This is a genomic window from Cupriavidus sp. C3SS-1 (genome assembly GCF_057073755.1).
In genome coordinates this window covers 730985-960279 of the sequence record NZ_CP172699.1, presented here as the reverse complement: position 1 = coordinate 960279, position 229295 = coordinate 730985, and the positions used below count along the sequence as shown (strand labels likewise).

General features: G+C 65.0%; 200 protein-coding genes, 1 tRNA gene, 1 other RNA gene and 1 pseudogene (1 of these 203 cut by a window edge). 94 read left to right on the top strand and 109 right to left on the bottom strand.

Translation table 11 applies throughout. The features are described from left to right. Positions 1–475 carry the 3' portion of a DUF6946 family protein gene (locus ACIGJC_RS04475; protein WP_483710822.1) on the top strand. It extends 200 nt beyond the left edge of the window, so only the last 475 of its 675 coding nucleotides appear in the window; its start codon lies off the left edge, out of view; the stop codon is at positions 473–475. A 481-nt stretch (positions 476–956) separates the two neighbouring features. On the opposite strand, the gene ACIGJC_RS04470 is transcribed toward ACIGJC_RS04475, so the two are convergent. The 5 genes from ACIGJC_RS04470 to zorA all read right to left on the bottom strand — a co-directional run bounded on the left by ACIGJC_RS04470 (position 957) and on the right by zorA (position 11242). Continuing rightward, complete coding sequence (locus ACIGJC_RS04470) at positions 957–2819, bottom strand: DUF262 domain-containing protein (RefSeq protein WP_483710821.1); 1863 nt, start codon at positions 2817–2819, stop codon at positions 957–959. Between the two features lie 123 nt (positions 2820–2942). Beyond that, on the bottom strand, positions 2943–6809 hold the full coding sequence (locus ACIGJC_RS04465; protein ID WP_483710820.1) for an SNF2-related protein: 3867 nt from the start codon (positions 6807–6809) through the stop codon (positions 2943–2945). Further along, the gene (locus ACIGJC_RS04460) at positions 6809–8539 is read right to left on the bottom strand and encodes an EH signature domain-containing protein (RefSeq protein ID WP_483710819.1); all 1731 of its coding nucleotides are present in this window, start codon (positions 8537–8539) and stop codon (positions 6809–6811) included. Before ACIGJC_RS04460 ends, ACIGJC_RS04465 begins: the two co-directional genes overlap by 1 nt. Beyond that, positions 8533–9237: a flagellar motor protein MotB gene (locus tag ACIGJC_RS04455; RefSeq protein ID WP_483710818.1), complete on the bottom strand. Its 705-nt coding sequence runs from the start codon at positions 9235–9237 to the stop codon at positions 8533–8535. Before ACIGJC_RS04455 ends, ACIGJC_RS04460 begins: the two co-directional genes overlap by 7 nt. Before the next feature lies 1 nt (position 9238). Next, a complete protein-coding gene (zorA, locus tag ACIGJC_RS04450; RefSeq protein ID WP_483710817.1) occupies positions 9239–11242 on the bottom strand; it encodes an anti-phage ZorAB system protein ZorA in 2004 nt (667 codons plus the stop codon). A 1611-nt stretch (positions 11243–12853) separates the two neighbouring features. Between zorA and ACIGJC_RS04445 the strand changes: the two genes are divergently transcribed. Beyond that, complete coding sequence (locus tag ACIGJC_RS04445) at positions 12854–13960, top strand: plasmid replication initiator TrfA (RefSeq protein ID WP_483710816.1); 1107 nt, start codon at positions 12854–12856, stop codon at positions 13958–13960. A 715-nt stretch (positions 13961–14675) separates the two neighbouring features. Here ACIGJC_RS04445 and ACIGJC_RS04440 read toward each other — a convergent pair. Continuing rightward, entirely contained in the window at positions 14676–16013 is a 1338-nt protein-coding gene (locus tag ACIGJC_RS04440; RefSeq protein WP_483710815.1) for an NAD(P)-binding domain-containing protein, read from the bottom strand. A 383-nt stretch (positions 16014–16396) separates the two neighbouring features. On the opposite strand from ACIGJC_RS04440, the gene ACIGJC_RS04435 reads away from it, so the two are divergent. Both ACIGJC_RS04435 and ACIGJC_RS04430 read left to right on the top strand, forming a co-directional pair. After that, positions 16397–17056 carry a sugar transferase gene (locus ACIGJC_RS04435; protein ID WP_483710814.1) on the top strand — a complete coding sequence of 220 codons (660 nt, stop codon included), beginning with the start codon at positions 16397–16399 and terminating at the stop codon, positions 17054–17056. A gap of 361 nt (positions 17057–17417) precedes the next feature. Continuing rightward, positions 17418–18395: an ATP-grasp domain-containing protein gene (locus ACIGJC_RS04430; RefSeq protein ID WP_483710813.1), complete on the top strand. Its 978-nt coding sequence runs from the start codon at positions 17418–17420 to the stop codon at positions 18393–18395. A gap of 18 nt (positions 18396–18413) precedes the next feature. Here the strand turns inward: ACIGJC_RS04430 and ACIGJC_RS04425 are convergent, their stop codons facing one another. Genes ACIGJC_RS04425 through ACIGJC_RS04405 form a run of 5 tightly spaced genes read right to left on the bottom strand, consistent with a single transcriptional unit; the run spans position 18414 to position 23106 of the window. Beyond that, positions 18414–18908: a DUF411 domain-containing protein gene (locus tag ACIGJC_RS04425; protein WP_483710812.1), complete on the bottom strand. Its 495-nt coding sequence runs from the start codon at positions 18906–18908 to the stop codon at positions 18414–18416. Between the two features lie 43 nt (positions 18909–18951). Continuing rightward, entirely contained in the window at positions 18952–19866 is a 915-nt protein-coding gene (copD, locus tag ACIGJC_RS04420) for a copper homeostasis membrane protein CopD (protein WP_483710811.1), read from the bottom strand. A 3-nt stretch (positions 19867–19869) separates the two neighbouring features. Further along, a complete protein-coding gene (gene copC, locus ACIGJC_RS04415) occupies positions 19870–20256 on the bottom strand; it encodes a copper homeostasis periplasmic binding protein CopC (protein ID WP_483710810.1) in 387 nt (128 codons plus the stop codon). Positions 20257–20305: 49 nt separating this feature from the next. Further along, positions 20306–21322: a copper resistance protein B gene (locus tag ACIGJC_RS04410; RefSeq protein WP_483710809.1), complete on the bottom strand. Its 1017-nt coding sequence runs from the start codon at positions 21320–21322 to the stop codon at positions 20306–20308. After that, positions 21322–23106, bottom strand: coding sequence for a copper resistance system multicopper oxidase (locus tag ACIGJC_RS04405; RefSeq protein ID WP_483710808.1), 1785 nt, complete (start codon positions 23104–23106; stop codon positions 21322–21324). Before ACIGJC_RS04405 ends, ACIGJC_RS04410 begins: the two co-directional genes overlap by 1 nt. A 196-nt stretch (positions 23107–23302) precedes the next feature. Here ACIGJC_RS04405 and ACIGJC_RS04400 point away from each other — a divergent pair, with 196 nt between their 5' ends. Then, complete coding sequence (locus ACIGJC_RS04400; protein WP_483710807.1) at positions 23303–23989, top strand: heavy metal response regulator transcription factor; 687 nt, start codon at positions 23303–23305, stop codon at positions 23987–23989. Then, positions 23989–25386, top strand: coding sequence for a heavy metal sensor histidine kinase (locus ACIGJC_RS04395; RefSeq protein ID WP_483710806.1), 1398 nt, complete (start codon positions 23989–23991; stop codon positions 25384–25386). Before ACIGJC_RS04400 ends, ACIGJC_RS04395 begins: the two co-directional genes overlap by 1 nt. Before the next feature lie 3 nt (positions 25387–25389). Here ACIGJC_RS04395 and ACIGJC_RS04390 read toward each other — a convergent pair whose 3' ends face one another. Genes ACIGJC_RS04390 through ACIGJC_RS04370 form a run of 5 tightly spaced genes read right to left on the bottom strand, consistent with a single transcriptional unit; the run spans position 25390 to position 29310 of the window. Further along, positions 25390–25749 carry a hypothetical protein gene (locus tag ACIGJC_RS04390; RefSeq protein WP_483710805.1) on the bottom strand — a complete coding sequence of 120 codons (360 nt, stop codon included), beginning with the start codon at positions 25747–25749 and terminating at the stop codon, positions 25390–25392. A gap of 31 nt (positions 25750–25780) precedes the next feature. After that, positions 25781–26947, bottom strand: coding sequence for an osmoprotectant ABC transporter ATP-binding protein OsmV (locus ACIGJC_RS04385; protein ID WP_483710804.1), 1167 nt, complete (start codon positions 26945–26947; stop codon positions 25781–25783). Further along, positions 26944–27594, bottom strand: a complete 651-nt coding sequence (locus tag ACIGJC_RS04380; RefSeq protein ID WP_483710803.1) for an ABC transporter permease — start codon at positions 27592–27594, stop codon at positions 26944–26946. Before ACIGJC_RS04380 ends, ACIGJC_RS04385 begins: the two co-directional genes overlap by 4 nt. Positions 27595–27604: 10 nt before the next feature. Next, complete coding sequence (locus tag ACIGJC_RS04375) at positions 27605–28564, bottom strand: glycine betaine ABC transporter substrate-binding protein (RefSeq protein WP_483710802.1); 960 nt, start codon at positions 28562–28564, stop codon at positions 27605–27607. Positions 28565–28593: 29 nt separating this feature from the next. Further along, positions 28594–29310, bottom strand: a complete 717-nt coding sequence (locus ACIGJC_RS04370; RefSeq protein WP_483710801.1) for an ABC transporter permease — start codon at positions 29308–29310, stop codon at positions 28594–28596. A 704-nt stretch (positions 29311–30014) separates the two neighbouring features. On the opposite strand from ACIGJC_RS04370, the gene ACIGJC_RS04365 reads away from it, so the two are divergent. The 6 genes from ACIGJC_RS04365 to ACIGJC_RS04340 all read left to right on the top strand — a co-directional run bounded on the left by ACIGJC_RS04365 (position 30015) and on the right by ACIGJC_RS04340 (position 36598). Next, complete coding sequence (locus ACIGJC_RS04365; RefSeq protein WP_483710800.1) at positions 30015–30944, top strand: pirin family protein; 930 nt, start codon at positions 30015–30017, stop codon at positions 30942–30944. A 357-nt stretch (positions 30945–31301) separates the two neighbouring features. Then, positions 31302–32879, top strand: a complete 1578-nt coding sequence (locus ACIGJC_RS04360; RefSeq protein WP_483710799.1) for an ABC transporter ATP-binding protein — start codon at positions 31302–31304, stop codon at positions 32877–32879. Then, positions 32872–33981 (top strand): ABC transporter permease, encoded by a 1110-nt coding sequence (locus ACIGJC_RS04355; RefSeq protein ID WP_483710798.1) that lies wholly within the window; start codon positions 32872–32874, stop codon positions 33979–33981. The genes ACIGJC_RS04360 and ACIGJC_RS04355 overlap by 8 nt, the downstream gene beginning before the upstream one ends. Before the next feature lie 17 nt (positions 33982–33998). Next, a complete protein-coding gene (locus ACIGJC_RS04350) occupies positions 33999–34919 on the top strand; it encodes an ABC transporter permease (protein ID WP_483710797.1) in 921 nt (306 codons plus the stop codon). Between the two features lie 67 nt (positions 34920–34986). Further along, positions 34987–36132, top strand: coding sequence for a BMP family ABC transporter substrate-binding protein (locus ACIGJC_RS04345; protein ID WP_483710796.1), 1146 nt, complete (start codon positions 34987–34989; stop codon positions 36130–36132). A 172-nt stretch (positions 36133–36304) separates the two neighbouring features. Further along, positions 36305–36598: a YkvA family protein gene (locus tag ACIGJC_RS04340; protein WP_483710795.1), complete on the top strand. Its 294-nt coding sequence runs from the start codon at positions 36305–36307 to the stop codon at positions 36596–36598. 72 nt (positions 36599–36670) lie between these two features. On the opposite strand, the gene ACIGJC_RS04335 is transcribed toward ACIGJC_RS04340, so the two are convergent. From ACIGJC_RS04335 to ACIGJC_RS04320, 4 genes are all read right to left on the bottom strand, one after another. Continuing rightward, positions 36671–37648, bottom strand: coding sequence for a quinone oxidoreductase family protein (locus ACIGJC_RS04335; protein ID WP_483710794.1), 978 nt, complete (start codon positions 37646–37648; stop codon positions 36671–36673). Positions 37649–37688: 40 nt separating this feature from the next. Next, positions 37689–38078: a methylglyoxal synthase gene (locus ACIGJC_RS04330; protein ID WP_483710793.1), complete on the bottom strand. Its 390-nt coding sequence runs from the start codon at positions 38076–38078 to the stop codon at positions 37689–37691. Positions 38079–38145: 67 nt separating this feature from the next. Next, positions 38146–38934, bottom strand: a complete 789-nt coding sequence (locus ACIGJC_RS04325) for an SDR family oxidoreductase (RefSeq protein ID WP_483710792.1) — start codon at positions 38932–38934, stop codon at positions 38146–38148. Between the two features lie 66 nt (positions 38935–39000). After that, on the bottom strand, positions 39001–39900 hold the full coding sequence (locus ACIGJC_RS04320) for a DMT family transporter (protein WP_483710791.1): 900 nt from the start codon (positions 39898–39900) through the stop codon (positions 39001–39003). A 239-nt stretch (positions 39901–40139) separates the two neighbouring features. Between ACIGJC_RS04320 and ACIGJC_RS04315 the strand changes: the two genes are divergently transcribed. After that, entirely contained in the window at positions 40140–41138 is a 999-nt protein-coding gene (locus tag ACIGJC_RS04315; RefSeq protein ID WP_483710790.1) for a Bug family tripartite tricarboxylate transporter substrate binding protein, read from the top strand. Between the two features lie 74 nt (positions 41139–41212). After that, positions 41213–41692: a MarR family winged helix-turn-helix transcriptional regulator gene (locus ACIGJC_RS04310; RefSeq protein ID WP_483710789.1), complete on the top strand. Its 480-nt coding sequence runs from the start codon at positions 41213–41215 to the stop codon at positions 41690–41692. 73 nt (positions 41693–41765) lie between these two features. Here the strand turns inward: ACIGJC_RS04310 and ACIGJC_RS04305 are convergent, their stop codons facing one another. Further along, positions 41766–44045: a xanthine dehydrogenase family protein molybdopterin-binding subunit gene (locus ACIGJC_RS04305; RefSeq protein WP_483710788.1), complete on the bottom strand. Its 2280-nt coding sequence runs from the start codon at positions 44043–44045 to the stop codon at positions 41766–41768. 94 nt (positions 44046–44139) lie between these two features. Between ACIGJC_RS04305 and ACIGJC_RS04300 the strand changes: the two genes are divergently transcribed. Continuing rightward, positions 44140–44883, top strand: a complete 744-nt coding sequence (locus tag ACIGJC_RS04300) for a TetR/AcrR family transcriptional regulator (protein WP_483710787.1) — start codon at positions 44140–44142, stop codon at positions 44881–44883. 27 nt (positions 44884–44910) lie between these two features. On the opposite strand, the gene ACIGJC_RS04295 is transcribed toward ACIGJC_RS04300, so the two are convergent. Genes ACIGJC_RS04295 through ACIGJC_RS04280 form a run of 4 tightly spaced genes read right to left on the bottom strand, consistent with a single transcriptional unit; the run spans position 44911 to position 48242 of the window. After that, positions 44911–45549, bottom strand: a complete 639-nt coding sequence (locus tag ACIGJC_RS04295; RefSeq protein ID WP_483710786.1) for an N-carbamoylsarcosine amidohydrolase — start codon at positions 45547–45549, stop codon at positions 44911–44913. Beyond that, complete coding sequence (locus ACIGJC_RS04290) at positions 45542–46621, bottom strand: 2,5-dihydroxypyridine 5,6-dioxygenase NicX family protein (RefSeq protein WP_483710785.1); 1080 nt, start codon at positions 46619–46621, stop codon at positions 45542–45544. Before ACIGJC_RS04290 ends, ACIGJC_RS04295 begins: the two co-directional genes overlap by 8 nt. 24 nt (positions 46622–46645) lie before the next feature. After that, positions 46646–47479, bottom strand: a complete 834-nt coding sequence (locus tag ACIGJC_RS04285) for an alpha/beta fold hydrolase (RefSeq protein WP_483710784.1) — start codon at positions 47477–47479, stop codon at positions 46646–46648. 10 nt (positions 47480–47489) lie between these two features. Further along, positions 47490–48242, bottom strand: coding sequence for a maleate cis-trans isomerase family protein (locus tag ACIGJC_RS04280; RefSeq protein WP_483710783.1), 753 nt, complete (start codon positions 48240–48242; stop codon positions 47490–47492). Positions 48243–48608: 366 nt separating this feature from the next. Between ACIGJC_RS04280 and ACIGJC_RS04275 the strand changes: the two genes are divergently transcribed. The 6 genes from ACIGJC_RS04275 to ACIGJC_RS04250 all read left to right on the top strand — a co-directional run bounded on the left by ACIGJC_RS04275 (position 48609) and on the right by ACIGJC_RS04250 (position 56301). Continuing rightward, on the top strand, positions 48609–49769 hold the full coding sequence (locus ACIGJC_RS04275; protein WP_483710782.1) for an FAD-dependent oxidoreductase: 1161 nt from the start codon (positions 48609–48611) through the stop codon (positions 49767–49769). A gap of 127 nt (positions 49770–49896) precedes the next feature. Beyond that, complete coding sequence (locus tag ACIGJC_RS04270; RefSeq protein WP_483710781.1) at positions 49897–50394, top strand: (2Fe-2S)-binding protein; 498 nt, start codon at positions 49897–49899, stop codon at positions 50392–50394. Continuing rightward, entirely contained in the window at positions 50391–53312 is a 2922-nt protein-coding gene (locus ACIGJC_RS04265; RefSeq protein ID WP_483710780.1) for a c-type cytochrome, read from the top strand. The genes ACIGJC_RS04270 and ACIGJC_RS04265 overlap by 4 nt, the downstream gene beginning before the upstream one ends. 445 nt (positions 53313–53757) lie before the next feature. Then, a complete protein-coding gene (locus ACIGJC_RS04260) occupies positions 53758–55158 on the top strand; it encodes an MFS transporter (RefSeq protein WP_483710779.1) in 1401 nt (466 codons plus the stop codon). A gap of 165 nt (positions 55159–55323) precedes the next feature. Further along, positions 55324–55974, top strand: coding sequence for a uracil phosphoribosyltransferase (gene upp, locus ACIGJC_RS04255; protein WP_483710778.1), 651 nt, complete (start codon positions 55324–55326; stop codon positions 55972–55974). Positions 55975–56118: 144 nt separating this feature from the next. Next, positions 56119–56301: a DUF3149 domain-containing protein gene (locus tag ACIGJC_RS04250; RefSeq protein WP_483710777.1), complete on the top strand. Its 183-nt coding sequence runs from the start codon at positions 56119–56121 to the stop codon at positions 56299–56301. A 7-nt stretch (positions 56302–56308) separates the two neighbouring features. On the opposite strand, the gene ACIGJC_RS04245 is transcribed toward ACIGJC_RS04250, so the two are convergent. Next, positions 56309–57835: a helicase HerA-like C-terminal domain-containing protein gene (locus ACIGJC_RS04245; protein WP_483710776.1), complete on the bottom strand. Its 1527-nt coding sequence runs from the start codon at positions 57833–57835 to the stop codon at positions 56309–56311. A gap of 197 nt (positions 57836–58032) precedes the next feature. Between ACIGJC_RS04245 and ACIGJC_RS04240 the strand changes: the two genes are divergently transcribed. From ACIGJC_RS04240 to rng, 8 genes are all read left to right on the top strand, one after another. Continuing rightward, the gene (locus ACIGJC_RS04240; RefSeq protein WP_483710775.1) at positions 58033–58758 is read left to right on the top strand and encodes a YebC/PmpR family DNA-binding transcriptional regulator; all 726 of its coding nucleotides are present in this window, start codon (positions 58033–58035) and stop codon (positions 58756–58758) included. Positions 58759–58837: 79 nt separating this feature from the next. Next, entirely contained in the window at positions 58838–60106 is a 1269-nt protein-coding gene (purD, locus tag ACIGJC_RS04235; protein WP_483710774.1) for a phosphoribosylamine--glycine ligase, read from the top strand. Between the two features lie 177 nt (positions 60107–60283). Further along, positions 60284–61195: an oxygen-dependent coproporphyrinogen oxidase gene (gene hemF / locus ACIGJC_RS04230; RefSeq protein WP_483710773.1), complete on the top strand. Its 912-nt coding sequence runs from the start codon at positions 60284–60286 to the stop codon at positions 61193–61195. A gap of 10 nt (positions 61196–61205) precedes the next feature. Next, positions 61206–61928, top strand: coding sequence for a nicotinate-nucleotide adenylyltransferase (locus ACIGJC_RS04225; protein WP_483710772.1), 723 nt, complete (start codon positions 61206–61208; stop codon positions 61926–61928). A gap of 43 nt (positions 61929–61971) precedes the next feature. Beyond that, positions 61972–62712 (top strand): ribosome silencing factor, encoded by a 741-nt coding sequence (gene rsfS / locus ACIGJC_RS04220; RefSeq protein ID WP_483710771.1) that lies wholly within the window; start codon positions 61972–61974, stop codon positions 62710–62712. A gap of 45 nt (positions 62713–62757) precedes the next feature. Continuing rightward, on the top strand, positions 62758–63237 hold the full coding sequence (gene rlmH, locus ACIGJC_RS04215) for a 23S rRNA (pseudouridine(1915)-N(3))-methyltransferase RlmH (protein WP_483710770.1): 480 nt from the start codon (positions 62758–62760) through the stop codon (positions 63235–63237). Between the two features lie 82 nt (positions 63238–63319). Next, positions 63320–63922 carry a Maf family protein gene (locus ACIGJC_RS04210; RefSeq protein WP_483710769.1) on the top strand — a complete coding sequence of 201 codons (603 nt, stop codon included), beginning with the start codon at positions 63320–63322 and terminating at the stop codon, positions 63920–63922. Between the two features lie 74 nt (positions 63923–63996). Then, positions 63997–65460: a ribonuclease G gene (gene rng, locus ACIGJC_RS04205; RefSeq protein WP_483710768.1), complete on the top strand. Its 1464-nt coding sequence runs from the start codon at positions 63997–63999 to the stop codon at positions 65458–65460. A gap of 113 nt (positions 65461–65573) precedes the next feature. On the opposite strand, the gene ACIGJC_RS04200 is transcribed toward rng, so the two are convergent. Together ACIGJC_RS04200 and alr are read right to left on the bottom strand one after the other, a co-directional pair. Then, positions 65574–65795, bottom strand: a complete 222-nt coding sequence (locus ACIGJC_RS04200; protein ID WP_483710767.1) for a hypothetical protein — start codon at positions 65793–65795, stop codon at positions 65574–65576. 155 nt (positions 65796–65950) lie between these two features. Then, positions 65951–67051, bottom strand: coding sequence for an alanine racemase (gene alr / locus ACIGJC_RS04195; RefSeq protein ID WP_483711461.1), 1101 nt, complete (start codon positions 67049–67051; stop codon positions 65951–65953). A 342-nt stretch (positions 67052–67393) separates the two neighbouring features. Between alr and ACIGJC_RS04190 the strand changes: the two genes are divergently transcribed. Beyond that, positions 67394–67906 carry a hypothetical protein gene (locus ACIGJC_RS04190; RefSeq protein ID WP_483710766.1) on the top strand — a complete coding sequence of 171 codons (513 nt, stop codon included), beginning with the start codon at positions 67394–67396 and terminating at the stop codon, positions 67904–67906. Between the two features lie 28 nt (positions 67907–67934). Here the strand turns inward: ACIGJC_RS04190 and ACIGJC_RS04185 are convergent, their stop codons facing one another. The 3 genes from ACIGJC_RS04185 to dnaE all read right to left on the bottom strand — a co-directional run bounded on the left by ACIGJC_RS04185 (position 67935) and on the right by dnaE (position 74115). After that, entirely contained in the window at positions 67935–68525 is a 591-nt protein-coding gene (locus tag ACIGJC_RS04185; RefSeq protein ID WP_483710765.1) for a peroxidase-related enzyme, read from the bottom strand. Between the two features lie 83 nt (positions 68526–68608). After that, entirely contained in the window at positions 68609–70318 is a 1710-nt protein-coding gene (gene msbA, locus ACIGJC_RS04180; protein WP_483711460.1) for a lipid A export permease/ATP-binding protein MsbA, read from the bottom strand. A gap of 278 nt (positions 70319–70596) precedes the next feature. Beyond that, positions 70597–74115 (bottom strand): DNA polymerase III subunit alpha, encoded by a 3519-nt coding sequence (dnaE, locus tag ACIGJC_RS04175; RefSeq protein ID WP_483710764.1) that lies wholly within the window; start codon positions 74113–74115, stop codon positions 70597–70599. A gap of 181 nt (positions 74116–74296) precedes the next feature. On the opposite strand from dnaE, the gene ACIGJC_RS04170 reads away from it, so the two are divergent. Next, positions 74297–75145, top strand: coding sequence for a sulfurtransferase (locus ACIGJC_RS04170; RefSeq protein ID WP_483710763.1), 849 nt, complete (start codon positions 74297–74299; stop codon positions 75143–75145). Positions 75146–75166: 21 nt separating this feature from the next. Here ACIGJC_RS04170 and ACIGJC_RS04165 read toward each other — a convergent pair whose 3' ends face one another. From ACIGJC_RS04165 to rpsP, 5 genes are all read right to left on the bottom strand, one after another. Continuing rightward, positions 75167–75847: a CoA pyrophosphatase gene (locus ACIGJC_RS04165; protein ID WP_483710762.1), complete on the bottom strand. Its 681-nt coding sequence runs from the start codon at positions 75845–75847 to the stop codon at positions 75167–75169. A 137-nt stretch (positions 75848–75984) separates the two neighbouring features. Next, on the bottom strand, positions 75985–76368 hold the full coding sequence (rplS, locus tag ACIGJC_RS04160) for a 50S ribosomal protein L19 (RefSeq protein ID WP_483710761.1): 384 nt from the start codon (positions 76366–76368) through the stop codon (positions 75985–75987). A gap of 75 nt (positions 76369–76443) precedes the next feature. Beyond that, on the bottom strand, positions 76444–77226 hold the full coding sequence (gene trmD, locus ACIGJC_RS04155; RefSeq protein ID WP_483710760.1) for a tRNA (guanosine(37)-N1)-methyltransferase TrmD: 783 nt from the start codon (positions 77224–77226) through the stop codon (positions 76444–76446). 40 nt (positions 77227–77266) lie between these two features. Then, on the bottom strand, positions 77267–77932 hold the full coding sequence (rimM, locus tag ACIGJC_RS04150) for a ribosome maturation factor RimM (protein ID WP_483710759.1): 666 nt from the start codon (positions 77930–77932) through the stop codon (positions 77267–77269). Positions 77933–77981: 49 nt separating this feature from the next. Continuing rightward, entirely contained in the window at positions 77982–78236 is a 255-nt protein-coding gene (rpsP, locus tag ACIGJC_RS04145) for a 30S ribosomal protein S16 (protein ID WP_483710758.1), read from the bottom strand. A 142-nt stretch (positions 78237–78378) separates the two neighbouring features. Here rpsP and ACIGJC_RS04140 point away from each other — a divergent pair, with 142 nt between their 5' ends. The 3 genes from ACIGJC_RS04140 to ACIGJC_RS04130 all read left to right on the top strand — a co-directional run bounded on the left by ACIGJC_RS04140 (position 78379) and on the right by ACIGJC_RS04130 (position 80835). Next, positions 78379–79506 (top strand): PQQ-dependent sugar dehydrogenase, encoded by a 1128-nt coding sequence (locus tag ACIGJC_RS04140; RefSeq protein WP_483710757.1) that lies wholly within the window; start codon positions 78379–78381, stop codon positions 79504–79506. A gap of 141 nt (positions 79507–79647) precedes the next feature. After that, entirely contained in the window at positions 79648–80040 is a 393-nt protein-coding gene (locus ACIGJC_RS04135; protein WP_483710756.1) for a hypothetical protein, read from the top strand. A gap of 300 nt (positions 80041–80340) precedes the next feature. Continuing rightward, positions 80341–80835: a TM2 domain-containing protein gene (locus tag ACIGJC_RS04130; protein WP_483710755.1), complete on the top strand. Its 495-nt coding sequence runs from the start codon at positions 80341–80343 to the stop codon at positions 80833–80835. Between the two features lie 362 nt (positions 80836–81197). Here ACIGJC_RS04130 and ACIGJC_RS04125 read toward each other — a convergent pair whose 3' ends face one another. Together ACIGJC_RS04125 and ACIGJC_RS04120 are read right to left on the bottom strand one after the other, a co-directional pair. Further along, the gene (locus ACIGJC_RS04125; RefSeq protein WP_483710754.1) at positions 81198–82460 is read right to left on the bottom strand and encodes a PA0069 family radical SAM protein; all 1263 of its coding nucleotides are present in this window, start codon (positions 82458–82460) and stop codon (positions 81198–81200) included. A gap of 2 nt (positions 82461–82462) precedes the next feature. Then, positions 82463–82966, bottom strand: coding sequence for an Lrp/AsnC ligand binding domain-containing protein (locus ACIGJC_RS04120; protein ID WP_276099779.1), 504 nt, complete (start codon positions 82964–82966; stop codon positions 82463–82465). 110 nt (positions 82967–83076) lie between these two features. Between ACIGJC_RS04120 and ACIGJC_RS04115 the strand changes: the two genes are divergently transcribed. After that, entirely contained in the window at positions 83077–84381 is a 1305-nt protein-coding gene (locus tag ACIGJC_RS04115; RefSeq protein ID WP_483710753.1) for a D-amino acid dehydrogenase, read from the top strand. A gap of 72 nt (positions 84382–84453) precedes the next feature. On the opposite strand, the gene ACIGJC_RS04110 is transcribed toward ACIGJC_RS04115, so the two are convergent. The 8 genes from ACIGJC_RS04110 to ACIGJC_RS04075 form a co-directional block, all read right to left on the bottom strand. Beyond that, positions 84454–86238, bottom strand: coding sequence for an acyl-CoA dehydrogenase (locus tag ACIGJC_RS04110; protein WP_483710752.1), 1785 nt, complete (start codon positions 86236–86238; stop codon positions 84454–84456). A 101-nt stretch (positions 86239–86339) separates the two neighbouring features. Then, positions 86340–87275, bottom strand: coding sequence for an electron transfer flavoprotein subunit alpha/FixB family protein (locus ACIGJC_RS04105; protein ID WP_483710751.1), 936 nt, complete (start codon positions 87273–87275; stop codon positions 86340–86342). A gap of 17 nt (positions 87276–87292) precedes the next feature. After that, positions 87293–88042: an electron transfer flavoprotein subunit beta/FixA family protein gene (locus ACIGJC_RS04100; RefSeq protein ID WP_483710750.1), complete on the bottom strand. Its 750-nt coding sequence runs from the start codon at positions 88040–88042 to the stop codon at positions 87293–87295. Positions 88043–88249: 207 nt separating this feature from the next. Continuing rightward, a complete protein-coding gene (locus tag ACIGJC_RS04095) occupies positions 88250–89047 on the bottom strand; it encodes a MetQ/NlpA family ABC transporter substrate-binding protein (protein ID WP_483710749.1) in 798 nt (265 codons plus the stop codon). Between the two features lie 84 nt (positions 89048–89131). Next, positions 89132–89785: a methionine ABC transporter permease gene (locus ACIGJC_RS04090; RefSeq protein WP_483710748.1), complete on the bottom strand. Its 654-nt coding sequence runs from the start codon at positions 89783–89785 to the stop codon at positions 89132–89134. After that, positions 89775–90809, bottom strand: coding sequence for a methionine ABC transporter ATP-binding protein (locus tag ACIGJC_RS04085; RefSeq protein WP_483710747.1), 1035 nt, complete (start codon positions 90807–90809; stop codon positions 89775–89777). Before ACIGJC_RS04085 ends, ACIGJC_RS04090 begins: the two co-directional genes overlap by 11 nt. A gap of 162 nt (positions 90810–90971) precedes the next feature. Then, complete coding sequence (locus ACIGJC_RS04080; RefSeq protein WP_483710746.1) at positions 90972–91772, bottom strand: enoyl-CoA hydratase; 801 nt, start codon at positions 91770–91772, stop codon at positions 90972–90974. A gap of 15 nt (positions 91773–91787) precedes the next feature. Next, positions 91788–92711, bottom strand: a complete 924-nt coding sequence (locus tag ACIGJC_RS04075) for a histone deacetylase family protein (RefSeq protein WP_483710745.1) — start codon at positions 92709–92711, stop codon at positions 91788–91790. Between the two features lie 144 nt (positions 92712–92855). Here ACIGJC_RS04075 and mltB point away from each other — a divergent pair, with 144 nt between their 5' ends. The 3 genes from mltB to ACIGJC_RS04060 all read left to right on the top strand — a co-directional run bounded on the left by mltB (position 92856) and on the right by ACIGJC_RS04060 (position 96228). Then, a complete protein-coding gene (gene mltB, locus ACIGJC_RS04070; protein ID WP_483710744.1) occupies positions 92856–93962 on the top strand; it encodes a lytic murein transglycosylase B in 1107 nt (368 codons plus the stop codon). A gap of 164 nt (positions 93963–94126) precedes the next feature. Next, complete coding sequence (locus ACIGJC_RS04065; protein WP_483710743.1) at positions 94127–95236, top strand: glycosyltransferase family 9 protein; 1110 nt, start codon at positions 94127–94129, stop codon at positions 95234–95236. Further along, a complete protein-coding gene (locus ACIGJC_RS04060) occupies positions 95233–96228 on the top strand; it encodes a glycosyltransferase family 8 protein (protein ID WP_483710742.1) in 996 nt (331 codons plus the stop codon). The genes ACIGJC_RS04065 and ACIGJC_RS04060 overlap by 4 nt, the downstream gene beginning before the upstream one ends. Before the next feature lie 29 nt (positions 96229–96257). On the opposite strand, the gene ACIGJC_RS04055 is transcribed toward ACIGJC_RS04060, so the two are convergent. Beyond that, the gene (locus tag ACIGJC_RS04055) at positions 96258–96662 is read right to left on the bottom strand and encodes a hypothetical protein (protein ID WP_483711587.1); all 405 of its coding nucleotides are present in this window, start codon (positions 96660–96662) and stop codon (positions 96258–96260) included. On the opposite strand from ACIGJC_RS04055, the gene ACIGJC_RS04050 reads away from it, so the two are divergent. Continuing rightward, positions 96546–97304: a glycosyltransferase family 9 protein gene (locus ACIGJC_RS04050; protein WP_483711459.1), complete on the top strand. Its 759-nt coding sequence runs from the start codon at positions 96546–96548 to the stop codon at positions 97302–97304. The genes ACIGJC_RS04055 and ACIGJC_RS04050 overlap by 117 nt on opposite strands. A gap of 114 nt (positions 97305–97418) precedes the next feature. Here the strand turns inward: ACIGJC_RS04050 and cysM are convergent, their stop codons facing one another. The 11 genes from cysM to cmk all read right to left on the bottom strand — a co-directional run bounded on the left by cysM (position 97419) and on the right by cmk (position 108641). Next, positions 97419–98321: a cysteine synthase CysM gene (gene cysM, locus ACIGJC_RS04045; protein WP_483710741.1), complete on the bottom strand. Its 903-nt coding sequence runs from the start codon at positions 98319–98321 to the stop codon at positions 97419–97421. 96 nt (positions 98322–98417) lie between these two features. Beyond that, positions 98418–99716, bottom strand: coding sequence for a solute carrier family 23 protein (locus tag ACIGJC_RS04040; RefSeq protein WP_483711458.1), 1299 nt, complete (start codon positions 99714–99716; stop codon positions 98418–98420). A gap of 273 nt (positions 99717–99989) precedes the next feature. Continuing rightward, complete coding sequence (locus ACIGJC_RS04035; RefSeq protein ID WP_483710740.1) at positions 99990–100325, bottom strand: ComEA family DNA-binding protein; 336 nt, start codon at positions 100323–100325, stop codon at positions 99990–99992. Between the two features lie 164 nt (positions 100326–100489). Next, entirely contained in the window at positions 100490–101485 is a 996-nt protein-coding gene (gene rfaD / locus ACIGJC_RS04030; protein ID WP_483710739.1) for an ADP-glyceromanno-heptose 6-epimerase, read from the bottom strand. A 46-nt stretch (positions 101486–101531) separates the two neighbouring features. Continuing rightward, positions 101532–102473: a D-glycero-beta-D-manno-heptose-7-phosphate kinase gene (gene rfaE1, locus ACIGJC_RS04025; protein ID WP_483710738.1), complete on the bottom strand. Its 942-nt coding sequence runs from the start codon at positions 102471–102473 to the stop codon at positions 101532–101534. A gap of 57 nt (positions 102474–102530) precedes the next feature. Next, complete coding sequence (locus ACIGJC_RS04020) at positions 102531–103904, bottom strand: UDP-glucose dehydrogenase family protein (RefSeq protein WP_483710737.1); 1374 nt, start codon at positions 103902–103904, stop codon at positions 102531–102533. A 36-nt stretch (positions 103905–103940) separates the two neighbouring features. Next, positions 103941–105167 (bottom strand): lipopolysaccharide assembly protein LapB, encoded by a 1227-nt coding sequence (lapB, locus tag ACIGJC_RS04015; protein WP_483710736.1) that lies wholly within the window; start codon positions 105165–105167, stop codon positions 103941–103943. A 3-nt stretch (positions 105168–105170) separates the two neighbouring features. After that, on the bottom strand, positions 105171–105491 hold the full coding sequence (locus ACIGJC_RS04010) for a lipopolysaccharide assembly protein LapA domain-containing protein (RefSeq protein WP_483710735.1): 321 nt from the start codon (positions 105489–105491) through the stop codon (positions 105171–105173). Between the two features lie 186 nt (positions 105492–105677). Continuing rightward, on the bottom strand, positions 105678–106091 hold the full coding sequence (locus tag ACIGJC_RS04005; RefSeq protein WP_483710734.1) for an integration host factor subunit beta: 414 nt from the start codon (positions 106089–106091) through the stop codon (positions 105678–105680). 30 nt (positions 106092–106121) lie between these two features. Beyond that, positions 106122–107816, bottom strand: coding sequence for a 30S ribosomal protein S1 (gene rpsA, locus ACIGJC_RS04000; RefSeq protein WP_483710733.1), 1695 nt, complete (start codon positions 107814–107816; stop codon positions 106122–106124). 159 nt (positions 107817–107975) lie between these two features. Continuing rightward, positions 107976–108641, bottom strand: coding sequence for a (d)CMP kinase (gene cmk / locus ACIGJC_RS03995; RefSeq protein ID WP_483710732.1), 666 nt, complete (start codon positions 108639–108641; stop codon positions 107976–107978). Positions 108642–108773: 132 nt separating this feature from the next. On the opposite strand from cmk, the gene ACIGJC_RS03990 reads away from it, so the two are divergent. Continuing rightward, positions 108774–108986: a DUF2061 domain-containing protein gene (locus ACIGJC_RS03990; RefSeq protein WP_483710731.1), complete on the top strand. Its 213-nt coding sequence runs from the start codon at positions 108774–108776 to the stop codon at positions 108984–108986. On the opposite strand, the gene aroA is transcribed toward ACIGJC_RS03990, so the two are convergent. The 7 genes from aroA to gyrA all read right to left on the bottom strand — a co-directional run bounded on the left by aroA (position 108976) and on the right by gyrA (position 118267). Further along, positions 108976–110280: a 3-phosphoshikimate 1-carboxyvinyltransferase gene (gene aroA, locus ACIGJC_RS03985; protein WP_483710730.1), complete on the bottom strand. Its 1305-nt coding sequence runs from the start codon at positions 110278–110280 to the stop codon at positions 108976–108978. The two genes, ACIGJC_RS03990 and aroA, sit on opposite strands and share 11 nt — an antisense overlap. Positions 110281–110318: 38 nt before the next feature. Next, entirely contained in the window at positions 110319–111215 is an 897-nt protein-coding gene (locus ACIGJC_RS03980; RefSeq protein ID WP_483710729.1) for a prephenate dehydrogenase, read from the bottom strand. Positions 111216–111290: 75 nt separating this feature from the next. Continuing rightward, positions 111291–112421: a histidinol-phosphate transaminase gene (gene hisC, locus ACIGJC_RS03975; RefSeq protein WP_483710728.1), complete on the bottom strand. Its 1131-nt coding sequence runs from the start codon at positions 112419–112421 to the stop codon at positions 111291–111293. Between the two features lie 18 nt (positions 112422–112439). Next, positions 112440–113588, bottom strand: coding sequence for a prephenate dehydratase (gene pheA / locus ACIGJC_RS03970; protein ID WP_483710727.1), 1149 nt, complete (start codon positions 113586–113588; stop codon positions 112440–112442). 95 nt (positions 113589–113683) lie between these two features. Further along, positions 113684–114835, bottom strand: coding sequence for a 3-phosphoserine/phosphohydroxythreonine transaminase (serC, locus tag ACIGJC_RS03965; RefSeq protein ID WP_483710726.1), 1152 nt, complete (start codon positions 114833–114835; stop codon positions 113684–113686). Positions 114836–114951: 116 nt separating this feature from the next. Next, positions 114952–115515: a DUF2059 domain-containing protein gene (locus tag ACIGJC_RS03960; RefSeq protein ID WP_276099751.1), complete on the bottom strand. Its 564-nt coding sequence runs from the start codon at positions 115513–115515 to the stop codon at positions 114952–114954. Positions 115516–115597: 82 nt separating this feature from the next. After that, the gene (gene gyrA, locus ACIGJC_RS03955) at positions 115598–118267 is read right to left on the bottom strand and encodes a DNA gyrase subunit A (RefSeq protein ID WP_483710725.1); all 2670 of its coding nucleotides are present in this window, start codon (positions 118265–118267) and stop codon (positions 115598–115600) included. A 437-nt stretch (positions 118268–118704) separates the two neighbouring features. Between gyrA and ompA the strand changes: the two genes are divergently transcribed. The 5 genes from ompA to ACIGJC_RS03930 all read left to right on the top strand — a co-directional run bounded on the left by ompA (position 118705) and on the right by ACIGJC_RS03930 (position 121860). Beyond that, positions 118705–119361: an outer membrane protein OmpA gene (gene ompA / locus ACIGJC_RS03950; RefSeq protein WP_211947270.1), complete on the top strand. Its 657-nt coding sequence runs from the start codon at positions 118705–118707 to the stop codon at positions 119359–119361. 120 nt (positions 119362–119481) lie between these two features. Beyond that, positions 119482–120231, top strand: a complete 750-nt coding sequence (gene ubiG / locus ACIGJC_RS03945; protein WP_483710724.1) for a bifunctional 2-polyprenyl-6-hydroxyphenol methylase/3-demethylubiquinol 3-O-methyltransferase UbiG — start codon at positions 119482–119484, stop codon at positions 120229–120231. After that, a complete protein-coding gene (gene gph, locus ACIGJC_RS03940) occupies positions 120228–120893 on the top strand; it encodes a phosphoglycolate phosphatase (protein ID WP_483710723.1) in 666 nt (221 codons plus the stop codon). The genes ubiG and gph overlap by 4 nt, the downstream gene beginning before the upstream one ends. Positions 120894–120971: 78 nt before the next feature. Further along, positions 120972–121331, top strand: a transfer-messenger RNA (tmRNA) gene (gene ssrA / locus ACIGJC_RS03935). A gap of 127 nt (positions 121332–121458) precedes the next feature. Then, positions 121459–121860: a hypothetical protein gene (locus ACIGJC_RS03930; RefSeq protein ID WP_483710722.1), complete on the top strand. Its 402-nt coding sequence runs from the start codon at positions 121459–121461 to the stop codon at positions 121858–121860. 32 nt (positions 121861–121892) lie between these two features. On the opposite strand, the gene ACIGJC_RS03925 is transcribed toward ACIGJC_RS03930, so the two are convergent. Further along, on the bottom strand, positions 121893–122408 hold the full coding sequence (locus tag ACIGJC_RS03925; protein WP_483710721.1) for a cyanophycin metabolism-associated DUF1854 family protein: 516 nt from the start codon (positions 122406–122408) through the stop codon (positions 121893–121895). Further along, a complete protein-coding gene (locus ACIGJC_RS03920) occupies positions 122401–124695 on the bottom strand; it encodes a cyanophycin metabolism-associated ABC transporter (RefSeq protein WP_483710720.1) in 2295 nt (764 codons plus the stop codon). Before ACIGJC_RS03920 ends, ACIGJC_RS03925 begins: the two co-directional genes overlap by 8 nt. Positions 124696–124936: 241 nt before the next feature. On the opposite strand from ACIGJC_RS03920, the gene cphA (ACIGJC_RS03915) reads away from it, so the two are divergent. Further along, positions 124937–127573, top strand: coding sequence for a cyanophycin synthetase (cphA, locus tag ACIGJC_RS03915; protein ID WP_483710719.1), 2637 nt, complete (start codon positions 124937–124939; stop codon positions 127571–127573). A gap of 30 nt (positions 127574–127603) precedes the next feature. Then, the gene (gene cphA / locus ACIGJC_RS03910; RefSeq protein WP_483710718.1) at positions 127604–130174 is read left to right on the top strand and encodes a cyanophycin synthetase; all 2571 of its coding nucleotides are present in this window, start codon (positions 127604–127606) and stop codon (positions 130172–130174) included. 66 nt (positions 130175–130240) lie between these two features. Here cphA (ACIGJC_RS03910) and ACIGJC_RS03905 read toward each other — a convergent pair whose 3' ends face one another. The 4 genes from ACIGJC_RS03905 to ACIGJC_RS03890 form a co-directional block, all read right to left on the bottom strand. After that, a complete protein-coding gene (locus ACIGJC_RS03905) occupies positions 130241–130900 on the bottom strand; it encodes an amino acid ABC transporter permease (RefSeq protein WP_483710717.1) in 660 nt (219 codons plus the stop codon). A gap of 106 nt (positions 130901–131006) precedes the next feature. Next, positions 131007–131819 (bottom strand): transporter substrate-binding domain-containing protein, encoded by an 813-nt coding sequence (locus ACIGJC_RS03900; RefSeq protein ID WP_483710716.1) that lies wholly within the window; start codon positions 131817–131819, stop codon positions 131007–131009. 172 nt (positions 131820–131991) lie between these two features. Continuing rightward, a complete protein-coding gene (locus ACIGJC_RS03895; protein WP_483710715.1) occupies positions 131992–132918 on the bottom strand; it encodes a glutamate/aspartate ABC transporter substrate-binding protein in 927 nt (308 codons plus the stop codon). Between the two features lie 88 nt (positions 132919–133006). Continuing rightward, on the bottom strand, positions 133007–134290 hold the full coding sequence (locus ACIGJC_RS03890; protein ID WP_483710714.1) for a D-amino acid dehydrogenase: 1284 nt from the start codon (positions 134288–134290) through the stop codon (positions 133007–133009). A gap of 158 nt (positions 134291–134448) precedes the next feature. Here ACIGJC_RS03890 and ACIGJC_RS03885 point away from each other — a divergent pair, with 158 nt between their 5' ends. Together ACIGJC_RS03885 and paeA are read left to right on the top strand one after the other, a co-directional pair. Further along, positions 134449–135423: a LysR family transcriptional regulator gene (locus tag ACIGJC_RS03885; protein ID WP_483710713.1), complete on the top strand. Its 975-nt coding sequence runs from the start codon at positions 134449–134451 to the stop codon at positions 135421–135423. Positions 135424–135484: 61 nt separating this feature from the next. Continuing rightward, the gene (gene paeA / locus ACIGJC_RS03880; protein WP_483710712.1) at positions 135485–136822 is read left to right on the top strand and encodes a polyamine export protein PaeA; all 1338 of its coding nucleotides are present in this window, start codon (positions 135485–135487) and stop codon (positions 136820–136822) included. A gap of 211 nt (positions 136823–137033) precedes the next feature. Here paeA and ACIGJC_RS03875 read toward each other — a convergent pair. The 6 genes and pseudogenes from ACIGJC_RS03875 to ACIGJC_RS03850 form a co-directional block, all read right to left on the bottom strand. Next, positions 137034–137399: pseudogene (locus ACIGJC_RS03875) on the bottom strand (phosphatase PAP2 family protein); the annotation flags it as partial. Positions 137400–137852: 453 nt separating this feature from the next. Beyond that, positions 137853–138725 (bottom strand): DUF1653 domain-containing protein, encoded by an 873-nt coding sequence (locus ACIGJC_RS03870; RefSeq protein WP_483710711.1) that lies wholly within the window; start codon positions 138723–138725, stop codon positions 137853–137855. 207 nt (positions 138726–138932) lie between these two features. Next, positions 138933–139022, bottom strand: a tRNA-Ser gene (locus tag ACIGJC_RS03865). An 81-nt stretch (positions 139023–139103) separates the two neighbouring features. After that, on the bottom strand, positions 139104–140408 hold the full coding sequence (serS, locus tag ACIGJC_RS03860) for a serine--tRNA ligase (protein WP_483710710.1): 1305 nt from the start codon (positions 140406–140408) through the stop codon (positions 139104–139106). 99 nt (positions 140409–140507) lie between these two features. Then, a complete protein-coding gene (locus ACIGJC_RS03855; protein ID WP_483710709.1) occupies positions 140508–141848 on the bottom strand; it encodes a replication-associated recombination protein A in 1341 nt (446 codons plus the stop codon). A gap of 105 nt (positions 141849–141953) precedes the next feature. Next, positions 141954–143054 carry an ABC transporter ATP-binding protein gene (locus ACIGJC_RS03850; RefSeq protein WP_483710708.1) on the bottom strand — a complete coding sequence of 367 codons (1101 nt, stop codon included), beginning with the start codon at positions 143052–143054 and terminating at the stop codon, positions 141954–141956. Positions 143055–143146: 92 nt separating this feature from the next. Here ACIGJC_RS03850 and ACIGJC_RS03845 point away from each other — a divergent pair, with 92 nt between their 5' ends. Both ACIGJC_RS03845 and ACIGJC_RS03840 read left to right on the top strand, forming a co-directional pair. Then, the gene (locus ACIGJC_RS03845) at positions 143147–144790 is read left to right on the top strand and encodes an ABC transporter permease (RefSeq protein WP_483710707.1); all 1644 of its coding nucleotides are present in this window, start codon (positions 143147–143149) and stop codon (positions 144788–144790) included. 188 nt (positions 144791–144978) lie between these two features. Then, positions 144979–145653 (top strand): hypothetical protein, encoded by a 675-nt coding sequence (locus ACIGJC_RS03840; RefSeq protein ID WP_483710706.1) that lies wholly within the window; start codon positions 144979–144981, stop codon positions 145651–145653. 16 nt (positions 145654–145669) lie between these two features. Here ACIGJC_RS03840 and ACIGJC_RS03835 read toward each other — a convergent pair whose 3' ends face one another. Together ACIGJC_RS03835 and ACIGJC_RS03830 are read right to left on the bottom strand one after the other, a co-directional pair. Continuing rightward, entirely contained in the window at positions 145670–146713 is a 1044-nt protein-coding gene (locus ACIGJC_RS03835; protein ID WP_483710705.1) for a Fe(3+) ABC transporter substrate-binding protein, read from the bottom strand. 142 nt (positions 146714–146855) lie between these two features. Then, a complete protein-coding gene (locus ACIGJC_RS03830; RefSeq protein WP_483710704.1) occupies positions 146856–147269 on the bottom strand; it encodes a hypothetical protein in 414 nt (137 codons plus the stop codon). Between the two features lie 223 nt (positions 147270–147492). Between ACIGJC_RS03830 and ACIGJC_RS03825 the strand changes: the two genes are divergently transcribed. Further along, the gene (locus tag ACIGJC_RS03825; protein WP_483710703.1) at positions 147493–147666 is read left to right on the top strand and encodes a hypothetical protein; all 174 of its coding nucleotides are present in this window, start codon (positions 147493–147495) and stop codon (positions 147664–147666) included. On the opposite strand, the gene ACIGJC_RS03820 is transcribed toward ACIGJC_RS03825, so the two are convergent. The 3 genes from ACIGJC_RS03820 to ACIGJC_RS03810 form a co-directional block, all read right to left on the bottom strand. Then, positions 147667–148056: a hypothetical protein gene (locus ACIGJC_RS03820; RefSeq protein WP_483710702.1), complete on the bottom strand. Its 390-nt coding sequence runs from the start codon at positions 148054–148056 to the stop codon at positions 147667–147669. An 8-nt stretch (positions 148057–148064) separates the two neighbouring features. Continuing rightward, positions 148065–148703: an outer membrane lipoprotein chaperone LolA gene (lolA, locus tag ACIGJC_RS03815; RefSeq protein WP_483710701.1), complete on the bottom strand. Its 639-nt coding sequence runs from the start codon at positions 148701–148703 to the stop codon at positions 148065–148067. Positions 148704–148848: 145 nt separating this feature from the next. After that, on the bottom strand, positions 148849–151173 hold the full coding sequence (locus ACIGJC_RS03810) for a DNA translocase FtsK (RefSeq protein ID WP_483710700.1): 2325 nt from the start codon (positions 151171–151173) through the stop codon (positions 148849–148851). Between the two features lie 166 nt (positions 151174–151339). Here ACIGJC_RS03810 and trxB point away from each other — a divergent pair, with 166 nt between their 5' ends. The 3 genes from trxB to ACIGJC_RS03795 all read left to right on the top strand — a co-directional run bounded on the left by trxB (position 151340) and on the right by ACIGJC_RS03795 (position 153695). Then, a complete protein-coding gene (gene trxB, locus ACIGJC_RS03805; protein WP_483710699.1) occupies positions 151340–152305 on the top strand; it encodes a thioredoxin-disulfide reductase in 966 nt (321 codons plus the stop codon). Between the two features lie 74 nt (positions 152306–152379). After that, positions 152380–153054, top strand: a complete 675-nt coding sequence (locus tag ACIGJC_RS03800) for a Smr/MutS family protein (RefSeq protein ID WP_483710698.1) — start codon at positions 152380–152382, stop codon at positions 153052–153054. Further along, a complete protein-coding gene (locus ACIGJC_RS03795; RefSeq protein ID WP_483710697.1) occupies positions 153054–153695 on the top strand; it encodes a trimeric intracellular cation channel family protein in 642 nt (213 codons plus the stop codon). The genes ACIGJC_RS03800 and ACIGJC_RS03795 overlap by 1 nt, the downstream gene beginning before the upstream one ends. 28 nt (positions 153696–153723) lie before the next feature. On the opposite strand, the gene glnK is transcribed toward ACIGJC_RS03795, so the two are convergent. The 3 genes from glnK to ACIGJC_RS03780 form a co-directional block, all read right to left on the bottom strand. Continuing rightward, positions 153724–154062 carry a P-II family nitrogen regulator gene (glnK, locus tag ACIGJC_RS03790; RefSeq protein ID WP_039011353.1) on the bottom strand — a complete coding sequence of 113 codons (339 nt, stop codon included), beginning with the start codon at positions 154060–154062 and terminating at the stop codon, positions 153724–153726. Between the two features lie 278 nt (positions 154063–154340). Next, the gene (locus ACIGJC_RS03785; RefSeq protein ID WP_483710696.1) at positions 154341–155300 is read right to left on the bottom strand and encodes a GlxA family transcriptional regulator; all 960 of its coding nucleotides are present in this window, start codon (positions 155298–155300) and stop codon (positions 154341–154343) included. A 5-nt stretch (positions 155301–155305) separates the two neighbouring features. Next, a complete protein-coding gene (locus ACIGJC_RS03780; protein ID WP_483710695.1) occupies positions 155306–155785 on the bottom strand; it encodes a hypothetical protein in 480 nt (159 codons plus the stop codon). Between the two features lie 246 nt (positions 155786–156031). Here ACIGJC_RS03780 and ACIGJC_RS03775 point away from each other — a divergent pair, with 246 nt between their 5' ends. Genes ACIGJC_RS03775 through ACIGJC_RS03765 form a run of 3 tightly spaced genes read left to right on the top strand, consistent with a single transcriptional unit; the run spans position 156032 to position 157660 of the window. Continuing rightward, positions 156032–157021 carry an SLAC1 anion channel family protein gene (locus ACIGJC_RS03775; RefSeq protein ID WP_483710694.1) on the top strand — a complete coding sequence of 330 codons (990 nt, stop codon included), beginning with the start codon at positions 156032–156034 and terminating at the stop codon, positions 157019–157021. Positions 157022–157056: 35 nt separating this feature from the next. Further along, positions 157057–157383 carry a DMT family transporter gene (locus ACIGJC_RS03770; RefSeq protein WP_483710693.1) on the top strand — a complete coding sequence of 109 codons (327 nt, stop codon included), beginning with the start codon at positions 157057–157059 and terminating at the stop codon, positions 157381–157383. A 19-nt stretch (positions 157384–157402) separates the two neighbouring features. Next, positions 157403–157660 carry a hypothetical protein gene (locus tag ACIGJC_RS03765; protein WP_483710692.1) on the top strand — a complete coding sequence of 86 codons (258 nt, stop codon included), beginning with the start codon at positions 157403–157405 and terminating at the stop codon, positions 157658–157660. Between the two features lie 12 nt (positions 157661–157672). On the opposite strand, the gene ACIGJC_RS03760 is transcribed toward ACIGJC_RS03765, so the two are convergent. After that, entirely contained in the window at positions 157673–159721 is a 2049-nt protein-coding gene (locus tag ACIGJC_RS03760) for an NAD(+) synthase (protein ID WP_483710691.1), read from the bottom strand. 205 nt (positions 159722–159926) lie between these two features. Here ACIGJC_RS03760 and ACIGJC_RS03755 point away from each other — a divergent pair, with 205 nt between their 5' ends. Then, the gene (locus ACIGJC_RS03755; protein WP_483710690.1) at positions 159927–161174 is read left to right on the top strand and encodes a GNAT family N-acetyltransferase; all 1248 of its coding nucleotides are present in this window, start codon (positions 159927–159929) and stop codon (positions 161172–161174) included. A 4-nt stretch (positions 161175–161178) separates the two neighbouring features. Here the strand turns inward: ACIGJC_RS03755 and ACIGJC_RS03750 are convergent, their stop codons facing one another. Then, the gene (locus ACIGJC_RS03750) at positions 161179–161754 is read right to left on the bottom strand and encodes a cytochrome b (protein WP_483710689.1); all 576 of its coding nucleotides are present in this window, start codon (positions 161752–161754) and stop codon (positions 161179–161181) included. Positions 161755–161927: 173 nt separating this feature from the next. Then, entirely contained in the window at positions 161928–162455 is a 528-nt protein-coding gene (gene ppa, locus ACIGJC_RS03745; protein WP_483710688.1) for an inorganic diphosphatase, read from the bottom strand. Between the two features lie 227 nt (positions 162456–162682). Between ppa and ACIGJC_RS03740 the strand changes: the two genes are divergently transcribed. From ACIGJC_RS03740 to ACIGJC_RS03720, 5 genes are all read left to right on the top strand, one after another. Continuing rightward, positions 162683–164119: an aldehyde dehydrogenase family protein gene (locus ACIGJC_RS03740; protein WP_483710687.1), complete on the top strand. Its 1437-nt coding sequence runs from the start codon at positions 162683–162685 to the stop codon at positions 164117–164119. After that, complete coding sequence (locus ACIGJC_RS03735; protein ID WP_276099722.1) at positions 164112–164354, top strand: hypothetical protein; 243 nt, start codon at positions 164112–164114, stop codon at positions 164352–164354. The genes ACIGJC_RS03740 and ACIGJC_RS03735 overlap by 8 nt, the downstream gene beginning before the upstream one ends. Positions 164355–164400: 46 nt before the next feature. Next, complete coding sequence (locus tag ACIGJC_RS03730; RefSeq protein ID WP_483710686.1) at positions 164401–165159, top strand: SDR family oxidoreductase; 759 nt, start codon at positions 164401–164403, stop codon at positions 165157–165159. Between the two features lie 90 nt (positions 165160–165249). Continuing rightward, the gene (locus ACIGJC_RS03725; protein ID WP_483710685.1) at positions 165250–166560 is read left to right on the top strand and encodes an MFS transporter; all 1311 of its coding nucleotides are present in this window, start codon (positions 165250–165252) and stop codon (positions 166558–166560) included. Positions 166561–166975: 415 nt separating this feature from the next. After that, on the top strand, positions 166976–167491 hold the full coding sequence (locus tag ACIGJC_RS03720) for a hypothetical protein (protein ID WP_483710684.1): 516 nt from the start codon (positions 166976–166978) through the stop codon (positions 167489–167491). Between the two features lie 139 nt (positions 167492–167630). On the opposite strand, the gene ACIGJC_RS03715 is transcribed toward ACIGJC_RS03720, so the two are convergent. The 6 genes from ACIGJC_RS03715 to ACIGJC_RS03690 all read right to left on the bottom strand — a co-directional run bounded on the left by ACIGJC_RS03715 (position 167631) and on the right by ACIGJC_RS03690 (position 177931). After that, positions 167631–173576 carry an Hpt domain-containing protein gene (locus ACIGJC_RS03715; protein WP_483710683.1) on the bottom strand — a complete coding sequence of 1982 codons (5946 nt, stop codon included), beginning with the start codon at positions 173574–173576 and terminating at the stop codon, positions 167631–167633. A 69-nt stretch (positions 173577–173645) separates the two neighbouring features. Beyond that, positions 173646–175838, bottom strand: a complete 2193-nt coding sequence (locus ACIGJC_RS03710; protein WP_483710682.1) for a methyl-accepting chemotaxis protein — start codon at positions 175836–175838, stop codon at positions 173646–173648. Between the two features lie 120 nt (positions 175839–175958). After that, positions 175959–176507, bottom strand: coding sequence for a chemotaxis protein CheW (locus tag ACIGJC_RS03705; protein ID WP_483710681.1), 549 nt, complete (start codon positions 176505–176507; stop codon positions 175959–175961). 36 nt (positions 176508–176543) lie between these two features. Further along, positions 176544–176915, bottom strand: coding sequence for a response regulator (locus tag ACIGJC_RS03700; protein ID WP_483710680.1), 372 nt, complete (start codon positions 176913–176915; stop codon positions 176544–176546). Between the two features lie 22 nt (positions 176916–176937). After that, entirely contained in the window at positions 176938–177420 is a 483-nt protein-coding gene (locus tag ACIGJC_RS03695; protein ID WP_483710679.1) for a response regulator, read from the bottom strand. A gap of 340 nt (positions 177421–177760) precedes the next feature. Continuing rightward, positions 177761–177931 (bottom strand): rubredoxin, encoded by a 171-nt coding sequence (locus ACIGJC_RS03690; RefSeq protein WP_008644874.1) that lies wholly within the window; start codon positions 177929–177931, stop codon positions 177761–177763. Positions 177932–178164: 233 nt separating this feature from the next. Between ACIGJC_RS03690 and hemL the strand changes: the two genes are divergently transcribed. The 5 genes from hemL (at position 178165) to ACIGJC_RS03665 (ending at position 182470) form a co-directional block, all read left to right on the top strand. Continuing rightward, on the top strand, positions 178165–179454 hold the full coding sequence (gene hemL / locus ACIGJC_RS03685; RefSeq protein WP_483710678.1) for a glutamate-1-semialdehyde 2,1-aminomutase: 1290 nt from the start codon (positions 178165–178167) through the stop codon (positions 179452–179454). An 82-nt stretch (positions 179455–179536) separates the two neighbouring features. After that, complete coding sequence (locus ACIGJC_RS03680) at positions 179537–180163, top strand: LemA family protein (protein WP_483710677.1); 627 nt, start codon at positions 179537–179539, stop codon at positions 180161–180163. A gap of 13 nt (positions 180164–180176) precedes the next feature. Then, on the top strand, positions 180177–181046 hold the full coding sequence (locus ACIGJC_RS03675; protein ID WP_483710676.1) for a TPM domain-containing protein: 870 nt from the start codon (positions 180177–180179) through the stop codon (positions 181044–181046). A 12-nt stretch (positions 181047–181058) separates the two neighbouring features. Continuing rightward, complete coding sequence (locus tag ACIGJC_RS03670; RefSeq protein ID WP_483710675.1) at positions 181059–181562, top strand: TPM domain-containing protein; 504 nt, start codon at positions 181059–181061, stop codon at positions 181560–181562. A 233-nt stretch (positions 181563–181795) separates the two neighbouring features. After that, the gene (locus ACIGJC_RS03665; RefSeq protein ID WP_483710674.1) at positions 181796–182470 is read left to right on the top strand and encodes a methyltransferase family protein; all 675 of its coding nucleotides are present in this window, start codon (positions 181796–181798) and stop codon (positions 182468–182470) included. A gap of 6 nt (positions 182471–182476) precedes the next feature. On the opposite strand, the gene ACIGJC_RS03660 is transcribed toward ACIGJC_RS03665, so the two are convergent. Beyond that, the gene (locus ACIGJC_RS03660) at positions 182477–183730 is read right to left on the bottom strand and encodes an MFS transporter (RefSeq protein WP_483710673.1); all 1254 of its coding nucleotides are present in this window, start codon (positions 183728–183730) and stop codon (positions 182477–182479) included. Positions 183731–185008: 1278 nt separating this feature from the next. On the opposite strand from ACIGJC_RS03660, the gene ACIGJC_RS03655 reads away from it, so the two are divergent. Beyond that, positions 185009–186385: a sigma-54 dependent transcriptional regulator gene (locus tag ACIGJC_RS03655; RefSeq protein ID WP_483710672.1), complete on the top strand. Its 1377-nt coding sequence runs from the start codon at positions 185009–185011 to the stop codon at positions 186383–186385. Between the two features lie 28 nt (positions 186386–186413). Further along, entirely contained in the window at positions 186414–186815 is a 402-nt protein-coding gene (locus tag ACIGJC_RS03650) for a GtrA family protein (RefSeq protein ID WP_483710671.1), read from the top strand. A gap of 176 nt (positions 186816–186991) precedes the next feature. On the opposite strand, the gene ACIGJC_RS03645 is transcribed toward ACIGJC_RS03650, so the two are convergent. Both ACIGJC_RS03645 and ACIGJC_RS03640 read right to left on the bottom strand, forming a co-directional pair. After that, complete coding sequence (locus ACIGJC_RS03645) at positions 186992–188005, bottom strand: glycosyltransferase family 2 protein (protein WP_483710670.1); 1014 nt, start codon at positions 188003–188005, stop codon at positions 186992–186994. Positions 188006–188212: 207 nt separating this feature from the next. After that, complete coding sequence (locus ACIGJC_RS03640) at positions 188213–189448, bottom strand: glycosyltransferase family 87 protein (RefSeq protein WP_483710669.1); 1236 nt, start codon at positions 189446–189448, stop codon at positions 188213–188215. Between the two features lie 1174 nt (positions 189449–190622). Here ACIGJC_RS03640 and ACIGJC_RS03635 point away from each other — a divergent pair. From ACIGJC_RS03635 to ACIGJC_RS03580, 12 genes are all read left to right on the top strand, one after another. Then, a complete protein-coding gene (locus tag ACIGJC_RS03635) occupies positions 190623–190808 on the top strand; it encodes a Flp family type IVb pilin (protein ID WP_483710668.1) in 186 nt (61 codons plus the stop codon). Positions 190809–190899: 91 nt separating this feature from the next. Continuing rightward, positions 190900–191073 (top strand): Flp family type IVb pilin, encoded by a 174-nt coding sequence (locus tag ACIGJC_RS03630; RefSeq protein WP_483710667.1) that lies wholly within the window; start codon positions 190900–190902, stop codon positions 191071–191073. A 52-nt stretch (positions 191074–191125) separates the two neighbouring features. Beyond that, a complete protein-coding gene (locus ACIGJC_RS03625) occupies positions 191126–191659 on the top strand; it encodes an A24 family peptidase (RefSeq protein WP_483710666.1) in 534 nt (177 codons plus the stop codon). 75 nt (positions 191660–191734) lie between these two features. Further along, on the top strand, positions 191735–193153 hold the full coding sequence (locus ACIGJC_RS03620) for an ATP-binding protein (protein WP_483710665.1): 1419 nt from the start codon (positions 191735–191737) through the stop codon (positions 193151–193153). Positions 193154–193192: 39 nt separating this feature from the next. Next, complete coding sequence (cpaB, locus tag ACIGJC_RS03615; RefSeq protein WP_483710664.1) at positions 193193–194035, top strand: Flp pilus assembly protein CpaB; 843 nt, start codon at positions 193193–193195, stop codon at positions 194033–194035. Positions 194036–194100: 65 nt separating this feature from the next. Continuing rightward, positions 194101–195996 (top strand): type II and III secretion system protein family protein, encoded by a 1896-nt coding sequence (locus ACIGJC_RS03610; protein WP_483710663.1) that lies wholly within the window; start codon positions 194101–194103, stop codon positions 195994–195996. A gap of 32 nt (positions 195997–196028) precedes the next feature. Continuing rightward, positions 196029–196376, top strand: a complete 348-nt coding sequence (locus tag ACIGJC_RS03605) for a hypothetical protein (protein ID WP_483710662.1) — start codon at positions 196029–196031, stop codon at positions 196374–196376. 63 nt (positions 196377–196439) lie between these two features. After that, the gene (locus ACIGJC_RS03600) at positions 196440–197633 is read left to right on the top strand and encodes a CpaE/TadZ family protein (protein ID WP_483710661.1); all 1194 of its coding nucleotides are present in this window, start codon (positions 196440–196442) and stop codon (positions 197631–197633) included. A 49-nt stretch (positions 197634–197682) separates the two neighbouring features. Continuing rightward, positions 197683–199062, top strand: a complete 1380-nt coding sequence (locus tag ACIGJC_RS03595) for a TadA family conjugal transfer-associated ATPase (RefSeq protein WP_483710660.1) — start codon at positions 197683–197685, stop codon at positions 199060–199062. Positions 199063–199107: 45 nt separating this feature from the next. Then, positions 199108–200085, top strand: coding sequence for a type II secretion system F family protein (locus ACIGJC_RS03590; protein WP_483710659.1), 978 nt, complete (start codon positions 199108–199110; stop codon positions 200083–200085). An 83-nt stretch (positions 200086–200168) separates the two neighbouring features. Then, the gene (locus ACIGJC_RS03585) at positions 200169–201140 is read left to right on the top strand and encodes a type II secretion system F family protein (protein ID WP_483710658.1); all 972 of its coding nucleotides are present in this window, start codon (positions 200169–200171) and stop codon (positions 201138–201140) included. A gap of 219 nt (positions 201141–201359) precedes the next feature. Further along, complete coding sequence (locus ACIGJC_RS03580) at positions 201360–202145, top strand: metallophosphoesterase family protein (RefSeq protein ID WP_483710657.1); 786 nt, start codon at positions 201360–201362, stop codon at positions 202143–202145. A 101-nt stretch (positions 202146–202246) separates the two neighbouring features. Here the strand turns inward: ACIGJC_RS03580 and ACIGJC_RS03575 are convergent, their stop codons facing one another. The 7 genes from ACIGJC_RS03575 to groES form a co-directional block, all read right to left on the bottom strand. After that, positions 202247–204547: a spermine/spermidine synthase domain-containing protein gene (locus tag ACIGJC_RS03575; RefSeq protein WP_483710656.1), complete on the bottom strand. Its 2301-nt coding sequence runs from the start codon at positions 204545–204547 to the stop codon at positions 202247–202249. A 102-nt stretch (positions 204548–204649) separates the two neighbouring features. After that, positions 204650–205609 (bottom strand): phosphatase PAP2 family protein, encoded by a 960-nt coding sequence (locus ACIGJC_RS03570; RefSeq protein ID WP_483710655.1) that lies wholly within the window; start codon positions 205607–205609, stop codon positions 204650–204652. Between the two features lie 129 nt (positions 205610–205738). Continuing rightward, on the bottom strand, positions 205739–206185 hold the full coding sequence (locus ACIGJC_RS03565) for a TadE/TadG family type IV pilus assembly protein (protein ID WP_483710654.1): 447 nt from the start codon (positions 206183–206185) through the stop codon (positions 205739–205741). After that, on the bottom strand, positions 206178–206669 hold the full coding sequence (locus tag ACIGJC_RS03560; RefSeq protein ID WP_483710653.1) for a TadE/TadG family type IV pilus assembly protein: 492 nt from the start codon (positions 206667–206669) through the stop codon (positions 206178–206180). Before ACIGJC_RS03560 ends, ACIGJC_RS03565 begins: the two co-directional genes overlap by 8 nt. Before the next feature lie 9 nt (positions 206670–206678). Further along, positions 206679–207914 (bottom strand): TadE/TadG family type IV pilus assembly protein, encoded by a 1236-nt coding sequence (locus ACIGJC_RS03555; RefSeq protein ID WP_483710652.1) that lies wholly within the window; start codon positions 207912–207914, stop codon positions 206679–206681. A 513-nt stretch (positions 207915–208427) separates the two neighbouring features. After that, positions 208428–210071 (bottom strand): chaperonin GroEL, encoded by a 1644-nt coding sequence (gene groL, locus ACIGJC_RS03550; RefSeq protein WP_483710651.1) that lies wholly within the window; start codon positions 210069–210071, stop codon positions 208428–208430. 46 nt (positions 210072–210117) lie between these two features. Then, the gene (gene groES / locus ACIGJC_RS03545) at positions 210118–210408 is read right to left on the bottom strand and encodes a co-chaperone GroES (protein WP_008644494.1); all 291 of its coding nucleotides are present in this window, start codon (positions 210406–210408) and stop codon (positions 210118–210120) included. A 405-nt stretch (positions 210409–210813) separates the two neighbouring features. Here groES and ACIGJC_RS03540 point away from each other — a divergent pair, with 405 nt between their 5' ends. From ACIGJC_RS03540 to ACIGJC_RS03515, 6 genes are all read left to right on the top strand, one after another. Then, a complete protein-coding gene (locus ACIGJC_RS03540) occupies positions 210814–211791 on the top strand; it encodes an NAD-dependent epimerase/dehydratase family protein (RefSeq protein ID WP_483710650.1) in 978 nt (325 codons plus the stop codon). A gap of 239 nt (positions 211792–212030) precedes the next feature. Further along, positions 212031–213008, top strand: a complete 978-nt coding sequence (locus tag ACIGJC_RS03535) for a Bug family tripartite tricarboxylate transporter substrate binding protein (RefSeq protein ID WP_483710649.1) — start codon at positions 212031–212033, stop codon at positions 213006–213008. A gap of 313 nt (positions 213009–213321) precedes the next feature. Then, complete coding sequence (locus tag ACIGJC_RS03530) at positions 213322–214572, top strand: serine hydrolase domain-containing protein (protein WP_483710648.1); 1251 nt, start codon at positions 213322–213324, stop codon at positions 214570–214572. A gap of 75 nt (positions 214573–214647) precedes the next feature. Beyond that, positions 214648–215667 (top strand): NADP-dependent oxidoreductase, encoded by a 1020-nt coding sequence (locus tag ACIGJC_RS03525; protein ID WP_483710647.1) that lies wholly within the window; start codon positions 214648–214650, stop codon positions 215665–215667. A gap of 36 nt (positions 215668–215703) precedes the next feature. Further along, complete coding sequence (locus ACIGJC_RS03520; RefSeq protein WP_483710646.1) at positions 215704–216564, top strand: SDR family NAD(P)-dependent oxidoreductase; 861 nt, start codon at positions 215704–215706, stop codon at positions 216562–216564. After that, a complete protein-coding gene (locus ACIGJC_RS03515) occupies positions 216561–217265 on the top strand; it encodes an EthD family reductase (RefSeq protein WP_483710645.1) in 705 nt (234 codons plus the stop codon). Before ACIGJC_RS03520 ends, ACIGJC_RS03515 begins: the two co-directional genes overlap by 4 nt. Positions 217266–217276: 11 nt before the next feature. On the opposite strand, the gene ACIGJC_RS03510 is transcribed toward ACIGJC_RS03515, so the two are convergent. The 3 genes from ACIGJC_RS03510 to ACIGJC_RS03500 form a co-directional block, all read right to left on the bottom strand. Further along, a complete protein-coding gene (locus tag ACIGJC_RS03510; RefSeq protein WP_483710644.1) occupies positions 217277–218335 on the bottom strand; it encodes an AraC family transcriptional regulator in 1059 nt (352 codons plus the stop codon). 92 nt (positions 218336–218427) lie between these two features. Beyond that, a complete protein-coding gene (locus tag ACIGJC_RS03505; RefSeq protein WP_483710643.1) occupies positions 218428–219156 on the bottom strand; it encodes an SDR family NAD(P)-dependent oxidoreductase in 729 nt (242 codons plus the stop codon). A 49-nt stretch (positions 219157–219205) separates the two neighbouring features. Further along, positions 219206–220054 carry a TauD/TfdA dioxygenase family protein gene (locus ACIGJC_RS03500; RefSeq protein ID WP_483710642.1) on the bottom strand — a complete coding sequence of 283 codons (849 nt, stop codon included), beginning with the start codon at positions 220052–220054 and terminating at the stop codon, positions 219206–219208. Between the two features lie 130 nt (positions 220055–220184). Between ACIGJC_RS03500 and ACIGJC_RS03495 the strand changes: the two genes are divergently transcribed. Next, on the top strand, positions 220185–221264 hold the full coding sequence (locus ACIGJC_RS03495) for an AraC family transcriptional regulator (protein WP_483710641.1): 1080 nt from the start codon (positions 220185–220187) through the stop codon (positions 221262–221264). Between the two features lie 6 nt (positions 221265–221270). On the opposite strand, the gene ACIGJC_RS03490 is transcribed toward ACIGJC_RS03495, so the two are convergent. Continuing rightward, positions 221271–223970, bottom strand: a complete 2700-nt coding sequence (locus ACIGJC_RS03490; RefSeq protein ID WP_483710640.1) for a helix-turn-helix transcriptional regulator — start codon at positions 223968–223970, stop codon at positions 221271–221273. A gap of 307 nt (positions 223971–224277) precedes the next feature. On the opposite strand from ACIGJC_RS03490, the gene ACIGJC_RS03485 reads away from it, so the two are divergent. The 4 genes from ACIGJC_RS03485 to ACIGJC_RS03470 all read left to right on the top strand — a co-directional run bounded on the left by ACIGJC_RS03485 (position 224278) and on the right by ACIGJC_RS03470 (position 228374). Beyond that, positions 224278–225324 (top strand): universal stress protein, encoded by a 1047-nt coding sequence (locus ACIGJC_RS03485; protein ID WP_483710639.1) that lies wholly within the window; start codon positions 224278–224280, stop codon positions 225322–225324. Between the two features lie 90 nt (positions 225325–225414). Continuing rightward, on the top strand, positions 225415–226470 hold the full coding sequence (locus tag ACIGJC_RS03480) for a beta-keto acid cleavage family enzyme (protein WP_483710638.1): 1056 nt from the start codon (positions 225415–225417) through the stop codon (positions 226468–226470). 46 nt (positions 226471–226516) lie between these two features. Further along, positions 226517–227488 carry a quinone oxidoreductase family protein gene (locus ACIGJC_RS03475; protein WP_483710637.1) on the top strand — a complete coding sequence of 324 codons (972 nt, stop codon included), beginning with the start codon at positions 226517–226519 and terminating at the stop codon, positions 227486–227488. A gap of 127 nt (positions 227489–227615) precedes the next feature. Then, positions 227616–228374, top strand: a complete 759-nt coding sequence (locus tag ACIGJC_RS03470) for an SDR family NAD(P)-dependent oxidoreductase (RefSeq protein ID WP_483710636.1) — start codon at positions 227616–227618, stop codon at positions 228372–228374. Between the two features lie 86 nt (positions 228375–228460). Here ACIGJC_RS03470 and ACIGJC_RS03465 read toward each other — a convergent pair whose 3' ends face one another. Further along, positions 228461–229273, bottom strand: coding sequence for an SDR family NAD(P)-dependent oxidoreductase (locus ACIGJC_RS03465; RefSeq protein WP_483710635.1), 813 nt, complete (start codon positions 229271–229273; stop codon positions 228461–228463). Between the last annotated feature and the right edge of the window lie 22 nt (positions 229274–229295).

Below are 229295 nucleotides of genomic sequence, written 5' to 3'. Positions count from 1 at the left end.
CCCAGAGCACCAAGTCGCCCTTCCTGGAGGCAGTACCAAATCGCAGAACGACGTCTGGGTATTAGGCAAGCGGGATGTCGAACTGGTTTCCATCGCAGTGGAAGGAAAAGTAGCCGAGCCGTTTGGCCGCACGGTGGCTGAGTGGCTGGAGCCGGAAACTCCGGGAAAACATATCCGGCTTCAATTTCTCAATAGGACACTTGGCTTGAGCGAAACGCCGTCGTCAATACGGTATCAGTTGCTGCACAGGACTGCTTCGGCCATTATCGAGGCAGAGCGGTTTAACGCCAGCCACGCACTGATGCTCGTACACTCATTTAGTCAGGCGCACGATTGGTTTGAAGACTACCGGGCGTTTGCTGCGTTGTTTGGCATCGATGCCGAGTTAAACCGCGTGCATAGCGCGAAGAGGGTCGGTAGGGTCACACTACACCTGGGCTGGGTCTGTGGCTCTGCCGAATACCTCTGCCGCTAGCTTTGGAGAACGGGTTCTCACCCTCGCCGAATTCACATCCTTGTGCTCAAATCACCTGCCAGAAGCATTTAGGGCACCTGCTGTCAGCCGGCTTGAGCGACGTCTTGCAGATTTTGCAGCGTAGCCCGCTTTCCTCCAAGTTTTTTGGGTCGCGGGCTGGCGTGCACGACGCGCAAGTCTTGCTGTTCCTGGACCAGCAGTTGCTCACGCAAACGAGCTTGCCACACTGGGAGCAGCGACGGCGTGGTGCGCGGGGCGTGCAACCACACGTCTCGCATTTCTCCTTCATTGTGGCTGCTCCACGGTGGATTCCTTCTGCTTGGCGGCCAAGAGTTCTATGCCGAGCCTACGTGTATGAGGCCGGCTCGCATTCCCTCGCCATCATTACAGCTTCTAAAGGCTGAGCCGTGAGCTTATCAATAGTCATCGAACTTGATTTCCCATGATGGCCCCGCGCCCTTCTCATCCAGTCTCACCAAGCTTAGCCTCTGCTCCAAAGCATCAACGCACGGTCCAGCAGTTCGCGTCCGCGTATTTCAATTGTCGACTCATCCCAGGTGAGGAAGCGATTAAGCACTCCGTTTATCGGTGACACAGAGTGCGTGAGAATCGCAGCGCGCTTGGTGGCCCAACCACTGTTCTTCAAGGCACTGTTGAGACTTCCAGTGATAAGCGTCAGGTTACCGAACGTCTGAATCAGCTCGTTTCGGCGCCGGCTCTCGCCCACTCCCGGCGCTGCTTCGTCGGCGAACCACGCATGCTCAACGCCCTGCGAGCCGTCTGCGAGCGGCCAGTAAGGTACCCAACCTTGCGGCATAATGTGCTCGACCGTAAGCGGAGAGTTGGTGCTTACGTTCTCCGATTTGGACGACCGATACGTTTCGCTGATGCGCCACAGAACGTGTGTCAACCTCAGATTGTTGAGAGTTTGGTATGCATTGCGGCTCATCCAAGCTGCGGATACAGCATCGTCGCTGGGCCATTCATCAGTCGCATTTCGGAGCGCCGTCAGGAATTCGCGGACAACCTCGGCAGTAGCCCCTTTGCTCCGTACTGTCCGCGTAAGAGCCATAAAGATTCTGTTGTACGCCTTCGTCTCACCACCGCAAACAGCCCGACGCACAAGGTAACTCTCGAGCATTTTGGCCGCTTCCGCCATGTCAGCGTCACTGGCGCCCAAGTCAAGCATTGCCAGTAACGGCGGGTAGGCCGTACTGACATCAAAGAGGTTCAGGAAATGAGCCAGGTCACCAAGTAAGGGAGACTCGTGAGAAACTGAAATCTTCCGGAAATTGTCGCGCTGCCGGGCAAGTTCCGAAAGCTCGTCCTGGACGCTTGAGAAAGGCTTCTCACGCTCGACCCAGTGCTTATATTCGACGAATAGGTGCTTGATTGGGATGTCCCTCGCCTGCTTGCTGGCGAGATAGTGCTGGATGAAAAGGTCGCTTCGGGGCCGACGCAGGCGACCTTGTGTCACCTCTTCGCGCCAGAAGGGTTCATCAAATGTTGACCAGTACTGCTCGTAGAGCTCCTCCTGCTTTTCGCCATATCGCGCGGCCCGCAAGAAGATGTAGTTTCGCAAAAGGTCCGCCGGCAGAAGCGGCTCGCCTCTCGCATTAAGCGTTTCGAAGATGACCTGCGCGTCGTCTCCGTCGCCCAGGTCAATCGCTACGACTTTCAGTGCGGTCTTGAGCGCTTCGAAGCATGCTTCGACGCGATGCTCCATCGCGATTTCTTCGCCAATCGGAGGCTCGTCTGGCGAGCCCTTGAAGTAGGCAAGTATCTGCTCATGGAAGAAAAGATACGCTTCAACCATGCGAGGCCGGGGATTGTACTTTCTCGCGTACGGACGACGAGTGAGGGGATGAAGCTTCTCGAGGGATGATTTCGAACCCGCCGTCAGCACGTCGATGAACTGCGAACGGTCGGAGAGAGTCGGCCAGACCTTGAACTTCTCGACTTCGGGTTCAGCCATCCGGCCAGAGTTGAGTGTGTACTTCTCGCACTCCTCTGCGAATTCGTCGAGGCCTTCCTCGCGACAGAAATCGCGAAATGCCGCGAGGAAAATCTGCAGCGTGGTCAAACGCTGTTGGCCATCGATTACGCTCCGACGCTCGACGCGACCAACATGCGTCTGCTTCTGGTCCAGCACCATTGCACCCAGAAAGTGGACTGGCGCGTCCCGGCGGTCCTCAATGAACTCAGTGAACTTGCGCGATATGTCTTCCCAGAGAGGCTCCCACTGATGCTCCTGCCCCCATACATACTGCCGCTGGAACATTGGGATTTCAAGTCGCATCTTCCTTTCGAAGATGTCCAGCAGCGCGATGGCATTTGCATCCATTGGTCGTCTCTTTAGTTTCGTCTGTTTCTTGTGACTCTTGGCCGAACGAGATGATACCTCTGCCAGAAGGCGGTGGCTTGAACAACTCGCTAACGGAATTAGCGCCGCTTAAACCGTGTGCGACTAGACCACGTCAGTCGAGAACTGATTGAGGTCCTGCAAGACTTCATCAAACTCATGATTAGAAACCGGGTGAGCACCTAAAAGCTCTTCGAGGCGCGACCTAGTCACAAGCGAGACTTGGTTCGCCTCAGCTTGAGTCACCGCGGCACGGGTAAAGGCTTGGTTTGTCACTGCGACCCTACGGAACTTGGTGCCCCTGAAGCGCGCTTGATAGCGAGCAGCGCCAGCAGTTACCTCCTTGATGGCGTCCCATCCAACCTCGGCCGATTTCGAGCTCTTGCACTGGAGCAGCTCTCCCTCTCGGCCCTTCAGAGCAACCACGTCGATTCCTCCATCCCCACCCCTCTTGGGCGTCACGGTGGCCTGGAATCCTTGCTTGTTCCACAACATGCAGCAGAAGACCTCAAATGCTTCACCATCCATGCGGTCGACATCATCCATTGTGAGATACCGCCTCGGGATGGCTTCGCCAGCGCCACCTTCCTCAACGAGCTCCTTGAAGCTTGCGTCTTTGCCGGCGCCATTCAGCATAGCCGTCAACCCTCCGTCATCGAGGGTTGCTCCCGCCAGACCCGCTTTGCGCTTGAGAAGCTCGTCCAATCTGACCTCAAATGTGTTGAAGTCGTCGGCAACTACGGTCGGGCAATACACGAAGACATCCCGCTCCTGCCCAATGCGAAACGCCCGGTCGGTCGCTTGCGCCTCCTTGGAAGGGTTCCAGGCGCGGGTGAAGTGGAAAACGTGATTTGCCGCGGTAACGTTCAATCCAGCGCCGGCGGCAAGGGTAGACAGAATGATGACGTCGAACCCCGGCTTTGACGAAAACTTGTCTATGTATCCCTGACGGCCCTGAGAATCGCCGTTGATGATGTACGGGCGGATACCGAAGGTCTCTTTGAGGAAGTAGTACAACGCTGCCTGAGCCTCGCGAAGCTCCGTGAACACAATGGCCTTTTCACCTGCCGCCTTGACCTCAACGAGATGTTCAAGAAGCCAATCCAATTTTGGCGAGTTGGCAAGATGCGCTTCTCGTCCAGACCTGTCAACGAGGAACTTCGTGCCCGGCAGACAGTAAGGCTCGGCGCAAACCGCCTTCATGAGATGTAACGCACCAAACGACAACTGCGCGCGCCTTCGCCCATTTGACTCCTTGGCGGCGTCCTGAAGTTTCTTCAAGCCACCTTTGTAGAGGATGCGCTGGTGCTCTGTGAGAGCAATTTCCAGACGTTCTTCAGTGTCAAGTGCAGGCTTAAACTCCAGCTTGGTCTGCGCGGCCTTCTTCATCGCGAAGTACTTCAACGGCAGGTCAGCCGCAATGTCAGCCTTCGTGCGACGCAATGTCTGGGGTGCGATGGCAGTCTGGAGACGCTTGAGTGTGTCCTTCTGTTCCTCGGTCTCACATTCAATCGGGCGCCGATAGGTCTTGCCAAAGTCCTCCAGAGCACCCAACAAGCCCGGCTGGACTAAGTCAAATAGACACCAAAGGTCGGCCAGCGAATTCTCCACCGGTGTACCCGTACACGCGATGCGGAAATCGGCCTTCAGCTTTTTTGCGGCGAGCGTGACCAACGTCCCTGGGGTTTTGATGCGCTGCGCCTCATCGCAAATGAGAAATGCAAAAGGCTGCTTGGCCAGCGAGAACTCGTATGAAGTCAGTACCTCGTACGTGGTGACGATGACCTTCGCCGTTCCGACCCAGCTTGGCTTCAGCAGGTCCTCAATGCCCTTGTCCCGGAGCTGGCTGTCGATGAGGCTAGGCGGTTGCTTGCGTTCCTTCAGTTCATCGCCGTAAAGAACCAAGACTTCCGGAAAGGAGTCATTGAAAAACTTCTTGGATTCGTTGGCCCAGTTTTCGAGAAGGCTCTTGGGTGCGAAGATGACCGAGGGAGCGGCATTGGGATTGCCCTCGTAGTACCAAGCGAGTACCGACAGCAGTTGCAGTGTCTTCCCCAACCCCATGTCGTCCGCCAACAAGGCTCCACGGCACTCGGCGGGAGCCTTCGAAACCAGATGCTGAAACCAAGCCACACCGTAGTGCTGGTGCCGCTTGAGCTCAATGCCAGGTCGCAGACACTTGGGCAACTGGGCTTGCCAGTCGTCCGGCAGCGCCAGCGATGTCCTGCGTTCCTCGAAATAGTCAACGTCATGGAAATTGGTCTTGACCAAGAGCGTTTGACGGGCCTTCTTCTCCTTTTTCGCCTGAGAGGCATGCTCTTCTTCAACTCTCTCCTGGGCTTCGACCATACTCTTGAAACTATCAGCGAGCGTCCGCGCTTGTGCGGTGGCAATCGGAGTCGGCAGACTGGAATTTTTGACGTCTGGAAGCCCCTTTTCCTCCGCCTCCTGCACCTGCTTGTCGAAGTCCCGCACCCACTCCTTCGTGAGAGGCACCAGCACCTGGCCTTCGTGCCCTTGCAGGGTCACCTTGACCATCGGCGTCAGGTCCGATGGCAGCCAGCCGCTATCCCCTTCGTCCTTCTTCTCCTTCTGGAAAACGGTAACGTAGATGGGCTTAGCTGCGCCAATCCCCTCGACACGTCCACTATAGCCGTCTAGCTCATAGACGTCGTCGAAGCTGATTCGCTCGGCTGGCTGTGTACGCCAGAGGTGGGCCAACTGAAGTCCCTGCTCAAGCTGCACGGTCGATTCTGCATCGAGGGTCAGGTCGTACTCGTCCCAGGGAAACCGTTCCCGGTCTTGCTCCAGCGCTTCCTTGAGCGTCAGGAGGAACGCATCCAGTTCGTCAACCGTCTTGCACGCTTTGCAATCAGTTCGAGCCGAACCGTCCCCGAAATGCTCCGTGACCACCAGTTCGACCGCATTTAGCCGGCCATGCTCGGTCCTAGCGACAATGTTGAATACCGCCGCCACCGCGCCGGCCTCCGCTCGGTCTGCCTCGAACTCATCCGTCTTTAGTACTTCGTGTGCTGCGTCACCAAGGAATGCGAACGGATTGTGGACAAATTTCTCAGCCTTCGCTCCGGCTACGCGGCGACCAGGCATCTCCCGCTTGATGACGTTGAGCACCTTCCGAACTGGCTCGCTGATAACGACTCGTATGCGCCCGGAGCCCCGCGTGAGGTCGTAATGGGGTTGAACCGAGTTGAACCCATCGAAGGCAGTCAACCAACCGTCGGGAGCTCCCTCAAATGTTGGAGAGACGGTCAGTACCCGCCCGAACGGTGTGTCGTGCTTTGAAAGGGGAAGACGCAGCGTGTCGGGTGTCAGAACAAGGGTCGTCTCGAGGTACGGGCTCGCATAGAGGGCTCCGGCCCGGTCAGCAATGCGCCGAATTCGGCCCCAGGCTAGCTCTTGGGCGTGTTGTGTCCTTTCGCTATCATCGCGGCGGCGGAAAGCGGACACCTCTGCTGCCGTGGCCCATGCCGCGGCCGACAGCATCTGCGACTCTCCACCCACTGACGCCACCGCACCATCCAAGCGCTCTAGGTGAACTTGCTTGGCACCGTCGGTCCACCCTGTCACCATGAGCTCGAAGTCTTGACCGGATAACGTCCCCGAGCTGTCAAGTACGGGACGCAATGGGCCCTGCGGAGGAAGGCCTAGTAGCTTAAGTGCACCGACGTATTCCGCTGAACCCTGCAAGTCATAGAGGTCACCCCATGGAATGAGTGCGCCCTTACGGTCTAATCGACAGCGGTCTTCTGCTGCAAGCTGGGCCAGATATGCCCCCAAGATGGAGTCATCCGGGCCGGCTTCATGTATGGCATCGAGTAAGCCGTCGGCCGTAGACTCGGCCAATTCCCGTGCGAATTCAATACGCACCCCCTCCTGTGTCCAGGAGGTCATCAGAGTCGGTTTATCGGCCTTGACTGCGGCCGCCCGCTTAAAGACGTCGAACAGCCCCATCAGCTCTCCGGGAAATACCAAGCCTGCCTGCTGTTGGCCCACTTGAAGCCCAGCGCCTTTAGCTCCGAGCCGAGTGTCGCCCTCTGCTGTGGGTCCTCGACCCAAAGCCTGCCGCCGCTTGCGTTGCTCCGCCTGTCATCTATCGATGCACCACGGAACCGAGTTACCAGTGCCCGCAGCGCTGCCATATCTGGGCCTGCGAATTTGGCCGTCGCCCGTCCCGCTGCTGCTCCGGAACTCGTAGTACGATTTCCGGCCGTTGAAGTGGTAGCAGCCCCAGCGGTCGCGACTCTTTGCGCCTCAGAGCGGTCAGGCCGAATTCCCAACTGACGAAGTTCGACCTCAGCTCGTTCACCCCAGCCTTCTCGATGCACGATTCGAAGAGCGCAACCAACTTCTTGGCGGTAGCCGGCGGCCAGGTCACCCGTACCTCCCTCGTAGTGGCGGTCATATGGCTCGAACGGAAGCTGGTCGGCCTCGTAGACGTAGCAGGCATTCGGCTTCTTGCTGAATTCGATAATGAGATGGGAGCCAATCTGCATCATAAAGGCATCCACCTCAGGTTTGCTCGTTAGCTGCGCGTATGCGCCCTCCTCTCGAGCAATCAGGTCCCGAATTCCGGCGTTGCTTCGCTTGAGCGCCATCGTATCGGCGCCAAACACCAACCTCGTCCAGCTTATTTGCTTGAGATACTTGGACCAGAAAGCAAGTCGACCTTCGTCAGCGTTGTTTCGGGCAGCCAATATGTCGAAGAAATCCTTCAGATTTCTCTCGTTTACCCAGCTGAGCACCATGTGCCATACCGGGTCGGGCACCCTGTTCCAGGCGGTGGCTATCCCTGCAGCCTTCAGCTTCGGATTCTTCCACACCGTTGGCTGACACACGTAGTCCCGCAGTCGTTCATCTTGCGGAGCGCCCTTGCAGGCATGGTATCGAATGAGGATGGCTTCCAACGCCTCGTCGCGGAAGCCGGGCTTCCCTTGGATTAGCTTGAGTAGTTGGGGAATAAGTCTTCTGAAATCCGCATCGCTCTCTGCCGTTGCGCGTCGCACCACTCCCAGAACTAGAGCGTGCCAAAACCAGCTCGACGGCGGGATACCCAAGTCTTCAGCGAGCCGGTCCGTTGGTCCCATATCTCCTCGGAGATATGCATGGGAATACTTGTCGACCGGCCTAGCTGAAAGTACCTCTGATTCTTTACGAAGGACGTTGACCCAATCCGGGACCTTGGTTTTTCCAGCCTGTTTGTCCATCAGCGGCCAAGTCCTCTCTAGGAATGACCGAAGGGCCTCCCAGCCGGACCGAGTCGCATCATCTTTCGCAAGATTCGGGTCGAAATTGAAGTACGAGTACAGTAGTCCGTGCCACGTAAGTCGCCAAAGGTCTCCTCGCTTAGCTTCGGATTCGTACAAGCCCAGAAGCGCCGGGAACCCCTTGGCCCCGAGCACCAGCGCGCCATCCTGCTCGCGGATAGGTTCGCCAATGGCAGAGGCCACCAGGTCTCGTTGCCATGAGTCCAACTCCTTCCCTCTAAGAAAGCTCAGCGCAGCAGCATACGCATCTTCCTTCCTGGGCTTCGCCGCTGTAAAGCCTTGGAAGATGCGTTCCGCTTCTCGGGTTGGCTTCTCAACGAGTTCTGGTTTGCCAAACTCACCGGAATGCAGCCCCATCGACGCCATGGCGGCAACGAGGTCCCGACTGAGTTGTTGCAGCGCGACCGCGGCTAGCACTTTCCGAACTCCTTGCCTTTGAGCACGTCACTAGCCTCTGGCTGCCTTTCGTCCAACCCCCAAAAATCCACCTTGAATTCAACGCGTCGGCTCTCTGCCTTGTCTTTCTTAATGGAGTTAAACGAATAGCCTCCAACCAGGAACAGCTCCTGCACCTTTCTAAGTTGCTGCGAACTCAATGCGTCACCAGAGGAAGTACTCTGGAACAGAGCACAGACCACGCTACGACTTCGGTCCAGGCTTAACTGTAGGTTATAGAGGTATGTCCCATCCTCGTCCGTAAAGCCTTCAACCACGACGCTTCGCATCCAGCGCTGGCCCTCGGGCGTGTCTTTTGCCTTCAGTAGGACAGGGATGTAGCTTCGCAAGAACTGACCGGCGGGAATGCTGATGGTGTAACTGCCGCTATCAAAGCGAACCTCCTTGCCTAGGTCGATACGGTAGTTCTGCTGGTCAACGCCCACGCCACGGCTCTTTGGGTCGTTGGCAATCATTGCCATGACTTTATTGATAGCCGCGGCTCGCTCGATGGTCGCACGTGTCGCTGCATCAATGCTCTGCGTTACTGCAACCAGCGTTACAGCCATCACCACGAGGAAAAGCACCATCAGCGCGGACATCAGGTCCGAGAAGGAAATCCAGAATGGACTCTCCCCGTCATGTTTGCTTCCTCGCTTGAGGAGGATACGAGCGAACATGTTAGGCCCTCTTCATGCGCTGCACGGCATTCGCGAGTTCCTGCACGACCCCATTAAGATGCCCAGTGCCCTGTGCGAGATGGCGGTCGGTCTCAGCTATCGTGGACTTCACTTGGCTGACCAGGGAATTGCCAAAGTCGGAGAATGCCTGTACCAACGCGGCGTTGACTTGGTCCAAGTGCAGGCGAGCCTCTTGCTCCGACTTCCGCATCGCTTCGGCACTCGCCTTGATGCTGGAAACCAGTTCCTGGGACACGCCAGCCTCCCTCTTGACCGTCTCGATGAGCCCCATAAGCGCAGCCACTTGAGTGTCAACGGTCTTCCTGGTCGCATCGTACTGCTCGAACCCACGCTGCACCGCCGTCGATGCCGCCTGCAACGAAGCAGCGGCGGAAGACAGCGTGTCCGCGACCTTCGTCGAACGCTCGAATACGGCCGACACCGCGCCACCTGCGGTCTCGAAGCGTTGAGCCGCGGAGCCCATGGTCAACGCCCCTTGATTCATGCCATCGATTGCCCGTAGCGATACGACTCCAAGTGCGTCGACGTTTTGTTGAGTCTTCGCGACCTGCTCCGAAACCGCGCCCAGCAGAGTCTCCACCTGTGTCGTCAGGCCGCCGACCAGCTGATTCGTCTGGTTAGCGAGCCGGTCATTCCTTCCGGCCTCCTCTGCGGCTGCGGCCTTGCGCGTGCCCTCTAGGCTCTCCATGGCAACAGCCACTTCGCCGAGAACTTTCATCACAGCCTCGTCCATGGCCTGTTTGGACTTATTCTGTTCCTCAGTCACTAGCCGTCGGAAATCCTGGACGAACTCGCGCATCTGGTCCGTCAGGAGCTGCTGATTGTCCGCAGCCTTTTTCATGGCGTCCTCAAGCGTGCCACTCATCTGATTCGCGGCCTGCTCATTCGTCTGCTTGATGTCGGCAAGGAGTCCCTGGAGCGACGACTGAACAGCCGACATCGATTCCATCGACCGCTGCATCTGTTCGTTGATGCCGCGCATTTGCCCCCCGAAGGTATCCTCCAGCTTGGCCATGAACCCTGTGAGCAGGGTCTCAAGCATCGAGTTGACCTGCTCGCCGTTGCCGCGGGCCGTGACCTCCATAGCCTCACCGACGCGCCTCATCGGCTCCGCGATGGCGGAGGAGATGGATTCTCCAATGTGCTTACCGAGCGCCAGGGTCGAAGCTTCCTGGGCAGCAATCTGGCGGTCGACGAGGTTCGTCATCATCTTGTGGAGGTCCTCCACAAGAGCGTCCTTTAGTTGCGCGGTGCTGGTAGCGCTCTGCTCGGACGACCTAACCAGTCGGGCCAGGTACTCCTCGCCCGCACCAGTCGAGTAAAGGCTGTCGATTGCCTGATTGAGGTGTTCAACCAACCGATAAAGGTATGCCAGCACGAGACGACTGATGAAGACCACCAGCATCGCGCAAGCAATAGCGGTCCCAGAAGCGACGAAGGCATGCTGAACACCGAGTAGCAATGGGCCCAGGCCGTTTACTGCATCCTCGATGGGGGTCGGCTTGAACTGTTGCAGGCCATCCAGTAGTCCCGCAAACGTCCCAATGATGCCCAGGCCGGTCAGCACACCGGGAAGATGCCGAGTGAAGTCGTCAAACAGACGCCCATCGACCAGCACCTCGCGAGTAAACATCGACTCGGCGGGCACGGTCGCGCGGACTTCCGTGAGGGCGGCGTCACCTGAGCCCGCCACGCGCAACTCATGCAGCGTGTCGGAATACTCAGCCCAGAGGTGTTTGAGTGGCTCCCATCGAAACGCAAGGCCAACTTCGGCGGGGTTAGGAGAGCCGTGGTCCCTGCGGAGCGCGCGAATCGCCCGCAGCGTTGACCAAATCTGCCAGCAGACTTGACTACCCTTGTATGCGTAGCCAATCAGAAATGCTACCGTCAGCAGCGCGACGACGAGGAACACATACAGCGGGACACCGTGCAGGCTGGCAAGTGATGGATGGATTGCCGCCAGTAACTTTGTTATTGCGTTCATGCCCTCTTTTTCCCCGTGGAAACAGCCTTTCTCCGGCTACCAACCTCATCGTCGCTAATGCCGTGCGTCCGGCAAAAGTCGTCCACCAAGACTTCAAACATATTTGTCAGGCTCCTGCGCTCCTGCGCAGCGGCGGCCTCGAGCTTGCGCTTCATCGTGGGAGTAACCCGAAAGCTCAGGGCCACAGTCTTTTCCGCTTCCATGGACGATATTAGCGTTTGTATAGCGGACCACCATACATTCCGCCCTTCAAAAAGTCCAACCCCCAAACGGGGGAGGTTGAAAGAGATGACGTAAGTATCCACTTACGAGTGACGGCAGTATCTGAATACGTGCTGCCCTCCTGCTCGCAAGTTCGACCCCGTTCAGCCGGGTTACCGCATGGAGACTCGTTGAAAGACAGTGCAGATGGCCAGCAACCGCAGAAACCTGGTTGCTGCGGCGCCGACGGCGGCGCACCGTCCAACCTTTGGAACCGCAGCGGAATTTCGAAGTGGACAAACTGGAGGGCGGCAGAAGGTAGCTGATTCAGCGCAACTGCTAAGTGAGGTGAGGGATATGCAAGGGCAGCTTTGGTAGTAGCCGCAGGCCCGCCAGCCTCCGTAGAACTACCGCGCCGCTTTTAGCTCCGGGAGAAGAATCATGGGTGCCCTGTCGAATCTCTGATAGCTTCGCCATTCTCAGAGTGGCTACTCAGGCTGCGGCGCGCGAGACCGCGAAGTCCGTCAGAACAAGGACCGAAACATGTGCGCTCGAAATTTCTCCTCGGCTTCCTTGGCTGCCCTCTGCCAGACCGGCGATTGAGTCCACGCTGAGGTCGAAGAAGGCCTCAGCGTTCACAACGAACCGCTTAATGCGAGTGCCTCACTAGCGCAACCAAGTGACACATCGTCCCATTCGCGTAAATCTCAGTTCGTCAATTTCGAACTGGCAACGTGAAAGGCGGAGACCCGCTGGGCAACCAGGACGGCCATGGCCGTGGCCCATCGTGGCTTTGACTCTGGTATCAGGTCTATTGTCCCGCGCCATTGAATCTGGAGAGCCGGAGAGCGCTTGCCCAGAGCCATGGAAAATAGTGATGCAGCGGCGCCAAGCCAGAATCCGAACCCGGTAACAGAGCTATCTATGCTACAGAGCCTACAAATACTAAGAGCCAGTATTTGCACCGGAAAACGGCCTTGCTTTAGTAGTCCCTTTGCGAATTTTGTTGGCTCGTTGTGATGTAGACGTCAAGTGAAAGCGATGCGGACGTCAAACATTACCGATGTAGATGTCAAGCAGATGCGATGTGGACGTCAAGTCCTGAGGGCAATTCGAAAAAAAACCTACCTGTATTCATCGTCAGATTTTGCGAGCGGACCTGAGTTATCCGTTCATCAGCGAAATCATGCAGGTCGATTTTGCGTATACACACAGACCTCAATCGACGAGTATGCACTATGGAACAAGGAATGACTGCCACATACGCGGCACGCTGCGGTAGTTGGCTGCCCCTGCTTCTCACAAGCAGTTTAGAAGAGCGGAAGACCGGAGGCTCCGAAATGACTCCAACGACTCGAATCTTCCATGAGTCTGGGCAGGGCTCCCCCTCAAAGCGTAGTGAGGCCCGGAATGACTGACGTGCGGGCAGCAAAAACAACGCATGGCAAGGTCGCCGAGTTGCGCGAGCTTGCAAACATGACTGCAGATGCTGCATTGACCGCGGCGCCAGGCCAACAGGCGACTGTCCTTAGCGCTGCGGAGCGGCTGAGCAGCATTGCTGACAGCATTGAACGCAAGGCGAAACAGGACGCCTCCACGCCGGCAATCGCCGTGCTTGCTTCGGACGCCACTGTTGAGGAAGTTCGAGCTGCGCGCAGACGCCAGGCCACTAGGCGCGGAGGGGATGTCTACCTTCCCAGTTGGTCCGCAATAGCCATGGCGCTCCCAAATGCCTTTCTGAGGTCGGCGCTTTTTTCCACGGGTCGGAGTGTGCAGGCGGATAGCGACAAAGTGCTTGCCGGTGACCGGAGCCTACTGGTCGCAGGTAAGGAAATTGTATCTTTCCAGAACATGACCCTCACCTTCAGCGGCTACGAACTCTGCCAATTCGACCGGCACGTGTATGCGACCTGCCTGGACTACTATCGTGAAAAGCCACTTTCTCCGGAGGGGTCTCCTCGATACGTACGGACTTCGTTTTATCAGTTCGTCAATAAAATGGGGTTGACCTATGGACTAAATCCTCACAAGGCCGTTCGAGCAAGTCTGCTTCGACTGAGCTTCGCACAGATGCGATTGCGATACAACGGGTGGAACTTGGAAGTACCCAAGCTGCTTAGTACGAGCTTCGAAGATGGCACGACCCATGGCGACCTCAAGGGCAGTGACGCGTTGCTCCTACAGGTGACAGCGTCCGTCGCAGAACTTTTCGGGCCAGGCGCTTGGACCGCCGTCGATAACGAGGCAGTGGGCAACGTCGGACTGCTGGGCTGGTTATCGAGCTTCTACGCCAGTCACTCCGCTCCACAATGGCTTCCGGTCGAACGGCTCTATCATCTGTCTGGTTACGAGTCGCACATGCGCAACTTCAAAGCCAGTCTCGTTCGCGCGCTGGAGAAGCTGAAAGAAGAGCAGACACCCGAGTGCAGCAGAGTCAGCGCCTACCACTTTTCCAAAGATGGCACAAAGCTCCTGGTGGTACGTTCCGCCTGGGGCGCCCCACGGCCTTCCCCGTAAGCGCAACTGCTTCCGCGCCTGCCTTGCACACGCAAGGCGCTGTTCCGCAGCGTGGCAAGTCTATGAACTCGTCCGTGCGCCGAATATCTTAGCTTCCTTTGAAATGTGTCCTGCCTATCTTCCAGGCAGTACTTGGCGTGGTAACTGCTTGGCGCGGGACGCTCGGCTGACAGCGTAATCGTGACGAAAGACCCGGACATCGCTGAGTTCCGGGCCAGCATCCCCGCAATAGCCGTCGATAGATGGGCCTCTGACATCTCCTTTGAGGGTTGTTACCCAGTAAGCGAAGCAATAACCCGGCGGCAAGCTTGATGTTTCTGAAGCGACGCCCCTACTCGGCCTTTCGATAGTCACGGGACACAAGACGCTGTCGCTGGCGCCAGAAACTGTCACGACCGTGCTTGTGAGCAAGACACTTGCGATGCCGGTCAAGTCCCCACTCTGGTGTTGACGCGCCCGCGTCGTGGCGCCACAATTCCGCCAGCTTCAGCGCACCAACTGGTACAAATCAGTGGTACAATAAGCTCAGACGGAAAGCCGTAAGCCACTGATTTAAAACGATATATTTTTGCGGCGTCGAATCTCACCGCTTCCGCCAGTTCCCCCTGCACGCGCGGCCGGCCGTGCGCCTGCGCAATGTCCTCGCCCCCAGACAGCGCCGTGGCCCACGGATCAGCGGGACGGATCGCCGCTCCGCGCCCAGATACCGCGACCGTTACTCCGCATTGCGCTCCGCAACCTGAAGCACGCTCCTGGCATGCGCACCACTGCCGTGCCCATTGGCCAGTTCCGGCGTGACGCCATGCGATGGCGCAGCGAAGCTTCCCGCCTCGCGCTTGAAGCGACCGCCGATATGGCCCGCCACACGCGGCGCAGCGTAGCGCGCCCCATAGATGAAGCGCAGTGCGGGGCCAAAGCTCATGGCCGCGGCGGGGCCGAGCACATACAGGTCGCGCACGCTGGTTTCGAAGTTCGATGTCAGGTCCGGCGAGCCGTCAACCATCGAAAGGGCGCTCAGGATCTCCGACGAAAGAAAAGCGTGGCGCGCCATATCCACCTTGAAGCCCGTCGCGAGTACAACATGGTCAGCACTGATAGCCGATGTTTCGCTTCCTGAATCGACCTCCAGCACGATCCGGCCATTCCTGATTTCCGCGCGGCTCACCTCCGTCCGCGTCGATATCTCGATCTTGCCCTCGACATGATTGCGCAGCCACCACGCCCCGGATGGCCCCCATGATGTGTCCAGGATCTTCTGGCGCTGCGGAAGGCTCAACGTGTGGAACGAGGCGGGATACTCGGACAACAGGTAGGACATCGCCAGCAACCACGGCTTGTTGGAATCCCATCCGCGCCCCAGGCCCACACGTGCCCGCAGCAGCCGGGATACGAGCCCGCTCGACGTCCGCGGTTCGCGGCTCCAGTTCACGGCATCGCCACGCACCAGCAGGCGCACCCGCGCCCCCGCCGCGCTCATCGATGCCGCCAGCCCGATTGCCGACTGCCCGCCGCCAACGATCACGACATCCTTGTCCTTCGCCCACGCCGAATGACCGAAATCTCCGGAATGCAGCACGTAGGGCCGCGGCACCCCCCGCAGCGCCGAAGGGGCCTGCCCGAACGACTTCAGACCCAGCGACAGGACGACGCGCCTGGCCACCAGCGAACTTCCATCACTCAGGCCAAGCCGGAAATACCCATCCTTGCGGCACATGTCCTGCACTTCCACCGGCCGGATATGCCCGACCAGCTCCGACTGGAACCACTGTCCATAGTCGACGAACATTTCCACCGGCAGATGAAGGCCCACCGACTTGTATTCCATGTGGTGGCGTCGGCAATACGCCTCGACCGTATAGCCGCCGCATGGCGAATAGAGGCTCGAGGCGAATGCCTCGGAGCGCAAAAGCATTCCCGGTGGCGTGAAATTCTTCCAGGCGTGCATCGGGATCCCGAGAACCTGATGGGGCACGCCAGCCTCTGACAGATAGGCGGAGGTCGACAAGCCATAGGGGCCGGCCCCGACAATGACGGTATCCGTGGACGAGATCATTATTGCTCTTCCCGATAGGTTTTCCCGACTCTCGCACCACCGCGCCGGGCGGCCCACTGCCTGGACAGTGGATAAGTCCAGGACCAATGCCGGCATGGCCTCGCGCAAGCCCCGCTGCGCCCCTCGGTCACGTCGCTCAACCTGGATTGCCGCAGTCTGGGACCGGCCCCCCCGCGCCGTCCGTTCGGGCCCGCACACTCACCCTTCGTCGCGCGCCTTGCTGGCTGGTGGCTCCGATGCGTGAGCACCACCAAACGTGGGGCCGGCCACACTAGGCGCTTCCCATGAGGGCCGCGCCCTGATTAGATGGATGCCGGCAAGACGCGCCGACAGGTGGCGCACACCCGCAGATTCCGCACTCTCACGCTCCTGACGGCTCGATCATGAAGCGCTTGTTCGACGTGGCTTTCTCCGCGGTCGCCCTGCTGATGCTGGCGATCCCGTTGCTGATCCTGGCTGCCGCCGTGCGCTGGAAGCTCGGAGCGCCCGTGCTGTTCCGGCCCACGCGCGTGGGCCTCGGCAACCGGCTGTTCACGGCGGTGAAATTCCGCACCATGACCGACGCGCGCGGCCCGGACGGCCAGTTGCTGCCCGACCAAGAGCGGCTCACGCCGTTCGGCAGGTTCCTGCGCCGCTCCAGCCTCGATGAACTGCCGCAGTTCTGGTGCGTCCTGGTCGGAACCATGAGCGTGATCGGTCCGCGGCCATTGCCGCCGAAGTACCTGCCGTTCTATTCGCCGGCGCAAGCGCGCCGGCACCTGGTGCGGCCGGGCATCTCCGGCTGGGCCCAGGTCAACGGGCGGAACTCCCTGTCCTGGGAGGAAAAATTCCGCCTGGACACCTGGTACGTCGATCACCGCACGTTCTGGCTGGACCTGAAAATTGTCTGGCTGACGATCGGCATCGTCATACGGCGGCAGGGCATCAACGCCACGGGCGACGTGGAGGTTCCGGACTTCACCGGCAACCCGGTCGCGCAGTCCGGAGGCAGCCAGGGCGCACGCGCGCCCAGCGAAGACATTCCAGCCCAACCGGCATTGTGAGCAGTGACAGGCGCATGCACCAATGTCAGGACGTCAGTACAAGCTGCGGCACTCGGTGGACCACCCCACATAGCGCGCTACTTTATGTCCGGCCGTTCTGGTTAGATGAGGCCTGTGATGCAGCGGACGTGTAAAAGATGCAATGGCATCGGGATGGGCGTCCCGGCTCCGGTCGAGCGCTCCGTAGATGGAGAAGCATGCCCCTCGCGTCCGGACTCCGGGTGGCCGCTGTCTCGACGCCGGGCACCGGAATCCACACAAGACGAACCGGCCTCAACGAAGGCCGGACCATTGGGCTGGGCATGGCGTTGGGGTGATCATGAATGTGCTTCTGACGTGTGTAGGTAGAAGACGCTACCTCGTGGAGTACCTGAAGTCCGAACTCAACGGAACTGGCATGGTGCTCGGCGTGGACAACCAGCGCAGTGCACCCGCTGCCAGTATTTGCGACATGTTCCTGCTCGCGCCGGACGTCTATGCGGAAAGCTACATCGACTACCTGGTGGACGTGTGCCGTACGCGCCAGGTTGCGGCCCTGCTTTCGCTGAACGATCTTGAGCTTCCCCTGATCGCGGAACACGCGCATCGCTTTCGCGATGTCGGGACCGTACCGGTGGTTTCGTCGGGGGAGGTCGTCCGTCTTTGCGCGGACAAGCTCATGACAGTCCGCTTCGCCGAGTCGATCGGCGTGCCGGTCCCGCGCAGCTATGCAACCCTGCAAAGCGCCGAGGACGCGCTGTCGGCGGCCGAAATCACCTTTCCGCTGGTGGTCAAGCCGCGCTGGGGCAGTGCAAGCTTCGGCATTTTCTATGTCGAGAGCCTGCAGGAGCTGCGTTTCGCCCATGCGTACTGCGCGCGTATCTGGCTGCAATCGAAGTTTGCCCGCGTCGGGGAACCTGATGCGCTGGTCCTCATCCAGGAAATGGTCTGCGGGCAGGAATATGGCCTCGATGTCTTCAACGACCTGGAGGCCGCGCCGGTCGGCGTGGCCGTGCGCAAGAAACTGTCGATGCGTGCCGGCGAGACCGACCGCGCGATTACCGTCGAAAGCGAACCGTTCAGCGACCTGGCTACGCGCATCAGCCGCGGCCTGCGGCATATCGGCAACCTGGACTGCGATGTCATCGTCCGCGACGGGCGCCAGTACCTGCTGGAAATGAACCCGCGGTTCGGCGGCGGCTATCCCTTTACTCACCTCGCCGGCGCGAACCTGATCCGGGTGCTGCTGAACTGCCTGCGAGGCACGCACCAGGGCGAGGAAATCCGCTACCAGGCGGGGCTGGAGCTCGCCAAGTGCGACTTCCTGGCCTGCGTCGAAGCGCCGGCAGGACAAGACTGAAAGCCGCCGCAGCGGCTTTCATCGGCGCGTTGAGGAATACGCCTGGAACACCTTGGCCTTGCCGTCCCGCAACACCAGCAGCACATCATAAGGCGTCTTGCGCCCGCCATACTCGGGCCCGTCCATGCCCGGCGACCCCAGCGGCATGCCCGGCACGGCAAGTCCCACGGCGACCGGGCGCTCGCGCAACAGCCGGCGGATCTCGCGCGCCGGCACATGTCCTTCGAGCGCGTAGCCTTCCACCACCGCGGTATGGCAGGAACCATAGCGCTCTGGCATGCCCGCCTTGCTGCGCGCGGCAGGGAGATCCTCCACCTCGTATGTCGTGACCTGGAAACCGTTGGCCTGCAGATGCGAGACCCAGTCCTTGCAGCAGCCGCACGTGGGAGATTTCCAGACCTTGACGGCCGTCGCGGTCTGCGAAGCTCCAGCCCAGGCTGCCGCGGGCAACAGCGCCAGCGCGGCGAGAACGCTCCGGCGGAGGGGATTGGTGATAACAGGTTCGGCTTTCATCGATCGGAATGGGTTACACAGGTTCAGGGAACGGGCAGCGAAATCAATGCCCGGGAGACAGCGTGCCAAACCATGCCACGAGACCCAGCACGGCCATGGCACACGCCGTCTCGCATCGCAAACTGCGGCGCAGCGCAAGCACGGCGGCGCGGTCGTCGCGCTGATGCACGTCGTACGCCAGCCGCGGCGCCAGGCGGTAGCGATTGGCGGCCGCCAGCCCGAGCATGGCACAGAACAACGCGAGCTTGGCCAGCAAGAGCCCGCCGTAGCGGGTGGATAGCAAGCCGGACAGGCCAGGCCCGGCGATCAGGATGTAGTTGGCGACGCCGGTCACCACCAGCAAGGCGACGATGCCGGCTCCGACGTGGGCAAATCCACTTGCCGCGCGGCTCAGTTCTGCCACGCTGCCTGCCGTGGCGGTGCGCTTCGGCGACGACATCGACACAAACACCGCCAGTGCGCCCACCCAGGCGCCGGCGGCCAGCAGATGCACGATATCGGCGGCCAGATGGATGCCGCCCCGCAGGCCTTCGCTCATCACCCCATGCCCGCCCCAGGCGAGCGTGGCCAGGGCGATCGCCGCGGCCACTGGCAGGAGGATGCGTGTTGCCCGCCAATGACACGGCGCCATGCTTGCCAGCACGCAGACGAGCAGCGCCAGCATCCGCACCTGCCACGCCATGCCCAGGCCGGTCTCGGTCACGATCATGCGCAGCGTCCCGGCATCGATGGCAAGGTAGGACGCCGCGCCCATCATGATCCTGGCTGTCACCAGCAGGGCCGCGGCGGAAAACACGATGCCGGCCGCCGCCAAGAATGTCGTGAAGCGGCACCGGCAAGTGGCAGGTTGCGCATCACCACGCAGCAGCCACATCGACGCAAGCGGCACGCCGAACAACAGCGCCAGATCGGCATACTGGACAAAACGCAGGACGATGTTGGCCCGGTCAGCATCCATCGGCTATTTCACGGTGAACGTGAGCTTGCCGCTGACCGGATGCGTGTCGGCCGCCACGGCGCGCCAGTCCAGGCGATAGGTGCCGGGCACAAGCGGGCTCGCGGGCGTGATCACCATCGTCTTCGGATCCTCGCCGGCCGATACGCGCGTGGCCACGCTCATCGGCGCATGGTCCGCCATGCCGGGCATGCCGGTCATGAGCAGCTTGGCGCCGGACACGCGCGCGACCAGGCTCTCGGAGAACCGCAGTTCGATCCGCGCGGGCGCCGCGATCTCGGCATTGTCGGCCGGCGTGGTCGCGAGCAGTTGCGGATGCGCGAAAGCGTGGCCGCCGGCGAGCAGCGCCGATACGGCCAGCAAGGACTTTGCAAGGCTACGGATGTCGAACATGGGGGCACCTTCGTGTGATGGTTTGATGGCTGGCTTGCACAAGCATGCCTCAGAACCAGGCCCGCACGCCAGCCACGAAGCGGGTCTCGCCGCTGCGGCCGCCGGTGGTCCGGACCATGTCCGACGTATTGCCGAAGGCCTGGTACCGCTCGACGCCGATATAGGGCGCAAACTGGCGGTTGATCTCATAGCGCAGGCGCAGCCCCACTGTACCGTTCGACAGGCCGCTGCCGGTGCCGGTTTCCGGATCGTTCCTGCCGTACAGGCTGGCTTCGATGCGCGGCTGCAGGATCAGGCGTTGCGTGATCAGCAGTTCGTACTCGGCCGCCAGGCGCAGCGCGGTGCGCCCGCTGTCGCCGACGTAGGCCGTGGCATCGACTTCGAACCAGTACGGTGCCAGGCCCTGCACGCCGAACGCCATCCAGTTGCGCCCCGGACGTCCGCTGCCCACGTCATTGCGCCAGCCAAGCTGCGTGTCCCAGTAGGGCGCGATGGCGTGGCCCCACAGCAGTTCGGTGCGCGCATCGTGCACCTTGCCACCCGCGGCTTCGCCTTCTGTCTTGATGACAAGCCGGTTATACGTGCCGCCGAACCACGCCTGCGCTTCCCAGTTTGCGGCGTTGGCACCATTGGCATGCGCCCATTCCAGCCTGTCGACGAGTACCGAGCCAAAGCTGTGCTCGTCGGCCATGTGAAGGTGGCGTGTGTTGCCCAGCGCGTACTGGCCCGCGCCAAGCTGATAGCCGCCCGAGTATGCATGCGGGTCGCGCGCGTCGGGCGGCGCGCTTCCGCCCTGCATGTTCAAGTCGCCATGGTCCATCGCAGGCGCGTCCTGAGGCATCGGCGCCGCGGACGCGGGGCCTTCATCCATGCCCTGCATGCCTTCCATGCCGTCGTCTTCCACGGCGGGCGCGCCCCCCCCCGAATCGCTGGACGAATGATGTTGCGCATGTCCGGCATGCGGGTCCTGTGCCCACGCCGACGCGATTCCCGCGGCCGCGACGATCGCGGCAAGCATGTTCCTGGCGTGCGCGCACCTGGCAGCCTTGCGTGCGAAGCGTTCCATCACGACACCACCACTTCGCGGAACATGCCCGCATCCATATGCAGCATCAGGTGGCAATGCCATGCCCAGCGGCCAGGCGCGTCCGCCGTGACCAGGAAGCTGATGCGCTGCGCCGGCTGCACCGGGATCGTGTGACGGCGCGCCTGGAACGTGCCGTCCGGCGCCTCCAGGTCACTCCACATGCCGTGCATGTGCATCGGGTGGGTCATCATGGTGTCGTTGTGGAGGATGACGCGCAGGCGCTCGCCATGGCGGAAATGCACCGGTGTCGATTTGCCGAACTCGACGCCGTCGAACGACCACGTGTAGCGCTCCATGTTGCCGGTCAGGTGCAGTTCGATCTCGCGCCCAGGCCCGCGCGGGTCCGGCGGGCCGCCCAGCGTGTGCATATCGGCCAGCGTCAGCACCCGCCGTCCGTTATTGCGCAGGCCGATGCCGGGGTCGTCGAGATTCGTGCGCGGCGTGTCGACGCGCATGTCGGTGCCTGCGCCGTACTCGGTGCGCGCGTGGTGCACGGTCTTGCCGGGGACCTTGAGCGGATTGCCTGCAACGGCGCCGTGCATCGCGTGCTGGCCGTGGTCCATGCCATGTTGCATGCCGGCATGCTCCGCGCCGCCATGCATGCCGCCCATGTCACCCATCATGTCGCCCATGGCCAGCCACTCGGCCTTGTCCGGCGCAGGCACAGGTGCCTGCAGGCCGTCGCGCACGCTCAGCGTGCCCCTGGCATAGCCGGTGCGGTCCATCGACTGGGCGAAGATGGTGTAGGCATCGTCGCGCGGCTCGACCACGACGTCGCACGTTTCGCCGGGCCCGAAGCGGAATTCGTCGACCGTCACAGGTTCGATGTTGATGCCGTCGACCTGCACTACCTTCAGCTTCAGCCCGGGGATGCGCACGTCGAAGAAAGTATTGCCCGCGCCGTTGATCAACCGCAGCCTCACCTTCTCCCCGGGCCGGAACTGCGCCGTCCAGTTACCGGCTGGCGTCAGGCCATTGGTCAGGTAGGTCAGCGTGGCGCCTGACAGATCCGCGAGGTCGGTCGGGCTCATGCGCATCTGGTTCCACATGCGGCGCTTGTCGAGTGCGGCCTTGAGGCCATCGTTCGACACGTCGCGGAAAAAATCGACCACCGTTGGCTGGTTGTAGTTGTAGTAGTCGCTCTGGACCTTCAGCTTCGACAGCACGCGCATCGGATCCTCGTCGGTCCAGTCCGACAGCAGCACCGTGTAATCGCGGTCGGCGCGCACCGGGTCTTCGCCGGCCGGGTCGACGATGATGCCGCCATACAGCCCGATCATTTCCTGGAAGCCCGAATGCGAGTGGTACCAGTAGCTGCCGCTTTGCGCCACCTTGAAGCGGTAGGTGAAGGTTTCGCCCGGGGCGATGCCGTCGAAGCTGATGCCGGGTACGCCATCCATCTGGTACGGCAGGATGATGCCGTGCCAGTGGATCGAAGTCGCTTCGCGCAGGCGGTTGGTCACGCGGATGGTGACCGTGTCGCCCTCGCGCCAGCGCAGCGTCGGGCCGGGCAGCATGCCGTTGATGGTGGTGGCCACGGCGGGCTTGCCGGTAAAGTTGACCACCGATTCGCCGACGACGAGATCGAACTCGGTGCCGCGCAACACCGGCGCCGTGCCGAATGCCGTCGCGGCCGGCTGCGCCGATGCCGTCCCCTGCCAGACGGGCAGGCCCGCCACCACGCCGCCGGCCGCGAGCCCCTGCACAAAGCGTCGGCGAGACAGGTTGGGCAGCAGCAGGCCAGTGGAAGGATCGCGTCGCATGGAAAATCAGTCCTTGGAGAGTCGATAGCCGCACTTGTCAGCGGCAGGCAAAGCATACGCAAGGCCAGGGAACGTGCACATGACCCCGAAATTACAATCCGGTAATCTTGGCGTCATCTTGATGTTCATTGCCCTCGGCTACAGTCGCCGTTCGCCAGCGGCGTGCGGTGCGCGGCGGGCAACAAGGAAAGCGCTGATGAAACTGCTGGTAGTGGAAGACGAGGCCAAGACCGGTGAATACCTCCGGCAAGGCCTGACCGAGGCGGGCTTCGTGGTGGATCTGGCCGCCAACGGGCTGGACGGCCACCACCTGGCCATGAGCGAAGCCTACGACCTCATCATCCTCGACGTGATGCTGCCCGACGTGGATGGCTGGCGCATCCTGCAGACACTTCGCGCGGCCGACAACCACGTGCCGGTGCTGTTCCTGACCGCCCGCGACAGCGTGGCCGACCGCGTCAAGGGGCTAGAGCTTGGTGCGGACGACTACCTGGTCAAGCCGTTTGCCTTTGCCGAACTGCTGGCACGCGTGCGCACGCTGCTGCGGCGTGGCAGCGCGCAGGTCAGCGTGGACCGCGTGCAGGTCGGCGACCTGGTGCTGGACCTGGCGCGCCGGCGCGCATCGCGCGGCGGGCGCCGCATCGTGCTGACCAGCAAGGAGTTCTCGCTGCTCGAACTGCTGGTGCGCCGGCGCGGCGAGGTGCTGCCGCGCTCGCTGATCGCGTCGCAGGTGTGGGACATGAACTTCGACAGCGACAGCAATGTCATCGACGTGGCCATCCGCCGCCTGCGCGCCAAGATCGACGACGATTTCGGCACCAAGCTGATCCAGACCGTGCGCGGCATGGGCTACGTGCTCGAAGACCCGGAGGACATGGCGTGATGCGGCGCTTCTCGCTGACGACGCGCCTGACCGCGCTGTTCTGCCTGTCGTCGGCCAGCGTGCTGCTGGGCCTGGGCATCCTGATCGCGACGGCCATGGACCGGCATTTCGCGGAAGAGGATTTTGCGAGCCTCGGCGACAACGTCCGGCTGATCGAGCGGATCGCCGCCGAGAATGCCTCCGCATCGGTGCCCGAACGGCTGGCCGTGGCGCTGGAACACCATCCCGGGTTCATCGCCCACGTCACTGCGGCCGATGGCCAGACCTTGTACACGAGCCATGGCTTAGATTTCCAGGCCGCCCTTGGGACCGCCTCGGTCCTGCCGGCCGGGCGCGACAGCTTTGCCTGGGAACAGGATGGCAAGCACTACCGCGGCCTGCGCACCACCGTGCCGGCTGCGGGCGGATGGCCGGCGCCGCTGACCATCGTGGTCGGCATGGACACCGAAATCCATGCGCACTTCATGCGCGCGTTCCGTCGTTCGCTGGTCTTCTACATCGCGCTGGCCGCGCTGGCCAGCGGCCTGCTCGGCTGGTGGGCCGCCCGGCGCGGGCTGGCGCCGCTGCGCACCATGGCCACGCGCGCACGCGCCGTGACCGCGCACAAGCTCGACGCGCGCATGCCGGTGGAAGCCGTCCCAGTGGAAATGGCTGATCTTGCGGCGACGCTGAACGCCATGCTGGAGCGCTTGCAGCGCGACTTCGGGCGACTCTCCGAATTCTCGTCCGACCTTGCGCATGAACTGCGCACGCCGCTGACCAACCTGATGACGCAGACGCACGTCGTGCTCTCGCAACCGCGCACGGTGGAGAAGTACCGCGATGTGCTGGCATCGAATGCCGAAGAATTCCAGCGCCTGACGCGCATGGTGTCGGACATGCTGTACCTGGCCCAGATGGAACACGGCCTCACCCTGCCCTGCGCCGAGCCGATCGACGCGGCGGTCGAAGTCCATGCCTTGTTCGAGTTCTATGACGCACTGGCCGAAGACAAGCGCGTGCGCCTGTCGACGCGCGGCGACGGGCACTTCGTCGGCGACCGGCTGATGCTGCGCCGCGCGCTCAGCAACCTGCTGTCCAATGCCCTGCGCTATACGCCGCCGGGTGGCGGCATCGCGGTGGAAATCGATAACGATGCCGGCGGGGTGACGATTGCGGTTGAGAACGACGGCCAGGAGATCCGCGCGGACTTGCTGCCCGTAATCTTCGACCGCTTCTCGCGCGGCGACAAATCAAGGGTCCGTCCGGACTCGGACAGCGTGGGGCTGGGGTTGTCGATCACGCGCGCGATCATGGCCGCGCATGGAGGCACCATCGCCGTGCAGTCCGCGGGTGGCAAGACGCGCTTTACGCTCAGCTTCCGGCGGCAGGCTGCAGCCGCTACGGTGGCAGCCTGAGCTTCATTCGCTCGCCGTCAGCAGCCAGTACGCGTCGTCTTCCGTGATCTTGAGCCGATACTTGGTGGCCAGCACGCGCGCCAGCGCACGTGCTGCGCCCGGCGGGCTGTGCCGCAACTGCTCGCGATAGGCCTCGACCTCGTAGCGCAGCCGCCAGCTCCGGCTCAGCAGATAGAGCACGCCCATCAAACCCCAGCTGCGCCAGAACTGGCGCACATGCACCTTCTCATGCTCGATCAGCGCGTGGCTGGCGCCGGGCCGCAGCAGGATCAGCGGCCCCGGCGTAAAGCCGTCAAACCCGCGCGGCACCAGCCAGCGGGTTTCGATCATCAGGCAGAGCGGGGAGCGGCAGTAACGGACCATGGCGCCAGCATAGCGCTAACCGCGGCTGTCCTCACGCCGCGGCGCGCAGCGGTTCCGTCGGCAACTGGATGACCGGCGCGCTCCCGCGCGAACGTCCCGAGCTGAGGTAGCCCGCGATCGAATCCTGCGTCACTTCGCCAAGGTAGGCGCCGTCGGCATCCACCACCGGCAGCCAGCTCGTGTTGTGCTGGTACATGCGCGACAGCAGGATGCGAAGGTGCTCGTCGGACGTCGCCGTGGCGGGGAACGCACGCATCGCGTCGCTGCAGCGGCCGTTGCCCGCGCGGGCATCGCGGCGCGTGACGTAGCCCAGCGCACGCTGCGCGTCGTCGACCACCGGCAAGTGGCGCACGTCGGCGTCGTCCATCACGCCAAACGCTTCGGATAGCGCCATGTCCGGCCGGCAGGTCGGCGGCATCGTCGCCGCATCGCCGGCGCTCACGAGCAGCAGGCGCTTGAGCGTGTTGTCATGGCCGACAAAGGCCTGCACGAACTCATCCGCCGGGTGCGCCAGCAGCGCATCCGGATGGTCGAACTGCACCAGCTTGCCGCGCCGGAACACCGCCACCTTGCTTGCCAGCTTGATGGCCTCGTCGATATCGTGCGAGACCATGATCACGGTCTTGCCGAGCTGGCGCTGCATCTGCAGGAATTCGTTCTGGATGCTTTCGCGGTTGATCGGGTCGACCGCGCCGAAGGGCTCGTCCATCAGCAGCACCGGCGCGTCGGCCGCGAGCGCGCGGATCACGCCGATGCGCTGCTGCTGCCCGCCCGACAGTTCGCGCGGATAGCGCGACAGCATGCGGTTTGGATCGAGCTGCACCATCGACATCAGCTCGCGCGCGCGCTCGCGGCAGCGGCGCTTGTTCCAGCCCAGCATGCGCGGCACCACCATGATGTTCTCTTCAATCGTCATGTTCGGGAACAGGCCGATCTGCTGGATCACGTAGCCGATCTTGCGGCGCAGCGCCACGCCGTCGATGCCGACGGTGTCCTCGCCATCGATGCGCACGGTGCCGGAGGTCGGCTCGATCAGCCGGTTGATCATCTTCAGCGTGGTGGTCTTGCCGCAGCCGGACGGCCCCAGGAACACGCAGATTTCCCCGCGCGGCACCGTCAGCGAGACAGCATCCACTGCCCGCACTTCGGTGCCGTCTTTTTGCGGGAAGGCCTTGGTCAGTCGGTCGAGTTCGATCATAGTCGGATTCCTTTTGGCGTCAGCACCTTCTGCAGCCATTGCAGGAAGGCATCCGCCACGATGGCGAGCACGCTGACCAGGACCGCGCCCACGGCCAGCTTGCTCATATTGCTCTGGCTGATCGCCTGCAGGATCAGCACCCCAAGGCCACCCGCGCCGATGATGGCCGCAATGGTCGCTACGCCAATATTCATCACCACGGCCGTGCGCACGCCGCCCAGGATCACCGGCACGGCCAGCGGCAGGTCGACGTGGCGCATGCGCTGCCACGTCGTCATGCCGATGCCGCGCCCGGCTTCCTGGATGCCCGGGTCGATATTGGCCAGCGCGGTATAGGTGTTGCGCATGATCGGCAGCAGCGAGTACAGGAACACCGCGGTCACGGCGGGCACGTAGCCGAGCGCGTGCCCGAAGCGCGCGAAGATCGGGATCATCAGGCCGAACAGCGCGATCGACGGCAGCGTCAGCACGATCGTCGCCAGCGTCAGCAGCGGCGTGGCCAGCCAGCGGAAACGCGTGATGGCGATGCCCAGCGGCACGCCGATCAGGATCGCCATGCCCACGGCCGTGCCGACCAGCGCCAGGTGTTCGGCGGTGAGCTTCAGCAGCGTCGGCCAGCTATGGTGAAGGTAGGGCAGCAAGTCCATGCGCGCCTCCTCAGATCAGGCCATGGCTGCGCAGGAATTCTGCCGCCACCTTGTCCACCGGCTGCTGGCCGATGTCCACCCGGTAGTTCATGTCGGTCATCGACGCGTTGTCGAGCTTTGCCGCCAGTGCGTCGAGCAGCGTGGCGAGTTCGGGGTGCTTGTCCAGCGCGGCCTGCCGCACCACGGGCACCGCGCTGTAGTCCGGGAAGAAATGCAGATCGTCTTCGAGCAGCACGAGTTCGAAGCCCTTCACGCGGCCATCGGTCGTGTACACCAGGCCGAGGTCGACCTGGTTGTTCTTGAGCGCCGTGTAGACCAGGCCCGGGTCGAGCTGGATCACGTCACGGCGCGTGAACGGCAGCTTGTACTTGGCTTTCAGCGGTTCCAGGCCGTCCGGGCGCGCTGCGAATTCCATGTCGACCGCAAAAGGATGCTGTGCATCCTGGCCGCCCTTGCGCATCATCTCCGCATAGGCCGACAGCGTGGTGCCGCCAGCCGCCTGCGCACGGGCCTTCGGCATGGCCAGCGCATAGGTGTTGTTGATGCCCGACGGCTCCAGCCACACCAGGCCGCGCGCTGCATCCAGCTTCTTCACGCGGGCATAGCTCTCTTTGGCGTCGAGCTTTTCCTCGACCTTGTTGAAGACGATCAGGGCGGTGCCGGTGTAGTCCCACACCACGTCGAGCTGGCCGCTCTCCAGCGCCTGGCGCATCAGCGTGCTGCCCAGGCCCGCGGTCAGTTCGGTGCCGATGCCCTTGGCGCGCAGGTACTGCGACGTCATCGACGACAGGATCAGTTGCTCGGTGAAATTCTTGCCGCCCACGCGCACCGGCGCGGCATCGGTTGCCGGCGCGGCGGCGGGCGCTTGCGCGCGGGCCGGCGCGGAGCCCAGCAGCACGGCGGCTAGCACGGTGCCCACCACCATGAAGGCCCAGAAAGCGCGGCGTTCGCGGTCTCGTTTCGGTTCCATCGGTTCTTGTTTCTCCTTTCGGCCGCCGTTCATCGCGCCAGGCCGCGCCGGCGCAGATACAGATTGCCGGCGCCGGCAAAGAGCGCGTCGAGCGCCAGCGCCAGCAGCGCGGTGGCGGCGGCGCCCAGCAGCAGCAGCGACTGGTTGTTCAGGTAGATGCCCGGGAAGATCAGATCGCCCAGGCTGTTGGCGCCGATCAGGAACGACAGCGGCACGGTGCCCACGTTGATCACCAGGCTGATGCGGATGCCCGCCAGCATCACCGGCAGCGCGTTCGGCAGTTCCACGCGCATCAGCCGCTGGCCCGGCGTCATGCCGATGCCACGCGCGGCTTCGAGTAGCGTGGGCGAAACTGTGCGCAGGCCTTCGTAGGTGTTGCGCACGACGGGCAGCAGCGACGCGAGCCATAGCGCGAGGATGGCGGGCCGCTCGCCGATGCCCAGCACGGCGAGCGCGAGCGCAAGCACCGCAAGCGACGGCACCGTGTTGCCGACGTTGAAGACCTGCATCAGCCGGTCCGCCCATCGGCGCATGCACGGGCGGCTCAGCGCGATGCCGGCAGGAATGCCGGTGGCCAGCGCGAGCGCCATCGAAAATGCGACCAGCCGCAGGTGGTCGGCCAAGTCGTAAAGCAGGCGATCCTGATGCTGGCGGATGACCTCCGGGCCGATCCAGGCAACGACTCCGCCCAGCGCCAGCACGGTCAGGCATCCCCACGCGAACACCCGCACGGATTGCTTTGGCATAGTTCCCCTACCCGCGAATCGAAAGGGGATAAAGCACCACTTTCCGCACGCGGAAAACAAAATGGGCAAGGCGGTCGTGACAGTGGGGCGCCGCCGTCCCGGTTCAGATTGCATTGCCGCCATGACCGGCACGATTGCCAGCGGACGGGCTTTTGGGCTTCCACACCATGGGCGCGAAGTCCGATTGACGGGATGCCGCGGGCCTTGGGCCAGCGGGTCCCTGAAGCGGCGCACCCGGGGTGGTTATGGACCAGAAGCAGGACCAGAAGCCGGGTGGCCAAGGCGGCGCAAAAAGTGAGGTAGTCGACGCGCCGCCGAATGCATTGGCCGTTGCCAGACAAGGCCTGGCGGGGGCGCCAGACGAGTCAATCCACAGCAACGGAAGACAAAGAGAGCGCTATTATACCCATCTTCATCGATCTTGTCATTTCGGCCTGTCTTGCAGCCTTTCGCAGCGGCTTTTCAAGCATTTCGCAAGGCTGCCCGAGGACCTCGGGTATTTGGCGAAAACGCGGATGCGATCGTTAATACCAGCGGCTCGAATCTATGCGGATTGGGCATCCGGATAGAACAATCTGTTGCCTATGCGCCCTCTACTCTTTCGCGACCAAACCTCTACATTGGTGGGGTAGCTGAACACGATGCGGCCCGGATGACGGCAACAGCAACGCCCCGCCCGCCGCCCGCCAACTGGAGAAAGAATCATGGAAACCCGCACCCCTATCCCCACCGTTCCGGCCACCGCACAGGAATCCGTGCAGCGTTCGCGCGCCGTCGATCGTGTCGTGCGCGGCATTGCCACCTCGGACGGCGCCGGCGTCAAGCTGACGCGCGTGCTGACGCAGAACCTGCAGCGCCGGCTGGACCCGTTCCTGATGCTCGACGCCTTCGGCACCGATAGCAAGGATGACTACATCGGCGGCTTCCCCGACCACCCGCACCGCGGCTTCGAGACCATCACCTATATGCTGGCCGGCCGCATGCGTCACCGCGACAGCGCCGGGAACGAGGGCCTGCTGCAGAACGGCGGCGCCCAGTGGATGGTGGCCGGTGCCGGCGTGGTGCACTCGGAAATGCCCGAGCAGGAAGACGGCCGCATGGAAGGCTTCCAGCTCTGGCTGAACCTGCCGGCTGCCGACAAGATGACCGCGCCGTGGTATCGCGACATGCCCGCTGACGCCATTCCGACGGTGGCGCTGGACAACGGCGGCACGGTGCGCGTACTGGCAGGCGCCTCGCACGGCGTGGCCGGCGCGGTGACGCGGCCGGTGACGCAGCCGCTCTACCTTGACGTGCACCTGCCCGCCGGCCAGCAGTTCCGGCAGGCGCTGCCGGCCGGGCACAACGCTTTCGTCTATGTGTACCGCGGAGAGGTGTCGATCGGTGAAGGCAGCGAAAAGGCGGAACTCGAGTCGCAGCGCATGGGCGTGCTGGACAACGCTGCCAACGCCGACGGCGTCATCGTCAACGCGCAGTCCGATGCGCACTTCCTGCTGATCGCCGGCCAGCCGCTGGGCGAGCCGATCGCCCAGTACGGCCCGTTCGTAATGAACACGCAGGAGCAGATCTACCAGACGCTGGCGGATTTCCGCGACGGGCGTTTTGCGACGACCGCCGCGGCTTCGGGGGGGTGATGCTGGCCTGACCGACGCAACGGTTGTCTCCCCTCTCTCACGTGCGGGAGAGGGGGAGCAAGCCGCCAGCATTTCCGCCTTGCAGGCAAACCCGAACCGCCGCCCTCCACCCGGAGCGCGGCGGTTTTTCTTTCCCGTCCCGGCACGCACCTTGCAACCCACCGCAAACCGTTGCGGCGCTTGGACAAACGCCGGAAGCCGGTCGCCACGGTGCCGCGAACTTATATAATTCGTACCCAATATCATGCATCACGAAATCATGATGAATGTTGCATTGCGTCGCGGCGATCCTGCGCCACGCACTGCCGCTGACTGACTGCCTTCCACGTTGCTGCCACAACAACCCGAGCCGCCTCAGTGACACCACAAAACCCACCCAGGCTGGCGCTAGCCCATATCAGCAAGCGCTATCCCGGCGTCATCGCGAACGATGACATCAGCCTCAGCGTCGCCCCCGGCGAAATCCACGCCGTCCTTGGCGAGAACGGCGCCGGCAAATCCACCCTGATGAAGATCATCTTCGGCGCGGTCCGCCCGGACGCCGGCGAGATCCGCTTCAACGGGGCCCCGGTCACGATCAACAGTCCGCACGATGCCCGCCACCTGGGCATTGCCATGGTGTTCCAGCACTTCTCGCTGTTCGACACCCTGACTGTCACCGAGAACATCGCGCTGGGCCTGCCCGGCGGCCAGCACGGCGCGGGCAGCAGCATGAAGCAGCTGGCCGAGCGCATCCGCGCCACCGCCGAGCGCTACGGGCTGCCGCTGGAACCGAACCGCCATGTCCATACGCTGTCGGTCGGCGAACGGCAGCGCGTCGAGATCGTGCGCGCGCTGCTGGCCAACCCGCAGTTGCTGATCCTGGACGAGCCAACTTCGGTGCTGACGCCGCAGGCCGTGGAAACGCTGTTCGTCACGCTGCGCCAGCTCGCGGCCGAGGGCACGAGCATCCTCTACATCAGCCACAAGCTCGACGAGATCCGCGCGCTCTGCCATCACGCCACCGTGATGCGCATGGGCAAGGTCACGGGCGTGTGCGATCCGCGCCAGGAAAGCGCGGCGTCGCTGTCGCGCCTGATGATCGGCGGCGAGCCGCCGCGCGAAGCTCGGGTGGCCGCGCAGCGCGGCGATGTGCGCCTGAGCGTGCAGCAACTGTCGCTGCCGCGCGCACATGCGTTCGCCACCGAACTGCAGCGGATCTCGCTCGATGTGCATGCCGGCGAGATCGTCGGCATTGCCGGCGTATCGGGCAACGGACAGCAGGAACTGCTGGCCGCGCTGTCCGGTGAAGACACGCGCGCGGATGCCGCGTCGGTGCAGCTGGCAGGCAAGCCGGCCGGCCGGCTCGATGCGCGCCAGCGCCGGCGCGCGGGGCTCGCCTTCGTGCCGGAGGAGCGCCTCGGGCGCGGCGCGGTGCCCGGCATGAGCCTGGCCGCGAATACGCTGCTGTCGCACCAGACGCCTCCTTACGTGCGCAGCGGCATGATCTCGCCAAAGGCCGCGACCGGCCTGGCCGCTTCCATCATCAGCCGCTTCCGTGTGAAGGCAAGCGGGCCCGACGCGCTGGCCCGCAGCCTGTCCGGCGGCAACCTGCAGAAGTTCATCGTCGGCCGCGAGATCGAAAGCGGCCCCAAGGTGCTGATCGTCGCGCAACCGACCTGGGGCGTGGATGTTGGCGCCGCCGCGCAGATCCACAACGAGATCCTGGCGCTCAAGGCCACAGGCTGCGCCATCCTCGTGGTGTCGGAAGAACTTGATGAGTTGTTCGCCATCTGCGATCGGCTGCATGTCATCGCCAAGGGCCAACTGTCGCCATCCATCCCGACCGAGACCGCGACGCGCGAACAGGTCGGCCTGTGGATGAGCGGCCTGTGGGAAGGCGGCCCCGCGCAAGCGCGCGACACCCAGGCAGCGGAGGTGACCAGCCATGGCTGAAATGCGCTCGCTGCTGCCCCGCTCCCCCTTCACGCTGGCGCCGCGCGGACTGCCGTCGCGGAACATGGCCTATGCCTCGCCGGTGATCGCCCTCGCGCTCACGCTGCTGTTCGGCGCGCTGCTGTTCGTGGCGCTCGGCAAGGACCCGATGGCCGCGCTCAAGGTGTTCCTGGCCGACCCGCTGCGCGACAAGCGCGCGATTGGCGAAGTCCTGCTCAAGACCGTGCCGCTGGTGCTGTGCGCGCTGGGCCTTTCGGTCTGCTATCGCGCCAACGTGTGGAATATCGGCGCGGACGGGCAGCTCATTGCCGGCGGCATCTTCGCTGGCGCCACGGTGCTGTTCTTCGACGTACCGGGCCAGACGCTCAACGGTACCGTGGTGCTGATCCTGGCGTCGCTAGCCGGCGTGATCGGCGGCATGGCGTGGGCGTCGATCACGGCGCTGCTCAAGGACCGCTTCAACGCCAACGAGATCCTGGTCTCGCTGATGCTCACATACATCGCGCAACAGTTGATGCTGTGGGTAGTCAACGGGCCGTTGAAGGACCCCAACGGCATGAACTTCCCGCAGTCGAAGGTATTCTCGTCCGAATACCTGCTGCCTAACCTGATGTCCGGCTCGCGCCTGCATGCGGGCTTCGTCGTGATGCTGGTGCTGGTCGCGGTGATGACGGTGTTCGTGTTCCGCAGCTTCGCCGGCTACCGCCTTCAAGTGGGCGGCACCGCGCCGGCTGCGGCGCGCTATGCCGGCTTCTCGTCGCGCAGCGCGCTGTGGAACGCGCTGCTGATCTCGGGCGCTACCGCGGGCCTGGCCGGGGCGTTCGAAGTGACGGGCCCGATCGGCCAGCTGCTGCCGTCAATCTCGCCGGGCTACGGCTTCACGGCCATCATCGTCGCGTTCGTTGGCCGCCTGCATCCGGTCGGCACCGTGTTCGGCGGCATCATGATGTCGCTGTTCTACATCGGCGGCGAGATGGCGCAGTCGCGTCTGGGCCTGCCGTCGGCGATCGGCTGGGTGTTCCAGGGCATGCTGCTGTTCTTCCTGCTGGCCTGCGACACCCTTATCGAAAACCGCCTGCGCTGGCGCGCCACGGCAGCCTGAGCGGAGCAGACAAGAACATGGAACAACTCGCTCCCCTCATCGCCACCGCGATCAACGCCGGCACGCCGCTGCTGCTGGCCGCGCTGGGCCTGCTCATCAACGAACGCTCCGGCGTGCTGAACCTCGGCGCCGAAGGCATGATGCTGGTCGCAGCCGTGGCCGGCTTCATGGTCGGCTACCAGACGCAGCAGCCGCTGCTCGGCTTTCTCGCCGGCGCTGTCGCCGGCATGCTGATGGCCGCGCTGTTCTCGTGGCTGGCGCTGGTGCTGGCCACCAATCAGGTCGCCACGGGTCTGGCGCTGTCGATCTTCGGCACCGGCCTGTCGGCCTTCATGGGCCAGCGCTTCGTGGGCCACGCCATGCCCGCGCAGGCCAGGTCGATCCCCGGGCTGGCCGATATTCCATTCATCGGTCCCGCGTTCTTCCAGCAACACTGGATGGTGTATTTCAGTCTGCTGCTGTGCTTCGCGATCATGTGGTTCCTGTTCCGCACGCGCGCGGGGCTCACGCTGCGCGCGATCGGCGAATCGCCGGAATCGGCGCACGCGCTCGGTTATCCGGTACGCACCATCCGCTTCGGCGCGCTGCTGTTCGGCGGCGCCTGCTGCGGCCTGGCCGGGGCTTACCTGTCGCTGGTGTACACGCCGATGTGGGTCGAGAACCTGGTGGCCGGCCGCGGCTGGATCGCGCTGGCGCTGACCACGTTTGCCACCTGGCGCCCGGGCCGCGTGCTGGTCGGCGCGTGGCTGTTTGGCGGCGTAACCATCCTGCAGTTCTACCTGCAGGGCATCGGCGTCTCGGTGCCGTCGCAGTTCCTGTCGATGCTGCCGTACGCGGCCACCATCGTCGTGCTGGCGCTGATCTCGCGCAACCCGGCCTGGATCCGCCTGAACATGCCCGCCTCGCTCGGCAAGCCATTCCGTCCGGGCAGTGCCTGATGCCGCAACGCAAGTCCTGATTCAACGAGCCTTCGAAAGCCAACACAATTCATCACAAGGAGAAATCATGATGGTCACGCGCAGGAAAACCCTGGCGGCACTGGCTGCCACCGCCCTGCTGGCGCTAGCCGGCTGCGGCAAGAAAGAAGCCGAAAAGCCGGCCGAGACCGCCGCGCCGGCCTCCGCGCCTGCTGCGGAACAGAAGGCCGAGCCGCTCAAGGTCGCCTTTGTCTACATCGGCCCGGTGGGCGACGCTGGCTGGACGTACGCGCACGACGCCGGCCGCAAGGCCGTGGAGGAGAAGTTCGGCGACAAGGTCAAGACCACCTTCGTCGAGAACGTGCCCGAATCCGCCGCCGACGCCGAACGCGTGTTCCGCGACCTGGCCAGCCAGGGGAACAAGCTGATCTTCGGCACGACCTTCGGCTACATGGAGTCGATGCTCAAGGTCGCCAAGGAATTCCCGGACGTGAAGTTCGAGCACGCCACCGGCTTCAAGACCGCCGAAAACCTGGGCCAGTATGACGTGCGCACCTATGAGGGCGCCTACCTGGCAGGCGTGGTGGCCGGCAAGATGAGCAAGTCGGGCAAGATGGGCGTGGTCGGTTCGGTTCCCATCCCCGAGGTGATCCGCAATATCGACTCGTTCACGCTGGGCGCGCGCAGCGTCAACCCGAACGCGACCGTCAAGGTGGTCTGGGTGAACAAGTGGTTCGATCCGGGCAAGGAGCGTGAAGCCGCCACCACGCTGATCGGCCAGGGCGTGGACATGCTGATGCAGAACACCGACTCCGCCGCCGTGGTGCAGACCGCGCAGGAGAAAGGCGTGTATGCGTTTGGCTGGGACAGCAACATGAGCAAGTTCGGCGAGAAGGCTCACCTGGCCGCGTCGGAAATCCAGTGGGGCGTCTACTACAACAAGGTGGTGGACGACGTGCTGAACAACCGCTGGAAGAGCGACACCACGTGGTGGGGCCTGAAGGAAGGCATGATCGACTTGAAGGACTTCAACACGATCGTGCCCGAGGACGTGAAGGCGCTCGTTGCCGAGCGCAAGAAGGGCATCGTCGACGGTTCCGCGCCGATCTGGAAGGGTCCGATCAAGGACAACACCGGCAAGGAACAGGTCGCCAAGGACCAGACCGCCGACGACAACTTCCTGCACAACGTGAAGTTCTACGTCGAAGGCGTCGAAGGCAAGATCCCGGGCTGATCGCCAGCCCGCATGCCATGACGGCATGCGGGCCCGCCCCGGCGCTGCCGGGGCGCTCCCCTCCTCACTTTCCTCAGCCCGGTCTACTTCGGAACTTGAAGCCGCTTTGATCGGCCCAAGCTATCTGTGCACGCGTCATTCGCTGGCGTGCGCAATGTGAAGGAGGCCTCTCATGTGGAAGCGTTTTTCGGCCCTGTGGACGCTGGTGCGCCGCGACGGCCGGCTGTTCTGGTATGCGCTGCGGCATCCGGATGCGCCGCCCTGGCTCAAGCCGGCGGCCTTTGGGCTGTTTCTCTATGCGATCTCGCCGATCGATCTGATTCCTGATTTCATCGCCGGACTGGGGATCGTCGATGACGTTGTGCTGATTCCGCTGGCGGTGCACTTGATGCTCAAGCGGCTGCCGCCGCACATCCTGCGGCAGGCCGAAGCGCGGGCGACCGCCACCACGGTACGGACGCACTGAGCGCGGCGAGAGAATAAGCCCCGGACGGCAGCCCGCCGCCCGCGGCTATCTTCATCGGGAACCGCGGCGGCCTCAGTACGGCAGCAGGATGGTCGATCCCGTCGTCTTGCGCGACTCCAGGTCGCGGTGCGCCTGCGCAACATCAGCCAGTGCATAGCGCTGGCGGATATCGATCTTCACCTTGCCGCTGGTGACCGCATCGAACAGGTCCGCCACCATCGGCTCCAGCAGTTCGCGATGCACCACGTAGGTCATCAAGGTGGGCCGCGTCAGCCGCAGCGATCCCTTGTTGCCAAGCACCGAGATATCGAACGGCGGCACCGGCCCCGAAGCATTGCCGAAGCTCACCATGGTGCCGCGCGGCGCCAGGCAGTCGAGCGAATCACGGAAGGTGTCCGCGCCGATGGAGTCATACACCGCCGGCACGCCCTTGCCGCCGGTGACTTCCTTCACCTTGTCGACGAACGATTCGCGCGTATAGACCACGGTATGCGTGCAGCCATGCGCGCGCGCCAGTTCCGCCTTCTCGTCGCTGCCCACCGTGCCGATCACCGTGACGCCGAGCGCCTTGAGCCACTGGCACGCGATCAGCCCGACGCCGCCGGCGGCGGCATGCAGCAGCACGGTGTCGCCGGCCTGCACGCGATAGCTGTCGCGGATCAGGTACTGCACCGTCAGGCCCTGCAGCATCATCGCCGCGCCCTGCTCGAAGGAAATCGACTCGGGCAGGCGCACCACGATATCGGCCGGCATCACGCGCACCTGCGCATAGGCGCCGGTCGGACGGCCCGCGTAGGCCACGCGATCCCCCGCGCTCAGGTGGGTCACGCCCGCGCCCACCGCCTCCACCACGCCGGCGCCTTCCATGCCCAGGCCGGCGGGCAGCGGCTGCTTGTAGAGGCCGGTGCGGAAGTAGACGTCGATATAGTTGAGCCCTACCGCTTCATGGCGGACACGGACTTCACCGGGCCCTGGCTCGCCGACCTCCACGTCGACCCACTGCATCACTTCCGGTCCGCCGGTCTGTTCGATCCGGATGGCTTTGGTCATCTGCAATTCTCCTGTCAGTCAGGCTGGATGGGGTTGGGGATCAGGCCTTTGCCTCGACGCGGCACAGCTCGGCGATCACCAGGTCCGCCGTGGCGACGTTGGTCGCGCATGGCACGTTATGCACATCGCAGGCGCGTACCAGGGCGTTGATATCGGGTTCGTGCGGCTGCGGCGTCATCGGGTCGCGCAGGAAGATCACGGCGCGCACGCGCCCTTCCGCCAGCTGCGCGCCGATCTGCAGGTCACCGCCCCACGGCCCGGACAGCATCCGCGTCACGTCCAGCCCGACTTCATCGATCAGGCGGCCACCGGTGGTGCCGGTCGCAAGCAGTTCGCACTGCGAAAGGAATTCGCGGTGCCGCGTGGCAAACGCAACGATGTCGTCTTTCTTGTGGTCGTGTGCAATCAGGGCGATACGTGGGCGGGTCATCAAGGGTCCTTGTTGCGGTAAGCGACTGCGGGTAAGTAGTGCGGCCATCGCCGGGGCCGCGCCGGGTTCAGAACGTGCCGGGGTAGGCGCCGCCGTCGAGCAGGATGTTCTGTGCCGTGATGTACGCGGCCTGGCGGCTGCACAGGAACGCGCAGGTGGCGCCGAACTCGGCGGGGTCGCCGAAGCGGCGCGACGGGTTCTGCGCGGCGCGGCGTTGCGCGATTTCCTCAATGCTCAGGTTGGCCTTCTGCGCCGCGCCTTCCATGGTCTTGGCCAGGCGATCGGTATTGAACGGTCCCGGCAGCAGATTATTGACGGTCACGCCATGCTGCGCGACTTCGCGCGCCAGGCCGGCGATAAAGCCGGTCAGGCCCGAGCGCGCGCCGTTGGACAAGCCCAGTATGTCGATCGGCGCCTTCACCGCGCCGCTCGTGATGTTGATGATGCGGCCCCACTTGCGCGCGATCATGCCGTCGACCGTGGACTTGATCAGCTCGATCGGCGTGAGCATATTGGCGTCGAGCGCGGCCAGCCACGCGTCGCGGTCCCAGTCGCGGAAATTGCCCGGGGGCGGGCCGCCCGCGTTGTTGACGAGGATGTCGAGATCGCCAAGCTTGGCCACGGCATCGAGCGCGGCCTTGCGGCCTTCCGGCTTCGTGATGTCGGTGGCCACCGCGACCACGCGGCGCCCATGGCGCGCGCGCAGGTCGGCCGCGGCCTTCTCCAGCGCCTCCGCGCCGCGCGCCACGATTACCACATCGACGCCTTCGGCCGCCAGCGCGTCCGCGCAGGCAAAGCCCAGGCCCTTGCTCGCGCCGCACACCAGTGCATGCTTGCCACGCAGTCCAAGATCCATCGCTCGTTCTCCTTGTCGCTTATTGCTTGTGTCGTTTGTCGTTCAGGTTCGGCGTCGCCGCGCTGGTCATGCCTTGCGCGCCGACAACAGGTACATTCCGCCCAGCACCAGTGCACTGCCCCCCAGCTGCACGCCGCTGACGGGTTCGTCGAGCAGCCAGAAGGCCAGGAACAGCGTCGATACCGGTCCGATCATGCCGGCCTGCGAGGCCATCGGCGCGCCGATGCGGGCCACGGCCACCATCGTCATCGAAACGGGCAACACCGTGCAGAACACCGCGTTGACGAGTGACAGCCACATCACCGGCGCCGGCTGCGCGAGTTCGGCCACGGGCCGGCCCAGCGTCAGGTACTGCAGCACGCAGCAGGCCGTGGACACGCACATCGCGTAGGCCACCAGCCGCAGCGAGCCGATGCGCTGCACCAGCTCGCCGCTGAGAATCAGGTAGATACCATACGTCAAGGCACTGCCCAGCACCAGCGCCCCGCCCAGCCATACCGTGGGGCCGCTGACATCCAGGTCATGGGCGAACACCAGCACGATGCCGAGATAGGCCAGCAGCAGCGACACCCATTGCCGCGCGGCGATCTGGCGGCGGAATATCAGCGCCGTGGCCAGCAGCACGAACGACGGCGTCAGGAACAGGATCAGCCGTTCCAGTCCTGCCGTGATGTATTGCAGCCCCAGGAAATCCATGAAGCTCGACAGGTAGTAGCCGATGAAGCCGAGGAACACCACGCGGCCACGGTCGGCCCACGACAGCGCCGGCAGGCGCCGCGACTGCCACCAGCCGATCGCCATGAACAACGGCACGGCGAACAGCATGCGCAGCGTGATGACCATGACGGCATCCACGCTGTAGCGGTACATCAGTTTGGCCACGATGGCCTTGGCGGAAAACAGCACGGCGCCGACGGCCGCGATGGCCAGCCCCGATCGCTGCGGCGACGGCAGCGCAGCGGGCATGGCAAGAGATTTTGGTGAAACTGGCACGGGGGAATTCACGTGGAGAGGCGGCCGCCGCAACCTGGCCGGCTGGGTCGGCAAAGACAACCGGACGATTGTATTCGAAAAGAAGCATGGGCATCGGCCTACCGCCCGGTATGCCTCTGCTAGTCCGCATTTGCCTACAATGGGCGCTTCCGCACGGACCTCCCGTGCCGGTGCCATAGAACAACACAACCCGTAGAGGAGATTCCCGCACCATGCCGCAACGCCTTGCACTTCGCCCCCGCGCCACGCTGATCGCCCTGACGTTCGGGGCCGCCACGCTGGGCACCCTGCCGCTGGCCGCCGCCGCGGCCGATACCTTCCCGGCCAAGCCGATCCGCTTTGTCGTCCCGTACGCTGCCGGCGGCACGACGGATCTCGTCGCGCGCACGGTCGGCCAGCGCGTCGCGGAGAAGCTGGGACAGCCCGTGGTCATCGAGAACCGTCCCGGCGCGGGCGGCAACATCGGCATGGACGCCGTGGCCAAGGCCGCGCCCGATGGCTACACCATCGGCTTCGGCGCGATCTCGACCAATGCGCTGAATCCGCATATCTACAAGCAGGTGCCGTTCGACCCGCGCAAGGACTTCACCGCCATCAGCCTGCTCGGCACTTCGACCATCGTGCTGGAAGTCGGCCCGTCGCTGCCCGTCAAGACCGTGCCGGAACTGATCGCCTATGCCAAGGCGCACCCCGGCCTGACATACGCGACCGCGGGCACCGGCACGTCGATGCACCTGGCCGGCGCGATGTTCTCGCAGACCACGCATACGGGACTGACTCACGTGCCCTATAAAGGCAGCAGCCCGGCCATCAACGACATGCTCGGCGGCCATATCGGCGTGATGTTCGACAACCTGCCGGCCTCGCTGCCGCACATCCAGTCGGGCAAGCTGCGCGCCCTGGCCGTGGCTGGCAAGAGCCGTTCGCCGTCGCTGCCTGACGTGCCCACGCTGGCCGAGGCCGGCCTGACGGGCTATGCCGTGGAACCATGGTTCGGCGTCTATGGCCCGGCCAACCTGCCCGCGCCCGTGGTGCAGGCACTCAATGCGGCCTTCGTCGAAGCGCTGGGGCGCGCGGACGTGCGCGAGAAGCTGACGCAGGCCGGCTTCAACCCGAAGGGTTCCAGCGCGCCGGACTTGCAGACGCTGACGCTGCAGGAATACGAGCGTTTCGGCAAGGTGGCGAAGAGCGCGGCCATTACCGTCGATTAAGGTCCGGCACCGGCGCACCTGCGCTGCCATCGTCGGTATACTCGGGGCACACCTTCCATCGCACCACGATCGACGTGCCCTCCTCTTCCGACCAGCCCGCCGGCAACATCGACCCCGGCTACGACTTCACCGAACAGGTGGGCCACTTGCTGCGCCGCGCATACCAGCGCCACGTGGCCATCTTCCAGCAGACCATTCCCGATTCGCAGCTCACGGCCGCGCAGTTTGTCGTGCTTTGCGCGGTCCGTGACCGGCAACCGTGCTCGCTCAATGAAGTGGTGCGGGCCACGGCGATCGACCAGGCCACGGTGCGCGGCATCATCGAACGATTGAAGTCGCGCCAGTTGGTCGCGGTATCCCACGACCCCAATGACCGGCGCAAGGTGGTGGTGACGGTGACGGCTGGCGGGCTGGCATTGATCGACGAGACGGTGCCGTTTGCGAAGCAGATTTCCGAACAGACGTTTGGCAACCTGAACCCGGCCGAGCGCGTGGCGGTGACTTACCTGCTGCGCAAGATGAGCGAGATCGACGAGGGGAACGGGGCGGGTTGAGGGGAGGCCTTTGTACTGCCGCCGGTATGCTTCCCTCTCCCGCTTGCGGGAGAGGGAGCAGACAATCGGTCTGCTAACCCTGCCGGTTGCCCGACGCCGCCAGCACCGTCTCCGGCACAAACGGCGGCCGCCGCAACCGAACGCCCATCGCATCGAACAACGCATTGGCCATCGCAGGAGCCCCCGGCAGCGACGCGGACTCACCCGCGCCCAACGGCGGCTCCGACTGCCTCGGCATCAGCACCACTTCGATCGGCGGAATCTCCGGGAACGTCAGCAGCGGATAACCGCCCCACTCGCGGCTGGCTACACCCGCGCCATCAAAGCGCACTTGCTCCTTCAGCACGCGGCTCAGCGTCTGCACCACGTTGCCGTGGATCTGGTGGCGCACGCCGTCCGGGTTGACCATCATGCCGGTGTCCTGGCCCACGACGATCTTCTCGACGACGATCTGCCCAGTTGCCACGTCAACCGAAACATCAAGTATCCACGCGGACCACGCCGCGCCGAAGCCCGGAAAGCGGCTGTGGATATAGCGCGCATAGGCCACGCCACGGCCGCGCAGCTTGCCGTCCGCATCGGGTACGCCACGTGAGCCCCGTGCGCCGCGCTGCCAGCCAGCCGCATGCGCCACGGCGCGCAGCAGATCGGCCGCGCGATCATCCGGAAGATGCCGCAGCCGGAAGTCGATCGGATCAGCGTCAGCCTCCACCGCCAGTTCATCGATCATGCACTCATGCGCGAACGTATTCGGCAATGCCGAAACCCCGCGCAGCCACGACGCGCGCACGATGGCAGGCGTGTCGTCGCAGCCGATGCGGCGGCCCGCATACGCGTAGGGCGGCACGGCGGTGCGGTCGCCCATCTCAAGCATGCGCGGCCCATTGGATACCTGCCCAGTCAGCAGCAGTGCCAGCGTCGGCGCATCGTTGGACGGATAGCGGCTGACAAAGTCATAGCCGAGCAACTCGCCGCCGGCGCCCAGCGTCGCGCTGACGTCCATCAGTTGCGCTGCGCCCTTGGGCTCCCACAGGTGCTCCTGTTCGCGCGAAAGTTGCACGCGCACCGGACGCCCCACCGCGCGCGACAGCAGCACGGCGTCGGCGCAGACATCATCGGCACAATTGCGGCCGTAGCAACCGGCGGCCTCCATGCGCACGATCTCGATGCCGTCCTCGCCAAGCCCTGACAACCGCGCCAGGTCGATGCGCAAGACATGCGGGTTCTGCGTACCAGACCATATGGTCAGCCCATCTTCGCGCCAGTCCGCGACGGCGCATGACGGACCGATGGAGCCGTGCATTTGATAGGGCCAGACAAAATGGCGCTCGAGCGTGGTACCGGTTCCCGGTGCCGGCATCTCGCCATCGACCAGCAGATCACGGCGCCTGGCCGGATTCGCGCGCAACGCAGGCTCCGGATCATCAAGCGCCGGCAGCGGCGGCACCGGCTTCCAGCGCACGCGCAGGCGGCGCGCGGCCAACATCGCGTACTCCTCGCGTTCGGCCACCACGCCGACGAAATCGCCCTGCACGATGATATCGACCAGCCCCGGCACATCACGCAAGGAATCGCGATCGACTTCCAGCAAGCTGGTTCCGACAAAATCGCCTGCATCCCGGCCGGAGTACGGCGGTCGTACAACGCGTCCATGAAGCATGCCGGGCACGCGCACGTCATGCACGAACGTCAGCACGCCGCGCGCCTTGTCGGGGATATCCACGCGGCCCGCGCCACGCCCGACGATGCGGTAAGCCTCGACCGGCTTGGTCTGCACGTCGTCGGCCAGCGGCAACTCGACATGTCCGCCGGCCACCAGCGCCCCGTAGCCGATGCCGTCGGGCGCGCCTTTCACGCGCAACACACCATCGTCGGCCTCCAGCATTTCCGGCGCCACGCCCAAATGCTGCGCAGCGCGCGCCTGCAGCCACGCACGGGCCTGTGCCGCCGCGCGCCGCAGCGGCATGGCGGAGATCTGGATCGACGCGCTCGCAATGGTCGGCCCCTGGTTGGGCGTGGCCTCCGTATGGCCGAGCACCATGCGCACGCGCGCGAGCGGCACATCGAGTTCTTCCGCCACGATCTGCGCCAGCGCCGTGCGGATGCCGGTGCCCAGGTCGACGTGGCCGTTGAAGGCCAGCACCTCACCGGTATCGCGCACGGCGACGAAGATGTCCGGCAGCGCCGGCACATAGTCCGAGGCGGCCCCCGGCTGGCCCGGCGCGGGACGCGCCGCCGCCTGCGGGGCGCGCGTCACCAGCAGCACGCCGCTGGCCTGCAGCAGCGCCAGGCGCTGCGCGCGCGGGGTGGAGGCCTCAGCCTCGGGAACGGTATCGAGGATTGTCGCTGTCATAGCTCTTGAATTTTGCCGCCTTGCATCAGGCGACACCGTCGATGCCACCGTTATACTGCCTGCCAGACACAGACCTCATGCCGAGCCATCCAACATGACCATCAAGACCGCAACCCAGCGCGCGGCAGTCGGGACGCGCGCCCGGCAGGCCCAGGACAGCCGCGACCGGATCCTGAAAGCGGCCATCAAGGTCTTCGCGCAGCGCGGCTACGACGGCGGACGCATCGAACGGATTTCGACGCTCGCGAAGACCTACGACCGGATGATCTACTACTACTTCGGCAGCAAGGAAAAGCTGTTCGTCGAAGTGCTGGAGACCATCTACCTGCAGCTCAATGAAGCCGAGCAGAAACTCGAAGGCGAACTCGACGCTGCCGATCCGGTGCGCGCGCTCTCGCAACTGACTGACTTCGTCTGGCACTACTACCTGGAGCACCCGGAGTTCGTCGCGATCCTGACCAGCGAGAACATGAGCCAGGGCAAGCACGCGCGCAAGTCGGTGCGGCTGCGCGATATTTCCAGCTACGCGCTGTCCGTGCTCGACGGCATCCTGTCGCGCGGCAAGGCGGTGGGCCTGTTCCGGCCAGACGCCGGCGCGCGCGACGTGTACATGGTCATCGCCTCGCTCGGCTACTTCTACAACTCGAACCATCATACGCTCAGCGCCTTCCTTGGCGAACCCATGATGAGCCCGGCCGCGGTATCGCACTGGCGCGATGTGATGCAGCAGACCGTGCTGCGCGCCGTGGCAATGCCGGGCGTCATCCCCGATGCTCCGCCCGCGCCGGCGCAGCCTTCCGGCAAGCCGGCCCGCAAGCGCCGCGTGGCGGCCGTCTGAGCGCCGCATCGGTCGCACCGGCGCGGCTCAGGCCGCTGCTCGCACGCCCGGCGCAATTTGCGCGAGCGCTTCGTCGCGGGTCAGCACGGTGGCGTACTTCTGCTCCATGTCGAACAGGTTGGCCGCGTGCGGGCCGAGCGCGCGGTCACCGACGCAGTCCGACAGCACCAGCGGACGGAAGCCGAGCGACATCGCATCGACCACGCTAGCGCGCACGCAGCCGCTGGTGACGCAGCCCGCCACCAGCAGCGTCTGCACGCCGCGCTGCGTCAGCCATGCCGCCAGCGACGTGCCGAAGAACGCCGACGGCACCGTCTTGCGCACCACATACTCGCCCGCGGCGGGCGCAAGCTCCGGCACGATGGCGCTGTTGTGGCTGTCTTCCTTAAGCGTGAGCATGCCGGGCACCTTCAGCGTGAAGATGTTGTGGTCGGCGTCGTCATCGGCAAACACGATGCGGCTGTGCGCCACCGGCCAGCCCTGCTCGCGCGCCGCGCGCAGCAGCGGCTGCGTATTGCGGATGGCCTCCGGGATATTGCCGCCGCCAAAGACCGCCGGATCGGCGAAGCCGTTGACGAAATCGATGATCAGCAGCCCGTATGGCGGCCGGATCTCCATGGCGGTGCCGAAGCCTTGCCGCTGGTAGGTCTGGACTTCTTCATGCATGGCGGGCTTCCTTGAACAGTGTGTTGACGGGCGCGTGGTGGCCGTCCGTCACCTTGCCACGCACCACTACGGGTTCGCCATCGAGGTTGACCGTGCAGTGGCGCACCGGGATATCGATATGGCAGGCGGTGGTCCGGCTGCCGCCCGCTTCGTTGTTGGGGCCGAACGAGCACAGGAAGTTGCCTTCGTACGCGCGCGCATCCATGCCGATGGTCGCTTCGCGGTCGTACATGGCCAGCGCCGACCAGCTCGCGCGCGGCTGCAGGCCCCAGCCGATATGCGACATCGCATACGCTTCGGGATCGTTGAACGATGCCATGTAGTCGGCCAGCAATTCCGCATCGAGGCCGCCTTCGATCGCCTTCACATAGCCGGACTCCACCGTGATCCGGATCGGCTCCTGGATATACGACTTCATCGGCAGCAGGATGTCGCCGCGGTCCAGCACGATGGTGCCTTGGGTGCCGCCTTCATCCGGCCAGGTCAGCACGAAGCCGCTCGGCCAGTGGTCCCAGCGGCCGGGCTCGTCGACGAAGCCGTATTCGCTGATCGCGGGGAACTCGCCGAGTTTGCAGCGCAGGTCCATGCCGGCATCGGAGACGATGTGCATTTCCCGCGCGCGCGACAGCCGGGCCGTGGCGGCCTTCACGCGCTTGCGGTCTGCTTCGGTGGGGACCATGCGCGCGAGCACTTCGGGTGGCTCCACAGCGAGCAGGATCTTCGTGCCACCGCTCAGGATGTCATGCTGCTCGGGCGAGAACAGCAGCGTCATCAGGTCGAGCACGAGATCGCTCGCCTTCAGCGCGGCGATGGCGGCCGGATTGCCGGTCAGCGGCGTAGTGCCGAGATACGCCAGCGCATCGCGGCTCAACGCCTTCTCGCCATTGACTGGCGGCAGGTCGAGCCGGTTGACGATGGCGCCCATCGACGCCGCTGCCACCATGGCCGTACGCAGCGTCTGCGGATGCGTGGCGGCGCCGGTCAGCACGGTGACGGTCTGGCCGGCTTCCAGTTTCGACAGCGTGAGCACCTGCTTCCACGCCTGGGTCAGGTCGTAATCGCTTACGGGCATGTTCGCTCCTCCGATTCGCGGATATCAGGCCAGCGCGGGCAGCGCGGCACCAAGGAAATCGCCGAAGGCACGATAGAAGCCGGCCTCGTCGTCCCACGGGATCATGTGGCCGGCATCGGCGACGTGGCTCACCAGCACGCCCGCCAGCAGCGTGCGGATTTCCTGCTCGTCTTCGTCGCGCACCACGTCGCCACGGCCGGCGCGCATCAGCAGCGTCGGCACGGACACGTGCGGCAGGTCGGCGTGGATGTCGTCTTCATGGAAGCCGTTGAAGCTCGCCAGGACTGCGCGCTCGTCGCAGGTGTGCAGCCACTCGGCGCGCAAGCGCAGTTGCTCGTCGGTCCATGTCGGGCAGAAGCGGCGCATGCCTTCCGCGTCGACACCAGCGCGCGCGAGGCGGATTGAATCGATGTACCACGGCAGCTGCGCGGGATAAGCGCGGCGGCCGGGGCCGGAGACCGGCGGATCCACCATCACCAGCCGCGTCATGCCTGCGGGGCGCTGGCGCGCGGCACGAACGCCAATGCGCCCGCCCATCGAATGGCCGACGATGGCATAGCGCTGCAGGCCGAGCGCCTGCGCGAACGCGATCACGTCGGCAGCTTGCGCATCGAGGCTGTAGTCCAGCGTGTCGCTCGCTTCCGACAAGCCACGGCCGCGCACATCCAGCACATAGGTATCGAAGCGCTGGCCGAACTGCTCGCCGACGAAGCCCCACGTGATGGCCGGGCTCGTGATGCCCGGCACGATGATCACGGCGTCGCGCGACGCGCGTTCGCCATCGTTGCCGCCGTAGCGCAGGTAGTGCTGGCGGATACCGTTGGCCTGGACGTTGCCGCCGTAGAGGAAGGTGCTCATGGCGCGGCCCTCAGTAGGCGCCGGACAGCAGCGCGCCCGCGCCCGGCACGACCGGCTCCAGGTCCAGCGCGCGCAGCATCGCATAGGTGGTGGCGATAGCCGCCGTGATCACCGGCTTGCCGGTCATCGCCTCGACCTTCGCTACCGCCGGCAGCGACGGCATCTGCACGCAGGCGGACAGCACGATGGCATCGACGTCGGCAATGTTCATCTGCGCGACGATGGCAGGAAGCTTCGCCGGATCGTGGCGGCCCACTTCGAGGTTGTCGGGAATCTCCAGCGCGCGGTAGTCGACGACTTCGTAGCCTTCGTTGCGGATGTAATCCACCACCAATTCCGTCAGCGGCTTCATGTACGGGGCGACCACGGCGATGCGCTTCGCGCCGATCACCTTGAGTGCATCGACCAGCGCGCCGGCGCTCGTGATTACCGGCGCATCGCCGCCGTTCTCAACGGTGTGGGCTTTCAGGCGCTGTTCCGACTTGCGGTGATAACCATGGCCCATCGCCATGATCGCGACCAGGCAGGCGTAGCCGAGCACATCCACGCGCGCGTCGGATAGCTCGACGGCGCAGCGGTCAGACTCGGCATCCATCGCGGCCAGTTCTTCCTTGACCACCTTCTTCATGCGCATGCGGCTCGAATGGAAGGTGAACCGTTCGGGGCGGATCTGCTGCCGTGCGCTCAGCATGGCGGGGATCTCGGTTTCCATCGTGGTGTTGGAGCTCGGCACGATCTGGCCGATTCGGAAAACTTTCTGCACTGTCGACTCCGTCATCTGGTTGTCTTGGGTATGCCTTGTCTACCCGGCCGCTCCAGGCAGTCTTGCCAGGCGTCCGCGGTTGCGATTGATTGTAGTGTACACACTCTATATGCGCAAACACATTCTAAGCGGACAAAAAGGCACTCATTCAGTGCACACTGAACCGAAGTCGCCCAGATATAGCGCATAAATTCGCCGTTATTGGGCAATATGTGAAAGCCATCACATCGTCATCAGGGTTTTCCATAAGTTGATGCAAATCTATCTTTACCTTGAATTTTGTAGTGTGTACACTCGTTTTAAACAACTGGCCGCCGAGCCGGCCCCCACACCATCGACCCATGTGTCACTGCCAGGAGAAACAACGTGCAAGCCAAACCGCGAATCGCAATCATCGGCGCAGGACTCGGAGGGACGGCCGCTGCCGCCCTGATGCAGCGTGCTGGCCTCCAGGTCAGGCTGTATGAACAGGCGCCGGCGTTCTCGCGGCTGGGTGCCGGCATCCACGTGGGGCCGAACGTGATGAAGATCATGCGGCGCATCGGCATCGAGGACGCGCTCAATGACATGGGTTGCCATCCGGACTACTGGTACAGCCGCGACTGGGACACGGGCGAGGTTTGCGCGCAGATTCCGCTGGGCGACTACGCGCTGAAGCACTACGGCGCCAGCTACCTGACCGTGCACCGTGGCGACTTCCACAAGCTGCTCACCGATGCCGTCGCGCCTGGCACGCTGTTCTTCAACAAGAAGCTGGAAAGCGTGACCGACCAGGCCGACGTGGTGCAACTGCGCTTCACTGACGGCACCGTCGACGAGGCCGACATCGTCATCGGCGCGGACGGCGTGAACTCGCGCATCCGTGAAACCCTGCTCGGCGCGGAGCCGCCCAAGTACACGGGCTACGTGGCGCACCGCGCGGTGTTCCCGATCTCGCGCGTCAAGGGCTTTACGCATGACCGCTGCACCAAGTGGTGGTCGGACGATCGCCACATGATGGTGTACTTCGACACCAGCAAGCTCGACGAGATCTATTACGTCACCGGCGTGCCCGAGCCCGAGTGGGACATGAGCAAGAGCTGGGTACCGAGCAGCATCGAAGAGATGCGCGCCGCATTCGATGGCTGGCACCAGGGCGTGCAGTCGCTGATCGAAGGCACCGTGGAAGTGACCAAGTGGCCGCTGCTCGAGCGCGATCCGCTGCCGGTATGGAGCCGCGGCCGCCTGGTGCTGCTCGGCGACGCCTGCCACCCGATGAAGCCGCACATGGCCCAGGGTGCCGCCATGGCGATCGAGGATGCCGCCATGCTCACGCGCTGCTTCATCGAAGCGGGCACGGACGACTACGCCGCCACCTTCGCACTGTACGAAGCCAACCGTGCCGAGCGCGCCAGCAAGGTCCAGCTGGTCTCGCACAACAACACGTGGCTGCGCACCAACGAGAACCCCGACTGGTGTTTCGGCTACGATGTGTACAACGTGCCGCTGGTCTCGGCCGGACGCCCGCCGCTGTCGGCGGCAGCATGATGTCCGCCTGAACCGACCCGCCCGTACCGCCGGCCTGGCCGCTGTACGGGCCCGACGCGCCACAGCCCCTCGCCATGAAGGGGCGCGGCGCAGCGCTGCGTGATGTTCAAACCGCCACCTGCCCCCGATGAACGCGCCCCGCCCCCTGACGCTTCATGTCAACCACGCCGACCATACGGTCTGCGTGGCGCCTGATACGCCGCTGCTCTATATCCTGCGCAACGACCTGGCCTGCAATGGCCCGAAGTACGGTTGCGGACTGGGCCAGTGCGGCGCCTGCACCGTGCTGGTGGACGGCACCGCCGCGCGCTCGTGCGTGCTGCCGGTGAAGGCGGTAATCGGCCATGACGTGACCACGCTGGAAGGACTGGGCAGGCCCGCGCATCCCGACCCGGTACAGCAGGCCTTCATCGACGAGCAGGCCGCGCAGTGCGGCTATTGCCTGAACGGCATGATCATGACCGCGAAGGCGCTGCTGGCGGAAAACCCCGACCCAACCGAGGCGGAGATCCGCGAGGCGCTGCGCTTCAACCTGTGCCGCTGCGGCACGCATGTCGAGATCGTGCGCGCCGTGCAACGGGCGGCCATCCTGCAGCGCGCAGACGCGCACGGAGCGCAGTCGTGAACGACACGCTGGCGCCCCGCGCGGATGCCGTCGCCAAGGCGGCAAGCCCTCTCCCGCCTCCCCAGTGCCTGGCCGTAAATGTCTTGCGTCCGCCCGGGCTTCAATGGGTTGATGGCCAGCCTTTCGTTGCACGTCTGCTCGGCGCGGACCGGGACGCCGCAGCCGCAATGCCGGGCGTGCGCGCCGTGGTCGTGCGCAACAACTTCGCCGGCGTGGCGGCCGACTCCGATGAACAGGCCGCCCATGCGGCGGCTGCACTGCGCGCGCGCTGGTCCGCACCGCCCACACCGGAAACGGTGCCTGTGCAGCGGCGCGCGCTGGCACAGCGTGGCGACGCAGCCGGCGCACTCGAACAATCGCGTGCACGCCAGGCACAGCATTACCAGTGGCCGCTGGCCGGCATGCAGGCGACGACAGCCACCTGCACGGCCATCGCGGACTGGCGCGATGGCGCCCTGCGCGTCTGGCTGCCCAGTGCGCGCCCTGGCGCATTGCGCGAAGAACTTGCTGCGCTGCTCGGCATTGCCGAGCCTCAGATTACGCTGGTGTGCTGGCAAAGCGCCGACGACAGCGCGGACCCCCCGGGCCTGCTCGCACACCACGCCGCTGCCGATGCCGCACTGATGGCGCGTGCCGCGGGCGGCTGCGTGCGACGCACGATTACCGCCGATGACGTGGGGCTGGCCAATGCAACGCTGGACTGGCAAATCGACAGCGCGCACGCGGGTGCCGTGATCGACGCGTATGCCGCCACGCTCGGCGGCACCGCCGCGCCCACTGTACCGCTGGCCTTGTGGCTGACGCACACGGCGGCGCCGGTGTCCGATGTCGCCGCCAGCGCGCAAGCCGGCGCATTGCCGCCATACCGCATTCCCAACATCGATATCAACACGGCTGGCGCCGCGGCCGGCTCGACGGACACGCCACTGGCCCGCGCGCAGGTCTTTGCACAGGAATCGCACGTTGATGAGATTGCCGCCAGCGCTGGCAGCGATCCGGTAGCGCTGCGGCTCGATCACCTTGACGATGCGCGTGGCGCAGCGCTGGTGCGCGACGTGGCCGAGCGAGCAGGATGGACGCCGTCGGCGCAGCGCTCAGGCATCGCGCGCAGCGGCAACGTGCGCCGTGGCCGCGGGTTCGCCTACGCGCATGTGGTGGAGGACGACGCCGCGCAGAGTTGGTCCGCGTGGGTCGCCGAAGTGGAGGTCGACGGCACCACCGGCGAACTCGCTGTCACGCGCGTGACCGTCGGGCACGACAGCGAATCGGCGCTGCCACAGCGCGCAACGCAGGCATCCCCCGCACTGGAACAGATGGTCGCGCGGGCCGCGAGGCAACTCACCGCGCAATCGACGGGATTCGATACATGGCCCGCCGAGCAGCCCGGGACCTCCGACAGTACCCTGCCCGCCGTCACCGGCACCACGGTGCCTGAAATCCGCATGGCCGGATCGCTCGCCACGCGCAGTACGCTGGCCGCCGGCCCGGCCGCGACGCTGCCGGCCGCAGCCGCCGTCGCCAATGCGATCTTCGATGCGACCGGCGTACGGCTACGAGAACCGCCGTTCAGCGCTGATCGCATCAGGCTGGCACTGGACTCGCAACAAACAGAGAAGCGGCGCAGCAAGCGCGGCTGGCTTGCCGCGGCAGCGGCGGCAGCGGCCGGCCTGTGTGCCACCGTGCTGCCATGGCGCGCGCCCATCGCACCCGTCGCGCCGACCGAGGCTGGCTTCTATTCGGCCGCGACACTGGAACGCGGAAGGCTGGTAGCCGCTGCCGGCGACTGCGCGGTCTGCCATACCGCGCCGGGCGGCGTGAAGAATGCTGGCGGCCTTGCACTGGAAACGCCGTTCGGCACGGTCTACAGCACCAACATCACGCCCGATGCCGAGACGGGCATCGGCAACTGGTCGTTCGCCGCCTTCGAGCGCGCCATGCGTGAAGGCATCCATCGCGATGGACGCCGCCTGTACCCCGCGTTTCCCTATACAGCGTTCGCGAAGATCAGTGATGCCGACATGCAGTCGCTGTACGCCTACCTGATGTCAGCCGAGCCCGTGAAGACCAGCGTGCCGCGCACCGAACTGGCCTTCCCGTTCAATATGCGCCCGCTGCTGGCCGGATGGAATCTGCTGTTCCACCGCAACGAGCAGTTCAGGCCGGATGCCTCGCGCTCCGCGCAATGGAATCGTGGCGCTTACCTGGCCGAAGGCCTGGGCCACTGCAGCGCCTGCCATTCGCCGCGCAATGCACTGGGCGGCGAGAAAGGCGGCCGCCACTACCTGACCGGCGGCACCGCCGAAGGCTGGGATGCGCCCGCGCTGACCGCGCTGTCGCGCGCACCGGTACCGTGGACAGAAGACGCCCTGTTCACGTATCTGCGCGGCGGCTATGCAGTGCACCACGGCGCCGCCGCCGGACCGATGGCGCCTGTGGTGGAAGAGCTGGCGCTGCTGCCCGAATCCGACGTGCGCGCTATCGCGCATTACGTCGCGTCGTTCAGCGCGCCCCCACCCGCGCCTGCGCAGGTCACCGCGCTGGCCGCGCAATACGAGCAACGCAGCGCAGAGGCGGCCAGGGCGCTGGGCGGTCCCGCCGCACGCCTGTACCAAAACGCGTGCGCCGTGTGCCACCAGTCCGAGCAGGGCATCCGCCAGTTCGGTGTGAAGCCGTCGCTGGCACTGAACACGAACCTGCACAGCGACCGGCCCGACAACGTGATCCAGGTACTGCTGCAAGGCATGCCGGCACCGCCAAACAGCACACTGGGCGCCATGCCTTCCTACGCGGACAGTCTCGACGACACGCAAATCACCGCCCTTGCGCAATACCTGCGTGCGCGCTTCGCCCCCGACAAACCCGCGTGGCAGGACGTGGAAGCCACCGTTGCGCGGCTGCGCGCGACGCCTGCGCACTGACGACAGACGAGACCTGCGCGGCGCGCGGGAAAACCCCAAGGAGAAAACCGCAGATCGGCCTTGCCGGCCCTTTTCATGTAGCTTACGCTGAACGATCATGTAGCACGCACTACATGAGTGCCAACAGAGCATGCAGCGGTGCACTGCGGCACCCGGACCGCGCACCACGATGACGTGCCACGATAAATACAAGACCAGAAATCCACCAAGGGTAGACAATAAGGAGTCACGATGACGTATCCGCATCACCCCCGCATGGCAAGAGTGCGCCCGGCATAGTTCTCGCTTCGCCAGATTGCAGTCCCCAACGCTACGTTGCAATCGGCGGCGCGACAGCATCACCCGTCTGTCTGGACCCGCGCGGGTCCGCCCCCCTGCTTCGACAGACGTGTGCTTCCGGGTTCAGGAACCAGCCCTCTAATAGACAGTTAGACAGGTAGACAACATGTCGTCATCCATTTCATCCATGCCTTCCACGCCCCTGGCCGAAGCGTCGATCAGCGCGGCCCCGCATTCGAACGCGAGGGCTGCGAGGTCCCAGACCATCACAATCGAGGAAGGCATCCGCACCGCAGGCGTCGGCCGATTCCAGTACCGGCTGTTCGTCATCTTCGGCCTGGTCTGGCTCGCCGACGCGATGCAGGTGCTGTCGATCGGCTTTACCGCGCCTTCGATTGCCAAGACCTTCGGCATTCCGGTGCCGACGGCGCTGCAAAGCGGCACGATGTTCTTTGTCGGGATGCTGATCGGCGCATTCGTGTTCGGCCGCCTGGCCGACCGGATCGGGCGCCGCCCCGTGCTGATGATGGCGGTGGTCATCGACGCCATCTGCGGCGTCGCTTCCTCGTTCGCGCCTGAATTCCAGTGGCTGCTGGTGCTGCGTTTCCTGACCGGCATCGGCGTCGGCGGCACGCTGCCGGTCGACTACACCATGATGGCCGAGTTCCTGCCCTCCGACCGCCGCGGCCGCTGGCTGGTTCTGCTGGAGTCGTTCTGGGCCGTCGGCACGATCCTGCTCGCCGTGCTGGCACTGATTGCCGTTTCGCACGGCGATGCAGCCTGGCGCCTGATCTTCCTGGTCACCGGCATCCCGGCGCTGGTCGGCCTGATCTGCCGCTTCTACGTGCCTGAGTCTCCTCTCTACCTGAACAAGTCGGGCCGCTCGGCCGAAGCACGCGCGGTGCTGCAGCGTGTTGCCAAGGCCAATCGCGTTTCGGTTGAAATCGGCACGCTGGAGCCGCAGAAGATGGAGCGTAAGTCGGTGCTGGCGCTATTCGAGACCGGCTTCCGCCGTCGCAGCATCAGCCTGCTGGTGGCGTGGGCGCTGATCTCGATCGCCTACTACGGCGTCTTCGTCTACCTGCCGGTGAAGCTTGCCGGCCAGGGCTTCGGCTTCATGCGCGGCCAGGTCTTCCTGATCGTGCTCGCGCTGGTCCAACTGCCTGGCTTCGCGCTGGCTGCGCATGGCGTCGAACGCTGGGGCCGCAAGCCGACGCTGATCGGCTTCCTGCTGCTCAGCGCCGCGGGCTGCATGCTGTACAGCCTGGGCCAGTCGCCGACGCTGGTGGTTGGCTCCACGCTGCTGATGAGCTTTTCCCTGCTCGGGACCTGGGGCGCGCTCTACGCCTTCACGCCCGAGGTGTATCCGACCGACCTGCGCGCCAGCGGCATGGGCACGGCGGGTGCCATGGCCCGCTTTGGCGGCCTGTTCGCGCCGGCGATCGTTGCCCCGGTCATGGCCACGCATTTCACGCTGGCCCTGGTGCTGCTCTCGTCGTTCCTGGCCGTGGCGGCGCTCGCGATCTATATGGTCGACATCGAGTCGAAGAACCGCGCGCTCGACTGACAGCCGGTTAGCACGGCAGGCTCGGAAACGTAGCGACAGGCATGGGCCGCCGCAGCCGCGCGGCCGCCCGCTTCCATTACAATCGCGCTACCACGGCGCCGCGCCCCGGTCCACAAGACCGGGGCCGCCCGCTTCACCCTCTCCCGCCGAGCCTTTGCCGCCGCCATGAAACAAGACCCGCGTTTCCCCAGCCTGTACATCCTCGACCACCCGCTGATCCAGCATAAGCTCTCGCATATGCGCGACCGGGACACGTCCACGCGCACGTTCCGCGAGCTGCTGCGCGAGATCACGCTGCTGATGGGCTACGAGATCACGCGCCACCTGCCGCTGACCACGCGCCATATCGAAACGCCGCTGGTACCGCTGGAAGCGCCGGTGATCGCCGGCAAGAAGCTCACCATCGTACCGGTGCTGCGCGCCGGCGTCGGCATGAGCGATGGCCTGGTGGAACTGATCCCCTCGGCGCGGATCGGGCATATCGGCGTGTATCGCGACGATCAGCATCGCCCGGTGGAGTACCTGGTGCGCCTGCCTGACGTGGAAGACCGCAGCTTTATTCTGTGCGATCCGATGGTGGCCACCGGCTATTCGGCGGCGCATGCCGTCGATGTCCTGAAGCGCCGCGGCGTGAAGGACGACGCCATCACTTTCGTCGCCTTGGTGGCGGCCCCGGAGGGAGTGGAGGTGTTCCAGAAGGCGCATCCGAACGTGAAGCTGTTCGTCGCCTCGCTCGACAGCCACCTGGACGAACACGCGTACATCGTTCCGGGCCTCGGCGACGCGGGCGATCGTTTGTTCGGCACCAAGAACTGAATTGCAGCGGGGAGCCGCCCGCTCGCCATCCTTCCCGCTGTCGCGAGCTTGATCCTACTCAATGGCTCGCGCGGCGCCGCTCCCTACACTCGACGTCGCACCGCAAATGCGTGCAACCCGTCGAACTCTCACAGGGAGAACCGCATGGAAGCCTTCAAGATCCTCTTTACGACCAGCACCGGGCTGATGAGCCTCGGCGTCATCGTCTTTATCATCGGCATGGCGTGGTTCTTCGCGCGCCTGTTCAGCCGCAAGATGCGCGAAGACGCGGCCGCCGCGAAGGCCGCGGCGGAAAACCGGCCGGCATCGCAGACCGGCACACGCTGAGCGGCGCTTACTTCTTCTTGCCGCCGCCCAGCAGGCTGCCCAGCACGCCGCGGATCAGTTCGCGGCCGACTTGGGAGCCCACGGTACGCGCGGCCGACTTGGCCATCGATTCCAGGATGGAATCGCCCCGGCCGGTCTTGCCGGTACCCTTGGTCAGCGAGCCGAAGATCTCGCCGGCGGTACCCAGCCAGCCGCCTTCTTCGGCCGGCGCACCGGCTGTTGGCTTCTGCGCCGTGGCGCCGCCACCATTGCCCGCCGGCGCCACGCTGCCGCGCAGCTTCTCGTAGGCCGACTCGCGGTCGATCGTCTTTTCGTAAGTCCCCGCCACCAGCGACGTCGCGATCAGCTGCTTGCGTTCGTCGTCGGTAACCGGACCGATGCGGCTGCCCGGCGCCAGCACCCAGGCGCGCTCGGTCACGCCCGGCGTGCCCTTGGCATCGAGCAGCGACACCAGTGCCTCGCCCACGCCTAGTTCGCCGATAACCTTCTCCACGTCGAGCTTCGGGTTGGCGCGCATGGTGGTGGCCGCCACCTTCACCGCCTTCTGGTCGCGCGGCGTGAACGCGCGCAAGGCATGCTGCACGCGATTGCCGAGCTGGCCCAGCACCGTGTCGGGGATATCGGCCGGATTCTGCGTGACGAAGTACACGCCAACGCCCTTGGAGCGGATCAGCCGCACCACCTGTTCGATCTTGTCGAGCAGCGCCTTGGGCGCGTCGGTGAACAACAGGTGCGCCTCGTCGAAGAAAAATACGAGCTTGGGCTTGTCGAGGTCGCCGGCCTCGGGCAGCTTCTCGAACAGCTCGGACAGCATCCACAGCAGGAACGTCGCATAGAGCTTGGGCGAGTTCATCAGCTTGTCGGCCGCCAGGATGTTGACCACGCCCTGGCCCTTGTCCGTCTGGATGAAATCCTCCAGGTTCAGCATCGGCTCGCCAAAGAACACGTCCGCGCCCTGCGACTCCAGCGCAACCAGGCCACGCTGGATCGCGCCGATCGACGCCGCGGAGATATTGCCGTACTCGGTGGTGAACTGCGCCGCGTTGTCGCCAACGTGCTGCAGCATGGCGCGCAGATCCTTGGCGTCGAGCAGCAGCAGGCCATTGGCGTCGGCAATACGGAACACCAGGTTGAGCACGCCCTGCTGCGTGTCGTTCAGTTCCAGCATGCGCGACAGCAGCAGCGGCCCCATGTGCGAAATGGTGGCCCGCACCGGATGCCCCTTCTGGCCGAACACGTCCCACAACGTGGTCGGGCAACCGCCCCAGGCCGGTTCCGGCAGGTTCAGTTCCTCCAGCCGCGCCTTGAGCTTGTCCGAGGGCTGGCCCGGCATGGAAATGCCGGTCAAATCACCTTTGACATCGGCCATGAACACCGGCACGCCAAGCCGCGAAAACCCCTGCGCCAGCGTCTGCAGGGTCACGGTCTTGCCGGTACCGGTGGCGCCGGTGATCAGTCCGTGCCGGTTGCCCATCTGCGGCAGCAGGGCCAGTTCGTGCTCGGCGTTCTTGGCGATCAGGATAGGTTCGGCCATGGTGTCTTGGATCGAGAAGCGTGGCGGACGGCCACAGGCGCGGCACGGACAGGGCCGCGTGATAAAATCACGGGCTGATTATAGCCAGCAGCCGGGTGTAGCCGTCACCTGGCCGCGCGCGCTTGCACCTCGCTGTACGGCGCCCGCAAGCTGCAGCCTTCCCGCACAACCTCACGTTTTCCGCTTCGGAGAGAATCATGGCCGGTCACTCGAAATGGGCCAATATCAAGCATAAGAAGGCCGCCGCAGACGCCAAGCGCGGCAAGATCTGGACCCGCCTGATCAAGGAAATCACCGTTGCCGCCAAGCTCGGCGGCGGCGATGTCGACTCCAACCCGCGCCTGCGCCTGTCCATGGACAAGGCGATGGACGCCAACATGCCCAAGGACAACATCCAGCGCGCGATCCAGCGCGGCGTGGGTGGCCTGGAAGGCGCGAACTACGAGGAAATCCGTTACGAGGGCTACGGCCTGAGCGGCGCCGCGATCATTGTCGACTGCCTGACCGACAACCGCGTGCGCACCGTGGCCGAAGTCCGTCACGCGTTTTCCAAGCACGGCGGCAATATGGGGACCGAAGGCTCGGTGGCCTTCATGTTCACCCATTGCGGCCAGTTCCTGTTTGCCCCGGGCACGCCGGAAGACAAACTGATGGACGCCGCGCTGGAAGCGGGCGCCGACGACGTGGTCACCAATGACGACGGCTCGATCGAAGTCACCTGCCCGCCGAACGATTTTTCCGCGGTCAAGGCGGCCCTGGAAGCCGCAGGCTTCAAGGCCGAAGTGGCCGACGTGGTGATGAAGCCCCAGAATGAAGTCGAGTTCACCGGCGACGACGCGGCCAAGATGCAGAAGCTGCTGGACGCCCTGGAAAACCTCGATGACGTGCAGGAAGTCTTCACCAACGCGGTCATCGAAGAGTAAGTAGACTTAGTTAGCCCTCGGGCGGCAGCACGATCAAGCTGCCGCCTTTTTGCATGCGTATCTTTTCTGGCAGTGGATCATGAAAGTATTGGTTGTCGGCTCGGGTGGACGTGAACACGCGCTGGCCTGGAAATTAGCCCAGTCCCCCAAGATTCAGGTGGTGTACGTGGCACCAGGCAATGGCGGGACCGCGCTCGACAAGCGCCTGCAGAATGTTCCGCTGACGGATCCGCAAGTACTGGCCGCCTTTGCCGAGCGCGAAGGCGTGGCCTTCACCGTGGTCGGCCCCGAAGCGCCTCTCGCCGCCGGCATCGTGGACGTGTTCCGCGGCAAGGGCCTGCGCATCTTCGGCCCGACCCAGGCTGCGGCGCAGCTGGAGTCGTCGAAGGACTTCGCCAAGGCCTTCATGCACCGCCACGGCATTCCGACGGCGGCCTACCAGACCTTCGCCGACGCCGCCCTGGCCCACGCCTACATCGACGCGCAAGGCGCGCCGATCGTGATCAAGGCTGACGGCCTGGCGGCCGGCAAGGGCGTGGTGGTCGCCATGAGCCTGGAAGAAGCGCACGCCGCCGTCGACATGATGCTGGCCGACAACAAGCTTGGCGATGCCGGTGCGCGCGTGGTGGTCGAGGAGTTCCTGGAAGGCGAGGAAGCCAGCTTTATCGTGCTGGTCGACGGCAAGAATGTGCTCGCGCTGGCGACCAGCCAGGACCACAAGCGCCTGCTGGACGCCGACGCCGGCCCCAACACCGGCGGCATGGGTGCCTACTCGCCCGCGCCGGTGGTCACGCCGGCACTGCATGCGCGGGCGCTGCGCGAGATCATCGTGCCGACCGTGCGCGGCATGGAAAAGGACGGCATTCCGTACACGGGCTTCCTGTACGCCGGCCTGATGATCGACAAGGACGGCAACCTGAAGACGCTCGAATTCAACTGCCGCATGGGCGACCCGGAAACCCAGCCGATCATGGCGCGCCTGAAGACCGACCTGGTCGACGTGATGGACGCCGCCGTGTCGGGCAAGCTCGACGAAATCGAACTGGACTGGGACCGCCGCACCGCGCTGGGAGTCGTGATGGCAGCCCATGGCTACCCTGACTCGCCGCGCAAGGGCGACGCCATCACCGGCATCCCGGCGGAAACCGACGACAGCGTGACGTTCCATGCAGGCACGACGCTGAAGGACGGCACGCTGCTGACCACGGGCGGCCGCGTGCTGTGCGTGGTGGGCCTGGCCGATACGGTCAAGGCCGCGCAACGCGCCGCCTACGCCGCCGTGGAGCAGATCCAGTTCGATGGCATGCAATACCGTACCGACATCGGCTACCGCGCCATCAAGCGCTGACCGCCGATGTGGCGCCGCCACGAGGCCGTACCGGCCGCCGGCGGCCCGTCACGAGCGGACGGCTGGCGCCGGCGAGTGCCTCGCCAGCCGTTACAATCGTGACACACCCATGACGGCCGTGCCGGCCAGACGCCGGCACGGCCGCCCTTGCATCCGGGGCCCGCGCCCCTACCAGCCATGATCGATTCCCAGGCAGTCCGTGCCTACCTGCTCGGTCTGCAAGACCGCATCACCGACGCCGTCGCCGCCATTGACGGGCAGCCATTCCTGACCGACGCCTGGGAAAAGCCGCCCACCGAGCGCCTGCGCGGCAGTGGCCGCACCCGCATCCTGGAAGGCGGCGCCGTGATGGAGCGTGCCGGCGTGGGCTTTTCGCACGTGACCGGCGATACCCTGCCCCCATCGGCCAGCGCCAACCGGCCTGAACTGGCCGGGCGCGGCTTCGAAGCGATGGGGGTATCGCTGGTCTTCCATCCGCGCAATCCGTACGTGCCCACCGTACACATGAATGTGCGCTGCTTCATCGCCACCAAGCCCGGTGCCGATCCGGTGTGGTGGTTCGGCGGCGGCATGGACCTGACGCCGTACTACGGCAATACCGACGACTGCACCCATTTCCACCGCACCTGCAAGGCATCGCTGGCACCGTTCGGCGATGAGTTGTATCCGCGCTTCAAGCAGTGGTGCGACGAGTATTTCTTCCTGAAGCACCGCGGCGAGGCGCGCGGCATTGGCGGAGTCTTTTTCGACGACTTCCACGCCCTCGGTTTCGAACGCAGCTTCGAAATGATGCGCAGCGTCGGGGATGCCTTCCTGGATGCCTACCAGCCGATCCTGGAGCGCCGCAAGGACATGCCGTACGGCGATCGCGAGCGCGACTTCCAGGCCTACCGCCGCGGCCGCTATGTGGAATTCAACCTGGTATTCGATCGCGGCACGCTGTTCGGACTGCAGTCCGGCGGCCGCGCCGAATCGATCCTGATGTCGATGCCGCCGCAGGTGACATGGCGCTACGACTGGCAGCCGGAACCGGGCAGCGCGGAAAGCTCGCTGTACACCGACTTCCTGCCAGCGCGCGACTGGGCCTGACGGCAACTTTATGGCACATCCCAACCAAGACGCCGTGCCGGCCGCAGCAGCCGGCAAAGACGCCCGCCCCTATCGCCTGGGTATCCTGGGCGGCACTTTCGACCCGCCCCATCTCGGCCACCTGGCGCTCGCCAGCCTGTGCATCGACCATCTGGCGCTGGATGAACTGGTGTGGATCCCCACCGGCCAATCGTGGCAAAAGAGCGCTGACGTGACGCCCGCCGCGGACCGGTTCGCCATGACGGAACTTGCCGCCGCCGCGCTGACCGGCACTTCGGCAAAGATTCGCGTGAGCCGCATGGAAGTGGATCGCGAAGGACCAAGCTACACCATCGACACCGTGCGCCACCTGCGCCAGGAGTATGGCCCGCAAGCCTCGCTCTGCTGGCTGATGGGCGCCGACCAGCTCCTGCGACTGCACACCTGGCACGGCTGGCAGGAATTGTTCGCCCACGTGCACTTGTGCACCGCCACGCGCCCCGGCTTTGCTCTCTCGGAACTCGAAGGGCCGGTGCGCGAAGCGCTGGCCGCACGCCAGGCCGACACGCACCTGATACAATGCACGCCCTCCGGCCGGATGTGGATTGACCAGACCCTCGCTGTCGACTTGTCTTCCACCGGCCTGCGCCAGCGCCTGGCATCCGGCTTGCCAGCGGATGACCAACTGCCGGCTGGCGTGGCACACTACATCGCGAGCCAGGGGCTCTACCGCCCCGCATCAGGCCAGTCCTGAACTGGCCGCCCCCCCAATGAATTCAGCTGAACAAGAACGCACCATGGATATTCGCAAACTGCAACGCGCCATCGTCGACGGCCTCGAGGATGTCAAAGCGCAGGACATCAAGGTGTATGACACCAGCCACCTGACCGAACTGTTCGACCGGGTGGTGATTGCCAGCGGGACATCCAACCGCCAGACCAAGGCGCTTGCAGCGTCGGTGCGCGAGACAGTGAAGGATGCCGGCGGCCACATCATTGCGGTGGAAGGCCTGGAAACCGGCGAATGGGTGCTGGTCGACTGCGGCGATGCGGTGGTGCACATCCTGCAGCCGCAGCTGCGCATGTACTACAACCTGGAAGAGATCTGGGGCGACAAGCCGGTTCGCGTGAAGCTGGCCGCAGCCAAGGGCCTGGCCAAGGCCAGCGAGCCGATGGATGACGACGACGAAGACGCGCCGGCACCGCGCGCACGCCGCGCCACCGGCCTGCGACCGGCCCTGGCCCGCCTGCCCGAAGGCATGAAGGAACCCTCGCCGCCGATGGGTCACGAGGACACCGATCCGGACGCCATCGCGACCATCCGCAAGCCGCGCAAGACGACTGCGGGCACGAAGACCGCTGCCACCAAGACTCCGGCGACGCGCGCCGCCGCGCCGCGCAAGACGGCAGCCGGTACCCCGGCACGCAAGACCGCCACGCGTACTGCCGCGGCGAAGACCACCGCGACCAAGACCGCTGCTGCCAAGACCGGCGCCGCCAAGCCGGCCGCTCGCAAGCGCACCACGCGCTCGGCCTGAGCCTGAACATGCGCGCGCGGCTCCGTCCGCGCGGCAATGCACCCCATGCAACTGGTCATCGTCGCGGTCGGCCACAAGATGCCTGGCTGGATCGAAACCGGCTTCAGCGAGTATGCCAAGCGCATGCCGCCAGAGCTGCGCATCGAACTGCGCGAGGTCAAGCCCGAAGCCCGCTCGTCGTCGAACAACGCCGCTACCGTGATGCAGCGCGAAGCCGCTCGCATTGAGACAGTGTTGTCGTCGTTGTCGCGGCAGTGCCGCATCGTGGCACTGGACGAGCGCGGGCGCGACTTCACGACAGTGCAGCTGGCCGGCCAACTCACCGACTGGCAGCGCGAAGGCGGCGACGTTGCGTTCCTGATCGGCGGCGCCGACGGCCTCGATCCCGCATTGAAGGCGCGCGCGCAGACGCTGCTGCGGCTGTCCAGCCTGACGCTGCCGCACGGCATGGTGCGCGTGCTGCTGGCCGAACAGCTGTACCGCGCCTGGTCGGTCACGCAGAACCACCCCTATCACCGGGCCTGAGCCGGCGCCGGCAGTACAATGCGGGCCTCGGGCGGCCACTTCGGGCTTGCCTGCTCCAGAATCTCCGCTCCCTCCCGCCCCGATGCACGACTATCTTTATCTCGCCTCCCAGAGCCCGCGCCGCCGCGAACTACTGACGCAGCTTGGCGTGCGCTATGAACTGCTGCTCGCCGATGATGACGAGGACGCAGAGGCGCTGGAAGTCGTACAGCCCGGCGAAACGCCCGACGACTATGTCCAGCGCGTCTGCGCGCTCAAGGCCGAAGCCGCGCTGCGGCGCCGCGAACGGCGGGCGCTGCCCGACGCCCCCGTGCTCACGTCAGACACCACCGTGTGCCTGGGCGGTGACATCCTTGGCAAGCCCGCCGATGGCGCCGATGCCGCGGCGATGCTGTCGGCGTTGTCCGGCGCGACGCACCGCGTGCTGACCGCCGTCACCGTGGTCTCAATGCTGGGCATGCATCATGCGCTGTCGATCTCCCGCGTGACCTTCCGCGCGATGACCGCGTCCGAGATCGAGGGCTACGTGGCCAGCGGCGAGCCCCTTGGCAAGGCCGGCGCCTACGGCATCCAGGGCCGCGCGGCCGAGTTCGTCGAGCGGATCGAAGGCAGCTATTCAGGTATCATGGGCCTACCCCTGTTTGAGACGGCAGCGTTACTCAGGCAGGCCCGCCTGCGGTTCTGAACGGCATCCTCCAAGGCCCGCAAACCCGGGCAGACAATACATCGCCGGTACACCGGCAACGCGTTTCATCCGCCATGACTGAAGACATCCTCGTCAACATCACGCCACAAGAGACGCGCGTTGCCATCGTGCAGCAGGCCGCCGTCCAGGAACTGCATGTCGAGCGCACCCTGACGCGCGGACTGGTCGGCAACATCTACCTGGGCAAGGTCGTGCGCGTGCTGCCGGGCATGCAGTCGGCCTTCATCGACATCGGCCTGGAACGCGCGGCATTCCTGCACGTTGCCGATATCTGGCATCCGCGCGATCCCGACAACAAGAACGGCGCCCAGCTCGCCATCGAGAAAACCCTGTTCGAAGGCCAGGCGCTGATGGTGCAGGTCATCAAGGACCCGATCGGCACCAAGGGCGCGCGCCTGTCCACGCAAGTCAGCATTGCCGGGCGCACGCTCGTGTACCTGCCGCAGGATCCGCATATCGGCATTTCGCAGCGCATCGAGGGCGAGGTCGATCGCGAGGCCCTGCGCAGCCGCGTGCAGGGCCTGGTACCGACCGACGAGCGTGGCGGCTTCATCGTGCGCACCATCGCCGAGGAAGCCAGCGACGAAGAGCTTGGCAACGACATCGCCTACCTGCGCAAGATCTGGGCAACGATCCGCCAGAACGCCACCACCCAGCCGGCGCCGAGCCTGCTTTATCAGGACCTGGACCTGGCGCAGCGCGTGCTGCGCGACTTCATCAACGATGCCACCGGCGTGATCCAGATCGACTCGCGCGAGAACTACCAGCGGCTGGTGGAGTTCGCGCAGGAATACACGCCTGCGGTGCTGCCGCGCCTGTCGCACTACACCGGCGAGCGGCCGATCTTCGACCTGTTCAATATCGATGCGGAGATCGAAAAGGCGCTGTCGCGGCGCGTGGACCTGAAGTCCGGCGGCTACCTGATGATCGACCAGACCGAGGCGATGACGACGATCGACGTCAACACCGGCGGCTACGTCGGGGCGCGCAATTTCGACGACACGATCTTCAAGACCAACCTCGAAGCCGCGCACACCATCGCGCGCCAGCTGCGGCTGCGCAACCTGGGCGGCATCATCATCATCGACTTCATCGACATGGAGAATGTCGAGCACCGCGAAGCGGTGCTGTCGGAACTCAAGCGCGCCCTGTCGCGCGACCGCACGCGCATCACCGTCAACAATTTCTCGCAGCTCGGACTGGTCGAGATGACGCGCAAGCGCACGCGCGAATCGCTCGCGCACGTGCTGTGCGAGCAGTGCCCGGTGTGCCAGGGCAAGGGCCAGGTCAAGACGCCGCGCACGGCGTGCTACGACATCCTGCGCGAAATCATGCGCGAATCGCGCCAGTTCAATCCGCGCGAGTTCCGCATCCTGGCGTCGCAGGAAGTCATCGACCTGTTCCTGGAAGAGGAAAGCCAGCACCTGGCGATGCTGGGGGACTTCATCGGCAAGCCGATCTCGCTGCAGGTGGAATCGACGTTCCACCAGGAGCAGTACGACATCATCCTGATGTAGTCCGTCTGCCGCAGCCCTGAGGAAGGGCTGAAACAAAAAGGGTTGCAGGCAAAAGCCTGCAACCCTTTTTTGTATTGTCAGGCCCGGTAGACCGGGCCCCGGAGGCTGGTGCCTCAGTGCGGCATTTCATCGGTCGAGAAAACGTACCGGGAGCCATCCGTGTAAGTGTCGAACTTGCCACCGGCTTTTGCACCATCGGCATAGACGCTGTACTTGTCGGTACGCGCGCCGTCGGTATTCGGATCGAACTGGCCACTCCTGGCCAGAACCGGCGCGGCCGAGATGGCAGCAGCGATGGCGGTAATGACGATCAGGAGATAGCGGCTGGCGTTCATGATTTTCCTCTATGGTCACGACGCCTTTGTTTTTGGGGGTCCTGCTGCATTGCGGCATCGCGTAGACGAATACTAAGGGTTTTCCCTTGAAGTGACCAATCCCCAACGCGACAATAGCTTGTTGCAATTTTTGGAACATTGGGACGATCTGGCTGCTACAAGCCAACGACGACCGGCACCCGTGGTGCTACCGCGCACATCAGCTCATAGCCGATCGTGCCCGCCGCCGCGGCGACATCGTCGATCGGAACATGCTGCCCCCAGAGTTCGACCGGCGTGCCGACTCCGGCTTCCGGGCATTCGCTGAGATCGACCGCCAGCATGTCCATGGATATACGCCCGACGGTGCGCGTGTTCCGGTTACCGACACGAACCGGTGCGAAATGCCCTGCATGCGAAGAGCTCGTGCGCGGATAGCCATCGGCGTAGCCGCACGCGACGATGCCAATACGCTGGCGGCGCGTCGCGACATAGTGCGAACCATAGCCGACTGACTGGCCGGGCTGCAGGTCCTGCACGCCCAGTATCCGGCTGGTCAAGGTCTGCGCTGCCTGGAGGCCGGTGCCAGTCAGATCCTTCGCGCAGCCCGACGGCGCGGCGCCGTACAGCATGATGCCCGCCCGCACCCAGTCCGCATGGCAATCCGCGTGGCGCATGGTCGCCGCCGAGTTCGCGACGGAGATCTTTCCGGGCAGGTCCTGCGTGACGGCCCGGAATGTGGCGAACTGGTCCGCCACGCCGTTCTCGGTATCCGCATCCGAGAAATGACTCATGTGGGTCACCGTTTTCACCGCGGCAATATCGCTCAGGCGACGCCAGGCCGCGCTGTACTCCCCGGGATTGAAGCCCAGGCGATTCATGCCGGCATTCAGTTTCAGGCAGACATCGATCGAGCGCGGTGGCAAGCGACCATCGCGAGACGCCACCTCCAGCATCCGCAACTGCTCTTCTCCGTGGACCGCTGTGGTCAGGCGCAGCGAGGCAAGCAGCGCGATATCACTGTCATCGAAGAATCCCTCAAGCAACAGGATCGGGCCGGTCCAGCCCAGGTCACGCAGCCGGGCCGCCTCATCCAGGTCGAGCAATGCAAAACCATCGGCCGAGGTCAGTGCCGGGTAGACCCTGGCGATGCCGTGGCCGTAGGCATTGGCCTTTACCACGGCCCAGACTTTCGATGCAGGTGCCAGACGCCGTGCAATGGCGAGGTTGCTGGCGAGCGCGGACCGGTGGATGGTCAAGGAGATGGGGCGTGGCATAGGGTCGTTATCTGGATTGCCGTGGTAATGACTAGTACTGGCGATTCGCTCATATCCCGGAGCACTGACTATCGTATCGGCGTTGAAGCAGGCTTTGTTACTGAAATTCCACGAGTTTTCAGTAACAGCTTCCAAGTCCGGCAAGGGCGACAAAGCGGTCGGCGCGGCGTCAGGAACGGCTCGCCTCGCTGATGCCAGGGGTGGTGTTTCTACCTACGCGCAAGTGATCCGCATGACCCTGCGCGTTCGTTGCGATCCGCTATAACTCAGTTAACGCCGGCCCATCCAAAAGCACGGGCGGGAGCCCGCAGGTCGCTGGCGTTCTGTAGTGAGGTACCCCGGATGAAAGCCCCGCAACTGGGCCTATGTTTTTTGGCCATGTTTCTGTGCACTGCCTGCGAGCAGTTGCCGATCGCCCGGCGGTCACCTCCGCCACCGCCGTCACCCGCCGTCGCCGCAGCCCCGGCATCCGAAAGACCACTTCCCACGCCAATCGCCGCCCACGACATCAGCCTGGCCGGCACCTGCCGCCGCACCGAGGACGACGGCTTCCGCGAAGACGCGGTGATGCGCGTGGTCTCGAACGATGTGAAGTCGCTGAAATGGAAGCTGTGGGTATCCAAGCGCGGCACCTGCCAGTTCGATCTGGCAGATTTCAAGCAAGTTCAGAAGACGCCGCATATCGTGCTGCAAGCGACCGACGGCACCCAATGCGAACTGCTGATCTGGCAGGACCCACGGCGCATCACGCTCGCGCACGCCAATTGCCAGAAGCGCTGCACGCCCGGCATCTATGAGCAGGCGTGGCCGGTGCTGTTCAACCCGAATAACGGGAATTGCGCCGAGATCCGGTGAACAAGCGGCCCGGCGCGGAAGGACGCGCTTACTTGCTCTTGGGCACGCGGCCCATCAGGAAGAACTCGTCATTCGGACGCATGCTGATAGTGTTGGCCATGCGGTTCGACAAGCCGAAGAATGCCGTGATGGCGGCGATGTCCCACGCATCTTCATCGCTGAACCCGTGCTCGCGCAGCGCCGCAAAGTCGGCGTCGGCGATTTCGTGCGAGGCCTTGCAGACCTTCATCGCGAAATCGAGCATGGCGCGCTGGCGCGGCGGGATATCGGCCTTCAGGTGATTGACTGCGACCTGGTCGGCCACCAGCGGCTTTTTCTCGTAGATGCGCAGGATGGCGCCGTGCGCCACCACGCAATACAGGCACTGGTTTGCCGCCGACGTGGCCACCACGATCATCTCGCGCTCGCCCTTGGTCAGGCCGCCGTCCTTGAGCATCAGGGCGTCGTGATAGGCAAAGAAAGCGCGGAACTCGTCGGGCCGGTGTGCCAGCGTCAGGAAAACGTTCGGCACGAAACCCGCCTTGTCCTGGACTTCCAGGATGCGCTGCCGGATGTCGTCAGGCAGCGCCTTCAGTTCGGGTACGGGGTAACGGCTGATGGGATGGGCCGGGCGGGTCATCGCTGTCTCTCTCACGGTCGTTGTTGTCGCCCCATTGTAGCCAAGGCGCAACCCGCAAGCCGGCAGCCCCGGCCGGCCAGCAATCAGTGCGTGGCGAACTGGATCCGGTGCAGCCCGGCGTACAGGCCATTGGTGGCCAGCAGTTCGTCGTGGGTACCCTGCTCCGCCACACGGCCGTGATCGAGCACGACGATGCGGTCGGCGTTCTCGATGGTGGAGAGGCGGTGCGCGATCACCAGCGTCGTACGGCCGACCATCAGCGCTTCCAGCGCCGCCTGCACCTGACGTTCGGATTCCGAATCGAGCGCCGACGTGGCTTCGTCCAGGATCAGGATCGGCGCGTCCTTGTAGATCGCGCGGGCGATAGCCAGTCGCTGGCGCTGGCCGCCCGAGAGCTTCATGCCGTTGTCGCCAATGTTCGTATCGAGGCCTTCGGGCAGGTTCTTCACCACGTCGGTCAGGTAGGCGGCCTGCAAGGCGCGCTCGACCCGCGCCATGTCGATCTTGTCGTCCGGCCCGACCCCGTACGCCACGTTGGCGGCAACGGTGTCGTTGAAGAGCACCACGTCCTGGCTCACGAAGGCGATCTGGTTGCGCAGTTCGCGCAGCGCGATATCGCCGATCGCGTGACCGTCCAGCAAGATGCGGCCATTGGTCGGATCGAAGAAGCGCGGCACCAGATTGACCAGCGTGGTCTTGCCACTGCCCGAAGGACCGACCAGCGCCACCACCTCGCCAGCCGGCACGCGGATATCGATACCCTCCAGCGCCGGCCTGCTGCCTTCGCCGTAGTGGAACCCGACGCGCTCGAATACCAGGTCTCCCTTGGCACGCTCGATGCGCACGCCGCCGTCCTGCGGCTCGGGCGGTTCGTCGATCAGCCGGAAGATCAGCTCGGCCGCGGTCAGGCCGCGCGTGAGCGGCTGGTTGATGTCGGTCAGGTGCTTGAGCGGCGAGATCAGCAGCAGCATGGCCATCACGAAACCGGTGAAGCCGCCGATCGTGGTCTGATTGCCCTGCGCCTGCACCATGGCGATGGTGATGATGACCGACAGCGCGAGCGCGGCGAGGAACGCCGTCACGGGTTGGTTCAGGCCGCCGGCCACGGCCATGCGCATCGAATAGTTCTTCAGCCGTTCCGCCATGTTGCGGAACCGGTGCATCTCGTAGGCCTCGCCGCCATGCAGCTTCACGACCTTGAAGCCGCCCGCGGCCTCCTCGACCACGTACGCCGCGCTGTTGGTCAGCGTCTGGTGGTCGCGGTTAAGGCGGCGCAGGCGCCGGTTGATCTTCGACATCAGGTAGCCGATCACGGGCAGGATCACGGCCACGATCAGCGTCAGGCGCCAGTTCGTGTAGAAGAGGTAGATCAGCAGCGCCACCACGGTGAGCGAATCCCGCACCAGCGTGATGAACACGTTGGTCAGGATCGACAGTACCTGGTTGACTTCGAAGATCACCGCGTTGATCAGCGAAGCTGCCGTATTGCGGTGGAAGAACTGGGCAGGCGCGTGCAGCAAGCGGTCGAACATCTGCATGCGCATCTTCAGCAATACACGGTTCGAAATCAGGCTCAGCAGGTAACCCGACGCAAACTGGGCCACACCGCGAATGAGCGCGACACCTGTCAGGATGGCCGGCACGTGCCACAGCTTGCCGGCGTAGTCGCCGCCAAAGCCCTTGTCGAGCAGGTCGTTGACGACCTTCGGGATCACGCCCTCGCTGGCCGCGACCACGGCCATGGCCAGGATGGCGGCAATGAAAATGCGCAGCTCCGGGCGCAGATAGCCCATCAGGCGCTTGCCTACCTTTACGTCTTGTCCGGCCGACTGTTCGGACTTCGCTGGATTGCTCACTACCACCCTTAATTTGAATGATGCGACGCGCACCCGTCTGAGGGGTGGCACGAGAAACGCCGAAGGACCACCGGAACTGGCTGCCCGGCATGGCGAAAACGCCACAGAGAGGCGCAAAAAACGCAGCCATTGTAACCGCATTCCCGGGCATGGCAGGCGTGCCGGAAGGCGCGCGGGGCTGGCGCGGCGCCAGCCCCGCGCGCCCCGCCGTGGCCTCAATACACCAGCTCGACCGCCTCGTTGCCGAGCCACTGCCGCAGTTCGCCGAGCAGGGCTTCGTCAGGCTCGACGCGCCAGTTCGGTCCGAGGTGGATATCGCATGCGGCACTCGGATTGCGGTAGCGCACCAGCAGGCCAAGGCCCGCCAGGCCAGTGTCGCGCGGCTTGGCACGGTACTGGGTGAGCATGGTGCGCAAGCGTTCCATGGTCGAGTCTTCCGGTGCGAGCGCAATGCTGAGCGCGCTGGCATAGGCGCTGCGGGCCGTGGCGAGGTCCATCACCGACTCGGCCGTAAAGCGCACGCCGCCGGTAAAGGTGTCGTGGCGCGCGTTGCCGGTGGCGATCAGCAATTCGTCCTCGCGGAACATGTGCCGGTTGGCATCGAACAGCTCGTTGAAGACGGTCATCTCCACCAGCCCGGTGCCGTCGTCGAGTTGCACGATGATCATCTTGCCGCGCTGCGTCATCTGCGTGCGCACCCCGGCGATCACACCGGCGATGGTCTTGCCGCGCACATCGCGGCCAAACCCGCCGCCATTGCCCTGCACTTCCTTTTCGAGCCCCGCCAGCGTGCTCTTCACGAAGCGGCGCACCTCGTCGCGGCACGCGTCGAACAGGTGTCCCGAGAAGTAATAGCCAAGCGCCTGCTTTTCTTCCTGCAGCGTGCGCTTGGGCGTCCAGCGCGGCTCGTCGAGCAGTTCCGGGCCGTGCGCGTCGCCGGCATCGCCCATCAGGTCGAACAGCGAGACCTGGTTGGCCGACTGGGCCTTCTGGTCGGCCGCTTCCATGGCGATCGAGACCGAAGCGAGCAACTGCGCGCGGTTGTCGTTGAGGCTGTCGAACGCACCGGCTCGGATCAACGCCTCGATGGTGCGGCGGTTTACCTGGCGGCGATCGACGCGCTCGCAGAAGTCGAACAGGTCCGTGAACGGCCGTTCCGCGCGCGCGCGCAGGATGTCTTCGATGGCGCCCTGGCCGGAACCCTTGATGCCGCCGAGTCCATAGCGGATGGTTTTGGCATCGGTCGGCGCGAAGCGGTATTCGCTGGCGTTGACGTCGGGCGGCAGCACGGCAAGCTTGTTGAGCTTGCAGTCCTCGTAGAGGATCTTGACCTTGTCGGTATCGTCCATGGCCAGCGACATGTTGGCTGCCATGAATTCGGCCGGGTGATGCGCCTTGAGCCAGGCGGTGTAGTACGCCAGCAGCGCGTACGCGGCCGCGTGCGACTTGTTGAAGCCGTAGCCCGCGAACTTCTCCATCAGGTCGAAGATATCGTCGGCCTGCTCGGCGGAAAGTCCGTTCTTGGCGGCGCCTTCGCGGAACATCACGCGGTGCTGCGCCATCTCCTCGGGCTTCTTCTTGCCCATGGCGCGGCGCAGCAGGTCGGCGCCGCCCAGCGAGTAGCCGCCGATGATCTGCGCCATCTGCATCACCTGCTCCTGGTAGACCATGATGCCGTAGGTCTCCTTGAGCACGGGCTCGACGCGCGCATCCGGATACTCGACCTTCTCGCGGCCGTGCTTGCGCGCGCAGAAGCTGGGGATCAGGTCCATCGGGCCCGGCCGGTACAGTGCCACCAGCGCGATGATGTCCTCGAAGCGGTCAGGCTTGGCGTCCTTCAGCATGCCCTGCATGCCGCGGCTTTCCAGCTGGAACACGGCAACCGTGTTGGCCGTCTTCAGGATGTCAAAGGCCGGGCCGTCATCCAGCGGAATCTGGCTGCAATTCCAGTCCGCCTTGCTCGGGTCGAGCCGGCGGATATAGCGTTCGGCCCAGTCGAGGATGGTCAGCGTGGTCAGGCCCAAAAAGTCGAACTTGACCAGGCCGGCCGCTTCCACGTCGTCCTTGTCGTACTGGCTGACGACACCGCTCATGCCGTCGTTCTGCGCGCCCTGCGTGTAGAGCGGGCAGAAATCGGTCAGGCGCCCTGGCGCGATCAGCACGCCGCCGGCGTGCATGCCGACGTTGCGGGTCATGCCCTCGACACGCTGCGCCAGTTCCAGCAGCTGGCGCACTTCTTCCTCGTTGTTCTCGCGCTCGGTGAGCAGCGGCTCTTCCTTCTTGGCTTCCTCGATCGTGACGAGCTTGCCTGGCTTGAACGGAATCAGCTTGGCGATGCCGTCGACGAAGCCGTAGCCAAGGTCGAGCACGCGTCCTACGTCGCGCACCGCGGCCTTGGCCGCCATGGTGCCGAAGGTGGCGATCTGCGATACCGCGTCCTTGCCGTACTTTTCCTTCACGTACGTGATCACGCGGTCACGGCCGTGCTGGCAGAAGTCGATATCGAAGTCGGGCATGGACACCCGTTCCGGATTCAGGAAACGCTCGAACAGCAGCGCGTACTTGAGCGGGTCCAGGTCGGTGATGCCGAGCGCATAGGCCACCAGCGAACCCGCGCCGGAGCCGCGGCCCGGGCCCACGGGCACGCCGTTGTTCTTGGCCCAGTTGATAAAGTCCGCCACGATCAGGAAGTAGCCGGGAAAGCCCATCTTGATGATGGTGCCGGTCTCGAACTCCAGCCGCGCGTAGTATTCGGGCCGCTTGGCCTCGCGCTGCGCCTCGTCCGGGAACAGGACGGCCATACGCTTCTCCAGGCCGTCCTTGGCCATGAAGACCAGGTAGTCGTCGAGCGACATGCCGTCGGGCGTGGGGAACAGCGGCAGGCGCGGCTTGCCGAGCTCCAGCGTCAGGTTGCAGCGCTTCGCGATCTCGACGGCGTTCTCGAGCGCGGACGGGATGTCTGCGAACAGCGCGCACATCTCGTCCTGCGTCTTGAAATACTGGTCCGTGGTGAAACGGCGCGTGCGGCGCGGATTGGCCAGCAATTCGCCTTCGGCGATACAGACGCGCGCCTCGTGCGCAGTGAACTCGTCCGGCGTCATGAACTGCACCGGATGCGTGGCCACCACGGGCAACTGCATCTCGGCGGCCAGGTGCACGGCCTGCTGCACATAGGCGTCCGTGCCCGGATGGCCGGCGCGCTGCACCTCGATGTAGAAACGCTGCGGGAAGACGGTGGCCCAATGCTCGGCGGCGCGACGGGCGCCTTCGACGTTGCCATTGGCCAGCGCCATGCCGACATCGCCACCCATCGCGCCCGACAGCCCGATCAGTCCTGTCGCCAGCGGCTGGCCCGCTTCACCGGGTTCGCTGAACCAGCCGGGCTCGATTTCGGCACGGCCACGGTGCTGGTTCGACAGCCATGCGCGGGACAGCAGCATGCACAGGTTCAGGTAGCCGATGCGGTCCTGCACCAGCAACAGCAGCCGCGCGGGCTTGTCGCGGTCGTCCGCATTGGACAGCCAGACATCGGCGCCGACCACGGGCTTGACGCCGCCGCCGCGCGCTTCCTTGTAGAAGCGGATCAGGCCGAAGGCGTTGGCAAGGTCGGTGAGAGCGAGCGCGCCCATGCCATCCTTGGCCGCGGCCTTCACGGCATCCTCCAGGCGGACGATGCCGTCGACGACGGAATACTCGGAATGGACGCGAAGGTGTACGAAACGGGGGGCAGACATGGGCGACATTGTACCGGCTCGGGCATGGCAACGGCCGCCCCGCAGACATCGTCGACACGCCACGATAGCTGAGGACGACGCTAGGAAATGGCGGCCGGCAGCGGGCCGGCGCGCTATAATTTCACGTTTCCAATCAGGCAGTTATCGCGTGCTTTGCGCGCGTGATGCAGCGCAGCCCATCATGCAGATCGTCAACATCTCCGCTTACAAGTTCGTCTCGCTCAACGACATCGAGACCTTGCGTCCGGAAATGCGCTCGCGCTGCGAGGCGCTCGCCCTGAAGGGCACCATCCTGCTCGCGCCGGAGGGTATCAACATGTTCCTGGCCGGCCCGCGCGATGCCATCGACGGCTTTATGGCGTGGCTGCACGCCGACGCGCGCTTCGCGGACATTACGCCCAAGGAAAGCCTGTCGGACAACCAGCCCTTCAAGCGCATGCTGGTGCGGGCCAAGAAGGAAATCATCACCATGAAGCGCCCGCTGATCCGCCCCGAGGAAGGGCGTGCGCCGTCGGTACGGCCGGTCGACCTCAAACGCTGGCTCGACCAGGGCCATGACGACGAAGGCCGCCCGGTGGTGATGCTCGATACGCGCAACGATTTCGAAGTGGCGGTGGGGACGTTCGATACGGTGGTGGAATACAACCTCACCAAGTTCAGCGAATTCCCCGAAGCCGTGGAAGCCCACAAGGCGGATTTCCAGGGCAAGACCGTGGTGTCGTTCTGCACCGGCGGCATCCGCTGCGAGAAAGCCGCGATCCATATGCAGGAAGTCGGCATCGATCACGTCTACCAGCTTGAAGGCGGCATCCTCAAATATTTCGAGGAAGTCGGCGGCAGCCACTATCGCGGCGACTGCTTCGTCTTCGACTACCGCACGGCGCTCAACCCGAACCTTGAACCGGCTGGTCCCAGGCAGTGCTTTGCCTGCCGCGCCGTGGTCACGCCGGAAGAGCAGCAAAGGCCGCAGTACGTCGTCGGCAAAAGCTGCCCGCACTGCATCGGGCAACAAGGTCAGGCCGCAGCCTGATTCTGCGCGCCGCAGCGAAACTCAGGCGGCAAGCAAGTGGTAGAGATTGCGCAGCATGCCGGCCGTCGCGCCCCAGATGAAGCGATGGCCACCGCCTTCGCGCGGGAAGGGCATGGCATAGAACATCCGTTCGCCATCGACCCAGCGGAACAGGCGTCGCTCATGGTGCGAAGGGTCCATCAGGAAAGCCAGCGGCACCTCGAACACATCGGCCACTTCGGAGGCGTCGGGCCGCAAGGTGAAGCCGTCGCGTACCAGGCCCACCACCGGGCTGACATGGAAACCGGTGCCGGTGATGTAGTCCGGCAGTGCGCCTAGCACCTCCACATAGTCGCGTGCCAGGCCCACTTCTTCCTCGGTCTCCCGCAAGGCCGTATCAACGCGGCTGGCGTCATAGTCTTCCTGGCTGCCACCGGGAAAACTGATCTGCCCCGCGTGCGCGCTCAGGTTGGCATTGCGTTCGGTGAGCAAGATCGTCAGGCCATCCCGGCGCTCGACAATCGGCACCAGCACGGAGGCCTGGCGCAGGCTTCGGCTACGGTCGTACACACGGGATTCATCGGTCAGCTCGGGCGCCCAGGCCGGCGGCACCTGCAGCCGGCGGCGGATGAAATCCGCCCTCAGGCGCGGCGCGCTCAGCGCCGGTCGGCGCGTGTCGGTATCGATGATGGGGAGGGATTCGGGATCAAAGGCGGGGCGCATAACAGGTTGAAGTATGACAGATGCTCGTCTTCCGGCAGCGCAGCAATCCGGCACAGTTGCCAAAACGCAAAAAGGGCACCTTGCGGTGCCCTTCCCGAGGAAACGTCCAGCCGGCAAAACCGGCCAGCATGTCCGGCTTACTGAGCAGCCTTGACTGCCTTCGAAACCAGCTTTTCCTTGATACGTGCCGACTTGCCCGAGCGCTCGCGCAGGTAGTACAGCTTCGCACGACGCACGTCGCCGCGACGCTTCACTTCGATGCCGGCGATCAGCGGCGAGTACAGCTGGAACGTACGTTCCACGCCTTCACCCGACGAGATCTTGCGCACGATGAAGGACGAATTCAGGCCACGGTTACGCTTGGCGATCACCACGCCTTCGTAAGCCTGCACGCGCTTGCGATTGCCTTCCACCACGTTCACGCTGACGATCACGGTGTCGCCGGGTGCGAATGCGGGGATGGTCTTGTTCGCGGTCAGACGCGCGATCTCGTCTTTCTCGATCTGCTCGATGATGTTCATCGTTCTTTCTCCGTAACCATCGTGCCGGCGTTGGATGCCCCGGGCATTGCCCGGGCCCCGGCAGAGGATGGGGTTTTACCTGGCGGGAGAAATCTCCCGCCCTTCTTTCGCCTGCCATTCCGACAGGAATTTCTCGTCGGAACGGGTCAGCAAACCTTGCCCGCGAGCGGTCTCGATCAGGTCGGGACGCTTTCTCGCGGTATTGGCCAGCGCCTGCTGGCGCCGCCATTTTTCAATCTCGGCATGATGGCCGCCGAGCAGGATCTCGGGTACCCGCACACCGTCGTACTCTTCCGGCCGCGTGTAATGCGGACAATCGAGCAAGCCGTTGACGAAGCTGTCCTGCACCGCCGACTGCGCGTCGCCCAGTACACCGGGCAAGTGCCGCACCACGGCATCGATCAATGCCATCGCGGGCAACTCGCCGCCGGACAGCACGAAATCGCCAAGGCTGATTTCCTCATGCACGCGACGATCGATCAGGCGCTGGTCGATGGCCTCATAGCGGCCGCACAACAGTACCAGTCCGGGCCGCTGCGCGAGCGACATGACCTTCTGGTGTGTCAGCGGCGCACCCTGAGGCGACATCAGCACCACATGCGGCGTCTCGACGCCTGCCTGAGCCTGCGCGGCCGAGGCCGCATCGATCGCTTCTTCCAGCGGCCTGGCCAGCATGACCATGCCGGGCCCGCCGCCGTACGGCCGATCATCGATCGTACGGTAGTTGTCCGTGGTGAAATCCCGCGGATTCCAGGTACGCAGGGCGTACCGTTGCTGCTTGGCTGCCCGGCTGGTAATGCCCCAGTCGGTCAGCGCGCGAAACATGTCGGGAAACAGCGTGATTACATCGAACTGCATCCGCCTTCCCCCTCCAAACCGCACCGGCTCCGGTACAAGTTCAGTAGTCGAGCCCCCAGTCCACCACGATGCGCTTGCCCGCGGTGTCGACCGTGCGCAGGAACGCATCGACAAACGGCACGAGCCGCTCAGCGGCCTGACCGTCGGGCAATGCGTAAGCCACCTGCAGGATCTGGTGAGCCCCGTTATCGATCAGACCGGACACCTCGCCCAGCAACTCGCCTTGCTCGTTGCTCACGGTGCAGCCGATCAGATCTACCCAGTAAAACTCATTCTCGTCCGGCGCCGGAAAGTCCTCGCGCCGGATCCACACGCGTCGCCCCCTGAGCGCTTCGGCCAGATTGCGGTCCGAAACGCCGGTTGCCTGTGCCACCACGGTTCCGCTGTGCTCGCGCGATTGCGCGATCTTGACGCACACCGCCTGGGCACGCGAAGCCTCCGCCGTGGCCACCAGGCCAGCCTGCGGGGGCATCAGCAGCCACCAGCGGCGCGCATGCAGCAGCGCGGACGCATCATTGGCATGGGGCTGGATCTTGATCCAGCCGCGGATGCCATAGGCATCACCGACATAGCCGACCTCGACCAGATCATCCGGGAGGGGATCGGCATACAGCAGCGTCGCCGGCAGCTTGACCGCCTTGGACGACTCGCCTTGAGGCCGGTTCAGCGGCCTTGGCGCAGCGGCGCCCTGCTTTCGTTCAGTCACGTGTGCAATGAAAAACGCGCCCCGATAGGGAGCGCGCTGCAACCTGCTATCAGGCAGCAGCCTTGGCGGCGTTCTGCTTGACCAGGCGTGCAACGGTCGGCGACAGCTGGGCGCCAACGCCTTGCCAGTAGGCCAGACGGTCCTGCACAACGCGCAGGCCTTCTTCGCCTGCCGAAGCCAGCGGATTGTAGAAGCCAACGCGCTCAATGAAGCGGCCATCGCGACGGTTGCGCGAATCGGTAGCGACGATGTTGAAGAAGGGGCGCTTCTTGCTGCCGCCACGAGCCAGACGGATAACGACCATGAGATGGTTCCTCAGAAAACTTGGTGTTCGAACACGAAACGCAAGAGTATAGCCCAATATCCGTGGTCAAACAAACACTTAGACGGTTGACGCGATGCGTGCGCAAGGGCATCGTGGCGAAATCCGCGACTGGAGGCACGCCATGGGAATCGTCAGGCACTTCGTTGATCGCACCGCGCATCTGGCCGCACTGGCTTGCATCACGCTGCTGGGCGCGCCGTCCACCACGTTCGCGGCCCTGCCTCTCGCGGAGATCCAGTTGCCGCCAGGGTTCCGCATCGAAGTCCTCAGCGATACCGTGCCGGGCGCCCGCGAAATGGCACTGAGCCCCTCCGGCACCCTGTTCGTCGGCTCGAATTCCCAAGGCAAGGCCTACGCCCTGCCTGCGGCGCTGACCGGCAAGCCGGTGACACGCGTAGTGGCCCGCGGCCTTGCCATGCCAGTCGGCGTGGCCTTTCGCGATGGCAGCCTCTATGTGTCGTCCACCTCGCGCATTGTGCGGCTCGACGACATCGATGCTCGCCTCGACAACCCGCCGGCACCTGTCGTCGTGAGCGACCGGTTTCCCAAGGAAATGAGCCACGGCTGGAAATTCATCGCTTTTGGCCCGGACGGCTATCTCTACGTCCCGGTCGGCGCCCCCTGCAATATCTGCGCCCCGGACGAGAACCGCTACGCCAACATCATGAAGATACGACCCGATGGGTCGGACCTGCAGGTGGTGGCGCGCGGCGTGCGCAATTCGGTCGGATTCGACTGGCATCCCACGACGCACGAACTGTGGTTCACCGACAACGGCCGCGACAACCTCGGCGACGACCAGCCCGACGACGAACTCAATCGCGTTACGCAGGCCGGGCAGCATTTCGGCTATCCGTTCTGCCACGCTGGCAATGTCCCCGATCCCGAATTCGGCAGGCAGCGCCCCTGCTCCGAGTTCGTGCCGCCGGTGGCCAGGCTCGGCGCGCATGTCGCTGCGCTGGGCATGCGCTTTTACACCGGCACGCAGTTTCCGGCCGCGTACCGGAACAACATCTTCATTGCCGAGCACGGCAGCTGGAACCGCAGCGAGCCCATCGGCTACCGGGTCGTGCGCGTGACACTGGACGCGCAGGGCAAGGCGACAAGCCAGGAAATCTTTGCGCAGGGCTGGCTCCAGCACGGCAAAGCCTGGGGCCGCCCGGCGGACGTGCTGGTCGCGCCGGACGGCTCGCTGCTGGTCAGCGACGACCACGCAGGCGCGATTTATCGCATCCGCTACGCCCCCTGAAATCCCCCAAGGAGCGCCTGATTGCAACGAAACAATCCGTTACACCGGTAACGCGATTCGCATAGGCGGGCCGATGCCCCATGCGTACCATGAACCCAACTTTGAAACACAACGCTGCGCGTCTGGATCCTGGGATTCCGCATGTTCACCCGCTCATTCCTGCGCGACCTGGTGGCTGGCATCCTCGCCGTTGCGGGCTTGATCGGCGCCGTCGCCGCAAGTCATGCACAAGTCACGTTCTGGCCTCGCTCGCATGCCGATGCCCATGCCCCGCGTCTGCAGGCCGGCGGCTGGCAAATGGCCAGCGTCCGCGCCGAGAGCCGCGACCACGTCCAGGCACAGATCGACCGCATGGAAGCGCGCGCCCGCGCCGATGATCGGCTGAGCGGCAGGCCGAATGCCCCGAATGGCCGCGACGACAACCGTTCGCGCCCGCAGGAACGCACCAGCCAGAATGACGGCAACCGCAATGACAACCGCCCGGCCAGCGTAGGTCCGGGCTGGCAGGCCCGCGGCCGCGAAGGCGGCCGCTAAGCGCCCTGGAACTCGTCCGGGGGACTGCGGTCACTATCTGAGTGCGCCCCCAACGCGCGCACAGGCTGTCGCCCTCAAGCTGCCCCGCAACGTGCAGCGTACCGTCCGCGCGGACGGCATACCAAACTGACCTGCCTCTGCCCGGCACCTCCTGCAAGGCGGGGAGATCAGCCGGGCGACAGCCTCCACGGCAATGCCCCTGTCGTACAATGTGTCCCGGCTGGCACCCGCTGCCGCCGCGCCCCATTGACCGCTGCCGGTGGCATGCCCGCCGGCACCCTTCGCCACGTTGCCCTCCCCATGCCCGCAGCCAGCCAAGCGCCACAAGCCTCCCGGCCCACCGCCGCGCCGTCCACGCGCTCGAGATCGAAGCTGCTGACGGTGGCGCTCGCCTTCCTGTTCGGCAGCCTTGGCGCGCACCGCTTCTACCTTGGCGGACTGCGCGACCAGTATGGCTGGCTGCACCTGCTGGCCATGCTTGCGGGTATGGTTGGCGTTGCGTCGATGGCGGCTGACGCCGGATCGCCCGCGTTGAACTGGACCTTCGCGGTGGCCGGCGGCACCTCCGTGATCGGCGCCTTCCTGGCCGCGATCATCTATGGCCTGCGCCCGGATGACAAATGGGACGCCCGCTTCAACCCGAATGGCACGCCCACGCGCTCAGGGTGGCCAGTGGTGATCCTGGTGATCCTGTCGCTGCTGATCGGCACCGGCTTGCTGATGGCCGGGCTTGCCATCAGCTTCCAGACCTTCTTCGAGTCGCAAGTGGAAGCGGCGCGCGCACTGTCACAGTAAGCCGCTTGCCGACGCCGGCCAGCCGTGCAGCCGTCCTTGCCCGGCGACGCCAGTGGCACGCAGGCTGCTGCCCGATCTTTGCTGAACTTGTCCGCACGCAAAGCGTGGCCAATGACGGGTTTCCCTTCCGGGCAAATCGCCCATACTGGAAAAACCGCCGGCCTCCGGCGGCAATCCGTCCGGCCGGCCCCGACACCGACCGTGCAAAGGAGCAAGACCGACATGCCTACGTATGAAGAGGGACGCCTGGCGGCCATCGCAGTCAGGCTCGCGTTGTCTTCAGGGCTGGCACCGGCCCGCGCCAGGGCCGCGCTGGAGTTGGCAAGCAGCATGATCCGCGATCAGGAAGCGACCGCCGCCACTCAGAACAAGGTGCCCTGCGCGTCGTCCGCATCGGCCGTCCAACTGGGCGGCACGCGAAATCGCGACGTATCGAGTTCGAATCGGTTGTAACGGAATCCCAGCCGGTCTGCCGCCTTGTAGAAGCGCTGGCGCATCAGATCGGCCCACACCCCTGTTCCGCGCATGCGTGTGGCAAAGCTGGCGTCATAGGCTTTGCCCTCCCGCATGTCACGCACGCGGTTCATCACCCGCTCGGCCCGGTCCGGAAAATGGGCCTGCAGCCATTCCTCAAACAGCGGGCGCACTTCCCACGGCAACCTGAGCACGATGTAGTTGGCATAGACGGCACCCGCCTGGCGCGCCGCCTCCAGCACTCGTTCCAGGTCCGGCTCCGTGATGAACGGAATAACCGGCGCGATACTGACGCCAACCGGGATGCCTGCCTCCGACAAGGTGCGGATCGTACGCAGGCGCCGCGATGGCGTTGCCGCGCGCGGCTCCAGGGTGCGCGCGATGGTAGCGTCCAGCGTGGTCAGCGTCACGGCCGCCACGGCGAGCCCCTTGGCCGCCATGGGCGCCAGCAGATCGATATCGCGCTCGATCAGCGAGGATTTCGTGATCAGCGCCACCGGATGGTCGCAGGCGCTGAGCACTTCGAGGATGCCGCGCGTCACACGATGCTCGCGCTCGATCGGCTGGTAGGCATCGGTATTGACGCCGAGCGCAATCGTCTCGCAACGGTAAGCCGGCCGGATCAGCGCCGCGCGCAGCCGTTCGGCAGCGTTGGTCTTGGCATACAGGCGGGTCTCGAAATCCAGCCCCGGCGACAGGTCCAGGTAGGCGTGCGTGGGCCTGGCAAAGCAATAGATGCAGCCGTGTTCGCAGCCGCGGTATGGATTCAGCGAGACATCGAACGGGATATCCGGAGACGCATTGTGCGTGAGGACCAAGCGCGCGCGCTCGATCGTGACTTCGGTGCGCAGCGGCGCAAGCGGCGCGGTGTCAACCGGGACGATTGGAATGACGGGCCTGCGCGTCGCCGCTTCTTTCCCCGTGCCGGCGGACTCGCCGGCGCTTTCGTCGTTGCCGGACGCTCCCCAGCCGTCATCGAACGGCTCGCGCTGGTCCCGTTCGAACCGGCCCTGGATATTGCTGACCGCGCCCCGCCCCTTGCGCGCCACTGGCGGACGAACGCCGGCCGTGGCGCTCGCATCCTCGGCGTCGCGTTCGCGGCGCAATGCACCGTGCGGATCGGGGGCGGAATCCGGCGGGAAACGTCTCATCGTCAGGCTGGCTGCGCCTTCTCCTCCACGGAAATGGCCAGTGTCTCCTTGATCTCTTCCATCACTACGTAGCTCTTTGACTGCGCGGCGCCCGGCAACTGCAGCAGGATATCGCCGAGCAGGCGCCGATATTCGCCGATCTCGCGGATGCGCGCCTTGATCAGATAATCGAAGTCGCCCGAGACCAGATGGCACTCCAGCACCTCCGGAATCCGCAGGACTTCGCGGCGGAACTGCTCGAACATATTGCCCGACTTGTTCCCGAGCGAGATCTCGACGAACACCAGCAGCGCGCTGCCGAGCAAGCCCGGATTCAGCCGCGCGTAGTAGCCCATGATGACACCATCGCGCTCCAGGCGCTTGACCCGCTCGATGCACGGCGTGATGGTCAGCCCGACCGCCTCGGCGAGGTCTTTCATCGACATCCGGCCATCCGCCTGCAGCAGCATCAGGATCTTGCGGTCGAGGCGGTCGAGGGCACGCACCGGCTGGCGACTGGTTCTCATGAGTTATTCCTGTTTTTCTAAGAAATTCGAAAACTATGACTGGGTTATATTCAATAGTATAGAGACAAATCCTTCAATACCCTGACATCCTGGTTAGGAGCCCCCGAAACATGCGCGTTCTCGTACTTGGCAGTGGCGTCATCGGCGTCACCAGTGCGTGGTATCTGGCCAAAGCCGGTCATGAAGTAACGGTTGTGGACCGCGAAGCTGGCCCAGCGCTCGGCACCAGCTTTGCCAATGCCGGGCAGATCTCGCCGGGATACGCATCGCCGTGGGCCGCTCCGGGCGTGCCGCTCAAAGCCATCAAGTGGATGTTCCAGGAACACGCGCCGCTGAGCATTCGCCCTGACGGGACCCTGTTCCAGTTGCAATGGATGTGGCAGATGCTGCAGAACTGCAGCGCCGAGCGCTACGCCGTCAACAAGGAACGCATGGTGCGGCTGGCCGAATACAGCCGCGATTGCATCCGCGACCTGCGCGCCCAGACCGGCATTGCCTATGAAGGACGCCAGCAAGGCACGCTGCAAGTGTTCCGTACGCAGGGCCAACTCGATGGCGCGGCGAAGGACATCGCCGTACTCGAGGAAGCCGGCGTGCCCTACCAGTTGCTTTCGCGCGAGGAACTCGCCGCGAGCGAACCGGCGCTGGCCGCCGTCAGCCACAAGCTGAGCGGCGGCCTGCGCCTCCCCAACGACGAAACCGGCGACTGCCAGATGTTTACCGGACGCCTGGCAGCCATGGCCGAGTCGCTGGGCGTGAAATTCCTCTACAACCGCTCGATCAACAACCTGATGACCCAAGGCGACGCCGTGACCGGCGCCGTGGTCGATGGCGAGCCCATGCCGGCCGACCTCGTCGTCGTGGCGCTGGGCAGCTGGTCGACGCAGCTCGTCAAGCCGTTCCTGCATGGCATGTCCAACTTGCCGGTCTATCCGCTCAAGGGCTTCTCGATCACGGTGCCGATGACAGATGCCTCGCGCAGCCCGGTATCGACCGTGCTGGACGAAACCTACAAGGTCGCGATCACGCGCTTCGAGGATCGCATCCGCGTCGGCGGCATGGCGCAGATCGTCGGCTATGACCGTTCGCTCGATCCGGCTAAGCGCCGCACGCTGGAACACGTGGTCACCGACCTGTTCCCGGGCGCCGGCGATGTCAGCGAGGCCACCTTCTGGACCGGCCTGCGTCCGATGACGCCGGACGGCACGCCCATCGTCGGCCCGACCCAGGTACGCGGCCTCTGGCTCAATACGGGCCACGGCACGCTTGGCTGGACCATGGCCTGCGGCTCGGGCAAGCTGCTGTCGGATCTGGTCTCGGGCAAGTCCCCCGCGATCCGCGCGGACGACCTGTCGGTGGCACGGTACCTGAAGCCGGCTCGCACGCACGGCATGCCGCGTCCCGCGACGGCCTGACCGGGCCGGACATATCAGCAAAAAAGGGCGGCCCGACAGGCCGCCCTTTTTTGTATGCCGGAAAACGCCGAATCAGAACTGCTCAGGCGAAACGGCATTCACCGGCGCAGAGCCCGCGACGATGGCATCGCGCAACCCCGACGCTTGCGACAAGACATGCTCGGCGAAGAAATGCGCTGTGGCAATCTTGGCATCATGGAAGCCCGGATCTGCCGCACGCTTCGCGTCCGCCGCCAGCATCGCGCGGCCAAGCTGCCAGCCCGAGAACACAATGCCGCACAGCTTCAGGTAAGGCACGCTGCCCGCGAACACCGCGTTCGGGTCCGACTTGGTATTGGCGACGACGAACGCCACCACGGCTTCGAGCGCTGCACGGCCCTTGGCCAGTTGCGCCTGCACTGCCATGAAGGCCGCGCCGCCGTGCTTGCCCAGTGCGGCTTCGGTTTCGGCGATGCCGGCGCAGAGACTACGCGCCACCGCGCCACCGTCACGCACCGTCTTGCGGCCGACCAGGTCATTCGCCTGGATGGCGGTGGTGCCTTCGTAGATCGCCAGGATGCGCGAATCCCGGTAATGCTGTGCCGCACCGGTTTCCTCGATGAAGCCCATGCCACCGTGCACCTGCACGCCAAGGCTCGTCACATCGATCGACATCTCGGTGCTCCAGCCCTTCACGATCGGCACCAGGAACTCGTAGACGGCCTGGTTCTGCTTGCGCACCGCCTCGTCCGGATGGTTATGCGCCGCATCGCTGATGGCGGCAGCCACGTAGGCCACGGAACGCGCGCTTTCGATCAGGCTGCGCATGGTCATCAGCATGCGCTTGACATCCGGATGGTGGATGATCGTCACCGCCTCGCGCGCCGAACCATCGACCGGGCGGCTCTGCACGCGTTCGCGAGCATAGCCCACGGCCTGCTGGTAGGCCCGCTCGGAAATGGCAATGCCCTGCATGCCGACCGCGAAACGCGCCGAGTTCATCATGATGAACATGTACTCGAGGCCGCGATTCTCTTCGCCCACCAGCGTGCCGATGGCACCGCCGTGGTCGCCGAACTGCAGCACCGCGGTCGGGCTGGCCTTGATGCCCAGCTTGTGTTCGATCGACACGCAATGCACGTCGTTGCGCGCGCCCGTAGAGCCGTCCGCGTTGACCAGGAACTTCGGCACGATGAAGAGCGAGATGCCCTTCACGCCTTCCGGCGCATTCGGCGTGCGAGCCAGCACCAGGTGGACGATGTTGTCCGCCATGTCGTGCTCGCCGTAGGTAATGAAGATCTTGGTGCCGAAAATCTTGAAGGTACCGTCGCCCTGCGGCTCTGCACGCGTGCGCACCGCAGCCAGGTCCGAACCGGCCTGCGGCTCGGTCAGGTTCATGGTGCCAGTCCACGCGCCGGAGATCAGCTTGGGCAGGTAGGTGGCCTTCTGCGCATCGGAGCCGGCCGTCAGCAGCGCCTCGATGGCGCCGTCCGTCAGCAGCGGACACAGCGAGAACGACAGGTTCGCGCTGTTGAGCATTTCGTTGCAGGGCGTGCCAATCAGTTTGGGCAGGCCCTGGCCTTCGAATTCCTGCGGATGCTGCACGCCTTGCCAGCCAGCCTCGGCAAACTGACGGAACGCTTCCTTGAAGCCCGGGGTGGTAGTGACCACGCCGTCTTTCCAACTGCTCGGGTCCAGGTCGCCGGCGCGGTTCAGCGGCGCTACCACCTGCTCGTTGAACTTGGCGGCCTCTTCCAGTACAGCCTGGGCGGTTTCCGGCGTGGCTTCCTCGAAGCCCGGCAACTGGCTGACGGCTTCCAGCCCCGCCAGCTCGTTCATCACGAACAGCATGTCCTTGAGCGGTGCGCGGTAGGTCATCGATGTCTCCAAACGTGTATGAAAAAGCCGTTCGCGGGACAGGCCCGGAACGGCTTATGCAGCATCTTTACAGGGCCGGCCGCAAGGCAGCCGGCGATGCATCAGCCCAGTGCGGCAACCAGCTCCGGCACCACGGTGTTCAGGTCACCAACCAGGCCGTAGTCCGCCACCGAGAAGATCGGGGCTTCGGCGTCCTTGTTGATCGCAACGATCACCTTGGAGTCCTTCATGCCGGCCAGGTGCTGGATCGCGCCCGAGATACCGACGGCGATGTACAGCTGCGGCGCGACGATCTTGCCGGTCTGGCCGACCTGGTAGTCGTTCGGCACGAAGCCGGCGTCCACGGCCGCGCGCGAAGCGCCCAGCGCGGCGCCCAGCTTGTCGGCCAGCGGCGTCAGCACCTTGGTGTAGTTCTCGCCCGAGCCCACGCCACGGCCACCCGAGACGATCACCTTGGCGGCGGTCAGTTCCGGACGGTCGTTCTTGGCCACCTCGCGCGAAACAAACTGCGACACGCCTGCGTCGGCCACGGCCGGCAGGTTTTCCACGGCGGCCGAACCGCCTTCGGCGGCAGCGGCGTCAAAGGCCGTACCGCGCACGGTGATGACCTTGATCTTGTCCGACGACTTCACGGTGGCGATGGCGTTGCCAGCGTAGATCGGACGCTCGAACGTGTCCGGGGCGTCGACCTTGGAGATTTCCGAGATCTGCGCCACGTCCAGCTTGGCGGCCACGCGCGGCAGGATGTTCTTGCCGTACGGGGTGGCGGGAGCCAGGATGTGGCTGTAGTCGTTGGCGATGGCCAGCGCCTGCTCGGCCACGTTCTCGGCCAGGCCGTCGCCGAAGTAGGCGGCGTCGGCCAGCAGCACCTTCGACACGCCGGCGATCTTCGCGGCGGCGGCGGCAGCGGCGGCGGCGTTGGCGCCAGCCACCAGCACGTGGACATCGCCGCCGCATTGGGCAGCTGCCGTCACGGTGTTCAGCGTGGCGGCCTTGATCGATTGATTGTCGTGTTCAGCAATGACGAGTGCAGTCATGTTCTATCTCCCCGCGCTCAGATAACTTTGGCTTCGTTCTTCAGCTTCTGCACCAGCGTCGCAACGTCCGGCACCATCACACCCGCGCTGCGCTTGGCAGGCTCGACCACCTTCAGGGTCGACAGGCGCGGCTTGACGTCCACGCCGAGGTCTTCCGGCTTGACGGTATCGAGCGGCTTCTTCTTGGCCTTCATGATGTTCGGCAGCGTGACGTAGCGCGGCTCGTTCAGGCGCAGGTCGGTCGTCACCACGGCCGGCAGCTTCAGCGACAGGGTTTCGAGACCGCCGTCGACTTCACGGGTCACCGATGCCTTGCCGTCAGCCACGACCACCTTCGAGGCGAAGGTCGCCTGCGGCAGGCCTGCCAGCGCGGCCACCATCTGACCGGTCTGGTTCGAGTCGTCGTCGATGGCCTGCTTGCCCAGGATCACCAGTTGCGGCTGCTCCTTGTCGATCAGGGCCTTGAGCAGCTTGGCCACGGCCAGCGGCTGCAGGTCTTCGTTCGATTCCACCAGGATGCCGCGGTCGGCACCGATCGCCATGGCGGTGCGCAGGGTTTCCTGGCACTGCGCCACGCCGCACGACACGGCGATGACTTCGGTGGCAACGCCCGCTTCCTTAAGGCGCACGGCCTCTTCGACGGCGATTTCGTCGAACGGGTTCATGCTCATCTTGACATTGGCCAGATCCACGCCGGTGCCGTCGGCCTTCACCCGCACCTTCACGTTGTAATCCACCACCCGCTTGACTGCGACGAGTACTTTCATGCGCTCACTCCACTGATAGCTGATAGTCAGAAATTTGTCCGCTCGTCATTATAACCACCGGGTTGGCGGCTCTCATATTTTTCGAACGATCGTACTATTTTATCGGCAAAATTTTGCCGGGCATAGCCCGGCAGGCCTTTTGCACGCTGGTGATTGTGCCGCCACCCGGGCGGCACGCACATCGTCGATTTGGATGAAGTCCCCGACTTACCAGGCCGTAATCACCGAATCCTTGAAGGTGGAAGTGATGTATTGCTTGATTTCCGGCGACTGGTAGGCCTTCACCAGCTTGGCGACCCAGGGCTTGTTCTTGTCGGCCTCGCGGATCGCGATCAGGTTCGCATAGGGACCCTTCGGGCCTTCCATGGCGATTGCATCACGTGTGGGCGACAAACCCGCCGATTCCGCATAGTTGCCATTGATCGCGGCGGCGTCCAGGTCATCGAGCGAGCGCGGCAGTTGCGCGGCGTCCAGCTCGACAATGCGGAGCTTCTTCGGGTTCTCGACGATATCCAGCGGCGTTGCCTTCAGGCCGGCATTCGGCTTGAGCTTGATCAGGCCCTTGCTCTGCAGCAGCAGCAGGCCGCGGCCGCCGTTGGTCGGATCGTTCGGCACGCCGACGCGCGCGCCGGCCTTGAGCTGGTCCAGCGACTTGATCTTCTTGGAATACACGCCCATCGGGAACGTGACCGTGAAGGCGATATGCGTGAACTTGTAGCCGCGGTCCTTCATCTGGGCTTCGAGATACGGCAGGTGCTGGTAGCTGTTGGCATCCAGGTCGCCAGCGGCCAGCGCGGCATTGGGCTGCACGTAGTCGCTGAATTCAATCACCTGGATGTTGAGGCCATCCTTGGCCGCGACCTTCTTGACCTGCTCCATGATCTGCGCGTGCGGGCCGCCGGTGACGCCGATCTTGATCGGCTTGTCCTGGGCCATGGCGCCCGTGGCCAGTGTGGCGCCGAGGGCGGCGCCGAGAATCCATTGCAGCAGGTTGCGACGTTGCATGTCTTGCCTTCTTTCTCAAGTAGCCGGCTGACCGCGGATGCGACACAGCCTGTTTGGTTGCCGGTGAATCGACTCTGGTGCCGATCAGCGATGGCTGATGCGCCGGACCAGCCAGTCGCCAAAGCTCTGCACGGCCTGCACGAAGATGATCAGGATCACGACCACCGCGACCATCACCTCGGTGATGTAGCGCTGGTAGCCATAGCGGATGCCCAGGTCGCCCAGGCCGCCACCGCCGATCGCGCCCGCCATGGCCGAATAACCGACCAGGCTCACGAAGGTGATGGTCAGGCCGGCGACGATGCCGGGCATTGCCTCGGGCAGCAGCACCTTCCAGACGATCTGTCCGGTGGTGGCGCCCATCGACTGCGCCGCCTCGACCAGGCCCTTGTCGACCTCGCGCAGCGCGCTTTCCACCAGGCGCGCAATGAACGGGATCGCCGCGATGGTCAGCGGCACGATGGCGGCCGTGGTGCCGATCGACGAACCCACGATCACGCGCGTGAACGGGATCACTACCACCAGCAGGATGATGAACGGGATCGAACGCACCGCGTTGACGACCACGCCGATGGTGCGGTTGAACAGCGGATGCGACAGCACGCCACCACGATTGGTCAGGTGCAGCAGCACGCCCAAGGGCACGCCCAGCAGCGAGCCGACCACGCCGGAGATCGCCACCATCAGCAGCGTTTCGTTGAACGACGTGAGGAACAGGTCAAACATCTCAGACAACATGTTCGATCTCCTCGACCACCACGCCCTGTTGCTGCAGGTATTCCATTGCCGCCTTCACGTCGGCCAGTTCGCCAGTCGCCATGATCGCCAGGGAGCCGAAGGCCTGTCCCTGGATTTCATCGATATGGCCGTGCAGGATGTTGAAATCGAGCCCATAGCGGCGAATGGCCTGCGCCAGCACCGGCTGGTCCACGCCCTCGCCGGTAAAGGCCAGTCGGTAGACATGATCGCGCCCGTTGCCCAGCCGGCTTTCCACGCGCTTGAGCACGCTCTCGGGCAGCTCCTGCGCAATCACGTCGCCGATCATCGCGCGCGTGACTTCATGCCGGGGACGCAGGAACACGTCGATCACGCGCCCTTCTTCCACCACGCGGCCGGCTTCCAGCACCGCCACGCGATCGCAGACCTGCTTGATCACCTCCATCTGGTGCGTGATCATCACGATGGTCAGGCCCAGTTCACGGTTGATCTGCTTGAGCAGGTCAAGGATCGAGCGGGTGGTTTCGGGGTCGAGCGCGGAGGTCGCCTCGTCCGACAGCAGCACCTTGGGCTTGCTCGCCAGCGCGCGCGCAATGCCCACGCGCTGCTTCTGACCACCGGAGATCTGCGCCGGATAGCGGTCCTTCAATGCTGAAAGCCCGACCAGTTCGAGCAGCGGCAGCACGGTGCCCTCGATTTCCGACTTCGACTTGCCCGCCAACTCCAGCGGCAGTGCCACGTTCTGGAACACGGTGCGCGACGACAGCAGGTTGAAGTGCTGGAAGATCATGCCGATCTCGCGTCGCGCCAGGCGCAGCGCGCCGTTGTCCAGCGCGGTCAGGTCCTGGCCGGCGACGATCACGCGTCCGCTGGTGGGGCGGTTGAGCAGGTTGATGGCGCGTACCAGCGTGCTCTTGCCCGCGCCGCTGCGGCCGATAATGCCGAAGACCTCGCCCGCCCCGATGGACAGGCTGACGTCCCGCAATGCATGCACTTCACCCGATCCGCCGGGGAAGCGCTGCGAGAGTCCTTGCAGTTCGATCATGGGATTGACCAAAAGAAAACGGCAACAGGCGAGAAAATCTCCAGCGCTGTTGCCGCACGTTATTTTTATGAAGCGAGCATTTTAAGCGATTCGCTTCATACCCTAAACGAATTTTTGCCGATTCCCTTATGCGCCCACGGTATATAGGGCGTTAAATATGCCTTACGGGGCACGCCAATCCGGTGGACGCTTATCCAGGAAAGCCTGAACGCCCTCCAGCGCCGAATCGTCCATCATGTTGCACGCCATGGTTTGTCCGGCCAGCTGGTACGCCGCCTCGATGCCCATTTCGAGTTGCCGGTAGAACAGCCCTTTGCCCGCCGCCACGGCCGCCGCCGGCTTGGCGCAGACGCTCGCGGCCAGGCGCGCCACCTCTTCATCCAACTGTGCCAGGGGCACGGCACGGTTAATCAGGCCGCGGGCGCACGCGGTGGCCGCATCGATCATGTCGCCCGTTAGCAGCATTTCCATGGCCTGCTTGCGCGACAGGTTGCGCGACAAGGCCACGCCCGGCGTGGAACAGAACAAGCCGAGATTGACGCCGGACACGGCAAAGCGCGCATCGTCGGCGGCCACCGCCAGGTCGCACATGGCCACCAGTTGGCAACCCGCCGCGGTCGCGATGCCGTGGACTCGCGCGATGACCGGCTGCGGCATCTTGTGGATCGCCATCATCATGCGCGTGCAGCGGTCGAACAGGCGCCGGTAGTAATCGTGCGAAGGTTCGGCGCGCATTTCGCGCAGGTCGTGTCCTGCGCAGAAGGCCTTCCCCGCCCCGGCCAGCACCACGACGCGCACGGTGCCATCGGCGGACAATCGGGCAAAGGCACCCGTCAGTTCGTCCAGCAAGCCCTCGGACAGCGCGTTGAACGCCTCCGGGCGGTTCATGGTCAGCCGGGCAACGCCCTGCGCGTCGCGGGACTCGGTCAGCAGCGCGCTCACGCGCGGATCGGTATCGGCCATGCCAGGCTATCCTCCTTATCGTTCCAGCAGCACTTTCAGGTGCGCCAGGACGCTGCGCCCCAGCGCACTCAGGTTGTAGCCACCCTCCAGGCAACTGACGATGCGCCCGTTTGCGTGGGCGCGCGCCACATCGATGAGCTGGCCGGTAATCCAGGCGTAGTCCTGCTCGACCAGGCCCATCTGGCCGAGGTCATCCTCGCGGTGTGCGTCGAAGCCGGCGGAGATAAACACCATCTGCGGACGGAATTCATTCAGGCGCGGCAGCCATATGGTCTCGACCACTTCGCGCACGGCCAGCCCGTTGGTATAGGCCGGCAACGGGATGTTCGCCATATTGGTGGCGATATGCTCGGTGCCGCTATAGGGATAGAACGGGTGCTGGAAAAAGCTGCACATCAGCACGCGCGGGTCGCCGCGGAATGCGGCCTCGGTGCCATTGCCGTGATGGACGTCGAAGTCGACGATCGCCACGCGTTCGAGCCCGTGCGCCGCCAGCGCATGGCGCGCGGCGACCGCCACGTTGTTGAAGAAGCAGAAACCCATGGCGCGGTCGGGCTCGGCGTGGTGTCCGGGCGGGCGCACGCAGCAGAATGCGTTTTCCACCTCGCCCGCCATCACGGCGTCGGTCGCCGCGACCGCCGCGCCCGCCGCCAGCTTTGCCGCAGCCAGCGTATGCGAGTTCATCGAGGTGTCGGGGTCGATCGGGTAGTAGCCGCTGGCCGGGCTGGCGCGCTCCAGCGAATCGACATAGTCGGCCCCGTGCACGCGTTCGATCTGCTCGCGGGTGGCCGGCATCGCCTCGCGGCGTTCCAGCAGACCGTCCATGCCGTGGGAAATCAGGTGATCCTCGATCGCCTGCAGGCGTTCCGGGCACTCGGGATGGAAATGACCCATCTCGTGCCGCAGGAACTCCGGATGCGTGTAATAGCCCGTCGGCATGTCTTATCTTCGTGTTTTGTCTCCAAACGTTACGTTAGCACAGGACAAGGCCGCCAGCGCCGCGCCAGACCTGTCGCGGTGCCGCATTCGCGGGGAATAGCGGAGTGCCATCCGCTATACTCGCTGCGACTTGCTAAGGACACCATGACCGACACCCAGCGTTCATTGCGCCGCCCGTTGCTGGGCGCCGCGCTCTCCGCTGCCGCACTGGGACTCTGCGGCCTCTCGCCCAACCTCCTCGCCGCCGGCAAGCGCCGCGTGAGCGTCCGGGAAGAAGAAATCGAACCCGGACGCTATCGCGACAATGCACAAACGCGGGCCTTCATCGACGACATGGTGACCCGCCACGGCTTTGACCGCGGCGCGCTGGAAAACTGGTTCGGACAAGCCGTCTATTCCGCTACCGTGGCACGGCTGATCCTGCCGCCGGCCACGCCAGGGCGCAAAAGCTGGCGCGCCTATCGCTCGCGCTTTATCGAGCCGATCCGCATCAACGCGGGCGTGCGCTTCTGGCAGGAGAACCGCGACACGCTGCGCCGCGCCGAAGCGGAGTTCGGCGTGCCGGCCTCCGTCATCGTCGGCATCATCGGCGTCGAGACCATCTACGGACGCGACATGGGCACGTTCCGCGTGATCGACTCGCTCTCGACGCTGGCCTTCGATTACCCATCCACGCCCAACCGCGACGCCAGGACGACACTGTTCCGCAACCAGCTTGCGGACTACCTGCTGTGGTGCCGCGACACCCGCACCGACGTCTTTTCGGTGCTCGGCTCCTACGCGGGCGCCATCGGCATCCCGCAGTTCATGCCGACCAGCCTGCGCGAGTACGCGACCGACTATGACGGCAACGGTCGTATCGACCTGCGCAACAGCCCCGCGGACGCGATCGGCAGCGTCGGCCGCTTTCTCCAGCTGCATGGCTGGGAAGCAGGCCGGCCCGTGGTCTGGCGACTGGCGCCCGATGAGGGCAGCCGCGGCATCGCAGCCGCGGCCGCGGACGGCGAACCCTGGCCGACGCGCACGCTGAACCAGTTGACCAAGGCCGGCCTGAGGCTCGATGAGCCCATCGACGCGGTCCGTGAAGGCGAGACCGGCGTCCTGGTGGTCGATCTGCCTACGCCCGACCAGCCCACCGAGTACATGATCGGCCTGCGCAATTTTTATGTGCTGACCCGCTACAACCGCAGTTTTTTCTACGCGCTGGCGGTGTATCAGCTGGGCGAAGCCGTCAAGGCCGCGATGGGCTGAGGCCCCAGGCAACCGACGTACATTGCGGCCCGCCAGCCTGTTGCTGGCGGGCCAATTCATTGCGCCCACGAATTGTGAACCAAAAGCCACCGCAATTTCCGGGCCAACCGTTGCGCTCCCTTACAATAGCGGCCTGACGCCACGTGACTTCCCGCGAGCCATTCGTGACACCATCCCAGACCCTGATTCCCGCAGATTTACTGAAGCAGTCGAAAAAGATACTGTTTATCGCCCACCTTGCCCTGGGCGACTTCACCTATCTGCAAAACTTCTTCAAAGCCTTCGCGCAGGCAAACCCGCACCTGGAAATCCATCTCTGGGTCGATGAAGTCCGTCGCACCAGCGATACCAAGGCCTGGGAATATCTCCGCAAGTACTCGCTCTACGACTGGGTTGCCGCGTGCCCGTTCTTCAGCAAGATCTATGCGCGCACGTACAGCCCGGAACTCTACGAAGAATCGATTCGCGAGGCCCGCCAGGAGCACTACCCGATCGTGGTGTCGCTGGCGACGCTGCGCCCGCACCAGTACGCAGACCTGGCGCGCACGATCAGCCCGGACGGCTTCGTGGTCGGCATGACGCGGCCGGTCCGTTTCTATCAGCCGCACCACTTGCTTGCCTACCGCAAGCTCGATGCATCGATTCCGCCGTACAAGGTCGACCGGTCCGCGCCGCGGCACATCAGCGACGTGTACGCCCACTGGTTCCGACAGATCAGCGGACTGGAAGTCAGCGCAGCGGAGCGCTTTCCGTTTGTCGACATTCCCGCGCGATGGCAACAGTATGCGCAGGAAACGCTGGCCGCCTGGGGCTTTGCCCCGCGCCAGGGGAAGCTGGTCTTCATCAACCCCTATGCCAAGACGAAGAAGCGCTGCTGGTCGCTGGAACAGGTCGCAGCCCTGATCCAGGGCATGCAGCAGCAGCCGCACTGGCGCGACAGCTGCTTTATTGTCAATGCCGTGCCGCAGGAGCTGGCCCATGCGCGCGAAGTCATCGGCGGATACGCCCTCGCGCGCACCGAGCTGTTCAGCGCCGAAGACAACTTCTTCCAGCTGCCAGCCATCCTGGCGCAATGCGACCTGATCATCTCGGTGGAAACGGCGGTGATGCACCTGGCCAATGCCGTGCATGTGCCGGTCATCGCACTGATGCGCCAGAAAAACCCGGAATGGGTGCCGATCGACCGCGACCACAGCACGGTCATCACCGCCCCCAACCGACGGGACTGGGTCAAGGCCGTCACCGTCGAACAAGTCATGAAGGCCATGCAATGAACCTGACCTCGTCCACCAGCACCGCGCCCGCGCCGATGACGGGCACCAACGGCAAGCCTTCGTTCCATATCGCCTTCTGCGTCGATGACAACTACTTCCGGCCGATGGGCGCGACGATCGCCTCGATCATCGACAACAACCCGGGGCAGCATTTCACATTCCATGTGCTGACGTTCTCGGCGCTGGAAGATAACCAGCGCCGCCTGAAGCAGCTGGAAGAAATGTATCCGGTCAGCACGCAGCTGCATCTGCTCGACCTGGCGTCGTTCACGCAGTTCTCGCATTTCCTTGGCCATTCGCACTATTCGCTGTCGATTTTCACGCGCCTGGTGATCCCCGAGGTACTGCGCGGCCAGACCGGGCGCGTGCTGTACCTGGATGCCGATATCCTGTGTGTCGGCCGCCTCGATGAGTTGGTCGACATGGACATCAGCAGCGATATCGCGGTCGTGGTGCCGGATGCCCCGGTCACGCTGCGCCGCCGCGTTGCCGCGCTTGGCCTGGCCCGCGAGGAGTACTTCAACGGCGGCGTGCTGTTCATGAATATCGAGAAGTGGCTGGCGGAAAACATTACGCCGCAGACGCTGGAAGCCTTGCTCGATACCAGCACCGACATGCGTTTCAACGACCAGGACGCGCTCAATAAAGTGCTCAATGGCCGCGCGCGGTATATATCGCCGCGCTGGAACTACCTGTACGACCTGATCCACGACCTGAACGTCAACAGCTTCGCGATGCGTCCGGTCGGCAAGGCCGTCTTTATCCATTTCGCTGGCTCGGTCAAACCGTGGGCGGATTGGAGTGGCCACGAAGCGCGAACCCTGTTCCGCAAGTATCTGGCCTTGTCACCGTGGCACGACAAGCCGCTCGATCCGGAGCCGAGAAACACCAAGGAAATGCGCATGCATTCGCGCTTCATGTTCCGCCAGGGGAAACCCGTGGAAAGCCTGAAGTGGTATGTGCGGTATTTGCGCAAGCGGGCGCGGCGGTAATGCCCCGATGGCATGACATCCCCCTGCTCTCACATCGAAGATAAATGGCAATTCGAAGCAAACACATACTGGTCAGCCGCACCGACAATATCGGCGACATAGTACTGACTTTGCCCATGGTCGCCCGACTGAGGCAATTGAACCCGAATGCAAAGATCAGCTTTCTTTGCCGTGCCTATGCCGCGCCGCTGGTCCGTTTCTGCACCGATATCGATGAAGTCATCGAACTGGAAAGCATGGCCGATGCGCCGGTCGAATTTCTGAAAAAGTCGGGGATCGATACCATCATCCTGGCGCAGCCCGATCGCAAGCTCGCCATGGCCGCCTTTCGCGCCGGCATCCGGCACCGGATCGGCAATGCCCGCCAGAAGCTCTACCTGCTGTTCTATTGCAACCGGCGCGTGCGCTTCAGCAAGCGGATCATGGAAGAGCATGAAGCGCAGATCAACTTTCAGTTCCTGAGCCCGTTCGGAAGCCGCAGCACGCCGTCCCTGGAGGAAATTCCCGGGCTGTACCACTTTGACATTCCGGCGGACACCGCCATTGCCGAAATGCAGGGCCGCTATGCGTTCAACCTGGTTCTGCATACCAAGTCGAACGGCCATGGCCGCGAATGGCCGATCGAGTACTACGCCAGGCTCGCCACGATGCTGTCGGCCAGAAAGGACGTCCATCTCTGGTTGTCGGGCAGCGCGAAGGAAGGAGAGTGGCTGAAGGCCAACGGCAGCGCGCTGCTGTCACAGCCAAACGTGACCAGCCTGTGCGGTACGCAAACGCTTGGCCAACTCACGACCTTCATTCATCAGGCTGACGGCCTGATTGCGAGCGGCACCGGGCCGCTGCACCTGTCGGCGGCGATTGGACAGCGCACGCTGGGGCTGTTCCCGCCCACGCGTCCGATGCATCCTGGCCGGTGGGCGGCGCTGGGAAATCGAGCCCAGAACTTGGTCGAGGATAAGAGCTGTACCGATTGCGCGAAGCTGGAGACGGTGACCTGCGATTGCATGTACCGGATCACTCCGGAGTCCGTCCTGGGGGTGGTCGAGGGCTGGATCCGGGACAAGGCCGCTGCATAGACCAACGAGACCAACGAGACCAACGAGGCTCGCGGATCAACATTCGGCCACTGGCAAGGCCGGTCGCCGAATGCTTCGACGCGCGGAAGCGCACGTCGCCTTGGGGCAAGCCTCTCAGGCGGGAAATACGCCGGTGGACAGATACCGGTCCCCGCGGTCGCAGACGACGAAAACGATTGTCGCGTTTTCCACTTCCTCGGCAACGCGCATGGCCACGCACAGTGCGCCCGCAGCCGAGATACCGGAAAAAATGCCCTCCTCACTCGCCATGCGGCGCGCCATATGTTCCGCATCGGCCTGGCTGACAGGCTCGGTGCGATCCACATACTTGGGGTCATAGATCTTCGGCAGGTAGGCCTCCGGCCATTTGCGAATACCGGGAATGCGCGAGCCTTCCTCCGGCTGCGCGCCGATGATCTCAATGGCGGGATTCTGCTCTTTCAGGTAACGCGAGACACCCGTGATGGTGCCCGTCGTACCCATCGCCGAAACGAAATGCGTGATCCGGCCTTCGGTATCGCGCCAGATCTCCGGCCCGGTCGTTTCGTAGTGGGCCAGCGGATTGTCCGGATTGGAGAACTGGTCCAGGATGACGCCCTTGCCGTCGCGCTCCATGGAATCCGCCAGGTCACGCGCGTACTCCATGCCGCCCTTCACCGGCGTCAGGATGATCTCCGCACCATAGGCCGCCATGCTCTGGCGGCGCTCCAGGCTCAGGTCTTCCGGCATGATCAGCACCATCTTGTAGCCGCGGATTGCCGCAGCCATGGCGAGCGCGATGCCAGTGTTGCCGGACGTGGATTCGATCAGCGTATCGCCGGGCTTGATGCGGCCACGTGCCTCCGCGCGGGCAATCATCGAGACTGCCGGCCGATCCTTGACCGATCCGGCCGGGTTGTTGCCCTCTAGCTTGCCCAGGATGACATTGCCGCGCGCGTCGTTGGCGGCACCGGGAATGCGCTGCAGTCTGACCAGCGGCGTATTGCCGATGGTGTCTTCGATTGTCTTGTAGGCCATGGTGCGGGGTGGAATTGGTCCCGCACATTGTAAACCAGGGCCCCGACACGCGCCGGAGGGGCCGGTTGGGCCCACTCCCGGCAGGGCCGCACAGGCTTACGCTTCCTTGTTGCCTTCGCCCAGCAGGTGATAGAGCAGGATGCAGCCAAAGGTTGCGGTGCCGATGCCCCCGAGCGTCATGCCACCAAGCTTCAGGGTCAGGTCGCCCGCAGCCACGGTCAGCGTGGCACCAACCGTGATGAGGTTACGCGAACTCGAGAAGTCCACGTGGTTCTGGACCCAGATACGGCCAGCCGTAGCGGCAATCAGGCCGAACACCACGATGGTCAGTCCGCCAATGACCGGGCCCGGGATGGTCAGGATCAGTGCGCCGAACTTTGGCGAGAAACCAAGCACGATGGCGACCACGGCCGCCACGACAAAGATCAGCGTCGAATAGATCTTGGTAACGGCCATCACGCCCATGTTCTCGGCATACGTGGTGACGCCCGTGCCGCCGCCGCTGGCCGACAGCATGGTCGCGATGCCGTCGCCGATGAAGGCGCGGCCGATGTACGGATCCAGGTTGCGCCCGGTCATCACGCCGATGGCCTTGATGTGGCCCAGGTTCTCCGCCACCAGCACGATGGCCACCGGGGCGATCAGCAGCATGGCGCTGGCCTGGAACACCGGCGAGGCGAACGACGGCAGCCCGAACCAGCTCGCGGCTGCCACGCCCGAGAAATCGATCGGCTTGCCAAGACCCATCTGGTTCGCGCCGGCATAGTAAATCAGGTAGCCAAACAGGCCCCCGATCAGCACCGGCAGGCGTCCGATCATGCCCGGCGCCCGAACCGCCACCAGCCCGACAGCCAGCACGGTCAGAAGGCCAACCCAGGTGTCGAACGAGGAGCCGCTCACCGCCTTGACAGCGACTGGGGCCAGGTTCAGCCCGATGGCCGCAACGATCGCGCCGGTCACTACAGGCGGCATCAACCGCTCGACCCAGCCATAGCCAACCGCCTGCACAACGAGCCCGATGACCGTGTACAGCGCGCCAGCGGCAATGATGCCGCCCAGGGCCACCGGGATATTGGCATTGGGCCCGCTTCCTGCGTAACCCGTGGCCGCGATCACGACGGCGATGAACGCAAAGCTGGAGCCGAGATAGCTCGGCACCCGACCGCGCACGCACAGGAAGAAGATGAGCGTGCCGATGCCCGAGAACAGGATGGCGATATTTGGATTGAAGCCCATCAGGATCGGCGCGATCGCCGTGGAGCCGAACATCGCCACCACATGCTGGATGCCGGCAAGCACGGTCTGCCCCGCAGGCAGGCGCTCATCCGGACCGATAACCCCTTCCGTCTTCAACCGCCACTTCGGCAGAAACCCTGCGTCCTCGCCATTCGTCATTGTCATGCTCCCTGTTGTTCTGCCCGGCTCTCCCCGGCCCCTCGGTAAAGGGCAGGCCCGGCCTGATTTTTTCGGATCTTGCGCGGCCGACTGAATACCGTGGCCTTCGCTGGCTGCCGCATGATACTCCGCCGCTGTCTGCAAGCGAAGCAGCGTGCGCCTGTCAGGTAGTGCATACCGACGGCACAACATGGAACCGGATGGATCGGACTCGAAGCAACAGGACCATGGCGCCGCGGTGCCCTTCCCTTGCACCGGCGGCGCCTTGCCATATCAGCGCTTGGCGGGCCGAGAGACAGCCGCCGCGCCGGCGGGAGCCGCTGCCGGCGCGGCCTTCGCACCGATCGTCAGGCCGGCCTCCTGCATGCGGGCTACCGACTTGGTGCCGACGCCGCTGACGCGCTCGGCAAGATCGTCCGCGCTCTTGTAGGGGCCATGCTTGGTGCGCTCGTCAATGATGTTCTTGGCCGTTGCGGGCCCGATGCCTTTCACCGAGGTCAGGGCTGAAGCGTCCGCCGAATTGACGTCCACCGCGGCCATCGCGGCTCCGGTGAACGACATCCAGAGCGCTGCGGCCAGGCAGCCGCGCCTGAGCAATGTCTTGAACATGGGTGAGTTCCTTATCCGTTTGCATTTGCGTTGCCTCGCCAGGATTGGCAAGGTGCGCTCAGGATAGGACCGGCCGCGTACGCCGGCGCGCGCCGCAACCAAAGTTCACGCGGATTGCACGGAGATGTTTCGGAACGCTTCTGCGATAGCCCCGCCGGGCACAATCAATGGCAGCGATCGAGCAACCACTGGCAGTAGCGCGCCACACCTTCTTCCATCGGAACAAAGGGCGTGGCATAGCCCGTGTCGCGCAGGCGTGACAGATCCGACTGCGTGAAGCTCTGGTACCGGCCACGCAGCGCATCGGGGAAGCGGATGTATTCCAGCAGGCCTTCCTGCACCAGTTCGTCGGGCGCCAGCGGTGGCTTGCCCTCTGCCGCGCGCAGCGTGTTGACCACGACCGCGGCGACATCGTTGAACGAACGGGCCTGTCCGGACCCGACATTGAAGATGCCCGAGCGGCGCGGATGGTCGAGGAAGAACAGGTTGACCCTCACCACATCCTCGACCGCAACAAAATCGTGGCTCTGGCAGCCCGGACCATGGCCAGCATGTTCGCCGAACAGCTTGACCGTGCCTTCGGCACGGAACTGCTCGAATTGCTGCCAGACGATCGAGGCCATGCGATTCTTGTGCGCCTCGCCGGCACCATACACGTTGAAATAGCGCAGGCCGACCACCTGCGACAGCGCGCCTTCCAGCCGCTTGCGCACGACCTGGTCGAACAGGAACTTGGAGTACCCGTAGATGCTCACGGGCCGCTCGCTGTCACGCACTTCGCGAAAGGTCGGGGACTCGCCGTAGACCGCCGCCGACGAGGCATAGAGGAACTGCGCATCCTGCGCCAGGCAGGATTCCATCAGCCGCTTGCTGTAGCGGTAGTTGTTCTCCATCAGGTAGCGGCCGTCCTGCTCCAACGTGTCGGTGCAGGCGCCCAGATGGAGCACCGCGCGCACCCTGCCGAACTCGCCGCGCTCGAAGCGGGGCAGGAAGTCGTCCTTGTCGAGGTAGTCGCGAATCTCGCAATCCACCAGGTTGTGGAACTTGTCAGGGCGATGGAGATTGTCGACGGCGACAATCTGGTCCTCGCCACGCGCGTTCAGTCCCTTGACAAGGTTGCTGCCGATGAATCCCGCAGCGCCGGTGACGATGATGGCCATGATCGGTCCGACAGAGAGTTCAACAGGGGCGCCGGAAACCTGGCGTTCAGTTCGCCGAGCCGAACAGCTCCGGATAGCTGACGACGGCCGTACCGAGCTTGCCGACGACAATGCCACCCGCGCGGTTGGCGAACTGCACCGCCTGCTTCAGCGGCACGCCGGCGGCGAGCATGGTCGCCAGCGTGGCGATCACGGTGTCACCGGCACCAGATACATCATAGACTTCGCGCGCCTGTGCCGAGACATGCAGCACCTCCGCCTCGGTGTAAAGAGTCATGCCCTCTTCCGAACGAGTCAGCAGCAACGCTTCGAGCTGCAGGTCGCGACGCAGGTTCTGCGCTCGCGCGGTGAGGTCCTGTTCGCTTTTCCAGGCCCCAACAACCCGGCGGATCTCCGCACGGTTGGGCGTGATCAGCGTGGCACCGCGATAGCGCGAGTAATCATCGCCCTTGGGATCGACCAGGACCATCCGGCCTGCCGCGCGACCGGCCTCGACCATGCGGCCGACGTGCGTCAGGCCACCCTTGCCATAGTCCGACAGGAGCAGCACCTCGTACTGCTTCACGAGCTCCTGGAAACCGTCCAGCACGGACAGCAGGACTTCATGTGCCGGCGGGTTCTCGAAATCCACGCGCAGCAGCTGCTGCTGGTGGGCCAGCACGCGCAGCTTGATCGTCGTGTTGACGCTCGCGTCGCGGTGCAGGTACGGCTGCACCTTGCAGGCGGCCAGCAACGATTCGATGGTCCGGCCGGGCTCGTCGTCGCCAACGACGCCGAGCATGCCGACCTGCGCACCCAGCGCGGCCGAGTTGCGGGCCACGTTGGCGGCGCCGCCCAGGCGCTCGTCGCTGCGCTTGATCTGGACGACCGGGACGGGCGCCTCCGGTGAAATACGCTCGACGTCGCCGAACCAGTAGCGGTCCAGCATCATGTCGCCGACCACCAGGATGCGCGCCTGGCGGATCTGATCCTGCGAAATTTGATTCATACCCTTGGTTCCTCTGGCATACCGATCCTACTCGGACACGGTCGCCTGCCGATACGTTCAGCGCTTCGCGGCCGAACGCCCGATCGCGTGGTACTCGATGCCGGCCTGCGCCATGGCCTCCGGCTCGTACAGGTTGCGGCCATCGAAGATCACCGGCGTCTTCAGGCGCCGCTTGATCTGCTCGAAATCCGGGCTGCGGAACACCTTCCACTCCGTCACGATCACCAGTGCGTCGGCACCATCGAGCGTCTCCATCTGGCCGGTATGGAAGCTGATCTTGTCGATACCGCCCGGGATATCCGCGAGGTCCGCCTCCAGCGCGCGCCGGGCTTCTTCCATCGACACCGGGTCATGCGTGCGCAGCGTGGCGCCGCGCGACACTAGTTCCCGTGCCAGCACGCGCGATGGCGCTTCGCGCATGTCGTCGGTATTGGGCTTGAAGGCCAGCCCCCAGAGCGCGAAGGTGCGCCCGCCGAGGTCCTCGCCGAAGTGGCGCACCACCTTGTCGCCCAGCACCTGCTTCTGCGCGCCGTTGACGGCCTCGACTGCCTCCAGCACGCGCATCGGCTTGCCGTGGTCCGCCGCCGTGCGCATCAGTGCCTGCACGTCCTTTGGAAAACAGGAGCCTCCATAGCCCGCCCCCGCATACAGGAAACTGTAGCCGATGCGCGGGTCGGAGCCGATGCCCATGCGCACGAGTTCGATATCGGCCCCAACCTCATCGGCCAGATTGGCCAGTTCGTTCATGAACGAGATCCGCGTGGCCAGCATCGAATTGGCCGCGTACTTGGTGAACTCGGCCGAGCGCACATCCATGTAGAAGGTGCGTTCGTGGTTGCGGTTGAACGGCGCATAGAGCTGGCGCATGGTGGCCTGGGCGTGGCGGCCGGCGGCGTCGGCGCCACAGCCCAGCACGATGCGGTCCGGCCGCATGAAGTCTTCCACCGCAGCGCCTTCCTTGAGGAACTCGGGGTTCGACACCACGGAATACTGGAGATCCTCCAGGCCGCGCGCGGCGAGTTCCTCCCGAATGACTGCCGCAACGCGGTCGCCCGTGCCCACCGGCACGGTTGACTTGTCCACCACGACCTTGAACCCGGTCATATGGCGGCCGATATTGCGTGCCGCGGCCAGCACATACTTGAGATCGGCGGAGCCGTCTTCATCAGGCGGCGTTCCTACGGCGATGAACTGCACATCCGCGTGATCGACGCTGGCGGCCACGTCGGTCGAGAACGTCAGCCGTCCCGCCGCGCGGTTGCGCTGGATGATTTCCTGCAGGCCCGGCTCGTAGATCGGCACGCCGCCGGCGTTGAGCATGGCGATTTTCTTTTCATCGACGTCGAGGCAGAACACATCGTTGCCGAGTTCGGCCAGGCACGCGCCGGTGACAAGGCCAACATAGCCAGTGCCAATAATGGTGACTTTCATAGCATGTACATGAAATGGTTTCGCACGGCGGCCGGGTCAGCCGAGTGCTTCCGATCGGCGGGGCGCATACGTCTCCCAACGGTTGCAGCCGGGACACTGCCAATAGAACAGCCGCGCGCGAAAGCCGCATTCGCGGCAGGTGTAGCGGGCGAGGTTGCGCGTACGCAGTTGCAGAAGATCACGGATCGCCACCGTCTCCCTGGCCTTGTCGTTGCCAGTGGAATCATCGGCACCGGCCAACGCATCGCCTGCCTCGGCAACAGCGGTGGCTGGCGCCATGTCGGCAGCCTGCGCTTCGAAATACCTGGTCAGCGCCAGCAGTGTCGGCTGGCGGCGCAGTTGCTCACGCATGAGGCGCGTCGCCGCTTCAGGCCCGTTTTGTTCCAGCTCGGTCTTGAATGCAACATCGAGCAACTCCGGCGCAAGGCTGCCCTTGAGCAGACCGCGCAGCCAGTCGAGCGCGGCGCCTTGTTCTCCGAGCCCGGCATAGGCTTTCACCACACGCTCGGCCACCAGCGGGAGGAACGAGGCATCCTGCCGCTCGATGCCGAGCCAGTGGCCCAGTGCGGCGCGGGCGTCGCCGGCTGCAGCGGCCACGTCGCCCAGCAGGATCGGCGCACGCACATTGGCGGGATTTTCCTGGATGGCCTGGTGCAGCCACTTGATCGCGTCTTCAGGGCGCTTGCGTTGCAGCGCATCCTGCGCGATTTCGCAGCAGAACTGGGCAATCTGCAAGCGATAGTCGGTCTTCTCGAGCGACTGCAGCTCGCGCGCGGCGTCGATGGCCTTCTGCCACTCCTTCTCCACTTCGTAGAGCTCGAGCAGCACGCGCTTGGCCGAGGCCGCATACGGGCCGGACATCAGCCGGCGCAATGATTCTTCGGCACGGTCGAGCAGCCCGGCGCGCAGGAAATCCTGTCCCAGTTCATACAGGGCATGCTCGCGCTCGGGTTCGGGCAGGTCCGGGCGCGTGGCCAGATTCTGGTGTACCCGAATGGCACGCTCGGTTTCGCCGCGACGCCGGAACAGCGCACCCAGCGCGAAGTGGAGTTCGGTGGTCTCGGGATCGAGCCTGGCCACTTCGATGAAGGCATCGATGGCCTGGTCCGGCTGTTCGTTGAGCAGGAAATTCAGGCCCTTGAAATACGAGCGGGGCAAGGCACCCTGCTCGCTGATGAGCTGGCGCACATCGAGGCGTGCCGCCATCCATCCAAGGCCAAAGACAAGTGGCAGCGCCAGCAGCCACCAGGTTTCAAACATCATGGATCAGACTTTCGGGCCTACTACGTTGTAAGGAGCGCTCTTGCCGTCACGTTCCGCGCCAGCCGGCATCGGCTCGCGGCCGGCATCGCCGAGCGCCCGGCGCAGCCGCGCCACTTCCATGCGCTGGCGCATCAGGCCTGGCGCAATCGCGGCCAGGGCCGCGACGGCGCCCAGGACAAAGGCCACGAACAGGATCAGGATCAGCGGGGCGCGCCAGACGGCGTCAAAGAAAAGCTGCAGCGAAGCGTCCGCGGTATTGCGTAGCGCCAGCACGAACAGCAGCGCAAACAGGACGATGCGGATAATCCAGGCGACGAGTTTCATGCGGTAGTGGCAGGCGTGGCGTTGCGGGAGCGCACAGGCGCATCCCTGCGTGCGCAGACCTCGGCATTGTAGCGGAATCACTTCCAGCAATCGAAAACGGCACGCCCACGGGATACCTTGAACAAAAAAAGCGCCCCGGGTGGAGCGCTTCTTTCACGACAACACAGTGCCGGCCTTAGGAGGCGGTCAGGAGCGAGCCAGATTCAGCCCGCTTCCCTCATGCAGCACCGTCGAACCAGCCGGCGTGGTGCCCTGGGGCCCCTTGCCGGACGGCGAACCGGTCAGGTGTCCGTTACTTGCGCCACCCGAAGGCGGCGTCAGGCTGCGGTCCACCCGTTCGCGCAACTCCTTGCCCGCCTTGAAGTGCGGCACCCGCTTTTCGGGCACCAGCACGCGCTCGCCGGACTTGGGATTGCGCCCAACGCGCGGCGGACGCCGGTTCAGACCAAAACTGCCGAATCCGCGGATCTCGATGCGATGGCCATCGGCCAGCGCATCCGACATCGCGTCGAGTATCGTTTTTACCGAGATGTCCGCATCCCGCAGCAGCAACTGCGGGAAACGGGCAGCCAGTTTTTCGACGAGCTCCGACTTGGTCATTGGCGTTCGCGCGGGCGTCAGGGCCTGCGATTACTGGTTGTCCTGGCCGAGCTTGGCCTTCAGCAGTGCGCCCAGGTTGGTCGTACCAGCGGTGCTGGTGTCGGCCTGGAACTTCTGCATGGCTTCCTGCTGCTCGACGTTGTCCTTGGCCTTGATCGACAGGTTGATGTTGCGCGACTTGCGGTCGACGTTCACAACCAGGGCAGTGATCTGCTCGCCTTCCTTCAGCACGTTGCGGGCGTCTTCCACGCGGTCAGCGGAGATTTCCGATGCGCGCAGGTAGCCTTCCACGTCGTCAGCCAGCTGAACCACGGCGCCCTTCGGATCGACAGCCTTGATGGTGCCGGTCACCAGCGAGCCCTTGTCGTTGGCCGAGATGAAGTTGTTGAACGGATCGCCCGACAGCTGCTTGATGCCCAGCGAGATGCGTTCCTTGTCGACGTCGATGCCCAGAACCACGGCTTCCACTTCGTCGCCCTTCTTGTACTTGCGCACGGCTTCTTCGCCGGTTTCTTGCCAGGACAGGTCGGACAGGTGCACCAGGCCGTCGATGCCGCCAGGCAGGCCGATGAACACGCCGAAGTCGGTGATCGACTTGATCTGGCCCGACAGCTTGTCGCCCTTCTTCTGGTTGCGCGCGAAATCGTCCCAAGGATTGGCCTTGCACTGCTTCATGCCCAGGCTGATACGACGCTTGTCTTCGTCGATATCCAGGACCATGACTTCCACTTCGTCGCCCAGCTGGACAACCTTCGACGGAGCCACGTTCTTGTTGGTCCAGTCCATTTCGGAGACGTGCACCAGACCTTCGATGCCGGCTTCGATCTCGACGAACGCGCCGTAGTCGGTCAGGTTGGTCACCTTGCCGAACAGGCGGGTGCCTTGCGGGTAGCGGCGCGAGATGCCCACCCACGGATCTTCGCCCAGCTGCTTAACGCCCAGCGAAACGCGGTTCTTCTCTTGGTCGAACTTGAGGATCTTGGCGGTGATTTCCTGGCCAACCGACAGCACTTCGCTCGGGTGGCGGACACGGCGCCAGGCCAGGTCGGTGATGTGCAGCAGGCCGTCGATGCCGCCCAGGTCAACGAACGCACCGTAGTCTGTGATGTTCTTGACGATACCGTTGACGATGGCGCCTTCCTTCAGGGTTTCCATCAGCTTCTGGCGCTCTTCGCCCAGCGTGGCTTCAACCACGGCACGGCGCGACAGCACAACGTTGTTGCGCTTGCGGTCCAGCTTGATGACCTTGAATTCCAGGGTCTTGCCTTCGTACGGGGTGGTGTCCTTGATCGGACGCACGTCAACCAGCGAACCCGGCAGGAATGCGCGGATGCCGTTGACCATGACCGTCAGGCCGCCCTTGACCTTGCCGGTCACGGTACCCGAGATGATTTCGCCGTCTTCCAGCGCCTTCTCGAGGTTCAGCCACGATGCCAGGCGCTTGGCCTTGTCGCGGGACAGGATGGTGTCGCCATAGCCGTTCTCGAGTGCGTCGATGGCCACGGAGACGTAGTCGCCGGCCTGCACTTCGAGTTCGCCCTGGTCGTTCAGGAACTCCTCCACCGGCACAAATGCCTCGGACTTGAGGCCGGCGTTGACGACCACGAAGTTGTGGTCGATGCGCACGACTTCAGCGGAAATCACTTCGCCAGCCTTCATATTGGAGCGGGCGATCGATTCCTCGAACAGTGCGGCAAAGGATTCGTTAGTTTGCAGGTCGGACATAAACGTAAGTAGCAATCCGCGGTACACCGGCCGGCACGACGATCGTGCTCAGTCTGCCATGTGCAGCGGGGTCAAGTTGAACACTGCCAGCCACTCCCACAAGGGGGGCCGGCACCATGGTGCAGGTAGCGTCCATCGCTTGGGTACGCCTGACGAAAGTCAGTGTTTGCGCACAGCGGCGAACCACTCCAGCACCTGCGCCACTGCCTGATCCACCGTCATGTCGGAGGTATCGAGCAGGTTCGCATCCTCGGCGGGACGCAGCGGCGCGGCGGCACGGTTTCGATCCCGCGCGTCGCGCGACTCCAGGTCACGCAAAAGGTCTTCGATATTAGCAGAAATTCCCTTATCAATCAATTGTTTATAGCGCCTGCGAGCGCGCGCCTCAACACTTGCCGTCAGGAATACCTTGAGCTGGGCATCGGGGAAGATCACCGTGCCCATGTCGCGCCCGTCGGCGACCAGCCCCGGCAGCTTGCGGAAATCGCGCTGCAGCTTGGTCAGCGCGTCGCGTACCGGCTGATGCACAGCCAGGGCCGAGGCCCGGTTGCCGATCGCCTCGGCACGGATCGCCAGGCTGACCTCCTCGCCGGACAGCCAGACGCGGTCCGGTCCGAACTTCACATCGAGGCGGGAGGCGGTTCTTGCAAGAGCATCGACATCACCGATGTCCACGCCCTCGCGGTCGCTGGCAAGCGCCACCAGGCGGTACAACGCGCCGCTGTCGAGCAGGTGGTAGCCGACCGCATCGGCCACCTTGTGCGCCACAGTGCCTTTGCCGGAGGCGGTCGGACCGTCAATGGTGATGACGTGAACGATAGTCATTGCTGATGATGCCGACAGAAAACTTCGATTTGAAAATCAATTGAGAATCATTATCATTTGATTCATCCTACCAGGACGCAGCGCCCCGCTCGTTCCGGTTATTCCCTCTCTTCATGCGCGAGGCAATCTACCATGGCCAAGACCCTGACGTTCGGCATCATGCACCTCGGTATCGCCTTCAGCGTGACCTACACGCTGACGGGGAGCCTGGCCGTCAGCGGCGCGGTCACCTTTATCGAGCCCGCCATCAATACTGTGGCGCACTACTTCTTCGACCGCTACTGGGCACGGCGGGAGCGCCGGCACGAACCGGCGCAAACGGGCACCACGGCGCTTAGCGCGTGATGGCGCCGAATACCGTGAAATAGTCCGGAAACGTCTTGGCCACGCAGCCGGGCTCGTTGATGCGGACCGGCAGCGGGCCGAATGCGGCCAGCGAGAAACACATGGCCATGCGATGGTCATCATAGGTGCCAATGCCATCGGCCGGGGTCTGCCACTGTGCGGGCGGTACCACCTTCAGGTAATCCGCGCCCTCCTCGACCTGGGCTCCGAGCTTGCGCAACTCGGTCGCCATGGCCGTGATGCGATCGGTTTCCTTCACCCGCCAGCTGGCGATATTGGTGAGCGTTGTCGTGCCTTCGGCGAACAGCGCGGCCACCGCCAGGGTCATGGCGGCGTCGGGAATATGATTGCAGTCCAGCTCGATACCGTTCAGGCGCCCGTCGTCGCGTTCGGTGCCGCGAACTTCGATCCAGTTATCGCCCGCCATGACGTTGGCGCCCATCCGGTTCAGCGCCTCGGCAAAGCGCACATCGCCCTGGATGCTCGCCATGCCCACGCCTTCCACCCGCACGGGACCGCCGCCGATCGCGCCGGCCGCAAGAAAATAGGACGCGGACGACGCATCGCCCTCGACAAAGATCTCTCCCGGCGAACGGTAGACCGCACCAGCGGGAACAATGAACCGCTCCCAGCCTTGCCGCTCGACATCGATGCCAAAACGCGAGAGCAGGTTCAGCGTGATCTCGATATACGGCTTGGAGATCAGTTCGCCGATCACTTCGATCTCGATCCTGCCAGTGGCCGCCTGTGCCATGGGCAAGGTCATCAGCAAGGCCGTCAGGAACTGGCTCGACACGTCGCCGCGCACGCGGATCGGCGCATCGATGCGGATCTGCGCGGCGCGGATATGCAAGGGCGGAAAGCCGTCAGTGCCGAGGTAGCCGATGTCCGCGCCAACCTGGCGCAGGCCGTCGACAAGATCACCGATAGGCCGTTCGTGCATGCGCGGCACGCCCGACAGCTTGTAGTCGCCGCCCTGCAGCGCGAGCGCAGCGGTCAGCGGACGAATCGCGGTGCCGGCATTGCCCATGAACAGCTCCGCCGCCTTGACGGGAAAACTGCCGCCCGAGCCGGTGACGATATAGTCGCTGCCTTCCTGGCGCCACGCGACGCCGAGCGTCTTCAGCGCCTGCAGCATGACGCGCGTGTCGTCGGAGTCGAGCAGGTCGCGCACGCGCGTCTCGCCGCCGGCCAGCGCTGCCAGCAGCAGCACGCGGTTTGAAATGCTCTTCGAGCCCGGCAAACGGACGGTGCCCGCGGCGCGGGTAAGAGGGCCAATCGTCAGGTGTTCCATGGTCTTCACACTAGGGCGCGCATCACGGCTGCGCCGATTCAGGGTTCAATGTTGGCCGCGGCCTCGCGGTCCGCGCCCCATTGCTGGCGAGTCTTGCTCGCGCGCGCAAAAATGCGCTCCAGCGCCGCGCCGTCGCCCTTCTCGATCTGCGTCCTGAGATGCGTCAGCACCGACTGGTAGGTATTCAGCTCGCGCAGCAGTGCCTCGCGATTGGCCACGCAGATATCGCGCCACATTTCCGGCGACGACGCGGCAATGCGCGTGAAGTCGCGGAAGCCGCCACCGGCGAACGCGAGCTTGAGCGCAGCGTCCTCGGCATTGCCGACCTGCGCGACCAGCGCGTACGACAGCACGTGTGGCAAATGGCTGACGGCGGCAAAGACCGCGTCGTGCTGCACCGCCGACAGGATGTGGCACTCGGCACCGGCGCTTTCCCACATCGCGCGCACCGCGGCGACATCGGCTCGCGCGTTTTCCTGCAGCGGGCATACCACGGTTTTCTTGCCGACATAGAGGTCGGCGAGCGCGGCTTCCACGCCATTCAGCTCGCGACCCGCAATCGGATGCGCCGGGACAAACTGGGCCGCCTTGTCGCCAAGCGCCGTCTTGGCCGCCATGATCACATCGGACTTGGTGCTGCCCGCATCGGTCACGATGGTGCCCGGCTGCAGGTGCGGCTCCAGCGCGTGCAGCAGCGCGAAATTCTGCGCCACCGGCGCGCACAGCACGATCACGCTGGCGTCGCGTGCTGCGTCTTCCAGCGAAGCGGCTTCGTCGATGACACCGAGGTCCAGCGCCTTCTGCAGCGAGGCCGGCGAGCGGCCCACGCCTATTACCTTGCCGACCACACCGGCGCGCCTGAGCGCAAGCGCGAGCGAACCGCCGATCAGGCCGACACCAACAATCACAACACGGGGAAAATGCAGAGCGCTCACAATCTCAGCCCTCGGGGGCGGGCAATACAGCGAATTTGAAAATAGCGAAAACTGGGATGCATGTCGTCGCGCAGCTTACTTCAGCGCGCGCTCCAGCGCCGCGATAAATGCAGCGTTCTCATCAGGCAAGCCGATCGTGACACGCAGCCAGCGCGGCAAGCCGTAGTTGCCTACAGGACGGACAATCACGCCCTGCCTGAGCAATGCCAGGTTGACACGCGCGCCGGCGTCATCGTCTTCGCCCACGCGCACCAGCACGAAATTGCCGGACGAAGCGACGGACTCAAGTCCAAGGCGCGAAAACGCGTCGACAAGTTGCGCCTTGCCGGCACGGTTCAGCTCGGCGCTGCGCTGCAGGAATGCCGTGTCGCCCAGCGCCGCAACCGCCGCGGCCTGGGCCACGCTATTGACGTTGAACGGCTGGCGGATACGGTTCAGCAGATCCGTCAGCTCGGGCTGCGCTACCGCATAACCGATGCGCAGGCCGGCGAGTCCATATGCCTTCGAGAATGTGCGTGACACCAGCAGGTTTGGATAGCGGCGCACCCACGCCACCGAGTCATATTGCTGGTCATCGTCGAGGTATTCGTAGTACGCCTCGTCCAGCACCACGGCCACATGGGCGGGCACCTTGGCCAGGAATGTTTCCAGCGCCGCTGCAGGCGCGAACGTTCCGGTCGGATTGTTCGGGTTGGCGACGAACACCAGGCGGGTATCGGCAGTGATTGCCGCTGCCATGGCATCGAGATCATGGCCGTAATCGCGCGCCTTCACCACGATCGCGCGCGCGCCTATTTCCTGGGTCGCCAGCGCATAGACCGCGAACGAGTACTCGGCATACACCACCGACTGTCCCGGCGTGACCAGCGCGTGCGCGGCCAGCTCAAGGATGTCGTTGCTGCCATTGCCCAGCGTGATCCAGTCCTGCGGCACGCCGAGCTTCGCGGAAAGCGCTGCCTTGAGCTCGAAGCCGTTCGAGTCGGGATAGCGCCCAAGCTCGGCCACCGCCGCGGCCACCGCGTGCCTTGCGGATTCCGGCATGCCCAGCGGATTCTCGTTCGAGGCCAGCTTGACGATGCTGGACTCGTTCAGCCCGAACTCGCGCGCCACCTCGGAAATCGGCTTGCCCGCCACATAGGGCGAGATTGCCCTGACGTAATCCGGGCCAAACGGCAATTTGCCGCCCTGGTTGCCTTGCTCTGCCATCTTGTCTCCTTGCCGCGCTTACTTGCTGGACGGGTACGACCCCAGCACCTTCAGGTAGGCGGCATTGCGCCGCAGCGTCTCGATCGCGCGTGCGACCGCCGGTTCATGCTGGTGACCTTCGACATCGACGTAGAAGTAGTACTCCCAGGCACCACTGCGCGCAGGACGCGACTCGAAACGGCACATCGACACGCCGTTCTCCGCCAGCGGCGCAAGCAGCTGATAGACCGCGCCGGCCTTGTTGGGCACCGACAGGATCATCGAGGTCTGGTCGCTGCCCGACGGCTCGGTCTCGTACCGTCCGATCACGGCAAAGCGCGTGCGGTTATGCGGATCGTCCTGGATATGCGGTCGGATGACATGGAGGTGATAGCGGTTGGCCGCCGTTTCGCCGGCAATCGCCGCGACGGTCGGATCTTCGCTCGCCATGCGCGCGGCCTCGGCATTGCTCGATACCGCCTGGCGCTCCAGATGCGGATAGTTCGCGGTCAGCCAATTCTGGCACTGCGCCAGCGCCTGCGCATGCGCGCGCACGACCTTGACGCCCTTCATGTCGGGCGAAGACGCCATCAGGTTGTGGTGCACCTTCAGCGCGATCTCGCCGCTGATCTTCAGCGAAGTCTGCAGGAACAGGTCCAGCGTGCGCGACACCGCGCCTTCGGTGGAGTTCTCGACCGGCACCACGCCGTACTCGACGGTCCCCGCCTCCACCGCGCGGAACACCTCGTCGATGCTCGGGCATGGCACGCCGGATACTTCATGGCCGAAGTGGGCATAGAGGGCCTGTTCGGAGAACGTACCGGCCGGGCCCAGAAAGGCAATTTCCAACGGCTTTTCCAGCCCGCGGCAAGCCGACATCACCTCGCGCCAGATCGACGCGACACTTTCGCCCAGCAGCGGCCCGGGATTGGCGGCCTGCACCTTGCGCACGACCTGCAGTTCGCGTTCCGGGCGGAACACCGGCGCGCCGTACTTCTTCTTCACCTCGCCGACATCCAGCGCGAGCTGCGCGCGCCGGTTCAGCATGGCCAGCAGTTCGCGGTCCACGGTGTCGATCTGCTCGCGCAGGGGGGCCAGTTCAGCGCCGAGCGCGCGCTCCGCCTCGCTCGGGGAAGCACCGCTCTGCGGCGTCTCCTCGCGCGCGGTGTTTTTGTCTTCGCTTGTCATTTGCAGGAACCCGTTGGGCCGCTCCGCGCGGGAGGGCCTGAGAATAAAACAACGCCGCGCGCACCGATGGCACGCGGCCGGCCGACGCGGCGCCTTCAGGCAGCGGCGCGTTCGAACTCGCGCATGAAATCGATCAGGGCATAAACGCCTTCGATCGGCATGGCGTTGTAGATGCTGGCGCGCATGCCGCCCACGGACTTGTGGCCCTTGAGTTGCAGCAGGCCGTTGGCGCGGGCCTGCTGCAGGAACGCCTCGTTGCGGGTTTCGTCAGCGAGGAGGAACGGCACGTTCATGCGCGAACGGCAGTGAGGATCGATGTCGTTGCGATAAAAATCGCTCTGGTCGAGGAAGTCATACAGCGCCTTGGCCTTCGCGATATTGCGCTGCTCGATCGCCGGCACGCCGCCCTGGCGCTTCAGCCACTTGAACACCAGGCCCGCAATGTAGATCGCATAAGTCGGCGGCGTGTTGTACATGGAGTCATGCTCCGCCACCACGCGCCAGTTGAACGCCGACGGGCACAGCGGGTGAGCGTGGCCCAGCAGGTCCTCGCGCACGATCACGATGGTCACCCCCGCGGGACCAATGTTCTTCTGCGCGCCGCCATACATGACCTGCACGCGCGACCAGTCCACCGGACGCGAGAGGATATGGCTCGAGGCGTCCGCGACCACGACGCGGCCCTTGTCCTGCCCGATATCCGGGATTTCGTGGAACTCCACGCCACCGATGGTTTCATTGGTGCAGAGGTGCACGTAGGCCGCGTCGTCCGACAGCTTCCAGTCGGCTACTGCGGGGATATTGGTGAACTTGCGGTCCGCGCTCGACGCGGCGATATTGACTTCGCCATAGCGCCGGGTCTCTTGCTCGGTCTTGACCGACCACGCGCCGGTCAGCACGAAATCCGCCTTGGGTTGCTCCGCATTGCGCAGGCGCATCAGGTTCAGCGGCACGATTGCGTTCTCGCCGATGGCGCCGCCTTGCAGGAACAGGATGCGGAAGTTCTTGGGAATGTGAAGAAGTTCGCGCAGATCCGCCAGGGTCTCGGCCAGAATGCCCTCGAACTCCTTGCTGCGATGGCTCATTTCCATGACCGACACGCCCGTCCCATGCCACGACAGCATTTCCTCGGCGGCCTGTTGCAGCACTTCGGCAGGCAGGGCTGCCGGGCCCGGCGAGAAGTTGAAGACACGTTCGGCCAATGCGCGCTGCAAGCCAGCGAGAGCGGGAGTCTGTGGATCGTTCATGGACTGGAAAAGAAAAATGGCTGCCGGTGTAACCCAAGCAGCCATTATCCCTCAAACCCGCATCCCGTAGGGCGATGCGGGGCGGGCGCCGGACCAGCGCCCTGCCAGGCCGGCGATTACTTCGCGGCAGCCGAGATTTCCTTTTCGGCGGCGTCGCGCATCGACTTGCCGACTTGCGGACCGTACTTCTGCATCATCGAACCCCAGATCTCCTGGGTCGCCTTGCCCTGGTTCGCCATGAACTTCTGGCCGGTAGGCGACTTCAGGAACGTGGTCAGGTCCTTGATTTCCTGGGTGCTGTAGTACTTGCCGAAGGCGTCATAGTGCGCCTGGATAGCATCCTTGCGGAAGCCGTCGGTGTTGAACGCCGTGCCGGCGCCGTCGACCATGCGCTGTACGGCACCGTTCTTCTTCAGCTTCTCGACAGCGGCTTGCTTCTGCTTGTCGCTCAGCGTCTTGTTCTCGACCAGCACCTGCTCCAGCACCAGCGGAGCTTCCTGCTTGGCGCCTTGCTGCCAGTTGTCAGCCTGGCCCTTCACAGCCTGGTCAGCCTGCATGACGGAAAGCAGTTCCTTGATGGCTGCGGTCTTGTCCGCGTCCTGGGCGTGGGCATGTTGCGCCACCATGAACGTAGGAACAAAAGCAGCCAGAACAGCGATACGTCGGTAGGTTTTGAGCATTGTGACTCCCTGGAAAATATGTCCGTTTTAGTCCGGCCCGCCATCTGGCGAGTTCCGGCCGGTGTCCTATTGTTGCAACAACTTACGAATTGGCGTCGGCGTCCGTGGGACCGTCGGCTTCTTCCGCCTCTTCCGAGCCGGCGCCGGTATCGGCATCGCTTTCCACAATGCGCTGAAGTCCCGACAATTTGGTACCTTCGTCGACGTTGATCAGCGTAACGCCTTGCGTGGCACGGCCCATCTCGCGGATTTCCGCCACGCGTGTACGGATCAACACCCCACCGGTGGTGATCAGCATGATCTCGTCTTCGGGCGAAACCAGTGCAGCAGCCACCACACGGCCATTGCGCTCGCTCGTCTGGATCGCAATCATGCCCTTGGTGCCGCGCCCGTGTCGAGTGTACTCAGTGATCGGCGTACGCTTGCCGTAGCCGTTCTCCGTGGCGGTGAGCACGCTGCCCGGCGCGTTGGCCTCGGTTTGCTCCGCCGTGTCGACGCCCTCGGCCGTCTCCGCCGGAGCTACCAGCATGGCGATGACCGTCTGGCTTTCGTCGAGGTTCATGCCTCGCACGCCACGGGCCTGGCGACCCATCGGACGCACGTCGTTCTCGTCAAAGCGCACGGCCTTGCCGGCATCCGAGAACAGCATCACGTCGTGCTGGCCATCCGTGACCGCGGCACCGATGAGGTAGTCACCATCATCGAGGTCGACGGCAATGATGCCGGCCTTGCGCGGGTTGGAGAACTCCGTCAGCGCCGTCTTCTTGACCGTGCCGCGGGCAGTCGCCATGAAGATGAAGTGCTCGGCGTCGAACTGGCGCACCGGCAGAATGACGTTGATCTTCTCGCCATCCGACAGCGGGAACATATTGACGATCGGCCGGCCGCGCGAGTTACGCGAACCTTGCGGCACTTCGTAGACTTTCAGCCAGTACAGGCGGCCGCGGTTCGAGAAGCACAGGATGTAGTCGTGGGTATTGGCCACGAACAACGTGTCGATCCAGTCGTCTTCCTTGGTGGCCGTCGCCAGCTTGCCGCGACCACCGCGCTTTTGCGCGCGGTACTCGGAAATCGGCTGACTCTTCATATAGCCGCTGTGGGACAGCGTGACCACCATGTCTTGCGGAGTGATCAGGTCCTCGGTATCCAGCTCGGTCGCGTTCAACTCGATTTGCGAACGGCGATCGTCTCCGAATTCCGCGCGGATAGCGGTCAGTTCGTCGGAGATGATGGTGGTGATGCGCTCCGGACGGGCCAGGATATCGAGCAGATCGGCGATAATCGCCATCACTTCGCGATATTCCTGGACGATCTTGTCCTGTTCCAGGCCCGTGAGGCGTTGCAGGCGCATCTGCAGAATTTCCTGCGCCTGCGAGTCCGAAAGCCGGTACAGGCCATCGGACTGCATGCCAAACACGGCTGGCAGGCCATCCGGACGGTAGGAGGCCCGACCCCCCGGGGTGTCGGATTCGGCACGTGAAAGCATCTCGCGAACCAGGCCGGAATCCCAGGACTTCGTCATCAGTTCCTGCTTCGCGATCGGCGGCGTCGGCGCCGCCTTGATGATGGCGATGAACTCGTCGATATTGGCCAGCGCGACGGCCAGGCCTTCCAGCACATGGCCGCGCTCGCGCGCCTTGCGCAGCTCGAACACCGTGCGGCGGGTCACCACCTCCCTGCGATGCTGCAGGAAGTACTCCAGCATCTGCTTCAGGTTGAGCAGGCGCGGCTGGCGGTCGACCAGGGCCACCATGTTCATGCCGAAGGTGTCCTGGAGCTGGGTGTTCTTATATAGGTTGTTGAGGACGACCTCAGGCACTTCATTGCGCTTGAGTTCGATCACCACGCGCATGCCGGACTTGTCCGACTCGTCACGGATGTCCGAGATGCCCTCGACCTTCTTGTCGGTGACCAGTTCGGCGATACGCTCCAGCAGCGTGCGCTTGTTCACCTGGTACGGCAGCTCGTCGACGATGATAGCCTGGCGCTGGCCGCGGTCAATGTCTTCGAAGTGCGTGCGGGCACGCATGACGACACGGCCACGTCCGGTGCGATAACCCTCGCGCACGCCCTGGATGCCGTAGATAATGCCGGCGGTCGGGAAATCGGGCGCGGGAATCAATTCAATCAGCTCGTCGATTGTCGCCTGCGGATTACGCAGCAGGTGAAGACAGCCGTCGACAATTTCATTCAGGTTATGTGGCGGGATATTGGTGGCCATGCCGACCGCAATACCCGACGAACCATTGATAAGCAGATTCGGAATTCGCGCCGGGAGAATAGCCGGCTCTTTTTCCGAACCGTCATAGTTCGGATCGAAATCGACTGTTTCCTTGTCGATATCGTGAAGCATCTCGTGGGCGATTTTCGAGAGGCGGATTTCGGTATAACGCATGGCGGCCGCGTTATCCCCGTCCACCGAGCCGAAATTCCCCTGGCCATCGACCAGCATGTAGCGCAGCGAGAAATTCTGCGCCATGCGGACGATTGTGTCGTATACAGCAGTGTCGCCGTGTGGGTGGTACTTACCAATCACATCGCCGACGATACGGGCCGATTTCTTGTACGCCCGGTTCCAGTCGTTGTTGAGCTCATGCATCGCATAGAGCACGCGCCTGTGAACCGGCTTCAAGCCATCTCGTACATCGGGAAGCGCCCGGCCCACGATCACGCTCATTGCGTAATCCAGATACGAGCGGCGCATTTCCTCTTCGAGGGAGACCGGAAGGGTTTCTTTTGCGAATGGATCCATTGCGGCGTGGTTTATGCGGCGGGTTTAAGCGAAAGGAGGCCGGTGTTTTCCGCCCCTATGCGCGAGGCATCCGGCGGCTGGCCAACGTGCCATTCTAACATGCGCGCGAACCCGCCTCCGCCCCCCTCCGCCGCCCCTGTCCAGGCCTCCGGCGCGCTTGACTTGAAACCCGTAAAGCCTGATGCCACAAGGCTTTCCGGGTAGTTCAAGAGCCATGTTGCACAAACACCACAGGGGCCAAAACCCGTTGATTGAATCGAATATATTTACTTCTTAGGAAACGAGCCTTGTGGCACAATTCCCCAGCGAAGAGCCAGACGTTGTTCGAAGTGGAGCATACACCACATCGAGAATGTTATACTCCGAAGAATGTATGACTTGTTTTCGTCCATTTGCTCGCAGTAACCCTGCGGTGATCTCATCCTGAGAGGAGAAATATGAAAAAATTTGCCAAGCTCGCGCTCGTTGCAGCTACCGCAGTAATGGCTGCATCCGCTCAAGCCCAGTCCGTCCCCTATGAAAAGAAGGCCGTGAATGACAACTGGGGCAACGGTACGAGCGAGTACGTGTGGAAGAATGGCACGAACGAGCTCTGCTGGCGCGACAGCTCCTGGACCCCGGCTACCGCCAATGCCCTGTGCGACGGCGCCCTGGCCCCGGCCGCAGCACCGGCACCGGCACCGGCACCGGTTGCTCCTCCGGTTGTTTCCAGCGAGAAGGTCACTTTCGCTGCTGACACCCTGTTCGACTTCGACAAGGCTGTCCTGAAGCCGGAAGGCAAGGCCAAGCTGGACGACCTGGTCTCGAAGCTGCAAGGCATTACCCTGGAAGTCATCATCGCCGTTGGCCACACCGACTCGTTCGGCTCGGACAAGTACAACGATCGCCTGTCGATCCGTCGTGCTGAATCGGTCAAGGCTTACCTGGTGAGCAAGGGCGTTGAAGCCAACCGCGTGTACACCGAAGGCAAGGGCAAGCGTCAGCTGAAGGTCGACGCAAAGTCGTGCAAGGGCACTCGCAAGGCCCAGATCGCCTGCCAGCAACCGAACCGTCGCGTGGAAGTCGAAGTGGTCGGCACCCGCAGCGCACGTTAATCGGAACTTTTCCGATGCAGAAAAGCCCAGCGCAAGCTGGGCTTTTTTTTTGGTACAGTTGGCCAGACTTCCTTCTATCTGCCGGCTCGCGCACATGGCGCCGAGCCAGCACCGCACACCATGACGTCGCCTACGCAAACCCTGCCGCCCTCGGCTGGCAATACCGCCGGCCGAAACGCCGACCCCAAGGAAATCGACAAATTCAGCGAACTGGCCCATCGCTGGTGGGATCCCAACAGCGAATTCAAGCCGCTGCACGACCTGAACCCGTTGCGCCTGGGCTGGATCGACGGGATCGCCGGACTGGCCGGCAAGAAGGTGGTCGATATTGGCTGCGGTGGGGGCATCCTGTCTGAAAGCATGGCACGGCTGGGGGCCCAGGTGCGCGGTATTGACCTGTCAAGCAAAGCTCTGCGCGTCGCTGACCTGCATAGCCTGGAGTCCGGCGTTGCCATTACCTACGAGGAAATCGCCGCCGAAGCGCTCGCGGCCCGTGAGCCGGGAAGCGTGGATGTCGTGACTTGCATGGAGATGCTGGAACATGTGCCGGACCCCGCCTCCATCATCCAGGCTTGCACAACGCTGGTTCGTCCCGGCGGTTATGTTTTCGTGTCCACGATCAATCGCAATCTGAAGGCCTACCTGATGGCCATCGTGGGTGCCGAGTACATCCTGCAGATGCTGCCGCGCGGCACGCACGATTATGAAAAGTTTATTACGCCCTCCGAACTCGCTCGATTTGCGCGCAATACCGGGCTGGAGCTGCTCGAGGTACGCGGCATGACTTACAACCCGCTCTCGCAGATCTATTCGCTGGGCCGGGATACGGACGTGAATTACATGATGGCTTTCCGCCGGGTGGGCGAATGAGTACCAGGATTGACGCCGTATTTTTCGATCTGGACGGCACGCTGGCCGATACCGCACCCGACCTGGCCGCTGCCGCCAATCGCCTGGTAGTGGAGCAGGGACGCCCCCCCGTCGCGTACGAGAAGTTGCGGCCGGTCGCCTCGCATGGCGCCCGCGGACTGCTCGGTGCAGCGTTCGGCAAGCAGCCCGAAGACCCTGACTTCCCTGCCCTGCGCGACCTGTTCCTCGATTATTACGAAGCCGACATTGCCGTTCATACCCGCCTGTTCGACGGCATGCCCCAGGTGTTGGCCGCGCTCGAGGCCGCCGGCATCCGCTGGGGCATCGTCACCAACAAGATCGCGAGATTCACAGTTCCACTCGTGGCCGCCATCGGGCTCGCGCCGAGGGCCTCTGCCGTGGTCAGCGGCGACACGACGCCATACGCGAAACCTCATCCCGCGCCACTGTTGCACGCCGCCGAAGTGAGCGGCGTGGCACCGCAACGATGCGTCTATGTGGGCGACGACTTGCGCGATATCCAGGCCGGCAAGGCAGCCGGCATGGTCACCATCACCGCCGCGTATGGATACTGTGGCGAAGGCGAACCGCCGGAAAGCTGGGGCGCCGACTACCTGGTGCGGCATCCTGCGGAGTTGATTCCGCTGCTCATGCCGGCCTAAGCTGGCGTTCGCAAGCAAAAACGGAACCCGGCGCGGCAACATCCGTCCAAACCGGGTACAATCCGTTTTCTCATCACTGGGGCCGACCTGGTTTCGACGTGGGTTGCGAAGCAGTGGAGGGCATACCGAGGACCCGTCACCTCGTTAATCAATGGGAATGTAATAACTGCTAACGACGAACGTTACGCACTGGCAGCCTAAGGGCCGCCGTCCTCGCACTGGCTCGCTGACGGGCTAGGGTTCGCAAGAACCAGCGAGGTCATTTACGTCAGATAAGCCCCGTCGGTGTCACGACTGCAGGGACGAAAACCAAGTGACTCGCCGTAACAGAGCGTGTTCGTCCGCGATGGTACGGTTAAATCAAACGACAGAACTAAGTATGTAGAACTCTCTGTGGAGGGCTTGCGGACGCGGGTTCGATTCCCGCCGGCTCCACCAGTATTTCCGAAACCCAGCCTTTGCCAGGCTGGGTTTTTTCTTGGCCGGATGGCCGCAAGACAAGCTGTCCGCCCACGCCGCATTGGCGTCTACAATACCGTCCTGCAGTCTGCCCTGTAGCGTTGCCATGTCCGACTATCCCCGCTTCACCATCAACCGCGCGCTGGTCGCGATCGTTCCGGAGCAGCCGTTCCTGGACTGGATCCGGGCTGTCGACCCGGAGCCCGTGCCCAACCTGACGCTCGAACACGTGCGGGAAGACCAGAGCGTTTTCCTCCTGCCGGAGGAACTCGCGGACACCGCCGACAGTGCCCGGCATTGGGTGGAAAAACGCTGGCGCAGTTTCTTCGAATTCATGCTCGCCGAGTGGTTCGACGAGTCACTGTGGCCAGAAAAGTTGTCGCTGGCCATGTTCCGCGACTGGTTCAGCCTTCACTACCACTCGACGGTATTCGACATGGTCGCGGACACCCCGCTGATGCACGACGACCTGTACGACGACGAAGACGGCGAGGAACTGCTGCACTGACGCGGCACCCCGCGCCGCCATCAGCGCAAAGTTCAGAGGAAGCGGTCGAGTATCTTGCGGCTGTGGCGATCCAGCGCCATCAGGTCGCGGATCAGGTAATGGATGCCGTGGCTGTCCGAAATCAGCAGCGTGCTGCCGGCCAGGCGGCGGATGTCTTCCTCGCCGCGCAACACCAGCGTGGTCCGTCCCCGGTCGGTCTGCACGGTCCACTCGCTCGGCGTAGCGAACGTAGCGACGCTGACGATGTGCTGGATCTCGGGCATGAATTCGCGCGCGGCCAGTTCTTCTTCCACCAGCGCACGCTGCTGTCCCGAAAGCCCGTCGAGCCGCGGCACCCAGGCCAGCTCGCGGCCATCCGTGCTCATCATGCCGATGCCATCATCGGGCGCGCCGATCGGGAAGGCGCGCACCGGCACCACGCCCTCGTGCGCCGTGCCGTCGCCAAGCGTCAGCACCAGCTTGCCGAGTGCGTTGCGGCTCAGCGTGAATTCGGTATCGGGAATTTCGTCGGCGTCGAGATTGGCGTCGAGATTGGCGTCATTAAGCATTGGCGGTCTCCGTGCCCAGCAGGGATTCCTCATCGGCCGGCTGGTCCTCGGTATCGACGTTGCGGGCTTGCGCCTGGTAGAGCTTGTAGTAGGCACCTTCGCTTGCGAGCAACTCATCGTGACCGCCCACTTCGACGATCTGGCCGCGGTCCATCACCACCAGGCGGTCGGCCTTGCGCAGCGTGGACAGACGATGCGCGATGGCGATCGTGGTCCGCCCCTGCACCAGGTTATCCAGTGCCTTCTGGATTTCCTTCTCGGTCTGCGTATCGACCGACGAAGTTGCCTCGTCCATGATCAGGATGCGCGGGTTGATCAGCAGCGCGCGCGCAATCGAAATGCGCTGGCGCTCGCCACCCGACAGCGCCTGGCCGCGTTCGCCGACCAGCGAATCGTAGCCGTGCGGCAGCCGCAGGATGAATTCATGCGCATGCGCGGCGCGTGCGGCCGCAACGATCTCCTCGCGCGTGGCGTCAGGCTTGCCGTAGGCGATGTTCTCCGCGATCGTGCCGAAGAACAGGAACGGCTCCTGCAGGACCAGGCCGATATGGCGGCGGTACTCCGAAACCGGCAGCGAACGGATGTCGATGCCGTCGACGCGGATCGCACCTTCGGACACGTCATAGAAGCGGCAGATCAGGTTGACCAGCGTGCTCTTGCCCGAGCCGCTGTGCCCGACCAGTCCGATCATCTCTCCTGGCGCTATCGACAGGTCCAGGCCGCGGATCACCGCGCGGTTGCCGTAGCGGAAGCCGAGGTCGCGCATTTCGATGGCGCCCTCCACCTTCTCCAGCTTTGCCGGACGCACGGGCTCCGGCACGCTCGACACGTGGTCGAGAATGTCGAAGATGCGCTTGGCGCCGGCCGCCGCCTTCTGCGTGACCGAGACGATGCGGCTCATCGAATCGAGCCGCGTATAGAAGCGGCTGATATAGGTCAGGAAAGCCACCAGCACACCCACCGTGATGGCGCTGTGCGAAACCTGCCAGATACCGAACACCCACACCACCAGCAGCCCGATTTCAGTGAGCAGCGTCACGGTCGGCGTGAACAGCGACCACACCGCATTCACGCGGTCGTTGATGGCCAGGTTGTGCTTGTTGGCCTCGCGGAAGCGGGCCACTTCACGCTTCTCCTGCGCGAAGGCCTTGACCACGCGAATGCCCGGAATGGTGTCGGCCAGCACGTTGGTGATCTCCGACCAGATCCGGTCGATCTTCTCGAAGCCATGGCGCAGCCGGTCGCGCACCAGGTGGATCATCCACGCGATGAACGGCAGCGGCACCAGCGTCACCAGCGCGAGCCACGGATTGATCGAGATGAGGATGGCCGCTGTCATCACGATCATCAGCACGTCGGTCGCGAAGTCGAGCAGGTGCAGCGACAGGAAGACGCAGATGCGATCGCTTTCCGAGCCGATGCGCGCCATCAGGTCGCCCGTGCGCTTGCCGCCGAAGTATTCGAGCGACAGCTTCAGCAGGTGCTCGTAGGTGGTGGTGCGCAGGTCCGCGCCGATACGCTCGGACACGCGCGCCAGCAGGTAAGTGCGCGCCCAGCCCAGGCTCCAGGCCACCAGTGCCGCGCCCAGCAGGCCTGCCAGGTACAGGCGCACCAGGTCATAGTTGATCGGCACGCCGTTCTGGAACGGAATCAGCACCTTGTCCATCAGCGGCATGGTCAGGTACGGCGGCACCAGCGTGGCCGCCGTGGACAGCAGCGTGAGGAAGAAACCCGTCAGCAGCTCCCAGCGGTACGGGCGCGCAAAGCGCCACAGGCGCAGCAGCGCCCAGGTCGATGGCGGTGTTTCCTGTTCACGGCTGCACTGCGGGCATTGCTCCTCGCCGGGCGGCAGCGGGGCTTTGCAGGTGGGGCACAGCACTTCGCCGGCATCCTGCGGCACCGCGGCTACAGCGGCGTCGCGGCGCGCCTCGAACTGGTCGACCAGCCGCAGCGCGGCGGGATTGTAACCAAGCGTGTAGCGCCAGCAGGCGAAGCGAGCCGTGCCATTGCCCAGTTCGAGGGTGCCAACGCCCGCGTGGTCGGTATGCGAGAGGTGCAGGCCGGGCTCGATGGCCCATTCCCGCACACTTTTTTCACCTGGAGCACGCGCTATAAGGCGCCGGTCCGTCACAACCAGCCACCCTTGGGTAAAATGCAGCCTCGCGTCGAGGTCGAGTTCCAGCCCGGCCAGGACGGTCTCGCCGGGGCGAAGCGCGGCGCCGGCTTCGGGCCGCCAGGGCTCGTCCGGGGCGTTGCTTTGTGAGACAGGCAGGGAGGATTGGGTCATTGTCGGCGCGCCTTGCAGCGTCCAGCTGAAACGGACATAACTTGAAACAATTTAGAATGGCCGCACACTGGCGGCCCGCGAATTTGCCCGCAAGTATACATAACGCAAACCAGCGGGGCTCCTGATGCATTGCACAATCGGATGTCAGCTAAAGAAGTCAACCTGACGTATGCTGTAACGTTACTGAAAGGTTAGGCTTCCATTTCTCGGGTGTTTCCGCCCATTGCCTCAAGCTAAATCAATGAAAAAGAAGGACATTGAGATTTTCGATGTCATGTCGCTGCGCGGCCCGAATATGTGGACATATCGGCCCGTGCTGGAGGCGTGGGTCGATATCGGGGAGCTGGAGGATTTTCCCTCCAACACGATTCCGGGGTTCTACGAACGGCTGTCGACGTGGTTGCCGACGCTGGTCGAGCATCGCTGCAGCATTGGCGAGCGCGGCGGCTTCCTGCAGCGCCTCAAGGAAGGCACATGGCCGGGCCACATCCTGGAACACGTGACGCTTGAGCTGCAGAACCTGGCCGGCATGCCCGGCGGGTTCGGCAAGGCCCGCGAGACCCCGGTCCGCGGCGTCTACAAGGTGATCGTGCGCGCCTGGCACGAGGAAGTCACGCGCGCCGCGTTGTTCGCGGCACGCGACCTGGTGATGGCCGCGATCGAGGACCGCCCGTTCGACGTCCCCGCCGTCGTCGACAACCTGCGCCGCCTGGTCGATGAGCACTGCCTCGGCCCGAGCACGGCCTGCATCGCCGATGCCGCCGATGACCGCGACATCCCGTCCATCCGCCTGTCCGACGGCAACCTGGTGCAGCTCGGCTACGGCGCGCGCCAGCGCCGCATCTGGACGGCCGAGACCGACCGCACCAGCGCCATCGCCGAGAGCATTTCGCGCGACAAGGACCTCACCAAGAGCCTGCTGGAATCGTGCGGCGTGCCGGTGCCCGAAGGCCGCATGGTCGAGTCGCCCGAAGACGCCTGGGAAGCCGCCGAGGACATCGGCGTGCCCGTGGTGGTCAAGCCGTACGACGGCAACCATGGCCGCGGCGTCTTTACCAACCTGGTGACGCGCGAAGAAGTCGCGACTGCCTACGCGGTGGCAATCGAGGAAGGCAACGGCGTGATCGTCGAGCGCTTCATCCCCGGCAACGAGCACCGCCTGCTGGTCGTGGGCGGGCGCATGGTCGCCGCCGCGATGGGCGAGACCGCCAGCGTGGTGGGCGACGGCAAGTCGACCATCGAAGAACTGATAGAACTGCAGATCAATTCGGACCCGCGCCGCGGCAGCACCGAAGATCATCCGCTGAACCGCGTCCGGCTGGACTCGGCGGCGCGCCTGGAGCTCAAGCGCCAGGGCATGGATGGCACCTCGGTCCCGCCCGAAGGCAGGACGGTGCTGATCCAGCGCACCGGCAACGTGGCCTTCGACGTCACCGACCGCGTGCACCCGAGCGTGGCCGCGCATGCGGCGCTGGCCGCGCGCGTGGTCGGCCTGGATATCGCGGGCGTGGACCTGGTGGCCGAGGACATCTCGCGCCCGCTGGCCGAGCAACGCGGTGCCATCGTGGAAGTCAACGCCGGCCCGGGCCTGCTCATGCACCTCAAGCCGGCGGAAGGCACGCCGCGCCCGGTGGGCCGCGCCATCGTCGACCACCTCTTCCCCGAGGGCGACGACACCAACCCCGGCCGCATCCCGGTGGTCGGCATTACCGGCACCAACGGCAAGACCGTGGTGGCCAAGCTGGTCGCCCGCCTGCTGCAGCTGTCGGGCAAGCACACCGGCCTGGCGTGCAGCGACGGCCTGTTCCTGGACCGCCGCCTGGTGCAGGGCGGCGACCGCGCCAACTGGGACGCCGGCCACCGCATCCTGATGAACCGCGCGGTGGAAGCCGCCGTGTTTGAGAACGACAGCGGTGCCATCCTTTCCGAAGGCCTGGTCTATGACCGCTGCCAGGTCGGCGTGGTCACCAACTTCGATGCGCCCGACCACATGGGCGACTACTACGTCGAAGATGAAGACCGCATGTTCAACGTACTGCGCACGCAGGTTGACGTGGTGCTCAAGAACGGTGCCGCCGTGCTCAACGCGCGCGACGAACGCGTGGTGGAAATGGCCGAGCTGTCGGACGGCGACGTGATCTTCTTCGGCCTGTCCGCCGAACTGCCGGCCATCGTCGCGCATCGTGCGAACGGCAAGCGTGCCGTGTTCGTGCGCGACGGCAAGGTCGTGCTGGCCACCGGCCACAGCGAAACGCCGCTGACCGATGTCGCCGCCATTCCGGTGACCTACGCCGGCCGCGTCTCGTTCCAGGTGGAGAACGTGCTGGCGGCCGTCGCCACCGGCTGGGCGCTGGGTATCTCCAACGACCTGATCCGCGCGGGCATCGTGACCTTCGACGTGGGCCAGGTCGACGTGCCGGGCCGCTTCACGCTGTTCGAGCGCAACGGCGCCATCGTCGTGGTGGATGACGCGCACAACGCCCCTGCGCTGGAGGCCCTGGCCGCCGCGCTGGACCGTTTCCCGGCCGAACGCCGCATGATCGTCTACGGTGCCGGCGTGCAGCGCCGCGACGAAGACATGGTCCGCCAGGGCAAGGTCCTGGGCGCCAGCTTCGACCGCGTGTTCCTGTGCGAAGACCAGAGCGTCAAGCGCGCGCTGCCTGACACCGAGGCTCGCGCCCTGCTCAAGCAAGGTCTCTACGAGGGGCGCCGCGTCACCAAGATCATCGACGAAGGCACGCGCCGCGACGCCATCGAGACCGCGCTTGGCCAGTTGGTGGCCGGCGACCTGCTGGTCCTGCAGTGCGACGAAGGCGCCCCCGGCGCCACCGTCGACCGCGTGCACCAGTGGATGGGCCAGCCCCCGCGCCGCGCCTGACGGCCCGAAGAAGAACGGAACCCAGAATCTATGGAAGTCTCTCGCATCCGGGCCCTGCGCGGCCCGAACCTGTGGTGCCGCCACACCGCCATCGAGGCGATCGTGGCCTGTCCGGAACCCTCGGACATGGTTGCCGCCCTGCCCGGCTTTGAAGACCGCTTGCGCGCGCGCTTTCCCGACATCGGGCCGCTGCATCCGGATGAAGACGCCGGCGAGCTGTCGCTCGCGCACGTGCTGGAAGGCGCCACGCTGCGCCTGCAGGCCGCGGCCGGCTGTCCCGTGACGTTCAGCCGCACGGCGCAAACCGTCGAGCCCGGCACCTACCAGGTGATCGTGCAGTACAGCGAGGAAGAAGTCGGCCGCCTGGCGTTCGACCTGGCCCAGGCGCTGTGCCTGGCCGCGCGCGACGACGCGCCGTTCGACCTGGACGACGCGCTGCACCGCCTGCGCGAACTCGACGAGGACGTGCGCCTCGGGCCCAGCACGGGCTCCATCGTCTACGCCGCCGTGGCGCGCGGCATTCCGTATCGCCGCCTGACGCAGGGTTCGATGGTGCAGTTTGGCTGGGGCAGCAAGCAGCGCCGCATCCAGGCCGCCGAAACCAGCGCGACCAGCGCCGTGGCCGAATCCATCGCGCAGGACAAGGAGTTGACCAAGAGCCTGCTCCACGCGGCCGGCGTGCCGGTGCCGTTGGGCCGCTCGGTGCGCAGCGCGGAGCAAGCCTGGGAAGCCGCGCAGGAAATCGACGCGCCCGTGGTGGTGAAGCCGCGCGACGGCAACCAGGGCAAGGGCGTGGCCGTGCGCATCCGCACGCGCGAAGAAGTGATGACGGCCTATGAGGTAGCTTCGGACATCAGTTCCGACGTGATCGTCGAGCGCTACATCCCGGGCCATGATTTCCGCCTGCTGGTGGTCGGCAAGCACCTCGTCGCCGCCGCGCGCCGCGATCCGCCGCAGGTGATCGGCGATGGCTCGCATACCGTGCGCCAGCTGGTCGAGGAAGTGAACCGCGACCCGCGCCGCGGCGAGGGCCATGCGACTTCGCTCACCAAGATCCGCTTTGACGATATCGCCCTGGCGACGCTGGCCAAGCAGGGCCTGACTGCGGAATCCGTGCCGCCGAAGGGCACGCGCGTGGTGCTGCGCAACAACGCCAACCTGTCGACCGGCGGCAGCGCCACCGACGTGACCGACGACGTCCACCCGGACATCGCCGCGCGCGCCGTGGCAGCCGCGCAGATGGTCGGCCTCGACATCGCCGGCGTGGACGCCGTGTGCGAGACCATGCTCAAGCCGTTCGAGGAACAGGCCGGCGGCGTGGTCGAAGTCAACGCCGCGCCGGGCCTGCGCATGCACCTGCAGCCTTCATACGGCAAGGGCCGCGCGGTGGGCGAAGCCATCGTGTCGACCATGTTCGCCGACGGCGACGATGGCCGCATCCCGGTGGTGGCGGTATCGGGCACCAACGGCAAGACCACCACGGTCCGCCTGATCACTCATCTGATGGCCACCAGCGGCCTGCGCATGGGCATGACCGGCACCGACGGCGTCTATATCCGCGGCGAGCGCATCGACACCGGCGACTGCAGCGGCCCGCGCAGCGCGCGCAACGTGCTGCTGCATCCGGACGTCGATGCCGCCGTGTTCGAGACCGCGCGCGGCGGCCTGCTGCGCGAAGGCCTGGCCTTCGATCGCTGCGACGTGGCCGTGGTGACCAACGTCGGCGAAGGCGATCACCTGGGCCTGTCGTTCATCAGCACGGTGGAAGACCTGGCCGTGCTCAAGAGCGTGATCGTGCAGAACGTGGCGCCGCACGGCATGGCCGTGCTCAACGCCGCGGACCCGATGGTGGTGCGCATGGCCGATGCGTGCCCGGGATCGGTGACGTTCTTCGCGCATGACCCGGGCCAGCCGGCCATGGCCACGCACCGCGCGCAGGGCAAGCGCGTGGTGTTTGTCGACGGCGACCATATTGTGGCCTCCGAAGGCGACAACGAAGTGCGCTTTGCGCTGGCCGAGATCCCGCTCACGCGCAACGGCACGATCGGCTTCCAGGTGGAAAACGCCATGTCGTCGATCGCCGCGGCCTGGGCGCTCGGCATCGACTGGACCATCATCCGCCGCGGCCTGGCGACCTTCGTCAACGACGCGCAGACGGCCCCGGGCCGCTTCAACGTGTTCGACTACCGCGGCGCCACGCTGATTGCCGACTACGGCCACAACCCGGACGCCATCCAGGCGCTGTGCAATGCCGTGCAGACCATGCCCGCCAAGCGCCGCATGGTGGTGATCAGCGGTGCCGGCGACCGCCGCGACGAAGACATCCGCAAGCAGACCCAGATCCTGGGCGGCGTATTCGACGAGGTCATCCTGTACCAGGACCAGTGCCAGCGCGGCCGCGAGGACGGCGAAGTGCTCGCCCTGCTGCGCGAGGGCCTGCAGGGCGCCACGCGCGCCAGCACGATCGACGAGATCCGTGGCGAGTTTGTGGCCATCGACACGTCGCTGTCACGGGTGCAGGCCGGTGACCTGTGCCTGATCCTGGTGGACCAGGTCGATGAGGCGCTGGCGCACATCGCCAGCCGCGTCGCGCAGGGATAAGCCAGCAGCCTGGATGGACAAAGGGCCAGCCCCGACGGGCTGGCCCTCTTTATTTGACTGGCGTTTTTAGTGCCTGCCCGGCAATGAAAGGCGGCGCTCCAGCACATGCTGCAGCCCCGAAAGCCCGGTGCTCAGCACCCAGTAGATGACCGCCACCGCAAGATAAAGCGGCAACGGCTGGTAGGTCGCCGCAATGACTTCCTGCGCCGTGCGCAGCAACTCCGTCACCGTGATCACCGATACCAGCGAGGTGTCCTTGATCAGGCTGATCAAGCTGTTGGAAAGGCTCGGCACCGCCAGGCGCAAAGCCTGCGGTCCGACCACATAGCGCAGCGTCTGCCCGGGCGTCAGGCCCAGGCTGTACGCGGCCAGCCACTGGCCGCGCGCGATGCCGAGGATCGCGCCCCGCATGCTCTCGGACAGGTAAGCACCCACATTGAGGCTCAGCGTCAGCACACCGGCCGGTGTCGGTTCCAGTGCGATGCCGATGCCCGGCAAGCCGTAGTAGACGACAAAGATCTGCACCAGCAAGGGCGTGCCGCGCATGATGCTGACGTACCCGCGCGCGATGCCCTTCAGGATGGCGTTGTGGCTGATGCCCATCAGCGCCACCACCGTGCCCAGCACCAGCCCGAAGGCCATCGACCAAAGTGCGAACTTGATGGTCAGCAGCGTGCCCTGCAGCAGCACGGGCATGGAATCGGAGACGATCTGGAGAGTGGACATGTGGAGGAGGCGGAAAGAGACGCGCCAATCGTAACGGCCTGCCGGAATGCGCGCAAACCCCGCGCGGCCTCCGGCCGGGCGGGGTACTGGTACTAGCAGGGATTACTTACTTGCCCGGCTTGGTCACGTCCGAACCGAACCACTTCACCGACAGCTTGGTCAGGGTGCCGTCCTTGCGCAGGTCATCCAGCGCATGGTCGATGGCCTGGGCGAACTTCGGGTTGTCCTTGCGGAACGGAATGGCCACCTCGGCACTGGCGCCCGGCACCACCGCGCCAGGGCGCAGCGGCAGGTTGGCGGTCTTGATCAGGTAGTTGACCATCAGCCGGTCGTTGAGCGCGGCATCCACGCGCTGCGCGGCCAGATCGCGCAGGTATTCGGGCGCGCCGGGATAGGTCTTGACGTCGATGCCCGGCACCGACTTGGCCAGGTCGTTGTAGTTGCTGCCCAGGCTCACGCCAAGCTTGTGGCCCTTCAGTTCTTCCAGCGACTTGAATTCGCGCTTGTCATCCTTACGCTGGATGAGCTGCGCGGCGGAATAGACATAGGGGGTGGAGAAGTCCAGCACCTGCTTGCGCTGCGGCGTCACCGAAACCTGGTTGACGATGACGTCGAACTTGCCCGCCTGCAGGCCGGCAATGATGCCGCTCCACTCCGTGGTAACGAATTCCGGCTTCACGCCGAGCTTGGCGGCGACGGCACGTGCCACATCCACGTCGAAGCCGCCCAGCTCGTTGTTGGGAGCGCGGAACCCGAACGGCGGATAGGTACCTTCCAGGCCAATCTTCAGCACGCCGGCCTGTTTGACGGTATCGAGCAGGTCCGCGGCCCTGGCCGCGGTGGCGGTCAGGCCGGCGGCGCCGGCGATCAGCGAGGCAGCCAGCAGGGATTTAAGCCAGCCATGACGAGTCGATCGCATATGTTCTCCAGTGGGATGCGGAATGGCCGGCGGCCTCTTGTATAGGGCCGCCGGCCGGTTGTGCTGCTATGAGCCTATATCGGCGTCAACGCTACCGCAACCGCTATCGATACGGAAATAACGATTCATCATGACTATATAACTGCCAGCCAGCCCTGCCGGTGTTACGTCCCTACTGGAACGCCTTGTCGTTCGGCGCGGCGAACAGCGCCTTCATGTCGGCGGACAGCGGATAGTTCATGTTGATGCCGCGCGGCGGGATCGGCGACATGAACCACTTGTTGTACAGCTTCTCGGCGCGGCCGCTGGTCATCAGGTCGGCCACCACGCCATCGGCCAGCTTCTTGAACGACGGGTCGTCCTTGCGGAACATGCAGGCGTAGTTCTCGGTCTGCAGCGGCGCACCCACCACCACCCAGTCGCCCGCGTTCTTGGCCTTGGTGCGCTCGCCGTACAGCAGCGGCTCGTCCATGACAAAGGCCGCGGCACGGCCGCTTTCCAGGATCAGGAACGACTGGCCATGATCCTTGGTGCTGATCAGGTTCATGTTCATGGCCTTCTCGCCGTTCATCTTGACCAGCAGGCGCTCGCCCGTGGTGCCGGCGGTGGTGACCACGTTGCGATCCTTCAGGTCGGTGAATTCCTTCACGCCCGAGTCCTTCTTGGTCAGCATCTTGATGCCGTACACGAACAGGCTGTTCGAGAACGCCACCTGCTTCTGCCGCTCGAGGTTGTTGGTGGTGCTGCCGCACTCGATGTCGATGGTGCCGTTCTGCACCAGCGGAATCCGGTTCTGCGAAGTGATCGGCGTGAGCCTGACCTGCAGGTTCGACAGCTTGAGGTCGCTCTTCACCTTGTCGACGATCTGTAGCAGGATCTCGTGCGAGTAGCCCATCACCTCCTTGCCGTCCGTGTACGAGAACGGAATCGACGACTCGCGGTAGCCGAGCGAGATCACCCCGCTCTCCTTGATCTTGCGCAGCGTGTCGCCATCCGCGGCGCTGGCCGCGGTGGCGGCGAATGTGCTGACCAGGCTGAGGGCGGTGGCTGCCAGCAGGCGCAGGGGGACCCGCTTGCGGCTAGTGTGCAGTTGCTTCATTTTGGCGCTCCTTCTGTTGAGGGTGCTTGTTGATCGAGGCATTCCATCGAAACCACGTACTGCAATACTGGAAACCGCTGCCGCGCGGCTAGGCGCGCGCGGCGGAAAACTCCTCTGCATTGACCGCGGGCTTGCGGCCGGCGAGCTGGTCGGCCAGCAGTCCCGCACTGCCCATGGCGAGCGTAAAGCCCAGCGCACCATGCCCGAGATTGAGCCACAGGCCGCGAAGCCGTGACGGCCCGACCATCGGCAGGCCGTCCGGCGTGGCAGGTCGCAGCCCGGCCCACGGCTGCAGCTGCGCCAGCGGGATATCGGGCACGATACCGTCAAACAGCGCGCGCGTCTGCGTCACCAGCGCGCCGACGCGCTCCGGATCGATGCGCGCGCCGCCGCGCACCAGGTCGGCCATGCCCGCCACGCGCAGTGTGTTGCCGATGCGCGCATAGACGATCTTGTTGGCGAAATCCGTGATGCTGATATGCGGCGCACGCGCGCCTTCCGCCAGCGGCACGGTGATGCTGTAGCCCTTGAGCGGCCACAACGGCGGCCGCACGCCGAGCGGACGCAGCAGCGGCACGCTGCCGATGCCGCCTGCAACCACCACGGCATCGGCCGGCACCACGCCGGACGCCGTCCGCACACCGCTGATGCGACCCCCTTCCTGTACCAGCCCCTGCACGATGGTGCCGAAGCGCATCGACACGCCGCCGGGCTGTTGTTGCAGCAAGCGTGCCAGCGACAGGCAGAAGCGGTGGCAGTCGCCGACTTCCTCGCTCGGCGTATAGATCGCGCCCGCGATCTCGTCGCGGATGCCCAGCAGCGCGGGTTCCAGCGCCACGCAGGCGTCGCGGTCCAGCGCCTGCTGTTCGCACCCCAGGCTGGCCTGGTAGTCAAGCAGGCGGCGCGCCGTCTCGAACGCGGCGCCATCGCGGTGCACAATCAGTTTGCCGCGCCGCGCAAAATCGAAATCCGTACCCGCCCCCGCCTTGCTGCCTTCGCTGGCCACGAACGCCTGCATCAGGTCGCGCGAGTAGAACGCCAGGCGCAGCAGCTTGCGCGTGGTGGCCTCGCTGGTGGCGGCGTTGCACGCGCGCATGAACGCGGCCAGCCAGCGCCACTGCGCGGGGTCCGCCACGGGCCGGAAGCGCATGGGCGAGTCGCGCCGCAACAGCCAGCCCGGCACCTTGCCCATCACGCCCGGGCCGGCCAGCGGCGCCACATAGCTGTAGCTAAGCTGGCCGCCGTTGGCGAAGCTGGTTTCCTCGCCGGGGCCGTCATGCCGTTCGAGCACGGTCACTTCGTGGCCGTCCTGTGCCAGCCGCCAGGCGCTGGTCATGCCGACCACGCCGGCGCCCACGATCACTACCCGCATTGCCATTCTTCTCGCGTTCGATCCGATGGCAGCAGCGTAGACGAGCGCACGCGGCTTGCCCAATGCCAATACGTGCCAGAATATGTCCTCAGGCTATGGGCCGCCAACGTCCCCCCCGCACCACCGCACCACCGCACCACCGCACCAGCTTCTCCATCATGCGATTGCGACAGATCGAAGTCTTCCGCGCCATCATGCTGACCGGCACGGTCAGCGAGGCCGCGCGCCTGCTCCACGTCTCGCAGCCCGTGGTCACGCGCGTGCTGCAGCATGCCGAGGCATCGCTCGGCTTCCGGCTGTTCGAGCGCGTGCGCGGCCGCCTCCAGGCGACACCCGAAGCCACCGCGCTATATGGCGATGTCGAAAGGCTATATGGCGAGATCGAGCGCGTACGGCGCGTGTCGGAAAGCCTGCGCCACAAGGGTGTCGGCCGCCTGCGCGTGGCGGCCACGCCGAGCCTGGCGAGCCCGCTGCTGGTGCCGGCGGTGCGCGGTTTTTGCGCGCGCTACCCCGATACCCAGGTACAGGTGCTGACCCACCATACCGACGAGATCGTCGGCGCGCTGCTCGCCAACCAGATCGACCTGGGCTTCGCCTTCTCGCCGCCGCGCCATGAAGCCATCACCTGCGAGCCGGTGGCCGTCGGGCATATGCTGCTTGCGGTACCACGCGACCAGCCGCTGCCGGCCGGCGGCCGGCGCCATGTGGTGCCGATGCGCAAGCTGATGGAGCGTCCCTTTGTCGGCTACGACGACAACAGCTCGCTCGGGCTGCTGGTGCGGCAGACACTCGCACGGCATGCGCTGGAGCCGCGCTCCACGCTGGAAGTCCAGACGTATTCGCTGGCGCTGGCGCTGGTGGAAGCCGGCCTGGGCATGGCGCTGCTTGACCAGTACACCGCGCTGAGCGCCAACCCCGGCAAGGTTTCGCTTCATGCGGTGCAGCCCGCGCTGCCGTTTGAAATACAGATGCTGCGCGCGAGCCACCGCGCGGCATCGAGCCTGGTCGACGACATGCGAGCGCAGTTCGCGCAGGTCGCCTCGGCCCTGGCCGCCACCCTGCCCGAGCGGCTCGAAGCGCCCGCCGCCAGCTTCGACGCCACCACGGCTGCCGCATCGCGAGGGCGCGATTGATTGACAGCCGCGCGCGCCCTGCACCATCATCAAGGCGCCCGAACGGTGCCCGTATCCAGCCATGTTCGTACTGATTCTGCTCCTCCTCGTCCTGATCAGCGCCTTCTTCTCGATTTCCGAGATTGCGTTGACGGCCGCCCGCCGCACCAAGCTCCAGATCTTGTCCGAACGCGGCGATCGCCGCGCCACCAAGGTGCTGCTGCTCAAGGAAGAGCCCGGAAACTTCTTCACCATCGTCCAGATCGGCGTGAACAGCGTTGCGATCCTGGCCGGTATCCTCGGTGAAAAGCATGTGTCGGACCTGGTGCTCGCGGGACTGTCGCCCTATATGGAGGTCGGCATTGCGCAGCGCATCGCGAATATCGGCTCGTTCCTGATCGTGACGCTGCTGTTCATCCAGTTTGCCGACCTGATTCCCAAGCGCATCGCCATGAGCTTTCCCGAGGCGTGCGCGCTTGCGGTGATCGATCCCATGCTGATGCTGCTGCGCGTGCTCAAGCCGCTGGTGTTCGTATTCAACGCCGCGGCCGATGCCACGCTGCGGCTGTTCGGCCTCCCGACCAAGACCGTCGAGCAGATCACCACCGAGGACATCGCCGCCATGGTCGATGCCGGCGCCGAGGCCGGCGTGCTGCTCAAGCACGAGATTCGCCTGATCGAGAACGTGTTCGAGCTCGATTCCAAGAGCGTCACGGCGATCATGACGCCGCGCGACGACGTGGTCTACCTGAGCCTGGACGAGACCGCCGACAGCGTGCGGCGCAAGCTTGTCAGCCAGCCGCACGCGCAGTATCCGGTATGCGGGCACGATCTCGACAACGTGCAGGGCTACATCGACTCCAAGGACATCCTGCAATTGCTGCTGGCCGACGAAACCGCGACCGTGATAGGCAATATCGGCAGGCACCATGACAAGAACGTGCTGGTGATCCCCGACACGCTGACCTTGTCCGAAGCCCTGACCCGCTTTCGCGAGATGCACCAGAGCTTTGCCGTGGTGATGAACGAGTACGGCCTGGTGGTCGGCATCGTCACGCTCGACGACATCGTCGGCGCGCTGATGGGGGACATCCTTTATTCAAGCGAAGACGAGCAGATCGTGCGGCGCGACGACAGCTCGTGGCTGGTGGACGGCCTGACGCCGCTGATCGACCTGAAAAAAGCACTTGAACTCGATTCGCTGCCCGGCGAGGACTACGTCGATACCGTGGCGGGACTGGTGATCTACGCGCTCAAGCGCATCCCGAAGAAATCCGAATCGATCACCGTGGCCGGCTTTCGCTTTGAAGTGCTGGACATCGACCATCACAAGATCGATCAGCTGCTGGTGTCGCGTCTGCCGGCCGGGACGACGACAGCCCAGGCGACGCCGCGGCCGCAGCCGGAACCTGGACACTGAGCGCACCCGCCTGGCGATACTGCGCGATCCGTCCGGGCAGGCGGAATGCCACCAGATAAGCGGCGGCCGTCATGACCGTGACCGCCGCGACAGTGCCAAGCTGCCATGCCGGCAAGCGCGCCGGCACATGCAGCGTGATGTAGGCGGTGCCGAGCAGTGCAATCCACGCAAGCCCGAGCACAAACCCGGCCGCTACATCCGACAGCCAGTGCATGCCCAGGTACAGCCGCGACAGGCCGATCGCCGTCACGGCCACGGTGGTCAGTGACAACACCGGGACGCGCACGCGCCACGGCTGGCGCAGGCAGATCAGGAACGCCAGGAAGCCATAGGTCACCATGCTGCTGGTGGCATGGCCGCTGGGGAACGAGTAGGACTCCAGCCCGCTGTAGATGCTGGCCGGACGATGGCGCTGCAGGCCGAACTTGAGCGCCACCACGCACGCGCGCGCACCAAGCAGGGCAACTGCCCAGTACGCCGCGGTGGCCCATGCTCGCCGCCACGCCAGCCACGCAAACACAGCGACGCCTACCGCCACCGAGACCTGTGCGCCGCCAAGCTCGGTGACGGCGATCATGGCGACGTCGAGCCAGCCTTGCCGCGACGCGCGCAGTTGCGCGAATACCGCTTGGTCCAGGACGAACAGCCCCCGCTCCTCGGCAATCCCGTCGACCAGCCAGAGCAGCGCGCCGCCGCATGCCAACAGGACCGCGCCCGCGGCCGCGACGAGCAGCAACTCGGCGGCGTCGCGCTCCAGCACCCGCAGCGTCACCACACGAAACCGCGAAGCGCGTCCGCCCTCGTCGGCAGTACGCCTGGCCAATGCCGACGCGCCCTCGGCGCGCCAGGCATCCAGCCGGCTCACCAGCGGCCGCAGGAGAATGAGCAACAGCGGGACCAGCCAGAACAGCAGCAAGACAGCCAGCGCGAACAGCGCCAGCACGCCGAGCACATTGGCGGGGATCAGCCAGTGTCCGTCACTTTGGAATCCCCGCGCGTCCATGATTGCTCTCGTGTCTCGTGCCGGTATTCAGCCGCCCGCAACGCGCGCAATGTTGGCGCGGGCCAGTGCCTCGCAATCGGCGAAGGCGTCCGTCACGAACAACCGCGGACGCTGTGCCAGCGTGGACAGGAAAGCGGCCCGGCGCTCGCGAAAGGCCTGCATCAGCGCATCGCCCGACAGCCCCGTGCGCGCCGCCAGCAAGGCGCGGTTCTCTTCAAAGACGGCAAGGCTGTATCCGTCGAAATCTTCCGCGGACACGGCGAGTCGGTACAGATCGAGATCGAGCACCGCCGCCGACTCCGCGACGGTGGCCTCATGCGTGCGCGTATCCAGCACGATCTGCGCGGCAAGCGAGACCGTAGCCGCATCGACGCCGGGTGCCATGGTCGGGATCAGCGAGGCCGACGCAGCCTCGTTGTGTTCGCAGCCGGGGACATAGACGGCATCATGGAACAGCGCCGCCAGCGCCTGGGCCGGGTTCAGCATCACGCCGCGGACCCGGGCCTGTTCGAATATTTCCAGCACATGGCGCCGGTCGTGATAGCGACGATAGGGGGCGTCATACAAGGCCAGCACATCGAGTACTGCCCTGCGCGGCAGGAAATCGAGGCAGGCCAATGCAGCGGGCCAGTCCGGCGCAAAGCGCGGCACCGTGCCTTGCGGCGTCGCCACGGGCTCGCTGAAGACGTCCGCGGTACGCACCCACAGCAGCGAACGATCGCGCATCGCTTCATAGACCACCACGGGGGACAGGTCGGCCTCGAAGCGGCCCACGCCGATCACGGCATAGGCACCGCCCTTGTAGTGCCGGTACGGCATGCCGGGCACCAGGTCGGCATCGCGCGGCAGTTCATCGGGATCGCCCTGGAAACGCGGACGATCTGCGGGGGTGGATGTCATCGGCTGCCCTCGGAAATACGGCCCGCTCGGAGCCGGTGAACGCGTACGCATGGGTAGCACTATCGGCTCATATCGATGCCCGGCATAGGGCTTGCGAAAAACCGGCGCACAAAAAACAAAACCGACGCCTGCTTGCGCAAGAGTCGGTCTGAGTTTTACTACAGTTTTCTTGTCTGCCGGTGGTCGAACAATCGGCAGCTTTTTGTTTGGCGGAGAGGGTGGGATTCGAACCCACGGTACCGTCGCCGGTACGCCTGATTTCGAGTCAGGTACATTCGACCACTCTGCCACCTCTCCGGTAACTTGGTCGCCGTGCAGCGAAACCAAGATTATAGACAGATTGAGCCAGCCAGCGCAATAGGCTGGCGTGCAATTTTTTTACAGTTCCGGTTCCAGTCGCGTGGAGCCGCCCATGTAAGGCTGCAGCGCGGCCGGGACGGTGACGGACCCGTCGGCGTTCTGGTAGTTCTCGAGGATGGCGACCAGCGTCCGGCCAACGGCCAGGCCGGAGCCGTTCAGCGTATGGACCAGCTCCGGCTTGCCCTGCCCCACGCGGTAGCGGGCCTGCATCCGGCGCGCCTGGAAATCGCCCATGTTCGAGCACGAGCTGATTTCGCGGTACGTGTTCTGCGCCGGGATCCAGACTTCGAGGTCATAGGTCTTGGTGGCGCCGAAGCCCATGTCGCCCGTGCACAGCACGATGGTGCGGAACGGCAGGCCGAGCTTCTTCAGGATCGCCTCGGCATGGCCGGTCAGCTGCTCCAGCGCGTCGAACGACTGCTCGGCCGGCACCACCTGCACGAGTTCGACCTTGTCGAACTGATGCTGGCGGATCATGCCGCGCGTGTCCTTGCCGTACGAGCCCGCTTCCGAGCGGAAGCACGGCGTATGCGCGACGAAACGCAGCGGCAGCTTGTCGCCCGCGACGATGGCATCGCGCACGATGTTGGTCAGCGGCACCTCGGCGGTCGGGATCAGGTAGAAATTCTCGGTACGCTCGCCATCCTCGCCACCGACCTTGCGCGGCACCTTGAACAGGTCTTCCTCGAACTTGGGCAGCTGGCCGGTGCCACGCATCGACGCGGCGTTGACGATGTACGGCACGTACATCTCAGTGTAGCCATGCTCCTGCGTGTGCGTGTCCAGCATCAGCTGCACCAGCGCGCGATGCATGCGCGCCATGCCGCCGCGCAGCATGGAGAAGCGCGAGCCGGTCACCTTGGCGGCGGTATCGAAGTCGAGGCCGAGCTTGTCCCCCACGTCGACGTGGTCGCGCACCGCGAAATCGAACTGGCGCGGCTCGCCGGCGCGGCGCACTTCGACGTTCTGGGCTTCGTCCTTGCCAACCGGCACGCTTTCGTGCGGCAGGTTCGGGATCGACAGCATCAGTTCCGACAGATTGGCCTGGATTTCCTCCAGGCGCGCGGCGGAGGCCTTGAGCGTATCGCCGATGCCGCCGACTTCCGCCATCACGGCCGAGGCGTCTTCGCCCTTGCCCTTGAGCATGCCGATCTGCTTGGACAGGCTGTTGCGGCGCGACTGCAGTTCCTCGGTCTGGGTCTGCAGTTGCTTGCGCTCTCTTTCAAGCGCCTGGAAGGCCGCTACGTCGAGTTGGAAGCCGCGCGTGGCAAGGCGTTGCGCCACGGCGTCGATGTCTTTGCGGAACAGCTGGATGTCGAGCATGTTGCGGTGTGAAGTGCGGGGCCGGCGACATGCCGGCGGACCCGCCATTTTACTTCACCCGCGCGCCCTGACGCCTCGGAACTGTGCGGGCTTGCCGCCTTATTCGCCGGTTTTTCCCTTGCCGCGGTGCTCGCGGTGCCAGGCGTCGTCCAGTTCGCGCAGATGGCGGAGCTTCTCGGCGATCTTGCCCTCCAGGCCGCGCGGTACCGGCTGGTACCAGCCTTGTGCCTTCAGGTCGTCGGGGAAGTAGTGTTCGCCGGCGGCATAAGCCTCGGGCTCGTCGTGCGCGTAGCGGTAGGCGTGGCCATAGCCGAGTTCCTTCATCAGCCGCGTCGGCGCATTGCGCAGGTGCACGGGCACCTGGCGCGACTTGTCCTTGGACACGAACGCGCGTGCCGCGTTGTACGCGTTGTAGCCGGCGTTGGACTTGGGCGCAACGGCGAGGTAGATCAGCGCCTGGCCGAGCGCGAGTTCGCCTTCGGGCGAGCCCAGGCGCTCATAGGTCTCGGCCGCATCCAGGGTGATGCGCGCGGCGCGTGGATCGGCCAGGCCGATGTCCTCCCACGCCATGCGCACGATACGCCGCGCCAGGTAGCGCGGATCGGCGCCGCCGTCGATCATGCGGCAGAACCAGTACAGCGCGGCATCGGGATCGGAACCGCGCACCGACTTGTGCAGCGCGCTGATCTGGTCATAGAACGCATCGCCCCCCTTGTCGAAGCGGCGCAGGTTCTCGGACAGCGCGCTGCCGAGCAGGGCGGTGTCGATCTCGCTCTTGCCGGCGTTGCGCGCGGCGCGCACCACGATCTCGATATTGTTCAGCAGCTTGCGGCCATCGCCGTCGGCGGAGGCCACGATGAGCTTCAATGCCTCGTCCTGCCAGGTGATGCCGCCCAGTTCCTGGCTGGCGCGCTGCGCGAGCTGCGTCTGCTCGGCATCGTCCAGGCTCTTGAGCACATACACCGCGGCGCGCGACAGCAACGCGCCGTTGACCTCGAACGACGGGTTCTCGGTGGTCGCGCCGATAAAGGTGAACAGTCCGCTCTCCACGTGCGGCAGGAACGCATCCTGCTGGCTCTTGTTGAAGCGGTGGACCTCGTCGACGAACACCAGCGTGCTGCGGCCGTGCGCGCGGAACTGCTCGGCGCGCTCCACGGCCTCGCGGATGTCCTTCACGCCCGACAGCACGGCCGACAGCGCAATGAATTCCGCGTCGAAGGCATCGGCCATCAGCCGCGCCAGGGTGGTCTTGCCCACGCCGGGCGGCCCCCACAGGATCATCGAATGCGGCTCGCCGGACTCGAACGCCACGCGCAGCGGCTTGCCCGCGCCGAGCAAGTGCTGCTGGCCGATCACCTCGTCGATATTGCGTGGACGCAGGCGCTCGGCGAGCGGTTGCCGGGAACGGTCGGAAGAATCGGAAAACAGCGTGTCCGCCACGGTATTCAGGCCTCGTAAATCGCAAGACCACGCGCCCGCTGCAAGGCATCGGCGTGGTGGGCGCCAGCGGCGCCGGGGAACGTGACAGTGTAGACCATTGTCCCGTCAGGCCTGCGCGGCGGCCGGAAACGCCACCACGTCCTCGATCTCCACGCGGATGCCGATCGGCTGGCCGATTACGTGGTCGTGGTGCGACGGCACCAGTGCGAGCACCTTTCCGCCGCCGGCCAGGCGCAGCGTATAGAGGATCTCGGCACCGCGAAACGCCTTGTGCACAACGTCGGCGCGCAGCGGGCTGGCATCGTCGTGCACGATGTCATCGGGGCGAACCAGCACATCGACCGGCGCGCCATCGGGCAAGCCAAGAGGCACCGCGGGGCGCAGCGTGCCCAGTTCCAGCCCGATCTCGCCATTGGCCAGCATGCGGCCCGGCATCAGCACGCCCTGCCCCACAAAGTCCGCCACGAAACGCGTGGCCGGGCGGTGATAGAGTGCATGCGCGCTCGCCCATTGCTCGATTGCACCGCCATGCATCACGCCGATCTCGTCGGCCATGGCAAAGGCCTCGTACTGGTCGTGCGTGACCAGGATCGCGGTGGTGCCCTGCGCCTTCAGGATGTCGCGCACCTCCAGACTCAGCCGCTCGCGCAGGTCGACGTCGAGATTCGAGAATGGCTCGTCCAGCAGCAGTAGTTCCGGCCTTGGCGCAAGTGCGCGCGCCAGCGCCACGCGCTGCTGCTGACCGCCCGACAGCTCATGCGGATACTTGGCGCCGGTGCCGGACAAGCCGACCAGTGCGAGCACTTCCGCCACGCGGGCCGCGCGTTCTGCACGCCCCACGCCTTTCAGCCCGAAGGCAACGTTGTCGGCCACGTTCAGGTGCGGGAACAGTGCGTAGTCCTGGAACACCATGCCAATGCGCCGCTGCTCGGGCGGGACGGCGTAGCCCGCGGAGGACACCAGCGTGCCGTCCAGCGCGATGCGCCCGTCCTGCAACGGTTCGAAGCCGGCAATGGCGCGCAGCACAGTGGTCTTGCCGCAGCCGCTCGGGCCCAGCAGGCAGGCAATGCTGCCACGGGCCAGCCGGAACGACAGGCCATCGACCACGACGTGCCGGCCGAAGGCATGCCGGATGTTGTCGACGTCAAGGACCGGAGCAATGACGGGCGCGCTGGCGCCCGATGGGGTGAAGGAATCGGCTCGCATCCGCGAATTATAGGGACTGGCGCGATGTGGCCCGCACGACGCCCACGTTGCTAGAATGGCCGGCTGTTCCAGTCGCCCAGCGCGCCGTCCGCATGCTACTGCTCCGTCATCGCCGCCTGCATCCGCTGACCCTTGCCGCGCTCGCCATGGCGTTGCTCGTGGCCGTGCCCATCGTGTTCGTGGCCGCCAGCGTGCTGGCTCCGGCCAGCGAGACCTGGCGCCACCTCGTCGACACGGTGCTGGCCGAGTATGTCGCCAACACGCTGTGGCTGCTGCTCGGCGTGGCCTGCGGCGTGCTGGGGCTTGGCGTGACATCGGCCTGGCTGGTGACGACCTACCGTTTTCCCGGACGCGGTCTGATGGAGTGGGCGCTGGTGCTGCCGCTGGCCATGCCGGCCTACGTGGTCGCCTACGCCTACACCGACGCGCTGCAGTTCGCCGGCCCGGTGCAAGCCTGGGTGCGCGCGCTCACTGGCTGGAAGGCGCGCGAGTACTGGTTCCCCGAGATCCGCTCGCTGGGCGGCGCCATCGCGCTGTTCTCGCTGGTGCTTTATCCCTATGTCTACCTGACCGCGCGCGCGGCTTTCCTCCAGCAGACGCAAAACACGCTCGAAGCCGCCCGGCTGCTCGGCCATGGCACGTGCAGCCGCCTGTGGCGCGTGATGCTGCCGCTGGCGCGGCCCGGCATCGTCGCCGGCACCGCGCTGGCGATGATGGAAACACTCGCGGATTTCGGCACGGTCGCCTACTTTGCCATCCCGACGTTCTCGACCGGGATCTACCGCGCGTGGTTCTCGCTCGGCGACAAGACCGCCGCCGCGCAGCTGTCGGCCTGCATGCTGGCCTTTGTCATGGCGATCCTGCTGGCAGAGCGCGCCAGCCGTGGGCGCGCACAGGTCTACGGCAACCAGCGCAGGGCGCCGGCTGACCCGCTCCCCGGCGTGCGTGGCTGGCTGGCGTTGCTCGCCTGCGCGGCGCCGGTGCTGCTGGGTTTCCTGATGCCGGCGCTGATGCTGTGCCGCATGGCGCTGACCGATGGCGATGCGCAGCTCGGCCCGCGCTTTTTCGGCCTGATCCGCAACAGCGTGCTGCTGGCCGGCACCACGGCGCTGGTCGCCGTCGTCATCGCGCTGGCGATCGGTTATGCGGGACGCGCCGCCAACGCCCGTCGCGGCTGGCTGGTGCGCGGACTGACGCGACTCTGCGGCATGGGCTATGCGCTGCCAGGCTCCGTGATCGCGGTCGGCGTGCTGGTGCCGGTGGCGTGGCTCGACAACGCCTTGTCGGGCTGGCTGCAGCAGCAGTTCGGCATTGCGGCCGGCCTGCTGCTGACCGGTGGCATTGCCGCGCTGGTCTATGCGCTGCTCGTGCGTTTCCTGGGCGTCGCGCTGCAGACCGTCAATGCGGGGCTGGGCAAGATCACGCCCAGCATGGACGCCGCGGCCCGCAGCCTTGGCCACGGCCCGGCCGCCACCTTGCGCCGCGTCCATTTGCCGATGCTGCGCGGCAGCCTGCTGACTGCTGCGCTGATCGTGTTTGTCGACGTAATGAAGGAGCTGCCGGCCACGTTCGTCATGCGCCCGTTCAATTTCGATACGCTCGCGGTCCAGGCCTACAACCTGGCCTCCGACGAACGCCTGAGCGAGGCCGCAACGGCGTCGCTGGTCATCGTCGCCGTGGGGCTGTTGCCGGTGGTGCTGCTGTCGCGAACGATTCGCCGGGGCGCGGATTCCTGATTTCCCTCAAGTCCGGAACGCAGGCTGCCGATATCCGGGCTTGGCCGGATCCGGATTCCCTTGATGGCGAACGCGCCTTCTCGCCGCCACGTGAAATTTCCATCGTCCGGGGACAACAGACAAGGCTAAGGGCTGGGCCGGCCAGACGTCGCCACCCACCACGCGGCCACAGATCGCCTTGGGGAATTATGCTGAAGTATCACTTTCTGGTCTTCAAGATGAACCGGCTGGTTGGCAAGGGCAGGCTCAGCAGCGTGGAGGAAGTTTCCCTGGCCGGCCAGCTGGCCGAAATGATCGACTCGCCAGGCACCGCACAGCGCGTGCTCGCCGACCTGGCCGATCATGCCAACCCGCAGATCCGGCGCATCACGATCAACGCCATCCGCCGCTCGCGCCAGTTGAGCGCACCCGGCCTGCCGGCCGTGCTGCTGCGCAGGATGGCCGATGCCGAACCGCTGCTCCGTCATGACGCGGTCGGGATTGTCCTGGACAACAAGATGGATGGCGCCGAGCTGCGCGCGGCGCTGCGACGGCTGGCCGGCAAGGTGCAGTTGCCGCGGGATGCCGACCGCGCCCGCGCCAATCCATCCGATGCCGGACTGGCGGCGCAGGTGCGCGCGCGGCTGGCACTCGACAAGCTGCTGGAAAAGAGCGCGGCCGAGCGCAATGCCGCACTGGCCGCCGGGGCGCTGGAGATCGGCAGCGGCCAGCCCTACGCAGAGGGGACCGTGGGGCACAAGGGCCTGATCCAACGCGCGTTGCGGCGCAAACAGGCCGGCCGGCGCCTCGACAGCAGCGTGAAGCTCACCTTCCGCAAGGTCGAGCCGACCGAGGTGACCGGCAACAAGCGCTTCCTGCTCTGAGAGCCGATCCGAGCGATTACTTGAAGCCCGCGCGGTCCAGCAGTTTCTGGGCCTGCGGCTGGTACTTGCCGAGTTCGCCCACGTTGATGGCATCCGCCTTGAACGGGCCCATGGCCTCGAGCGCGGGATTGGCGGCCTTCAGGCCCGGCACCACCGGCCACTCATTGTTGCCGTCGGCAAAGTAGCGCTGCGCGTCGTCGCTGGCCAGGTATTCCAGGAATTTGACGGCCGCCTCCTTGTTGGGCGCGTGCTTGAGCATGCCGCCGCCGGAGATGTTCATATGCGCGCCCTGGCTGCCCTGGTTCGGCCAGACCACGCCAAGCTTGTCGGCCACGGCCTTGTCCTCGGGCCTGGTCGATTTCATGATGCGGGCGATGTAGTACGTGTTGGCGATGGCCACATCGCATTCGCCGGCGGCCACGGCCTTGAGCTGGTCGGTGTCGCCGCCCTTGGGCGCGCGCGCCAGGTTGCCCACAACGCCGCGGGCCCATTGCTCGGTCCTGGCCTCGCCATCGTGCGCAATCAGGCTCGAGACCAGCGACAGGTTATAGACATGCCCGCCGGAGCGCGTGCACACCTTGCCCTTCCACTTCGGGTCGGCCAGGTCCTCATAGCGGCCGATATCGCCAGGCTTCACGGCCGTCTTGTTGTAGGCAATCACGCGCGCCCGCGCGGAAAAACCGAACCACTCGCCCGAAGGATCGCGGTAGTTCGCAGGAATGCGAGACGCCAGCACCGTTGACTTCACCGGCGCGAACACGCCCGCCTGCTGCGCGCGCCACAGGCGGCCGATGTCCACCGTGATGAACACGTCCGCCGGGCTGTTGGCGCCCTCGCTTCGGATGCGCTCCAGCAGCGGATCCTCCTGTCCTTCGATGCGGTTGATCTTGATGCCGGTCTGCCTGGTGAAATTGGCGTAAAGCGCCTCGTCGGTCTGATAGTGGCGCGCCGTGTAGAGGTTGAGGACCTTTTCCTGCGCGGTCGCGGCAAGCGGCTGCATCAGGACGGCAAGCGCTGCGGACCAGGGCAGCAGACGACAAATAGTGGCGGTGACACGCATGGCTCTTCCCCAGTGATGGCGGCGAACCAGCCCTGGCTCGCCTTGCTTATTCGGATAGAGCCGAAAAAATAATCATTCCCGTTTAGGCGGTCAAATTACATTTGTGTCATGTTTGACGCTGCTCAGGAGCAGCGGTGGGCAACTAGCCGCGACGGACCCACGCCACCTTGCCTGACGTGATGCCGAGCGTGCGGCGCTGCGGGTTGTAGTCCATGGTGCCGGGATACTGCTGGCCATCGCGCTCGCCCAGTCGCCATGCGCAGCCTTGCAGCATTGCGATGGCCTCGGCCTCGGTCTTGCCGACCAGGCTGTCGTCGCCAAGCTTGTCGGCCTGGCAGCCTTCCGGCGAACCCAGCGCGCCCTGCGGGCCTGTCGGGCTGCGCGTGGGGCCTTGGGAGGGTCCCTGGGCCGGGCTGGTAGCCCCTGCGGTCGTGACAGGGCTGGCGCTCCCCGAGGAGGATGCTGATGGCGCCGCCGCGCAACCGGCGCCCAGTGCGCCAAGCGCCGCTGCGAAGGCTAGCGTGTGTAGTGCACGCCGACGAAGGACGGAGAGCATATTCTTTTCCTTGGTCCGATAACTTCAGTCTGTCGCGACCCTTTGTTTCCGCGACCTCTATGGTGGGACAGGGTCGACCGGCATTCAGTTTCCTGGCAAGCCGATCTGAATCTTTTGGGCAGCGACCGCCCGCATGAATCGCCGGCAGTACCATGGCACGTACGGTCGTGCCGGCTGCCCCGGCCGTCCCACTGCTTTTCTCACCAGACGGAGACTGCCTGCCATGGCCATCACCACCAGGGTTCGAAAGAAGAAGCAATATCGCAAAGCCGTACTCAAGCTTCGCACCGCCATCAAGCGCGGCGACGCCGAAGCGATCCGCATCCGGCGCGAGCAACTCAAGGCGCTGCCGGTGCCGCGCCAGCGCTACGCGCACATGGGCAGCACGGCTAGCTGATCAGCCCTTGGCCCGGTCGACCAGGGCCTTCATTGCATCGGCGGGCAGCGGGCCGTGACAGGTCCGCTCGCCGCCGGCTTCGCTGGTGACGAGCCAGACCTTGCCGGGCGCACCAGCGGGATGCAGCACCCAGGCCGGGCCGCGTGCACTGCTGCTGGGCGGCAGGTCTTCCAGCACGCCGGTGCTGGCCGATTGCAGCATGGTCGCGCACTCGTTCGCGGGCACGCGCGTCGCGGACAGGAAGGTCTGGTTGCCGAGCACTTCCGGCAGCGCCGTGTCGGAAGCCCGCAGGAAGGAATCGACATCGAACTTGCCGCCTCCCGTCGTCGCGCAGGCGGACAGCCCGGATACGACAACCAGGGCGGAAAACACCGGTTTCAGTGCAGACATGGCGCGCCTCATTGCTTCATCACGTCGGCGCCCTTGGGCACCGTGAACCGGAACGCATCCGCCGGCAATGGCGGGTTCTTCTGCATCGCAGAGAATGTGAGCAGCGTCGTGTTGCCGAAGGCGTCGCGCAACTCCATCGCCTCAAGGTTGCCGCCCTTGAAGCCGATGCCGATGCGTTCGAACTGCGTGTCCTTCGACTTGGGCGTCATTTCCAGCCACTCCACGCCGTCGCGCGTGGGGCCGTTCTTCACGGTGAAGTTCTTCTCGAAGTCGTTGCTGCCGAACAGGATGGCCGCCGGGCTGGAGCCCAGCGCGCCGTCAAGCTTGCGCTCGGTGACCTGGTTCAGGTCCTTGTCGTAGATGTAGAGCGTCTGGCCGTCAGCCTGCAGCAATTGCTCGTAGGGCTTGGCGTAATGCCAGGTGAACTTGCCCGGGCGCGAGAACACAAAGCTGCCGCTCGATGTGCCGGTAACTTTGAGCGTGTCGCCCTGTCCCTTGACCTGGCGCTGCGTGAATTCGCCCTTCGCGCTTTTGACGCCGGAAACGAAGCTGTGGAGCTGGTCGGTGGCGGCGGCCAGGGCCGTGGGCATGTGCAGGGCAAATACGGCCAGCGCTGCGCAGGCCGACACGAGAATGCGATTTCGCATGTATCAGATCCTTGCTGATGGAAGAGGCGCCGCACCGCCTGCGTATCTGCCGCGGCGGTGCAACCTGTCTGGTTAGAGCGCTGGAGCGGCGCTGGATTCCGCCCGGCGCCACTTGCCGGGTAACTGCATGTTACCGATGCGGCGCTCAGTCATCTTCCCTTGCGGCGCCCGGCGCTGCAAGGATGTCCCGGTTGCCGTTGCCCGACATGGCCGAAACCAGCCCGGCTTTCTCCATATCCTCCAGCAGGCGAGCCGCGCGGTTGTAGCCGATGCGCAGGTGGCGCTGCACCAGCGAGATCGACGCGCGGCGGTTCTTCAGCACGACTTCCACGGCCTGGTCGTAGAGCGGATCGGCTTCGCCACCGCCGCCACCGATGCCCGCGCCGCCGCCAAAGCCGTCCGTACCGCTGTCGCCTTCGGTGAGGCCGCCTTCCAGGATGCCTTCGATGTAATTGGCTTCGCCGCCTTCCTTGAGCTTTTCCACCACGCGGTGCACTTCGTCGTCAGAGACAAAGGCACCGTGGACGCGCACCGGCATGCCGGTGCCCGGGGCCAGGTAGAGCATGTCACCCATGCCAAGCAGCGCTTCCGCGCCCTGCTGGTCGAGGATGGTGCGCGAGTCGATCTTGCTGCTGACCTGGAACGCGATGCGCGTCGGCACGTTGGCCTTGATCAGGCCGGTAATCACGTCGACCGACGGGCGCTGCGTGGCCAGCACCAGGTGCAGTCCCGCGGCACGCGCCTTCTGCGCGATCCGTGCGATCAATTCCTCGACCTTCTTGCCCACGACCATCATCAGGTCGGCCAGTTCGTCGATGACGATGACGATGGTCGGCAGCTTGTCGAGCGGCTCTGGTGCGTCCGGCGTCAAGCTGAACGGGTTCGGAATCTTTTCTTCCTTGGCCGCAGCCTCGTCGATCTTCTTGTTGTAGCCGGCCAGGTTGCGCACGCCGAGCTTGCTCATCAGCTTGTAGCGCCGCTCCATTTCCCCGACGGCCCAGTTCAGCGCGTTGCCGGCCTGGCGCATATCGGTCACGACCGGGCACAGCAGATGCGGAATGCCTTCGTAGACGCTCATTTCCAGCATCTTCGGGTCGATCAGGATCAGGCGAACGCTTTCGGGCTTGGCCTTGTAGAGCAGGGACAGGATCATGGCGTTGATCCCGACCGACTTGCCCGAGCCCGTGGTGCCGGCCACCATGCAATGCGGCATCTTGGCCAGGTCGGCCACCATCGGCTTGCCGGCGATATCCTTGCCCAGCGCCATGGTCAGGCTCGAGGCGCTTTCGTTGTAGACCTGCGAGCCGAGGATTTCCGACAGGCGCACGGTCTGGCGCTTCGGATTTGGCAGCTCCAGCCCCATGTAGTTCTTGCCCGGAATGGTCTCGACCACGCGGATCGACACGAGCGACAGCGAACGCGCCAGGTCGCGCGCCAGGTTCACCACCTGGCTGCCCTTCACGCCGGTAGCGGGTTCGATTTCATAGCGCGTGATCACCGGGCCCGGATAGGCGGCCACCACCTTGACCTCGACGCCGAAGTCCTTGAGCTTCTTCTCGATCAGGCGCGAGGTGAATTCCAGCGTTTCGGCACTGACGGTTTCCTGGTGCGGCGGGATCGGGTCGAGCAGCGCCAGCGGCGGCAGGTCCGAATCCTGGATATCGGCGAACAGCGGCTGCTGCTTCTCGCGCTCGACGCGCTCGTGCTTGGGCACCGCCTGCGGGCGCACGATCTGTACCGGCTGCGCTTCCTCGATGCGCACGCGCTGCACCTCCACGGTCTCGGTGCGTTCCACCTTGGCGGCTTCGCCGATGATGCGGTCCTGCTTGCTTTCACGCCGGGCCTTGAAGCCCAGGAACAGGGACTCGACAAAGCCACCGATCTGTTCGGCCACCGTCAGCCAGGAGAAATGGAAGAACAGCGACAGGCCGATGGCCAGCATCAGCAGCAACAGCAGCGTGGCGCCGGTAAAGCCCAGCGCGGTCTGCAGCCAGCCGCCGAGCAGGTCGCCCAGCACGCCGCCAGGCGCGCGCGGCAGCGCGGCCCGCAGCGGATACATGCGGATGGCTTCCAGGCCCATGCTGGAAAAGAGCGTCAGCGCGAAGCCGATCCAGCTCACCGTCACGCCCTGGCGATGCTCCTCGCGCTCGGGCAGTTCCGCGGTCAGCGTGCGCCAGCCGCGCCAGCAGCGGCGCACCAGCAACACGGCCAGCCAGTAGGCCGAGAAGCCGAAGATGAAGAACAGCACATCCGATACCCAGGCGCCCACGCGGCCACCGAGGTTGTGGATATCTGCCACCTGGTTGGCGTGCGACCAGCCGGGGTCGGTCTTGCTGTAGCTGGCCAGCACGCAAAGGAAGCCCAGCGTGACGGCCAGCAGCAGGAACCAGCGCACTTCGCCAAGCAGTTTGCCGATGCGCGAAGGCAGCGCCGACGGGTCCGTCCGGGTGGTGGTGGTTGCTCTGGCCATGCCTTGGTCTGGTTCGCTTGCAGGTGATGGTGGCGGCCATTTTAACGTGGCGCGGCCCTATCGCCGCCATTGGAATTTGCAACAGTGGGCAAATGCGGCTCCTCTTATAATGTCGGTTTCGAGCAATGCCGGTGCGCAGCATGGCGCACCGCCACAGGAACGCATCATGGCAAAACACGCAAAAGTGCTGATTCTCGGATCCGGTCCCGCCGGCTACACCGCCGCTGTCTACGCAGCCCGCGCCAACCTGGAGCCGGTGCTGATCACCGGTCTGGCGCAAGGCGGCCAGCTGATGACCACCACGGATGTCGAGAACTGGCCCGGCGACGCCAAGGGCGTGCAAGGCCCCGAACTGATGCAGCGCCTGCTGGCCCACGCGGAAGAATTCAAGACCGACATCATCTTCGATCACATCCACACGGCGAAGCTGACGGATGAAAGCGGCAACCCGGCCCGCCCGTTCCGCCTGATCGGCGACGCCGGCGAGTACACCTGCGACGCGCTGATCATCGCCACTGGCGCCTCGGCGCAGTACCTGGGCCTGCCGTCCGAGGAATCGTTCATGGGCCGCGGCGTGTCCGCCTGCGCCACCTGCGACGGCTTCTTCTACAAGAACCAGGAAGTGGCCGTGGTCGGCGGCGGCAATACCGCCGTGGAAGAAGCGTTGTATCTGTCCCACATCGCCAGCAAGGTCACCGTGGTTCACCGCCGCGACAGCTTCCGGGCCGAGCCGATCCTGGTTGACCGCCTGCTGCAGCGCGTGAAGGAAGGCCGCGTCGAGATCCGTTACGACAGCGTGCTGGACGAAGTGCTGGGCGACGAATCCGGCGTGACCGGCATGCGCATCCGCGGCGCAAAGTCGGGCGAGGCCGAAGAGATCAAGCTTGCCGGCGTGTTCATCGCCATCGGCCACAAGCCCAATACCGACCTCTTCGTCGGCCAGCTGGCGATGGAGAACGGCTACCTGATCACCAAGTCGGGCCTCACCGGCGATGCCACCGCCACCAGCGTGCCGGGCGTGTTCGCGGCCGGCGACGTGCAGGACCACGTCTACCGCCAGGCCATCACCAGCGCCGGCACGGGCTGCATGGCCGCGCTGGACGCCCAGCGCTTTATCGAAGCCCTCAAGTAAGCCCCTGCGGCCCGGCCGACCGGCCGGGCCCTCCCCCTGCCGATATAATTGGCGCCGAGCCCCCGGAGAATTCCATGACGCACGGCGCCAGCAAACCCGACCGTCCGACCAAGCGCTTTGGCCTGAATGACCTGGCCGGGCTGCGCAAAACCCTCAAGGCCGATACCGAGCGCCGCGAAGCCGAACGGCTCGCCGCCGAACAGGCCGCGGAACGCGCGCGCGCGGAAGCCGATGTCTTTCGCAGTAGCGTGGGCCACGTCAGCCAGTTGCGCGAGCGCAATCACGCCACTCTTCCGAGTCCCCGCCCCGCCCCGATTCCGGTGCAAACCCAGCGCAACGACAAGGCCGTGCTGGAAGCGTCCCTGTCCGATGAATACGATGTCGACATGCTGCTGGAAACCGACGAGTCCCTGTCTTTCCGCCGCCCCGGCATCGGCATGGATGTCGTGCGCAAGCTGCGCCGTGGCGAGTGGGTGCCGCAGGACAAGGTCGACCTGCACGGCCTGCGCAGCGACGAAGCGCGCGAAGCGCTGTCGGAATTCCTGCGCCGCTCGGTACGCAACGGCGTGCGCTGCGTGCGCGTGATCCACGGCAAGGGCATCGGCTCGCCCGACAAGCTGCCCGTCCTGAAAGGCAAGGTCCGCAGCTGGCTGGTGCAGAAAGAGGAAGTGATCGCCTTCGTGCAGGCCCGCGAGTCCCTGGGCGGCGCCGGCGCGCTGATGGTCCTGTTGCGCCAGCCGCGCCCCTGATGCACCTTCCGCTCGAATTGCTGATGGGGCGCCTGCCCCTGATCCTCCATGTGATGGAGGTGATCGGCATGCTTTCGTTTGCCGTATCGGGCGTGGTCGACGCGCGCAAGCAGCGCCTGGACGTGGTCGGCACCTTCGTCGTAGCGTTCGCCACCGCCTTTGGCGGCGGCACGGTGCGCGACGTCCTGCTTGATCGCCGCCCGTTCTACTGGGTCGAGCACGAAGGCTATGTACTGCTGATCTTCGCGATGTCGGTCGGCGCGTCGCTGGTGTTGCGCGTGGTCAGCCGCGTGGCGTCGGAGCGCGCCATGATCGTGGCGGATGCGATCGGCCTGGGCCTGTTCTCGGTGACGGGCGCCTCGCTGGCGCTGGTGGCGCAGATGACGCCGACCGTGGCGGTCATGATGGGCATCATCTCGGCCGTGTTCGGCGGGGTGGTGCGGGACGTGCTGTGCAATGAAGTCCCGATGATCCTGCGCGACCGCTCGCCCTACGCGACATGCTCGTTCGTGGGCTGCTGGGCCTATATGGGGCTGACCTGGCTGCAGGTGCAGCAGGAAGCCGCGCTGCTTACCGGCGCACTGAGCATCATCGCGATGCGGCTGGTATCAGTGCGCTACGGCTGGAAACTGCCGAGCTGACGCCTGGCGGCGGCGCCCGGCGCATGCATCAGACCGCCGCTTCGTCCTGCTCGCCGGTACGGATACGGATGACGCGCTCGATCTCCGTCACGAAGATCTTGCCGTCGCCGATCTTGCCGGTATGCGCGGCCTTGACGATCGCGTCCAGCACGGTGTCGAGCTGGTTTTCGGCGACCACGACCTCGATCTTGATCTTCGGCAGGAAGTCGACCACATACTCGGCGCCGCGATACAGCTCGGTATGCCCCTTCTGGCGGCCAAATCCTTTCACTTCGGTCACCGTCAGCCCCGTCACGCCAACATCCGCGAGCGATTCGCGCACTTCGTCGAGTTTGAACGGTTTGATGATGGCGGTAATCTGCTTCATGACTGGCCCCTGGTTATAGTCGTTGGGTAACGCGCCGCCGGCGCGCAACGGGCGCGCACAGGGCGTGGTTCGCTTGGCATTTTACCAGCCATTGACGCGGCCTATCGATGGCGTGCGCCGTTCAATGCATGCGCAAGGTGCGCTGGCACGCGCGTGACTCGGCAGCCTCGCGCGCCACATGGCTGTGGATAACCTTGTGGGCAACCCTGTGATGAACCGGTGGCACAAGTTGTGGATCCCCTGTGGATCCCCTGTGGACGGTATGTGGATAGTTTCGGCTATGCCGTCGCGCGAAAGCGCCTGCGGTAGTCGGCTGGTGACACGCCCAGCCGCCGGATAAACGCGCGGCGCAGGCTGTTCGGGTCGTTGAAGCCTGTCAGAGCCGCGACGCGCTTGAGCGGATTGCGCGTTTCCTCGAGCAGGCGTCTGGCCGCGTCCATGCGCGCGCTCTCGACGAAATCCGCCGGCGTGACCTGGCATTCCTGCTTGAAGATCCGCGCGAAGTTGCGCGTGCTCATGCCGGCTCGCTCGGCCAGGCTCTCGACCGACAGCCGCTCCGCGAGGTTCTCGACCACCCAGTTCTGCACATCCCGGATCGCGCTCTTTTCCGCGCTCTGCGCGGCAAGGTGCGCACTGAACTGGGACTGGCCACCAGGCCGCTTCAGGAACATCACGAACTCGCGCGCGACCTTCAGCGCCACGGTGCGCCCGAAATCCTCCTCGACCATGGCCAGCGCCAGGTCCAGCCCGGCCGTGACGCCCGCGGAGGTGTACAGGTTGCCGTCCTTCACATAGATCCGGTCCGGCTGCACCCGGACCTGAGGAAACTGCCGGGACAGGCGTTCCGTGGAATTCCAGTGCGTGGTCGCGCTGCGCCCGTCCAGCAGGCCGGCGTGGGCCAGCAGCATGGCCCCGGAGCATACGGAGCCGAGCCGCCGCACCGTATGGGCATAGCGGTTCAGCCAGGCTCCGATTGCGCTGTCGTTCTCGAACAGGCTGACGTGCGGGCTGCCGGCGATCAGCAGGGTGTCGATATCCGGGCTGCTGGTTTCCAGCGTAGTGTCGGGCGTGATGGTCATGCCGTTCGACGCACGCAGCACGCCGGGCACCGGCGACACGATCTCGAATGCATAGGCCCCGGGCTCGCCCGCCTGGCGCGCCGCTTCGTGGAAGACATCGATGGGGCCGGCCAGGTCCAGCATCTGGACGCCGGGAAACGCAAGGACAGCGATCTTCATGACGGTCAGGCGGCGAATTCCGGTTTTGAAAGCTTAGTCAATTTCGGCCATCCCGCCCGTTCCGTGCCTTCGGCACGGGTCCGATAACGCACAATCGTAATCTCCGCGACACGCCGCCCCTCCAGCAAAGTCCGGCCCCGATCCAGCGGCGTGCTGTCCACGCGGCCGCGCTCTGCGCCCAGGACGGCGGCATCGCCGCCGGCCGCTCGCACGCGTTCCGCCACCCGTGAAAGCAGGATACGGCCCCCGATCCAGCCGTCGGGACTCTCCACCGTCGTGTAAGCCAGCACTTCGTACGGACCCGGCGGTTCACCGCGCGTCCAGATATCAATGCCGCCCACGCTTTCCCGCGCTCCGCCCCGGCCTTCACGCAGCGCGTGGCTGCCTTCATAGCGCTGGATCGGTGCCTGGATACAAGCGGCAAGTCCCAGACAGCACAACACCACCCAGGTGAACCTGGCACCTCTCGACTTCCTGATTTTCATATCGCTTCCCGAGCCCTTTCAACGGAGACGGAGCGCAGTCTAGAGGGCCCGCCGGCAGCGAAAACGCGGTTGGCCGAGAGCATTCACGGATTGGCAGGAATTGCCGTAACTAGCCGCTTTAAGTCAGCTCATGCTTTTTCCATAATGCATTGCACCAGGGGCACCTCTCCATTCCGGAAATTTGCCCAGGGTCGTTCCACCGCCGATGCGACGCGCTCGGCAACCCAAAGAGGCAGACGAAGCACCATGACTATTGCAGCCAATCCCGCCGCCGCGGCGCCCCTCCAGCGCAGTTCGGTCCAGCATCTCCCGGTCAACCTGTTCGGCGCCGTCATGGGCCTGTCAGGCCTGTCGCTGGCATGGCGCGGCGCGAGCAAGGTATTTGGCACGAGCCCCGCCATTGCCGATGTCATCGGCGTGGTGGCCGTGATCACGTTCGTGGCGCTGGCGATCGGCTACCTGGCCAAGTGGCGCCTGTACCCGGCCGCCGTCAAGGCCGAGTTCAACCATCCGGTCGCCGGCAACTTCTTCGGCACCATCACCATTGCCATCCTGTTGCTGTCGTCGGTGGTCGGCGTCTACAGCGAGACGCTTGGCCAGGTCGTGTGGACCATCGGTTCGGTGCTTACCATCGCGCTGACCTATGTGATCGCGAGCCGCCTGTTCCGCGGCAAGGGCGACCCCGCGCATGTCGGGCCGGCCTGGCTCATTCCCGGGGTGGCGACGCTCGATATCGCGGTGGCCGGAGGCACCATGCCGATGGCCTGGGCGCCGGAGGTGAACCTGCTCGCGGTGTCGGTCGGTGCCGTGATGGCGCTGGTGTTCTTCGCGATGATCTTCTCGCGCCTGGTCCACCATGACCCCCTCCCCGCCGGCATGGTGCCTTCGCTGATCATCCTGATCGCGCCGTTCGAGGTCGGCTTCCTGGCCTACGTCAACGTCACGCAGCATGTCGACATGTTCGCCGCCCTGCTGTTCTACTTCGGCCTGTTCCTGTTCGTGGTGCTCGCGGCCAAGGTGTTCCGCCGCTCGGTGCCGTTTGCCGCGTCGTGGTGGGCCATCAGCTTCCCGATGGCCGCACTGTCCAACGCCGCGCTGAAGTACGCGCATCATGCGGATACCGGCATGCTGCATATCGTGGCCGCGGTCATCCTGGCGCTGCTGACCCTTGCTATCGCCGTGCTGTTTGTCCGCACGCTGCACCGCCTGTTCACGCACCGCCTGCTGGTCGGCTGATGTTCGATCCGTGTCAAACCCGAGCTTTTGCCAAGATGTCCTGGATCTTGCTGGCCTGCGCCGGCGTGCTGGAAATCGCCTTCGCCTTTGGCATGAAATGGTCCGCCGGCTTCAGCCGGCCGTGGCCAAGCCTGTTTGCCGTGCTCACCGGACTCAGCAGCATCATGCTGCTAACGCTCGCCTTGCGGTCCTTGCCGGTGGGGACGGCCTACGCGGTCTGGACCGGCATCGGCGCAGCGGGCACGGCCGTGCTGGGGATGGCATGGCTGGGCGAGCCGGTATCGCCGGCTCGCATCGGCTGCGTCGCGCTCATCCTCTGCGGCGTGATCGGGCTGAAGCTGCTCTCGGCCGACGTATCGTGACCCGACCGACAACAACCCCATGCCACTGATCGAAACCGCCGAACGGGTGCTGTTCCAGGCCCTGGTGCACAGCCATGAGGGGACCAACGCGGCGTTCCGCCTGACTGGCCGCGAACGGCAGCAGGCCGACCCGGCCGGCATCTACGGATATGCCGTGGTCGACTGCCTCGCCAGCGGCAGGCAGCAGGCCTACCCGCTCGATGAAAGCGCCGACTGGCTCATGGCTTTCCGCCAGGACCTGCTGGCCGGCAGCTTCGAAACGCCGCCGGCCGCCTAACCGGCTAGCGCCTCAGTCGGGCACCTTCTCCAGGTCCTTGAGCCACACCACCGATTCCGAGTCGCTCGGGGCACGCCAGTCGCCCCGCGGAGAAAGCGAACCGCCCGAGCCCACCTTGGGCGCGTTCGGGATACACGAGCGCTTGAACTGGCTGGTGCGGAAGAAGCGGTCCAGGAAGATCGCCAGGTTGCGCTTGATATCGGGCAGGCCGTACTGGTTGCGCGCCACATGCGGGCCATTGGGCCAGATGCCGCGCTCGCGGTCGCCCCAGGCATGCAGCGACAGGAAGGCGATCTTCGACGGCGCAAAGCCGAAACGCAGCGTGTAGTAGAGATTGAAGTCCTGCAGCTCATACGGACCGATGGTGCTTTCGGTCTTCTGCTCCGGGCCGTGGTTCGAATCGCCGGGCACCAGTTCCGGGCTGATATCCGTATCCAGCACGTTGATCAGCACATCCGAACCGCCTTCCCCGACCTGCCCGGTTTCCGCCACCCAGCGCACCAGGTGCGAGATCAGCGTCTTGGGCACGCTGGCATTCACGTTGTAGTGCGACATATGGTCGCCCACGCCGTAGGTGCACCAGCCCAGCGCCAGTTCGCTGAGGTCGCCGGTGCCGATCACGATCGCGCCGTTGTGGTTGGCCAGCCGGAACAGGTGGTTGGTGCGCTCGCCGGCCTGCACGTTCTCGAAGGTCACGTCATAGACCTTCTCGCCGCGTGCGTAGGGATGGTCCAGGTCCTTCAGCATCGCCAAGCAGCTCGGGCGGATATCGATCTCGCGCGCCGTGCAGCCGACCAGCTCCATCAGCTGGCGCGCCTGGCTCAGCGTGCGCTCGCTGGTGGCAAAGCCCGGCATGGTGTAGGCCAGGATGTTCGAGCGCGGCAGCCCTAGGCGGTCCATCGCCTTGGCGCACACCAGCAGCGCGTGCGTGGAATCCAACCCGCCGGACACGCCGATCACCACCTTTGAAATCTTGCTCGCAGACAGCCGCTGCACCAGCGCCTGCACCTGGATGTTGTAGACCTCGTGGCAGCGCTCGTCGCGCTGGCGCGGGTCGGCCGGCACGTAAGGGAAGCGCGCGACCTTGCGGTCCAGCGGCAGCGCCTTGTCCAGCGACACATCCAGCGCAAAATGGACCACGCGGAACTTGTCCACCTCGGCCTTGTGCCGGCGCACCGAGTGCCCGAAGGTGACCTGGTGCATGCGCTCGCGCGACAGGCGTTCGACGTCCACGTCGGCGAACAGCAGGTGGGAGGTATCGGCAAAGCGCTCGGATTCGGCCAGCAGTTCGCCGTTCTCGCAGATCAGCGCCTGGCCGTCCCACGCCAGGTCGGTGGAAGACTCGCCCTTGCCGGCGGAGGTATAGAGGTAAGCCGCCAGGCAACGCGCCGATTGCTGCGACACGAGCTGGTGCCGGTAGCCCGCCTTGCCGATCACGATATTCGACGCCGACAGGTTGACCAGCACCGTGGCACCCGCCAGCGCGGCGAACGACGACGGCGGGACCGGCACCCACACGTCTTCGCAGATCTCGGCATGGAAGCGGAAGAACGGAATGTCTTCGATCTCGAACAGCAATCCGGCGCCGAATGGCACGTCCTGGCCGAGCAGGCGGACGGAATCGGTGGCCGCATTGTCGGCTTCGCTGAACTGGCGTGCCTCGTAGAATTCCCAGTAGTTCGGCAGGTAGGACTTCGGCACCACGCCCAGCACGCGGCCCCGCGCCACCACCACGGCGCAGTTGAACAACTGGTGTTCGACGCGCAGCGGCATGCCCACGATCAGCGCCGCCGACAGCTTGCGCGAGGCGTCGACGATCGTGCCGAGCGCCGCTTCGCAGGCATCCAGCAGCGCACGCTGGTGGAACAGGTCGTCGCAGGTATAGGCCGGGAGTCCGAGTTCCGGGAACGCGACCAGCACGGCGCCCTGCTTTGCCGCTTGCGTCGCCAGCGCGATGGTTTCGGCCGCATTGAAGGCCGGGTCGGCCACGCGGCAGACCGGCACGCCCACCGCCACGCGCGCAAAGCCGTGGGAATACAGGTTGAAAAACGGATTCTTCATATCGGGCCTTTGCCGGCGTCTGCAGCGCGCCGGCGTGGGCCGGCGTGGGCCGGCGGCATCGGGGAATCTGGGGGCCGCACTGTGACGGCCATGCGCCATTTTACGACGCAGCGCACGCCGACGCTGCGGCAGGAGCGGCGTGCGGCGGTATCGGGCGGTTTCCGGTAGACTCGGCCCGATCGTTGGAGACAGGGAATCAGGCGCAATGCAGTCGGAATCTTGCAACCAGGGCGACGCACTCGACACGCGGCAAGCCGCGGGACCGCCTGAGCCTGGCAGCATGCGGGACTACCGGACCGAGATCGTCTCGGATCTCGCCGAAATCGCTGCGGATACCTGGGATGCCCTGGTCGCCACCGATCCTGACGCCACCCCTTTCCTGCGCCACGCCTTCCTGCACGCGCTGCATGCCAGCGGCAGCGCCTGCGCAGACACGGGCTGGAATCCGCGCTATCTCACCCTGTGGGCACCCGCTGCCAACGGCCAGCCGGAAAGGCTCGCGGGCGCCATGCCGCTGTACGCGAAGGCGCATTCGTATGGCGAGTACGTGTTTGACTGGGCCTGGGCCGATGCCTACGCGCGCAATGGCCTGGAGTACTACCCGAAGTGGTTGTCGGCCATCCCGTTTTCGCCCGTGCGCGGCGCGCGGCTGCTCGCCGGGAACACCGACGCGCGGCGGATGCTGCTGCAGCTCGCGCTGGCACTGGCGGCGGACAGCGGGATGTCATCGCTGCACGTCCTGTTCCCCAACGATGCCGAGGCCGACCTGATGGAACAGGCCGGCATGATGATGCGGCATGGAGTGCAGTTTCACTGGACCAATACGGGATATGCGAGCTTCGACGATTTCCTCGCCACGCTGTCGCAAAAGAAGCGCAAGAACATCCGCGCCGAGCGCCGCCATGTAGCCGAAGCCGGCATCACCTTCCGCCACCTGCGCGGCGCGCAGATCGACGACGAGGCCTGGCGCTTCTTCAACCGCTGCTACCGCCAGACCTACCACGAGCACCACTCGACGCCGTACCTGAACCTGGATTTCTTCCGGCGCATCGGTGCGGCCATGCCCCAGCACCTGCTGCTGGTGATCGCCGAGCGCGCGGGGCAGCCGATCGCCAGCTCACTGCTCGTCTATGACGATACGCCGGGCATCAGCACGCTGTACGGACGCTACTGGGGCGCGCTGGAGTATCACCCGTGCCTGCACTTCGAGACCGCTTACTACCAGCCGCTGGAGTTCTGCATCCGCCACGGCATCGGTACCTTTGAAGGCGGCGCGCAGGGCGAGCACAAGATGGCCCGGGGCTTCCTGCCCGTGCCCACGCGCTCGGCGCACTGGCTCGCGCATCCGGCCTTTGCCGACGCCGTGGAGCGCTTCCTGGTACGCGAACGCGAAGGCATCGATGCCTACCTGGACGAACTGAACGAGCGCACGCCGTTCGCCCAGCGGGACTGACGGCTCAGCGCCGCCACATGCGGCGCAGGGTGTTGTCCCCCAGCATGTAGTGGTGGAACAGCGCCGCCATGGCGTGCAAGCCGATCACGAGATAGAACGCCGTTCCCAGCGTTTCGTGAATCTCCTTGACCTGGTTCTTCAGCGCCTGGTCAGGTCCCACGAGCGCCGGAATCTCGATGCCGAGCGCGGGCAGCGCCAGCAGGTGGCCGCCGGCATTGAGGGCGAGCAGGCCAAGGATCGGCTGGGCCACGATATACAGGTACAGCACCCAGTGCATCGCCTCCCCTGCCCAGTGCATCCAGCGCGGCCCCGGTTCCGCCGTCGGCGCACCATGCACAAGACGCCACAGCAGGCGCGGCACGGCCAGCACAAGAACCAGCACGCCAGCCCACTCATGCGTTGCCATGGCCAGCGACCGGGCCGGCGTGCCCTTGCCGGCGAAGCCTTTCAGCTCGATTGCCGCATAGGCGACGGCGACCAGCAGGAACACCGTCCAGTGGAAGAAAATGGCCAGTCCATCGTACCGGCGCGCGGTTCCGGAAAAATCGATGGCACCAGGCACGCTCTGCAGGCGGTTCATAGGGACTCCTGTGATTTTAGGGATACCGATAGCGTACTCCCACGTCCGGTTGTACGGCTTGCCGACGGTCAGCTTTCTCGCAATAAAAAACCCCGCCGTGGCGGGGTTCGTTCAGCAGCTGTTCAGGTTTGCGCGAGAACGACGCATAAATTGCCAGGCTGGCGGCAATTACATTACTTCTTGAAGTTCGCGACGCCGTCGGTAATTTCCTTGTGCGCTTCCTCGATGCCGGCCCAGCCTTCCACCTTGACCCACTTGCCGGCCTCCAGTGCCTTGTAGTTCTCGAAGAAGTGCTTGATCTGGTCGAGCAGGTTCTGCGGCACGTCCGACAGGCCCTTCATGAAGGCGGTGGCCGGCGACAGCTTGTCCAGGGGCACGGCGACCAGCTTGGCGTCCACGCCCGACTCGTCGGTCATCTTGAGCATGCCGAGTGCACGGCAGCGCACGACGGCGCCTGCCAGGATCGGGAACGGGCTCAGCACCAGCACATCCACCGGGTCGCCGTCGCCCGACAGCGTCTGCGGAATGAAGCCGTAGTTGGCCGGATAGCGCATGCCGGTGCCGATAAAGCGGTCCACGAACAGCAGGCCGGTTTCCTTGTCGGCCTCGTACTTCACCGGATCGCTCTGGGCGGAAATCTCGATGATGACGTTGAAATCGTTGGGGATGTCCTTGCCCGGGGAGACGAGATTGAAGCTCATGCGATTCTCCAGATGCCTGCGGTGTGTTTATGGATGGCGGGCATTATAGCGGCTCGCCCCTGACCCGAGGCTGACAAAGACCGTGCCTTGCGCGCCGCCCGGGCTGCGCGATAATGGCGAATTCTTCAGCCAGCGCTGAATTCCGAGCCACGCCGATTTGTCCCGATCGGTCCCGATTCGTCCATATTCGCACCGGAAACCCCGCGCAAGCCTCCCGGAGACCCCGCATGCATGCCCAGCATTTCGTTGCCAACCGCCTGATCGCGCCCGACAACGGCCTGCGCATCAAGGTGTTCGACCCGTCCAGCGGCGAACCCTTTGCCGAGATCGCCCGCGGCAACGCCACTGACATCAACGTCGCGGTGCACGCCGCGCGGCAAGCGGCCGATGGCGCCTGGGGCGCCATGGCGCCGGCCGAGCGCGTGCGCCTGCTCAACCGCGTGGCGCTGTCGCTGATCGCCCACGAAGAAGAGCTGACCGCGCTCGAAGCCCGCGACACCGGCAAGCCGTTACGACAGGCCCGCGCCGATGCGCGCGCCGTGGCCCGCTACTTCGAGTTCTACGCCGGTGCGGTCGACAAGCTGCACGGCCAGACCATTCCGTACAACCCGGGCTACACGGTGCTCACGCTGCGCGAGCCACATGGCGTGACGGGCCACATCATCCCGTGGAACTACCCGCTGCAAATCTTTGGCCGCAGCGTCGGCGCGGCGCTGGCCACCGGCAACGCCTGCGTGGTCAAACCGGCCGAGGACGCCTGCCTGTCGTTGCTGCGCGTGGCCGAAATTGCCGCCGAGGCCGGCCTGCCCGAAGGCGCGCTCAATATCGTCACCGGCTACGGCCATGAGGCTGGCGCCGCGCTGGCGCGCCACCCGGGCATCAACCACATCTCGTTCACCGGCTCGCCGCAGACCGGCAAGCAGGTGGCCCAGCTTGCCGCCGAGAACCATGTGCCGGTCACGCTGGAACTGGGCGGCAAGTCGCCGCAGATCATCTTTGCCGATGCCGATGTGGATGCGCTGGTGCCGGTGATCGTCAACGGCATCATCCAGAACGCCGGCCAGACCTGCTCGGCGGGCAGCCGCGTGCTGGTGGAGCGCCCGCTTTACAATGCGCTGCTGGACCGGCTCGCATCGGTGTTCGAATCGCTGCGGGTCGGCCCTTCGGAGCTGGACCTGGAATGCGGCCCGCTGATCAGCCGCAAGCAGCAGCAGCGCGTGTGGGACTTCGTCTCCGATGCGCAGCACGCCGGCATCGCCGTGATGGCGCAGGGCCAGATCGTCGGAGAAGCGCCGGAGTCCGGCTACTACCAGGTGCCGATGCTGTTCCGCGATGTCCCGCCCGCGCACCGGCTGGCGCAGGAGGAAGTGTTCGGCCCGCTGCTGGCTGCGATGCCGTTCGACTCAGAAGCCGAAGCCATCGCCCTGGCCAACGGTACGCCGTACGGCCTGGTGGCGGGATTGTGGACACGTGACGGCGGGCGGCAGCTTCGCCTGGCGCGCAAGCTGCGCGCGGGCCAGGTCTTTATCAACAACTACGGTGCCGGCGGCGGCGTGGAGTTGCCCTTCGGCGGCACCGGCCAGTCCGGCTACGGCCGCGAAAAGGGCTTCGAAGCCCTCTACGCCTTTACCACCCTGAAAACCATTGCCATTCAACATGGGTAACATCAATTTCCTGTCGATCGCCTTTGCCATCTTCTTTTTCTGGATGGCCTGGCATGTGAAGAACAAGCGCGCCACCAACCCATCCGGCATGCCGCGCCTGCAGGTCTTCAAGCGCAAGTGGGGCGATACCGTGGGCGATCGCGTGCACTGGTGCCTGTATGTGGCGCTTCCGTTCCTGCTGGCGGTGATGATGGTGGCGAATGCATTGCGCGGGCGCGGGCCGTTCGCGCATTGAGCACCCTGAAGCGCCGCACGACATAACAAACCCAAGGAGACGAGCGATGAGACTGGCAGACAAGGTGGCCGTAGTAACCGGCGGCGGGTCCGGCTTTGGCGAAGGCATCGCGCACACATTCGCCCGCGAAGGCGCACGCGTCATGGTGGCCGACCTGCGCGAAGACGCCGCCGAGCGTGTCGCCGCAGCGATTCGCGAGGCCGGCGGCCAGGCCGGCGCGGTGCGCGCCGACGTCGCGCGCGAAGCCGACACCGAAGCCATGCGCGATGCCGCGCTGGCCGCCTTCGGCGACGTGCATATCGTCGTCAACAACGCCGGCACCACGCACCGCAACAAGCCGATCATGGAAGTGACCGAGGACGAGTTCGATCGCGTCTACGCGGTCAACGTCAAGAGCATCTTCTGGTCGGCGCGCGCTTTCATTCCGCATTTCCGCCAGCGTGGCGGCGGCGTGTTCGTCAATATCGCCTCGACCGCCGGCATCCGGCCGCGCCCGGGCCTGGTCTGGTACAACGGCAGCAAGGGCGCCGTCATCACCGCCAGCAAGGCCATGGCGGCCGAGCTTGGCAAGGACAACATCCGCGTCAACTGCGTCAATCCCGTGATCGGCGCGACCGGGCTGCTCGAAGAATTCATGGGCATGCCTGATACGCCGGAGAACCGCGCCAAATTCCTTGCCACCATCCCGATGGGACGCATGTCGACCCCGTCGGATGTCGCCAACGCCTGCCTGTACCTGGCCAGCGACGAAGCCGCGTTCATCACCGGCACCTGCATTGAAGTGGACGGCGGCCGCTGCGTATAGGTGTAGCGTCGTCCGTGCCATGGCTGTAGCTGTAGCTGCATCACCGATCGTAGAAGCGTCGTAGAAGCGCAATCATCCCGAGGAGACAGCATGACAACGACTGCAGTGAATCCCGGCGTCGGCGACGCCGCGTTTGAAGACGCCACGTACCGCAAGGTGAGCTGGCGGCTGGTGCCTTTCCTGCTGCTGTGCTACGTGGTGGCCTACCTGGACCGCGTCAACGTGGGCTTTGCCAAGCTGCAGATGCTCAGCGACCTGAAGTTCAGCGAGACCATCTACGGTCTCGGCGCGGGCATCTTCTTTATCGGCTACTTCCTGTTCGAAGTGCCGAGCAACGTGATCCTGCACAAGGTCGGCGCGCGCATCTGGATCGCGCGCATCATGATCACGTGGGGCGTGATTTCCGCGGCGATGATGTTCGTCACCACGCCGACCATGTTCTACGTGCTGCGCTTCCTGCTTGGCATCGCGGAAGCCGGCTTCTTCCCCGGCATCATCCTGTACCTGACCTACTGGTACCCGGCCAACCGGCGCGGGCGCACCACCACGTTCTTCATGACCGCCATCGCGCTGTCGGGCGTGATCGGCGGCCCGCTGTCGGGCTGGGCGATGCAGGCCTTCGACGGCCACAACGGCTGGGCCGGCTGGCAATGGATGTTCCTGCTCGAAGGCATCCCGTCGATCCTGGTCGGCCTGGTGGTGCTGGCCTACCTCGATGACCGCATCGCGCACGCCAGCTGGCTCAGCGCCGACGAGAAAGCGCTGCTCCAGCGCAATATCGCGAGCGAAGACGCGCACAAGGAAGACCCGCCCATCGGCACCGTGCTGTCGAGCCCGCGCGTGTGGCTGATGAGTGCGATCTACTTCTGCTTCGTGATGGGCCTGTATGGCGTGAGCTTCTGGCTGCCGACCATCATCAAGCAGACCGGCGTCAAGGGCGCGTTGGACATCGGCCTGCTGACCGCCATTCCCTATGGCTGCGCCGTGGTCGGCATGGTGGTGGTCGCGTTCAGCGCGGACCGTTCGGGCGAGCGCCGCTGGCACATTGCGATCCCGGCCGTGCTGGGCGCGCTGGGCCTGGTGCTCTCGGTGCAATGGCATGACAGCACCGCCCTGGCCATGGTGGCGCTCACGCTGGCCACCATCGGCATCCTGACCACGCTGCCACTGTTCTGGAGCCTGCCCACGGCGTTCCTGGCCGGGACCGGCGCTGCCGCCGGCATCGCCCTGATCAATTCGCTCGGCAACCTCGCCGGCTTCCTGAGCCCGTATGCGGTGGGCTGGCTCAAGGACCTGACCCACAGCACGGATTCCGGCATGTACCTGCTCGCCGCCTGCCTGGTGGTGGGTGCCGCACTGACGTTGTCGGTCCCGGCGAGGCTGGTCGGCCGCAAATCGTAATCCTTCCTCCGCCTCCCACACTGGCTGGATCGCCGCGGATTGCCGCGGCGCGCACATCGCGGGTGGCCTGCGCGCCGCCCGCCTCCCGCGAAACGCCCTCCGCCGACATGCATGTAGGAGCCTGACGGGCAGTGCGGGCCAGCATCTCTCCTTAGCATGGAATAGACAACTGCCTGCCCCCGCAAGGGGCGCTGGCGGCACTGTCCTTTCCTCTTTCGTCAAGGAGGCCAAGATGCGGCAACACTCGCTACAGATACCCCGCCCCAGCCACCTGCAAGGCACGCCGGAATGGCGCGCAAAGGCACGGCGGCTGGCGCTTCTCACGGGCGCCTGCGCATTGGCAATGTTTGCATTCGTGCCGGCTGCGGGACAAGCCCAGACTTACACGGCACCGGCGGATGCGGCGGCGTCGCCCATGACGCCCGCTCCGCCGGCACTGGACACGCCATCGATGCCGCCCACGACGGCAACACCGCCGGCAGCGGCACCTGCGCAGACTCCCGCGCCGATCAACACGGCTCCGGCAGCACCGTCGCCGCCGCTGGCAGCGCCCTCCCCGCCAGCGCCCTCCCCGCCATTGGCTACGCCTGCGCCGCCACCGCCGCGCGATGCGATGGTGCCGCGCAAGGCCGGCTCCGTGACCTACATCTGCGGCGGTGTGGCCACGGATGAACAGCGCGCGCTGGACGCGAAATCCGGCAACTACAATATGGGACTGCTCTTCACGCAGGGCCCGCGCGGCGAATACCTGTCGGACGTCACCGTGAGCCTGACACGCAACGGGCGCGAAGTCGCGAACTTCGTGGCGGACGGCCCGAAGTGCCTGCTGCGCGCACCGACGGGCAGCTACAACGTGCGGGCGACGTATGAGGGCCGGACCAAGACGCAAGTCGTGAGCACGGGCACGCACAATGCGCAGATGCGCTGGTGACTGACTGCGTAGCCGCGCGCATAGAGCGCCGGCTCGCTTGATCGAACTCGCTTGATCGAACTCGCTTAGCGAAGTCCGCAAGGCAAGCGGGCCGCCTCGGGGCGGCCCACTCTGTCATGCCTGCGCCCCGCAAGCCGCTTCAGGCTTCCGGCTGATCCCCAAGCATCTGCGCGACCGAACCTGCCATATTGGCGGCACGTGCGCCGATCAGCCGCTGCAGCGTGCCGAGCAACTCGTCCTCGTTGTAGGGCTTGCCGAGATACACGTCCACGCCGATTTCCTGCGCATAGCGCCGGTGCTTCTCGGCCGTGCGCGAGGTGATCATCACCAGCGGCATGTGGGCGGTGCGGCTGTCGGCGCGCACGTTGCGGGTCAGGTCGAAGCCGTCCATGTGCGGCATCTCGATGTCCACCAGCATGGCGTCCGGCATCACGTCCTGGAGTTGCTTGAGCGCATCGACGCCATCGCGGGCCAGCAGTACCTCGTAGCCGGCGCGCGACAGCAGGCGATGCGCCGCCTTGCGTACGGTCAGCGAATCGTCCACCACCATCACGGTAGGCTGCATCACCAGTCCAGGAACCGGTGTCGCGGCGCCATCGCCGTCCAGTTCGGCCACCGCGCCCAGCGACTGCGCAGCGGGCAACTGCATGGCCGCGGGCGCTGCTTCGCCGCGCACGCGCGCGAAGCGCTGGGCCAGCACCACCGGGTTGTAGATCAGCACGATTTCGCCGTCGCCCATGGTGGTGGCGCCAGCAATGCCTTCCAGGCGCGCCAGGTGCGGACCGATGTGCTTGACCACCACTTCGCGGTTGCCCACCACTTCATCCACATGGACCGCCACGCGCTCGGTGCCGCTGCGCACGACCACCACCGGCGAATACTTGCGGCCGGACGGCGTCGCCGCGCTTTCCTCGAGCAACGCGCCAAAGTAATGGAACGGCACGGCGTTGCCGGCCACGGTGATCTGGCGCTGGTTATAGGCATCAAGCAGGGCCTGCGTGCGCAGCTGCTGGACCTGGTCGATCATGCCGCTCGGCAGCGCATACATGCGCCCGCCCAGCCCCACCACCAGCACTTGCGTGATCGCCGTGGTCAGCGGCAGGTGCACCGTGAACGTGGTGCCGCGGCCGGCCGCGGTCGACAGCGTGATGCGTCCGCCCAGTGCCACGGTTTCCGCGCGCACGACATCCATGCCCACGCCGCGCCCGGCAAGCTCCGAGACCGAATCGGCCGTCGAGAACCCGGGCGCAAAGATCATCTCCGTCAGCCGCGCGTCGCTGGCGTCATCGTCAGGCGCCAGCAGGTCGCGCTCCACGGCGCGTGCGCGAATCCGCGCGAGGTCCAGCCCCGCGCCATCGTCGACGAAATGCAGCACGACCTCGTTGCCTTCCTGCTGCACTTCCAGCGTCAGCGAGCCGGCCGCCGATTTGCCAGCGGCGCGCCGGACTTCCGCTGTTTCGATGCCATGCGCCACGGCATTGCGGATCAGGTGCTCGATCGGGCCGGCCATGCGGTCCAGCACGGACCGGTCGACCTCCACCGTACCGCCTTTGATCAGCAGCCTGACTTCCTTGCCGGTCTCCGCTGCGGACTGGCGTGCAACGCGATAGAGGCGCTCGGCCAGCGCGTCGAACTGCACCATGCGGGCCTGCATCAGCCCGCGCTGCAGGCCGCGCGTGAGCCGCGCCTGTGCGGCCAGGTCGCCGGCGGTGCGATCGAAACCGCGGTGCAGGTTCTGCTCCACGGTAGCCACGTCGTTGACCGACTCGGCCATCATCCGCGTCAGTTCCTGGAAGCGCGTGAAGCGGTCGAATTCGAGCGGATCGAAGTCCTGCTTGTGCTGGGCGTCGGCAATGCGCGAGGCCATCTGCGATTCCGCCTGGATTTCGATCTCGCGCAACTGGCCGCGCAGGCGCGCCACGTTGTCGTTCAGTTCGCCCAGGTAGGCGCGCATGGAATCGAGTTCGCTTTCCAGCCGCGCACGCGTGGCGCCGACTTCGCCGGACTCGTTGATCAGCGTATCGAGCGCGCGGGCCTGCACGCGCACCAATGCGCGCTGGCGCTCGGACGCGTCCGGCACCGGTACCTGCGCCGGCGCGCCAGCCGTGGCCGTGCCGAGCGGCACCGGCAACGCCGCGCCCGCGCTTTCCGTGCTTTCCGCGCTTTCCGTCTTGGGGGCGGCGACGCTGGCCATCACCGGCGTAGCGCGCGGTTCCGGCGCGGCCAGCCCGTTGATGACGTCAGGATCGTCCGGCACGAGCAGGCGGCCAGCCTGCAGGGCCTCGACATGCATCAGGATCCGGTCGTACCACGCATACAGGCGACTGAACAGCTGCGGACCGACGCGCTGCGCGCGCAGGCTCGCGTCGAGCAGCGTTTCCATCTCGTGCGCGGCCTGCCCCAGCGCCATGGCGCCGGCCATGCGCGCACTGCCCTTGAGCGTATGCAGTGCGCGCAGCACCAGGCCACCTTGCCTGGCGTCTTCGGGCGCCGCTTCCCACGTGCGCACCAGCCGGCCGAGTTCGGGCAGGCTGCCGTGCGCTTCCTCCAGGAAGATCTCGACGAGGGTAGCGTCCAGTTCGGTGGTATCGGCCTGCACGACCGCCACCGGCAGCGGACGGGGGGGCGTCGGCAACGGAATCACCACCGCGTCATGCGTCACCGCCGCCGGTGCCTGCGGTGCCTGCGGTGCCTGCGGTGCCTGCGGTGCCTGCGGTGCCTGCGGTGCCTGCGATGCCGGCTGGGCTGGCTTTTCCGCTGCGGGGGGTTCTGCGTTCGCTTCCGGCTCCGGAACGTGCGCGGGCAATTGACCGAACAGGCTGGCCACGGAGCCATCCGGCTCGGCCGGCGCCTGCGGAGCCGGCACCTGGACCCGCGGGCGCAGCAGTGCGCGCTCGCCGAACTCGGTCAGGCTGCGGTGCAGGCTGGCATCCGCCTCGGGCCAGATCCCCGCGGCGAACTGATGCAGCATGCCGCGCAACCGTTCGACCGCCTGCTCCAGCAGGCGGAAATCACCGGGGTGAATGGCGACCGGGTGCGCGCCGAGCTGCAGCAGCAATTGTTCGAGCGCCTCGGCAATCTCGCGCACGGGTTCCAGCCCCACCGTCGAGGCGCTGCCCTGCAGCGTGTGCGCGACGCGCAGCGCCAGCTCGCTCGGGCACGGGTGGTTCTCATGGCGCCACTCGGAAATGTCGGTGGCGAACTGGCGCAGGAGATCGTCGGCCTCCTGCAGGTAGACGTTGTAGAGCGGCAGGCCGATGCGGATCGGGCCGATGACCTTGAAGTTGTCGTCCTCGCCGGACAGCGCGCCAGACAGGCGGAACGGGATGACGTTGTCGTCGTCGGAAGCGGCGGCGGGCGCCTCGCTCCCGGCCTCGGGCGCAGCTTCGGATGCCTCCGCAACCATGGTGCCCGGTACCGGCGCGTCGTCGATGAAGACCTGTTCCGGCTCCGCCGTGTCGGCAACTGCGGGCGCTTCCGGCTGCGGATCGCGCACCGCCTCAGCCGCGGCGACAAGCGGCGCGATGTCATGGGCCGCGCCGGCATCGCGATGCAGCAGCGCCACCCACGCGGACAACTCCGCGTGCGCGCGGCGCAGCAGGCTGAGCAGGGCCGCCACGGGCTCGCGTGCCTCGGCGATCCACAGGTTCATCACCTGCTCCACGGCCCAGGCCGCTTCGCCGTAGCGATGCAGGCCGACCATGCGGCTCGAGCCCTTGAGCGTATGGAAAGCGCGCCGGATGCGGCTAAGCGTATCGGCATCGCCGAGCGCGTCCAGGCCCGAACCCAGGTCGCCTGCAATGCCACCGAGAACTTCGTCGGCCTCGTGCAGGAAGATCCCGAACAGTTCGGCATCGAGCGCGGCGCCATCGTCGGGCGCCATCGTCGGTCCGGCCCCCTGCGGGACGACCGGCATCGGCTCGGCCAGTGCCGCCACCAGCCGTTCACCCGATGTGTCGCTGCCGGCCAGCCACGCATTGAGCTGCGTGCTGGCTTCGGTGGCCTGGCGGCGCAGCGCGGCATTGTCGTCGATGGCAGCCTGGTCCATCAGCGTCTGCAGCGCGGTGCGCAGTCGCTGGACCGGTGGCGTGTCGGCAGTGGCGCCGGTGCGGATGGCTTCGCTGGCCGCGGCACGTGCCACCGACAGCGGATCGTTGCCGACCGCGCCCGTCTGGCGCAGCGCCAGCGCTTCGTCGAGTTCCTCGTCCTCGGCTTCGTGGCGGCTGCGGCCCAGCTCCAGCGCATCGATAAACGCATGGACGCTGCCCAGCGTCTCGGCGATGGCGGACAGGGTCTCGCCGCGCAAGGTCTCGTCGACGCCGGCGCCGAGCCTGCCGGCTTGCCGCACCGCCTCCTGCACGGCCTCACCGGCCTGTTGCGCGTCGTCGTTCAGCCCGTGCGGCAGGCCATCGGTGTCCAGCAACGCATCCAGCGTGGCGCGCAACGCCTCGAAGGCCTGCACGGCTTCCGCCAGGCTGGTCCCGGCATCGGGCCGGGCCGCGTTGCGGTCATAGGTATCGAGCCACGATTCGCCGCCGTCCAGCTGCGCGCGCAACTGCGCGACGGCCTGCACGCGCGCCGCCTGGGCGCGGGCTTCGTCGGCCATGCGCGCCAGCCACGCCGGCGCCACGGCGGCCGGGTCGGCCAGGCATTGCGCGAGTTCCTCGCAGCGCGCGGCGAAGACCGCTGCCGTGGGGTTCGGGCTCATGCCATGCACGCGCCAGGGCAATGCCAGCGCCCGCGACAGGAACACGGCGATGCCGGTGGCGCCGAGCGCCTCGTGGCGGTCGGGTGCCGCGCCGGGCCGGAGCGCGGCCTGCGACAGGCACAGCTGCAGGGCCGGCTGCGCGAGCGGCTGCGCGGCCTCGGCCAGCGCCGCGAGCGCGATCTCCCAGCCCGCGGGATCGCCTTCGGCGGCACGCTCCAGCCCCGCAGCGGCCTGCTGCAGGTTGCGGGTGTCGATCGGATCGAGCCAGCCGTAGTAGCGCAAACGGTGGTCGGCGCCGGGCGTCGCGTGCGCGCGGTCGAGGCGGAACGCCTGCACGGTGCGCGCGATATCGGCGCGCACCGTCGTCAGGGCGATCTCGTCCACGCCGTGCAGAGGGGGGTCCTCCTGCGCGGACAAGGTGCAGACCAGCAGGAAGATGGCATCGTTGAGCAAGGCCTGCGGCACGCGCACCTGCCCCTGCTGGTATTGCCGCAGCAACAGGTGGGCACGGCCGGCAAAACGCTTCGATAGCAGGTCGGACGGCAGCAAGCCGTGGGCCAGGGCGCGGAACACCAGCGCCAGCACATGCCAGACGCCACGGTCCGGGTGGTCGGTGGCGCGGCGCGCCTCCTGCTCGCCGGCGCGGACGTCGTCCAGCGCTTCCTGCAACGGCAGGTACGCTTCGCGCAGCCGCTCTGACTCGGTGCACTGCAGGGGCAGCCGCAGCGCCTTGAGCAGTGCGGCTTCATAGCGCTGGCGCGCGCGCGTGACGGCCGTTGCGTTGCGCGTGGGCAGCAGGATGCCGGGCAGCATCTGCAGCTCGTCGAGCCACAGGTCGGCCGGATGCACGCGCTCGTCGCCGAGCAGCGACAGGATCTCGGCATACGGACGGAACAGCCGCAGCGGGTCCTGCTCGTCGCCTGCCATCAGGTCGTCGACGTATTCGGCAAGCGCCTGCACGCCGGTCCGGAACACGGCGAGCGTGCCGGCATTGGCCGCCACGCCGCCGCCGTCAAGGCCCTCGAGCAGGCGTCGCAACGCCTGGCAGTACGGGTCGACCCCGCGCAGGCCCACGATATGCACGGCGCCCGCTGCCTGGTGAAGTTGTTGACCGGCCAGGCGCAGCGACGTGGTATCGCGCGCGCCCAGCGCCTCGGGCGCCTGCTGGACTTCGTCGACGTAGTGGGACAGCTCGGTCGCGGCATCGTCCAGCGCGGCGCGCAGGCTCGGTGCCACCCACGCCAGCACGGACAGGTCGCGCGAGGCCGGCATGGCCGGCTCAGGCGCATCCGCCAGCGGCGCGTGGGTCAGGTCCGCTGACAGCATCTGCGGCAGCGGCTCGGCGGGGTCACGCGGTAAGGGAGAATTCAAGGACATCACGGCTTCCATTGCGGCCTTTGCGCGCGAGGCGGGGCAGTCCAGACGCGACAGCGGGCGTCATCAAGGTCAGGCAATCTTGAACCGCGATACGGAATTGCGGAGCTCTTCGGTCAGCTGCGTCAGCTCGCGCACCGAATTCGCGGTCTGGCGGGTACCGGCGGTGGTGTGCTCGGTCGCCTGCAGAATGCGTTCGATGTGACGGGCGACGCCGCCGGCCAGGTCCGCCTCGTGCGAGGTGGAGCGGGAAATCTGCTCGATCAGCTCGGCCAGCTGGCGCGACACGCGGCCAATTTCCTGCAGTGCGGCGCCGGCATTGTCCGACAGGCGCGCACCTTCCACCACGCCCTGCGTGCTGCGCTCCATGGCGTGCACCGCATCCTGGGTATCGGTCTGGATGGTGCGGATCAGCGCGCCGATCTGCTTGGTGGCCTCGCCGGAGCGTTCGGCCAGGCGCTGCACTTCTTCGGCCACCACCGTGAAGCCGCGGCCGGCTTCGCCGGCGGACGCCGCCTGGATGGCGGCGTTGAGTGCCAGCACGTTGGTCTGCTCGGTAATGTCCGAGATCAGCTCGACGATTTCACCGATCTCCTGCGACGACTCGCCCAGGCGCTTGATGCGCTTGGACGTTTCCTGGATCTGCTCGCGGATGTCGTTCATGCCCGCGATGGCGTTCTGCACGGCGTGCTGCCCCTGCTCCGCGGCAGTCAGCGAGGCGCGCGCCACATTGGCCGACTCGGCCGCGCCGCGCGACACCTGCGTGATGCGGTCGGCCATGTCCACCACCGATTCACCGGTCTGGCGGATCTGGCGCGACTGCTCTTCCGTCGTCGTGGCAAGCTGGTTGGAGGTCGCCTGCACCTGGCCCGAGGCCAGCGTCACTTCCCCGGCCGTCTGCTGCACGCGGCCCACCAGTTCGCGCAGTTCTTCCACCGTGTAGTTCACCGAGTCGGCGATGGCGCCGGTGATGTCCTCGGTCACGGTGGCCTGGCGCGTGAGGTCGCCGTCGGCGATGTCCTGCAGCTCGTTCATCAGTTGCAGAATGGCCTTCTGCGTGGTGTCGTTGTTACGCTTTTCCTCCAGGCGGCGCGTTTCGGCTTCACGCTCGCGCGCCTCGGCTTCCACGGCGCGCAGGCGCGAATCGCGCAGGTACAGCGCAGCCAGGCCGGCCAGGCACAACAGCGTCATCAGCGCCGAAACCACGGTGGCGCCCAGCGTCACGGGACGGAAGCGCGCCGCCTCGGCGTAGGACTTCTGCAGCGCGGAAAGTTCGCCGCGCAGGGCTTCGTTGTCGTTGAAGATCTGCTGCTGCGCGCGCTTGGCGGCGATCAGGCCGGGCAGGTTCTGCAGGATCGTCTGGGTGGTCTTCTGCACCGCGTCGAAGCGTTGCGAAAGCTGCTGCAGGTAGCCGCGCGTCTCGGCATCGGTCGCAGCGTTGAGCCGCAGCGCCTCGCTGCCGTTGAGCAGGCCGTCGAGCGTCTCGCGGAAGGTGTTGGTGTCCTTGCCGAGCAGGAACGCCGTCTCGGGGTTCACGCCTTCGCCCGACAGGAACTCGTTCAGGTTCTTGCCCAGGCGCTGCGTCAGCATCACCAGCTGCGCCGAGGCGGCGACCTCGCGCGTGTTGGAGCCGGACTGCAGCTTGAGCGCGGCAACCTGTTCCGCGGCCTCGAGCAGTTCGGGGTTCGAGGCGTTGAAGACCTGCAGCGTCTGGCCGATCGTGGTCAGCACCGGCTGCTGCGCGAGCACGTCGGCGGCACTCTTCTCGCTGCGCTTCCACGAACTGATCGCGGTTTCCAGCAGGGCCTGCGCCGCACCCGTGGTGGCGCGCACCTGCTTCTCGACGCTGCCCGCGAGCAGGGCCTGCAAGTCTTCGGCCAGCGCTTCCTTGGACTGGCGCAGCTGCGTGAAGGCCTGCACGTTGCCCAGCAGCGCCACCGGCGCGGCCTTGCCCAGGCGCTGCGAGTGCATCAGCATGTCGCCGGAGATCTCGATCTGCGCGGCGGCGTTGTTGGCGATGCGGTTGTCCATGTACACCGAGCCGAGCAGCGCCACCAGCGACACCACCACGCCGATGGTGAGCCCACGCTGCTGCGACGAGAACGGCATGCGTTCCAGCCATGACGACGCGGCATCGACAGGGGAACGGCCCAGCCCGCCGGCACGCATGCCGGCCGATGCCGCGCCGGCGCGGTCCTCCACCAGGCCCGCAGCCGCGTCGGCGGCCGGCTTCCGGCTTCCCAGGCTGATTTTCTTGAACCCCATAGCACCCTCTGTCCGTTGAATCGTTGTCTGGGGCGGCCTCGACCCGCGCCGCCGCGTTATTTATTCTTAATTCTGCTGCCCCCGACACCGCGACCCACGGCGCCGGAACTCCGCACGCGGCTATGCAGCGACCCGGCCTGCCTGGAGGAACGCCGGCGCATCGAGCAGCGCGCGCACGTCCAGCACCTGCCAGGCCCGGCCATCGCCATCATGGAGATGCCGGCCTTCCCATGCGGCATCGGCCGCCGGGTCCTGCGCAGGCGCACGCAGGTCCGCAGCGTGGCGCAGGCCGACCACGCGCGTGGCCAGGATGCCGCAGGCCCGCTCGACCTGGCGCGACAGCACCACGATCTTGCTGCCCGGCTGCAGCGGGGTTGGTCCCTCGCCGCAGAACAGGCCGAAATCCACCACGCCCAGCAGGTTGCCGCGCGCATTGACCAGGCCGGCATACCACGGCTGCGTCAGCGGCACGCGGCTCGGCTGCCGCATGTCGAGCACCTCGCCGGTCTGCGCCAGCGGCAGCAGCCAGCCGCGCTGGCCCACCTGCAGCGCCAGGTAGCTGTCCGCCGCGGGCACGTTGCGGGCTTCGCGCAGGCGCCTGGCCAGCATGGCCTGGTAATCCTGCAGGCGGGTCTGGCGGGTGCGTAGGTCTTGGCGTGGCGCGTTCATGTGCGTCTCCAGCTTACTGGCTGATGACGGGTGCCGTCAGTGGGACAGCGCCGCGATCTTGGTGAGCAATTCCTTGCTGTCGACCGGCTTGACGATGTAGTCCGAAGCCCCCTGTCGCATGCCCCAGATGCGATCGGTGTCCAGGCCCTTGCTGGTGCACATGATCACGGGGATATCCTTGAAGCGGTCGTCGCGCTTGATGGCGCGCGTGGCCTGGTAGCCGTTCTGGCCGGGCATCACCACATCCATGAGGATCAGGTCGAAGGCCTCGGCCTCCAGGCGCGTGAATGCCTGTTCGCTGTTGCCGGCGACGGAGACCTTGAAGCCCTGCTTGCCGAGCAGGTCGGACATGAACAGGGCTTCGGTGGGCGAATCATCGACGATGAGGATTTTGTTGATGGTTGTCATGAGTCAGTTCCTTGAATCCGGGTCATGCCGGCAGCGCGTTGCCGGCCGCCTGGGCAGGCATGCACGCCTGGACGGCTTGCAAGAGCGTGTCACGCGTAAAGGGCTTGGCAAGGTGATCGCGCGCGCCGACCAGGCGCCCGCGCGAGCGGTCGAACACGCCGTCGCGCGAGGACAGCATGACCACGGGAATGGCGTGGAAACGCGGACTTTTCTTGATCAGCGAGCAGGTCTGGTAGCCGTCGAGACGCGGCATCAGGATGTCGCAGAAGATGAGATCGGGACGCATGTCGCCGACCTTGGCAAGCGCTTCGAAACCATCCTCGGCAAGCACGACCTGATAGCCCGCCTGCGACAGGAAGATCTCCGCCGTACGGCGGATGGTGCTGGAATCATCGATCACCAGCACTTTGCGCGACGATGCCGGCGCGGACGCCGGCTCCGGTTCCGGCTGCGCGCTGGCGCCGGCATTGACCCAATGGTTTTCTGTTGGTTGTGCGACCCGCATGTTGTTCCCGCGACCAGCGTCTCCCTGCGGAGCACCGGCAATCTCTTGAGAACACCCGCGCGGAACGGCCTGGCCTGGCCAGCCGCCCCGACGGAACCCCGAATAATCTTCCCTGCAAAAGGCCGGTCATAAGACCGGCCTGTGGCGGCACGTGGAACCCGCACCTGCCTTTCCGTCCTTTGCCACCCCCAAATGGCGGGATGGACGAAGGATCATTTTGCGACAGAGTGTGACAAGACGCCGGAGGGCCGTCAATCCGGAGCGACCGGCACGGTCCGGCGAATTGTCGCGTCGGCGCGACGCGGCGATGCCGCGCGCCCGACGCCCGCGAGCCGTGGCCTCAGATGGCCACCATCTCGAAATCTTCCTTGCGGGCCCCGCACTCCGGGCAGGTCCAGTTGATGGGCACATCTTCCCATTTGGTGCCCGGGGCAATACCGTCTTCCGGCGCGCCGGCAGCCTCATCGTAGATCCAGCCACAGATCAGGCACATCCAAGTCTTGTATTCCATAACAGGCTCTGGCCGCTCTCCATTAAAATTCAGCGCAGATGGTACCGAATCGGCGCCGACGGCGCCAGCCGCGTTAGCCAGAATCGTGCCAAATCCGCCGTGTTCGCGCACGTTAGCGTACAAATACGGGATAAAAGCCGCGCTATTCCCGCGCATTGCACCGCTTTGCCCATCCTTTGGCGCCAGTTCGCGTCCGCTTGAACGCGTTTCCCGAGTTTTAGACCAGGCAGACCATGTCCCGTAACCAGCAGCTCTTCGACCGTGCCCAGCAAACCATTCCCGGCGGCGTCAATTCGCCCGTGCGCGCCTTCCGCTCGGTGGGCGGCACGCCGCGCTTCATCACGCGCGCCGAAGGGGCCTATATGTGGGATGCCGAGGGCCAGCGCTACATTGACTACATCGGCTCCTGGGGCCCGATGATCGTGGGCCACGCCCACCCGGAGGTGGTGCGCGCCGTGCAGGAGACCGCCGCGCACAGCTTCTCGTTCGGCGCGCCGACCGAAGGCGAGATCGAGATGGCCGAGGAAATCTGCAAGCTGGTGCCGTCCATCGAACAGGTGCGGCTGGTTTCCTCCGGCACCGAGGCGACCATGAGCGCGCTGCGCCTTGCGCGCGGCTTCACCGGCCGCGACCTGATCATCAAGTTCGAAGGCTGCTACCACGGCCATGCCGACAGCCTGCTGGTCAAGGCCGGCTCGGGCCTGCTGACCTTTGCCGACACCACGCAGAACGCGCCGTCCTCGGCAGGCGTGCCCGCCGACGTGACGCGCCACACCATGGTGCTCGAGTACAACAACGTCGAGCAGCTGGAGCAGGCGTTCGCCAAGCACGCGGGCGAGATCGCCGCCGTGATCGTCGAGCCGGTCGCCGGCAACATGAACCTGGTGCGTGCGAGCGACGCCTTCCTGAAGGCCATGCGCGAACTATGCACGCGCGACGGTGCCGTGCTGATCTTCGACGAAGTCATGACCGGCTTCCGCGTGGCGCTGGGCGGCGCCCAGGCGCACTACGGCATGACGCCGGACCTGACCTGCCTGGGCAAGGTCATCGGCGGCGGCATGCCCGCGGCGGCCTTTGGCGGCCGGCGCGACATCATGGCCAGGCTGGCGCCGCTGGGCGGCGTGTACCAGGCCGGCACGCTGTCTGGCAACCCGCTGGCGGTGGCCGCTGGCCTGACCACGCTGCGGCTGATCCAGGCGCCCGGCTTCTATGACAAGCTTGCCGCACAAACCCGCAAGCTGGCCGATGGCCTGGGCGAAGCCGCCCGCGCCGCCGGCGTGCCCTTTGCCGCCGACGCGATCGGCGGCATGTTCGGCCTCTACTTCCGCGAAGGCGTGCCGGGCAGCTTTGCCGAAGTCACGAAAAGCGATACCGCGCGCTTCAACCGCTTCTTCCACGCCATGCTCGATAACGGCGTGTACCTGGCACCGTCGGCCTTCGAGGCGGGCTTTGTCTCGGCCTGCCACGACGACGCCATCCTGCAGGCCACGCTGGACGCCGCGCGCAAGGCCTTCGCGGCCTGACGCGGACCGCTCCCCCGGGTCGCCGCCGGCGGTAACGCGCCGTGCGCTACACTTGAGATTCGCCTCAACCCGGGAGCCCCCGATGCGCGCCTCACTGCCCCTGCCCTCCTCCTCGAACCGGGCTGCCGGCTGGTTCCGCTGGCTGCTGCTGGCCTGCCTGGCCAGCCTGCTGTCGGCCTGCGGCTATAACGACTTCCAGACCAAGGACGAGGCGGTCAAGGCGGCCTGGGGCGAGGTCGTCAACCAGTACCAGCGGCGCGCCGACCTGATCCCCAACCTGGTCAACACGGTCAAGGGCTACGCCACGCACGAGCGCGAAACGCTCGAGGCCGTAACCAAGGCACGCGCCGCCGCCACCAGCATCCAGGTATCGCCCGAGACCCTGAACGATCCTGAAGCGTTCAAGCGCTTCCAGCAGGCCCAGGGCGAGTTGTCCGGCGCCCTGTCGCGCCTGCTGGCGGTGTCCGAGAACTACCCGCAGCTGAAGGCCGATGCCTCGTTCCGCGACCTGCAATCGCAGCTCGAAGGCACCGAGAACCGCATCACCGTGGCCCGCCAGCGCTACATTGTTGCCGTGCGCGACTACAACGTGCTCGCGCGCAGTTTCCCCACCAATCTCACGGCCATGGTGTTCAAGTACGAGGTCAAGCCTTCGTTCGCGGTGGAAAACGAGAAGGCCATCTCCACACCGCCGGCCGTCAAGTTCTGACAGCAAGGCAATCATGGGCACCCTGATGGATTTGCCCGCCTTCCGATCCTGGCGCCACTGGCTGGCCGCGCTGCTCTGGCTGGCCAGCGCGCTGGCTATGCCGGCCCTGGCGGCCAATGACGGTTTCGTACCGGTGCCGCCACTGACGCAGCGCGTCACGGACCTGACCAACACCCTATCCGCCCCCCAGCGCACCGCGCTGGAAAACGTGCTGGCCGAGTACGAGCAGCAGCGCGGCAGCCAGATCTTCGTCCTGATGCTGCCGACCACCGAGCCCGAGACCATCGACGCCTACAGCATCCGCGTGGCCGACGCCTGGCGCGCCGGGCGCAAGGGCATCGACGACGGCGTGATCGTCCTGATTGCCAAGGACAACCCGCCGGGCTTGCGCAAGATGCGGCTGGAGGTTGGCCGCGGCGTGCAGGGCTCGCTCACGGACGCCATGTCCAAGCGCATCCTGCAGGACATCATGGCCCCGCACTTCCGCCAGAACGACTTTTATGGCGGGCTGTCGGCCGGCATTTCCGCGATCCAGGCCACCATCGACAAGGAAGGCCTGGCCGGCCCGCAGCCGCGCAAGCAGGAATCGTCATTCTGGTCGGACTGGCTGCCGGTGCTGTTTCCGCTGGCCATCATCGTGTTCTTCTTCCTGACGGCCGCCACGCGGCGGCGCGGTCCGCAGATCATCACCACGCCGCGCGGCCGCGACGTGATCGCGGGCGGACTCGGCGGACTGGGCGGCTACGGCATGGGCAGCGACTGGGGACGTCGCGGCGGCTTCGGCGGCGGCGGTGACTTCGGTGGCGGCTCGGGCGGCGGGGGTGGCTTCAGCGGCGGAGGCGGCGGCGGCTTCGACGGCGGCGGCGCCTCCGGCAACTGGTAAGGAGAGCGGACCATGGCATCGCTGCGACGCGCGCTGCGCCACCTCGGCACCACCGCCGGCACCGCCCGCCGTTATTTCCCGGCACCGGCGCAGCAGCAACTGCACGACGCCGTGCACGCCGGCGAAGCGCGCCACCGCGGAGAGATCCGCGTGGTCATCGAATCCAGCCTGCCACTGGGCCATGCCTGGGGCGGCACCACGGCGCGAGCGCGGGCGCGTGCCCTGTTCGGTGCGCTGGAGGTGTGGAATACGGAAGAGCACACGGGGGTGCTGCTCTACATCAACCTGGCGGATCATGCGGTGGAGTTGCTGGCCGACCGGGGCATCGATGCCAGCGTGGGTGCCGACACGTGGCGCGCGCTTTGCGATGAACTGGCGCAGGGGCTGGCCCGGGACCTGTCCGTGCGTCCGGTGCTGGCAGCCGTGGCGAGCATTCATGACCTGCTGGCGGCGCACTTCCCCTCCGATGGTGGCCGCAACCCGAACGAGCTGGACGACCGGCCGCTGGTGCTTTAGACCGGTCCGAACGCAGAGGCCGGCATCTCGCGCATTCTATTCCCGGCTGCGTCATTTCAATACGGATTCGACACGTGGCGCTGCACGCGTCATTGGTGTAACGCGGCACCTGTTCACGCGCGAAACATCCCTATGCCCGATATGGCGCCAGGCGTGCGCCAACTAAGCTGATTGCACAACGGGATTGCAGCGAAAAAGGCGGAGCGCCTGACTTCCGCGCGAACGGGGGAAACATGTCGGAAAGCCTGGTACAAGCGGGTCAAGCGGGTCAAGCGTGCGTCGCGCCAAAGATCAACTTCCGCGAGCTGGTATTGGAGTGCGCGCTGAGGTCCACTACGGCGCTGCTCCTTGGCGGCTTCGCGTATGGCGCCATTCGGCACTGGCTCACAGCGCCATCGCGCATCACCCTGCTTTTGCTCGTGCTGGCGAACTGCCTGACGCTCGGCCTGAGCCTGTTTGCGCGCGTTCCGAAGAAGCGCGACTGGAATCCAGTCACCGTGCTCTGCTCGCTGGGCGGTACCTACTATTTCCTTGCCATCGAACTGGCGCCCGGCGCGCACCTTGTGCCGGAAGCATTTGGCGCGGCCCTGCTGGCCGCGGGGATTGCCTGGCAGATCTACGCAAAGCTTTCGCTGCGTTTGTCGTTCGGCATCCTGCCAGCGAATCGGGGAATCGTGTCGAACGGCGCTTACCGCTTCATGCGCCATCCGATTTACCTGAGCTATTTCGTCGCCGACATGGGTTTTCTGTTCACCAACTTCGGGCTGCAGAACTTGCTGGTCTATGCGGGCCTGTACACGCTGCAGGTCATGCGGATCAGCCGCGAGGAAGCGCTGTTGTTGGACGACCCCGAATACCGCCTGTATCGCGAGAAAGTGCGGTTCCGGGTCATCCCGGGAATCTACTGAGCTGGATCAACGGGAACGCCGCGCCCCCATGGCGTACCACGCCGCCGCAAGTGCCTGCAGCACCACCAGCCCGCTCCACGCCACCCTATGCGCCTGCATGGGATAGCAGCCGCCGACCGCCGGCCACAGATCGAGCACGAAGCCCACGCCCACCTGGCAGGCAAAGGTGGCGAGGAACACCGTCAACGTGAGCGCCGTGGTGGCGCGGCCGATCAGCGCATCGGGAAAGCTGCGCGCCAGCACGGCGTAGGTCAGGATACCGCTCGAGCCGAACACCCCGTAAGCCGCCCACAGCAGCGCCGGTGGCAGTGGCACCTGCGCCAGCAGCAGCACCTGGACCACGATAAACGCCGTCATGCCCGCCCCGGCAAAGGCATACAGGCTGATGCCCGCCCGCTCGAGGTGTCGCGCGGCCCACCCCGAGCCGACGCAGCCCACCATCATGGCAATGCCGATCACCGACACCAGCCGCGCGCTGGCGGCCGGCCCGAAGCCCCCGACGTCCCGCAGGAAAGCGCCCACCCACAAGGTCTGTACCGCCAGGAATACGCCCTGGTTCAGCAACGTCAGCGGCACCACGCGCCAGAAACGCTCGCTGGCCAGGATCTGGCGCGTACCGCGCAACTGCTCGCGCAGGCTTTCCTTGCCGGCGCGCGGCTTGTCCGGAACGCCGAACCACAGCAGCCCCGCCATCGCGAGCGTCACGCCCGCCAGCCCGGCACTGACCATGCGCCAGTCCGCCACCGAAAGCAGCCACGCCAGCGGCGTGCCCACCAGCACGGCACCGAGGCCGCCGATGGCCATCACCACGCCATTGAGCAGCGGCATGCGCGACAAGGGAAACCACATCGACAGCGCCTGGATTGCCGCGCCCAGACAAACCGACACGCCGACGCCGATCAGCATCCGGCCGGCAGCGAGGCCCGCCATGCCAGGCGCCAGCGCGAACACCAGCGAGCCGGCAACCGCCACGAGCAACATCGCAGCCTCGGTGCGGCGCGGGCCATAACGGTCCAGCAGGATGCCCGCCGGCAGTTGCGCACAGGCGAAGCCAAGGAAATAGAAACTCGTCAGCAGTCCCAGGTCGCCGGCACTGAGGCCCAACTCGCGTGTCAGGTGCGGCGCAAACCCAAGGTTGACGCCACGGAACACATAGGACACCAGGAAGCCCAGCGAAAACACGGCCAGCACGCGCCAGCGGGGATCGGAAGCACGCTTTGCGTGCGGGGACGCAGAGGAGAGGTTGGGAGGAGCGGTCATCGTCATGGGCTGGATTGTGCAACAGGTGCGCCAGGAGTGGCGGCGGACTCCGCTACGCCTGCCAAAGCCACGACGTATCACTCTTGAAATTGTTTTGATGCCCAATGTTGGCAATACAAATCAATTTCGTTTGATGCAACGAACCACAGCGGATCAGCGTTCGGTCAAAAGGCACCATTACCGTGGCAAGCCCCGGCGCCGACACTCTTCGGCGGTCAGAGTTTCACGGATGCAACCGATTTGCGCGGTCATGCCAACTACCGTGCAATTTCTACCCATCCCATCCATAGAGATGAGATGTGGTGGATGGCAGTTGGTGGCCTCATCCGCCGACTCGTGCAAAGGCGTGTCATCGCGCCGCCACGCGCACGGCGACAAGATCAAAAGAAGCCACAACGCCGATTGCGCCTGGGGATAACCCGGTCAGTGAAGTGCGCTTACGTGTAATCGCCTCGGTTACCTGTTACACACGCGCAACCATTCGGAGGTCTCTTTCGCGTGCCGACTCAGTGTCGTGGCCCTCAGGCGTTTCCAACAGCGCTCCCCACGTCCGGAGGGACCGACCGACTGGAAATGCCCCTTCATCCACAAGTGGATGAGTATGAGTGTCGTTTGCACCGTTTGTGCGCCACGCCCAGCCGCACGCGACGACCCGAGCAGTAACAAAAATGGAACATTTTGACTTTCCCACGCCCGGGCAATTTTCGGAGAACCAGAATTTCCCCTTTGATTTCATGCGTTTAACCGGCTCTGGCACATTCGTCGCGAATATGTCCTCGCGAACATGAAGCCTGGAATTGGGGAAGTCTGAAACCGAAGCGCCAACACACTGGCAAACGTTCGACGGAGATCAGTTTCAGAACGACCCCGCTTCCCAGGGCGGGATTCGGGCTGGTGCTGTAAGCGCAGGGCCGCGCGGAAGGGAACGGCTCGCACCGACGCATACCGTTGTGGTCTGAGCCGGGAAGTACAGGTGAGGTCTTTCAGGAAACCACGGGTCGCGCCAGCGCGGGCGGCCCGTGCAACCTGGACAGTCAAAGCCAGTCATGGATGACCATGGCGGCGATGGGGACCGCGAACAGAGCGGGATGCCGGTGCGCCGGCATCACAAGGGGTGTAGCCAGGCCTGCATGGCAGGCCTGGCAAAAAACAGAATTCGGGAAAGACGCCTGGCCGACGCGGCATCGACGCGGCCGGAGCGGGCCTGAGGGCCACCGAATCCGGTGTCCGGCAATTGCTGGCAGCGGTTTCGTCAATAAAAAGATCCGGGGAAATCGTATGAGCGCTTACGCCAACCGTCCGCTGCTCTACTTGTCGCAGCATCACGACGCCACACTGTGCCGGGCTCTGTCGCAACGCGGCTGGAAGATCAGCTTTGCGTCGAGCCTGCATGATCTCGACGCGCTTTCGCACAATCCACAGGCCTGTGCCGCGCTGCTCGATCTCCACAGCGGGTTCAGCGACGCCGAGCTGGAGTCCTTCGAGCCCTGGCTATCGCATCCGCTGCTGAGCTGGATTGGCATCGTCGCGAGCCGCGACGCGCTGAGCGATGCGGCGCGCCGCCTGCTTGGGCTTTACTTTGTCGACTACTACACCGCCCCGTTCGAGCTGGCGCATCTGGCGCATTCGCTCGGCCACGCGCAAGGCATCGCGCAGATGCGCCCCGCCGCGCAGCGCGCGGGTGCAAGCAGCGCGCGGCCGGACGGCATGATCGGTAATTGCCAGGCCATGCAGGCACTGTTCCGCGGCATCGAGAAAGTGTCGCTCTGGGACACGCCAGTACTGATCTCGGGCGAATCGGGCACCGGCAAGGAACTCGCCGCGCAGGCGATCCACCGTGCCAGCGACCGCGCGCAAAAGCCCTTTGTCGCCGTCAACTGCGCCGCCATCCCGCCCACGCTGCTCATGTCGGAACTGTTCGGCTACGAGCGCGGCGCGTTCACGGGCGCGGCCAGGCGCAAGTTCGGCCGCATCGAGATGGCCCAGGGCGGCACGCTGTTCCTGGACGAAATCGGCGACATGCCCCTGGAAAGCCAGACCAGCCTGCTGCGCTTCCTGGAAACCGGCAAGATCGAGCGCCTGGGCGGCACCGAATCCATCGAGGTGGACGTACGCATCATCTCAGCGACACACGTCGACCTGGAAGCGGCGATCGCGGCCGAACGGTTCCGCGGCGACCTGTACCACCGCCTGTGCGTGCTGCGCGTACGCCAGCCACCGTTGCGCGAGCGTGGCAGCGACCTCATGCTGCTTGCCGAACATATGCTCGCCGGCGTGCGCAAGCAGTCGCCGAACCACATCAGGGGCTTCTCGCCAACGGCGCTGCGCGCGATCCAGCTGCACAACTGGCCTGGCAATGTGCGCGAGTTGATCAACCGGATTCGGCATGCGGCGGCGATGTGCGAGGACGGAGTGATACAGCCGGAAGACCTGGAGCTGGCGGCGCCCGCCGAAGAACGGCCGCTGACGCTGGCAGCGATCCGCGAGGCCGCCGAGCAGAGCGCGATCGTGGAGGCGCTGCAGCGCAACCATGAGCGGCTGATCGATGTCGCGGCAGAGCTGGGGATTTCGCGGGTGACGTTGTTCAGGCTGATGCGGGATTACAAGCTGCAGGTGAGGAAGGGGGATCTGGGGCTGGTTTGCGTGCAGGGGTAGGGTCCTGCCAACACTCCAGGGTACAGCCATGCTGCCTGCCATCCGAGAACGCCTGCCTGGCAGCCACACGCTTGTCAGGCTGTTCCGGTTTGGCGTGTCCGGCATCATCGCAACAGGCATCCACGTGGCCGTGGCCACGTTCCTGATCTATCTGTTCGATGCGTCGCAGGTCGGCGCCAACGGCATAGCGTTCATCATCGCCAATGTCGGCTCGTATCTGCTCAACACGCTATGGAGCTTTGGCAGTACACCAGGGCGCGACAGCTATCTGCGATTTCTCCTGGTATCTTTGCTCGGACTTCTGCTGACACTGGGCATCTCGAAGGCCGCCGACATCCTCGGTGTGGACTACTGGGTAGGCCTTGCCTGCATCCTGTCCGTCGTGCCACCGGTCACGTTTGTGCTGCACCGGTCGTGGACGTATCGCTGAAACACGCCGCTCCAGTCCTTCCTTGCAGTGAAACTCCCGGGCGCTGGGCCAGCGGACGCCAGTGGTCCTTCTACTTCTGCTGGCAGCCAGCTGGTGTCGGCATCAGCCTGCAGCCGCATATGAGCGCTTCCAAGTCCTCCGCGGCCATCTCGCCCATCTCTTGAAACGCCAGGGCACTATCCCCCCTTCGCCGATGTCAGCCGAATTACGCGGCTATCGCCCTGCGCCCAGCGTTTCGGACGAGTCTCCTGATACCGACGCCTCACCAGGTAGATTGGCCGCCCCTTGGCTTCATCGTAGATGCGGCCGATATACTCGCCGACCACGCCAAGTCCGATCAGCTGGATGCCGCCGAGAAACAGCACCACGGAAAGCAGGGACGCATAGCCGGGAACAACGACCCCGAAGATCAGTGTCCGCGCCACGATGAAGGTGCCGTAGACAAAGGCGCTGAGGGCGATCAGCAGGCCGATATACGTCCAGCTGCGCAGCGGCAGCGTGCTGAAGCTGGTAATGCCCTCGAGCGCGAGGTTCCACAAGCGCCAGCCGGAGAACTTCGAGCGGCCCGCGCTGCGCGGCTCACGCTCGTAGCTCACGATCGCTGTCTTATAGCCCACCCACGCAAACAAGCCCTTCATAAAGCGATGCCGCTCCGGCAGCTGCTTGAGCGCGTTGATCACCACACGGTCCATTAAGCGGAAGTCCCCAACGTTCACGGGCAGCTTCAGGTCGGACAACCGGTTATGGATGCGGTAATAGCTGGCCGCCGTCACGCGCTTGAGCCAGGAATCACACTCGCGGCTGCTCCGCTGCGCCAGCACGACTTCCGCGCCCTCGCGCCAGCACGCGACAAGCTCCGGGATCAGCGAGGGTGGATCCTGCAGGTCCACGTCCATGGGGATCACGGCATCGCCCAGGGCTTCATCGAGCCCCGCAGTCAATGCGGCTTCCTTACCGAAATTGCGCGTCAGGTCGACTACGCGCACCCGTTCGTCGCAATGCGCGTAGGCCAGCATCTGGTCCAGTGTGTCGTCCGAACTGCCATCGTTCACGAGTACGATCTCGAAGCGGATGCGGTCGATGGATTCGAGGATCGGGATGACGCAATCGAAGAACCCCGCGATGCTTGACGACTCGTTGTAGCAAGGGACAACGAGTGAAAGCAATCTGAAATCGTATGGACCCGACATGATTCTCTCCCCGAGGCGGCGTGAGTGTTACCACGCCGTAGCCAATTCATCTTATGCACTTCCGTATTAAGCAATTCAGGCCTGATAGCGAAGCCTATGAATGGTGACCATCACAAGGCCAGACAGCCTCCGTGCACCGATGGCACAGCCGCCGAATTCCCAGGGCCGCTGATCAATCTTCAGCGCACTGGCGCGCATCGCCCCACATCAGTCAGCCGATGTCCGGCCCATGCGCTCCAGCCGGATGCGCCAAACGCCCAGCGCCAGCGTTACGATCAGCCCGATCGGCATCAACTGGATGCCGATCCAATCGCCCACCAGCAGCCCGTACAAGGGCAGTAGCCATAGCACTACCAGCAGTTCACGTTGGCCAGTCAGCCATCCGCAACGATTGGCATGAATACCCGACCACGCCATGGCAATTCCCAGGAAAGCCAGGTCGTAGTCGTACAGGTAGGGGGGGACCAGCAGCATTGCAGTCGACAGCACCGCGGCGCGAAGCGCGAAGCTGCATGGACGCGACCATGCGTAGATCACGGCGGCCACGGCTGCGCAGGCGCATATCGCATGCACGACATAAGGCAACAGGATGCCTCCGAACAGCAACTTGGCGGCTGCAAACATCGTCGGCATCCGGATGAGCGGTGCGGTACCGTTCTCGACTGCCGCGCGCGCAACCCCTGTTGCGCTCAGGAATGCCAGGAACGGCTCGACACCGAAGCAGGCCAGCGACAGCACCGCCAGTGCCGTTGCGCTTGCTGCCATCCCCAGCAACGCGCGCCACTGACCGGCACAGAGCAATGCAAGCGGAAACATGATTGCAATGTGCGGCTTGACCGTAACAAGCCCGAGCAACACACCGGCCACCACCGGGCGTTGGCGCAGGAGTGTCAGCGCCAGGCCAGCGGTGCCGGCAAGCCAGAGCGCGTTCTGCCCTGTCGCAATGCCTACGGCAACCCCCGGGAAGCCAAGTGCCGCAATCCACGCGCCACGCCACGGCAGTGTCCGGGACATTGCCCACCCATACCAGCTCGCACCACCCAACAGGAACAGAAAGGCAGCGGCCCCGTAAGGCAGCAAACCGAGTGGCAGGAGGGGCAGCAGGAATGTAGGCGGATACAGCCACGGCAGTGCGCCGCCGCCCGCCAGCACCTCAGGCACAGTTGCAATCTCTTTAGCCTGGAGCAGGTCAAGGCTGTACGGAGCGGCCGCTCCATGCTCGAGCGCAACGCTCGCCGCACTCCAGAAGACGACGAAATCTGCGCCCGGCGGGAAAAGTCCAGCGATGTTCAGTATCCAGGCACGATACATCCAGATGCCAAAAAACACTGCGTAACAGATCAGCGCCGCGCACGAATACAACCGCATGCGCTCCGCATCGAGCCAGTGCTCGTCGGCCGCGGGGAACCATGGCTTGCTGCCTGCTAAGTGTTCAAAGGCCATTTCGTTGGCTCCCACGACTCTCATTCACGACCGACGCGACCGGCCAGCCCCAGCCTAACCCGCACCAGCCGCCGTGTGCCCTGCACCTGCCGACAAGCTTCGTCGACGCTTGGCTGACCTCATTCGACACCCCTGCCCTCGGCCCGCTCCTGATGGCTCAGTGTTGTCGCGCGTTCGCGGAAGTGCAAGCCAACCGATGCGTCTAGAAGGCGCGCGCGCTCATTGTTCGAAGCGCTTCCGCCAGCAACGTTTCTTTGTTGAATCATGCGGCCCCGGTTGCCGAAAGCCCCAGTACTCACAATAGGTTGACGACGACTCTGACTACGCGTTTGCCACAGCGCGGACGCTGCTGCGCGGGCATGTTGTTTCTATCGAGAAACGCGGGCCCTGGCGCACTGGCGCCTCATCCATTAGGCGGCCCCATGCGGCAGTGCCGCGTCGTGAAGGCAGATATTGTCCTCCCCCTGCCGGATGCGTTTTGCCCGGCTCACTGGCTTCCTCATGCTTTTGGCTGAATGCAACGCGCCGCCCCCCCACGGTTGCGGGCAGCGACCCATGCCACGCCCTAATCCATCGGTTCCCTCATCCAAATTAGCCTGTGCGGCGCGCGTTTCCAGCCGGCAACGAAGTACGGCCCGGAATCCGTCCTCCACGCCGACGAGGCCGGTCGGATGACACCTGGGTCTCCGCAAACCCTTGTGGGACAACAGTTTCGTACCGCCTGGCCCGCCATTTGCCTATGCCAAGCCGTGCGGCACTTGCAGTCAGCAGGATTGCCGCAATGTCGGCGCAGCTGGCCGGCACCAAAAAACACACGGGGAATATCTGCCATGCCTGTCACCCGCCGACCCGGTTTGCGACATCGGAACGCCAGCCACGCTGCCAGCTCCCTCAGCGGCGGCGGTGTGCCGTTCCGCTGCATGGCACTGGTCTGCCCGAGCCATGCGCAGCACTCGGCGCGTTGCATGCATGCCTCGGCACAACGCCGGCTGCAGGCGCGCACCCCGCAGGGTATGCAAAGCGGCGCCGGCCGCTGGCCATTTCATGCGTGCGCCATCTGCGCGCCGCCGTGCTACCACACCGCCAGGGATTGATCCACGTTGCGAGCGTTCCCTGACCTTAGTTCTGCGGTCCTGCAGTACCGAGTTCTTGTTCCTGAAAAAAGGAGATTGTCATGCAAACCCTGACCACCATGTTCAAGCAATTCATCCGCGACGAAGAGGGCGTGACTGCCATCGAATATGGCCTGATTGCTGCCCTGATTGCCGTCGTCATCATCGCGTCGGTCGCTATCGTCGGCACGCAGTTGAACAGCACGTTCTCCAAGATCGGCAGCAGTCTCACTAGCGCTAACGGCTAATACCTGGGGAGCCCGCATGGCTGGCCAACACCGATCAGCCATGCGGCCAGCACAACGCTCAGCACAACAGCTCCATCACCGGGAACGCGAAATGCAAAAGCTCCTCAACCTGACCGCGGATCTCTTGCACGATGACGCGGGTGTCACGTCCATTGAGTACGCGTTGCTCGGCATGCTTATCGCGGTCGCCATTGTCGCCTCCGTCTCCTCGGTCGGGGATGCCGTCAAGACTTTGTATGAATCCATCGCCGCCAAGATGCCGTGATGCATCCTGGTCAATGAATCTACTGCCGCCCAAACTACCAGTCCCTAGCGCCATGCCAACCGCCACCGTCGCCGCCTCCATTGGCCCCGCCACCATCGTCATCGTGTCGATCGCAGCGGCCATTGACCTGGACCGGCGTCGCATTCCGAACTGGCTGACCCTCGGGTCATGGATTGCGGCCTTGCCAATGCAGGTTGCCATCCACGGAATCACCGCGGGCTCGCTGGCGTGGCTGTGGGGGTGGATCGCTGGCCTGATCATCTTCCTGCCTTTTTACCTGCTGCGAGGCATGGCTGCTGGCGACGTCAAGCTGATGGCAGCCGTCGGTGCCTGGCTCGGTGCAAGCATGGTGCCGTCGATCGCCATTGCAACCTGGCTGATCGGCGGAGTCTGGGCACTGGCAGTGCTTCTCGTCACCGGACAAACGCGCGCGACGTTCTCGAACGTCGGCAACATGCTGCTGAATGCGGCCATTCAACGCCGCGTCGGGCTGGCTAACGCCGAGGGCAAATCATCCGCTGCTTCCATACCTTATGGTGTCGCCATCGCCGGTGGCACCCTGGCCATTCTTTTTTTCGGTACGTGAAACAGCCAACACAACCGCGCCTGCAGTGTCGGGTGCCTCGATGAGAACACGCAGATCCGCAAACAGGGGGCGGCAATGAACGAGCATCACGACGTGGGACACGCACCTCGACACCTGGAGCCCGTCCCGGCTGGAAAGAGCACCGGCGGCGACCACAGCTCGGTACCGCTGCCTCCCTGGCATGTGCTGCCGCGCACCATCGCCGATACCGGCCTTGAGATCGCCCAGCTGCTCGGCCTGTTAATGAAAGCGGCGTACCTGCACCGTACGGTTACCTTGGCAGTTTTGACGGATTCACTGAAGCTTCCTGCAGCGGTGGTCAACGAAATCGCCACTGTCGCGGTACGCGAGCGCTTGCTGGAAATTGCGCACCGCGGCGCCAGCGACCTCGACGTTCGCTTCCGCCTTACCGATGCCGGCTACACGCGCGCCGCCGAGGCGTCCGCGCGCTGCAGCTACAACGGTCCGGCACCGGTCAGCCTGGATGCTTACATCGAAGCCGTAAAGCACCACTCGGTCAGCCATGGCTCCGTCACCAAGGCCGACGTCACGGCGGCATTTCATGATCTCGTGATCCCGGTCCACTTGCTCGACGCGATCGGCATGGCGCTGAATACCTGCCGGGCGCTGATGATCTACGGCCCAGCTGGCAGCGGCAAGACCTACCTGGCGCAGCGCCTGGGCATGCTGCTGCCGGGAGCGGTGCCGGTGCCGCACGCGATCACCGTGGCCGGGGAAATCATTCAGGTGTTCGACCCCCTGGTGCATGTGCCATTCATTGACAGCGAGGCATCGATGGCACGCCGCTCGCTGGACCGCCGCTGGGTCCTGTGCCACCGCCCGGTAGTGTTGTCCGGCGGCGAACTCACGCTGGCCATGCTGGACCTGCGCTACGACCGCACCGCCGGCTTCTACCAGGCGCCGCCTCACATGAAGGCCAACAACGGTATCTACATTGTCGATGACCTGGGCCGGCAGCTGGTTGGAGTCGATGACCTGCTCAACCGCTGGATTGTGCCGCTGGACCGCTCGGTCGACATGTTCACGCTTCAGACCGGCGTGCGCTTCTCGGTGCCTTTCGACGTCTGGCCGGTGTTCTCGACCAACCTCGAGCCCTCGGCGCTCGGCGACGAGGCCTTCCTGCGCCGCCTCGGCAGCAAGCTCTACGTCGGGCCGCTGTCGCTCGATGACTACCGCGAGGTGTACCAGCGTACGGCCGCGGACTTCGGACTGACCAGCGCCGAAGCCGTCTTTGAATTCCTGGTCGACAGCCTGCACTACGAAAGCGACACGCCGCTGATGGCCTGCCTGCCGCGCGATCTGCTGCGGCTGGTGGCTTCGGGGGTGCGCTATCACGGCCATGCGCCACAGGTAACCCAGGAGGGACTGCTCGCCGCATGGCAAGCCTATTACGGATTGCGGAGCTCGGCCGAAGGCATGCCATCGGCCAGTACGCATCATCACTGGTCCATCGACCAGCGCGCGGCAAGCTGAACGTACCAGCTCACACGGAACTTCCAGGGGAGAGTCATCATGAAAAACACACGCGCAATCCTGATGCTGCTGATTGCCCTGCTCGCCGGCGTGGCGGCTGTGGTGTCGGCGTCGCGATGGCTGATGGAGCAATCGTCCAGTTCGGTCAAACAAGTGGTAGTGGCCGCCAATGACCTGAACCTGGGGCAGCCACTGAACGGCAGCCAGTTGCGCCTGGTCAGCTGGCCCACCGCCAGCGTGCCGCCAGGCGCGTTTGAAGACCTGAAGCTGCTCGAAGGCCGCGTGGTGCGGACCAGCCTGCAGCGCGGCGAACCTGTTCTCGATGCCAAGCTGGCACCCGTCGGCACCAAGGGCGGCCTGTCCGCCGTGATCAACGACGGCAAGCGTGCCATCACGGTGCGCGTCAACGACGTGGTCGGCGTGGCGGGCTTCGCGCTGCCAGGCAACTACGTCGACGTGATCGTCAATACCAACGAGGAAGCCAAGACCACGCAGAACAGCAGCATCTCGAAGATCGTGCTCGAGAAGATCCTGGTGCTGGCCGTGGCACAGCAGGTCAGCCGCGACGATACCCAGCCGAAGGTGGTCAATGCGGTGACGCTGGAAGTCACTCCCGACCAGGCCGAGAAGCTGGACGTGGCGCGCAGCGTGGGCACCCTGTCGCTGGTGCTGCGCAACCAGATGGACGTCGCCGACATCAATACCGGTGGCGCGACCAAGGGCACGCTGCTGGGCAAGGCGCCTGAAGCGCCGCAGGTCAAGGTGGTCACGCAGACGCAAACGCGCACCGTGGTCAAGACCCGCACGGTGGCGGCACAGCCGCACACAGGCAACTGTGTTGGCGTGCTCTCAGGCATCCAGGGCGGCGTCGAGTGCTTCTGAACTCGTACCGCACGGCATCGATGAATTTTGTGCTGTCACACAGCCTCTCCGGGGGGAGATTCAAAATGAACCAGAAACGATCCGAAGCCGCCGGCGGCACCCGCATCCTGGTGCTGGCTGCCATCCTCAGCACACCGCTGGCCGCGGCGGCGCAAACCGCCGTCGAGGCCGGCAACCTGACCCGTGCCACCGCGCCTTCGGCGTCGAAGGGGGCCCAGGCGCCGATGCAGATGACCATCAGCATGGCGCCTGCCGGCGCTGCGACCGCCGGCGCCGCTGCGCCGGTGCCGGCCGCGGACGCGCGTGGCCCGAATTGCACCGGCTCGGTCCGGGCTGAGTCGAGCGTGATCGTTCCGGTCGGCAAGTCGCAGCTGATCACGCTGCAGGAACCGGTAAAAAATCGCACGCTGGGCAACCCGAACGTAGTGCAGGCCACGATGGTATCGGCACAAACGCTCTATGTACTGGGGCGCGCAGTTGGAACCACCAACATGATCGTGCAGGGCCGTAGCGGCGGCTGCAGCATCATCAACGTCGTGGTCAACGCCGATGCCGGCGGTTTGCAGACATCGCTCGGCCAGCTCCTGCCCGGCGAACCCGGCATCAAGGTCATGACGGCTGCAGATAACCTGGTGCTGACCGGCAGCGTCACCAATTCGCAGGCCGCACTGCAGGCCATGGACATCGCACAGGCCTATGCCAACGCCGCGCAGGCTGGCGGTGGTGGCGACGCCAGCAAGAAGGGCGGCGTGCTGAACATGCTGTCCGTCGATACGCCGCAACAGGTGATGCTCGAAGTGAAGGTGGCGGAGGTCTCGAAGACGCTGCTGAACCAGCTCGGCTCATCGGTGAACCTGCAAGGCGGCTTCGGCTCCTGGACCGGCGGCCTGGTGACGTCGCTGCTGACCGGCGCCTCGGCGGCGATCTTCGGCAGCAAGGCCAACAACAAGCCTTTCCAGTTTGCCATTGACGCGCAGAAGAACGACAGCCTGGTGAAGATCTTGGCAGAGCCGAACCTGGTCACCATCAGCGGCCAGGAAGCCAGCTTCCTCGCCGGCGGGAAGATCTACATCCCGGTGGCGCAGGCCAACGTGCTGAACGGTGCCGGCACCGTCACGCTGCAGGAAGAAGAGTTCGGCGTGGGCCTGAAATTCACCCCCACGGTGCTCGCCAATGGCCGCATCCACCTGAAGGTGGCACCGGAAGTGTCCGAGCTGTCACCGACCGGCGCCACCGTCAGTGGCAGCAGCCTGGCGGGTCAGACTGTCTTGCCGCTCATCACGACCCGCCGCGCCTCCACCACCGTGCAGATGCGTGATGGCGAAAGCTTCGCCATCGGCGGCCTGCTGCAGGACAGCGCGCGCGGCTCGCTCAAGGCGCTGCCGGGTGCCGGCGAAGTGCCGGTGCTGGGCACGCTGTTCCGCAGCACGCAGTACCAGCAGGACCTGACCGAGCTCGTGTTCATCATCACGCCGCGCCTGGTCAAGCCGATGGCGACCAACAACTACCCGCTGCCGACCGACAGCTTCACCACGCCTGACCCGTTCTCGCTGTACTTCATGGGCAATATGGAAGGCCACCGCAATGCGCCGCCGGCGCCGGCCCCGTCGCAACCAGCCGCTCCGGCTCCGGCAGCAGCGCCCGCCACCGCGCCGTCGGCGCCGCGCAGCGAAGCCAATCCGGCCACGTCGATCTCGGCCACGCCGAATGGCCGGCCGCTGGAACAGCCCTCCACGGCGTCAGCTCCGTCCCCGGCGACGCCGCCCGCACCGGCCCCAACGGCCCCGCAGCCGGTGGCCGCCGCGCCCAAGGCGCCCGCTGCAACAGCGCGCAGCGTGGCGGCGATAGCGCCGCCGGAGGACTCGGCCTCGCGTATCGCCCGCATCGAAGCCACCGCCGCGCGCCTGGCGCAGGCCCGGACCACGGGCACGGCCAACGGCACCACGTCGGGCAGCAACTGAGCCGCCGCGCCACAGCAAACAGGAGAGCAAACATGAGCAAGATCTCGAAGCTTCCGCGCAGCGCCGCCCTGGTGGCGGGCGCCCTGTCCTGCCTCGGACTGTCGGCCTGCATGACAACCACGCCGGTGTGGGATGGCCAGCGGGGCGTGGCACTCGCCACGGTCAACCAGATGCAGATCATCAACCCCGACGCGCCGGCCGGCCTGCCGACTGTCACCGGCACCGACGGCAAAACCGCCGTGGCTGCGATGCGCAACTTTGACCGCTCGCTGATCCGCATGCAGCCGACCGGCGGCAGCACCGGAGGCTTCGGCATCGACTTCGGCTCCGGCGGCTACGGCGGCATAGGCATGGGCGGCGGCGGCAGCAGCTCGCGCTGAGCATGCCCAGGCACACCATCACGCCGGATCCGGGAAACCAAAAGAGAGACTTGCGAGGACACCATGCTGAAGATCCTGATCGCATCCGAGAACGCCGAACGGCTGGCCGAGATCAGCCGGCTCTGTGCCGCCGTCGGGAACTTCCGGGCCATGTCGCTTCAGGAAGGCCTGGCCCGCTTCCCGCTCCATGCCAGTCGGCTGCGCATGGCGGACATGCTGATCGTCGAGGTGCCGGAGCTGGGCCCGGCGCAAATGCTGTCGATCGAAGCGCTGCGCCAGCAACACGCCGATCTGCCCTGCATCCTGGTAACGCAGGCGCCCAGCCCCGACGTATTGATCAAGGCGATGCGCGCCGGCATCCGCGATGTGCTGTCGTGGCCGTTGGACAAGGCGCAACTGGCCGAGGCCTTGAGGCGGGTTGAAGCTACCCATGTACCGCGCGCGCAGGAAGCCGCCCAGGTCATCTCGCTGATCGCCTGCAAGGGCGGCGTGGGCACAAGCTTCGTCACTACCAACCTTGGCGATACGATTGCCAGGCAACATGGCAAGCGCGTACTGGTGGTCGACCTCAACCGGCACTTCGGGGACCTGACCCACATCGTCACTGACAAGACACCGCCGTCTACGCTCCCGGACGTCTGCGACCAGGTCGACCGCCTGGATGCAGCCTTCCTCGACGCCTGCGTGGTGCACGTGGAAAGTGGCTTCGACCTGCTCGCGGGAGCCACGGACCCGGTCAAGGCCACGAAGATCCAGAAGGACAAGCTGGAGTGGATCCTGTCCGTCGCGCAGCCGAACTATGACTTCATCATCTTCGATATGGGCCAGAGCATCGATCCGTTGTCGATCAGCATGCTGGACCTGAGCGAACGCATCTACGTGGTGACGGAGCCGGCAGTCGCGTGCGGCCGGCCAAGCCGCCGACTGCTCGACATCCTGCACGCGCTGCACTACCCGGCGGGGAAGATCCAGGTTGTACTTAACCGCACGGGCCGCAAGAACGAGGTGCCGCGCACAACCATGGAAGAGATCCTGGGGATGAAGGTGACGGTGACCCTGCCCGATGATCCGTCAGCCGTGGATGAAGCCGTGAGCCACGGCGAACCGGTTGGCAAGCTGAGCCGGCGCAGTGCAATCGCCCGGGCGTTACAGGCCATGGCCGCACAACTTGCCGCCCCGCCCGAGAACGGCCGCCATAGCAAAGCCGAATCCATTTCGCCACTGCGTCGCCTGATGTTGCGCACCAAGAGTACCTGACGATTGCCGCCTGGCCGCGCCAAACCCAATTCCAATGAAGGAGCCCATCATGTCGATCCGCGAACAGCTTGCCGGTGCCGGCCCCGCATTCACGACCAATGGCCACGCCGCGATCCAGTTCGCGACGGCCACGCCTGCCGGCATGGCTACGTCTCCGGGATACCACGCCCTCAAGCGCGAAGTGCACGAAACCGTGCTGGACCGCATCGAACTCGAGCGCCTGGCGCGCTATCCGCAGGAACAGGTGAGACAGGAAGTCGCCACACTAGTGAACCTGATCATCGACGAGCAACGGGTCCTGCTCAATGACAACGAACGACGTCAACTGACGGTCGAGATCTACGACGAGATGTTTGGCTTCGGTCCGCTTGAGCCCCTGCTAAAGGATCCCACGGTGTCCGACATCCTGGTCAACACTGGACGCCAGACCTATGTGGAACGACGCGGCAAGCTCGAACTGACCGACGTCGTCTTCTATGACGATGCGCACCTGATGAAGGTCATCGAGAAGATCGTCTCGCGCGTGGGCCGCCGCATCGACGAAACCAGCCCGATGGTGGATGCACGCCTGCCGGACGGTTCGCGCGTCAACGCCATCATTCCGCCGTCCGCCATCGACGGCCCCCTGCTGTCGATTCGCCGCTTCTCCGTCAACCCGCTCCAGGTTTCGGACCTCGTGGAACTGCGCAGCCTGACGCCGCCGATGGCGCAGCTGCTGCAGGCGCTGTCCAAGGCCAAGATCAACGTGCTGGTATCGGGCGGCACCGGCAGCGGCAAGACCACGCTGCTGAATATCCTGTCCGGCTTTATCCCCGAGGACGAACGCGTGATCACCATCGAGGACGCCGCCGAACTGCAGCTGCGCCAGCCCCACGTCCTGCGGTTGGAAACGCGCCCGCCCAACATCGAGGGCAAGGGCGAGATCACGCAACGTGCGCTGGTGCGCAACGCGCTGCGGATGCGCCCGGACCGCATCATCCTGGGCGAAGTGCGCGGCGGCGAGGCACTGGACATGCTCAACGCCATGAACACCGGCCACGAGGGCTCGCTGACCACCATCCACGCCAACACGCCGCGCGATGCCCTGACCCGCCTGGAGAACATGGTCAGCATGGCCGGCCTGACCATGCCGGCCAAGGCCATGCGGCAGCAGATCGCCTCGGCGATCACGGTCATCGTCCAGGCCGCGCGCATGACCGATGGCCGGCGCAAGATCATCAGCATCTCCGAAATCACCGGCATGGAAGGCGACATCATCAACATGCAGGAGATCTTCACATTCCAGCGTACCGGCGTCGACAAGGACGGCACCGTGCGCGGTCATTTCCGCGCGACGGGGGTGTACCCGAAGTTCGCCGAACGCCTGCGTGTGTTCGGCGTCGGATTGCCCGACGAAACCTACGATCCGGCCAAGCGCCATGAGGTCTGAGGCAGACACCGACTATCGCAACGATAACGCTACGCGGAGACACTCATGAGCATGATCTTCTATGCCTTTGGCATTTTGCTGTTCGTGGCCGTGGTGCTCTGCGTCGAGGGCGTCTTCATCTGGTGGAACAGCACGCATGGTGCGGCGGCCAAGCGCATCGAGGCACGGCTGCGGGCGCTGTCCGCCGGGGGCCAGGTCGGCTCCGAGCAGCTGTCGATCCTCAAGAAGCGGCTGCTCGCCGGGTCGCCGCGCATGCAGAAACTGTTGATGAGCATGCCCCGTGTTGGCGCGCTCGACCGCTGGCTCGAGCAGTCGGGCAGCTCCTGGTCAGTGGCCCAGTTGATGGGCTACTGCGCGACGGTGGCTCTGTGCACCATCGCGCTGATTCCGGTATCGCCGGTGCCCACACCGCTGATGCTGGTCGCCGCCGCGATCGCCGCGGTCCTTCCGGTCCTCCATGTGTCGCGCCAGCGGGCCAAGCGGATCATCCAGATGGAAGCGCAGTTGCCCGATGCCGTCGACATGATCGCCCGTGCATTGCGCGCCGGGCACGCGTTCAGTGGCGCGCTCGGCATGGTCGGCCAGGAAATGAAGGCGCCAATCGGCCCGGAGTTCCGCACCACTTTCGAGGAAATCAACTACGGTGTTGCGCTTGACGAAGCCATGACCAACTTGGCAATACGGGTACCCGTAGCCGACTTGCGCTACTTCGTCATTGCGGTCCTGATCCAGCGCGAAAGCGGGGGCAACCTGGCCGAGATCCTCGACACCATCGGCAACATGGTGCGCGAACGCCTGAAGCTGTTCGCGAAGATCCGGGTGCTGTCTGCGGAAGGGCGCATGTCTGCCTGGGTGCTGGGTCTGCTGCCCTTTGCCACCGGTGGGATGGTCATGGTGGTCAACCCCGACTTCATGAAAGTGCTGTGGGAAGATCCGATTGGCCTGAAGATGGTCGGCGGCGCACTGGTAATGATGGTGCTCGGCGTCTTGTGGATGCGCAAGATCATCCGCATCCGGGTATGACATCACCAAGATCGCAACGCAGGCAGCGCTCGAACAACATAGTGCTCGCGATTACGGGCAGGTAGCCTGACGGGGAGTCCATCATGCAAGGCATCATTCAGGGGTTTCAGTCCGATCAGCTGGTCGTGCTTGGGTTGATCTTCGTGGCGGCATTTGGCACGGTGTTTGGCGTGCTCTATGCGTTCTCGCCCAACCGCATGCGCGGCCGCGCCGAGCAACTCGCGGGCCAGGCAGGGCAGGTATCCAGTGGTGCCGGAAGGCAGCAGGCCCTGATCGACAAGCTCGTGCAATGGGCGCAGCCGGTCTCGCGACTGTCGCTGCCCAAGGAAGGATGGGAAGGTTCGCAATTGAGGGTGCGTTTCATGAACGCCGGGTGGCGTGGCGCAAGCGCCGCGCCGCTGTACTTCACCGCCAAGACAGTACTGGCAATCGCCCTGCCCATGGTCGGCCTGATCGCAGTCAGCAATCATCCGGCGCTACAGCAGCAACACACCATGCTCGCGTTGCTGACGCTGCTTGCCACCATCGGCTATTACCTGCCGAACACCGTGCTGTCGCACAAAGTGTCCGAACGCCAACGAGCGGTTTTCGAAGAATTCCCCGACGTCATCGACCTTCTGACGGTATGCGTGGAAGCGGGCCTCGGCCTCGACGCGGCGCTGATGCGCGTGGCCGATGAACTGGCCCTGCGCTGCCCGGTCCTTGCCGACGAACTGCAACTGATGCTGCTGGAGCTGCGCTCCGGCTTCTCCAAGGAGAAGGCGCTTTCCAACCTTTCGTTACGCACCGGTGTGGAAGATGTTGACAAGTTTGCATCCATGCTGATTCAGGCCGACCGCTTCGGTACCAGCCTGGGCGACTCGCTGCGCGTGCTGTCCGACATGTTGCGCACCAAGCGCCGCTTGCGGGCAGAAGAACAGGCAGCCAAGATTGCGCTGAAGCTGTTGTTCCCGCTGATTTTTACGATCTTCCCGTCACTGCTGCTGGTACTGCTGGGCCCGGCATTCATCCAGATCTATCGCGTCCTGTTGCCGACCATGGCCGGCCAGGGATAGCGTATCCGGATAGCCGGAAACGGTTCCCCCGGCTGTCTCCCGGTGCAACGCCGGCAAGACGGTCTTTGCCCGGGCCTGGCTCCGGGCTTTTTCGCCTTCTGCGAGAGCTCTCTGCGGCACCGCTCCGATCCACGGGACTTGACCGGATCGCCAGCCTTCTGAAGAATTCAACCGTCCGTTGCACGACGCATCATCCGAATGAATTCGCCCGGAGTTCCCATGAAACTACGTATCCTGAGCGACCTGCATATCGAGCACTCCATGCCGCAATCCGTGCCGGACTGCGAAGCAGATATCGTGATACTGGCCGGCGATATCGCCAATGGCCGCGAAGGCATCGATTGGGCAACTCGAACCTTCGGTCAGCCGGTGATCTACGTGCCGGGGAACCATGAGTATTACGAAGGCAACGTCGACGCGGTGGACCGGATCATGGCGGACGCGGCTGCCGCGCATCCCGGTGTGCACCTCCTCAACGGCGCGGTGGCGGAGTTCAGCAGCGCCAGTGGACGCGTACGCGTCCTGGGCACGACCTGGTGGACAGACTATTGCCTGTTCGGCGCCGACAGGCGCGAGGCATCGATGCAGGCCTGTTCTGCGGTGATGCTGGACCACCGTCTGATCGAGCTAAATGGTGACGACGGCCACCTTCGTCACTTCTCGCCGGAAGACGCGCTGGCGCGCCACGAGGTCGCCTCTGTGTGGCTCGCCAGGGAACTGGCGTTGCCCTTCGATGGCAAGACCGTGGTGGTCACACACCACGGCCCCGACCTCGGCAGCCTCGATCCGCGCTACTCGCACGACCTGGTATCCAGTGGCTTCCTGTCGCGACGGCCTGATCTGGTAGCGCAGGCCGATCTCTGGATCCACGGCCATACGCATACCAGCTTCGACTATTGGATCGACTCGTCGCGCGTGGTATGCAACCCTCGCGGCTATGTCAGCCGCCGCACTGGCGAGCTCGAAAACGCCCAGTTTGACTGGTGCTGCGTGGTCGAGATTTGATGCAAGCGCGGATTGCCTTGCCCCCGTAACAAGGGAAGCGGGGTCCGCCGCGCTTATCCTTCCTTTCGTCGGCCGATGACGCATCACCGCCGATGCACCGCTCATTCGAGACGCATCAGGTGGCGCCATTCCGTACCCATATTGTCGTCGGTAACCTGGCTCATACCGACAGTGCGAGCCAGGATGCGCGGACAGGATTCCATGGCATCCTCGCGACGAGAGCTGGCACGGTGCAGCGAGGATTCCCACTCGGCCATCAAGGCATCTGCGACGAGGCGGTCCTGGGCCCTACCCGCATCGAGGACCGGCCGGCCATTGACGCGATAGGCTTCCAGAGTCCGGCGGAAGTGTTCGAAGTCCCAGGCCAGAGGTGCACGCGACACAACCATATGATTGCTGAAACGCGCCCCGTAGGGGAATGACAGGCAAGCCGTGCGCTGAACCCGCTCCGAATCGGTCGTGTTGTAGTAAAGGATCCCCCCTGGATTTAAATGGGCATCGGCCAGTTGAAGGAACTCGGCAGACAGAAGATTGGTGGCATTGGCCCGGAAATGCCAAGTTGTATTAGAGACGATGGCGTCAAAACGCCGGTCGCGGTTCATGCGCAACCAGCGGCGTCCGTCATCAGTAACGAGTGTCACCTTGGGATTGCTCAGTACAGACGCAACTTCCGCCGCCCCCGCCACCAATTCCACGTAGCCGGGGTTGATCTCCACGATCGTGAGCGATCGGACTTCCGGATTGTTGGCAATCACCTGTGCCCACGAACCCGATGACAGTCCGATCATCAGCACGTCGCGCGGGTGGCGATGGAACAGGTTCAGCGCATAGGGACGCAGAATGCCATTTGTGTCATGCCGCAGATCGACGTTGAAACGGCCGTCATACATACCGCCGCCATACACAGTACCCTCCCGATCAACCGTGATGATGCCACTGCGGTTTTCGATCACATGAGCGAAGGGCCCCTTGGCTTCGGGTGAACCTTTCCATAACAGCGATTCCAGTACGCCGATACTGAGCGCCGGGAGTGCCACTACGGTCAACACGCCCATGGCGCCGGCACAGCCGGCATGCCAGCGCTTCACCTGCGGTGGTAGTGGCAGCCACGCGTGCAACAACAACAAGCATGCGACACCAGCCCCAACCAACACCATGGAAATGCTGACTAGTCCGAGATGCTCCATCAGGACAAAGCCGGTAAGGACGCTGCCCGTGGCCGAGCCGGCGATGTTGGCAAGATAGAGTAGAGCAATGCGCATACCGGCATGGCCGTCGGGGGACACGCCCCAATGGGCCAGGCAAGGTAGCAGCGCCCCCCAATTGCGAGCCACCACGAACACCACCAGCAGCGAGACGCCAAGCTCCGCGCCACCGGGCAGGGGGAAATGCGCCAGCAATGGCAGAAACAGCAAGCCCACCAGATTGGCCTTTAGCAGCGAACCTGACAACTGCCGCATTCCGTGTTCCAGCGCCCCGGCGCACCACTCCCCCGCCTGGCGCGATCCCGAGGCGATGCCGATCAAGAATGCTGCCAAAGTAGCCGAGAAAGCCGAGGCCCCGCTCCCGGAAGCATAAGACACTGTGCGGAAGAAAAAGATCTCATACGAGAGCGAGATTGCCCCGCCAGCACAAGCCAGGGCCACCACCGCGCCAAAGCGCAGTGCTGGTGTCGTGGTCGACGAAAACACCTGCGATGGTGCCGCGCCTGTATCGCCCCTACCACGGTCGCGCCAATGCGCGACCAACGCCACCACTGCTACGGCTGCGTTGATCGCAACCGCCACGTACACCGCGGCCTGCATGCCGAGAAAGGGGAACAGCAACACGGTACAGATCAGGCAAGCAACACCAGCCCCCAATGTATTGACGTAGTACAGCAAACCAACGGAGCCGCCCACGTTCCCTGAGCGTCGAGCCAGGTGTCCAACCAGCACCGGCAGCGTTGCGCCCATGAGCAACGTCGGCGCCAGCACCAGCGCCAGCGCCACTGCCGCTGTCGCGCTTAAGGGCAGACCCAGCGCTAGTGTGCCAACCCGGTCAAATACATCAAGCGAAACGAGGCCGAAGGTTCCGGTAAGAAGTTCGATCGCAGCCAGCAACGGAAGCAGGGCAAGGCCGCGTCGCTTCGACAGCAACCCTCCCGCGAGACTGCCCAGGCCAAGTCCCAACATGAAGGCGGTGACGACGATGGTCACCGACTCGATATTGACGCCGAGAATCCGAAACAGCGCCCGTTGCCATATCAGCTGGTAAATGAGCGCCGGGAATCCGGAAAAGAAAAACAGAACGCAGATGGTGTGCTTCCAACGCAGCGCAGTGGCATCCGTCGGGATTCTTCCGTCATCTCGAACCCGTATTTCCGTCGGCAATGCGTTTGCGATCGGGTTTCTCGTTTCCATGGATTCCCCTCTGGCCCATCATTCCTCTTCTCTGTAGCGCGTTAGCGATTCGAATACAACGGGCCAGCCAAAGTGCGAAGCGGGCACGCGATGCGCCCCGGCTCAGACCGGCTGAGGCGCTGCAGCGGGCTCCGCCCTTGCCAGCGTGCTCCTGTGGGCAAGCAAGTGCAGCGCGCCAGCAGTCAGCGCCCACAATCCCACGCCAGCCACGACATCGACAAGATAGTGACCACCTTCGGTGGGGGTCGACATGATCATCAACAGGTTAAGCAGGCCGATGATCACCACGCCCACGCGCGTCCAGCGCATCGCTTGCACAAAGAACAGTGCCATGGCCGTGTGATACGACGGAAGCGATATCAGGCCTTGCATTTGCGCAAGGTCGAACACCCGCATCGATCCTTCTCGCAGCACGCTGAAGTGAGAAACGGTAGCCATCTCTGCAGGGCTCGCCACGCCGAAAAAAACAAAGGCTCCGGCCGCCGGCCATGGAGCCGCGATCAGCAGCAGCAGCACACATGAGAGCATCAGGTTGGAAAGAAACTCCCGCAAGTAGGCAGCCCGCCCAAGCAGACCGATCAGCATTGGCACCAGCACCAGTTGAGGCAAACCGCTGGCATAGGCCAGTTGCAGGACGAAGTTAAGTGTCCAATGCGACCGCACCCAGACATAGGCCCGCGGCCAGTCAAAGCCCAGCATCGCATCCAATGCCGCCAGTTTGGTGTCCACCAATGGAGGAGCGAGCGTGACAAGCAAGTAGGACAAGACACTCATGACACTGGTGAAGGCAACCATCAACGCGCCACACTGCGCTACCAGCGCCAGCCGTCGGTAGTGAAGTCCGCGCGTTGTAGTCGTTACGCGTGGGAGGCCTGCAATCAAATTCAGCACGAAGGCGATGCCCCCCAGGATGGCCACGGCCACGCATTGCGCGACCAGACTGCCATGCGTGACCGAATGCCCGCTGACAATCAGCCAGACGAAATCCAGCGCAAGAATCACGAGCACAAACGCCCATCGGATAGCATCGCCCCGGGTAAACACCTGAGTATCAGTTGTCATTTTGCAGTCCCCCGGAACCGTTCGGACGGAAATCTAGGCCCTGCCGAGGAGGCATGGTGCATCCACTCGCAAACTTTCGGCTAGCCGACCCGCCCTTCTTGCCGCGTTGCGGTTTGGGACGCTGGGATCCTAGCTGCATACAGTGCCGCTTCCAGGATCCTGCCCCATGATTTCCCGTGGAAGATAGGTCACGAATCCGGGTACTGTCAGGCCGGAAGAGAACCCGATCCATGCCGCCGGTGATACCGGGGAAGCGCTCATCCCTGTCACGCTGACGGAAACCCCGGTACAGGATGTGCTGTCGCAACTTGCGCTGATGCCGTTCGCGTCGTACCAGGTAACAGCGACATTACTGGACGAGAGACTCGGAACGATCTGTTGCATCCGGCTGAGCACTGATCCCGATCCTCGCCCGCACACCACGGCCTGCCTTGCGCCCCACCGCGTGGCTTCCGCCACGGAGTTCCAGGTGAACAGAACGCGCCCGAACTCCAGTATTCCAAGAAGCACCGCAAAGAAGAGCACTGCGACGAGCGCAAACTCCACGGCCGTCGCACCCCGCTGATGCCTATTCATATGCCTGCCTCATCGTGGCTGAGATGTCGCTGAAGGAAATCGACGTCAGGGAATTGCTGCCGCCGGTGTAGAACCGCGTGAAGCCAAACAGGTCCAGCAGCGGTGTAAACGTATAGCCGGAGATCCGTACCGTAACCGTGTTGATGGCAGGATTGCTGCCCTGACCCATATTGGAAGTACAGGTCGGATCCGCCGCGTCGCAAATGCTGACCATGCCGATGGTCAGGCCCGGCACCAGCGTCGCCTGGTTATTGGTCACCACCGGAGTACCATAGACCACCAGTTGCTGTGCCATGGCATGCGCCGCCGCGTTGCCTGCCGCCTGCGTACTCAGATAGCGGGCTGCATCACGGACCGACTTGGCCAGCGTGTTGTACGTATAGATGGCGCGGCCAAACTCGGTGACTGCAAAGCAGATCGCCAGCAGCAGTGAGATGGTGATGGCGAACTCGACGAGCGCTACGCCTTTTTGTCGCTGTTTCATCGATTCCCCCTACTGTACGAGCGCCGGAATCATGGGGCCGAAATTGCCGCCGGCCAGGCCGTTGGTCGTGCAAGGACTGCTGATGCTCGCGGCGTTGCCGAGGTATTCGAACTGCACGGTATCTGTCGGACCGCTGATCGGCTGCAACATGAGCATGCAGGCAAAATCAGCCACTTTCGATGACGAAACCACCGGCACGATGACAAGGCGACGGCTCATCCCCAGCTTGGCGATGTCCCCCGTGCTGCCTGGTGAGGCCAGGTTCTTGTAGCCTCCCATCATGTTGAGGCCAGTAATGTTGTCGCCGGCTTTTACATCCGTGCCTGTATCGGCATAGCTGGCGAAGGTGAGCCGCTTGGCTTTGAAGTTGACCGCAGTCGGGTCGGCTCCGCCGGATGTGCCGGTATACGCGTTCCTGCCATTGGGCCAGTTCTTGATCGTGTAGGCATAGCCTGTGAAATCAGGCCGCAACGTCTGCATGTCTCCATTGTTCTTGTAGATGCCGAAGCGGCCGTTCCACTGATCGTCGACCGCGACTTTTGCGCCCGGGGTCCGCAGCGTATCGTTGACCTTGGAATTGCAATACCCGACGGACATCTCGTTCTTTGTCTCATTGGCATTGGTCGAGCCGTCCAGGTTGTACCACCCCATTTCCCCGGGACCAGCCGTCTTCGTCCCGTCGTAGAGTACCGGCACCCATTCGCCAACCGCGAAGCCATAGTCGGGCGAAGTCCCGCCGGATTTCGGGAGCAGGCCAACAGGGATCGGACAGGTGCTCTGAGCGTGGGTACGCGTGGCAACGCCTACGGCGGCCACGGCATTGCTGGTTGGCCCACCAACCATCTGGATCAGGAAAGCCACGATCCCGCTGGTCAGGTGGTTGCACTTGGCGTAGCGCGCATTGGCCACCGGCGTGAACGTCGAACTGAATGCGCCGGTGAGCGAGTCGCTGAACGTGACATCCGTGTCAATGAGCGATGCAGATGCCTTCTGGTATTGAACCTTGTTGGCGTTCCCGGCGGTCAGGCCGGCGCTGGTCGCCCGTGTCAGGGCATCCGCGGCGCCATCCAGTTCCTGCGCCGCCGCCAGCGCGCAGCTGTCGACGGCCGACTGCAGCTCGGTCTTGGCAACGAACATGGCCCCAAGGTCGATGACCAGCCCGGCCATGCCGAGCAGCACGGCGAGGGTCAGGCCCACAATCGGAAGAATGACCCCTCTTTCCTTCTTGTTGTCGTACCTGGACATATGGCTTCGCCCTTGGATATTCATGTGAGCACGATGGGGCGAATTGCGGGAACGGGTCCGAATAGCCATTACCCCGGCGAAACTTCCCAAGCCCTACCGACGTACATGCATTCTTGGCGATGCGTACGGCAATTGGTATCGATCCAATGGGGGAACGGGCCGCCCGGCTGTCAGCCGGGAAGCGATCAAGAAATGAAACGCGGGAACGAGAACACAGGACGCCGTGAGGGCTGGCGTAGGTTCTGCGACCAGACAGGGTCGGCGTAGCCGGCTCAATAGTGCCAGTGGATGCACTTACGGCAACGCTTAGCCGTATTGAGGCACCTGTGCTGCCCCGGCTAAGTCCGCAGCGTGTTGCAGAGTTGATTCATACCTCTGGCGAAAAGGCGTCACCGCATCGAGGCAAACAGCGCGCGCCAACATGACTTCGACACAAGCAAAAACCCCCGCAAGCTTTCGCTTGCGGGGGCTTTTTCAGACAGCCTGCCCGTTAAGGCAGTCGGTCGGCACAAATTACATCATGCCTTCCATGCCGCCCATGCCGCCCATGCCGCCCGGCATTGCCGGGGCCGACTCTTCCTTCGGCGTTTCAGCAACGGCGCAATCCGTGGTCAGCATCAGCGAAGCCACCGAAGCAGCGTTCTGCAGTGCGGTGCGGGTGACCTTGGTCGGGTCCAGCACGCCCATTTCCACCAGGTCGCCGTACTCGCCCGAAGCCGCGTTGTAGCCGTAGTTGCCCTTGCCTTCGATAACCTTGGCAACGACGACCGAAGCTTCTTCACCAGCGTTCAGCACGATCTGGCGCAGCGGCTCTTCCATGGCGCGCAGCACGATCTTGATACCGGCGTTCTGGTCCGGGTTTTCACCGGTCAGTGCCGAGATCGCAGCGCGGGCACGCAGCAGGGCCACACCGCCGCCGGGGACGATGCCTTCTTCCACTGCAGCGCGGGTAGCGTGCAGGGCGTCTTCGACGCGGGCCTTCTTTTCCTTCATTTCGACTTCGGTGGCAGCGCCAACCTTGATCACGGCAACACCGCCGGCCAGCTTGGCCACGCGCTCTTGCAGCTTTTCACGGTCGTAATCCGAGGTCGCTTCTTCGATCTGGGCGCGGATCTGCTTGACACGGCCTTCGATCGCACCAGCGTCGCCGGCACCGTCGATGATGATGGTGTTTTCCTTGCCGATCTCGATGCGCTTGGCCTGGCCGAGGTCGTTCAGGGTCGCCTTTTCCAGCGTCAGGCCGATTTCTTCGGCGATGACGGTGCCGCCGGTCAGGATGGCGATGTCTTCCAGCATGGCCTTGCGGCGGTCGCCGAAGCCCGGAGCCTTGACGGCGGCGGTCTTCAGGATGCCACGGATGTTGTTGACCACCAGGGTCGCCAGGGCTTCGCCTTCGACGTCTTCAGCGATGATCAGCAGCGGGCGGCCGGCCTTGGCCACTTGCTCCAGCACCGGCAGCAGGTCGCGGATGTTCGACACCTTCTTGTCGAACAGCAGCACGAACGGGTTGTCCAGCTGGACAACCTGCTTTTCCGGGTTGTTGATGAAGTACGGCGACAGGTAGCCGCGGTCGAACTGCATGCCTTCCACGACTTCCAGCTCGTCGGCCAGCGACTTGCCGTCTTCGACGGTGATCACGCCTTCCTTGCCGACCTTGTCCATGGCTTCGGCAATGCGCTCGCCGATCGAGGCGTCGCTGTTGGCCGAGATCGCGCCAACCTGGGCGATTTCCTTGCTGGTGGTGGTGGGCTTGCTGATCTTCTTCAGCTCTTCGACGGCGGCGCCGACAGCCTTGTCGATACCGCGCTTCAGGTCCATCGGGTTCATGCCGGCGGCGACGAACTTCATGCCTTCGCGCACGATCGACTGGGCCAGAACGGTAGCGGTGGTGGTACCGTCACCGGCGTTGTCGCTGGTCTTGGAAGCCACTTCCTTGACCATCTGGGCGCCCATGTTCTGCAGCTTGTCCTTCAGCTCGATTTCCTTGGCCACGGACACGCCGTCCTTGGTCACGGTCGGGCCGCCGAAGCTGCGCTCCAGCACCACGTTGCGGCCCTTCGGACCCAGCGTAACCTTCACTGCGTTGGCGAGGATGTTCACGCCTTCGACCATCTTGGCACGGGCGGCGTCGCCAAATACTACGTCTTTTGCTGCCATGTTCTGATTCTCCTAATTCGGTACGGTGCTAGTCGTCAACAAGCAATTACTTGTTCACCACGGCCATGATGTCTTCTTCGCGCATGACCAGCAGTTCCTGGCCATCGACCTTCACGCCCTGGCCGGCATACTTGCCGAACAGCACACGGTCACCCACCTTGACGTCGAGGGCAATGTTGTTGCCCTTGTCATCCTTCTTGCCCGGGCCGATGGCCAGCACTTCGCCTTGATCCGGCTTCTCGGCGGCGTTGTCGGGAATCACGATACCGGACGCGGTCTTGGTTTCGTTGTCCAGACGCTTCACGATCACACGGTCGTGCAAAGGACGCAGATTCATACGGGACTCCTAGATACAAAAGTGAGTTTTGATTCACAAGCGAGCCGCGATCAGGGTCGGCGGCCGCGGAATTTCGGGTACCGCAGGGGGCTGTTAGCACTCACCCCCAGCGAGTGCTAATTATAGGGACGCGGTATGGCCATTTCAAGACAGCGACTTGATGGGGGTTTTCCCTTGGTGGGTGTCGGGGGCCTTTAGTGACGCGGAGGCGAAGGTGGCGAGGTGGCGAGATTCGTTCAACCCTGGCCTCTTACGGCTTCCCGCGCCAGCCCGAACTCCTCGCGCAATGTCCCCGGCTGTCACGCCGGCGCCCCGCCACGTCAATCCCGATGGCGATGGCCTTCCTAGAATGCTGACAGTTCATTCCGGGCACGTGGCGGTGCCCACAACCGGTGACAGGCAACGATGGCGAACTCTGAGCGATTTCTGGTAACCGGGGCACTGGGATGTATCGGCGCATGGACGGTGCGCCGGCTCGTACAGGAAGGCGTGCCGGTCGTTGCCTTTGACGCGGACAACGATGTCCGGCGCCTGCGCCTGTTGATGGACGACGCACATCTGTCGCGCGTCGAGATGGTTCGCGGCGACATCACGGACCTGGGCCTGCTCGAGGCAACACTGGACAGGTATCGCATCACGCATGTCATTCACCTGGCGGCGCTGATTCACCCAAGGTTCAAGGCCGATCCCCTGCTGGGGGCCCGCGTCAACGTGCTGGGCGGCGTGAATCTGTTCGAGGCAGTGGCGCGGCGCGCCCAGCGGATCGCCGGCATCGTGTACGCGTCATCGATCGCGGTGTACGACAGTTGCGGCGCGGCGAGCGATGCAACCGTCCTGCACCACACCTGCGGGCATCCGACGACCCTCTATGGTGTGTTCAAGCAGGCAGAAGAGGGCATGGCGCGCGTGTATTACCAGGACAGAGGCGTCTCCAGCATCGGCCTTCGCCCGGCAACAGTATTCGGCGCCGGAAGAGACTATGGCCTGACCGCGGCGCCCACCCAGGCGGTCCTGGCGGCAGCGCTCGCGCGTCGTTTCCATATTCGATACAGCGGCCGCAGCCAGATTCACTATGCCGACGACCTTGCGCGCATGTTCATCGCGTGCGCACGTTCCGGCTATCGCGGCGCTGACGTCTTCAATATCCACGGCAGCGTCGCAGACATGGGCGAAGTCGTCGAGACGATCGAATCGGTCATACCGGAAGCGCGCGGAACGATCACGTTCGCCGGGCCATCGCTCGGACTGCCCGAAGACTACGACGCGACCGCGCTGGAGAATGTGATTGGTCCCCTGCCCCGCACGCCGCTGCGCGAAGCAGTAAGCGAGACCTTCAGACTCTTCCGCAGCGGGATCGCCAGCGGCGCAATCCGCGACATCTGATTCCGTTTGCCGCGGCGGTGCCGTCGCGCCACGATCTGCGCATTCCCCGACGCATTTCCCCGTTTTCCCACATTGCCTCCGAGGGCATCCCCGGATTGGGCTTTCCCTAACTGTCCCGAAATGTCAAATATTTGCCCCTGAATGTTAAGACGCTTTGCGCCGCCCACCCATACTTCTCGCACGACTGCCGTCGTCCATGGCACCCATTTCGAGACCACACCCATAACGGGGAGACATCTATGCCAATCCGCCCTACCCTGAACTGCGTGCGCCGCGCCGCCGTCTGCGCTGTCCTGGCCCTGTCCATGCCCGTCGCCATGGCATGGACCAACAAGCCCGTCCGGGTGCTAGTCCCCGCGCCTGCCGGCGGCACCATGGATGTGCTGGCACGCGTGCTGTCCGAAGCGATCACAGCCGAACTGGGCCAGTCCGTGGTGGTCGACAACAAGCCGGGGGCCGGCGGCGGCATTGCGATGAACACGTTGCTGGCGGCGCCGGCCGATGGGCAGACCATCCTGGTGTCGACCACCAATGTGCTCACGGAGATCCCGCATGTGATGAAGGTCTCTTACGATCCGATGAAGGATGTGAAGCCGGTGGCCGCGGTGGCCAGGTCGACTCTCCTGCTGGTCGGCTCGACGACCTTGCCGCCCAAGGACCTGCCGAGCCTGATCAGCTATGTAAAGGCCCATTCGGGCCAGCTCAGTTTTGCTTCCTACAGCGCGGGCACCGTCGCCCACTATGCTGGCCTGATCATGAACCAGAAAGCTGGCATGGATCTGCAGCACGTGCCCTTCGCCGGCTCTCCGCCGGCGCTGACACAGGTCATGGGCGGACAGATCGCGGTGATGTACGACGGCATGGTGACCTCGCTGCCGATGATCAAGGCCGGCAAGCTGCAGGGCTATGCCCTGGCCGCGAAACAGCGTTCGCCGCTGCTGCCGCAAGTCCCGACCTTTGCCGAGCTGGGCTATCCGGACATTGACTTCAACAACTGGGCGGGCGTGTTCGTATCGTCCAAGGTGCCGGCGGACGTGGTCCAGAAAATCCAGGCTGCCGTCTACAGGGCGGCCTCGACGCCCAAGGTGCAGGAGCGGATTCTCGGGCTCGGCTTCGAGACCGTACCGGCGCAAACCCCGGCTCAGCTTGGCCAGGCCTTGCGCGCCGAATACGATCGCAATGCCGCCATCGTGAAGACCTATAACATCCAGCCCTGACGGACCGCGGCTCCGGCGGCGTTGGCTGCCGCCTTCCTGCCGGAGCTCGCGCTCAGTCACCGACGATCATCGCGGCGATCTGCCGCAATCATTCAAGCTTCGCCGGTTGCGCTCCGTCTTCCCCGGCGCCCGTCGCCCGCGTGTCCCCCGGATACGCAATGTCCCCAACGGTCACGTCGAAGACCCGCACCATCATCCGCCCGGCCGCCTGCTTCCCTAGACTCGGTACACATGCCTTACGGCGCAGCGCAGGGCGCTGATGCCGCGATACCTGCCACCCGGACGCGCGCCGGGAAACATGAAGGAGCCAGCATTGCCATTCGAGACCTGTGCCCTCGACCAGGCTGATACCCCTGAAGAGGTAGGGCTGTCCGCGCGGCGGCTGCAGTCGATTTCGTCGGTGCTCAATGCCGATGTCGACCGTGGCAAGATCCCGGGCGCCGTCGTGCTGGTTGCGCGCAAGGGCCGGATCGCCTGGTTCGAGGCGTTCGGCTTCGAGCATGCGGATACCCCGCGCCGTCCGATGCAGCGCCACTCCGTCTTTCGCCTTGCTGCGATGACCCGGCCCGTCACTGGCGTGGCGGCGCTGATACTGATGGAAGAAGGCCTACTGGCCCTGAACGATCCGGTCGAACGCTACCTCCCGGAATTCGCGCACCTCCAGGTAGGCGTCGAGACGGCCGACGGGAAACCCGGCGGGCGCCGCCTTGTGCTCGAACCGGTGCGCCGCGCCATGACCATCCACGACCTGTTCCGGCACACGTCCGGCCTGACATACGGGCAGTTTGGCGATTCGCTGGTGCAGCGGCAGTATCGCGAAAGCGGCACGATGGACCCCGGGCAGACCAATGCCGAGATGGTCGCAAAGCTGGCGGCCATCCCGTTGCAATGCCAGCCAGGCGAGGTGTTCGAATATGGCATGTCCACCGACGTGCTCGGCCGCGTCATCGAGATTGTCTCGGGCATGGACCTGGCCCGCTTCGTCGCGGAGCGCGTGACCCAGCCGCTGCGCATGCATGCAACGGCCTTCGGGCTGAAGCGCCGGGACGGCGCCGGCCTGGCACTGCCATCCGGCGCATCCGGCAAATCGACCGCCCTGTTCGACTACGACGAGCACGACCCGCCTCGCTGGCATTCCGGTGGCGCCGGCCTGCTGTCCACGGCCGGCGACTACGCGCGCTTCTGCCAGATGCTCCTCAACGGCGGTGTGCTCGATGGCGTGCGCCTGCTCTCCAGGAAGACCGTCGCCTTGATGCTCGGCAACCATCTGCCCCCGACCACGCGCTATGGCAGCTCGACCACAGGGCTCGGCATCAACGCGCCATTGCCCGATCTCGGCCAGGGCCACGGCCTGGCAGTGGGCGTACGCACCGCGCAGGGCCTGAGCCCGGTACCGGGATCCGTCGGCGATTTCTACTGGGGCGGCGCCCTCGGGACCTATTTCTGGGCGGATCCGCACGAGCAACTGGTCGCCATCCTGATGCTTCAGGAAAACGACCTGGCGACCCGCGTCGGATACCGGTCCCTGTTGCGCAACATCGTATATGGCGCGTTGGAAGACTGAGCAGCGAGCGCGTTACGGCGACCGGCAGTGCGGCCCGCGCACACCGCACCAGGCACAAATTATGGAGGAGCAAGCATGAAGACAATGAACCGGCGCTGGATCCTCAGGCAGCGCCCCGTCGGCGATATCGGCGACAACGACCTGCAGCTCGTTGAAACACCGCTGCCACAACCGCGCGACGGCGAGATCCTGGTGCGCAACATCTATCTCATGGTAGCGCCGACCAACCGCGTCTGGATGAGCGAGATCGACCAGTACATGGCCCCGGTGGCGCTGGGCGAGGTGATGCGCGGCGTCACCATGGGCGTCGTCATCGAATCCCGCCACCCGGAGTTCAGGCCTGGCGACATCGTCGAAGGTGGCATGGCGTGGGAAGAGTACTCGGTAACGCGGACCGCGCGGCGCGTCCCGGTGGAGTACGGCCTGCCCCTGCCTGCGTATGCGAGCGTGCTTGGCAGCTCCGGCATGACCGCCTATTTCGGCATGCTCGACATTGCCAGACCCAAGGCTGGCGAGACCATCGTAGTGTCGGCCGCCGCGGGCGGCGTCGGCTCGATCGCCGGCCAGATCGGCAAGATACTCGGCTGCCGGGTGGTGGGCGTCGCCGGTGGCCGGGCCAAATGCCAACTCGTCAGGGATGAGTTCGGCCTCGATGCCTGTGTCGACTACAAGGGCGGCAACCTGCTTGCCGATCTTCGCGACGCCTGCCCGGACGGCATCGACGTCGATTTCGAGAACGTGGGCGGGGACACCATGGATGCCGTGCTGGCCCTGATCAATCCGGGCGCCCGCATCGCCCTGTGCGGGATGATCTCGACTTACAACGCAAGCGGCGACTGGTGGAGCCCGAAGCTGTTCCGCAACGTCATCATGAAACGCGCCCGCATCGAAGGCTTCCTCATTGCCGACTACCGTTCGCGGTTCCACGAAGCCGCGGAAGCCCTGGCGAAATGGGTCAGGGACGGCCGGCTCAAGTACCGCGTCGACATCGTTGACGGCATCGAGCAGGCGCCCGCCGCCCTGAACCGCCTGTTTACCGGCAAGAACACCGGCAAGCAGCTTGTCCGCCTCGCGCCAGAATCCGTAATCGGCTGAATACCGCGGCCGCGCAGCCCTTAACCACCAATATCCATGATTCATACAGACATCGGCGGCAACGAGTCCCGGCCGGACGCCCGCCCCCGCCTTCAGGACTTTCAGGGCAAGACGGCAATCATCACAGGCGCCGCGTCGGGCATCGGCCTGGCACTGGCCGAGGCACTGGCGGCGCGCGGCGCCGACCTTGCGCTGGCCGACATCGACGCGCACGGGCTTGACGCTGCACGCGACCGGCTCGCATCGACCGGCAGGCGCATCTGCACGCGCGTACTGGATGTTTCCTCCGATGCGGACGTGCGCGATGCGGCGGCGGAGTTCGCGGCGAAACTGGGGCGCATCCACCTGGTCTTCAACAACGCCGGCATCGATATGAGCGGCGAACTGGCTTCGCTATCGGAGCAGGACTGGACCCGCGCGTTCGGCATCAACGTGTTTGGCGTGATTCACGGTATCCGTCATTTCCTGCCGCTGCTGCGCCGGCACGGCGAGCCGGCGCATTTCGTCAACACGGCGTCGGGCGCGGGCTTCTGGGTAAATGGCGACTTTCCCATGGGCGCCTACGCGGCCACGAAATACAGCGTGGTGGCCCTCTCCGAGGCACTCGAGCAGGAACTCCGCGGCACCGGCATTGGCGTCTCGGTGCTTTGTCCTGGCCCGGTGAAGACCCCCATCGCCGAACGCTCAAGCCATACGAGCGAATCGTTCCGTGCCAGCGTTGCCGCTGGCACGGCGCCGGAACTGGTGGCCAGCCAGACACTGGAGGCGATTCGGGCAGGCGAGTTCTACATCTTCACGCCGACACGCATGAAGCCGCGCCTGGAAGCACGATTCGCGCGGATTCTCGGCGCGCTGGAGCGCGCGCCCGCCGTCACCACCGGCACGCCCGCGACATGATCCATCTGATCTTCCTCTGCACGCGGCGCCCCGATGTGGACCGCCACGATTTCCTGCGCTACTGGCGAGAAGCGCATGCGCCGCTGGCGGCGGACTTGCCCGGTGTGCGGCGCTACGTCCAGAACACCGTCCGTGCGGTCCCCGGTCAGGCTGCGCACTACGATACCGTGGACGAGATCTGGGTCGACGATAGTGCGGCTCTCGATGCGCTCCTGCACAGCGCGGAGTATGCCGGGTCGGCGCTGGCGGGCGCTGGCAAACTGGTCGCCCCCGGGCTCTGCGTGCGTCTGCACACAACGGATCACGTCGTACATGCCGGCGCATCGATCGCCAGGGACGAATCGTTGCCAAAGCGAATGACCTTCTTCAAGCGCAAGGCGAATCTTGGCCGCGCGGACATGCTGCGCTACTGGCGCGGCACGCATGGGCCATTGGCCGCGTCGGTGCCGGGTCTGCGCCGCTATGTCCAGAGTGCCACGCTGCCGGCCGCCTGTGCCGATGCCTGTGAGCAAGGCGAGCCGCGGTTCGACGGCGCGGCGCAGATCTGGTTCGAGGACGATGCCGCGCTGCAGGAAGCGGTGTGCTCCCCGCTCTTCCGGGAATCAGTCAAGCCGGACGAAGCGAACTTTATCGATACCAACGCCGCCGTGACGCTGTCGATTGAAGCTGAGCACCGCATTGTCTGGCCGCAAGCGGCCTGAACAAGACCGCACTACACCCGCTGCTCAGGGCTCGCCACCAGTAGCTGTTGCAGCGGAAGCGGTCCCACCGGCTGCATGCCATCGGTGCGCCATGCACTGGGGCTGCAGCCAAAATGGCCACGGAACCAACGCGAGAACGCGCTCTGCATTGAAAACCCGAGCAACACGGCCACGTAGCTGACCGCGCGGTCCGGATCCCGGAGATACTGCACCGCCTGCAAGGCACGGACCTCATCGAGAATGGTGCTAAAGGTCGAGCCTTCCTGCAGCAGCTTGCGGTGGACCGTGCGCCGGTCGACGCCGAGCTGGCTGGCGACGCGCTCCACACTGCAGTTGCCCGACGAGAGCAAGGACAGCACCATGCGCCGGACTTTTTCTGTCATGGACAGCGTCGCACGCGCACTCAGTGAGTCCAGATAGGCATGGGCGTACTGCGCCAGCTCCGGGCGCGCGGAGCGCGGCACTGCCTCCATGTCCTTCAGCTCGCAGACAATGCCGTTGAAGTCGCAACCGAAATCCACGGCCTGGCCGAACACGCGCGCGTGCGCCGCCGGATTTCTCGGGGCGCCATGCGCAAGGCAGATACGCCGCGCGCGCCACCGTTGACCGATCAGCTCCTGAAGCATCCGGTAAAGCGACACGACTACCATTTCGTCGGCCTGGCGTGTCGACCCGGAATGCTCGACCATCAGCGACACGCGGATGACAAGAGCGCCCTCCCGTTCTTCCACGCCGAGGAATAGAGCCTCGCTGTGCAACGTGATGTAGCGCACCATCGCGCCTAGCGCATCGCGCAGCGTCCGCGAATCTCGCACGGCCATGCCGAGCGGCCCCAGTACCGACAATTGACGGCCCTCTCCCATGCGCAGGCCGAAGTCTTCGGCATCGGACGCTGCCGCGGACATTTCGAGAAGGCGGCAGACTGCGCTCGCGGAAACCAGGTTGTCGCCGTCGTCCAGGCAGCTTGGCGGCAGTCCCACTTCTGCCAGGCTCCGCAGTGGATCCAGGCCAACCGAGCGCGCCACCTCGGTATAACGCGACAGCGTGGCAATGCGGACTAAACGGCTCATGGGCCTCCTTGCACGGGCGGCGGCTGCAACGCCATTGCAGCCTTCGATTGTCGCGGCGACCGTGTCCGCGTCCGTCGGTCGCCTGTCCGGCGTCAGGCGCGGCGCATCAGGCTGTAGCTCTGCGCGCTGGGGCCGAAATCGGGCATGCCGGCCAGGAACAGGGCAAGCGGGACAACATCGGCGGGATCCTTGAACCATTCGCCCGGCGGTATGGCAACGTCACGCGTCATGTCCGTCCTGACCGGCCCCGGTATCAGCTCATTGACGCTGATGTTGTCCTCCTGGAGTTCCATCGCCAGCGACTGGGTAAGCATCCACAGGCCGCTCTTGGAGCACGAGTAGGCCGACAAGCCCGCATTGGGCCGATTGCGCTGGCCGGAGCCGACCATGATGATCTTGCCCGCACCGCGGCGGCGCAGGTGGGGAATGGCGGCATGGGCGGTGTGGTAGGCGCCCGTCAGGTTGATATCGATGGTCTTGCGCCAGAGCACCGGATCGCTGTCGGCAATCCTGCGCTGCTCGAGCGCGACACCGGCATTGGCCATGACGATATCGACACCGCCAAAGGCGTCGCTGGCGCGCTGGAACAGGGTCGCGACGGTCTCGTAGTCCGCCACGTCAACGGTCTGCGCGATGGCCCGGCCACCCGCTTCGCGGATCAGCGCGGCGGTCTGCGCGATGTCGGCCTCGCTGCGGGCGCTGCATACCACCGCGGCACCGGCGCTGGCATAGGCCAGTGCAATGGTGCGTCCGATGCCGCGGCCCGCGCCGGTGATCACGGCAACCTTGTCCTTGAGCATGTTGGGGTCGATCTGGCTCATTGTCGGTCTCTCAGTCTCGCTTTGCGTTGCAATGGTGTGTCTGTCTCTTTCAGAACGGGCGATCCCCGATCACCGTGGCCCGGTCCATCCTGCGATGGCACGGCGGGTAGTCCATGACCGCGTAATGCTGGGTCGAGCGGTTGTCCCAGATCGCCACGCTGTTCGGAGTCCAGCGCCAGCGCACCTGATACTCGGGAATGTAGGCTTGCGTGATCAGGTAGCGCAGCAAGTCGGCCGCGCCGGGGTTGAAGTCCTGCCCGAAGCGCACGCGTTCAGGCGTATGGAAGTTCGTAAAGTGGGTGGTAAAGCCGTTCACGAACAGCACCTTCTCGCCGGTCTCGGGATGCGTCCTGACAACAGGGTGCTCGGCGTCCGGATACTGGGCCTTCAGCGCGAGGCGCTTTTCGATCGGCATGGCCGCGCCGAAACTTGCCTCGATGCTGTGGCGCGCGCGCAGGTCGGCGATCTGGTCCTTGATATGTTGCGGCAGGTTCTCATAGGCCAGCACCATGTTGACCCACATGGTGTCGCCGCCGACAGGCGGGCATTCACGGCAGCGCAGGATGCTGGCAAGCGGCGGAGCTTCGCGCCAGGTCGCATCCGTGTGCCAGGAATTCTCATAGCGCGGCGTGGGCTCGTTGGGACTCTTGTAGATGCGGACCAGCCCGGGATGCTCGGGGTCGCTGCCCGCCACCGGATGGTCTTCGAGTTCGCCGAAGCGGCGGGCAAAGGCGACATGCTCGCCGGCCGTGATGTCCTGGTCGCGCAGGAACAGCACACGATGCCTGAGCAGCGCTTCCCGAATACCGGCAAACACGCCGTCATCGTGGATCGCGTCGGCGAGGCTGACGCCGAACAGTTCGGCGCCGATGGAACAGGTAAGTGGCTCGATTCGCATTGCGACTCCGAAAGGTTGAAGGCAGAGATCGATGCTGATGGGTCGAAGCAAAGTATTGAAGAACCCGCGCGCGATGCGTTGACATTCCGGGGCAGCCACTTTACATTTTGGGGCGCCTGGGGGAACACCTATGTCGACGCTGCTGCAACACGTGAACCTGACGGAGTTTGTCGACGTGGCCCGCCAACTCGGCCTGGATCCGTACCGCCAACTGCGGCAGGCGGGTATCAGCCCGACTGCCCTGGTGGACCCGGAAATGCGGGTGCCGGCGAAGTCGGTCATGCGCTTGCTGGAGGATTCGGCACAGCTTGCCGGCCTGGAAGACCTTGGGCTACGCGTGGCTGAGGCCCGTCAACTGACAACGCTGGGGCCACTGTGGACGGTGATGCGCGAGGGCGCCACCCTGCGCGACGCGCTGGACGCAATGGCGCGCTATCTGCATTTGCTCAACGAAAGTCTCGATTTGCGCATCGAGACCGTCGGGGACGCCGCGCTTGTCAGGCTTGAACTCCTTGTATCCGTGGAAGGTTCCATGCGGCAATCGACGGAGTTCGTCATCTGCCTCTGGTTCCGCTTGTTCAAGCTGCTTGCCGGCACGGCATGGAAGCCGCGCAGCGTCTGCTTCAGCCATTCCGCGCCGGCCAGCCTGGCCACGCATCGGCGCGTGTTCGGTGTACCGGTGCGCTTCCGCCAGGATTTCGACGGCATCCTGCTGGCCGCCTCCGATCTCGACGTGGCCAACGCAGCCCCGGATTCGGCACTGGGCCGTCATGCGCGCGAGTTCCTGGATACCAAGCTCGCGCAATCCGGCCCCACCATGCCGGACAAGGTTCGCAAGCTGGTATTCGCGCTGCTGCCAACTGGCCAGTGTGGGGCCGAACAGGTAGCCCTGCAACTTGGCATCAACCGCAAGACGATGCATCGCCACCTGGCTGCCTATGGGCAGAACTACCTGTCCGTCGTCGACGCAGTCAGGTTCGACCTCGTCACGAGATACCTGAAAAACAGCGAGCGACCGCTGTCGGACGTTGCGATCCTGATGGGTTTTTCCTCGCTCAGCGCCTTCTCCAGGTGGTTCTCCATGCGCTTCGGCTGCAGCGTGTCGGCTTGGCGCCGTCAACCACCGGCACCGGAAAGCAAGCGCCAGGCGCCGCGTATCGCGGCCAGCTGCGCCCCTGCGCGAAGGAGGGGCGAATCGGACACGAAATGACGGGAACTACTCGAGACCTTCCAGCAGCCCCAGCAGCTGGGCGCGCCGTACGGCGTGTTTGCGCGTGCCGGCGTTCAGCTTGCCGAACAGGTTCTTCACATGCCACTTGGCCGTGACCTCGCCCACGCCGATGGCCTGCGCGATTTCCTTGTTGGAGAGATTGCGCGCGAGCAGTTCGAGGACTTCGCGCTCCTTGGGGGTCAGCACCGTGCTGGCAACTGCGCGCGGCTCCGCCGCCGGGCGCCCGGCGCGGCGCGGCATGCGCGCCAACGGCAGCTGCTGGCCGGTGCCCGGTTCTGCGGCTCCCTCTTCTACCAGGCGACTGGCCCAGTCGGCCAGCGCCGGATGCGCGTCGGCGAAGGTGCGGGCCAGGCCATAGGTCTGCGCAAGGTTCATGGCTTCCTGCATCAGCGGGCGGCTGTCCTCGCCCCCGCGATGGCGCACGAACGCCTCCAGCGCCATGATCTCGATGCGCTTGCGCCCGAGCTTCATGGCCTCCGCGGCAGGCGCCGCACGGCGCAGCGCATCCAGCGCGGATGGCCAGTCCTGGGCGGCGATCGCCGCGTTGGCGTGTGCCATGGCCTGCATCAGCGCCACGTCGCGGCGCCACAGCGGGCCATGGTCCGCGTCAGCCCCCGCGGCCAGTTCGTCAAGGCGGACGATCAGGGCCCGGCAGGTCTCGGCACGGAAGCGCCCCGCGTGCATGCGCACCTGGTCCGCCAGGCTCGCAATGCAAAGCCGCGGCGTCCGGCGCGCGACGCCTGCCGCGTACAACGCTTCCAGCAGGTCGAGTGCGCGATGCTCGACGCCTTGCACAGCTGCCACGCGCGCAGCGCTCAGATATGCCAGCAACGACGTCTCGGCCGTGCCCGACCGCTCCAGCACGTCCAGCCGGTTGGCGAGCAGCGCAGCCGCTTCATCGACCAGGCCGCACTCGTAGACCGCCGCGGCCAGCAGCGACGCGAGCATGCAGGCGAGCGGGTGGCGACGGCCAAGATCGGCTTCCGCGCTTGCCAGCGCGGGCCGCAGGATCGCTTCGCTCAACATTACCTGCCCCTCGCGCAGGTAGCTCAGCCCGACCACGAATTCGCCCCAGCGCGCTGCGTAGCGATGTCCCTCGCCCAGGTCGCCGTGGGGCGCGAGCTGCAGATAGCGCCGCGCGTTCCCGGTCTGCCCGTGCAGGATCGCGGCCATTGCCAGGCGGTTGGCATGCATCTGGGCGAGGCGCGGGTCCTGCGCCGCAGGCTGCTGCTGCCATGGCTCCAGCAGCGCCAGGCAACGGTCCGGTTGGTCCGCGTAGTAGGCCGCGATGCTCAGAATCAGCGCGCATTCATAGCGCAGGGCGGTATCGTCGCCTGCGCCCTCCAGCATGCGTTCGACCAGCGCCTCGGCCTCCGCGTGGCGCTCGCCCAGCGCGAGCACCCAGGCAGCGGCAAGGCGCAGGCCCGGGTAGCGGTCCAGCTCCGCGTCAGGCAGGCGCTCCAGCCATTCGAGCACGGTACCCAGCCGCCCCTGCATCGCGGCGTCGTATAGCGAGCGCCCTGCCAGCTCGTAGGCAAGCGCATGCTGGCCCGCCGCGTGAGCGTGACGCGCGGCTTCCTCGGTGATGCCGCGCGTGGCGAGCCAGCGCAACGCCCGCGTATGCAGTTCGGCCTGCTCCATGGGGGGCAGCTCGGCCACGCGCGCCTGCAAGGCGCCGCGCGCGAGCGCGTGCAGCCGGCACCAGTCGCTGTTGTCGCTGGAGACAAAGATCGGTGTCTCGCGGACCAGCCTTGCCAGTTGCTCCGGCGCGTGCTCGACGCCCGTCAGCGCGCGGCACAGGTCCGGATGAACGTGGTCGACGACGGCGATGCGAGTCAGGAAAGCGACGTCGTCGGGCGAGAGCTTGGCAATCAGGCCACCAACCAGGTGCTCGCCTTCATCACCGGGGCGGGCCGCCATGGCATCCACGACGCTGCGCGGATCCGCGCCGCGCTCCATGGCCGCCAGGAGCAGTTGCAGACCGAGCGGCCATCCGTCGGTCAACTCATGCAGCCGCGCGCAGTTATCGGGGTCGATCCGGTCGCCGAAGCGGCTGCGCACGAGGGTCATGGTTTCATCGAAGCGCAAACGCAGCGCTTGCGCGCCGATGCCGGTGCATTGGCCGTATGCCGTCAGGTCGCTGAGCGCGGTGTCGAACCCGCCGCGCGCGGCGACCACGATGCGCAGATTGGGAGGCGCGTTGTGCAGCAGGTAAAGCAGAGCCGCAATACCGTCCTGCGAGAGACGTTCGGCTTCGTCGACAATCAGTACAAGGTCCAACGAGGTCTGGGCCACCTCGGCAAGCCAGGCCGTGAGCCCTTCCGTGCTGCCGAGCGCCGCGGCCGCGCCTTCGAGAAGGGTGAGGCCAAAGCCGGGCCGTGCGCAGCCTGTGCGGACGGCGAGCACAAGGCATTGCAGGAAATGGAGCGGATCGTCGTGAGTATCCGCGGAAACCCAGGCGACGGCCGCGCCGCGTGCCAGGTACTCGCGGCGCCATTGCGCCAGCAACAGCGTCTTGCCGAAGCCCGGCGGCGCCTGCACGATTACCGCGGGGCGGTCGCGCAGCGCTTCGCTGTCGAGACCAAGGCGCGCACGCGCAAGCAAATGCCGCGGCACGCGCGGCGGCATGGTCTTGAGCGCAAGCTCGGAAAACGCGGCGCCCGCGCCGCGGTTCACGGAGGTCATCTGGCAAGTACTGGTTGGCGTGGATGCGGCGCTCGCCGGGACGTGCATGCCGGGCTGCGCGCGCGGCAATGCAGCTTCGTGGCTTCGCCCTGCCGTTGGGCGCGGCGTGCCAGGCTCGAAATCTGGTGTCTCATTATAGGCACACCGCGGACCTGGCGGGCAATCGCCCCCTCCTCCGCGGAGGGGGCGTACAAGGTGTGCCGCGGCTAGCATGCGTGCAGGTCGAAACGGAACGCGAGGTGCGGTCGATGCAATGCTTGGACGTGTGTCCGCTGGAGCAAGTGCGCGTGCTGGTCGGGGTGCCGACATGAGCCGCCTTTGTGCCGATGCCGACGCCTTCACGTGCCGGCACCTGCTGGTCCCGCTCGATGAAACGGATGAAGGCATGGCCACCGTCGTCGGGGCCATCGAGCTGGCACGCATCGCGGCCGCACGGCTCACGTTCGTCCATGTGCCGCTCACGGCCACAGCGCCGCGCGGCCATATGAGCCGCGGCCGCGAACTGCTCGGCAAGGCCGAGTCGGTGGCGCGCGCGCAAGGGATGCCATGCGCGTCGGCTGGGTCAACCGGCGGCGACGCACAGGCGACCATCCCCGCCGTCGCGCGCGAGGCCGGCTGTGACCTGGTCTTCATTGGCGCCCACGGACACGGCGTGATGACGGGGCCGCTGGTCCAGGCTGTGCTCGCGGCGGGCCTGCCGGTGTTCGCCATGCCGAATCCCGCGCCGGCGACACCAGTGCCGGCGATCCGCGGCATCCTCGACGAACACCGGGCCCTCAGTGCCGTACTGCGCGCCTGGCTGGACATGCTCACGGCCGCGAAGGACCACGGCGCCAGCGTGGACGTGTCCGTGATGCGGGGCATGACGCGATTCATCGAGACCTTCGCGGTCGCCCGCGACCATCCCCGCAAGCGGGCCTGCCTCTACGGCAGGCTGCGCCGACGCACGGCCCGGGCCGACGCCGAACTCGACGAACTGGAGCGCCAGCATGAACGCGATGCGCAATGGGTCGGCGCACTCGCCGAAGCCGTGGAACGGTTTGCGGCGGGCGGCCCGCTGGCCGAGTTGCTGAGCCAGGTCGATCGCTACGCGCAGTTTGCCTGGGCGCTCATGGGGCGCGAGGAAGGCGTCATCCTGCCGGCGGCGCAGCGCTACCTGACCGATGCGGACTGGGACAGGGTGAACGCCGCCTATGGTTCGGCGAATCCGGGCACCGTGCCCGGCGCGCGTACCGGCGGGCATGAGCACCCCCTGTTCGGCACGCTGCTTGCCTACCTCGCCGACCTTGCGGATGCCGATTGCGTGGCCCGCATTTGCTCGCGACCCGAAAGCGTATCGATGCAGTGCAACTGAGCGCACGGCCACACGCGTCGAATCGTGGCCATTGGATCAAGACTGTCAAACCGGCGCCTGGACGCGCCACTCACCATCAGGATGGAGACCATGCAATTTCTCGACGATTCCCTGCACCCGGAAAACCAGGACAAGGTGGTCATCACCGTGGCCCCGTATGGCCCCGAGTGGATGCCGCAGGACTTCCCGGAAGACATCCCGGTGACCATGGAAGAGCAGGTGCAAAAGGCCGTGGATTGCTACAACGCTGGCGCCACCGTGCTGCACCTGCATGTGCGCGAACTCGACGGCAAGGGCTCCAAGCGCCTGTCCAAGTTCAACGAGCTGATCGCCGGCGTGCGCGCCGCGGTACCGGACATGATCATCCAGGTCGGCGGCTCGATCTCGTTCGCGCCGGAAGATGAAGGCGAAGCCGCCAAATGGCTGTCGGACGACACCCGCCACATGCTGGCCGAACTCACTCCCAAGCCCGACCAGGTGACGGTGGCGATCAATACCACGCAGATGAATATCATGGAGCTGCTCTATCCCGAGTACCTGAAGGGTACCTCGCTGGAGCAGCCCGCCTACCAGGCCGCCTACCGCGAAATGACGGTGCCGGCCGGCCCGGGCTGGGTGGAAGAACACCTGCGCCGCCTGAGCAACGCCGGCATCCAGCCGCACTTCCAGCTGACCGGCATCCATGCGATGGAAACGTTGGAACGCCTGGTGCGCGCCGGCCACTACAAGGGCCCGCTGAACCTGACTTGGATCGGCATCGGCGGCGGCTTTGACGGCCCCAACCCGTTCAACTTCTTCAACTTCGTGCATCGCGCGCCGGACGGCTGCACGCTGACTGCCGAGTCGCTGCTGAAGAACGTGCTGCCGTTCAATATGATGGCGATGTCCATGGGCCTGCACCCGCGCTGCGGCATCGAGGACACCATCATCGACCAGCACGGCAACCGCATGACCTCGGTGCAGCAGATCGAGCAGTGCGTGCGCGTGGCCAAGGAACTTGGCCGCGAGATCGCCTCGGGCAAGGAAGCGCGCGAAATCTACCGCATCGGCACGTGGTACGACAGCGCGGAAGAAACGCTGGCCGCCCACGGCATGGCGCCCAACCGCCAGGCCGGCATCAGGAACCTGCCGCTACGCGCCGCCTGATGCGCAAGGCCGCCCGGCCGGCATGAACTTTCCCCAGGAGACCTGAATGGCAAAAGCAATCCGCTTCTATGAAACCGGCAGCGCCGACGTCCTCAAGCTTGAGGCCGTGGAAGTCGGTGATCCCGGTCCGGGCCAGGCCCGCGTCCGCCATACCTATATTGCCGTCAACTTCATCGATATCTACTTCCGCACCGGCCACTATCCGCTTCAGCTGCCCAACGGCCTGGGCTCCGATGCCGTTGGCGTGGTCGAGGCCGTCGGCCCGGGCGTCACCGACATCCGCGTCGGCGACCGCGTCGGCTATCTGCTCGGGCCCCAGGGCGCTTACTCGGACGTGCGCGTGATGCCGGCGGAAGTCCTGATCCCGCTGCCCGATGGCGTCTCCGACCGGACCGCCTCGACGCTCATCATGAAGGGCATGACGGCCCAGTACCTGTTCCGCCAGGTCTACCCGCTCAAGGGTGGCGAGACCATCCTCTATCACGCCGCCGCGGGCGGCGTCGGCCTGATCGCGTGCCAGTGGGCACGCGCGCTTGGCGTGACCATGATCGGCACGGTCAGCTCCGACGAAAAGGCGGAGATCTCCAGGGCCAATGGCTGCACGCACACCATCGTCACGTCGCGAGAGGATATTGTCGAACGTGTGATGGAGATCACCGACGGCAAGAAGGTCCCGGTCGTCTTCGACTCGATCGGCAAGTCGACGCTGGATGCATCGCTGTCCTGCCTGCAGGTGCGCGGCACCCTCGTCAGCAACGGCACGACTTCCGGGCCGGTGGAAATCGACAGCCGCACGCTCGCCGCCAAGGGTTCGCTGTGGGTCACGCGTCCGGCCATGGTGCACTACGCTACGCCGCGTTCGCACATGCTCGACATGGCCCGGGAGGTGTTCGACATGGTGCTGGCCGGCAAGATCACGAGCGAGCCCAGGCAAAGCTTTGCGCTGGCAGACGCCGCCGAGGCCCATCGCGCGCTCGAATCGAGGAAGACCAGCGGAGCCACCGTACTGGTACCGTAACCGTTGCGTCCCGGCGCGCGGGCAACACCGCCCGTACGCCAGGACGCATGCGCATCACGGGGCGACGTGCTCACGGCACGATCGCCCCGAACCCGTTGCTGGAACATTGCAGGAAATCGGAGGAATCATGGACTTGAGGCTGGAAGGCAAGCGCGCGATCGTGACAGGTGGCAGCCGCGGCATTGGCAAGACGATTGCCCTGCAGCTCGCGCAGGAAGGCGTTGATGTCGTGCTCGCTGCGCGCGGGAAAGAGGCGCTGGATGCAACAGCCGCTGAGCTTGCGGCGCTGACCGGCCGCCGCATTGTGCCGCTGACGGTCGATACCGCCGACAAGGCTTCCGTCGACGCCATGGTGGAGCAGGCGATCGAAGCCCTGGGGGGCATCGATATCCTGGTCAATGCCGCAGCCCTGCCAGGTGGCATCTCGCCGGCCACGCAACTGGACCAGATCGTCGATGCGCAAGCACTCGAAGATATCGACATCAAGGTCATCGGCTATCTTCGCACCGCACGGGCGCTGGCGCCGCATCTGGCCGCAAATGGCTGGGGACGAATCATCAATATCGGCGGCCTGGCGATCTACCATACAGGCCGGCCCATCGCCACGCTTCGCAACGTCGGCGTGGCCGCAATCACCAAGAACCTCGCGGATGAACTTGGCCCGAAGGGCATCAATGTCACGGCGGTCCATCCCGGACCCACGCGCACCGAGAAGACCGATGCGGCAACCGAGGCGTGGGCGGCGACCAAGAGCAGCCTCGGCCGCATGATCGATGCCAGCGAGGTCGCCTGCGTGGTCACCTTCCTCGCTTCACCGCTGAGCGTGGCAATCAATGGCGAAGCCATCGCGGTCGGCGGCGGAACACCCGGCAGCATCCATTATTGAACTCACTCTGCGCTGCCGGCGGCAGCCTCGCCTTGCTGGCCCGCTTCGGCGTGGGCCAGCAAGGCGGGTTGCCAGTCACGAAGAAATCAATGGCCCTGCTCTTCCTGCAGCCGCTGGCGCAGCACCGCGCGCAGATCCTCGCCATATCCGGTAAGGGTGCCGCCATCCACGGCCAGCATCTGGCCCGTGATCATGTCGGCACGGTCGCTGGCAAGGAACGATACCGCTTCGCCGATCTCCTCGGGCTTGCAGAACCTGCCCAGCGGCACCGTCCGCCTGATCAGCGCATCGCGCTTTTCCGGACTTGCATAGGCTTCAATGGCGGGCGTCAGGATGCCGCCGGGGCACACGGCATTGACATTGATGCGCTGGTCCGCCAGCTCCCATGCGAGGTGTTGCGTCAGTCCCGTGACCGCATGCTTTGACGCGGTGTAATCCACACTGCTGAAGTAAGCCATGCGAATGCCGGCGATCGAGTCGATATTGACGATCTTGCCCTTGCCCTGCGCCTTCATGGCAGGGATGACCGCCTGGCAGCAGAACAGGATGCCCTTGGCGTTCACCCCCATCACGCGGTCCCAGTTTTCTTCCGTGACGTCGCACACCAATGCGGAGGCGCCGCCGACGCCGGCGTTGTTGACCAGGATGTCGATGGCGGCAAACGCCTCCAGCGTCTGGCGGGCCATGGCCTCCGTGTCTGCCTTCTTGCTGATGTCGGCGCGGATGGCGATTGCACGCTTGCCGTCCGGATCAATGCTGGAAGCGACGCGTCTGGCGGCGTCAAGGTTCAGGTCTACCACGGCAATCCTGGCGCCCTCACGCGCCAGCACGCGGGCTATGCCTTCGCCCCCGCCCTGCCCGCCGCCCGTAATGATTGCTACCTTGTCCTTAAGCTCCATGCTGATCTCCTTGCGATCTTGT

What these genes read in the sequence shown, in the direction of transcription:
- ACIGJC_RS03740 (WP_483710687.1), top strand. Translation starts at nt 162,683, where the DNA reads ATGCATGCCCAGCATTTCGTTGCCAACCGCCTGATCGCGCCCGACAAC.
- ACIGJC_RS04165 (WP_483710762.1), bottom strand. Translation starts at nt 75,847, where the DNA reads ATGCGCCCCGCCTTTGATCCCGAATCCCTCCCCATCATCGATACCGAC.
- ACIGJC_RS03535 (WP_483710649.1), top strand. Translation starts at nt 212,031, where the DNA reads ATGCCAATCCGCCCTACCCTGAACTGCGTGCGCCGCGCCGCCGTCTGC.
- ACIGJC_RS03845 (WP_483710707.1), top strand. Translation starts at nt 143,147, where the DNA reads ATGCTACTGCTCCGTCATCGCCGCCTGCATCCGCTGACCCTTGCCGCG.
- ACIGJC_RS03595 (WP_483710660.1), top strand. Translation starts at nt 197,683, where the DNA reads ATGTCGATCCGCGAACAGCTTGCCGGTGCCGGCCCCGCATTCACGACC.
- ACIGJC_RS03575 (WP_483710656.1), bottom strand. Translation starts at nt 204,547, where the DNA reads ATGGAAACGAGAAACCCGATCGCAAACGCATTGCCGACGGAAATACGG.
- ACIGJC_RS04125 (WP_483710754.1), bottom strand. Translation starts at nt 82,460, where the DNA reads ATGAGACGTTTCCCGCCGGATTCCGCCCCCGATCCGCACGGTGCATTG.
- ACIGJC_RS04270 (WP_483710781.1), top strand. Translation starts at nt 49,897, where the DNA reads ATGAACGCGCCCCGCCCCCTGACGCTTCATGTCAACCACGCCGACCAT.
- groES (WP_008644494.1), bottom strand. Translation starts at nt 210,408, where the DNA reads ATGAATCTGCGTCCTTTGCACGACCGTGTGATCGTGAAGCGTCTGGAC.
- ACIGJC_RS04090 (WP_483710748.1), bottom strand. Translation starts at nt 89,785, where the DNA reads ATGTTGTCTGAGATGTTTGACCTGTTCCTCACGTCGTTCAACGAAACG.
- ACIGJC_RS04325 (WP_483710792.1), bottom strand. Translation starts at nt 38,934, where the DNA reads ATGGATCTTGGACTGCGTGGCAAGCATGCACTGGTGTGCGGCGCGAGC.
- ACIGJC_RS03785 (WP_483710696.1), bottom strand. Translation starts at nt 155,300, where the DNA reads ATGAAGATCGCTGTCCTTGCGTTTCCCGGCGTCCAGATGCTGGACCTG.
- ACIGJC_RS03465 (WP_483710635.1), bottom strand. Translation starts at nt 229,273, where the DNA reads ATGGAGCTTAAGGACAAGGTAGCAATCATTACGGGCGGCGGGCAGGGC.
- zorA (WP_483710817.1), bottom strand. Translation starts at nt 11,242, where the DNA reads ATGAACGCAATAACAAAGTTACTGGCGGCAATCCATCCATCACTTGCC.
- ACIGJC_RS04035 (WP_483710740.1), bottom strand. Translation starts at nt 100,325, where the DNA reads ATGTTCAAGACATTGCTCAGGCGCGGCTGCCTGGCCGCAGCGCTCTGG.
- ACIGJC_RS03720 (WP_483710684.1), top strand. Translation starts at nt 166,976, where the DNA reads ATGACGCCCGCTCCGCCGGCACTGGACACGCCATCGATGCCGCCCACG.
- lolA (WP_483710701.1), bottom strand. Translation starts at nt 148,703, where the DNA reads ATGCGAAATCGCATTCTCGTGTCGGCCTGCGCAGCGCTGGCCGTATTT.
- ACIGJC_RS04295 (WP_483710786.1), bottom strand. Translation starts at nt 45,549, where the DNA reads ATGCATGAAGAAGTCCAGACCTACCAGCGGCAAGGCTTCGGCACCGCC.
- ACIGJC_RS04190 (WP_483710766.1), top strand. Translation starts at nt 67,394, where the DNA reads ATGAAAGCCCCGCAACTGGGCCTATGTTTTTTGGCCATGTTTCTGTGC.
- ACIGJC_RS04100 (WP_483710750.1), bottom strand. Translation starts at nt 88,042, where the DNA reads ATGAAAGTACTCGTCGCAGTCAAGCGGGTGGTGGATTACAACGTGAAG.
- copC (WP_483710810.1), bottom strand. Translation starts at nt 20,256, where the DNA reads ATGTTCGACATCCGTAGCCTTGCAAAGTCCTTGCTGGCCGTATCGGCG.
- ACIGJC_RS04170 (WP_483710763.1), top strand. Translation starts at nt 74,297, where the DNA reads ATGCAGATCGTCAACATCTCCGCTTACAAGTTCGTCTCGCTCAACGAC.
- ACIGJC_RS03675 (WP_483710676.1), top strand. Translation starts at nt 180,177, where the DNA reads ATGGGCACCCTGATGGATTTGCCCGCCTTCCGATCCTGGCGCCACTGG.
- ACIGJC_RS04075 (WP_483710745.1), bottom strand. Translation starts at nt 92,711, where the DNA reads ATGCCGACGGGCTATTACACGCATCCGGAGTTCCTGCGGCACGAGATG.
- ACIGJC_RS04305 (WP_483710788.1), bottom strand. Translation starts at nt 44,045, where the DNA reads ATGACAGCGACAATCCTCGATACCGTTCCCGAGGCTGAGGCCTCCACC.
- ACIGJC_RS04470 (WP_483710821.1), bottom strand. Translation starts at nt 2,819, where the DNA reads ATGGATGCAAATGCCATCGCGCTGCTGGACATCTTCGAAAGGAAGATG.
- rfaE1 (WP_483710738.1), bottom strand. Translation starts at nt 102,473, where the DNA reads ATGAATCAAATTTCGCAGGATCAGATCCGCCAGGCGCGCATCCTGGTG.
- glnK (WP_039011353.1), bottom strand. Translation starts at nt 154,062, where the DNA reads ATGAAGCAGATTACCGCCATCATCAAACCGTTCAAACTCGACGAAGTG.
- serS (WP_483710710.1), bottom strand. Translation starts at nt 140,408, where the DNA reads ATGCTCGACATCCAGCTGTTCCGCAAAGACATCGACGCCGTGGCGCAA.
- ACIGJC_RS04405 (WP_483710808.1), bottom strand. Translation starts at nt 23,106, where the DNA reads ATGCGACGCGATCCTTCCACTGGCCTGCTGCTGCCCAACCTGTCTCGC.
- ACIGJC_RS03730 (WP_483710686.1), top strand. Translation starts at nt 164,401, where the DNA reads ATGAGACTGGCAGACAAGGTGGCCGTAGTAACCGGCGGCGGGTCCGGC.
- rsfS (WP_483710771.1), top strand. Translation starts at nt 61,972, where the DNA reads ATGGATATTCGCAAACTGCAACGCGCCATCGTCGACGGCCTCGAGGAT.
- ACIGJC_RS03905 (WP_483710717.1), bottom strand. Translation starts at nt 130,900, where the DNA reads ATGTCCACTCTCCAGATCGTCTCCGATTCCATGCCCGTGCTGCTGCAG.
- ACIGJC_RS04010 (WP_483710735.1), bottom strand. Translation starts at nt 105,491, where the DNA reads ATGAAACTCGTCGCCTGGATTATCCGCATCGTCCTGTTTGCGCTGCTG.
- ACIGJC_RS04080 (WP_483710746.1), bottom strand. Translation starts at nt 91,772, where the DNA reads ATGGCCGATACCGATCCGCGCGTGAGCGCGCTGCTGACCGAGTCCCGC.
- trxB (WP_483710699.1), top strand. Translation starts at nt 151,340, where the DNA reads ATGGCAAAACACGCAAAAGTGCTGATTCTCGGATCCGGTCCCGCCGGC.
- ACIGJC_RS03990 (WP_483710731.1), top strand. Translation starts at nt 108,774, where the DNA reads ATGGCCAAGACCCTGACGTTCGGCATCATGCACCTCGGTATCGCCTTC.
- ACIGJC_RS04395 (WP_483710806.1), top strand. Translation starts at nt 23,989, where the DNA reads ATGCGGCGCTTCTCGCTGACGACGCGCCTGACCGCGCTGTTCTGCCTG.
- ACIGJC_RS04335 (WP_483710794.1), bottom strand. Translation starts at nt 37,648, where the DNA reads ATGACCAAAGCCATCCGGATCGAACAGACCGGCGGACCGGAAGTGATG.
- paeA (WP_483710712.1), top strand. Translation starts at nt 135,485, where the DNA reads ATGTTCGTACTGATTCTGCTCCTCCTCGTCCTGATCAGCGCCTTCTTC.
- ACIGJC_RS04240 (WP_483710775.1), top strand. Translation starts at nt 58,033, where the DNA reads ATGGCCGGTCACTCGAAATGGGCCAATATCAAGCATAAGAAGGCCGCC.
- hisC (WP_483710728.1), bottom strand. Translation starts at nt 112,421, where the DNA reads ATGGCAGAGCAAGGCAACCAGGGCGGCAAATTGCCGTTTGGCCCGGAT.
- ACIGJC_RS03600 (WP_483710661.1), top strand. Translation starts at nt 196,440, where the DNA reads ATGCTGAAGATCCTGATCGCATCCGAGAACGCCGAACGGCTGGCCGAG.
- ACIGJC_RS03480 (WP_483710638.1), top strand. Translation starts at nt 225,415, where the DNA reads ATGCAATTTCTCGACGATTCCCTGCACCCGGAAAACCAGGACAAGGTG.
- ACIGJC_RS04445 (WP_483710816.1), top strand. Translation starts at nt 12,854, where the DNA reads ATGACTGACGTGCGGGCAGCAAAAACAACGCATGGCAAGGTCGCCGAG.
- ACIGJC_RS03960 (WP_276099751.1), bottom strand. Translation starts at nt 115,515, where the DNA reads ATGCTCAAAACCTACCGACGTATCGCTGTTCTGGCTGCTTTTGTTCCT.
- ACIGJC_RS03725 (WP_483710685.1), top strand. Translation starts at nt 165,250, where the DNA reads ATGACAACGACTGCAGTGAATCCCGGCGTCGGCGACGCCGCGTTTGAA.
- ACIGJC_RS03510 (WP_483710644.1), bottom strand. Translation starts at nt 218,335, where the DNA reads ATGAGCCGTTTAGTCCGCATTGCCACGCTGTCGCGTTATACCGAGGTG.
- ACIGJC_RS03590 (WP_483710659.1), top strand. Translation starts at nt 199,108, where the DNA reads ATGAGCATGATCTTCTATGCCTTTGGCATTTTGCTGTTCGTGGCCGTG.
- ACIGJC_RS03780 (WP_483710695.1), bottom strand. Translation starts at nt 155,785, where the DNA reads ATGAAAATCAGGAAGTCGAGAGGTGCCAGGTTCACCTGGGTGGTGTTG.
- cpaB (WP_483710664.1), top strand. Translation starts at nt 193,193, where the DNA reads ATGAAAAACACACGCGCAATCCTGATGCTGCTGATTGCCCTGCTCGCC.
- ACIGJC_RS04140 (WP_483710757.1), top strand. Translation starts at nt 78,379, where the DNA reads ATGGGAATCGTCAGGCACTTCGTTGATCGCACCGCGCATCTGGCCGCA.
- ACIGJC_RS04110 (WP_483710752.1), bottom strand. Translation starts at nt 86,238, where the DNA reads ATGACCTACCGCGCACCGCTCAAGGACATGCTGTTCGTGATGAACGAG.
- ACIGJC_RS03775 (WP_483710694.1), top strand. Translation starts at nt 156,032, where the DNA reads ATGACTATTGCAGCCAATCCCGCCGCCGCGGCGCCCCTCCAGCGCAGT.
- ACIGJC_RS03520 (WP_483710646.1), top strand. Translation starts at nt 215,704, where the DNA reads ATGATTCATACAGACATCGGCGGCAACGAGTCCCGGCCGGACGCCCGC.
- ACIGJC_RS03650 (WP_483710671.1), top strand. Translation starts at nt 186,414, where the DNA reads ATGCTGCCTGCCATCCGAGAACGCCTGCCTGGCAGCCACACGCTTGTC.
- ACIGJC_RS03670 (WP_483710675.1), top strand. Translation starts at nt 181,059, where the DNA reads ATGGCATCGCTGCGACGCGCGCTGCGCCACCTCGGCACCACCGCCGGC.
- ACIGJC_RS03925 (WP_483710721.1), bottom strand. Translation starts at nt 122,408, where the DNA reads ATGCTTAATGACGCCAATCTCGACGCCAATCTCGACGCCGACGAAATT.
- ubiG (WP_483710724.1), top strand. Translation starts at nt 119,482, where the DNA reads ATGACGTCGCCTACGCAAACCCTGCCGCCCTCGGCTGGCAATACCGCC.
- cysM (WP_483710741.1), bottom strand. Translation starts at nt 98,321, where the DNA reads ATGGCCTACAAGACAATCGAAGACACCATCGGCAATACGCCGCTGGTC.
- ACIGJC_RS03705 (WP_483710681.1), bottom strand. Translation starts at nt 176,507, where the DNA reads ATGAACGCGCCACGCCAAGACCTACGCACCCGCCAGACCCGCCTGCAG.
- ACIGJC_RS03830 (WP_483710704.1), bottom strand. Translation starts at nt 147,269, where the DNA reads ATGCTCTCCGTCCTTCGTCGGCGTGCACTACACACGCTAGCCTTCGCA.
- ACIGJC_RS04185 (WP_483710765.1), bottom strand. Translation starts at nt 68,525, where the DNA reads ATGACCCGCCCGGCCCATCCCATCAGCCGTTACCCCGTACCCGAACTG.
- ACIGJC_RS03570 (WP_483710655.1), bottom strand. Translation starts at nt 205,609, where the DNA reads ATGACAACTGATACTCAGGTGTTTACCCGGGGCGATGCTATCCGATGG.
- ACIGJC_RS03580 (WP_483710657.1), top strand. Translation starts at nt 201,360, where the DNA reads ATGAAACTACGTATCCTGAGCGACCTGCATATCGAGCACTCCATGCCG.
- ACIGJC_RS04290 (WP_483710785.1), bottom strand. Translation starts at nt 46,621, where the DNA reads ATGCCCGTAAGCGATTACGACCTGACCCAGGCGTGGAAGCAGGTGCTC.
- ACIGJC_RS04095 (WP_483710749.1), bottom strand. Translation starts at nt 89,047, where the DNA reads ATGCAACGTCGCAACCTGCTGCAATGGATTCTCGGCGCCGCCCTCGGC.
- hemF (WP_483710773.1), top strand. Translation starts at nt 60,284, where the DNA reads ATGATCGATTCCCAGGCAGTCCGTGCCTACCTGCTCGGTCTGCAAGAC.
- ACIGJC_RS04370 (WP_483710801.1), bottom strand. Translation starts at nt 29,310, where the DNA reads ATGCCAAAGCAATCCGTGCGGGTGTTCGCGTGGGGATGCCTGACCGTG.
- rplS (WP_483710761.1), bottom strand. Translation starts at nt 76,368, where the DNA reads ATGAACATCATCGAGCAGATCGAGAAAGACGAGATCGCGCGTCTGACC.
- rlmH (WP_483710770.1), top strand. Translation starts at nt 62,758, where the DNA reads ATGCAACTGGTCATCGTCGCGGTCGGCCACAAGATGCCTGGCTGGATC.
- ACIGJC_RS03500 (WP_483710642.1), bottom strand. Translation starts at nt 220,054, where the DNA reads ATGCGAATCGAGCCACTTACCTGTTCCATCGGCGCCGAACTGTTCGGC.
- ACIGJC_RS04005 (WP_483710734.1), bottom strand. Translation starts at nt 106,091, where the DNA reads ATGACCAAGTCGGAGCTCGTCGAAAAACTGGCTGCCCGTTTCCCGCAG.
- ACIGJC_RS04285 (WP_483710784.1), bottom strand. Translation starts at nt 47,479, where the DNA reads ATGAGCACCTTCCTCTACGGCGGCAACGTCCAGGCCAACGGTATCCGC.
- ACIGJC_RS03680 (WP_483710677.1), top strand. Translation starts at nt 179,537, where the DNA reads ATGCGCGCCTCACTGCCCCTGCCCTCCTCCTCGAACCGGGCTGCCGGC.
- ACIGJC_RS04135 (WP_483710756.1), top strand. Translation starts at nt 79,648, where the DNA reads ATGTTCACCCGCTCATTCCTGCGCGACCTGGTGGCTGGCATCCTCGCC.
- copD (WP_483710811.1), bottom strand. Translation starts at nt 19,866, where the DNA reads ATGGATGCTGACCGGGCCAACATCGTCCTGCGTTTTGTCCAGTATGCC.
- cmk (WP_483710732.1), bottom strand. Translation starts at nt 108,641, where the DNA reads ATGACTATCGTTCACGTCATCACCATTGACGGTCCGACCGCCTCCGGC.
- ACIGJC_RS04020 (WP_483710737.1), bottom strand. Translation starts at nt 103,904, where the DNA reads ATGAAAGTCACCATTATTGGCACTGGCTATGTTGGCCTTGTCACCGGC.
- cphA (WP_483710719.1), top strand. Translation starts at nt 124,937, where the DNA reads ATGAAAAAGAAGGACATTGAGATTTTCGATGTCATGTCGCTGCGCGGC.
- ACIGJC_RS03525 (WP_483710647.1), top strand. Translation starts at nt 214,648, where the DNA reads ATGAAGACAATGAACCGGCGCTGGATCCTCAGGCAGCGCCCCGTCGGC.
- ACIGJC_RS04375 (WP_483710802.1), bottom strand. Translation starts at nt 28,564, where the DNA reads ATGGAACCGAAACGAGACCGCGAACGCCGCGCTTTCTGGGCCTTCATG.
- rfaD (WP_483710739.1), bottom strand. Translation starts at nt 101,485, where the DNA reads ATGGCCATCATCGTCACCGGCGCTGCGGGATTCATCGGCAGCAACCTT.
- ACIGJC_RS04300 (WP_483710787.1), top strand. Translation starts at nt 44,140, where the DNA reads ATGACCATCAAGACCGCAACCCAGCGCGCGGCAGTCGGGACGCGCGCC.
- ACIGJC_RS04260 (WP_483710779.1), top strand. Translation starts at nt 53,758, where the DNA reads ATGTCGTCATCCATTTCATCCATGCCTTCCACGCCCCTGGCCGAAGCG.
- rpsA (WP_483710733.1), bottom strand. Translation starts at nt 107,816, where the DNA reads ATGTCCGACCTGCAAACTAACGAATCCTTTGCCGCACTGTTCGAGGAA.
- ACIGJC_RS03625 (WP_483710666.1), top strand. Translation starts at nt 191,126, where the DNA reads ATGCCAACCGCCACCGTCGCCGCCTCCATTGGCCCCGCCACCATCGTC.
- ACIGJC_RS03690 (WP_008644874.1), bottom strand. Translation starts at nt 177,931, where the DNA reads ATGGAATACAAGACTTGGATGTGCCTGATCTGTGGCTGGATCTACGAT.
- ACIGJC_RS04120 (WP_276099779.1), bottom strand. Translation starts at nt 82,966, where the DNA reads ATGAGAACCAGTCGCCAGCCGGTGCGTGCCCTCGACCGCCTCGACCGC.
- ACIGJC_RS03505 (WP_483710643.1), bottom strand. Translation starts at nt 219,156, where the DNA reads ATGAGCCAGATCGACCCCAACATGCTCAAGGACAAGGTTGCCGTGATC.
- msbA (WP_483711460.1), bottom strand. Translation starts at nt 70,318, where the DNA reads ATGGGCTATCTGCGCCCGGAGCTGCGCATTTTCATTGCCGCCATCCTG.
- ACIGJC_RS03620 (WP_483710665.1), top strand. Translation starts at nt 191,735, where the DNA reads ATGAACGAGCATCACGACGTGGGACACGCACCTCGACACCTGGAGCCC.
- ACIGJC_RS03640 (WP_483710669.1), bottom strand. Translation starts at nt 189,448, where the DNA reads ATGGCCTTTGAACACTTAGCAGGCAGCAAGCCATGGTTCCCCGCGGCC.
- ACIGJC_RS04245 (WP_483710776.1), bottom strand. Translation starts at nt 57,835, where the DNA reads ATGGCCGAACCTATCCTGATCGCCAAGAACGCCGAGCACGAACTGGCC.
- ACIGJC_RS03735 (WP_276099722.1), top strand. Translation starts at nt 164,112, where the DNA reads ATGGGTAACATCAATTTCCTGTCGATCGCCTTTGCCATCTTCTTTTTC.
- ACIGJC_RS03555 (WP_483710652.1), bottom strand. Translation starts at nt 207,914, where the DNA reads ATGTCCAGGTACGACAACAAGAAGGAAAGAGGGGTCATTCTTCCGATT.
- ACIGJC_RS04115 (WP_483710753.1), top strand. Translation starts at nt 83,077, where the DNA reads ATGCGCGTTCTCGTACTTGGCAGTGGCGTCATCGGCGTCACCAGTGCG.
- ACIGJC_RS03660 (WP_483710673.1), bottom strand. Translation starts at nt 183,730, where the DNA reads ATGACCGCTCCTCCCAACCTCTCCTCTGCGTCCCCGCACGCAAAGCGT.
- ACIGJC_RS04055 (WP_483711587.1), bottom strand. Translation starts at nt 96,662, where the DNA reads ATGCTCTTCCATGATCCGCTTGCTGAAGCGCACGCGCCGGTTGCAATA.
- ACIGJC_RS03900 (WP_483710716.1), bottom strand. Translation starts at nt 131,819, where the DNA reads ATGCGATCGACTCGTCATGGCTGGCTTAAATCCCTGCTGGCTGCCTCG.
- ACIGJC_RS04365 (WP_483710800.1), top strand. Translation starts at nt 30,015, where the DNA reads ATGGAAACCCGCACCCCTATCCCCACCGTTCCGGCCACCGCACAGGAA.
- ACIGJC_RS03885 (WP_483710713.1), top strand. Translation starts at nt 134,449, where the DNA reads ATGCGATTGCGACAGATCGAAGTCTTCCGCGCCATCATGCTGACCGGC.
- ACIGJC_RS03895 (WP_483710715.1), bottom strand. Translation starts at nt 132,918, where the DNA reads ATGAAGCAACTGCACACTAGCCGCAAGCGGGTCCCCCTGCGCCTGCTG.
- ACIGJC_RS03770 (WP_483710693.1), top strand. Translation starts at nt 157,057, where the DNA reads ATGTCCTGGATCTTGCTGGCCTGCGCCGGCGTGCTGGAAATCGCCTTC.
- ACIGJC_RS04435 (WP_483710814.1), top strand. Translation starts at nt 16,397, where the DNA reads ATGAAGCGCTTGTTCGACGTGGCTTTCTCCGCGGTCGCCCTGCTGATG.
- ACIGJC_RS03495 (WP_483710641.1), top strand. Translation starts at nt 220,185, where the DNA reads ATGTCGACGCTGCTGCAACACGTGAACCTGACGGAGTTTGTCGACGTG.
- ACIGJC_RS04350 (WP_483710797.1), top strand. Translation starts at nt 33,999, where the DNA reads ATGGAACAACTCGCTCCCCTCATCGCCACCGCGATCAACGCCGGCACG.
- groL (WP_483710651.1), bottom strand. Translation starts at nt 210,071, where the DNA reads ATGGCAGCAAAAGACGTAGTATTTGGCGACGCCGCCCGTGCCAAGATG.
- ACIGJC_RS04340 (WP_483710795.1), top strand. Translation starts at nt 36,305, where the DNA reads ATGTGGAAGCGTTTTTCGGCCCTGTGGACGCTGGTGCGCCGCGACGGC.
- hemL (WP_483710678.1), top strand. Translation starts at nt 178,165, where the DNA reads ATGTCCCGTAACCAGCAGCTCTTCGACCGTGCCCAGCAAACCATTCCC.
- rng (WP_483710768.1), top strand. Translation starts at nt 63,997, where the DNA reads ATGACTGAAGACATCCTCGTCAACATCACGCCACAAGAGACGCGCGTT.
- ACIGJC_RS04345 (WP_483710796.1), top strand. Translation starts at nt 34,987, where the DNA reads ATGATGGTCACGCGCAGGAAAACCCTGGCGGCACTGGCTGCCACCGCC.
- ACIGJC_RS03565 (WP_483710654.1), bottom strand. Translation starts at nt 206,185, where the DNA reads ATGAATAGGCATCAGCGGGGTGCGACGGCCGTGGAGTTTGCGCTCGTC.
- ppa (WP_483710688.1), bottom strand. Translation starts at nt 162,455, where the DNA reads ATGAGCTTCAATCTCGTCTCCCCGGGCAAGGACATCCCCAACGATTTC.
- ACIGJC_RS03850 (WP_483710708.1), bottom strand. Translation starts at nt 143,054, where the DNA reads ATGCGAGCCGATTCCTTCACCCCATCGGGCGCCAGCGCGCCCGTCATT.
- ACIGJC_RS03760 (WP_483710691.1), bottom strand. Translation starts at nt 159,721, where the DNA reads ATGAAGAATCCGTTTTTCAACCTGTATTCCCACGGCTTTGCGCGCGTG.
- ACIGJC_RS03750 (WP_483710689.1), bottom strand. Translation starts at nt 161,754, where the DNA reads ATGAACCGCCTGCAGAGCGTGCCTGGTGCCATCGATTTTTCCGGAACC.
- dnaE (WP_483710764.1), bottom strand. Translation starts at nt 74,115, where the DNA reads ATGTCTGCCCCCCGTTTCGTACACCTTCGCGTCCATTCCGAGTATTCC.
- ACIGJC_RS04380 (WP_483710803.1), bottom strand. Translation starts at nt 27,594, where the DNA reads ATGGACTTGCTGCCCTACCTTCACCATAGCTGGCCGACGCTGCTGAAG.
- ACIGJC_RS04040 (WP_483711458.1), bottom strand. Translation starts at nt 99,716, where the DNA reads ATGACGAATGGCGAGGACGCAGGGTTTCTGCCGAAGTGGCGGTTGAAG.
- ACIGJC_RS03795 (WP_483710697.1), top strand. Translation starts at nt 153,054, where the DNA reads ATGCACCTTCCGCTCGAATTGCTGATGGGGCGCCTGCCCCTGATCCTC.
- ACIGJC_RS04355 (WP_483710798.1), top strand. Translation starts at nt 32,872, where the DNA reads ATGGCTGAAATGCGCTCGCTGCTGCCCCGCTCCCCCTTCACGCTGGCG.
- ACIGJC_RS03610 (WP_483710663.1), top strand. Translation starts at nt 194,101, where the DNA reads ATGAACCAGAAACGATCCGAAGCCGCCGGCGGCACCCGCATCCTGGTG.
- ACIGJC_RS03820 (WP_483710702.1), bottom strand. Translation starts at nt 148,056, where the DNA reads ATGTCTGCACTGAAACCGGTGTTTTCCGCCCTGGTTGTCGTATCCGGG.
- ACIGJC_RS04250 (WP_483710777.1), top strand. Translation starts at nt 56,119, where the DNA reads ATGGAAGCCTTCAAGATCCTCTTTACGACCAGCACCGGGCTGATGAGC.
- trmD (WP_483710760.1), bottom strand. Translation starts at nt 77,226, where the DNA reads ATGCAGTTCGATGTAATCACGCTGTTTCCCGACATGTTTCGCGCGCTG.
- pheA (WP_483710727.1), bottom strand. Translation starts at nt 113,588, where the DNA reads ATGACAAGCGAAGACAAAAACACCGCGCGCGAGGAGACGCCGCAGAGC.
- serC (WP_483710726.1), bottom strand. Translation starts at nt 114,835, where the DNA reads ATGAACGATCCACAGACTCCCGCTCTCGCTGGCTTGCAGCGCGCATTG.
- ACIGJC_RS03825 (WP_483710703.1), top strand. Translation starts at nt 147,493, where the DNA reads ATGGCCATCACCACCAGGGTTCGAAAGAAGAAGCAATATCGCAAAGCC.
- mltB (WP_483710744.1), top strand. Translation starts at nt 92,856, where the DNA reads ATGACCGACACCCAGCGTTCATTGCGCCGCCCGTTGCTGGGCGCCGCG.
- ACIGJC_RS03710 (WP_483710682.1), bottom strand. Translation starts at nt 175,838, where the DNA reads ATGGGGTTCAAGAAAATCAGCCTGGGAAGCCGGAAGCCGGCCGCCGAC.
- ACIGJC_RS03560 (WP_483710653.1), bottom strand. Translation starts at nt 206,669, where the DNA reads ATGAAACAGCGACAAAAAGGCGTAGCGCTCGTCGAGTTCGCCATCACC.
- ACIGJC_RS03840 (WP_483710706.1), top strand. Translation starts at nt 144,979, where the DNA reads ATGCTGAAGTATCACTTTCTGGTCTTCAAGATGAACCGGCTGGTTGGC.
- aroA (WP_483710730.1), bottom strand. Translation starts at nt 110,280, where the DNA reads ATGGAACACCTGACGATTGGCCCTCTTACCCGCGCCGCGGGCACCGTC.
- ACIGJC_RS03755 (WP_483710690.1), top strand. Translation starts at nt 159,927, where the DNA reads ATGCAGTCGGAATCTTGCAACCAGGGCGACGCACTCGACACGCGGCAA.
- ACIGJC_RS03515 (WP_483710645.1), top strand. Translation starts at nt 216,561, where the DNA reads ATGATCCATCTGATCTTCCTCTGCACGCGGCGCCCCGATGTGGACCGC.
- ACIGJC_RS03490 (WP_483710640.1), bottom strand. Translation starts at nt 223,970, where the DNA reads ATGACCTCCGTGAACCGCGGCGCGGGCGCCGCGTTTTCCGAGCTTGCG.
- ACIGJC_RS03715 (WP_483710683.1), bottom strand. Translation starts at nt 173,576, where the DNA reads ATGTCCTTGAATTCTCCCTTACCGCGTGACCCCGCCGAGCCGCTGCCG.
- ACIGJC_RS03920 (WP_483710720.1), bottom strand. Translation starts at nt 124,695, where the DNA reads ATGACCCAATCCTCCCTGCCTGTCTCACAAAGCAACGCCCCGGACGAG.
- ACIGJC_RS03810 (WP_483710700.1), bottom strand. Translation starts at nt 151,173, where the DNA reads ATGGCCAGAGCAACCACCACCACCCGGACGGACCCGTCGGCGCTGCCT.
- ACIGJC_RS04060 (WP_483710742.1), top strand. Translation starts at nt 95,233, where the DNA reads ATGAACCTGACCTCGTCCACCAGCACCGCGCCCGCGCCGATGACGGGC.
- ACIGJC_RS04200 (WP_483710767.1), bottom strand. Translation starts at nt 65,795, where the DNA reads ATGAACGCCAGCCGCTATCTCCTGATCGTCATTACCGCCATCGCTGCT.
- ompA (WP_211947270.1), top strand. Translation starts at nt 118,705, where the DNA reads ATGAAAAAATTTGCCAAGCTCGCGCTCGTTGCAGCTACCGCAGTAATG.
- ACIGJC_RS04315 (WP_483710790.1), top strand. Translation starts at nt 40,140, where the DNA reads ATGCCGCAACGCCTTGCACTTCGCCCCCGCGCCACGCTGATCGCCCTG.
- ACIGJC_RS04050 (WP_483711459.1), top strand. Translation starts at nt 96,546, where the DNA reads ATGGCCGCCTTTCGCGCCGGCATCCGGCACCGGATCGGCAATGCCCGC.
- ACIGJC_RS03700 (WP_483710680.1), bottom strand. Translation starts at nt 176,915, where the DNA reads ATGACAACCATCAACAAAATCCTCATCGTCGATGATTCGCCCACCGAA.
- lapB (WP_483710736.1), bottom strand. Translation starts at nt 105,167, where the DNA reads ATGATGTTTGAAACCTGGTGGCTGCTGGCGCTGCCACTTGTCTTTGGC.
- rpsP (WP_483710758.1), bottom strand. Translation starts at nt 78,236, where the DNA reads ATGGTCGTTATCCGTCTGGCTCGTGGCGGCAGCAAGAAGCGCCCCTTC.
- ACIGJC_RS03540 (WP_483710650.1), top strand. Translation starts at nt 210,814, where the DNA reads ATGGCGAACTCTGAGCGATTTCTGGTAACCGGGGCACTGGGATGTATC.
- ACIGJC_RS03665 (WP_483710674.1), top strand. Translation starts at nt 181,796, where the DNA reads ATGTCGGAAAGCCTGGTACAAGCGGGTCAAGCGGGTCAAGCGTGCGTC.
- gph (WP_483710723.1), top strand. Translation starts at nt 120,228, where the DNA reads ATGAGTACCAGGATTGACGCCGTATTTTTCGATCTGGACGGCACGCTG.
- ACIGJC_RS03930 (WP_483710722.1), top strand. Translation starts at nt 121,459, where the DNA reads ATGTCCGACTATCCCCGCTTCACCATCAACCGCGCGCTGGTCGCGATC.
- ACIGJC_RS04425 (WP_483710812.1), bottom strand. Translation starts at nt 18,908, where the DNA reads ATGAAAGCCGAACCTGTTATCACCAATCCCCTCCGCCGGAGCGTTCTC.
- ACIGJC_RS03890 (WP_483710714.1), bottom strand. Translation starts at nt 134,290, where the DNA reads ATGCGGGTAGTGATCGTGGGCGCCGGCGTGGTCGGCATGACCAGCGCC.
- ACIGJC_RS03645 (WP_483710670.1), bottom strand. Translation starts at nt 188,005, where the DNA reads ATGTCGGGTCCATACGATTTCAGATTGCTTTCACTCGTTGTCCCTTGC.
- purD (WP_483710774.1), top strand. Translation starts at nt 58,838, where the DNA reads ATGAAAGTATTGGTTGTCGGCTCGGGTGGACGTGAACACGCGCTGGCC.
- ACIGJC_RS03630 (WP_483710667.1), top strand. Translation starts at nt 190,900, where the DNA reads ATGCAAAAGCTCCTCAACCTGACCGCGGATCTCTTGCACGATGACGCG.
- ACIGJC_RS03870 (WP_483710711.1), bottom strand. Translation starts at nt 138,725, where the DNA reads ATGACATCCACCCCCGCAGATCGTCCGCGTTTCCAGGGCGATCCCGAT.
- ACIGJC_RS04440 (WP_483710815.1), bottom strand. Translation starts at nt 16,013, where the DNA reads ATGATCTCGTCCACGGATACCGTCATTGTCGGGGCCGGCCCCTATGGC.
- ACIGJC_RS03475 (WP_483710637.1), top strand. Translation starts at nt 226,517, where the DNA reads ATGGCAAAAGCAATCCGCTTCTATGAAACCGGCAGCGCCGACGTCCTC.
- ACIGJC_RS03470 (WP_483710636.1), top strand. Translation starts at nt 227,616, where the DNA reads ATGGACTTGAGGCTGGAAGGCAAGCGCGCGATCGTGACAGGTGGCAGC.
- ACIGJC_RS03765 (WP_483710692.1), top strand. Translation starts at nt 157,403, where the DNA reads ATGCCACTGATCGAAACCGCCGAACGGGTGCTGTTCCAGGCCCTGGTG.
- ACIGJC_RS04455 (WP_483710818.1), bottom strand. Translation starts at nt 9,237, where the DNA reads ATGTTCGCTCGTATCCTCCTCAAGCGAGGAAGCAAACATGACGGGGAG.
- ACIGJC_RS04085 (WP_483710747.1), bottom strand. Translation starts at nt 90,809, where the DNA reads ATGATCGAACTGCAAGGACTCTCGCAGCGCTTCCCCGGCGGATCGGGT.
- ACIGJC_RS04105 (WP_483710751.1), bottom strand. Translation starts at nt 87,275, where the DNA reads ATGACTGCACTCGTCATTGCTGAACACGACAATCAATCGATCAAGGCC.
- ACIGJC_RS04330 (WP_483710793.1), bottom strand. Translation starts at nt 38,078, where the DNA reads ATGACCCGCCCACGTATCGCCCTGATTGCACACGACCACAAGAAAGAC.
- gyrA (WP_483710725.1), bottom strand. Translation starts at nt 118,267, where the DNA reads ATGGATCCATTCGCAAAAGAAACCCTTCCGGTCTCCCTCGAAGAGGAA.
- ACIGJC_RS04130 (WP_483710755.1), top strand. Translation starts at nt 80,341, where the DNA reads ATGCCCGCAGCCAGCCAAGCGCCACAAGCCTCCCGGCCCACCGCCGCG.
- ACIGJC_RS03695 (WP_483710679.1), bottom strand. Translation starts at nt 177,420, where the DNA reads ATGCGGGTCGCACAACCAACAGAAAACCATTGGGTCAATGCCGGCGCC.
- ACIGJC_RS04410 (WP_483710809.1), bottom strand. Translation starts at nt 21,322, where the DNA reads ATGGAACGCTTCGCACGCAAGGCTGCCAGGTGCGCGCACGCCAGGAAC.
- ACIGJC_RS04400 (WP_483710807.1), top strand. Translation starts at nt 23,303, where the DNA reads ATGAAACTGCTGGTAGTGGAAGACGAGGCCAAGACCGGTGAATACCTC.
- ACIGJC_RS03635 (WP_483710668.1), top strand. Translation starts at nt 190,623, where the DNA reads ATGCAAACCCTGACCACCATGTTCAAGCAATTCATCCGCGACGAAGAG.
- ACIGJC_RS03655 (WP_483710672.1), top strand. Translation starts at nt 185,009, where the DNA reads ATGAGCGCTTACGCCAACCGTCCGCTGCTCTACTTGTCGCAGCATCAC.
- ACIGJC_RS04320 (WP_483710791.1), bottom strand. Translation starts at nt 39,900, where the DNA reads ATGCCCGCTGCGCTGCCGTCGCCGCAGCGATCGGGGCTGGCCATCGCG.
- ACIGJC_RS03485 (WP_483710639.1), top strand. Translation starts at nt 224,278, where the DNA reads ATGAGCCGCCTTTGTGCCGATGCCGACGCCTTCACGTGCCGGCACCTG.
- ACIGJC_RS04385 (WP_483710804.1), bottom strand. Translation starts at nt 26,947, where the DNA reads ATGATCGAACTCGACCGACTGACCAAGGCCTTCCCGCAAAAAGACGGC.
- alr (WP_483711461.1), bottom strand. Translation starts at nt 67,051, where the DNA reads ATGCCACGCCCCATCTCCTTGACCATCCACCGGTCCGCGCTCGCCAGC.
- ACIGJC_RS03605 (WP_483710662.1), top strand. Translation starts at nt 196,029, where the DNA reads ATGAGCAAGATCTCGAAGCTTCCGCGCAGCGCCGCCCTGGTGGCGGGC.
- upp (WP_483710778.1), top strand. Translation starts at nt 55,324, where the DNA reads ATGAAACAAGACCCGCGTTTCCCCAGCCTGTACATCCTCGACCACCCG.
- cphA (WP_483710718.1), top strand. Translation starts at nt 127,604, where the DNA reads ATGGAAGTCTCTCGCATCCGGGCCCTGCGCGGCCCGAACCTGTGGTGC.
- ACIGJC_RS04225 (WP_483710772.1), top strand. Translation starts at nt 61,206, where the DNA reads ATGGCACATCCCAACCAAGACGCCGTGCCGGCCGCAGCAGCCGGCAAA.
- ACIGJC_RS04465 (WP_483710820.1), bottom strand. Translation starts at nt 6,809, where the DNA reads ATGGGGCTGTTCGACGTCTTTAAGCGGGCGGCCGCAGTCAAGGCCGAT.
- ACIGJC_RS03585 (WP_483710658.1), top strand. Translation starts at nt 200,169, where the DNA reads ATGCAAGGCATCATTCAGGGGTTTCAGTCCGATCAGCTGGTCGTGCTT.
- ACIGJC_RS04390 (WP_483710805.1), bottom strand. Translation starts at nt 25,749, where the DNA reads ATGGTCCGTTACTGCCGCTCCCCGCTCTGCCTGATGATCGAAACCCGC.
- ACIGJC_RS03800 (WP_483710698.1), top strand. Translation starts at nt 152,380, where the DNA reads ATGACGCACGGCGCCAGCAAACCCGACCGTCCGACCAAGCGCTTTGGC.
- ACIGJC_RS04210 (WP_483710769.1), top strand. Translation starts at nt 63,320, where the DNA reads ATGCACGACTATCTTTATCTCGCCTCCCAGAGCCCGCGCCGCCGCGAA.
- ACIGJC_RS03835 (WP_483710705.1), bottom strand. Translation starts at nt 146,713, where the DNA reads ATGCGTGTCACCGCCACTATTTGTCGTCTGCTGCCCTGGTCCGCAGCG.